189 protein-coding genes, 3 tRNA genes, 3 rRNA genes and 4 pseudogenes are annotated in these 212,697 nt (G+C 60.0%); 87 read left to right on the plus strand and 112 right to left on the minus strand.

The annotated features are described in order from the left end of the window. The 3 genes and pseudogenes from BKX96_RS28865 to hutC form a co-directional block, all read right to left on the minus strand. Positions 1 to 303, minus strand: a pseudogene (locus tag BKX96_RS28865) (urocanate hydratase); the annotation flags it as partial. A gap of 437 nt (positions 304 to 740) precedes the next feature. Continuing rightward, positions 741 to 1,310, minus strand: a complete 570-nt coding sequence (locus tag BKX96_RS28870; protein ID WP_077186132.1) for a HutD/Ves family protein — start codon at positions 1,308 to 1,310, stop codon at positions 741 to 743. 10 nt (positions 1,311 to 1,320) lie between these two features. Continuing rightward, on the minus strand, positions 1,321 to 2,031 hold the full coding sequence (gene hutC, locus BKX96_RS28875; protein WP_162135916.1) for a histidine utilization transcriptional repressor HutC: 711 nt from the start codon (positions 2,029 to 2,031) through the stop codon (positions 1,321 to 1,323). 146 nt (positions 2,032 to 2,177) lie between these two features. On the opposite strand from hutC, the gene BKX96_RS28880 reads away from it, so the two are divergent. Then, the gene (locus BKX96_RS28880) at positions 2,178 to 3,542 is read left to right on the plus strand and encodes a formimidoylglutamate deiminase (RefSeq protein WP_077186133.1); all 1,365 of its coding nucleotides are present in this window, start codon (positions 2,178 to 2,180) and stop codon (positions 3,540 to 3,542) included. A 120-nt stretch (positions 3,543 to 3,662) separates the two neighbouring features. On the opposite strand, the gene BKX96_RS28885 is transcribed toward BKX96_RS28880, so the two are convergent. After that, positions 3,663 to 4,232 (minus strand): lipocalin family protein, encoded by a 570-nt coding sequence (locus BKX96_RS28885; RefSeq protein ID WP_046815261.1) that lies wholly within the window; start codon positions 4,230 to 4,232, stop codon positions 3,663 to 3,665. Positions 4,233 to 4,263: 31 nt separating this feature from the next. Continuing rightward, complete coding sequence (locus BKX96_RS28890) at positions 4,264 to 4,518, minus strand: lipoprotein (RefSeq protein ID WP_046815262.1); 255 nt, start codon at positions 4,516 to 4,518, stop codon at positions 4,264 to 4,266. A gap of 292 nt (positions 4,519 to 4,810) precedes the next feature. Between BKX96_RS28890 and BKX96_RS33655 the strand changes: the two are divergent. From BKX96_RS33655 to BKX96_RS28905, 4 genes and pseudogenes are all read left to right on the plus strand, one after another. Next, positions 4,811 to 5,833, plus strand: a pseudogene (locus tag BKX96_RS33655) (HAMP domain-containing protein); the annotation flags it as partial. Positions 5,834 to 5,926: 93 nt separating this feature from the next. Continuing rightward, complete coding sequence (locus BKX96_RS33660; protein WP_410454553.1) at positions 5,927 to 6,691, plus strand: methyl-accepting chemotaxis protein; 765 nt, start codon at positions 5,927 to 5,929, stop codon at positions 6,689 to 6,691. Between the two features lie 188 nt (positions 6,692 to 6,879). Beyond that, positions 6,880 to 7,152 carry a type II toxin-antitoxin system Phd/YefM family antitoxin gene (locus BKX96_RS28900; RefSeq protein ID WP_046815264.1) on the plus strand — a complete coding sequence of 91 codons (273 nt, stop codon included), beginning with the start codon at positions 6,880 to 6,882 and terminating at the stop codon, positions 7,150 to 7,152. Further along, entirely contained in the window at positions 7,149 to 7,481 is a 333-nt protein-coding gene (locus tag BKX96_RS28905) for a type II toxin-antitoxin system RelE/ParE family toxin (RefSeq protein ID WP_046815265.1), read from the plus strand. Before BKX96_RS28900 ends, BKX96_RS28905 begins: the two co-directional genes overlap by 4 nt. Positions 7,482 to 7,488: 7 nt before the next feature. Here BKX96_RS28905 and BKX96_RS28910 read toward each other — a convergent pair whose 3' ends face one another. The 5 genes from BKX96_RS28910 to BKX96_RS28930 form a co-directional block, all read right to left on the minus strand. Further along, positions 7,489 to 8,091 carry a DUF924 family protein gene (locus BKX96_RS28910; RefSeq protein WP_077186135.1) on the minus strand — a complete coding sequence of 201 codons (603 nt, stop codon included), beginning with the start codon at positions 8,089 to 8,091 and terminating at the stop codon, positions 7,489 to 7,491. Positions 8,092 to 8,094: 3 nt separating this feature from the next. Next, positions 8,095 to 9,105, minus strand: coding sequence for a class 1 fructose-bisphosphatase (locus BKX96_RS28915; protein WP_015093094.1), 1,011 nt, complete (start codon positions 9,103 to 9,105; stop codon positions 8,095 to 8,097). Between the two features lie 169 nt (positions 9,106 to 9,274). Continuing rightward, the gene (locus BKX96_RS28920; RefSeq protein WP_077186136.1) at positions 9,275 to 10,639 is read right to left on the minus strand and encodes a DUF3999 domain-containing protein; all 1,365 of its coding nucleotides are present in this window, start codon (positions 10,637 to 10,639) and stop codon (positions 9,275 to 9,277) included. Continuing rightward, complete coding sequence (locus tag BKX96_RS28925; RefSeq protein ID WP_077186137.1) at positions 10,636 to 13,797, minus strand: DUF2339 domain-containing protein; 3,162 nt, start codon at positions 13,795 to 13,797, stop codon at positions 10,636 to 10,638. Before BKX96_RS28925 ends, BKX96_RS28920 begins: the two co-directional genes overlap by 4 nt. Positions 13,798 to 13,937: 140 nt before the next feature. After that, complete coding sequence (locus tag BKX96_RS28930; RefSeq protein WP_077186138.1) at positions 13,938 to 16,388, minus strand: glycogen/starch/alpha-glucan phosphorylase; 2,451 nt, start codon at positions 16,386 to 16,388, stop codon at positions 13,938 to 13,940. A gap of 257 nt (positions 16,389 to 16,645) precedes the next feature. Here BKX96_RS28930 and BKX96_RS28935 point away from each other — a divergent pair, with 257 nt between their 5' ends. Beyond that, the gene (locus BKX96_RS28935; protein ID WP_008058557.1) at positions 16,646 to 17,083 is read left to right on the plus strand and encodes a YkgJ family cysteine cluster protein; all 438 of its coding nucleotides are present in this window, start codon (positions 16,646 to 16,648) and stop codon (positions 17,081 to 17,083) included. Between the two features lie 194 nt (positions 17,084 to 17,277). Here BKX96_RS28935 and typA read toward each other — a convergent pair whose 3' ends face one another. Further along, positions 17,278 to 19,098 (minus strand): translational GTPase TypA, encoded by a 1,821-nt coding sequence (typA, locus tag BKX96_RS28940; protein ID WP_046815270.1) that lies wholly within the window; start codon positions 19,096 to 19,098, stop codon positions 17,278 to 17,280. Between the two features lie 139 nt (positions 19,099 to 19,237). Beyond that, positions 19,238 to 20,692: a tRNA uracil 4-sulfurtransferase ThiI gene (gene thiI, locus BKX96_RS28945; RefSeq protein WP_020797429.1), complete on the minus strand. Its 1,455-nt coding sequence runs from the start codon at positions 20,690 to 20,692 to the stop codon at positions 19,238 to 19,240. A 328-nt stretch (positions 20,693 to 21,020) separates the two neighbouring features. Here thiI and glnA point away from each other — a divergent pair, with 328 nt between their 5' ends. The 4 genes from glnA (at position 21,021) to ntrC (ending at position 25,838) form a co-directional block, all read left to right on the plus strand. Continuing rightward, positions 21,021 to 22,427, plus strand: coding sequence for a glutamate--ammonia ligase (glnA, locus tag BKX96_RS28955; protein ID WP_046815271.1), 1,407 nt, complete (start codon positions 21,021 to 21,023; stop codon positions 22,425 to 22,427). Between the two features lie 140 nt (positions 22,428 to 22,567). Continuing rightward, a complete protein-coding gene (locus tag BKX96_RS28960; RefSeq protein ID WP_077186139.1) occupies positions 22,568 to 23,077 on the plus strand; it encodes a DUF4124 domain-containing protein in 510 nt (169 codons plus the stop codon). A 242-nt stretch (positions 23,078 to 23,319) separates the two neighbouring features. Continuing rightward, entirely contained in the window at positions 23,320 to 24,405 is a 1,086-nt protein-coding gene (glnL, locus tag BKX96_RS28965; RefSeq protein ID WP_046815273.1) for a nitrogen regulation protein NR(II), read from the plus strand. Then, positions 24,402 to 25,838 (plus strand): nitrogen regulation protein NR(I), encoded by a 1,437-nt coding sequence (ntrC, locus tag BKX96_RS28970; protein ID WP_077186140.1) that lies wholly within the window; start codon positions 24,402 to 24,404, stop codon positions 25,836 to 25,838. The genes glnL and ntrC overlap by 4 nt, the downstream gene beginning before the upstream one ends. A gap of 553 nt (positions 25,839 to 26,391) precedes the next feature. Here ntrC and BKX96_RS28975 read toward each other — a convergent pair. Further along, the gene (locus BKX96_RS28975; protein WP_077186141.1) at positions 26,392 to 26,832 is read right to left on the minus strand and encodes a hypothetical protein; all 441 of its coding nucleotides are present in this window, start codon (positions 26,830 to 26,832) and stop codon (positions 26,392 to 26,394) included. Between BKX96_RS28975 and BKX96_RS28980 the strand changes: the two genes are divergently transcribed. Continuing rightward, on the plus strand, positions 26,831 to 27,286 hold the full coding sequence (locus BKX96_RS28980; RefSeq protein WP_046815276.1) for a tRNA (cytidine(34)-2'-O)-methyltransferase: 456 nt from the start codon (positions 26,831 to 26,833) through the stop codon (positions 27,284 to 27,286). The genes BKX96_RS28975 and BKX96_RS28980 overlap by 2 nt on opposite strands. Positions 27,287 to 27,408: 122 nt before the next feature. On the opposite strand, the gene secB is transcribed toward BKX96_RS28980, so the two are convergent. Genes secB through BKX96_RS28995 form a run of 3 tightly spaced genes read right to left on the minus strand, consistent with a single transcriptional unit; the run spans position 27,409 to position 28,606 of the window. Continuing rightward, positions 27,409 to 27,894, minus strand: coding sequence for a protein-export chaperone SecB (secB, locus tag BKX96_RS28985; RefSeq protein ID WP_008058540.1), 486 nt, complete (start codon positions 27,892 to 27,894; stop codon positions 27,409 to 27,411). Between the two features lie 42 nt (positions 27,895 to 27,936). Beyond that, the gene (gene grxC / locus BKX96_RS28990) at positions 27,937 to 28,191 is read right to left on the minus strand and encodes a glutaredoxin 3 (RefSeq protein WP_008058538.1); all 255 of its coding nucleotides are present in this window, start codon (positions 28,189 to 28,191) and stop codon (positions 27,937 to 27,939) included. A gap of 1 nt (position 28,192) precedes the next feature. Further along, on the minus strand, positions 28,193 to 28,606 hold the full coding sequence (locus BKX96_RS28995) for a rhodanese-like domain-containing protein (RefSeq protein WP_046815277.1): 414 nt from the start codon (positions 28,604 to 28,606) through the stop codon (positions 28,193 to 28,195). Between the two features lie 153 nt (positions 28,607 to 28,759). On the opposite strand from BKX96_RS28995, the gene gpmI reads away from it, so the two are divergent. From gpmI to BKX96_RS29020, 5 genes are all read left to right on the plus strand, one after another. After that, a complete protein-coding gene (gene gpmI, locus BKX96_RS29000; RefSeq protein ID WP_077186142.1) occupies positions 28,760 to 30,289 on the plus strand; it encodes a 2,3-bisphosphoglycerate-independent phosphoglycerate mutase in 1,530 nt (509 codons plus the stop codon). A 242-nt stretch (positions 30,290 to 30,531) separates the two neighbouring features. Continuing rightward, a complete protein-coding gene (locus tag BKX96_RS29005) occupies positions 30,532 to 31,827 on the plus strand; it encodes a murein hydrolase activator EnvC family protein (protein WP_046815279.1) in 1,296 nt (431 codons plus the stop codon). A 34-nt stretch (positions 31,828 to 31,861) separates the two neighbouring features. After that, positions 31,862 to 33,181, plus strand: coding sequence for a S41 family peptidase (locus BKX96_RS29010; RefSeq protein WP_046815280.1), 1,320 nt, complete (start codon positions 31,862 to 31,864; stop codon positions 33,179 to 33,181). A 1-nt stretch (position 33,182) separates the two neighbouring features. Further along, positions 33,183 to 33,950, plus strand: coding sequence for a divergent polysaccharide deacetylase family protein (locus tag BKX96_RS29015; protein WP_046815281.1), 768 nt, complete (start codon positions 33,183 to 33,185; stop codon positions 33,948 to 33,950). Between the two features lie 116 nt (positions 33,951 to 34,066). Next, positions 34,067 to 35,350 (plus strand): Vps62-related protein, encoded by a 1,284-nt coding sequence (locus BKX96_RS29020; RefSeq protein WP_082240515.1) that lies wholly within the window; start codon positions 34,067 to 34,069, stop codon positions 35,348 to 35,350. Here BKX96_RS29020 and BKX96_RS29025 read toward each other — a convergent pair. The 7 genes from BKX96_RS29025 to BKX96_RS29055 all read right to left on the minus strand — a co-directional run bounded on the left by BKX96_RS29025 (position 35,331) and on the right by BKX96_RS29055 (position 41,137). Further along, the gene (locus BKX96_RS29025) at positions 35,331 to 36,086 is read right to left on the minus strand and encodes a substrate-binding periplasmic protein (protein ID WP_077186143.1); all 756 of its coding nucleotides are present in this window, start codon (positions 36,084 to 36,086) and stop codon (positions 35,331 to 35,333) included. The two genes, BKX96_RS29020 and BKX96_RS29025, sit on opposite strands and share 20 nt — an antisense overlap. Before the next feature lie 78 nt (positions 36,087 to 36,164). Then, positions 36,165 to 36,935 carry an imidazole glycerol phosphate synthase subunit HisF gene (gene hisF / locus BKX96_RS29030; RefSeq protein ID WP_007972752.1) on the minus strand — a complete coding sequence of 257 codons (771 nt, stop codon included), beginning with the start codon at positions 36,933 to 36,935 and terminating at the stop codon, positions 36,165 to 36,167. A 9-nt stretch (positions 36,936 to 36,944) separates the two neighbouring features. After that, positions 36,945 to 37,682, minus strand: a complete 738-nt coding sequence (gene hisA, locus BKX96_RS29035) for a 1-(5-phosphoribosyl)-5-[(5-phosphoribosylamino)methylideneamino]imidazole-4-carboxamide isomerase (protein WP_077186144.1) — start codon at positions 37,680 to 37,682, stop codon at positions 36,945 to 36,947. Between the two features lie 41 nt (positions 37,683 to 37,723). Beyond that, positions 37,724 to 37,981 (minus strand): DUF2164 domain-containing protein, encoded by a 258-nt coding sequence (locus BKX96_RS29040; RefSeq protein ID WP_046815284.1) that lies wholly within the window; start codon positions 37,979 to 37,981, stop codon positions 37,724 to 37,726. Next, positions 37,982 to 38,620, minus strand: coding sequence for an imidazole glycerol phosphate synthase subunit HisH (gene hisH / locus BKX96_RS29045; protein ID WP_077186145.1), 639 nt, complete (start codon positions 38,618 to 38,620; stop codon positions 37,982 to 37,984). Continuing rightward, positions 38,620 to 39,213 carry an imidazoleglycerol-phosphate dehydratase HisB gene (gene hisB, locus BKX96_RS29050; RefSeq protein WP_007939452.1) on the minus strand — a complete coding sequence of 198 codons (594 nt, stop codon included), beginning with the start codon at positions 39,211 to 39,213 and terminating at the stop codon, positions 38,620 to 38,622. Before hisB ends, hisH begins: the two co-directional genes overlap by 1 nt. 259 nt (positions 39,214 to 39,472) lie before the next feature. Next, entirely contained in the window at positions 39,473 to 41,137 is a 1,665-nt protein-coding gene (locus tag BKX96_RS29055) for an OFA family MFS transporter (protein WP_077186146.1), read from the minus strand. Between the two features lie 390 nt (positions 41,138 to 41,527). On the opposite strand from BKX96_RS29055, the gene BKX96_RS29060 reads away from it, so the two are divergent. From BKX96_RS29060 to BKX96_RS29075, 4 genes are all read left to right on the plus strand, one after another. Next, a complete protein-coding gene (locus BKX96_RS29060; protein ID WP_077186147.1) occupies positions 41,528 to 43,753 on the plus strand; it encodes an AsmA family protein in 2,226 nt (741 codons plus the stop codon). Beyond that, positions 43,750 to 44,817, plus strand: coding sequence for an A/G-specific adenine glycosylase (gene mutY / locus BKX96_RS29065; RefSeq protein ID WP_046815288.1), 1,068 nt, complete (start codon positions 43,750 to 43,752; stop codon positions 44,815 to 44,817). Before BKX96_RS29060 ends, mutY begins: the two co-directional genes overlap by 4 nt. Next, positions 44,814 to 45,086: an oxidative damage protection protein gene (locus tag BKX96_RS29070; RefSeq protein WP_008024947.1), complete on the plus strand. Its 273-nt coding sequence runs from the start codon at positions 44,814 to 44,816 to the stop codon at positions 45,084 to 45,086. Before mutY ends, BKX96_RS29070 begins: the two co-directional genes overlap by 4 nt. Positions 45,087 to 45,189: 103 nt before the next feature. Beyond that, positions 45,190 to 45,265, plus strand: a tRNA-Phe gene (locus BKX96_RS29075). A gap of 160 nt (positions 45,266 to 45,425) precedes the next feature. Here the strand turns inward: BKX96_RS29075 and BKX96_RS29080 are convergent. The 4 genes from BKX96_RS29080 to BKX96_RS29095 form a co-directional block, all read right to left on the minus strand. After that, the gene (locus BKX96_RS29080; RefSeq protein ID WP_077186148.1) at positions 45,426 to 46,805 is read right to left on the minus strand and encodes an APC family permease; all 1,380 of its coding nucleotides are present in this window, start codon (positions 46,803 to 46,805) and stop codon (positions 45,426 to 45,428) included. Positions 46,806 to 46,978: 173 nt separating this feature from the next. Next, the gene (locus BKX96_RS29085; RefSeq protein WP_077186149.1) at positions 46,979 to 48,361 is read right to left on the minus strand and encodes an aspartate aminotransferase family protein; all 1,383 of its coding nucleotides are present in this window, start codon (positions 48,359 to 48,361) and stop codon (positions 46,979 to 46,981) included. Positions 48,362 to 48,409: 48 nt separating this feature from the next. Beyond that, positions 48,410 to 49,207, minus strand: coding sequence for a helix-turn-helix transcriptional regulator (locus BKX96_RS29090; RefSeq protein WP_046815435.1), 798 nt, complete (start codon positions 49,205 to 49,207; stop codon positions 48,410 to 48,412). 277 nt (positions 49,208 to 49,484) lie between these two features. After that, on the minus strand, positions 49,485 to 50,975 hold the full coding sequence (locus tag BKX96_RS29095; protein ID WP_046815291.1) for an aldehyde dehydrogenase: 1,491 nt from the start codon (positions 50,973 to 50,975) through the stop codon (positions 49,485 to 49,487). A gap of 356 nt (positions 50,976 to 51,331) precedes the next feature. On the opposite strand from BKX96_RS29095, the gene BKX96_RS29100 reads away from it, so the two are divergent. Further along, on the plus strand, positions 51,332 to 51,769 hold the full coding sequence (locus tag BKX96_RS29100; RefSeq protein WP_143512487.1) for a hypothetical protein: 438 nt from the start codon (positions 51,332 to 51,334) through the stop codon (positions 51,767 to 51,769). Positions 51,770 to 51,915: 146 nt separating this feature from the next. On the opposite strand, the gene BKX96_RS29105 is transcribed toward BKX96_RS29100, so the two are convergent. Next, positions 51,916 to 52,365: a hypothetical protein gene (locus BKX96_RS29105; RefSeq protein ID WP_077186150.1), complete on the minus strand. Its 450-nt coding sequence runs from the start codon at positions 52,363 to 52,365 to the stop codon at positions 51,916 to 51,918. Between the two features lie 189 nt (positions 52,366 to 52,554). Between BKX96_RS29105 and BKX96_RS31950 the strand changes: the two are divergent. The 6 genes and pseudogenes from BKX96_RS31950 to vapC form a co-directional block, all read left to right on the plus strand. Next, positions 52,555 to 52,701 (plus strand): annotated as a pseudogene (locus BKX96_RS31950) (DUF1016 N-terminal domain-containing protein); the annotation flags it as partial. A gap of 20 nt (positions 52,702 to 52,721) precedes the next feature. After that, positions 52,722 to 53,684: an alpha/beta hydrolase family protein gene (locus tag BKX96_RS29115; protein WP_077186151.1), complete on the plus strand. Its 963-nt coding sequence runs from the start codon at positions 52,722 to 52,724 to the stop codon at positions 53,682 to 53,684. Positions 53,685 to 53,722: 38 nt separating this feature from the next. Beyond that, entirely contained in the window at positions 53,723 to 54,139 is a 417-nt protein-coding gene (locus BKX96_RS29120) for a hypothetical protein (RefSeq protein WP_046815295.1), read from the plus strand. 6 nt (positions 54,140 to 54,145) lie between these two features. Beyond that, on the plus strand, positions 54,146 to 54,598 hold the full coding sequence (locus tag BKX96_RS29125; RefSeq protein ID WP_046815296.1) for a hypothetical protein: 453 nt from the start codon (positions 54,146 to 54,148) through the stop codon (positions 54,596 to 54,598). Positions 54,599 to 54,769: 171 nt separating this feature from the next. Continuing rightward, on the plus strand, positions 54,770 to 55,000 hold the full coding sequence (gene vapB, locus BKX96_RS29130) for a type II toxin-antitoxin system VapB family antitoxin (protein WP_046815297.1): 231 nt from the start codon (positions 54,770 to 54,772) through the stop codon (positions 54,998 to 55,000). Then, on the plus strand, positions 55,000 to 55,407 hold the full coding sequence (vapC, locus tag BKX96_RS29135; RefSeq protein ID WP_077186152.1) for a type II toxin-antitoxin system tRNA(fMet)-specific endonuclease VapC: 408 nt from the start codon (positions 55,000 to 55,002) through the stop codon (positions 55,405 to 55,407). The genes vapB and vapC overlap by 1 nt, the downstream gene beginning before the upstream one ends. A 77-nt stretch (positions 55,408 to 55,484) precedes the next feature. On the opposite strand, the gene gabP is transcribed toward vapC, so the two are convergent. Then, positions 55,485 to 56,876, minus strand: a complete 1,392-nt coding sequence (gene gabP / locus BKX96_RS29140; protein WP_046815299.1) for a GABA permease — start codon at positions 56,874 to 56,876, stop codon at positions 55,485 to 55,487. A 563-nt stretch (positions 56,877 to 57,439) separates the two neighbouring features. On the opposite strand from gabP, the gene BKX96_RS29145 reads away from it, so the two are divergent. The 6 genes from BKX96_RS29145 to BKX96_RS29170 all read left to right on the plus strand — a co-directional run bounded on the left by BKX96_RS29145 (position 57,440) and on the right by BKX96_RS29170 (position 62,108). Further along, positions 57,440 to 58,213 carry an ABC transporter ATP-binding protein gene (locus BKX96_RS29145; RefSeq protein ID WP_007972784.1) on the plus strand — a complete coding sequence of 258 codons (774 nt, stop codon included), beginning with the start codon at positions 57,440 to 57,442 and terminating at the stop codon, positions 58,211 to 58,213. A 13-nt stretch (positions 58,214 to 58,226) separates the two neighbouring features. Then, complete coding sequence (locus BKX96_RS29150; protein WP_077186153.1) at positions 58,227 to 58,973, plus strand: ABC transporter substrate-binding protein; 747 nt, start codon at positions 58,227 to 58,229, stop codon at positions 58,971 to 58,973. Between the two features lie 72 nt (positions 58,974 to 59,045). Next, positions 59,046 to 59,741 (plus strand): ABC transporter permease, encoded by a 696-nt coding sequence (locus tag BKX96_RS29155; RefSeq protein ID WP_046815302.1) that lies wholly within the window; start codon positions 59,046 to 59,048, stop codon positions 59,739 to 59,741. After that, complete coding sequence (locus BKX96_RS29160; protein ID WP_046815303.1) at positions 59,738 to 60,427, plus strand: ABC transporter permease; 690 nt, start codon at positions 59,738 to 59,740, stop codon at positions 60,425 to 60,427. The genes BKX96_RS29155 and BKX96_RS29160 overlap by 4 nt, the downstream gene beginning before the upstream one ends. Then, positions 60,408 to 61,637 (plus strand): methyltransferase, encoded by a 1,230-nt coding sequence (locus BKX96_RS29165; protein WP_077186154.1) that lies wholly within the window; start codon positions 60,408 to 60,410, stop codon positions 61,635 to 61,637. Before BKX96_RS29160 ends, BKX96_RS29165 begins: the two co-directional genes overlap by 20 nt. Positions 61,638 to 62,032: 395 nt before the next feature. Further along, positions 62,033 to 62,108, plus strand: a tRNA-Thr gene (locus BKX96_RS29170). Positions 62,109 to 62,171: 63 nt separating this feature from the next. On the opposite strand, the gene BKX96_RS29175 is transcribed toward BKX96_RS29170, so the two are convergent. From BKX96_RS29175 to BKX96_RS29195, 5 genes are all read right to left on the minus strand, one after another. Beyond that, on the minus strand, positions 62,172 to 62,939 hold the full coding sequence (locus BKX96_RS29175) for an amino acid ABC transporter ATP-binding protein (RefSeq protein ID WP_046815305.1): 768 nt from the start codon (positions 62,937 to 62,939) through the stop codon (positions 62,172 to 62,174). Continuing rightward, a complete protein-coding gene (locus BKX96_RS29180) occupies positions 62,936 to 63,595 on the minus strand; it encodes an amino acid ABC transporter permease (protein WP_033040002.1) in 660 nt (219 codons plus the stop codon). Before BKX96_RS29180 ends, BKX96_RS29175 begins: the two co-directional genes overlap by 4 nt. 10 nt (positions 63,596 to 63,605) lie before the next feature. Continuing rightward, complete coding sequence (locus tag BKX96_RS29185) at positions 63,606 to 64,253, minus strand: amino acid ABC transporter permease (protein WP_033040004.1); 648 nt, start codon at positions 64,251 to 64,253, stop codon at positions 63,606 to 63,608. A gap of 63 nt (positions 64,254 to 64,316) precedes the next feature. Beyond that, a complete protein-coding gene (locus BKX96_RS29190; RefSeq protein ID WP_046815306.1) occupies positions 64,317 to 65,105 on the minus strand; it encodes an ABC transporter substrate-binding protein in 789 nt (262 codons plus the stop codon). 211 nt (positions 65,106 to 65,316) lie between these two features. Then, positions 65,317 to 68,364: an aminotransferase class III-fold pyridoxal phosphate-dependent enzyme gene (locus tag BKX96_RS29195; RefSeq protein WP_046815307.1), complete on the minus strand. Its 3,048-nt coding sequence runs from the start codon at positions 68,362 to 68,364 to the stop codon at positions 65,317 to 65,319. A 139-nt stretch (positions 68,365 to 68,503) separates the two neighbouring features. Between BKX96_RS29195 and BKX96_RS29200 the strand changes: the two genes are divergently transcribed. Then, positions 68,504 to 68,944 (plus strand): Lrp/AsnC family transcriptional regulator, encoded by a 441-nt coding sequence (locus BKX96_RS29200; protein WP_033040011.1) that lies wholly within the window; start codon positions 68,504 to 68,506, stop codon positions 68,942 to 68,944. Positions 68,945 to 69,057: 113 nt separating this feature from the next. Here the strand turns inward: BKX96_RS29200 and BKX96_RS29205 are convergent, their stop codons facing one another. From BKX96_RS29205 to BKX96_RS29240, 8 genes are all read right to left on the minus strand, one after another. Beyond that, the gene (locus tag BKX96_RS29205; protein WP_046815308.1) at positions 69,058 to 69,768 is read right to left on the minus strand and encodes an SDR family NAD(P)-dependent oxidoreductase; all 711 of its coding nucleotides are present in this window, start codon (positions 69,766 to 69,768) and stop codon (positions 69,058 to 69,060) included. Between the two features lie 42 nt (positions 69,769 to 69,810). After that, the gene (locus BKX96_RS29210; protein ID WP_046815309.1) at positions 69,811 to 70,467 is read right to left on the minus strand and encodes a DsbA family oxidoreductase; all 657 of its coding nucleotides are present in this window, start codon (positions 70,465 to 70,467) and stop codon (positions 69,811 to 69,813) included. Beyond that, positions 70,464 to 70,682, minus strand: coding sequence for a tautomerase family protein (locus BKX96_RS29215; protein ID WP_046815310.1), 219 nt, complete (start codon positions 70,680 to 70,682; stop codon positions 70,464 to 70,466). The genes BKX96_RS29210 and BKX96_RS29215 overlap by 4 nt, the downstream gene beginning before the upstream one ends. Positions 70,683 to 70,981: 299 nt before the next feature. Further along, the gene (locus tag BKX96_RS29220) at positions 70,982 to 72,268 is read right to left on the minus strand and encodes an OprD family porin (RefSeq protein ID WP_046815311.1); all 1,287 of its coding nucleotides are present in this window, start codon (positions 72,266 to 72,268) and stop codon (positions 70,982 to 70,984) included. A gap of 371 nt (positions 72,269 to 72,639) precedes the next feature. After that, a complete protein-coding gene (locus BKX96_RS29225) occupies positions 72,640 to 72,852 on the minus strand; it encodes a hypothetical protein (protein ID WP_046815312.1) in 213 nt (70 codons plus the stop codon). Between the two features lie 244 nt (positions 72,853 to 73,096). Then, positions 73,097 to 74,203 carry an agmatine deiminase gene (gene aguA / locus BKX96_RS29230; protein ID WP_077186155.1) on the minus strand — a complete coding sequence of 369 codons (1,107 nt, stop codon included), beginning with the start codon at positions 74,201 to 74,203 and terminating at the stop codon, positions 73,097 to 73,099. Between the two features lie 5 nt (positions 74,204 to 74,208). Beyond that, positions 74,209 to 75,087, minus strand: coding sequence for an N-carbamoylputrescine amidase (gene aguB / locus BKX96_RS29235; protein ID WP_046815314.1), 879 nt, complete (start codon positions 75,085 to 75,087; stop codon positions 74,209 to 74,211). A 267-nt stretch (positions 75,088 to 75,354) separates the two neighbouring features. Beyond that, positions 75,355 to 78,267, minus strand: a complete 2,913-nt coding sequence (locus BKX96_RS29240; RefSeq protein WP_077186156.1) for an aminotransferase — start codon at positions 78,265 to 78,267, stop codon at positions 75,355 to 75,357. Positions 78,268 to 78,455: 188 nt separating this feature from the next. On the opposite strand from BKX96_RS29240, the gene rfbC reads away from it, so the two are divergent. From rfbC to BKX96_RS29260, 4 genes are all read left to right on the plus strand, one after another. Next, the gene (rfbC, locus tag BKX96_RS29245) at positions 78,456 to 79,001 is read left to right on the plus strand and encodes a dTDP-4-dehydrorhamnose 3,5-epimerase (protein WP_046815316.1); all 546 of its coding nucleotides are present in this window, start codon (positions 78,456 to 78,458) and stop codon (positions 78,999 to 79,001) included. A 104-nt stretch (positions 79,002 to 79,105) separates the two neighbouring features. After that, on the plus strand, positions 79,106 to 80,914 hold the full coding sequence (locus tag BKX96_RS29250) for a sensor histidine kinase (RefSeq protein WP_046815317.1): 1,809 nt from the start codon (positions 79,106 to 79,108) through the stop codon (positions 80,912 to 80,914). Further along, positions 80,911 to 82,305, plus strand: coding sequence for a sigma-54-dependent transcriptional regulator (locus tag BKX96_RS29255; RefSeq protein ID WP_077186157.1), 1,395 nt, complete (start codon positions 80,911 to 80,913; stop codon positions 82,303 to 82,305). The genes BKX96_RS29250 and BKX96_RS29255 overlap by 4 nt, the downstream gene beginning before the upstream one ends. 40 nt (positions 82,306 to 82,345) lie before the next feature. Further along, complete coding sequence (locus BKX96_RS29260; RefSeq protein ID WP_077186158.1) at positions 82,346 to 82,801, plus strand: YiiD C-terminal domain-containing protein; 456 nt, start codon at positions 82,346 to 82,348, stop codon at positions 82,799 to 82,801. Positions 82,802 to 82,868: 67 nt separating this feature from the next. Here BKX96_RS29260 and cysQ read toward each other — a convergent pair whose 3' ends face one another. Both cysQ and nudE read right to left on the minus strand, forming a co-directional pair. Further along, a complete protein-coding gene (cysQ, locus tag BKX96_RS29265; protein ID WP_046815320.1) occupies positions 82,869 to 83,696 on the minus strand; it encodes a 3'(2'),5'-bisphosphate nucleotidase CysQ in 828 nt (275 codons plus the stop codon). Next, on the minus strand, positions 83,693 to 84,259 hold the full coding sequence (nudE, locus tag BKX96_RS29270; protein ID WP_046815321.1) for an ADP compounds hydrolase NudE: 567 nt from the start codon (positions 84,257 to 84,259) through the stop codon (positions 83,693 to 83,695). The genes cysQ and nudE overlap by 4 nt, the downstream gene beginning before the upstream one ends. A gap of 89 nt (positions 84,260 to 84,348) precedes the next feature. Between nudE and yrfG the strand changes: the two genes are divergently transcribed. Beyond that, a complete protein-coding gene (yrfG, locus tag BKX96_RS29275; protein ID WP_077186159.1) occupies positions 84,349 to 85,011 on the plus strand; it encodes a GMP/IMP nucleotidase in 663 nt (220 codons plus the stop codon). Between the two features lie 121 nt (positions 85,012 to 85,132). Here yrfG and lysM read toward each other — a convergent pair whose 3' ends face one another. Beyond that, positions 85,133 to 85,582, minus strand: a complete 450-nt coding sequence (gene lysM / locus BKX96_RS29280) for a peptidoglycan-binding protein LysM (protein WP_077186160.1) — start codon at positions 85,580 to 85,582, stop codon at positions 85,133 to 85,135. Between the two features lie 129 nt (positions 85,583 to 85,711). Between lysM and BKX96_RS29285 the strand changes: the two genes are divergently transcribed. The 4 genes from BKX96_RS29285 to BKX96_RS29300 all read left to right on the plus strand — a co-directional run bounded on the left by BKX96_RS29285 (position 85,712) and on the right by BKX96_RS29300 (position 90,619). Next, on the plus strand, positions 85,712 to 86,599 hold the full coding sequence (locus BKX96_RS29285) for a LysR family transcriptional regulator (RefSeq protein WP_046815324.1): 888 nt from the start codon (positions 85,712 to 85,714) through the stop codon (positions 86,597 to 86,599). Positions 86,600 to 86,691: 92 nt separating this feature from the next. Beyond that, a complete protein-coding gene (gene fdhD, locus BKX96_RS29290; RefSeq protein ID WP_046815325.1) occupies positions 86,692 to 87,531 on the plus strand; it encodes a formate dehydrogenase accessory sulfurtransferase FdhD in 840 nt (279 codons plus the stop codon). Next, entirely contained in the window at positions 87,528 to 89,876 is a 2,349-nt protein-coding gene (locus tag BKX96_RS29295) for an FdhF/YdeP family oxidoreductase (RefSeq protein WP_046815326.1), read from the plus strand. The genes fdhD and BKX96_RS29295 overlap by 4 nt, the downstream gene beginning before the upstream one ends. A 248-nt stretch (positions 89,877 to 90,124) precedes the next feature. Then, positions 90,125 to 90,619, plus strand: coding sequence for a glycine zipper domain-containing protein (locus BKX96_RS29300; RefSeq protein WP_046815327.1), 495 nt, complete (start codon positions 90,125 to 90,127; stop codon positions 90,617 to 90,619). A 65-nt stretch (positions 90,620 to 90,684) separates the two neighbouring features. Here the strand turns inward: BKX96_RS29300 and BKX96_RS29305 are convergent, their stop codons facing one another. The 3 genes from BKX96_RS29305 to BKX96_RS29315 all read right to left on the minus strand — a co-directional run bounded on the left by BKX96_RS29305 (position 90,685) and on the right by BKX96_RS29315 (position 94,456). Then, positions 90,685 to 91,104 carry an acyl-CoA thioesterase gene (locus tag BKX96_RS29305; protein WP_046815328.1) on the minus strand — a complete coding sequence of 140 codons (420 nt, stop codon included), beginning with the start codon at positions 91,102 to 91,104 and terminating at the stop codon, positions 90,685 to 90,687. 80 nt (positions 91,105 to 91,184) lie between these two features. Beyond that, complete coding sequence (locus BKX96_RS29310) at positions 91,185 to 92,411, minus strand: 3-hydroxyacyl-CoA dehydrogenase (protein WP_077186161.1); 1,227 nt, start codon at positions 92,409 to 92,411, stop codon at positions 91,185 to 91,187. Positions 92,412 to 92,527: 116 nt separating this feature from the next. Next, positions 92,528 to 94,456 (minus strand): RecQ family ATP-dependent DNA helicase, encoded by a 1,929-nt coding sequence (locus BKX96_RS29315; RefSeq protein ID WP_077186162.1) that lies wholly within the window; start codon positions 94,454 to 94,456, stop codon positions 92,528 to 92,530. A gap of 344 nt (positions 94,457 to 94,800) precedes the next feature. Here BKX96_RS29315 and BKX96_RS29320 point away from each other — a divergent pair, with 344 nt between their 5' ends. The 4 genes and pseudogenes from BKX96_RS29320 to BKX96_RS29330 all read left to right on the plus strand — a co-directional run bounded on the left by BKX96_RS29320 (position 94,801) and on the right by BKX96_RS29330 (position 96,505). Then, positions 94,801 to 95,091: a hypothetical protein gene (locus tag BKX96_RS29320; protein WP_046815331.1), complete on the plus strand. Its 291-nt coding sequence runs from the start codon at positions 94,801 to 94,803 to the stop codon at positions 95,089 to 95,091. 59 nt (positions 95,092 to 95,150) lie between these two features. Then, a pseudogene (locus BKX96_RS33360) lies at positions 95,151 to 95,358 on the plus strand (type II toxin-antitoxin system RelE/ParE family toxin); the annotation flags it as partial. Between the two features lie 12 nt (positions 95,359 to 95,370). Further along, positions 95,371 to 95,607 (plus strand): DUF1493 family protein, encoded by a 237-nt coding sequence (locus BKX96_RS33015; RefSeq protein WP_248687236.1) that lies wholly within the window; start codon positions 95,371 to 95,373, stop codon positions 95,605 to 95,607. Positions 95,608 to 95,650: 43 nt separating this feature from the next. Then, the gene (locus tag BKX96_RS29330; RefSeq protein ID WP_077186218.1) at positions 95,651 to 96,505 is read left to right on the plus strand and encodes a DMT family transporter; all 855 of its coding nucleotides are present in this window, start codon (positions 95,651 to 95,653) and stop codon (positions 96,503 to 96,505) included. Positions 96,506 to 96,565: 60 nt separating this feature from the next. On the opposite strand, the gene BKX96_RS29335 is transcribed toward BKX96_RS29330, so the two are convergent. The 3 genes from BKX96_RS29335 to BKX96_RS29345 all read right to left on the minus strand — a co-directional run bounded on the left by BKX96_RS29335 (position 96,566) and on the right by BKX96_RS29345 (position 99,809). Beyond that, positions 96,566 to 98,107: a phosphoenolpyruvate carboxykinase gene (locus BKX96_RS29335; RefSeq protein ID WP_046815333.1), complete on the minus strand. Its 1,542-nt coding sequence runs from the start codon at positions 98,105 to 98,107 to the stop codon at positions 96,566 to 96,568. A gap of 179 nt (positions 98,108 to 98,286) precedes the next feature. Beyond that, positions 98,287 to 99,189 (minus strand): Hsp33 family molecular chaperone HslO, encoded by a 903-nt coding sequence (hslO, locus tag BKX96_RS29340; RefSeq protein ID WP_046815334.1) that lies wholly within the window; start codon positions 99,187 to 99,189, stop codon positions 98,287 to 98,289. Between the two features lie 212 nt (positions 99,190 to 99,401). Beyond that, positions 99,402 to 99,809: an RNA-binding S4 domain-containing protein gene (locus BKX96_RS29345; RefSeq protein ID WP_077186164.1), complete on the minus strand. Its 408-nt coding sequence runs from the start codon at positions 99,807 to 99,809 to the stop codon at positions 99,402 to 99,404. 215 nt (positions 99,810 to 100,024) lie between these two features. Here BKX96_RS29345 and rimB point away from each other — a divergent pair, with 215 nt between their 5' ends. Together rimB and rimK are read left to right on the plus strand one after the other, a co-directional pair. Continuing rightward, positions 100,025 to 100,504, plus strand: coding sequence for a retropepsin-like aspartic endopeptidase RimB (gene rimB / locus BKX96_RS29350; protein ID WP_046815336.1), 480 nt, complete (start codon positions 100,025 to 100,027; stop codon positions 100,502 to 100,504). Further along, positions 100,501 to 101,406 carry a 30S ribosomal protein S6--L-glutamate ligase gene (gene rimK, locus BKX96_RS29355; RefSeq protein WP_007972871.1) on the plus strand — a complete coding sequence of 302 codons (906 nt, stop codon included), beginning with the start codon at positions 100,501 to 100,503 and terminating at the stop codon, positions 101,404 to 101,406. The genes rimB and rimK overlap by 4 nt, the downstream gene beginning before the upstream one ends. A 120-nt stretch (positions 101,407 to 101,526) precedes the next feature. On the opposite strand, the gene BKX96_RS29360 is transcribed toward rimK, so the two are convergent. Continuing rightward, positions 101,527 to 102,840, minus strand: coding sequence for an ATP-binding protein (locus BKX96_RS29360; RefSeq protein WP_046815337.1), 1,314 nt, complete (start codon positions 102,838 to 102,840; stop codon positions 101,527 to 101,529). 116 nt (positions 102,841 to 102,956) lie between these two features. Beyond that, complete coding sequence (gene ompR, locus BKX96_RS29365; RefSeq protein WP_020795794.1) at positions 102,957 to 103,697, minus strand: osmolarity response regulator transcription factor OmpR; 741 nt, start codon at positions 103,695 to 103,697, stop codon at positions 102,957 to 102,959. Between the two features lie 360 nt (positions 103,698 to 104,057). Here ompR and BKX96_RS29370 point away from each other — a divergent pair, with 360 nt between their 5' ends. The 7 genes from BKX96_RS29370 to tauD all read left to right on the plus strand — a co-directional run bounded on the left by BKX96_RS29370 (position 104,058) and on the right by tauD (position 112,437). Then, positions 104,058 to 106,382, plus strand: a complete 2,325-nt coding sequence (locus tag BKX96_RS29370; protein WP_046815338.1) for a Tex family protein — start codon at positions 104,058 to 104,060, stop codon at positions 106,380 to 106,382. After that, positions 106,382 to 106,765: a PaaI family thioesterase gene (locus tag BKX96_RS29375; protein ID WP_020795796.1), complete on the plus strand. Its 384-nt coding sequence runs from the start codon at positions 106,382 to 106,384 to the stop codon at positions 106,763 to 106,765. Before BKX96_RS29370 ends, BKX96_RS29375 begins: the two co-directional genes overlap by 1 nt. Before the next feature lie 267 nt (positions 106,766 to 107,032). Next, positions 107,033 to 108,616: a glutamate--cysteine ligase gene (gshA, locus tag BKX96_RS29380; protein WP_046815339.1), complete on the plus strand. Its 1,584-nt coding sequence runs from the start codon at positions 107,033 to 107,035 to the stop codon at positions 108,614 to 108,616. 229 nt (positions 108,617 to 108,845) lie between these two features. Next, positions 108,846 to 109,823: a taurine ABC transporter substrate-binding protein gene (tauA, locus tag BKX96_RS29385; RefSeq protein WP_077186165.1), complete on the plus strand. Its 978-nt coding sequence runs from the start codon at positions 108,846 to 108,848 to the stop codon at positions 109,821 to 109,823. A 16-nt stretch (positions 109,824 to 109,839) separates the two neighbouring features. Further along, positions 109,840 to 110,634, plus strand: coding sequence for a taurine ABC transporter ATP-binding subunit (tauB, locus tag BKX96_RS29390; protein WP_077186219.1), 795 nt, complete (start codon positions 109,840 to 109,842; stop codon positions 110,632 to 110,634). Beyond that, complete coding sequence (gene tauC, locus BKX96_RS29395; RefSeq protein WP_046815342.1) at positions 110,631 to 111,464, plus strand: taurine ABC transporter permease TauC; 834 nt, start codon at positions 110,631 to 110,633, stop codon at positions 111,462 to 111,464. The genes tauB and tauC overlap by 4 nt, the downstream gene beginning before the upstream one ends. A gap of 130 nt (positions 111,465 to 111,594) precedes the next feature. After that, positions 111,595 to 112,437: a taurine dioxygenase gene (tauD, locus tag BKX96_RS29400; RefSeq protein ID WP_077186166.1), complete on the plus strand. Its 843-nt coding sequence runs from the start codon at positions 111,595 to 111,597 to the stop codon at positions 112,435 to 112,437. Between the two features lie 46 nt (positions 112,438 to 112,483). Here the strand turns inward: tauD and mgrA are convergent, their stop codons facing one another. Together mgrA and BKX96_RS29410 are read right to left on the minus strand one after the other, a co-directional pair. Continuing rightward, positions 112,484 to 113,521 (minus strand): L-glyceraldehyde 3-phosphate reductase, encoded by a 1,038-nt coding sequence (mgrA, locus tag BKX96_RS29405; protein ID WP_046815344.1) that lies wholly within the window; start codon positions 113,519 to 113,521, stop codon positions 112,484 to 112,486. A 128-nt stretch (positions 113,522 to 113,649) separates the two neighbouring features. Continuing rightward, on the minus strand, positions 113,650 to 114,540 hold the full coding sequence (locus tag BKX96_RS29410; RefSeq protein WP_077186167.1) for a LysR family transcriptional regulator: 891 nt from the start codon (positions 114,538 to 114,540) through the stop codon (positions 113,650 to 113,652). Between the two features lie 119 nt (positions 114,541 to 114,659). Between BKX96_RS29410 and BKX96_RS29415 the strand changes: the two genes are divergently transcribed. Together BKX96_RS29415 and BKX96_RS29420 are read left to right on the plus strand one after the other, a co-directional pair. Further along, entirely contained in the window at positions 114,660 to 115,400 is a 741-nt protein-coding gene (locus BKX96_RS29415; protein ID WP_077186168.1) for an SDR family oxidoreductase, read from the plus strand. 165 nt (positions 115,401 to 115,565) lie between these two features. Continuing rightward, entirely contained in the window at positions 115,566 to 115,826 is a 261-nt protein-coding gene (locus BKX96_RS29420; protein WP_046815437.1) for a hypothetical protein, read from the plus strand. 6 nt (positions 115,827 to 115,832) lie between these two features. Here BKX96_RS29420 and betT read toward each other — a convergent pair whose 3' ends face one another. Both betT and epsC read right to left on the minus strand, forming a co-directional pair. Further along, the gene (betT, locus tag BKX96_RS29425; RefSeq protein WP_162837824.1) at positions 115,833 to 117,788 is read right to left on the minus strand and encodes a choline transporter BetT; all 1,956 of its coding nucleotides are present in this window, start codon (positions 117,786 to 117,788) and stop codon (positions 115,833 to 115,835) included. A gap of 384 nt (positions 117,789 to 118,172) precedes the next feature. Then, on the minus strand, positions 118,173 to 119,099 hold the full coding sequence (epsC, locus tag BKX96_RS29430; RefSeq protein WP_046815348.1) for a serine O-acetyltransferase EpsC: 927 nt from the start codon (positions 119,097 to 119,099) through the stop codon (positions 118,173 to 118,175). A gap of 190 nt (positions 119,100 to 119,289) precedes the next feature. Between epsC and BKX96_RS29435 the strand changes: the two genes are divergently transcribed. From BKX96_RS29435 to BKX96_RS29495, 13 genes are all read left to right on the plus strand, one after another. Next, the gene (locus BKX96_RS29435) at positions 119,290 to 120,282 is read left to right on the plus strand and encodes a D-cysteine desulfhydrase (RefSeq protein ID WP_077186169.1); all 993 of its coding nucleotides are present in this window, start codon (positions 119,290 to 119,292) and stop codon (positions 120,280 to 120,282) included. A gap of 270 nt (positions 120,283 to 120,552) precedes the next feature. Next, positions 120,553 to 121,353: a cystine ABC transporter substrate-binding protein gene (gene tcyJ / locus BKX96_RS29440; protein ID WP_077186170.1), complete on the plus strand. Its 801-nt coding sequence runs from the start codon at positions 120,553 to 120,555 to the stop codon at positions 121,351 to 121,353. Then, positions 121,353 to 122,018, plus strand: coding sequence for a cystine ABC transporter permease (gene tcyL, locus BKX96_RS29445; protein ID WP_008057612.1), 666 nt, complete (start codon positions 121,353 to 121,355; stop codon positions 122,016 to 122,018). Before tcyJ ends, tcyL begins: the two co-directional genes overlap by 1 nt. 4 nt (positions 122,019 to 122,022) lie before the next feature. After that, the gene (gene tcyN / locus BKX96_RS29450; protein ID WP_046815351.1) at positions 122,023 to 122,778 is read left to right on the plus strand and encodes an L-cystine ABC transporter ATP-binding protein TcyN; all 756 of its coding nucleotides are present in this window, start codon (positions 122,023 to 122,025) and stop codon (positions 122,776 to 122,778) included. A 455-nt stretch (positions 122,779 to 123,233) separates the two neighbouring features. After that, positions 123,234 to 123,998 carry a hypothetical protein gene (locus tag BKX96_RS29455; RefSeq protein WP_077186171.1) on the plus strand — a complete coding sequence of 255 codons (765 nt, stop codon included), beginning with the start codon at positions 123,234 to 123,236 and terminating at the stop codon, positions 123,996 to 123,998. Between the two features lie 239 nt (positions 123,999 to 124,237). Continuing rightward, positions 124,238 to 125,479: an SfnB family sulfur acquisition oxidoreductase gene (locus BKX96_RS29460; protein WP_077186172.1), complete on the plus strand. Its 1,242-nt coding sequence runs from the start codon at positions 124,238 to 124,240 to the stop codon at positions 125,477 to 125,479. Between the two features lie 37 nt (positions 125,480 to 125,516). Further along, on the plus strand, positions 125,517 to 126,710 hold the full coding sequence (locus BKX96_RS29465; protein ID WP_077186173.1) for an SfnB family sulfur acquisition oxidoreductase: 1,194 nt from the start codon (positions 125,517 to 125,519) through the stop codon (positions 126,708 to 126,710). Next, entirely contained in the window at positions 126,710 to 128,068 is a 1,359-nt protein-coding gene (locus tag BKX96_RS29470; protein WP_077186174.1) for an LLM class flavin-dependent oxidoreductase, read from the plus strand. Before BKX96_RS29465 ends, BKX96_RS29470 begins: the two co-directional genes overlap by 1 nt. Positions 128,069 to 128,174: 106 nt before the next feature. Next, positions 128,175 to 128,984, plus strand: coding sequence for a MetQ/NlpA family ABC transporter substrate-binding protein (locus BKX96_RS29475; protein WP_046815356.1), 810 nt, complete (start codon positions 128,175 to 128,177; stop codon positions 128,982 to 128,984). A gap of 2 nt (positions 128,985 to 128,986) precedes the next feature. Beyond that, entirely contained in the window at positions 128,987 to 130,108 is a 1,122-nt protein-coding gene (locus BKX96_RS29480) for a methionine ABC transporter ATP-binding protein (protein WP_077186175.1), read from the plus strand. Further along, a complete protein-coding gene (locus tag BKX96_RS29485) occupies positions 130,098 to 130,742 on the plus strand; it encodes a methionine ABC transporter permease (RefSeq protein ID WP_077186176.1) in 645 nt (214 codons plus the stop codon). Before BKX96_RS29480 ends, BKX96_RS29485 begins: the two co-directional genes overlap by 11 nt. 352 nt (positions 130,743 to 131,094) lie before the next feature. Next, on the plus strand, positions 131,095 to 131,325 hold the full coding sequence (locus BKX96_RS29490) for a hypothetical protein (RefSeq protein WP_077186177.1): 231 nt from the start codon (positions 131,095 to 131,097) through the stop codon (positions 131,323 to 131,325). A 150-nt stretch (positions 131,326 to 131,475) separates the two neighbouring features. Then, the gene (locus tag BKX96_RS29495; protein ID WP_077186178.1) at positions 131,476 to 132,105 is read left to right on the plus strand and encodes a class I SAM-dependent methyltransferase; all 630 of its coding nucleotides are present in this window, start codon (positions 131,476 to 131,478) and stop codon (positions 132,103 to 132,105) included. 30 nt (positions 132,106 to 132,135) lie between these two features. Here BKX96_RS29495 and BKX96_RS29500 read toward each other — a convergent pair whose 3' ends face one another. The 3 genes from BKX96_RS29500 to BKX96_RS29510 are packed head-to-tail and all read right to left on the minus strand — an operon-like array spanning position 132,136 to position 137,353. Beyond that, a complete protein-coding gene (locus BKX96_RS29500; protein ID WP_077186179.1) occupies positions 132,136 to 135,189 on the minus strand; it encodes an efflux RND transporter permease subunit in 3,054 nt (1,017 codons plus the stop codon). After that, entirely contained in the window at positions 135,186 to 136,253 is a 1,068-nt protein-coding gene (locus tag BKX96_RS29505; protein ID WP_077186180.1) for an efflux RND transporter periplasmic adaptor subunit, read from the minus strand. The genes BKX96_RS29500 and BKX96_RS29505 overlap by 4 nt, the downstream gene beginning before the upstream one ends. After that, positions 136,250 to 137,353, minus strand: a complete 1,104-nt coding sequence (locus BKX96_RS29510; protein ID WP_046815362.1) for an efflux RND transporter periplasmic adaptor subunit — start codon at positions 137,351 to 137,353, stop codon at positions 136,250 to 136,252. Before BKX96_RS29510 ends, BKX96_RS29505 begins: the two co-directional genes overlap by 4 nt. A gap of 193 nt (positions 137,354 to 137,546) precedes the next feature. Here BKX96_RS29510 and BKX96_RS29515 point away from each other — a divergent pair, with 193 nt between their 5' ends. Then, positions 137,547 to 138,746, plus strand: coding sequence for an AAA family ATPase (locus BKX96_RS29515; protein ID WP_046815363.1), 1,200 nt, complete (start codon positions 137,547 to 137,549; stop codon positions 138,744 to 138,746). Between the two features lie 76 nt (positions 138,747 to 138,822). Here BKX96_RS29515 and BKX96_RS29520 read toward each other — a convergent pair whose 3' ends face one another. The 4 genes from BKX96_RS29520 to BKX96_RS29535 form a co-directional block, all read right to left on the minus strand. After that, on the minus strand, positions 138,823 to 139,605 hold the full coding sequence (locus BKX96_RS29520; protein WP_046815364.1) for a MetQ/NlpA family ABC transporter substrate-binding protein: 783 nt from the start codon (positions 139,603 to 139,605) through the stop codon (positions 138,823 to 138,825). A 251-nt stretch (positions 139,606 to 139,856) separates the two neighbouring features. Next, the gene (locus tag BKX96_RS29525) at positions 139,857 to 140,780 is read right to left on the minus strand and encodes a sigma 54-interacting transcriptional regulator (protein WP_077186181.1); all 924 of its coding nucleotides are present in this window, start codon (positions 140,778 to 140,780) and stop codon (positions 139,857 to 139,859) included. A gap of 56 nt (positions 140,781 to 140,836) precedes the next feature. After that, positions 140,837 to 141,418, minus strand: coding sequence for an alpha/beta hydrolase (locus BKX96_RS29530; RefSeq protein WP_046815366.1), 582 nt, complete (start codon positions 141,416 to 141,418; stop codon positions 140,837 to 140,839). 594 nt (positions 141,419 to 142,012) lie between these two features. After that, the gene (locus tag BKX96_RS29535) at positions 142,013 to 143,086 is read right to left on the minus strand and encodes a fatty acid desaturase (protein ID WP_077186182.1); all 1,074 of its coding nucleotides are present in this window, start codon (positions 143,084 to 143,086) and stop codon (positions 142,013 to 142,015) included. A gap of 100 nt (positions 143,087 to 143,186) precedes the next feature. On the opposite strand from BKX96_RS29535, the gene BKX96_RS29540 reads away from it, so the two are divergent. Next, positions 143,187 to 144,191 (plus strand): AraC family transcriptional regulator, encoded by a 1,005-nt coding sequence (locus BKX96_RS29540; protein WP_046815368.1) that lies wholly within the window; start codon positions 143,187 to 143,189, stop codon positions 144,189 to 144,191. Between the two features lie 15 nt (positions 144,192 to 144,206). Here BKX96_RS29540 and BKX96_RS29545 read toward each other — a convergent pair whose 3' ends face one another. Further along, positions 144,207 to 144,572 carry a response regulator gene (locus BKX96_RS29545; RefSeq protein ID WP_077186183.1) on the minus strand — a complete coding sequence of 122 codons (366 nt, stop codon included), beginning with the start codon at positions 144,570 to 144,572 and terminating at the stop codon, positions 144,207 to 144,209. Between the two features lie 57 nt (positions 144,573 to 144,629). Next, positions 144,630 to 145,316, minus strand: coding sequence for a Crp/Fnr family transcriptional regulator (locus BKX96_RS29550; RefSeq protein WP_046815370.1), 687 nt, complete (start codon positions 145,314 to 145,316; stop codon positions 144,630 to 144,632). Positions 145,317 to 145,400: 84 nt separating this feature from the next. Here BKX96_RS29550 and BKX96_RS29555 point away from each other — a divergent pair, with 84 nt between their 5' ends. Further along, a complete protein-coding gene (locus BKX96_RS29555) occupies positions 145,401 to 145,922 on the plus strand; it encodes an Mpo1 family 2-hydroxy fatty acid dioxygenase (protein ID WP_046815371.1) in 522 nt (173 codons plus the stop codon). Between the two features lie 89 nt (positions 145,923 to 146,011). On the opposite strand, the gene BKX96_RS29560 is transcribed toward BKX96_RS29555, so the two are convergent. From BKX96_RS29560 to dibA, 6 genes are all read right to left on the minus strand, one after another. Beyond that, complete coding sequence (locus BKX96_RS29560) at positions 146,012 to 147,001, minus strand: sulfate/molybdate ABC transporter ATP-binding protein (protein ID WP_046815372.1); 990 nt, start codon at positions 146,999 to 147,001, stop codon at positions 146,012 to 146,014. A 3-nt stretch (positions 147,002 to 147,004) separates the two neighbouring features. Then, complete coding sequence (cysW, locus tag BKX96_RS29565) at positions 147,005 to 147,874, minus strand: sulfate ABC transporter permease subunit CysW (RefSeq protein ID WP_046815373.1); 870 nt, start codon at positions 147,872 to 147,874, stop codon at positions 147,005 to 147,007. A gap of 13 nt (positions 147,875 to 147,887) precedes the next feature. Beyond that, positions 147,888 to 148,706, minus strand: coding sequence for a sulfate ABC transporter permease subunit CysT (cysT, locus tag BKX96_RS29570; RefSeq protein ID WP_034148416.1), 819 nt, complete (start codon positions 148,704 to 148,706; stop codon positions 147,888 to 147,890). 69 nt (positions 148,707 to 148,775) lie between these two features. Beyond that, entirely contained in the window at positions 148,776 to 149,789 is a 1,014-nt protein-coding gene (locus tag BKX96_RS29575; protein WP_077186184.1) for a sulfate ABC transporter substrate-binding protein, read from the minus strand. Positions 149,790 to 149,869: 80 nt separating this feature from the next. Further along, the gene (oscA, locus tag BKX96_RS29580) at positions 149,870 to 150,052 is read right to left on the minus strand and encodes a sulfur starvation response protein OscA (RefSeq protein ID WP_007975618.1); all 183 of its coding nucleotides are present in this window, start codon (positions 150,050 to 150,052) and stop codon (positions 149,870 to 149,872) included. Positions 150,053 to 150,230: 178 nt separating this feature from the next. Then, positions 150,231 to 152,147, minus strand: coding sequence for a phosphodiesterase DibA (gene dibA, locus BKX96_RS29585; protein WP_077186185.1), 1,917 nt, complete (start codon positions 152,145 to 152,147; stop codon positions 150,231 to 150,233). A gap of 147 nt (positions 152,148 to 152,294) precedes the next feature. Here dibA and desA point away from each other — a divergent pair, with 147 nt between their 5' ends. Continuing rightward, positions 152,295 to 153,479, plus strand: coding sequence for a delta-9 fatty acid desaturase DesA (gene desA / locus BKX96_RS29590; protein WP_077186186.1), 1,185 nt, complete (start codon positions 152,295 to 152,297; stop codon positions 153,477 to 153,479). A 147-nt stretch (positions 153,480 to 153,626) separates the two neighbouring features. Beyond that, positions 153,627 to 154,613 carry a GGDEF domain-containing protein gene (locus tag BKX96_RS29595; protein ID WP_077186187.1) on the plus strand — a complete coding sequence of 329 codons (987 nt, stop codon included), beginning with the start codon at positions 153,627 to 153,629 and terminating at the stop codon, positions 154,611 to 154,613. Between the two features lie 110 nt (positions 154,614 to 154,723). On the opposite strand, the gene BKX96_RS29600 is transcribed toward BKX96_RS29595, so the two are convergent. From BKX96_RS29600 to gabD, 3 genes are all read right to left on the minus strand, one after another. Beyond that, positions 154,724 to 155,938: a response regulator gene (locus BKX96_RS29600; RefSeq protein WP_077186188.1), complete on the minus strand. Its 1,215-nt coding sequence runs from the start codon at positions 155,936 to 155,938 to the stop codon at positions 154,724 to 154,726. Positions 155,939 to 156,075: 137 nt separating this feature from the next. After that, positions 156,076 to 157,353, minus strand: a complete 1,278-nt coding sequence (gabT, locus tag BKX96_RS29605; RefSeq protein WP_077186189.1) for a 4-aminobutyrate--2-oxoglutarate transaminase — start codon at positions 157,351 to 157,353, stop codon at positions 156,076 to 156,078. Between the two features lie 189 nt (positions 157,354 to 157,542). Next, on the minus strand, positions 157,543 to 158,985 hold the full coding sequence (gabD, locus tag BKX96_RS29610; protein ID WP_046815380.1) for an NADP-dependent succinate-semialdehyde dehydrogenase: 1,443 nt from the start codon (positions 158,983 to 158,985) through the stop codon (positions 157,543 to 157,545). 348 nt (positions 158,986 to 159,333) lie between these two features. On the opposite strand from gabD, the gene BKX96_RS29620 reads away from it, so the two are divergent. Further along, positions 159,334 to 159,410: transfer RNA gene (locus BKX96_RS29620), tRNA-Arg, on the plus strand. 78 nt (positions 159,411 to 159,488) lie between these two features. Here the strand turns inward: BKX96_RS29620 and BKX96_RS29625 are convergent. The 5 genes from BKX96_RS29625 to BKX96_RS29645 form a co-directional block, all read right to left on the minus strand. Next, the gene (locus BKX96_RS29625; protein ID WP_077186190.1) at positions 159,489 to 159,752 is read right to left on the minus strand and encodes a hypothetical protein; all 264 of its coding nucleotides are present in this window, start codon (positions 159,750 to 159,752) and stop codon (positions 159,489 to 159,491) included. A 20-nt stretch (positions 159,753 to 159,772) separates the two neighbouring features. Beyond that, positions 159,773 to 160,387, minus strand: coding sequence for a hypothetical protein (locus tag BKX96_RS29630; RefSeq protein WP_077186191.1), 615 nt, complete (start codon positions 160,385 to 160,387; stop codon positions 159,773 to 159,775). Then, positions 160,384 to 160,965, minus strand: coding sequence for an RNA polymerase sigma factor (locus BKX96_RS29635; protein ID WP_179092190.1), 582 nt, complete (start codon positions 160,963 to 160,965; stop codon positions 160,384 to 160,386). The genes BKX96_RS29630 and BKX96_RS29635 overlap by 4 nt, the downstream gene beginning before the upstream one ends. A gap of 29 nt (positions 160,966 to 160,994) precedes the next feature. Beyond that, positions 160,995 to 162,707, minus strand: coding sequence for a vWA domain-containing protein (locus tag BKX96_RS29640; protein WP_077186193.1), 1,713 nt, complete (start codon positions 162,705 to 162,707; stop codon positions 160,995 to 160,997). Positions 162,708 to 162,793: 86 nt separating this feature from the next. Next, a complete protein-coding gene (locus BKX96_RS29645; protein ID WP_046815386.1) occupies positions 162,794 to 163,357 on the minus strand; it encodes a YbhB/YbcL family Raf kinase inhibitor-like protein in 564 nt (187 codons plus the stop codon). Between the two features lie 141 nt (positions 163,358 to 163,498). Here BKX96_RS29645 and BKX96_RS29650 point away from each other — a divergent pair, with 141 nt between their 5' ends. After that, positions 163,499 to 165,019 (plus strand): FAD-dependent oxidoreductase, encoded by a 1,521-nt coding sequence (locus BKX96_RS29650; RefSeq protein WP_077186194.1) that lies wholly within the window; start codon positions 163,499 to 163,501, stop codon positions 165,017 to 165,019. A gap of 84 nt (positions 165,020 to 165,103) precedes the next feature. Here the strand turns inward: BKX96_RS29650 and BKX96_RS29655 are convergent, their stop codons facing one another. The 9 genes from BKX96_RS29655 to BKX96_RS29695 form a co-directional block, all read right to left on the minus strand. After that, positions 165,104 to 166,615, minus strand: a complete 1,512-nt coding sequence (locus BKX96_RS29655; protein ID WP_077186195.1) for a YdgA family protein — start codon at positions 166,613 to 166,615, stop codon at positions 165,104 to 165,106. A gap of 254 nt (positions 166,616 to 166,869) precedes the next feature. Continuing rightward, positions 166,870 to 167,505 carry a hypothetical protein gene (locus BKX96_RS29660; protein ID WP_046815389.1) on the minus strand — a complete coding sequence of 212 codons (636 nt, stop codon included), beginning with the start codon at positions 167,503 to 167,505 and terminating at the stop codon, positions 166,870 to 166,872. Positions 167,506 to 167,598: 93 nt separating this feature from the next. Next, positions 167,599 to 169,047, minus strand: coding sequence for an efflux transporter outer membrane subunit (locus BKX96_RS29665; protein WP_077186196.1), 1,449 nt, complete (start codon positions 169,045 to 169,047; stop codon positions 167,599 to 167,601). Beyond that, positions 169,044 to 169,931 (minus strand): efflux RND transporter periplasmic adaptor subunit, encoded by an 888-nt coding sequence (locus BKX96_RS29670; RefSeq protein ID WP_077186197.1) that lies wholly within the window; start codon positions 169,929 to 169,931, stop codon positions 169,044 to 169,046. Before BKX96_RS29670 ends, BKX96_RS29665 begins: the two co-directional genes overlap by 4 nt. Further along, positions 169,928 to 170,137: a DUF1656 domain-containing protein gene (locus tag BKX96_RS29675; protein WP_008059581.1), complete on the minus strand. Its 210-nt coding sequence runs from the start codon at positions 170,135 to 170,137 to the stop codon at positions 169,928 to 169,930. Before BKX96_RS29675 ends, BKX96_RS29670 begins: the two co-directional genes overlap by 4 nt. Further along, positions 170,134 to 172,206, minus strand: a complete 2,073-nt coding sequence (locus BKX96_RS29680) for an FUSC family protein (RefSeq protein ID WP_077186198.1) — start codon at positions 172,204 to 172,206, stop codon at positions 170,134 to 170,136. Before BKX96_RS29680 ends, BKX96_RS29675 begins: the two co-directional genes overlap by 4 nt. Further along, the gene (locus BKX96_RS29685; RefSeq protein ID WP_046815393.1) at positions 172,203 to 172,631 is read right to left on the minus strand and encodes a MarR family winged helix-turn-helix transcriptional regulator; all 429 of its coding nucleotides are present in this window, start codon (positions 172,629 to 172,631) and stop codon (positions 172,203 to 172,205) included. Before BKX96_RS29685 ends, BKX96_RS29680 begins: the two co-directional genes overlap by 4 nt. 110 nt (positions 172,632 to 172,741) lie before the next feature. Next, a complete protein-coding gene (locus BKX96_RS29690; protein ID WP_046815394.1) occupies positions 172,742 to 172,987 on the minus strand; it encodes a DUF2789 domain-containing protein in 246 nt (81 codons plus the stop codon). A 123-nt stretch (positions 172,988 to 173,110) separates the two neighbouring features. Further along, positions 173,111 to 173,572, minus strand: a complete 462-nt coding sequence (locus tag BKX96_RS29695) for an aminoacyl-tRNA deacylase (protein WP_046815395.1) — start codon at positions 173,570 to 173,572, stop codon at positions 173,111 to 173,113. Positions 173,573 to 173,767: 195 nt separating this feature from the next. On the opposite strand from BKX96_RS29695, the gene BKX96_RS29700 reads away from it, so the two are divergent. Beyond that, positions 173,768 to 174,301 carry an NfeD family protein gene (locus BKX96_RS29700; protein WP_046815396.1) on the plus strand — a complete coding sequence of 178 codons (534 nt, stop codon included), beginning with the start codon at positions 173,768 to 173,770 and terminating at the stop codon, positions 174,299 to 174,301. A 2-nt stretch (positions 174,302 to 174,303) separates the two neighbouring features. Beyond that, positions 174,304 to 175,062, plus strand: coding sequence for a slipin family protein (locus BKX96_RS29705; RefSeq protein ID WP_046815397.1), 759 nt, complete (start codon positions 174,304 to 174,306; stop codon positions 175,060 to 175,062). Positions 175,063 to 175,075: 13 nt separating this feature from the next. Here BKX96_RS29705 and BKX96_RS29710 read toward each other — a convergent pair whose 3' ends face one another. The 5 genes from BKX96_RS29710 to BKX96_RS29730 form a co-directional block, all read right to left on the minus strand. Then, a complete protein-coding gene (locus BKX96_RS29710) occupies positions 175,076 to 175,636 on the minus strand; it encodes a hypothetical protein (RefSeq protein WP_082240518.1) in 561 nt (186 codons plus the stop codon). A gap of 114 nt (positions 175,637 to 175,750) precedes the next feature. Then, the gene (locus BKX96_RS29715; RefSeq protein WP_046815398.1) at positions 175,751 to 177,250 is read right to left on the minus strand and encodes an efflux transporter outer membrane subunit; all 1,500 of its coding nucleotides are present in this window, start codon (positions 177,248 to 177,250) and stop codon (positions 175,751 to 175,753) included. Beyond that, entirely contained in the window at positions 177,247 to 178,311 is a 1,065-nt protein-coding gene (locus tag BKX96_RS29720; protein ID WP_046815399.1) for an HlyD family secretion protein, read from the minus strand. Before BKX96_RS29720 ends, BKX96_RS29715 begins: the two co-directional genes overlap by 4 nt. A gap of 27 nt (positions 178,312 to 178,338) precedes the next feature. After that, a complete protein-coding gene (locus BKX96_RS29725) occupies positions 178,339 to 179,874 on the minus strand; it encodes an MFS transporter (protein WP_046815400.1) in 1,536 nt (511 codons plus the stop codon). A 210-nt stretch (positions 179,875 to 180,084) separates the two neighbouring features. Beyond that, positions 180,085 to 181,011, minus strand: a complete 927-nt coding sequence (locus BKX96_RS29730) for a LysR family transcriptional regulator (RefSeq protein WP_046815401.1) — start codon at positions 181,009 to 181,011, stop codon at positions 180,085 to 180,087. Positions 181,012 to 181,196: 185 nt separating this feature from the next. Between BKX96_RS29730 and BKX96_RS29735 the strand changes: the two genes are divergently transcribed. Then, the gene (locus tag BKX96_RS29735; RefSeq protein ID WP_077186200.1) at positions 181,197 to 182,132 is read left to right on the plus strand and encodes an RHS repeat-associated core domain-containing protein; all 936 of its coding nucleotides are present in this window, start codon (positions 181,197 to 181,199) and stop codon (positions 182,130 to 182,132) included. Positions 182,133 to 182,194: 62 nt separating this feature from the next. On the opposite strand, the gene BKX96_RS29740 is transcribed toward BKX96_RS29735, so the two are convergent. The 13 genes from BKX96_RS29740 to bcsQ form a co-directional block, all read right to left on the minus strand. Continuing rightward, positions 182,195 to 183,061, minus strand: coding sequence for an ABC transporter permease (locus BKX96_RS29740; protein ID WP_046815402.1), 867 nt, complete (start codon positions 183,059 to 183,061; stop codon positions 182,195 to 182,197). A gap of 21 nt (positions 183,062 to 183,082) precedes the next feature. Then, complete coding sequence (locus tag BKX96_RS29745; RefSeq protein WP_077186201.1) at positions 183,083 to 183,943, minus strand: ABC transporter ATP-binding protein; 861 nt, start codon at positions 183,941 to 183,943, stop codon at positions 183,083 to 183,085. A 5-nt stretch (positions 183,944 to 183,948) separates the two neighbouring features. Continuing rightward, positions 183,949 to 184,974, minus strand: a complete 1,026-nt coding sequence (locus tag BKX96_RS29750; RefSeq protein WP_077186202.1) for an ABC transporter substrate-binding protein — start codon at positions 184,972 to 184,974, stop codon at positions 183,949 to 183,951. A gap of 18 nt (positions 184,975 to 184,992) precedes the next feature. Continuing rightward, positions 184,993 to 185,880 carry a TauD/TfdA dioxygenase family protein gene (locus tag BKX96_RS29755; RefSeq protein ID WP_046815405.1) on the minus strand — a complete coding sequence of 296 codons (888 nt, stop codon included), beginning with the start codon at positions 185,878 to 185,880 and terminating at the stop codon, positions 184,993 to 184,995. Positions 185,881 to 186,152: 272 nt separating this feature from the next. After that, positions 186,153 to 187,295 (minus strand): alginate O-acetyltransferase AlgX-related protein, encoded by a 1,143-nt coding sequence (locus BKX96_RS29760; protein ID WP_077186220.1) that lies wholly within the window; start codon positions 187,293 to 187,295, stop codon positions 186,153 to 186,155. Between the two features lie 11 nt (positions 187,296 to 187,306). Next, a complete protein-coding gene (locus tag BKX96_RS29765) occupies positions 187,307 to 188,704 on the minus strand; it encodes an MBOAT family O-acyltransferase (protein ID WP_077186203.1) in 1,398 nt (465 codons plus the stop codon). Positions 188,705 to 188,722: 18 nt separating this feature from the next. After that, the gene (locus tag BKX96_RS29770; RefSeq protein ID WP_077186204.1) at positions 188,723 to 189,391 is read right to left on the minus strand and encodes an alginate O-acetyltransferase AlgF; all 669 of its coding nucleotides are present in this window, start codon (positions 189,389 to 189,391) and stop codon (positions 188,723 to 188,725) included. Then, positions 189,391 to 190,059, minus strand: a complete 669-nt coding sequence (locus BKX96_RS29775) for an SGNH/GDSL hydrolase family protein (RefSeq protein ID WP_077186205.1) — start codon at positions 190,057 to 190,059, stop codon at positions 189,391 to 189,393. Before BKX96_RS29775 ends, BKX96_RS29770 begins: the two co-directional genes overlap by 1 nt. 15 nt (positions 190,060 to 190,074) lie before the next feature. Continuing rightward, complete coding sequence (locus BKX96_RS29780) at positions 190,075 to 194,004, minus strand: cellulose synthase subunit BcsC-related outer membrane protein (protein ID WP_077186206.1); 3,930 nt, start codon at positions 194,002 to 194,004, stop codon at positions 190,075 to 190,077. After that, entirely contained in the window at positions 193,980 to 195,221 is a 1,242-nt protein-coding gene (gene bcsZ, locus BKX96_RS29785) for a cellulose synthase complex periplasmic endoglucanase BcsZ (protein WP_077186207.1), read from the minus strand. The genes BKX96_RS29780 and bcsZ overlap by 25 nt, the downstream gene beginning before the upstream one ends. 7 nt (positions 195,222 to 195,228) lie before the next feature. Further along, positions 195,229 to 197,502 carry a cellulose biosynthesis cyclic di-GMP-binding regulatory protein BcsB gene (gene bcsB / locus BKX96_RS29790; protein ID WP_077186208.1) on the minus strand — a complete coding sequence of 758 codons (2,274 nt, stop codon included), beginning with the start codon at positions 197,500 to 197,502 and terminating at the stop codon, positions 195,229 to 195,231. Continuing rightward, positions 197,502 to 199,724: a UDP-forming cellulose synthase catalytic subunit gene (gene bcsA / locus BKX96_RS29795; protein ID WP_077186209.1), complete on the minus strand. Its 2,223-nt coding sequence runs from the start codon at positions 199,722 to 199,724 to the stop codon at positions 197,502 to 197,504. Before bcsA ends, bcsB begins: the two co-directional genes overlap by 1 nt. Continuing rightward, positions 199,721 to 200,878, minus strand: a complete 1,158-nt coding sequence (bcsQ, locus tag BKX96_RS29800) for a cellulose biosynthesis protein BcsQ (protein ID WP_077186210.1) — start codon at positions 200,876 to 200,878, stop codon at positions 199,721 to 199,723. The genes bcsA and bcsQ overlap by 4 nt, the downstream gene beginning before the upstream one ends. 581 nt (positions 200,879 to 201,459) lie before the next feature. On the opposite strand from bcsQ, the gene BKX96_RS29805 reads away from it, so the two are divergent. After that, positions 201,460 to 201,825, plus strand: coding sequence for a tryptophan synthase subunit beta (locus tag BKX96_RS29805; protein ID WP_077186211.1), 366 nt, complete (start codon positions 201,460 to 201,462; stop codon positions 201,823 to 201,825). 75 nt (positions 201,826 to 201,900) lie between these two features. Here BKX96_RS29805 and lapD read toward each other — a convergent pair whose 3' ends face one another. Both lapD and lapG read right to left on the minus strand, forming a co-directional pair. Further along, positions 201,901 to 203,847, minus strand: coding sequence for a cyclic di-GMP receptor LapD (gene lapD / locus BKX96_RS29810; protein WP_077186212.1), 1,947 nt, complete (start codon positions 203,845 to 203,847; stop codon positions 201,901 to 201,903). A gap of 14 nt (positions 203,848 to 203,861) precedes the next feature. Continuing rightward, entirely contained in the window at positions 203,862 to 204,557 is a 696-nt protein-coding gene (gene lapG, locus BKX96_RS29815) for a cysteine protease LapG (RefSeq protein WP_046815413.1), read from the minus strand. Positions 204,558 to 204,756: 199 nt separating this feature from the next. Here lapG and BKX96_RS29820 point away from each other — a divergent pair, with 199 nt between their 5' ends. The 5 genes from BKX96_RS29820 (at position 204,757) to BKX96_RS29840 (ending at position 211,787) form a co-directional block, all read left to right on the plus strand. Continuing rightward, positions 204,757 to 205,467, plus strand: a complete 711-nt coding sequence (locus BKX96_RS29820) for a GntR family transcriptional regulator (protein WP_077186213.1) — start codon at positions 204,757 to 204,759, stop codon at positions 205,465 to 205,467. 692 nt (positions 205,468 to 206,159) lie between these two features. Beyond that, positions 206,160 to 206,936: a DUF3050 domain-containing protein gene (locus BKX96_RS29825; RefSeq protein WP_077186214.1), complete on the plus strand. Its 777-nt coding sequence runs from the start codon at positions 206,160 to 206,162 to the stop codon at positions 206,934 to 206,936. Further along, positions 206,933 to 207,862 carry a diiron oxygenase gene (locus BKX96_RS29830; protein WP_077186215.1) on the plus strand — a complete coding sequence of 310 codons (930 nt, stop codon included), beginning with the start codon at positions 206,933 to 206,935 and terminating at the stop codon, positions 207,860 to 207,862. Before BKX96_RS29825 ends, BKX96_RS29830 begins: the two co-directional genes overlap by 4 nt. Positions 207,863 to 207,875: 13 nt before the next feature. Then, a complete protein-coding gene (locus BKX96_RS29835; RefSeq protein ID WP_077186216.1) occupies positions 207,876 to 211,292 on the plus strand; it encodes a non-ribosomal peptide synthetase in 3,417 nt (1,138 codons plus the stop codon). Positions 211,293 to 211,319: 27 nt separating this feature from the next. After that, a complete protein-coding gene (locus BKX96_RS29840; RefSeq protein ID WP_077186217.1) occupies positions 211,320 to 211,787 on the plus strand; it encodes an SRPBCC family protein in 468 nt (155 codons plus the stop codon). 92 nt (positions 211,788 to 211,879) lie between these two features. Here the strand turns inward: BKX96_RS29840 and rrf (BKX96_RS29845) are convergent. The 3 genes from rrf (BKX96_RS29845) to BKX96_RS29855 all read right to left on the minus strand — a co-directional run. Beyond that, positions 211,880 to 211,995, minus strand: a 5S ribosomal RNA gene (gene rrf / locus BKX96_RS29845). A 108-nt stretch (positions 211,996 to 212,103) separates the two neighbouring features. After that, positions 212,104 to 212,219, minus strand: a 5S ribosomal RNA gene (gene rrf / locus BKX96_RS29850). 156 nt (positions 212,220 to 212,375) lie between these two features. Then, positions 212,376 to 212,697: ribosomal RNA gene (locus BKX96_RS29855) — 23S ribosomal RNA — on the minus strand; the annotation flags it as partial.

A 212,697-nucleotide genomic window follows, 5' to 3' on the forward strand; every position in this document is an offset into this window, starting at 1 on the left:
CAGTACGCGCGGGGCGTTGGCGTGGGTCTTGAACACGCCGACCGGCTTGCCGGATTGCACCAGCAGGGTCTCGTCGTCGTTCAGGTTGGTCAGGCTCTCGACGATCTTGTCGTAGCACTCCCAGTTACGCGCCGCCCGACCGATACCGCCATAAACCACCAGTTCCTTAGGGTTCTCGGCGACTTCAGGGTCGAGGTTGTTCATCAGCATGCGCAGCGGCGCTTCGGTCAGCCAGCTCTTGGCGGTCAGCGTGTTACCGCGGGCAGCGCGGATTTCAACGTCACGAAATTTAGTCACGAACAGAACTCCTCAGCAATCAATCCAAAACCAACCCAGGCAGTGGGCGAGCAAGCCAATGGGCATCAGTGCACACCGGCGAATCAGTGGACGATGGTCGAGTCCTCGTGACTCATACGCATACGTCTTTACTTGTACATACAAGCATATGCAATCAAGCGGCCAACTTCTTGGATAGGCATTCAAGAAAAATCCTGAAAGGGCTGGAGGGCGCCTGGAACAAGGGTTCTGGCGCAGATGAAAATTTACCGGAGGATTTTTGTGGCGAGGGAGTTTTGTTACTTGAGCGTGGTTTTGCGCCACGCTGGGGCGTTCGGTAACAAAGTGGTGCGCAATGGGGAACGTTTAAAAGCGAAAGATCGCAGCCTTCGGAAACTCCTACATTAGGATGTGGTACATCCTGCAGGAGCTGCCTAAGGCTGCGATCTTTTAAGGGTTTTGGATCAGCGTGCGATCAGTTCGATCACGCAGCAGGCACTATTGCTGGAGACTTCCAGCAACCCGATGTTACCGACCAGTTGCAGGCAATCATGACGACCGAGTTGCGAAGCACTGGTACCGACCTTCAGTTCCAGCGCATCGCTGATGCTGAACACCAGCACCGTGCCCGCCGAACTGAAAAACCGCTGCTCGCCCGACAACCACTGCAACCGCGCGCTGTAACGCTGCGGCGAATAGATCAGGTTGAAATCGCGAATCGGCCCACCCAGCAATGTGCAGGAAACCTGGCTTTCACCACTGAAGGCAAACGGGTCCAGCGGTAACAGTGGTCGAGCGTCCTGGCCATCCACTGTCAGGGTCATGCCGTCGCCCTGTAAAACGGTGATCACTCGCTCGTAACCGGCAAACGTGGAAAACCCACCCGACTCGCCGATGTCGGCAATCGACAGGCGCCAGCCAAAGCCATCCAGACCGGTGCCAGCATCGCGGGTGATTTCTTCGGTGCTGCCGCCGCCATTTTTCCACGGCATGCGCGGGTAATCCTTGGCGCGTAAAACTTTCAGCTCACTCATTTATGGCTCTCTATTTATGGAACCGACCTTCCAGACGATGACGGGAACCGGGGTGGATCAAGCGAGCGGCGGTCACCGGCTGGCGGCCAGACCAGGTTCGGCGACGGATCAGCAGGCACGGCTCGCCTTTTTCAATCTGCAGCAACTTGCATTCGGACGGCTCGGCCAGGATCGCCTCCACCACGTGCTCGCCTTCGGTTAGCGGCGCGACCTGGTTCAGGTAGGCGTACGGCGTTTGCAGGGTGAAGTCCTGCTTGAGGTAGTCGGGCGCCACCAGCGCGTTGACGAAACGGTCTTCGATTTGCACCGGAATGTCGTTTTCGAAATGCACGATCAGCGAGTGGAACACTTTCTGGCCTTCGCGCATGTCCAGCGCCAGGGCACGCTCGGAGCCAGCGGCCTCTTCTTCAAGGGTGATCACCTTGCAGGTGTGGCGATGGCCACGGGAGGCGATTTCGTCGGCAATGTTGTGCACTTCGAACAGGGCGGACTGGCTTTTTGGCTCGGCGACGAACGTGCCGACACCTTGCATGCGCACCAACAGACCGTCGGCGGTCATCTCGCGCAGGGCGCGGTTGATGGTCATGCGGCTGAAACCCAGCTGGCTGACCAGCTCGCTTTCCGACGGAACGCGGTAATGCGGCGGCCAGTTTCCACTGTCGATTTGCTGGGTGATCATCTGTTTGACGCGGGCGTACAAGGGCGCCGGACTGTCGCCCATGTTCGCGGCCAACGGAGAGACTGGAGGCGGAGTCGGCACGGTTATTCCTTGGTCGTTAAGTGAATATCGCTAGCTTGCCGGAGTTTACCGGGCAGGCAAACGTCTGTATATGTATATACAAATAACACACGATGGGGTGCTGAACCATGTCCGCCTTCTTTGCCGAACGCGCGCTGCTGCCTAACGGATGGGCCAACAATGTACGTCTTGAGGTCAACGCCGACGGCGTCTTGACTCATATCCAGGCCGATTCCCATGCAGATGGCGCCGAACGGTTGAGCGGTCCACTGCTGCCGGGCATGCCGAACCTGCACTCCCACGCGTTCCAGCGGGCCATGGCCGGGCTGGCCGAAGTGGCGGGCAACCCGAACGACAGTTTCTGGACCTGGCGCGATTTGATGTATCGCCTCGTCGGAAAAATCAGTCCGGAGCAACTGGGCGTCATCGCCCGTCAGCTGTACATCGAAATGCTCAAGGCCGGCTACACCTCGGTTGCGGAATTTCATTATGTGCATCACGACACCACTGGCCAGCCTTACGCAGATCCAGCCGAACTGGCCCTGCGTATCAGCCAGGCAGCGAGTTCCGCGGGTATCGGCTTGACCCTGTTGCCGGTGCTCTACAGCCACGCCGGTTTCGGCGGTCAAACGCCGAACGACGGTCAACGCCGTTTTATCAACAGCACTGAAAACTACCTCAAGCTGCAATCGCGCCTGCAGCCGATACTGGCGCAGCAACCGGCGCAGTCCCTGGGTTTGTGTTTCCACTCTTTGCGCGCGGTCACGCCGCAACAGATCAGTGAGGTGCTGGCGGCCAGCGACAAGCAATGCCCCGTGCACATCCACATTGCCGAACAGCAGAAGGAAGTGGACGACTGCCTGAGCTGGAGCGGTCGTCGCCCGCTGCAATGGCTGTACGAAAATGTCGACGTCGACCAACGCTGGTGCCTGGTCCACGCCACCCACGCCAACCCGGAAGAAGTCACGTCGATGGCCAAGAGCCGCGCCATCGCCGGTTTGTGCCTGACCACCGAGGCCAACCTGGGCGACGGGATTTTCCCGGCCGTGGACTTCCTCGCCCAGGGCGGGCGCATGGGCATCGGCTCCGACAGCCATGTATCACTGAGCGTGGTGGAAGAGTTGCGCTGGCTGGAATACGGCCAGCGTCTGCGTGATCAACGGCGCAATCGCCTGTATGGCGCGGACCAGCCGATGGTCGGCCGCACGCTGTTTGACGCGGCGCTGGACGGCGGCGCCCAGGCCCTGGGGCAACCGATCGGCGCACTGGAAGTTGGCAAGCGTGCCGATTGGCTGGTGCTGGACGGCAACGATCCGTACCTGGCGACCGCCAGTGGTGACGGGATTCTCAATCGTTGGTTGTTCGCCGGTGGCGATCGTCAGGTGCGCGATGTGCTGGTCAATGGCCAGTGGGTCGTGCGTGACGGGCGGCATGCCGGGGAAGAGGAAAGCAATCGCGCCTTCACGCAGGTCCTGCGCGAACTCCTGGGCTGACCCAAAACACAATGTGGGAGCGGGCTTGCTCGCGAAGAGGGCGTGTCAGTCAATAGATTTGTTGACTGATACACCGCTTTCGCGAGCAAGCCCGCTCCCACATTGGTTATGCGCTAGTCGTTAGTTCGAGGTCTTGGCCATCTGCGTATCCGACGCCCGCCAGATCAGCCGCGTGGTGTCATACCCCTGCTGACGCGCCTTGCTCAGCAATTCTTCACGCACTACGCCATTGACGGTAGGGGTGCGCGACAACAGCCACAGGTAACGACGGCTCGGATCGCCAACGATGGCTGTCTTGTAATCATCGCTGACGTACAACACCCAGTATTCGCCCTTCGCCACACCTGGAATCAGCCTGGAAAACCAGGTATCGAATTCGACCCACAATTTGTCGCTCTTGCCTGGCACTTGCGGATACGCCGTGCCCTTGACCTCTTCCCATTGCCACTGCGCCGTCAGGCAGCGATTCAACACCGCGACGTTACCGTCCGGCTTGAGCGTGTAATGGGCTTCGGATTGCGCGCAGTCGCGCTGGAAATACATCGGCAAGCGCGCCAACTCGTACCAGGTACCTTGATAGCGCTTGAGATTGACACTGTTGACGGTCTTGGGCGCCAACGGATCCTGGCCAGAACTGGCACAGCCGGCCAATACCAGGCCGGCAAAAAGCATGATCAATAACCGCTTCATTGTTTTTCTCCCGTGGGCGCGTGGCCCCGGTTTACTTCAGGCCTTGGCCGGAAAACATCAACACTTTGTCACCGGCGAACTGCACGCTGATAAAGCTATTCTTGTCGCCCCATGTGCAACTGGACATGCCGAGCGCGCCTGAGCAATCGGCGGGTTTGCCCAACAGAGACTCAACCTCGGCCTTGGCCATTCCTGACGACAGCTTCGAGTAGTTTTCCTGGTTGACCTTGCTGCACGCAGCCAACAACACGCAAAACGACAGCAGGGCGATGGATCGCAGCGACATGTAAAACTCCACGGACGAAGGGATTGGCATGACTGCCAAGCTGAACCTTAGAAGAGAAAACCCCTGTCTGGTTCCCTGCCCGACAGGCTATTTGTCAGGCCGCTCGTCTACCTGTGCGCAAATTATCAAGCACCTTGTTCGGCTATCGGGTATTTCGTCGTTTTTTGCACAAAGCGCCTAATCTTTGGCGCCGTCCAGTCGACATACATGCAACGCAATGCCACGTCCGTGGCACTTGCCTCCCCTTTTGTTGACCCGATCTCCTGCGGTAGCTCATCCAATGACCAGAAACATGAAATTCAGCCACAAGATCCTGTTGGCTGCCGCACTCGTGGTGGCCGTCGCATTCGCTTGTTTCATCCTGTTCAACGACTATCGCCAGCGTCAGACCTTGCGTAGCAGCACCGAAGCCTCGATGCAGGAGCTTGGCAGCCTGACCACCAGCAACATCCAGACCTGGCTGGAAAGCCGCATGCAGTTGCTGCAGTCAATGGCCCAGCAAGTCAGCGCCGACGGCAATGCCCCTGCCAGCCTGAAGCGGATCATCGACCTGCCCGCCTACACCGGGAATTTCCAGCTGAGTTACTTCGGTGGCGCCGATGGCGTGATGTTCTCGGTCCCGGCGGGCAATCGTGCTTCAGATTACGACCCCCGTGCCCGCGGTTGGTACAAGGCTGCCAACAGCGCGCAACAGACCGTCGTCACCGAACCGTACATCGCCGCCTCCTCCGGCAAACTGGTGATCACCGTTGCCACACCGGTTCAACGCCAGGGCCAGATGATTGGTGTTGCCGGCGCTGACATCGACCTGTCCAGCGTCAGTGCGATCATCAACTCGCTGAACTTCGGCGGCCACGGCCACGCCTTTATCGTGGGCGCCGACGGCAAGATCCTGATTCACCCGGACAGCAAATGGGTGCTGAAAAACCTGACCGACGCTTACCCCAATGGCGCGCCGAAAGTCAGCCCGGGCATGAAAGAAGTCGAGATCGACGGCAAAAACCAGTTCATCTCCTTCACCCACGTCAACGGCGTGCCGTCCGCAGACTGGTACGTTGCACTGGTGCTGGATCAAGACACCGCGTTCTCGATGCTGAGCGAATTCCGCACCTCGGCGATCATTGCCATGGTGATTGCAGTGGTGATCATCATCACGTTGCTGGGCATGTTGATCAGCTTCCTGATGCAGCCGCTGCTGACCATGGGCCGAGCCATGCACGACATCGCCGAAGGCGAAGGTGACCTGACCAAACGCCTGACCATCCACGGCCATGACGAGTTCGGCGCACTGGGGCTGTCGTTCAACCGTTTCGTCGAACGCATTCACACGTCGATCAGCGAAGTGTCCTCGGCCACGGGCCAGGTCAACGAAGTAGCCCTGCGCGTTGTCGCCGCGTCCAACTCGTCGATGTTCAATTCCGACCAGCAAGCCTCGCGCACCAGCAGTGTGGCCGCGGCGATCAACCAACTCGGTGCCGCCGCCCAGGAAATCGCCCAGAACGCCGCCCTCGCGTCGCAGCATTCGAGCGATGCGCGCACGCTGGCCGAAGAAGGTCAGCAGGTTGTGGATAAAACCATTTCGGCAATGCACCAGCTGTCGGCAAAGATCAGCGACTCGTGCGGCAACATCGAGACACTCAACAGCAACACCGTCAACATCGGGCAGATCCTGGAGGTAATCACCAGTATCTCCCAGCAGACCAACCTGCTGGCGCTCAATGCGGCGATCGAGGCCGCACGGGCCGGTGAAGCCGGTCGTGGTTTTGCGGTGGTTGCCGACGAAGTGCGCAACCTCGCCCACCGCACCCAGGACTCGGCGCAGCAAGTGCAGAAGATGATCGAGGAGCTGCAAGTCGGCGCCCGGGAGGCGGTCACCATCATGACCGACAGCCAGCGCCAGAGCGAAAGCAGCGTCGGTATCGCCAACCAGGCCGGCGAGCGCCTGGGCAGCGTGACCCAGCGCATCGGCGAAATCGACGGCATGAACCAGTCCGTGGCGACGGCGACGGAAGAACAAACGGCCGTGGTGGAATCGATCAACGTCGACATCACCGAGATCAACACGTTGAACCAGGAAGGCGTGGAAAACCTGCAGTCGACCTTGCGCGCGTGTGCCGATCTTGAGCAGCAGGCGGCGCGGTTGAAGCAGTTGGTGGGTAGTTTCAGGATCTAAGGCGCTCTCACCGGCCCCTTCGCTGGCAAGCCAGCTCCTACAGTGATCTGCGGCGCGCATAGATCCTTGTAGGAGCCTGCTGGCGATGACCGCATCCGTAACGCTGATGAATCATCGGTCAGCCCACACTGACATAAGACTGAATAAAGACTAAACTCGGTCTTACTCATTCGGACGGGAGCCCCGCCATGAAGCTTTCATCCCAAATCAAGCCAATCAGCTATTTGAAAAGTCATACCGCGGAAATCGTCAAAACACTCACAGAAAGCCGCGAGCCATTGGTAATTACTCAAAACGGTGAAGCGAAGCTTGTGGTCATGGACGTAAAAAGCTTTGAAGAGCTGGAAGATACAATGGCTCTGTTAAAGCTTCTTGCCATGGGCAATCGTGAAATTGAGGAAGGCAAGTTTCGCGATGCCGAGGATGTTTTCGCTGACATGGACAGGGCTGACCACCCATGAGTTCAAAGGTCGTCATTCTTCAGTCCGCAGAAACAGACTTGAAAGAACTTCGCTCCTGTCTCATTAAAAATTTCTCAAACCAAACCTGGCAAAGCACTTACTCCAGCCTGAAGGCGGCCATCCGCCATTTGGGGGAGCAGCCCTATACAGGGTCCATACCGGAAGAAATCGAAAAGCTGAACCTCAGCCAGTATCGACAGATCCTTTCAGGAATGAACAGAGTCATTTATGAGGTTCGTGAACAGACAGTCTTCGTCCATATCATTGCCGATACGCGAAAAAGCCTGCCAGCATTACTGATGAAGCGGTTGCTTCAAGGCAATCCTTAGGCAGCGCTTAAAAGCGCGACCCGGGTTTGCATAGAAACACCAATTCCTCAGCCGTACTCTCGCGCCCCAACACCGCATTGCGATGCGGAAACCGTCCAAACTGCGCGATCACTTTCTGATGCCGCTCGGCAAAATCCAGGTAATCGGCAAACAACGGCCGATCAGTCTCCGGTTGTTGCGCCACCAGCTCGATGTAACGCGAGACGCCTTCGTTCTGCACCGCGAGGTTCTCGCTGTGCTCGAACACCAGGTAGATGAACACTTGCTGGATCGGGGATAGTTGCCTATCGAAATCCGCGGCAATGCCCTGGGCGACCAGCTTCTGGGCACGCAAGTCACCGGAAAAGGCTTTGGGGGTGTCGCGAAAGATCATGCGCGGGAGTTGATCGAGTAACAGCACCAGTGCCAGCCAACCTTCGGGACGTTGCATCCACTCGGTCAATCCGCCGGTCAGTGCCTGCTCGACCTGGTCCCCGAAACGCTCTCGCGCCTCGAGGTCCTGGCTGTCACGCTTGCCGAACCACAACTTGCCCCGGTCAGCCGCGATTGCCCTGGCTGTTTCGGCTGTACCGAACCACCAATCGAGCAACGGCTGCCAAGGCGCGTCCATGGTTTATTCCTTGTGGTAAGCCGTCACGCGTGCGACTTCTTCTTTCGAGCCGAGGAACACCGCTACGCGCTGGTGCAGGCCTTCAGGCTGGATGTCGAGAATGCGCTGGTGGCCGTCGGTGGAGGCGCCGCCCGCCTGTTCCACCAGGAACGACATCGGGTTGGCTTCATACATCAGGCGCAGTTTGCCCGGCTTCGACGGCTCGCGGCTGTCGCGTGGGTACATGAACAAGCCACCACGGGTCAGGATGCGGTGCACATCGGCGACCATCGCGGCAACCCAACGCATGTTGTAGTTCTTTTTCAGCGGGCCTTCATCGCCTGCCAGCAATTCGCCGACGTAGCGCTGTACCGGGGCTTCCCAGTGACGCTGGTTGGACGCGTTGATGGCAAATTCCTGGGTGGCTTCAGGAATGGTGATGTTTTCGTGGGTCAGTACGAAACTGCCCATTTCACGGTCCAGGGTGAAACCTTTAACGCCGTCGCCCAGGGTCAGGATCAACATGGTCTGTGGACCGTAGATCGCATAACCGGCGGCCACTTGCTGGGTACCTGGCTGCAGGAAGGCCTTTTCGTTCAAAGGCTCGTTCTGGCTCAGGTATTCGTTCGGGCAACGCAGTACCGAGAAAATGGTGCCGACCGGGGCGTTGATGTCGATGTTCGAGGAACCGTCCAGCGGATCGAATACCAACAGGTACGCACCTTTCGGGTATTTGCCCGGGATCTGGTAGGCATTGTCCATTTCTTCGGACGCCATGCCGGCCAGGTGGCCGCCCCATTCGTTGGCTTCGAGCAGGATCTCGTTGGAGATCACGTCGAGTTTCTTCTGCACTTCGCCCTGGACGTTTTCAGTGCCCATGCTGCCCAGAACGCCACCCAGGGCGCCTTTGGATACGGCGTGGTTGATCTCCTTGCAGGCACGCGCCACCACTTCGATCAGGAAGCGCAGATCGGCAGGAGTGTTGTTGCTGCGGGTCTGCTCAATCAAATAGCGACTCAAGGTAACGCGGGACATGGAAGGCTCCGGTGGAATGGGGGACTAAAAACCCGCGCAGTTTAACGCGAGTCGGGGCGCATTTCCTCCTATCAGACGTGATCGGCCGAAGAGAGTTCATGCGCGGGGTTCAGCGTAGTTCGAAAAGCAGTGGTCATATCGGCATTTAATCGACTGATCGACCGCATTCTCAGGTATCGGCTGGCGGCTGGCGCAGCAGACTGAACGCCATCGCCGCCAGAAACAAAACACTGAGCAGCAGTACCGCCCACAAGCCGAATTTCTTCCAGTTGGTGCCTCCCGATACCGACACGGTGGACTCCATCGGGGCAACCTGTTCCCCACCATCAACCGACGCCTGGCCCAATGTCGCCAGCTTCGCCGGGACGTAATCGGGAATCAATGTCGACAACGGCAGACTCGCCGCCTTGACCGTCGCATTACCCAGTGCCAGCGTATAGGGCCCGGCTCCGCGCGCCAGAAACACCAATTGCGTCGCACGCACGGCGAACTTCACCGTTGGCGCCTCTGCGCCCAGGCCACCGCCGCGCTCATCCACCGTCAGTTTCAACTGCTGCACGGCCTGCCCCGGCAACTGCAATTCGTTCTGCACCACGTCCTCGCCATTCTGGTTCAAGCGATAGAGCAAGCCACTGCTCAACGGTTGCCAAGGCAAGCTGCTGTCGCGACGACCGGACAGGATGACCGGCGCCAGGCTGTTGGCCTGACTCAACTCGATCTGCAAACGCTCGACGTTCAGCAACCTCGGCAGCTGCCAGGTGTACTCACCCGCCTTCGGGCTGCTGCCGGCCAATGCGTGGGACCAGACCAACGGCAGCGGCAGGCTGCGCACGCTTTGCAATTGCGCCGAGGTCAGGATCGGCGCCGATTGCGGCGTGTCCCACAGCAAACGCAGATAGCGTGCCGACTGCCCCGGCAGGCTGACCTCATGCTGCTCGACCCGCTCATCGGCAAACGTCAGTCGCGCCAGTTGCCCCTCGCCCCAGGATTGCCAATGCTGCAAATCGTCGCTGGCCTCGATGCTGAACCGCTGGAAGCCATCACGCTCACTGGTCCAGTCAAGAATCAGCTGTTGCAACGGCGCCTTGATGGCGCTGGCATCCAACAGCCAGCCACGTAACGCTTCTTCGCCCACCTCCAGCTCAGTGGAAGGCTGCACCTGGACCAGGGTGCCATTGGCGCTCGATTGCACCCGCACGCTCGGCGCATGCCCGGTGGCGTCCGCCGAGTCGTAGAGCGGGAACCATTTGACGTCAGTCAGCGTGCGGTTGTCGTCCGCTTGCGTGGATCCCTGTGACAGGGCATAGGCTTGCGGTTCGCCCGCGGCGTTGAATACGCGCACATCGCTGAGGTCGGCCTGGCGTGCGCTCAGTTGCACGGCCAGGGGCAGCTCCAGGCGATACCATGGACCTTCGCCACTCACGGACAATGGCACATGCGTGGCGAAGTCCGCCGGTGCTTCCTGGGCAGAGACAGTAATTGCCATGCCCATTGCAACGAGCCCCAACCAGACCAGGTTCAGCTTCTGACTCAAGACGACACTCCTTCGGTAGGCGGCGCCGGTTTCTCGGCCTGTGCCATAGTTTCGACGCGCCTGGGTGGCAACGGGGCGAAATAGCCCACCACCAGCAGCAACACGCCAACGCCGATAAACGACACGATCCGCGCCAGCCCGCCACGGTTGCTCAGTTCCACGAAGAACAGTTTCGCCACCACCACGCCGATCAGTGCCGCACCGATCAACCAGACTTCGCGGCGATGGCGCAAATGGCCACCGATCATCAAACCCAGGGCCATCAAGGTCCAGACGATGGACAGGCCGGCCTGGACCAGCATCGATTCGAGCAACGCATCGAGCTCGAACGGCACATCGCCCCAATGGTGAGCCGCGCGCATCACCAGTGCGGTGAAAAAGGCGAACAGCGAGACACCAGTAACCACTTGCGAAGCGTTTGCGGCGTAGTCCTTGCGGATCGCAAGTTGCGTCACGGCGCTACGCGACCACACATAAACGCCGAACAACGCAAACAACAAACCCAATTCCAGCGGGTTGATCAGCGGCACGTAAGGCAGAGGCTCGGCGTTGCCGTCACTGATGCCATTAGCCAGCCAGAACCAGCCGAGCATCAGCACCGCCAATGGCGCGGCGGCATACAAGCGGTATTCACGCGGATAGGCCAATACCGGCCAAGGCCAGGCGCGCGGGGACGCCATCAGCACCAGATATAGGCCCGGCAGAATCGCCCAACCCAACCAGCGCCAGGCGTTGTACTGCTCGGACAACAGCAACAGGCCGTAACGCAACTCCAGGGCCAGCACACCGATCAGCAGCCAGCAACCGAAAACATGCGCGGCACCCAGCGCGAGCGCTGGCAGCAGCGGCGCCAGACGGCGCAGAGAAATGAAATGCACCACGAACACCGCCGTCCACACCAGCCAACCGAAATGGGCCGCCGGGTGATACCGCGAGTGCCAGGCCGCCAGCAGCACTAGCGCAGCAGCGGGTGTCAGCGAGGTGCAGAGAAGCCCGAGCGACGGCCATTTCAGACGCAGTGCCAACACCGTCCACAACGCAACGCTCGCGGTCGCGACAGCCAGCAGCCATGTCGCTTGCAGCGGCAATGGCGCAAAGCGCAGCACTTCACCGAGCCAGGCCAGTGTCCACCAAGCCGCGCCCCACGCCAGCCATGCCTGAGACAAACGCGGCAAATTCAATCCATCGAGCGCCACAGTGGCGTTGCCGAGATGCAATCGCCAGGAGCCGACCAAAGCAGACAGTCCCAACACCAGCGGCGCCCAGAATCCACCATGGGCCAATGGCCGCAGCGCTTCAGCCGAGGGTGACCCGGCCACCAGGAACATCGCACCCGCCAGCAACTGCACGGCACAGGCGGTGACCAGGAACGTGCGCGATGGCAGGCGCAGTCCCACCAACAAGGTCGCTAATCCGGCCAATGCCCAACTCATCGTCGTGCCAGGGATCAAGAAGAACAGCGGTGCCAGCAGATACAGGAACCCAAGGCCGAGACAGGCGAGCACCGGCAATCCCTGGCGCTCCCAAGGCTTTATTTGCCCGGGCGGCGCATTACGCAACTGATAGAAACTGAACAGCAGTGCGCCGCCCAGTAGCAACGCACCCAGCGGAACGCCGCTGATCAGGCTGTTTTGCGCGCCACGCAACTCGCTGAGAAATGCCAGCGCCGCACCCAGTTGCAGCAGCAAGGCAAAGGCCCGGGCCACTGGCCGTTGCTGACGTAGGCCGAGCCAGCAGATCCCTGCACCTTCCACGGCCCACGCGGCGCTCGTCCAGCGCGCATCGAGCCCCAACGGAATCGCCAGGCTGGTGAAGATTACGCCCAAGGCCAGACAGGTTTCCCCCAGCAACAACGCACGGCCATGCATCAGCAGTCGTGCCAGGCCCAGATAAATCACGCCCAAGGCCAACGCACTGAATGCGGCAGCGAATTCCAGGTGCTGAACCAGGGCGAACTGCAGCCCGAAGCCAACCAGCGGCGGTCCGAACAGCAGCGTGCCGTCGACGTAGTCACCCTTTCGCGCGGACCAGCGCAACAACGCCTCACGGCTGTCGTCCTGGGGTGCTTCGCTCGTTTGCAGCAATTTACGCCGGGCGAACAACAAGCCGATGGCCAGGTACATCACGAAAAACAGAACCAGGAACGGCTCGGTGCTCCACAGCAAATCCGGCGTGTAAGAGCGCAAGCCCCAGGCGACCCCGATACCGAAGGTGCCGGTAAAGCCGATGACATTCAGCAAGCGCCAGGCCTTGAACCAGGCGATGACGAAGATGCCAGCATTGAGCAAGGCGAAGTAGCTGAACAGCGCGACGTGGCTGCCGGCCCCCGTGGACGCCAGCAGGGGCGCGGCGAATCCGCCCAGCGCTGCGGCGGCAGCCAGGCCCAGTGCATCCTGGGAAATGGCGAGAATCGCCGAAAATACCGTCACCGCCACCAACAGGCCAAACGCCGCCGAGGGATCGAGCAACGGATGCAGGCGCATGGCGGCAAATACCGTCAGGTACAACACGGCGATACCGGCGCCTTGCAGTATCAAGGCGTAATCGCTGTTACGTGTTCGCAGCCACCAGCCGAGGCCGAGCAGACCCAACGCCGCCGCCGCGACGCTGGCGTAGCGCAACTCGATCGGAACCACCATGCCCTCGGTGGCGTAACGCAGCAGGAAGGCCAGGCCAAGGAACAACAGCAGCACACCAACCCGCAGTACGGCATTACCGCCCAACAGCCACGCGCGTGCCGCGTTGACGGCGCGCTCGACGAGGTTCGATTCAGAGGGTTTGGCGGGCGTTGATTTCCAGGCGTCGAAGGGCTGTGCTGCCGCGACCGGTTCAAGTTCGGGCGGCAGCTCCCAGATCAGTTCCGGGATTTCGGCAGGGGTTTGCGCGACAACGATGTCAGGAACTGGACCGACTTCGCGGGCTTCAGGCGGCTTCACTCCAGCCTGTTCCAGCATGGCCAAGCGTTGCTCGACTGTTTGCAGCGCAAGCTGCGCCTGTTCAAGCAGACGGCGCTGCTCATCGGCCTGTGATCCCAGCCTGCCGATGCGAACAGCCTGCCCGACTCCCAGCCCGAGCAGCGCGCCCAGCAACGCATCGCTGAACGACTCGTCGAGTGTCCAGCCCAGCACCAGGCCCACAAGCATGAACATCCATTGCATGGTCGATATCCCTAAGCGCAATCCAGAAAGATTAGCGCAGCCAGCTCCAAAAAAGATCGCAGCCCCGGCAGCGCCTACCTGTAGGCGCTGCCGGAAGCTGCGATCTTTGCGGCCGCCAGTATATCGAACCGCTGGAAGCGTTACTCCAACGCCTTCCAGATTTCCGTGGCGTACTCGCGAATCGTCCGGTCAGACGAAAACCAGCCCATCCGCGAGGTATTCAACACCGCCGAGCGCCACCATTCCTCGGAATCGTGCCAATGGGCTTCGACGCGCATTTGCGCATTCCAGTACGAATCGAAATCGGCGCAAACCAGGAAGCGGTCGTAGTCCACCAACGAATCGATCAGCCCTGTGTAACGAGACGGATCATCCGGCGAGAACACCCCGCCGCGAATGGCTTGCAGTACGTCATTGAGTCGATGGGACGCGGCAATGTCCGGTACTGCGCTGAACTCGTGATTCAGCTTGCGCGCTTCAACCTGCTGGGCGCTGAGACCAAAGATGAACATGTTCTCCACGCCGATGCGCTCGGACATCTCCACGTTGGCACCGTCCAGCGTGCCGATGGTCAATGCACCGTTGAGGCCGAATTTCATGTTGCTGGTGCCCGAGGCTTCAAAGCCGGCGGTGGAGATCTGCTCGGACAGATCCGCTGCCGGAATGATGCTCTCCGCCAGGCTGACGTTGTAGTTGGGCAGGAACACGACTTTCAGCAACCCGCGTACGGTCGGGTCGTTGTTCACCACCCGGGCGATGTCGTTGGTCAGCTTGATGATCAGCTTGGCCTGGTGATAACTGGCCGCCGCCTTGCCGGCGAAGATCTTCACCCGTGGCACCCAGTCGATTTCAGGTTCCGCACGAATCGCCTGGTACAACGCCACGGTGTGCATCAGGTTGAGCAGTTGGCGCTTGTATTCGTGGATCCTCTTGACCTGCACGTCGAACATCGCCGCCGGGTTGACCGCCACCCCCAATCGCTCATGAATCAGGTAGGCCAGGGCTTTTTTGCTGTGCAGGCGCTGTTCAGCGAAGGCCTTGCGGAACGCCGGCTTGTCGGCGAACGGCTGCAGGTCGAGCAAGCGCTCCTCGGGCTTGTCCAGCAGGTCCGGGCCAAGAGCATCGACCAGCATCGAGGTCAGTTCCGGGTTGGCCTGGTACAGCCAGCGGCGGAACGTGATGCCGTTGGTCTTGTTGTTGATCCGTTGCGGATAGAGCTTGTGCAACTCGGAGAACACGGTCTTGCGCATCAATTGCGTGTGCAATCCGGATACGCCGTTGACACTGTGGGAGCCGAGGAACGCCAGGTTGCCCATACGCACGCGGCGGCCGTTGTCTTCTTCGATCAACGACACCGCGCGCAGCACATCGAAATCGTGGATGCCTTTGGCCCGCAGCGAGTCGATGTGCTGCGCGTTGATCAGGTAAATGATCTGCATGTGCCTTGGCAGCATGCGCTCCATCAAGCCCACCGGCCAGGTTTCCAGCGCCTCGGGCAGCAAGGTGTGGTTGGTGTAGGAAAGCGTGTCGACCGTGACCTGCCAAGCCGCATCCCATGCCACGTCGTAGACATCGACCAGTTGGCGCATCAACTCGGCCACGGCAATCGAGGGGTGGGTGTCGTTGAGCTGAATCGCCGCATGATCGCCCAGGGTCAGCACCGAGGTGTGCATGTTGCGATGGCGACGCAGCAAATCCTGCAGCGACGCGGCGACGAAGAAATATTCCTGGCGCAGCCGCAGTTCCTGGCCGGCCTCGGTGCTGTCTGCCGGGTAGAGTACCCGCGAGATAGATTCAGCCCGGGCCACCTCTGCTACCGCCCCCAAGTGATCACCGGCATTGAAGCGTTCCAGGTGCAAATCTTCCATGGCCCGTGCGCGCCACAATCGCAAGGTGTTCACACTCGCCCCGCGCCAACCGACCACCGGCGTGTCGTAGGCAATGGCCCGTACGGTTTCCGCCGGGTGCCAGACCTGCTTGGACTTGCCGGCTTCATCGGTCACGGTCTCGACACTGCCACCAAAGCCGATCGGGTAAACCACTTCCGGCCGCTCGAACTCCCAGGGGTTACCGAAATCCAGCCAGTGCTCGGTCTGCTCCTGTTGCCAGCCGTCGACGACGGCCTGACGGAACAAGCCGTGCTCGTAACGAATGCCGTAGCCGTGACCGGCGATACCCAGGGTCGACATGCTTTCCATGAAGCACGCCGCCAGTCGCCCGAGACCGCCATTACCCAATGCGGCATCGGGCTCCAGCAAGCGGATGCGTTCAAGGTCGACGCCGAGTTCGGTCAGGGCTTCGCGCGCCACGTCGAGCAGGCCCAGATTGCTCAGGCTGTCGTAGAGCAGGCGGCCGATTAGAAATTCCAGGGAGAGGTAATAAACCCGCTTCTGTCCCTTGCGGTAGATCTGCCGAGTGTGGTCCATCCAGTGCTCGACCATGTGATCACGCGCGGCCAGGGCGATGGCTTCGAACCAGTCATGGTCGAAGGCGTGATCCGGGTCTTTGCCCACCGCGTAGGTGAGTTTGGTCAAGACGGCGTCGCGGAATGCGGCCACCTCTGCTTCGCGAACAAGTGGTTCTTGAGTCATCGATAGGACCTCGAGCGAGCTTGGAGTTGTCTGAGACTAGACGGTCTGACAGACGGTATAGACTCTGGTTCGGCGGTTTTTCCTGTTAATGCGCGTCAAGCCGGCAATACATTGTCGTGTACCCGAATCAATGCAGGGGCCGTGCCGGATTAGTGGTGTTGCCGGGTGCCTGCGAAAAAAAACTGGCGAAAGGTTGTTCAAAAATCCACCAGTCCCGGTATGATCGCGCGCCCTGATGCACACGCTGGTAACAACCGATGATGAAGCCCAACCTGATCGCCGCCGCGGAGATCGACCGACTCGATACCTGGGCCAAGTACTCTGCCCCAATGTGCGGCTCCTGCCTATCGAGCTGTTGCACCCTGCCGGTCGAGGTCAAGATCAAGGACCTGATCCGCATCGGCATCGTCGATGAATTCGAACGCGGCGACCCGCCAAAGAACATCGCCAAGCGCCTGCAAAAGGAAGGGATCGTCGAGCGCTATAACCAGAAGTCCGAGATCTTCACCCTCCAGCGCATGAGCAACAACGATTGCCTGTACCTGGATCGTAAGAGCCGTCTGTGCACTATTTATGAAAAGCGCCCGGATACCTGCCGCAATCACCCGAAAATCGGCCCGCGGCCGGGGTATTGCGCTTATAAGCCGAAAGAAGTGGTGCGCGAAACCAATTCGCGGTCGATTGAGCGGTTCTGATATTTCCTGATTCTGCGGCGGCTGTCCGGCCGCCTTCGCTGGCAAGCCAGCGCCTACAGTGGCGACAACTCAAAACCCTGTAGGAGCTGGCTTGCCAGCGAAGAGGCCGGCACAAACAGCAAATAAATCGCAGACAAATAAAAACGCCCCCGGTCTCTCGACCGGGGGCGTTTTTGTTCAGCTTCGGCTAAATCTTATGCCTTGGCTTTCTTGGCAGCGCGGGTACGCTCGCTTTCGTCCAGGATCTTCTTGCGAAGACGGATGGACTTAGGCGTCACTTCACACAGCTCGTCGTCCTGGATGAATTCCAGAGCCTGTTCCAGGGTGAAACGAACAGGTGGAACCAGAGCGATGGTTTCGTCTTTACCCGAAGCACGCATGTTGTCGAGCTTCTTGCCCTTGGTAGGGTTAACGCCCAGGTCGTTGTCACGGCTGTTCAGACCAACGATCTGACCGTTGTAGATTTCCTGACCGTGTTCAACGAACAGCTTGCCACGCGCCTGCAGGGTTTCCAGGGAGTAGGTCAGAGCCTTGCCGGTTTCAACCGAAACCAGAACGCCGTTCTGACGACCGGACATGTCGCCGGACTTCATCACGTCGTAACGGTCGAAGATCGAGGTCAGGATGCCAGCACCGTTGGTCAGGGTCAGGAACTGGTTACGGAAACCGATCAGACCGCGAGCAGGGATGTTGTATTCCAGACGTACACGGCCCTTGCCATCCGGCACCATGTTGGTCAGGTCGCCCTTACGCAGGCCCATCTCTTCCATCACCTTGCCCTGGGATTCTTCCGGCAGGTCGATGGTGACGTTTTCGAACGGTTCGTGCTTCACGCCGTCAACCAGACGGATGATCACTTCCGGACGGCCTACAGCCATTTCGAAGCCTTCGCGACGCATGGTTTCGATCAGTACCGAAAGGTGCAGTTCACCACGGCCGGAAACCTTGAACTTGTCAGCCGAGTCGCCTTCTTCAACGCGCAGTGCAACGTTGTACAGCAGCTCTTTGTCCAGACGTTCCTTGATGTTACGGGAAGTCACGAACTTGCCTTCTTTACCGCAGAATGGCGAGTCGTTTACCTGGAAGGTCATGGAAACGGTTGGCTCGTCAACGGTCAACGGCTTCATCGCTTCAACGGTGTCCGGGTGGCACAGGGTGTCGGAGATGAACAGCGAGTCCATACCGCTGATGCACACGATATCGCCTGCAGCAGCTTCTTCAACGTCTACACGGTGCAGACCGTGGTGACCCATCAGCTTCAGGATACGACCGTTACGCTTCTTGCCGTCGGCGCCGATAGCGACAACCGGGGAGTTCGGCTTGATGCGACCACGAGCGATACGGCCAACACCGATAACACCCAGGAAGCTGTTGTAGTCCAGTGCGGAGATCTGCATCTGGAACGGACCGTCACGGTCAACAGCCGGCGCCGGTACGTTGTCGACGATCGACTGGTACAGCGGGGTCATGTCTTCAGCCATTTCGTTGTGGTCCAGACCGGCAATACCGTTCAGGGCCGAGGCGTAGACGACTTTGAAGTCCAGCTGTTCTTCGGTGGCACCCAGGTTGTCGAACAGATCGAAGATCTGGTCCAGAACCCAGTCCGGACGCGCGCCTGGACGGTCAACCTTGTTGATGCACACGATCGGACGCAGGCCGGCTTCGAAAGCCTTCTTGGTCACGAAACGGGTTTGCGGCATAGGGCCGTCCTGGGCGTCAACCAGCAGCAGAACGGAGTCGACCATCGACATTACGCGTTCAACTTCGCCGCCGAAGTCGGCGTGGCCCGGGGTATCCACGATGTTGATGTGGTAGCCGTTCCAGTTGATGGCGGTGTTTTTCGCCAGGATGGTAATACCGCGCTCTTTTTCCTGGTCGTTGGAGTCCATCACGCGCTCGTCGTTGAGCTCGTTGCGCTCCAGGGTGCCGGATTGACGCAGGAGTTTGTCTACCAGGGTGGTTTTACCATGGTCAACGTGAGCAATGATGGCGATGTTGCGTAGATTTTCGATCACTTGTGTATCTCGATCAGAGGATTCGGTGCGCTGACAAGTCTTGGCAGCGATTTACAGTAGAGTCAGGCCTTGCCGTTACAGCTTGACGGCGGCGTCGGGGGGCCGGTGACGCAAGCCACAGGCAAACAGCCCCGGGCACTTAGCTCGGTCGATAAACGCGCACATTGGCATGCCCCTCACTGAGCAAATGGTGGGCATGCAGGCGACTCATCACGCCTTTGTCGCAATAAAGCAGGTACTGGCGAGTAGGGTCCAGTTCCTTGAAACGAGCGTTCAGTGCATAAAACGGCATCGTTTGTACCTCGATGCCAGCGAGGTCCAGCGGGTCGTCTTCAGCGGCATCCGGGTGACGGATATCGATGACGATCTGACCGGCCAGCGCTTCGCTGACTTCTTCAATTTGCAGATCCTGGCCCAATTCGTCGATTACACGATCGATCGGTACCAGTTTGGCGTTCTCGAGCGCACGCTCTAGGACTGCCATGTCGAATTCTTTCTCTTCGTGCTCCACGCGATGGCGCTTGGCAGCTGTCTTTGGGTTCACCGAGATGACCCCGCAGTACTCCGGCATGTGCCTGGCGAAGTCGGCGGTGCCGATTTCGTTGGCCAGGTCGATGATGTCCTGCTTGTGACTGGCGATCAGCGGACGCAAGACCAGCTTGTCGGTCACGCAGTCGATCACGGACAGGTTCGGCAGCGTCTGGCTCGACACCTGGGAGATCGCCTCACCGGTGACCAGCGCGTCGATGTGCAGTCGATCGGCAATTTGCGACGAAGCGCGCAACATCATACGCTTCAATACTACGCCCATATGACTGTTATCGACTTTGCCGAGAATTTCTCCCAGCACTTCCTCGAACGGCACACTGACAAATAACACGCGTTGCGAGCTGCCGTACTTCTTCCAGATGAAATGCGCGACTTCCATGACGCCCAATTCGTGGGCACGTCCGCCCAGGTTGAAGAAGCAAAAATGCGCCATCAGGCCGCGGCGCATGATCTGATAGGCCGCGACGGTGGAATCGAAGCCACCGGACATCAGAACCAGCGTCTGCTCCAGCGCACCCAGCGGATAACCGCCGATACCATTGTGCTGGCTGTGGATTACGAACAACCGTTGGTCGCGAACTTCGATGCGGACTTCGATTTCGGGCTTTTTCAGGTCAATTCCGGCGGCACCGCACTGACGGCGCAACTGGCTGCCGACATATTTCTCGATATCGATCGAGCTGAACGGGTGCTTGCCGGCACGCTTGCAACGTACCGAAAAAATCTTCCCGGCCAGTGCATCGCCGTAGTGCTGCTTGCACTTCTCGACGATGTCATCGAAGTCGCCCAACGGGTACTCGTCGATCTGCAGGAAATGCGCGATGCCCGGCATGCAGCTCAGGCGCTCGCCCATCTCCTTCAGGGCCTTGGGCTCGCTGACGCGGGTTTCCAGCTCGAGGTTGTCCCACACACCGTTCACCACCACAGCCGGGTCCAGGTCACGGAGCACGGCACGGATGTTCTTGGCCAATTGGCGGATGAAACGCATCCGGACCGGGCGGCTCTTGATGGTGATCTCGGGAAAGACTTTTACGATTAATTTCATGGAAACAGCGCGCGCAGGGCCTGCCGAAAAAGGGGGGCGCGGATTATAGCGGAAATTGCTCAAGGTTTAACCAGTTTATGTGCAGAAGGTTTTGCGTGCACTAAAACAGGTCATTTTCCGTTTTGGACGCTACATTAAGGGGCGCTATTTTCCGCTTTTATACGCTTTGCACCTCTATAAGCGTGAAATTGGGGCAAAAAACCCATGGTGGGGCACTGGCATGCAATTTGCTCCCTTGTGAGGCAGGTTGCCTTGGCAGAGTATTCGCGCCGGCATCACCAACTATTAAGGGCATCCACTACCAGCCCTAAGCCACCCGGAGGACACTATGTCGAAGTCGGTTCAACTCATTAAAGATCATGACGTCAAGTGGATTGATCTGCGCTTCACGGACACCAAAGGCACTCAGCACCACGTGACCATGCCGGCTCGCGATGCGCTGGATGACGACTTCTTCGAAGTCGGCAAGATGTTCGACGGTTCGTCCATCGCTGGCTGGAAAGGTATCGAAGCCTCCGACATGATCCTGATGCCGGACGACTCCACCGCTGTTCTGGACCCGTTCACCGAAGAGCCGACCCTGATCCTGGTCTGCGACATCATCGAGCCTTCGAGCATGCAAGGCTACGACCGCGACCCACGTGCGATCGCCAAGCGCGCTGAAGAGCACCTCAAAGCCACCGGTATCGGTGACACCGTATTCGCCGGTCCAGAGCCAGAATTCTTCATCTTCGACCAGGTGAAGTTCAAGTCCGACATTTCCGGCTCCATGTTCAAGATCTACTCCGAACAAGGTTCCTGGATGTCCGACCAGGACATCGAAGGCGGCAACAAGGGCCACCGTCCAGGCGTCAAAGGCGGCTACTTCCCTGTTCCACCGTTCGACCACGACCACGAAATCCGTACCTCCATGTGCAACGCACTGGAAGAAATGGGCCTGACCGTCGAAGTTCACCACCACGAAGTGGCAACTGCCGGCCAGAACGAAATCGGCGTCAAGTTCAACACCCTGGTGAAGAAAGCCGACGAAACCCAAACCCTGAAATACGTTGTACACAACGTTGCCGACGCCTACGGCCGCACCGCTACCTTCATGCCTAAGCCGCTGTACGGCGACAACGGTTCGGGTATGCACGTGCACATGTCCATCTGGAAAGAAGGCAAGAACACCTTCGCTGGCGAAGGTTATGCCGGCCTGTCCGATACCGCCCTGTACTTCATCGGCGGCATCATCAAGCACGGTAAGGCCCTGAACGGCTTCACCAACCCGGCTACCAACTCCTACAAGCGTCTGGTTCCAGGCTTTGAAGCACCGGTAATGCTGGCCTACTCGGCTCGCAACCGTTCGGCTTCGATCCGTATTCCTTACGTGTCGAGCCCGAAAGCTCGCCGTATCGAAGCACGTTTCCCGGATCCGGCTGCCAACCCGTACCTGTGCTTCGCCGCACTGCTGATGGCTGGCCTGGACGGCATCCAGAACAAGATCCACCCTGGCGACGCAGCTGACAAAAACCTGTACGACCTGCCGCCTGAAGAGGCGAAAGAGATCCCACAAGTTTGCGGCAGCCTGAAAGAAGCCCTGGAAGAGCTGGACAAAGGTCGTGCGTTCCTGACCAAAGGCGGCGTTTTCAGCGACGACTTCATCGACGCTTACATCGCCCTGAAAAGCGAAGAAGAAATCAAGGTACGTACCTTCGTACACCCACTGGAATACGAGCTGTACTACAGCTGCTGATCCGGTAGCGCCTGCGCAAGCGGCGTGACAAGAGAGGCCTCCTTCGGGAGGCCTTTTTCATGCCCGAATGTTAACGGACTGGGCCAGCCACCTTTCCTGCCCTATGCTGCACCCCATCGCTTTCGTTTCCGGTCGATTTCATGGGTCGTGGTCTTCTCTTCATCCTGCTGCTGATCGCCCTGCCCGCCACAGCGCAGATCTACAAGTACACCGATGCCCAAGGCAACACGGCGTATAGCAATCAACCCCCTGATGGCGTCACCGCGCAGCCCGTCGAACTGCCACCGCTCAACCGCACCCAACCCCCGCCCACGCAAGCACCTCCCACACCCACCCCTGAACAAGGCCAGCCCCCTGTCGCCTACAACGTACTGGAACTCACCGGCCTGCCCACCAGCGAAGCCCTGCGCGCCAACAACGGCACCTTCACCGTCAGCGTGCTGATCGAACCGCGCCTGCAAGGCCCGCATCTGCTGCGACTGCTGCTGGACGGCCAGCCTTATGGCCAACCCGGCAACGTGCCGATCCTGCAATTGGTGAATATCGACCGCGGCATGCACCACCTCGCCGTGCAGGTCGTCAACGGCGACACCGTCGTGCAACAAAGTCCTACCGTCACCTTCACGTTGCAGCGGGTGCACAAGCGCTGAGGGACTACTTACCCCGTTCAGCTTTGCGCACTATATTGGTGCGATTGGTTGCACCATGCGCACATTGCAGCCCATTTTGGTTCGAAACTACCCGCAAAAGCTGGCAGAACGCCACGCAATCGAGCGTCAAACGCCTGTTTCAGGGGTTAAGCGCTTCTTTTCGGAGCCTTGGTTTGTTTTTTGCATTTTCCTCGCATCAGCGCTTTATCCATGCGCGCGCCCTGCTCCAAAAGAGGTCCTGAATGACCATCAGTGACGCACTGCATCGTTTGCTTCTCGACAACCTGACCACCGCCACCATCCTGCTCAATGCCGACTTGCGCCTTGAGTACATGAACCCCGCGGCGGAAATGCTCCTGGCCATCAGCGGCCAGCGCAGCCATGGGCAATTCATCAGCGAGTTGTTCACCGAATCCACCGAGGCGCTCAACTCATTGCGCCAGGCGGTGCAGCAGGCACATCCGTTCACCAAGCGCGAAGCCATGCTCACCGCCCTCACCGGCCAGACCCTGACGGTTGATTACGCGGTAACGCCGATCCTGAGCAATGGCGACACCCTGCTCCTGCTCGAAGTGCACCCCCGGGACCGACTGCTGCGCATCACCAAGGAAGAGGCCCAGTTGTCGAAGCAGGAAACCAGCAAGATGCTGGTGCGCGGCCTGGCCCATGAAATCAAGAATCCCTTGGGCGGTATCCGCGGCGCAGCGCAGTTGCTGGCCCGTGAGCTGCCGGAAGAAAGCCTGCGCGACTACACCAACGTCATCATTGAAGAGGCCGACCGCCTGCGTAACCTGGTCGACCGCATGCTCGGCTCGAACAAGCTGCCCTCGCTGGCCATGTGCAACATCCACGAAGTGCTGGAGCGTGTCTGCCACTTGGTCGAGGCCGAAAGCCAGGGCTGCATCACATTGGTGCGTGACTACGACCCGAGCATTCCGGACGTCCTGATCGATCGCGAACAAATGATCCAGGCCGTGTTGAATATCGTGCGCAACGCGATGCAGGCCATCAGCAGCCAGAACGAGCTGCGCCTGGGCCGCATCAGTCTGCGCACCCGCGCCATGCGCCAGTTCACCATTGGCCACGTGCGCCATCGCCTGGTGACCAAGATCGAAATCATCGACAACGGCCCGGGCATTCCTGCGGATCTTCAGGAAACCATCTTCTTCCCCATGGTCAGCGGACGTCCGGATGGTACCGGGCTGGGCCTGGCCATTACCCAGAACATCATCAGCCAGCACCAGGGCTTGATCGAATGTGACAGCCACCCCGGCCACACCACGTTCTCGATCTTTCTGCCACTGGAACAAGGAGCCACATCGACATGAGCCGTAGTGAAACCGTGTGGATCGTCGATGACGACCGTTCTATCCGTTGGGTCCTGGAAAAAGCCTTGCAGCAGGAAGGCATGACCACGCAAAGCTTCGACAGCGCCGATGGCGTGATGAGCCGCCTGGCGCGCCAGCAGCCGGACGTGATCATCTCCGACATCCGCATGCCCGGTGCCAGCGGCCTGGACCTCCTGGCGCGGATTCGCGAGCAACATCCACGGCTGCCAGTGATCATCATGACCGCGCACTCCGATCTGGACAGCGCTGTCGCGTCCTATCAGGGCGGCGCCTTCGAATACCTGCCCAAGCCGTTCGATGTCGACGAGGCGGTGTCCCTGGTCAAGCGCGCCAACCAGCACGCACAGGAACAGCAAGGCCTGGAAGTCCCGGTCGCACTGACCCGCACCCCGGAAATCATCGGCGAAGCGCCGGCGATGCAGGAAGTGTTTCGCGCCATCGGGCGCTTGAGCCACTCCAACATCACCGTGCTGATCAACGGCGAATCCGGCACCGGTAAAGAACTGGTGGCCCACGCCCTGCACCGCCACAGCCCGCGGGCCGCTTCGCCGTTCATCGCACTGAACATGGCAGCGATTCCCAAGGACCTGATGGAATCCGAACTGTTCGGCCACGAAAAAGGCGCCTTCACCGGTGCCGCCAACCTGCGTCGCGGGCGTTTCGAGCAGGCAGACCGCGGCACGCTGTTCCTTGATGAAATCGGCGACATGCCGGCCGACACCCAGACCCGTTTGCTGCGAGTCCTGGCCGACGGCGAGTTCTACCGGGTCGGTGGTCACGTCCCGGTCAAAGTCGATGTGCGGATCATCGCCGCCACGCACCAGAACCTGGAAACCCTGGTGCATGCCGGGAAATTCCGTGAAGACTTGTTCCATCGCCTCAACGTCATTCGCATCCACATACCGCGCCTGTCGGACCGTCGCGAAGATATCCCGACCCTGGCCAAGCACTTCCTCAGCCGTGCCGCGCAGGAGCTGGCCGTCGAGCCCAAGCTGCTGAAAACCGAAACCGAGGAATACCTGAAAAACCTGCCATGGCCGGGCAACGTGCGCCAGCTGGAGAACACCTGCCGCTGGATCACCGTGATGGCTTCGGGTCGCGAAGTGCATATCAGTGACCTGCCACCGGAGCTGCTGAGCCTGCCGCAGGATTCGGCGCCGGTGACCAACTGGGAACAGGCGCTGCGCCAATGGGCCGACCAGGCGCTGGCTCGCGGTCAATCCAGCCTGCTGGACAGTGCGGTGCCGACCTTCGAGCGGATCATGATCGAAACCGCTCTCAAGCACACCGCCGGCCGCCGCCGCGATGCCGCCGTCTTGCTCGGCTGGGGGCGTAATACCCTGACTCGCAAGATCAAGGAATTGGGAATGAAGGTTGATGGTGGGGATGATGATGAGGGGGATGAGGGTTAAGCGGGACATCACTCTTCTGATTTAGATGATTCACACCGAAAAATGTGGGAGCGGGCTTGCTCGCGAAGAGGCCATCACATTCAACCTCCATGTTGAATGGGACACCGCTTTCGCGAGCAAGCCCGCTCCCATATTCAGGGCCGAGTGCACCGCACCAATGCACCGTGACCCGCAATCGCGCACCGCGACTGATCGCAAATTCCGCGTACGTTCGCAATCGAACCCCTATCGAAAAAACACGAAAGCCCCGGATTCCGGGGCTTTCAACGTCTGCAGACGACTTTCTGTTTCAACTTGTTAAAACCTGGCACGCCCCCTGCAATAGTCTCATCAGTGATTCAGATCACTACCCAGTTTCGGGGACCTTGGTACAGGCAGGCCGGGGATTCCCCTCTTTACACCGGGCTCACACCGCATAGCGACGAGCCCCCCAGTTTTGGGGTCCTTGGTACAGGCAGGCCGGGGATTCCCTCTTTACACCGGGTTCAGGCGCGATGCGTGAACCCTCCCGTTTTGGGGACCTTGGTACAGGCAGGCCGGGGATTCCCCTCTTTTATTGCTCCCGGAGATGGATCTCCAGCCGCCAGCGGTCATCGACCTCGCTGCCGGTCCACTCCCCCTGCAGGGGCCGGGCTGCCACCAGCGTCAGCAACAACCCCCCATCACTCAAACGCACGCGCCAGTTCACGTCCTTGTCGTGGAGCTTTAGCTGGCCCTTCCGTGCCGCGCCTTGAGCCTCGAACAGCAACGCTACGCTACCCTCGACGATCTCGCCGTGGGTCTTGGGTTCGTTGTTGAACCACACCACCAGTCCGTCGCCGGTCACCTCGACCTGCTGCAATTGACTGGGCTCGGGGGTGGTCAGGCGACCGATCATCAGCCCCACCATGACTCCGACAATCGCCAGTGAAGCCATCACACGTGGGAATAGTTTCGAACGAGGGTCGGCTTGCGGCGTAGAATGCCGCTCATCTTTACCTTCGGAGCCGTGCATGTTTCACGTCATCCTTTTCCAACCAGAAATTCCACCGAACACCGGCAACGTTATCAGGCTGTGCGCCAACAGTGGCTGCCACCTGCATTTGATCGAACCGCTGGGCTTCGAGATGGACGACAAGCGCCTGCGCCGGGCTGGCCTCGATTACCACGAGTATGCCACCCTGCAACGCCACGCGGACCTGGCCAGCTGCCTGGAAAGCCTCGGTCATCCACGGGTGTTCGCCTTCACCACCAAGGGTTCGCGACCATTTCACGACGCCAGTTTTGTCCCGGGCGATGCCTTCCTGTTCGGCCCGGAAAGCCGTGGCCTGCCCGCCGAGGTGCTCGACGCCCTGCCCGCCGAACAGCGCCTGCGCCTGCCGATGCGGGAAGGCTGCCGCAGCCTGAACCTGTCGAACACCGTCGCGGTGGCCGTTTACGAAGCCTGGCGCCAAAACGACTTCAAATAACACCCCGAAACAAATGTGGGAGCGAGCCTGCTCGCGAAAGCGGTGTGTCAGACAACATTGAAGTTACCTGACACTCCCTCTTCGCGAGCAGGCTCGCTCCCACAGGGGTGTTTCAAAACCGTTTATTGAACGGTTGGCGTCTCGCCCGCCGCCTGCATGCGTTGCAGCTCTTGCGCGTACAGGGCGTCGAAGTTCACCGGAGCCAGCATCAGGGCCGGGAACGAACCGCGGGTCACCAGGCTGTCCAGCGCTTCGCGAGCGTACGGGAACAGGATGTTCGGGCAGAATGCACCCAGGGTGTGGCTCATCGATGCATCGTCCAGGTTCTTGATCAGGAAGATACCGGCCTGTTGCACTTCAGCAATGAATGCCACTTCTTCACCGTTCTTCACGGTGACCGACAGGGTCAGCACGACTTCGTGGAAGTCGCCTTCCAGAGCCTTTTGACGGGTATTGAGATCCAGACCGACACTCGGCTCCCACTGCTGGCGGAAAATCGCCGGGCTTTTCGGGGCTTCAAAGGACAAGTCACGTACGTAGATGCGCTGCAAGGAGAATTGCGGTGCGGTTTCTTCTTCGCTGGCTGCAGTGTTCTGTTGGTCAGTCATCTCAGATCCTTTCTGATCTTGGGCTTTTATAGGGTATGGAATTCAGGCCTTGAGCAGCGCGTCGAGCTTGCCGGCGCGCTCCAGGGCAAACAAATCATCACAACCGCCAACGTGGGTGCTGCCGATCCAGATCTGTGGCACGGACGTACGTCCGGCTTTCTGAGCCATTGCGGCGCGCACCTGCGGCTTGCCATCGACCTTGATCTCTTCGAAGGCCACGCCTTTGTTCTCGAGCAGGTACTTGGCTCGCGAGCAATAAGGGCAGTAATCGCTGGAATAGACGACGACGTTGCTCATATCACTTCACCAGCGGCAGATTGTCGGCTTTCCAGCTGGAAACACCGCCGGACAGCTTGGCGGCGGTGAAGCCTGCCTTCACCAGCTCGCGGGCGTGGGTACCGGCCGTCTGGCCCATGGCGTCGACCAGGATGATGGTCTTGGCCTTGTGTTTTTCCAGCTCGCCAACGCGCGCGGTCAACTTGTCGTGAGGAATGTTCAACGCGCCTACAATGTGACCGGCGGCGAAGTCCTTGGTGGGACGAATGTCGATCACCACGCCAGCGTCCTTGTTGACCAGGCCGGTCAGTTCGCCAGTGCTCAGGCTGCGGCCGCCGCCCTGCATCTGATAGGCAATCAGCAACGCCAGCAGTACGACGAAGATACCGACGAGGATGTAGTGGTTAGTGGCAAATTCAATCAGGTGAGCAACCATCGAAGGAGGTTCCAGGGCGTTAAAATGTCGGCCAGTATACACAGCCCCTATGGTGGGCCAAACCCCGTCCGGCGGTGACGTGGCCGGAACTTCGCTTTAAACTGCCACTCCCTTTTCCATCGCCCTCTTTTAACTCAGCCACGAGCGGACTCCATGACTACCACGCCTAAACCTTTGGTCCTGATTATTCTCGACGGCTTCGGTCACAGTGAGAGCCCCGAATCCAACGCCATCTTTGCGGCGAAGAAGCCCGTACTGGACCGTTTGTGGGCCACCGTGCCCAACGGCCTGATTTCGGGCAGCGGCATGGACGTCGGCCTGCCGGATGGCCAGATGGGTAACTCCGAAGTCGGCCACATGAACCTGGGCGCCGGTCGCGTGGTTTATCAGGACTTCACCCGCGTGACCAAATCGATCCGCGACGGCGAGTTCTTCGAGAACCCGACCATTTGCGCCGCCGTGGACAAAGCCGTCGCCGCCGGCAAAGCCGTGCACTTCATGGGCCTGCTGTCCGATGGCGGCGTGCACAGCCACCAGGATCACCTGGTCGCCATGGCCGAGCTGGCTGCCAAGCGCGGCGCTGAAAAAATCTACCTGCACGCCTTCCTCGATGGCCGCGATACCCCGCCGAAAAGCGCGCAATCATCGATCGAGCTGTTGGATGCCACCTTCCAGGCCTTGGGCAAAGGCCGGATCGCCAGCCTCATCGGGCGTTATTTCGCCATGGACCGCGACAACCGCTGGGACCGCGTGTCCCAGGCTTACAACCTGATTGTCGATGGCCAGGGCGAATTCAACGCCGCCACCGCCCAGGAAGGCCTGCAAGCCGCGTACGAGCGTGGTGAGAGCGATGAGTTCGTCAAGGCCACCTCCATCGGCGAGCCGGTGAAAGTCGAAGACGGCGATGCCGTGGTGTTCATGAACTTCCGCGCCGACCGCGCCCGCGAATTGACCCGCGTGTTCGTCGAAGACGACTTCAGTGAATTCCAACGTGCCCGCCAGCCAAAACTGGCCGGTTTCGTCATGCTGACCCAATACGCCGCCAGCATTCCTGCACCTTCGGCCTTCGCCGCCGGCAGCCTGGAAAACGTCCTGGGTGACTACCTGGCGAAAAACGGCAAGACCCAGCTGCGCATCGCCGAAACCGAAAAATACGCCCACGTGACCTTCTTCTTCTCCGGCGGTCGCGAAGAACCGTTCCCGGGTGAAGAGCGCATCCTGATCCCGTCGCCAAAAGTCGCCACCTATGACTTGCAGCCGGAAATGAGCGCACCGGAAGTCACCGATCGCATCGTCGACGCCATCGAAAACCAGCGCTACGACGTGATCGTGGTCAACTACGCCAACGGCGACATGGTCGGCCACAGCGGCGTGTTTGCAGCGGCAGTCAAGGCCGTCGAATGCCTGGACCAGTGCGTCGGCCGCATCGTCGACGCCCTGGAAAAGGTCGGTGGCGAAGCCCTGATCACCGCCGACCATGGCAACGTCGAGCAAATGTCCGACGAGACCACCGGCCAGGCGCACACCGCGCACACCACCGAGCCGGTGCCGTTCATCTATGTCGGCAAGCGCGACCTCAAGGTCCGCGAAGGCGGCGTGCTGGCGGATGTGGCACCGACCATGCTGAAACTGCTGGACCTGGAGCAACCGGCGGAAATGACCGGCACTTCGATTCTGGTCTGACGCGAGCCCTGAAACGCCAGATAACCCCTGTGGGAGCGAGCCCGCTCGCGATAGCAATCTGACAACCAACATCTATGTTGAATGATCGGACGCCATCGCGAGCAGGCTCGCTCCCACATTGGTTTTGGGGTCTTTTTGGATACAACTCTGCTCCAGTCATCACACAGTCAGAAATGGGCATTTTTTTTGCCGGCCATGGCGGGCATACTAGGACGTCCCTTTCCCTGGTGTCGCCCGCCTCTATGCTTCGCACCCTGATAGCCCTTGCCCTGACTTGCCTGCTCCAACCGGCCTTCGCCGATGAGCGCGCGCAAACCCAGCAACAGTTGGACGCTACGCGTCAGGACATTGCCGAGCTGAAAAAACTGCTGGGCAAGTTGCAGGAAGAAAAGTCCGGCGTGCAGAAAGACCTCAAGGGCACCGAGACCGAGATGGGCAAGCTCGAGAAGCAGGTCGATGCCCTGCAGAAAGAGCTGAAGAAAAGCGAAACCGAGTTGCAGCGACTCGATGCGGAGAAAAAAAAACTCCAGAGCGCGCGCACTGAACAGCAGCGACTGATCGCCATCCAGGCTCGCGCGGCTTATCAGAACGGCCGCCAGGAGTACTTGAAACTGCTGCTTAACCAGCAGAACCCCGAGAAATTCGCCCGCACGCTCACCTATTACGACTACCTGAGCCAGGCCCGCCTGGAACAGCTGAAGAATTTCAATGAGACCCTGCGCCAGCTGGCCAATGTCGAAAAAGACATCGGCCTGCAGCAAGCGCAATTGCTGGTCCAGCAAAGCAGCCTCGAAAGCCAGCGTGGCGAACTCGAGAAGGTTCGCCAGGAGCGCCAGCAAGTCCTGGCCAAGCTCAATGACGACGTGAAGGCTCGCGACCAGAAACTGGCAGCCCGTGAGCAGGATCAGGCAGACCTGTCTAAAGTCCTTAAAACCATTGAAGAAACCCTGGCACGCCAGGCTCGTGAGGCAGAAGAGGCGCGACAAAAAGCGCTGATTGCCCAGCAGGAAGCCGAAAAAAAGCGTTTACGTGAGGCCCAGGCGCAGGCAGATGCCAGCGATGATGCCCCACGCAAACCCGTTAAATCGTCCCCCGGCGCACTGGTTTCAAGCTCAGGCGAAACTTTTGGCGGTCCATTTGCGTCTACCCGCGGCAAACTTCCGTGGCCGGTCGATGGTCGACTGTTGGCACGCTTCGGTGAAAGCCGTGGCGACGATGCCCGGACCAAATGGGACGGCGTGATGATCAGCGCCTCTGCAGGCAGTACGGTACATGCTGTGCACGGCGGTCGCGTGGTGTTCGCCGACTGGCTGCGCGGCGCCGGGTTGCTGGTGATTCTCGATCACGGCAACGGTTTTTTGAGTCTGTATGGTCACAACCAGACGCTGCTCAAGTCTGCGGGTGACGTGGTAAAGGCCGGTGAGTCCATCTCCACTGTCGGTAACAGTGGCGGGCAGGACTCGCCAGCGCTGTATTTTGCGATTCGTCAGCAGGGTCACCCGAGTGATCCGGCGCAATGGTGCCGCGCGCAAGGATAGGCGCTGAGTCACCTACATTAGGAGTTCGTTCGACATGCTGCATTTGTCCCGCCTTACCTCGCTGGCCCTGGCGATCGCCCTGGTGATCGGCGCGCCTCTGGCGTTTGCCGCTCAACCGGCCCCGGCAATCGCGCCTGCGGGCACTGCCGCGACCACCAAGGCGCCATTGCCGCTGGAGGAGTTGCGCACCTTTGCCGAGGTCATGGATCGGATCAAGGCCGCGTATGTCGAACCGGTAGACGACAAGACCCTGCTGGAAAACGCGATCAAGGGCATGCTCAGCAACCTTGACCCGCACTCTGCCTACCTGGGACCTGAAGACTTCGCTGAACTGCAGGAAAGCACCAGCGGCGAATTCGGCGGCCTGGGCATCGAAGTCGGTGCCGAAGATGGCTTCATCAAAGTGGTGTCGCCGATCGATGACACGCCTGCCTCCAAGGCTGGCATCCAGGCGGGTGACTTCATCGTCAAGATCAACGGCCAGCCCACCCGCGGCCAGAGCATGACCGAAGCCGTGGACAAGATGCGCGGCAAGATCGGCCAGAAAATCACCCTGACCCTGGTACGCGACGGCGGTACGCCGTTCGATGTGACCCTGGCCCGCGCCATCATTCAGGTGAAGAGCGTGAAGAGCCAGTTGCTTGAGTCGGGCTATGGCTACATACGCATCACCCAATTCCAGGTCAAGACCGGCGAAGAGGTGTCCAAGGCCCTGGCCAAGCTGCGCAAAGACAACGGCAAGAAGCTCAACGGCATCATCCTCGACCTGCGCAACAACCCAGGTGGCGTGCTGCAAGCGGCGGTGGAAGTGGTCGACCACTTCATCACCAAGGGCCTGATCGTCTACACCAAGGGCCGCATCGCCAACTCCGAACTGCGCTTCTCCGCCACCGGCAAGGACGAAAGCGAAGCCGTACCATTGGTCGCGCTGATCAACGGCGGCAGCGCCTCGGCCTCGGAAATCGTAGCGGGCGCCCTGCAGGATCAGAAACGCGCGGTGATCATGGGGACGCCGAGTTTCGGCAAAGGCTCGGTGCAAACCGTGCTGCCACTGAACAACGATCGCGCCCTGAAGATCACCACAGCGCTGTACTACACGCCCAACGGCCGCTCGATCCAGGCCCAGGGCATCATCCCGGACATCGAAGTGCGCAAAGCCAAGATCACCAACGAGCAAGACGGCGACTACTTCAAGGAAGCCGATCTGCAGGGTCATCTGGGCAACGGCAACGGCGGCGCCGACAAGCCGAGCAGTTCCGGTGGCAAGTCCAAGCCAATGCCGCAGGACGATGATTACCAACTGGCCCAGGCCCTGAGCCTGCTCAAAGGCCTGAGCATCACGTCCGGCCGCTGAGATGCTTTTGCGGTTAGCCTTGGGGCTGTTGTGTTGTCTGGCGGGTATTGCTCATGCAGCGCCCACCCCTCAAAAGGCCTACATCAGTCTGATCATCGATGACCTGGGGCAGAACCTGCCCCGGGATCGCCAAGTGCTGGCCCTGCCGGGGCCAGTGACGGCGGCGATCATGCCCGACACGCCCCACGCCACCGAATTCGCCCGCGAAGCCCATCGCGCCGGCAAGATCGTCATCCTGCACATGCCCATGGACCCGGCTACCGGACCGTTCGCCTGGCGCCCCGACCTGCCCATCGATGAGCTGGAAAGGCGCCTCGACGCAGCGTTCAAAAAGGTGCCGTATACCAGCGGAATCAATAACCATATGGGCAGTCGCATGACCGCCCAGCCGGCGGCCATGACGTGGTTGATGGCGCACTTGCAGTACCGACACAAATTCTTCCTGGACAGCCGCACCAGCGCTCAAACCGTTGCCGCCGCCGAGGCGCAGAAGATTGGCTTGGCGAGCGTTTCGCGGGATGTGTTTCTGGATGATGAGCGCACTGAAGCGGCGATCTTCGCCCAGCTGCAGACGGCCATCAGCCTTGCGCGCAAGCAGGGCTCGGCGGTGATGATCGGACATCCTTATCCGCAAACACTGGCGGTGCTGGAGAGAGAATTGCCCAAGCTCAAGACGCTGGGTATCGAGTGGATTGATCTCAAGCAAATGATCAGCGTGCGCAGCAATCGCGCCATGGTCGCTCATGGCAAAGACGGCGTTTATCGGTAATACCCTGTCTCGACCTATACATAATTACCGCCAGAAGCGTCGCCACATTTCGGATAGTGAAACCTGCAACAGGTCGTGACTCCACAGAGTCGCCTTTTCAACTATCAGGAATGACTATGAACCCCGAAGACAACGCTCCATTGGCCGTGAGGCGAACGGAATCGATAAAATGCGACAACCTGCTGATCAACTATACAACGGAGTTCCGCCGTATCTGGGACAGCAGCGGCTCCAGGTCCAACCCCGCAGCCTTTTGGCGCCCTACACCCAACCCTGAGTTGTTGCCGGGCTATTTTCCCCTCGGCGATGTGGCCGCCACCGGACACCAGGACATCAACGAGAAAAGAGTGGTGATGGTGGTCTGCGAGGGTGATCAGCAGAGTGGCGATAGCAGCAAGGGACTGGCACTCAAGCCTCCCATCGACTTTGAACAAGTCTGGAGAGATACAGGTTCAGGCGCCAAGGCGGACTGTTCGATATGGCGACCGATTCCTCCCGATGGATATGTTGCATTGGGTCAGGTTAGCTCGAATGGACGAGACAGACCTTCGCTTAACAGCGTTCGTTGCGTCCGGGCAGATCTTGTCGTCCCATCATTCATCAGTGACTTGATCTGGAACGATAAGGGCAGCGGCGCCAAACAGAGCTTCAGTGCCTGGGGCATCTACCCTCCAAACGCACAGGCCGGCGAGATCTACTTCGCGCCAGGTACTTTCGTCGGTGTCGGCACTTATAACAAACCCGCCACACACATCACTGCTTATTCATTGCGAATGCAGATCCCTCTGCAAGAAAGTCCCCCACCGGTGGCTCCGGTACTCTTGGGGAACGAACAACCCTTAACTGCCGAACCGGCCAAAATCACCTACATTGCCAAACTGCCCTGGTTTACCGTCAGAGATCCCCAACTAAGACCTCTGGAGCAATTACACACATCACCGTTTTACCGCCTGGAAAGAACGGACCAATATGTACTCATCGGATACGCCAACAACCAATACGCGGTGAGCCAGACCTTCAAGTGGTCAACAAACCGGCCACAGAGCACTGAGAGTCTGGAAGGGTTCTCCCGCGCCACCTCGATCGTGGTCGACGGCCAGTGGCCAGCGCGACAACCATCCTTATTCTCGGCGCGGCTGAACACGCGTTTTGCTCACACCGAACCCTCCGACAGTTGGAATGGGCCAGCAGCAGCAGAGGTGGTCACCATTGTTGCGAAAAACAAAACTGTTGCCGCTTACGAGTTGCAGAGTACCTACAGACTACTTCGCGCAAACAACACTCAAGTGCCCGCCGAAGTCAGTTACATCGATGGCAACAGCCTGTACCTGGCGGAATATCCGCCCGCACCAGACATTGCAGCAGATAACTTGCCCGCCGCTATAGATACCGACTCATGATCTCGTCGACCACACCGTCCTTGCGCATCTGATCCAGCGCAGCCTGTAATTTGGCGACGGTTGTCTCTGGCACGTTCTTGTTCAGCGCCAGGTACAGTTCGGCGCTGTTGAAACGCAACACGGTCTTTAACCCGTTGACCCCGTCCTGGCGCGCCAGATAGCGCCCGGCCGGGTCACCGGTAGCCCACAGGTCAATCTGGCCATTGATCAGCTTCTTCGCATTATCCTGGTCGCGCAGCACCACGATGGGCTTGAGGCCCTGCTTGGCGAGTGTTTGCGCAATCGCATCGCCCTTGTACGCGCCGATCCTGTACTTTCGCGCGTCTTCCAGGGTTTCGAGGGTGATTTTGCTGTCGGCCTTGGCCAGCATGATCCAGTCGTCCGGACCAATTGGCCCGACCCATTTGAAAAGCTGCTCACGGTCTGGCAGACGCGCCATCACGAATGCACCGTAACCGGGATTTTCCAGTGCCAGCTTGTAGACCCGTTCCCACGGAAAACGCAGGGTCAGGCTATAGGAGACGTCGGCACGCTTGAACATTTCGCGGACGATGTCCACAGCAATGCCATTGATGTTCTCATCTTGAGCGAAGTTCTTGCCATTCTTGGCCATGTTGTAGGGCGGGAAGTTTTCCGTCAGCAGCACCAGGTCCGTGGTGGAGCTGCCTGCAGCGCGTGCACTACTGATGAGCAACAAGGAAGCGCTGGCGAGGACAAGAAGAATGCTTTTAAACATGTCTGGCTACCGAAATCCATGGCGTACTCAAGAGTGCCCTGAGCCCGCCATGATGTCCACTGGCCTGTACCGGTTTGTTTAACGCATCACGATTCCGCGGTGGGCCATGTACGCCTTGGCTTCCTGCACGGTGTATTCGCCGAAGTGGAAAATACTCGCCGCCAAGACCGCACTGGCGTGACCTTCGATGATGCCATCGGCCAGGTGCTGCAGGTTGCCGACACCACCGGAGGCAATCACCGGAATACCCAGCGCGTCGCTGATGGCGCGGGTAACGCCCAGATCGAAACCATTTTTCATGCCGTCCTGGTCCATGCTGGTCAGCAGGATCTCACCGGCACCCAGGCCTTCCATCTTCTTCGCCCATTCAACGGCGTCGAGACCGGTTGGCTTGCGGCCACCGTGGGTGAAAATCTCCCAGCGCGGGGTTTCGCCCGGCCCCGAGACCTTCTTCGCATCGATAGCGACCACGATGCATTGCGAACCGAAATGCTGCGCCGCTTCGCCGACGAATTCCGGGTTGAACACGGCCGCGGTATTGATCGAGACCTTGTCCGCACCGGCATTGAGCAGGTTGCGGATGTCCTGCACGGTACGCACGCCACCGCCCACGGTCAGCGGGATAAACACCTGGCTGGCCATGCGCTCGACGGTATGCAGGGTGGTATCGCGACCGTCGACGCTGGCGGTGATGTCGAGAAAGGTAATCTCGTCGGCACCTTGCTCGTCGTAGCGACGGGCGATTTCAACAGGGTCGCCCGCATCGCGGATGTTCTCGAACTTCACACCTTTGACGACCCGGCCGTTGTCCACGTCCAGGCAAGGGATGATGCGTTTGGCCAGCGCCATGGTCAGTCCTCAGCCTTTGTACGAATCGCAGAAAGCTTGCGCTTCAGCGACGTCGAGGGTGCCTTCGTAGATCGCACGGCCGGTAATGGCGCCGATGATGCCTGGCGCCTTGGCGTCGAGCAGCGTCTTGATATCACCCAGGTTGTGGATGCCGCCGGAAGCGATCACCGGGATCTTCGTGGCAGCAGCCAGCGCAGCGGTGAAAGGTACGTTGCAACCTTGCATCATGCCGTCTTTGGCGATGTCGGTATAAACGATCGCGGACACGCCATCGGCTTCGAACTGCTTGGCCAGGTCGATCACTTGAATGGTGCTGATTTCAGCCCAGCCGTCGGTGGCGACAAAGCCGTCCTTGGCGTCGAGACCCACGATCACCTTGCCTGGAAACGCGCGGCAGGCTTCAGCAACGAAGGCCGGATCTTTCACAGCCTTGGTGCCGATGATGACGTAGCTCACACCCGCCTTGACGTAGTGCTCGATGGTTTCCAGGGAGCGGATACCGCCGCCGATCTGGATCGGCAGGTTCGGGTAGCGCTTGGCAATCGCGGTGACCACTTCGCCGTTGACCGGCTGGCCTTCGAACGCGCCGTTCAGGTCGACCAGATGCAGACGACGGCAACCGCCCTCCACCCACTTGGCAGCCATGCTCACCGGATCATCGGAAAACACCGTGGAATCTTCCATGCGGCCCTGGCGCAGACGAACACAGGCACCGTTTTTAAGATCGATAGCGGGAATAATCAGCATCTGGCAAACCTTCAAATTCGAATGTTAGCTTGGCTCGGAAATCAGTTTTTCTCGAGCGCCCACAGGTCGCTTTCGATGCTTTCGAACCTCTCCTTGAGGTGCGCCTGCACATCGAAAATCGCCCTGTTGTAATAGTGCGGAGCAATTTCACGGGTAAACAGCTCAAGAATTTCAGCCGCCTCGAACGAACCCAGGTCCAGTTCGAAGCGATCTTCCATGAAACGCTTGATCTTGCTGTTGGCCTCGTTCTCCTGCTCGGGAGTGAGGGTCAGGATCGGCGGCTTCTTCTTGACGGCCATTTACCAGCGACCGTCCCACGCGGCGAAGTTCTGCAGCAACTGCAGGCCATGGGTATGGCTTTTCTCCGGGTGGAACTGCACGGCGAAACGCGAGCCTTCGGCCAGCGCTGCGGCAAAATCGACACCGTAGTGACCGCCACCGACCACCTGCCGGGCATTGCCGGCGGCGATGTAGTAGCTGTGCACGAAGTAGAAACGCGCCAGGTCCGGAATGTCATGCCACAGCGGATGACTGACCTTCTGCTTCACTTCGTTCCAGCCCATGTGCGGGACTTTCAGATGCTCGCCATCCTCGACGAGATCCTTGCCGAAGAACTTCACCTGGCCCGGGAACAGGCCGATGCAGTCGACGCCGTCGTTCTCTTCACTGCGCTCGAGCAGGGCTTGCATGCCGACGCAGATGCCGAGGAACGGACGGTCCTGGCTGACTTCACGCACCAGCGAATCGAACCCCAGGCGACGGATCTCCGCCATGCAATCGCGGATCGCGCCAACACCGGGGAAAACCACCCGGTCGGCTTCGCGAATCACGTTGGCATCGCTGGTGATCAGGACCTTGCCGGCACCGACGTGCTCGAGGGCCTTGGCCACCGAGTGCAGGTTGCCCATGCCGTAATCGATAACCGCGACTGTCTGCATTACAGGACGCCCTTGGTCGAAGGCATTTGTCCGGCCATGCGGTCATCGAGCTCCACAGCCATGCGCAGCGCGCGGCCGAAAGCCTTGAACACGGTTTCGATCTGGTGGTGGGTGTTGTGGCCACGCAGGTTGTCGATGTGCAGGGTGACGTTGGCGTGGTTGACGAAGCCCTGGAAAAATTCCTGGAACAGGTCAACGTCAAAGCCGCCGACGGTGGCACGGGTGTACGGAACATGCATCTGCAAGCCCGGGCGGCCAGAGAAGTCGATCACCACGCGCGACAGCGCTTCATCGAGCGGCACGTAGGCGTGGCCGTAGCGACGGATGCCTTTCTTGTCGCCGATGGCTTTGGTGAATGCCTGGCCCAGGGTGATACCGACGTCTTCCACGGTGTGGTGGTCATCGATATGCAGGTCGCCTTTGCTGACGATATCCAGGTCGATCAGCCCGTGACGGGCGATCTGGTCCAGCATGTGCTCAAGAAAAGGGACACCGATATCAAATCGGGCCTTTCCGGTGCCATCCAGGTTGATCGAGGCTTTGATCTGGGTTTCCAGAGTGTCGCGCTCGACTGACGCCATACGTTCGGCCATCACCAGCTCCGCAAAATCATTGGGCGAAAAAGGCAACCATTATAGGGGCGCGGGCGCGAAACAGAAACACGAGAGGTGATATCGCTGACGGATAGAATCCCCAGTCGTCGGGGATAGACATGTCCATACAAGCCGGCATTCATTGCCAATGCACGGCGTTCGACCCTTTGTAGGAGCTGGCTTGCCAGCGAAGGCGGCCTATCTAACAGACCGCGTCACATTGATCGCCAGCAAGCCGGCTCCTACAGAGAGCTGGATATCAGTGGAAGAGCACCGCCGTTTTCTGCAACGTCACCCAGACACCCCATGCCAATGGAATACCCACCACCAGCCAGGCAGCAATCGCCAGAGGCCTGGTACCCGGCGCCGCTTTCCACTCCAGCGACGTGCTGGCGTCAGCCCCTTTGTCGTGACCCAGCGCCTGTTCGGCGGCCAGTTCCGCGTCGGTCATGAAGTACTTGTCAGCCACCGGACGAACCAGCAGGTTGCACAGGAAACCCAGCACCAGCAGGCCCGCGAGGATGTACAGGGTGATGTCATAAGCCGCAGCACGCTCAACACCGATGCTCAGCTGATACTCACGCAGATAGTTCACCAGCACCGGCCCCAACACGCCCGCCGCCGCCCACGCCGTCAGCAAACGCCCATGGATCGCGCCGACCATTTGCGTACCGAACAGGTCCGCGAGATACGCCGGAACAGTCGCAAAACCACCACCGTACATCGACAGGATGATGCAGAACGCCGCCACGAACAGCGCAATGTTGCCCAGATGGCCAAGGTTCGGGATCAACGCATACAGCGCGAAGCCCAAGGCAAAGAACACAAAATAGGTGTTTTTCCGGCCCAGGTAATCGGAGAACGATGCCCAGAAGAACCGGCCACCGATGTTGAACAGGCTCAGCAGACCGGTGAATCCGGCGGCGATTGCTGCAATCGAAGCCAGTTGCGAAGCATCCAGTTGGCCGAATGTCAGATCGTTGCCCAGCAACTTGCCGGCAAACACCTCCTGCAACAGCGGCGAAGCCATGCCGAGGATGCCGATGCCCGCCGATACGTTGAGGCACAGCACCAGCCATACCAGGCGGAACTGTGGCGTTTTCCACGCCACATTCACATGCACATGACGATGGGTGATCATCGCGTTCGCGGCTTTTTTCGCCGGTGCCGTCCAGCCTTCAGGCTTCCAGCCGGTAGGCGGTACACGATAGGACAGCGCGCCGCCGATCATGAACACGAAATAGATCGCCGCCATGACCAGGAAGCTCTGCCACACGCCGACACTGGTCGGTGAAGCGAAGTGACTCATCAACGCTGCCGCCAATGGTGCACCGACCATCGCGCCCCCGCCGAACCCCATGATCGCCATGCCGGTCGCCATGCCGCGCTTGTCCGGGAACCACTTGATCAGGGTCGACACCGGCGAGATGTAACCCAGGCCCAGGCCGATACCGCCAATGACCCCGGAGCCGATCCACATCAGCCAGATCTGGTGGGTATAGACCCCCAGCGCGGAAATCAGCAGGCCGCCGCACCAGCACAACGCCGAGACGACACCCGCCTTGCGTGGTCCGGCGTGTTCCAGCCAGCCACCCCAGATGGCTGCCGAGCAACCCAGGAAGATGAAAAACAGCGTGTAGATCCAGCCGAGCATCGAAATCGGCCAGTCGCATTGCGAAGAAAAGACCTGGGCGATGAAGCTCATGTCCGGCGCACAAGCCACTGGGGCGGTGATACCCAGCGCTTTGGACAGCGGCAACCAGAACACCGAAAAGCCGTAGGCCATGCCGATGCACAGATGGATGGCCAGCGCGGCCGGTGGCACCAGCCACCGGTTGAAACCGGGCTTGGCGATGATGCGTTCCTTGGAAAGGAACGCGGTCTGGTCGGCTTGAAGGCCGTCCGCCGTGATACTCGTGGTCATTGTGTATCCCCCAATTATTATAAGGTTCGCCAGCCACTCTCCGCCCTCAGCCTTTATGCACGCAGACATGACTGTTTTATTCAGGGAAAGCTCGTTTTATGCGACATCATGCCGCGCAGGGACGGACGAACAGAGGAAGGGTAGCATTTGCCAATGAGCAAAAAACCAAAGTGACATCACGTTTTCGATTTCCTACCCCTGAAGGAACCTCCCGTCCGGTCATGGTCGAACGGCTGAACAAGTTCTTCGGTACCGCGCCGAAATTGTAGGAAAAATTACTTTTTGCCTGGATGCTCGACACTCTGCCCTCGTGATCTGCCCGGTCGCTCGCGGTGGAGCGCTATACTCCCCGGCTAAATTTCGAATTCGACTAACTACAAGGACTCGCCCATGAAAGCGTTCGGCAAAATCCTGGGTCTGGTACTTCTCGGGCTGTTGCTGATCGTAGTGGCGCTGGGCTTCGCCCTGACCCACCTCTTCGATCCCAACGACTACAAAGACGAGATACGCCAGATAGCCCGCGACAAGGCCCACATCGAGCTGACGCTCAATGGCGATATCGGCTGGAGCCTGTTCCCGTGGCTGGGCCTGGAACTGCACGATGCGGCGGTCGCCACCCTGGCCAAGCCTGCCGATCCGTTCGCCGACCTGCAGATGCTCGGCCTGTCGGTCCGCGTGCTGCCGTTGCTGCGCCGTGAGGTGCAGATGAGCGATGTGCGCGTCGAAGGCTTGAACCTGCGCCTGAACCGTGACAAGGATGGCCACGGCAACTGGGAAGACATCGGCAAGGCGCCCAAGCCTGCAACCACGGCCACGCCTGCCGAGAGCAGCGGCGAACCCGAGTCGCCAACCACCGCCCAGGCCGAGAAACCGGCCCAGCCCATTCGCCTGGACATCGACAGCCTGACCGTCAACAACGCCCGCGTTGAATACAGCGACGAAAAAACCGGCAAGCAATTCAGCGCCGAAAGCATCCAGCTCAGTACCGGCCCGGTGCACGACTCGACCAATATCCCGCTCAAGCTCACCGCATTCCTGGGCACCAACCAGCCGGTTCTGCGGGTGCGTACAGAGCTCAGCGGCGAGTTGCGCTTCGAGCGCGCGCTGCAGCGCTACAAGCTCGAAGACATGAAGTTGTCCGGTGAAGTCGCCGGCGATCCGTTGCAGGGCAAGACCATGACCTTCGCCGCCCAGGGGCAGTTGCTGCTGGACAAGGCCGCCAACGTCGCCGAATGGACCGGGATCAAGGTCTCCGCCAACCAGTTGCGAGCGCTGGGCGAGCTGAAAGTCAATGACCTGGACAAGACCCCGCAGGTCAGCGGCGGACTGTCGATTGCCCAGTTCGACCTGGCGAAATTCGTCGACAGCATCGGCCAGAAACTCCCGGCCATGGCCGAAGGCAGCCTGAGCAAAGTCGAAGTGGCCACGCGCCTGGCCGGCACGCCTTCCAGCCTTACGCTGGATGACCTCAATCTGAAAGTCGACGACAGCACCTTTACTGGGCGCATCGCCGTCGAGGACTTTGCCAAACAATCCCTGCGCGCAACCCTCAAGGCCGACACCTTCAACGTCGACCGTTACCTGCCGCCCAAGTCGGCCGAAGCCAACAGCGCCAAGCAAGTGCGCCAGGCCGAAGTCGCCAGCACCGAAGCCGATGCCATGGCCGGGGCCGGCAGCACACCGCTGCCACCATCGCCGACCAAAGAGGCGTGGAGCAACGAACGCCTGTTGCCAGTGGAGCGCCTGGCCAAGCTGGATGTAGACGCCGACCTGACCTTCGGCCAACTGACCCTGGAAAAACTGCCGATCAAGAACGCCGTACTCAAGGCCAGCGGCCAGGACGGACTGTTGACGCTGACGAGCCTGCGCGGCGACCTGTACGAGGGCAACTTCGACGCCAAAGGCACCCTCGATGTGCGCCAGCAGACACCTGTGGTTAGCATGCAGACACAGATCAGCCGGGTGCCCGCGGAAAAAATCCTTGAAAGCCAGGGCAAGGAACCACCGGTCAAGGGCCTTGTAACCCTCAACAGCACCCTCACCGGTAGCGGCAACAGCCAGAAAGCGCTGATCGAAACCCTCAACGGCAACGCCAGTTTCGTCATCAACAATGGCGTGCTGCTCAATGCCAACCTGGAACAGCAGTTGTGCAAAGGCATCGCCACGCTCAACCGCAAAACCCTCAGCGGCGAGCCGCGGGGCAAGGACACACCCTTCCAGGAGCTCAAGGGCAACCTGACCTTGCGCAACGGCGTCGCGAGCAACCCGGACCTGAAAGTGCGCATCCCGGGCATGACCGTCAACGGCGACGGCGATGTCGACCTGCGCGTCCTGGGCATGGATTACCGCGTGGGCATCATTGTCGAAGGCGACAAGAGCGACATGCCGGACCCGGCTTGCCAGGTGGGCGAAAAATTTGTCGGCATCCAGTGGCCGTTGCGTTGCCGCGGCCCGCTGGAGCTCGGCGCCAAGGCCTGCCGCCTGGATAACGAACGCATGGGCCAGGTCGCGAGCAAACTGGCGGGCGAGCGCATCGGCGACAAAATCGACGAGAAACTGGGCGACAAGGTCAGCCCGGAACTCAAGGACGCACTCAAGGGGCTGTTCAAGCGATGAGAGCCGAGCAGTTTTCATCGGCGGTACTGGAATGGTTCGACCGCCACGGCCGCCACGATTTGCCTTGGCAACAGGGCATCACCCCGTATCGGGTGTGGGTCTCGGAAATCATGTTGCAGCAAACCCAGGTCAGCACTGTGCTCAATTACTTCGACCGGTTCATGGCGTCGCTGCCGACGGTAGAAGCCCTTGCAGCGGCGCCCGAAGACGAAGTGCTGCACCTGTGGACGGGCCTGGGGTACTACACCCGTGCGCGCAATCTGCAGAAGACCGCGAAGATCGTCGTCGAGCAGTACGGCGGTGAGTTTCCCCGGGACGTGGAAAAGCTCACCGACCTGCCGGGCATCGGCCTGTCCACGGCCGGCGCGATCGCCAGCATCAGCATGGGCCTGCGCGCGCCCATCCTCGACGGCAACGTCAAGCGCGTGCTGGCGCGTTTTACCGCACAAGAGGGTTACCCAGGCGAGCCGAAGGTCGCCAAACAGCTCTGGGCCAACGCTGAGCGCTTTACGCCGCACGATCGGGTCAACGCCTACACCCAGGCGATGATGGACCTGGGCGCCACGCTCTGCACCCGCAGCAAGCCGAGCTGCCTGCTCTGCCCGCTGCAGAAGGGTTGTGAAGCGCACATGCTCGGCCTGGAAACCCGCTACCCGATTCCCAAGCCACGCAAAGCCATCCCGCAGAAACGCACGCTGATGCCGATGCTCGCCAATGCCGAAGGGGCGATCCTGCTTTACCGCCGCCCCTCCACGGGCCTGTGGGGCGGTTTATGGAGCCTGCCGGAACTCGATGACCTCGACGACCTGCAACACCTCGCCGCGCAACACTCGCTGGCCCTGGGCAACCCGCAGGCACTGCCGAGCCTGGTGCACACCTTCAGCCATTTCCAGTTATCCATCGAACCCTGGCTGGTCCAGGTCCAGGAAGCCGGCCATCACGTGGCCGAGGCCGACTGGCTCTGGTATAACCTCGCCACCCCGCCGCGCCTGGGCCTTGCCGCCCCGGTCAAGACCTTGCTCGAACGCGCGGCCGTCGTATTGAACGCAGGAGAGTCGTCATGACCCGCACCATCATGTGCCGCAAGTACAAAGAAGAATTGCCCGCCCTGGAGCGCGCTCCATTCCCGGGCGCCAAAGGCCAGGACATTTTTGACCACGTCTCGGCCAAGGCCTGGGCCGACTGGCAAAAACACCAGACCCTGCTGATCAACGAAAAGCGCCTGAACATGATGAACGCCGAAGATCGCAAATATCTGCAGGGCGAGATGGACAAGTACTTCTCCGGCGAGGAATACGCCAAGGCCGAAGGCTACGTTCCGCCTGCGGAGTAAGCCTGTGGAGTCGGGGGGTGGATCGTAAGCAACGGTAATAATTAAATATTTTTTGATAACTTGCTTGACGACCCCCTGAAAAACCAGTTTAATGCGCCCCGTTGCCCAGATAGCTCAGTCGGTAGAGCAGGGGATTGAAAATCCCCGTGTCGGCGGTTCGATTCCGTCTCTGGGCACCACCTTTCGTTTTCAGGTGATGCCAAGCACACCTGAAAACACACAAAAAACCCGCCTAGTGCGGGTTTTTTGCTTTCCAGGGTTTGTACCCTTGCGTACCCCCCGTGAAAGCCTGGTGCAGGCGATCACAAGGGGCGACGGGAGCAGCCCGGCCTCAGCGGATCACTCCGCCATCTGCAGCTCCGGCAGTTGCACCCGGAACCCGCGCGTGACGCCCAGCAGACAAACGAGCCCCAACCCCATCCAGCACAGCCCGATCATGAACGACATGCTGGACAGGCTGGTCCACAGCCAGAGGGTGCTGAGGAACCCCAAGGCCGGTACCGCGCCGTACAACAGGCAGTTGCGGGTGCCGCGCAGCTTCTGGTCGACCAGGTAATGCTTGATGACCGCCAGGTTCACCGCCGAGAACGCGAAGAGCGCACCGAAGCTGATCATGTTGGCCACGGTATCCAGGGTGATGAACAGGGCAATCAGCGAGAACAGGCTGACCAGCATGATCGCGGTGGCCGGCACCCGTTTCTTCGAGACCAGCCTGCCGAACACCCGGGGCAGCGCACCGTCGCGACCCATGGCGAACAGCACCCGGGAGACGCTGGCCTGGGAGACCATCGCCGAGGCAAAACAGCCGGCCACATAGGTGGCGGTAAACGCGGTCACCAGCAGTTCTCCCCCCACGCGACGCATGACGTCCAGCGACGCCGAGTCCGGGTCGGCAAAGGTGTTCCATTGCGGGTAGACCATTTGCGCGAAATACGAGACGAGGACAAACAGCAGGCCACCGAGCAGGCTCACCACCATGATCGCGAGGGGGATCAGACGCCGCGGGTTGGGCGTTTCCTCGGCCATGGTCGACACCGCGTCGAAACCGAGAAAGGACAGGCAGAGAACCGCCGCGCCAGACATGATCAGCGGCACGCTGAAGCCCTCATGGTGGAAGGGCGCGAGCAGCGAGACGGGCTCTGCCTGATCCCCCAGGTTGTGGATCGACAACGCAACGAACACCACGATGAAGACCAACTGGACAACCACCAGCAGCAAGTTGACCCGGGTGATTGATTCGATACCGATCAGGTTGAGGAAGGTCACCAGGGCGATGGAGCCGAGCACCCACACCGCAGCGGGGACCGCGGGGAAGTATTCGGACATGTAGATGCCGATCAGCAAATAACTGAGCAGCGGCAGGAAGATGTAGTCCAGCAACAAGGTCCACCCAGCCATGAAGCCAAAGTAGCTACCGAAGGCCTTGCGCGTATAGGAATACACAGATCCCGAATACGGATGCGCCTGCACCATGCGCCCGTAGCTGTAAGCGGTCAGCAGCATGGCGGCGAGGGTCAGCAAATACGCAGTTGGTAAGTGCCCCTTGGTCATCTGGGTCACCAGGCCATAGGTGGTGAACACCGCCAGCGGGACCATATAAGCCAGGCCGAAGAGCACCAGCGCGCCAAGCCCCAGGGATTGTCGAAACTTGCCGGGCGAATCTGCTTGCGACGGGCAATGATGGGAAGGAGTATCGGCCACGCTTGTTATTGTATTCATTGCTGACTCCTGAAAATTTGAATGCAGGACGCTGCGGTATCCGAAGCACGGATACCGTGAGTGAATTGATCTGCTGAAGGGCGGGCTGCCCAATGTCGGGCAGCCTCTTGTTCAATCGATAGGCACGCAGGGCGATGTAACGCTGTCGATCACCACCCCGCTCACAGATGACCTCAAAGCTTTCCCGCGATCCGTGCCGTGCGGTCTACCGCGATGCGGGTCTTTTCCACCAGCTCGTCCAGTTCTGTGCGCGTTGCCACGAGTGCCGGCGCCATGATCATGCGGCCCAGGGTAGAACGAATGATCACGCCCTCTTCAAAACCGAAGGTGCGGCACTGCCAGGCCAGGTCGTTTTCGTTGGCAAAGCGTTTGCGCGTGGCCTTGTCCTCGGCGAACTGCAAGGCCGCCACGAGGCCCGCGCCCTGGATCTCGCCGACCATTGGATGGTTGCCGAACACTTCGCGCAGAATCTGCTGCAAGTACGGCCCGGTATCCTCCTTCACCTGGCGAACGATACCTTCATCACGCAGCGCCTTGAGGTTGGCGAGCGCCACTGCGGCCGCGACCGGGTGTCCGGAATAGGTCAGGCCGTGGGCGAAGACACCGCCCTGCTCCACCAGCGCATCGGCAATGCGCTTGCCCAGCACCAAACCACCCATCGGCACATAACCGGAAGTCAGGCCCTTGGCGATCGACAGGGTGTCCGGCTCGAAACCGAAATGCTCGTGGGCGAACCACTCGCCGGTGCGGCCAAAGCCACCGATCACTTCATCGGCACACAGCAGCACATCATATTGACGGCAGATGCGCTGGATTTCCGACCAGTAGCTCTCGGGCGGGAAGATCATGCCGCCAGCGCCCTGGAAAGGCTCGGCGATAAAGCCCGCGATATTCTCGGCGCCCAGCTCAAGAATTTTCTCTTCCAGCTGCAAAGCGCAGCGACGACCGAACTCGGCCGGGGTCAGCTCGCCACCCTGGGCGTACCAGTAAGGCTCATCGATGTGCGCGATGTCCGGAATCAGGCCGCCCATCTCGTGCATGAACTTCATCCCGCCCAGCGCAGTGGCCGCCAGGGTCGAGCCGTGATAACCGTTCCAGCGGCCGATCATGATCTTCTTCTGCGGCTTGCCGACCACCTGCCAGTAACGGCGAACGGTACGGATCAGCACCTCGTTCGCTTCGGAGCCGGAGTTCGTGTAGATGACGTGGCTGTAGTGGCCCGGCAGGAGGCTGAACAGCAGCTCGGACAACTCGATCACCGCTGGGTGGGTGGTGTGGAAGAACATGTTGTAGTACGACAACTGGTTCATCTGCGCAGCCGCCGCGGCGCTCAGGTCCTTGCGACCATAACCGAGCTGGGTGCACCACAGGCCCGACATGCCGTCCAGGTAACGTTTGTCATCGTTGTCCCAGAGATACAGGCCCTCGCCGCGGACCATCACTCGAGGACCTTCGGCATTGAGCGCCTTTTGATCCACAAACGCATGGATGTGGTGGGCGGCATCGGACTTCTGGTAATCCTCAGTCTGCCGTTTCGGTTCGAAGGGTGCATTCATGGCTTTTTTCTCTTTTGTTGATAGTCACGCGAGGGGTAGCAAGTGCGCTCAGCGGCTCTTGCTCATGTAGCTTTCAAGAGGGTCTTTGCTGAGCACGCCCTGGGCTTCGGCCAACGAATCGATAAACAGTGAAAACAACTCCGATTGCGTGCCGATATCGAGCTTGCAGTAGACGTTCTTGCGATGGGACTTGATGGTGTCCTCCGATACCCCGAGGCGTTCGGCCAGGGAGCGGGTCGAATGGCCACGCAGGATCAGTTGGGCGATGCGGCATTCGCGCTCGGTCAGGATCGACGAACCGAAGTTATTCAGGGCCGAGTGGATGCGCTGCTCCAGCTGGTTTTCGAAGCGCGCGCCGCGCGTATCCAGGCCGACAAAGTGCTTGCCCAGCAAGGTCAGGACCCAGGGTGCAATGCGCTTGAACTGCTGCGTCGTCGCTGCATCCAGTTTTTCCGTGAACGCCAGTGAAACAGCCAGGCTCAGCCCGGGAGCAGACTGCAGGATGTAGTTCAGCTCGTCCTGCAGGTGCGAGTGCCGATAGAACGACTGGTAGTACTCGCTGAGTTCGAAGTGGTCGGGCGCGACCTCGGCGAGGTCATAGCAACCGGAGCTGACGCCTTCCACACAGGCACCGTAGAACGGGTCGAGCAGGTAGAACCCAGACAGGTACTGGCGCACATTGCCTTGCGGCAGCCAGGGGCCATCCAGTTCGAACAGCGCGCTGGGCATGCCACCATGCGGATACTGGTACAGCGTCGTCGCCTGAATAGGCCAGATACAGCCCAGGGTTTCGAACAGCGTCGCGGTGAATCCCGGTTGACCGATACTCTCGGTCACCTTGGCCATCTGTTCGAACCATTGCGCAGAAAAAAACCGATCGTTTTCCACTTCAAAGACTCGCCGAAAGAACGGTTGGGAGCGACACAAGTTGACTGGTGCCGGGGTTGAAATGATGTTCCCACGCTCGCAAAACTGCCGATATCACCCGTTGGGGTGAGTCGACCAAAGGGCGCAGAATGAGCGCCCCTGCTGCCCCGCCAGCAGGAAAAGCACGCCACCCCGAGAGGTGCGTGCAGATGGTTTTTTCCTGCCACGCCGTGCGACGTGGCCGAGGGCCGCGGACTTAACGAAGCTGGAACCAGGTGGTTTTGAGTTGCGTGTACTTGTCGAACGAATGAAGGGAAAGATCGCGCCCGAAACCGGACTGTTTGCCGCCACCAAAAGGAATGGCGACATCCAGTGCATCCATGGTGTTGACCGAGACGGTCCCGGCCTTCAAGGCCCGGGCCACACGATGCGCACGGTTCAGGTCATCACTCCAGACTGACGCGGCGAGCCCGTAGATGCTGTCGTTGGCCAACTCAATCGCCTCTTCTTCGGTGTCGAAGGCACTGACGGCCAGCACCGGACCGAAAACCTCATCACGGGCCAGGCTCATGTTTCGACCCACGCCAGCGAAAATCGTCGGCTGGATAAAGTTCGAAGAGCCATTGATCGTCAGGCGTTCACCGCCTGCCAGGATCTTCGCGCCTTCGCCTTGAGCCTGCTCGATCGCCCTCATGATGCGGTCGGCCTGCTCGCTATCGACGATGGCACCGGCCCTGCTCTGAGGGTCGAGGGGATCACCGGGCATCCAGGTCCGAGCCTTGGCAATCAGGCGCTCGACGAATTCATCATGGATAGATCGTTGCACGTAGAGCCGGGAGTTGGCCGAGCAGACCTCGCCCTGGTTGAAGAAGATGCCGAACGCGGCCTTTTCCGCGGCCAGATCCAGGTCCTGGCAGTCTTCGAAGACCAGGTTCGGGCTCTTGCCGCCGCACTCCAGCCAGACCTGCTTGAGGTTGGACTGGGCCGAGTACTGCATGAAGTACTTGCCGACCTGGGTCGAACCGGTGAACACCAGGCAGTCCACATCAGGATGCAGTCCCAGGGCCTTGCCGGCACTTTCACCCAGGCCCGGGACAACATTCAATACCCCTTCCGGCATGCCGGCCTCGAGCGCCAACTGACCCAGGCGCAAGGCAGAAAATGGCGACTGCTCGGCAGGCTTGAGGACCACGCTGTTTCCGGCAGCCAATGCCGGGGCGAGTTTCCAGGCCGCCATGTCCAGGGGGAAATTCCATGGCACCACGGCGGCAACCACCCCAAGGGCCTCGCGGGTGATGGTGGCGAGGGCATTGCGCGCGGTAGGCGCCACCTGGTCATAGAGCTTGTCCAGGGCCTCACCGTACCAGGCGAACACATGGGCCGCGCCAGGTACATCAATGTTGTAGGCATCCATGACCGGCTTGCCCATGCTCAGCGAGTCGAGCAGTGCCAACTCCTCGCGGTTGGCCAGGAGCAGTTCGCAGAGCCGGATCAGGATCTTCTTGCGTTCCACCGGCGCCATCCGCGCCCACGGCCCCTCCTCGAACGCCCGGCGCGCCGAACGCACGGCGAGGTTCACTTCGTCCTCGCCGCATGCAGTAACAGATGCCAGCAGCTGGTTGGTCGCCGGATTGATCACCTCGAAAGTCGCACCCGAGGCGCACGCAACCTGCTGCCCTCCGATCAACGCATTTTCAATGAATGTTTGGCGGGCAGCCCGCTGCTGCCAGTAGTTGAGATCGAGCACACGCTACTCCCATGCCGACCGCTGATACGGTCAGTTTTTATTGGTTTCGCAGGATCATGCTCGACTCTGGCGGCGAGGAAAAATAGTAAAAATATGCTCGGTCCCCAAGAAAAAGCTCGGTAGTGCCGGGGGTGAGGAGCAGTAGGTATGACTCAGTTTTGTATGTCCGGGATTTAACAAATCCACTGCAAACGAAAATTCCTACACCTATCAAGCACTCCTTCCTTCCAGTTGTGCCCGCTCTTCATACAGTGTTTTAGGATCCCTCTCATAGAGCGCAAAAGTTTAGGCGGCGAAAATACGGCAGCAGCAAATCTGCCTGCATGCATTCACGTTCAAACGTAAGGAAGCAGCTCTTGAATAAGCTTTTGAAATTCCTCGCCCTATCGACAATCATTGTCGCCGCCAGCGGCTGCGTCAGTTACAACAATAGCCAGCCGTCCTCGCCAATCGATAGCACCGTCAAAGCAGACTTGAAAGCGGACATCGCCGTCGGTGACGCGATCTCCGGCCAGTCTTCGGTCAACGTTCTGTTCGGCTTTCTTAAATTTGGTGGCGACTCGCAATTTGCCGACGGCGTCAGCTATGGCGGCCAGAGCGGTGGCTTGAGCAGCCTGGGCCTTGATCCGGTCAGCGCAGTCAAATCTGCTGCGGCCTACAAAGCGGTCAAGTCTTCCGGTGCCGACCTGATCGTCGCCCCTCGCTATGAAGTGAACGAAGAAAACTATTTCATCTTCAAGAAAGTATCCGTCACGGTAAAAGGCAACAAAGGCAACATCCGCAGCATCCGCTAACTCCATCCCCCAGGTGTTTGTTCAGCAACCCATCCATCGCGCATTGGCAAACCGAAACTCTAGCGCGCGGTGTTCCGCAAACGGCCGTGAAAGCGGCTGTTTGCGGATTTGAGTGCTGACGAAAAAGCCTCGCGTCTGCGACTAGGCTATACACCGCCATTCCAGTGAAATACCAGATTGCGCGCGGTTCCTGTCCCAACATCCGCGGTATCACGCCTTGTCTCACCCGCACGCGTCGCAACCACCGTGTACTTGCCAGGAGGCAGTTGGACGTACACCAGCGGACCCGCCCCCGTCAGGTTCAACACGCTTTGACCCTGCGCGTTATGAATGGCTACATCGACATCCGGAATATATTCATTCTCGACGCCGACGGAGAACGTCATATGCAAGTTGTAACCCGAAGTTTGCTGGATTGCCTTCGCCTCATCCTCGCCAATACCTCCGGACAAATAGGTAATTCCGTTTTGTTCTTGCCGTTGAACCTGCACACCCGAATTGTCGATCGGCTCGAGGCTGGCGGCCTGCGGTGCAACCGGCAACATCAACACGCCGATAGCGACAAGGGGCAGGAACAGTGACTTCACAGATTTCATGATGACGACTCCCGGGTCCCATGGAACCCAATCGTTACTCAACTTGGATTTCCGGCACGGTCGTCGTGTTTTAGAACGATTTGAACTTGCAGCCACTACGAAACGTACTACGGGGATCGCTCCCTCAACCTTCACATCTATCTGCTTGCTCCCCAACACTTGCGAAGGTGCGGACCGTGGAGTTCGGCTCGAGACGCACTGCGCCTCGAATTGAGCTGGACGCTCTACCGCAGGCTTCTACGCGTAGACAACGAAAAGGCACGCAAGTGGTATATGGACGATGCAGCTGAGCAAAACTGGTCAAGCCGTCGACCTGAGGACTATCTTAGGCAGCTACCCGCAAAGGTCCGACGCCGATGAATTTGCAGGACACTCCATCCCTCACCCCCCGTCAAATCGAGCTGCCGCTCAAGCCTGGCACTTCGGGCGAACCGTTCAAGCAACCCGCCTCCGACGGTTTCGTCCTTGGCGGCTTCACCTGGCGACAGGCGGATCAGGACTCTTCTCGAGCAGTCGTCATCATCAACGCCGCCACCTCGGTGCGCTGCCGACACTACTCGCGCTTCGCCGATTACCTGTTTGCCAACGGCTTCGATGTCATCACCTATGACTACCGTGGCATCGGCGAATCTCGGCCCGCATCGATGAAAACACTTGAGGCGTCCTGGTCCGATTGGGGGACCCTGGACTTCGAGGCGATGCTCAAGCGCGCACAGCGTGAATTTCCCGGTCAACCGATCGATGTGGTCGGTCACAGTTTTGGAGGTTGCGCAGCGGGCCTGGGATCGTCCGGAGCGCTAATCCGTCGCCTGGTGACAGTCGGTGCGCAATTCGCTTACTGGCGCGACTATGAGCCCGCTCAGCGCTGGCGGATGTTTGCCAAGTGGCATGTAGTGATGCCACTGGTGACGATGCTGTGCGGCTACTTTCCCGGCAAACGCCTCGGCTGGCTAGAAGACACGCCAGCCGGTGTGGTCCGAGACTGGAGCACGCCCACCCCGCGATACGAGAAGCGCCCCAGCGGCCAGGACATCCATGTCAAAAACTTCGCAGCCGTCACCGCGAGAACCCTGGCTATCAGTATCAGCGACGATCCCTACGGCACTGTCCCGGCCATCGAACGCCTGCTCGGCTACTTCACCGCGGGCATAAACACCCACCTGCGCATTACCCCCGGAGACATCGGCGAACAAGAAGTTGGACATTTCGCCTTTTTTCGCAGCGCATACCAAGCCACACTATGGCCCATCGCATTGTCCTGGCTGCAAAACGGCGAGCTGCCCCCCGACGCACCCGGGCGGACAGTACCTCGCAGCTAAGTCACCTGCCCTTTTCACCGAATTACGGAACGACGCCCATGGCCTCTGCCAACAAACAGCAAAAACGCGCCTCCCGCGCCAAGGCCAAGGCCAAGCAGAACCGCACCCAAAGGGCGGCTGCGCCGGTCGAGCTGGACCCGAACGACGATCGCATCGACTTCGAGTCGGTGGACCTGACCGAACTGTTCAAGAAAATGATCGACGCCGAGAAGCTCAGCCAGCAGGCCATGTGCACGGCCTTCCTCGAAGACCCGCTGCTGGAGCTGGTGTACGAGCAGGAAGGCGAAGAAGGCGCGATGGACTTTATCCTCGCCGCCCTGATCGAATATCGCCAATGGTCCACCGAAACCGACGAAGCCGGTGCCCTGGCGTGGATCGAATCCCCAGCCTTCCAGGCTGACTACGTGGCGGCGTCCGACGCTATTGCCGCGCAAACCCAACAGAAACCGAACTGAGTTCCCATGGCCTCCCTGAACAAGCAACAGAAACGCGCCAAACGCGCAAAAGCCAAAGCCAAGCAGATCAATATCCACGGCCGCAAGCCCGCCGCGCTGGACGATGACCTAGGCCACCTCGCCGAGCCGATCCCGGAATACACCCTGGCGATGTTCAGCAAAATGCGCGACGCGGAAGCCGTCAGCCGCAGCGAAATGCTCTCGGTGTTGCTGACGAACCTGGCCTTCATCATCATCGACCATCCAGAACTGCTGGACATGGAAAACGCCGACGACGAAGGCATGGCCGCTACCCACCTGGCCGCCGACATGCTGATCGACTACCGCATGTGGGCCGACGGCATGGACCGCGAAACCGCCCAGGCATGGCTCAGCGAGCCACAGTTCATCGCCGATTTCAGCGCTGCACTGGATGTCTACCGCGAGTCGCTGGAAGCGCCGGAAGAAAAAGCCGAGTAAGGGTTACGACTCAAACAAAAAACGGCCGCTCGTCATCACTGACAGCGGCCGTTTTTTTGGCTCTGAATCGAGCGCACTCCTTCCGTCAGCCCCAACGTATATCCCATTGACATATCCAACACAAAACCTATCCTTTGGACTCATCACGCTAAAAAAGCGCAGGAGGCCCCTATGGAACAGACAACTCTTTTCATGAGCAATCGAAGCCAGGCCGTTCGCCTGCCGAAAGCTGTAGCGATGCCGAACGACGTGAAACGAGTCGACGTCGTCGCCGTCGGTCGAAGCCGCATCATCACGCCCGCCGGCGAGACCTGGGATAGTTGGTTCGATGGCGAAAGCATCACGCCAGATTTCATGGCCGATCGCGAGCAACCCGCCGATCAGGAGCGCGAGTCGTTCTGATGATCAAGTACATGCTCGATACCAACATCTGCACCTTCACCATCAAGAACAAACCACAAATGGTACGGGAGGCATTCAACCGTCATCACGGCCAACTGTGCATCAGTGCGGTCACGTTGATGGAGCTGATTTACGGAGCGGAAAAGTCGGCAGCCCCCGAAAGAAACCTGGCGGTCATAGAAGGCTTCGCCGCCCGACTTGAAGTCCTTCCCTTCGACAACGAAGCAGCAGCACACACTGGAATGATTCGATCCGAACTGGCAAAGGCAGGCAAACCCATAGGTCCATACGACCAGATGATTGCCGGTCACGCACGCTCACGCGGGTTTATCGTGGTCACCAATAACTTGCGGGAGTTTGAGCGTGTTCCAGGGTTACGCGTAGAAGACTGGGTTCATGCCGAATGAACATAAAGCAATCGACTCAAACAAAAACGGCCGCTCGTCATCACTGACAGCGGCCGTTTTTTATTACGCGCTACGAATCAGCTCAGCACGACCGTGCCACGCTGCTCCAGTTTGCGACGACGTGCTACCAGCAAGCCGGCAGCAACGACCAGAACGGCCAGCAAGCCAGTCGCGAGGATCTCCACGCGGTGAGCCTCCTGGAACAACATGATGGTCAGGGCCGCGACGATGAACACGATCACCGCGTAGGTCAGGCCCGGGAACAACCACATGCTGAACACGATTTTCTCACCGCGAGCCATGCGCTGCTTGCGCATGCGCAGTTGCGAGATTGCAATCACCAGGTACACCAGCAGCGCAATGGCGCCGGAGCTGGCCAGCAGGAATTCGAACACCGCAGCCGGGGCCACGTAGTTGGCGAAAGTGGCCAGGAACGCTGCGCCAGTCGACAGCATGACTGCCCAGTAAGGCGTGCCACTTTTGTTGGTGCGGGTAGACATGGCCGGTGCGTCACCGCGCTTGCCCAGGGAAAACAGCATGCGCGACGAGGTGTAGAGCGCCGAGTTCAGGCAGCTGGTCACGGCGACCAATACCACGATGTCGACGATCATCTTGGCGTTCGGGATACCCATGCGTTCAAGCACAGTCTGGTAGGAGCCGAGGCTGGCCAGGACCGGGTCGTTCCATGGCACCAGGGCCACGACGATGAAGATCGAGACGAGGTAGAACAAGCCGATCCGCCAGATCACCGAATTGGTGGCCTTGGAGATTTGCTTGCCTGGGTTCTTCGATTCCGCGGCCGCGATGGTCACGATCTCGGTACCCATGAAGGAGAACATGGTGGTCAGGATGGCACCCAGCACCGCGCCCATGCCGTTAGGCAGGAAACCCTGGGTGTCGAACAGGTGTGAAACGCCGCTGACCTGACTGTTTGGCAGGAAGCCGAAGATCGCCATCACGCCGAGCACAATAAAACCGATGATCGCCAGGACCTTGATCAGGGCGAACCAGAACTCGAACTCGCCGTAGTTCTTCACGCTGAAGAGGTTGGTCACGGTCAGCAGCATCGTGATCACCAGGGCGAAGGCCCAGATGTCTACGCCAGGGAACCAGGCATGCAGGATGGTAGCGGCGGCGTTGGCTTCCAACGGGATGACGAGCACCCAGAACCACCAGTACAGCCAGCCGATGGTGAAGCCGGCCCAGTGACCGATCGCGCGATCGGCGTATGTCGAGAAGGAGCCCGTGTCCGGCGAGGCAACAGCCATTTCACCAAGCATGCGCATCACCAACACCACCAGCATGCCGGCAGCGGCGTAAGCCAGGAGCACGGCCGGGCCTGCTGCAGCGATAGCGTGGCCCGAACCAACGAACAGGCCGGCGCCGATAACCCCGGCAATCGACAGCATGGTGACATGCCGCGGTTTGAGCCCCTGTTCGAGGCCGTTAGAGCTTTGGGTACTGCTCATTGAAACTACCTTTGTAAGGAAAAGCGAATGCGTTCATCCCGCTCGTGTTCCCTCTTGTAAAAAGAAACAAACGGGGCGTTCCGGAATCTGCACGCAATATTTGCGCCAAAATGTTTCAACACCGTCTACCACGGTGATCTCGCCTGGACCGGACAGTCATCGCAAGCCATTGATATTAATGGCACTTTGCCAGAACGTTACCCTGCGACTCACTTTAAGGACGAAACAGCGCACCGGAAACACACGCAGAAATCCTGCGATGCACGATAAAAGGGCAGATCCGCCACCTTTGGCCGGTTAGCGCTTCCAACCCCCCGCCAAAGCTGGCAACATCGCGCCCTTTTTTACGCGACAGCCACCGCGCTTTTGTCTGAAAGCAGGGTTCAAACGGCTGTTCGGTTGTTGATGGGGCGACAGTCTGCTGCGCCGATGCGACAACCTGCCACATGCCACCCGTTTACTGCCCGTAGCGCTGTTGGCTGCCTTTGAAACGCTATGCTAGCTTGGCCGCCTCGCCAGGAAGGCCACCAACAGCAGGAGCGAATACATAATGAGGAACGCACATGGCTGAGGCCACGCCCGCGCTTGAAATCCGCAACTTGCACAAACGCTACGGCTCGCTGGAGGTGCTCAAGGGCATCTCGCTGACCGCCCGCGACGGCGACGTGATCTCGATCCTCGGCTCATCCGGCTCCGGCAAGTCCACGTTCCTGCGTTGTATCAACCTGCTGGAAAACCCGCACCAGGGCCAGATCCTGGTGGCCGGCGAAGAACTCAAGCTCAAGGCCGCGAAGAACGGCGAACTGGTCGCTGCCGACGGCAAGCAGATCAATCGCCTGCGCAGCGAAATCGGTTTTGTGTTTCAAAACTTTAACCTGTGGCCGCACATGAGCGTGCTCGACAACATCATCGAGGCCCCGCGCCGTGTGCTCGGCCAGAGCAAGGCCGAAGCCATCGAAGTCGCCGAAGCCCTGCTGGCCAAGGTCGGCATCGCCGACAAGCGCCACGCCTACCCGGCGCAATTGTCCGGCGGCCAGCAACAACGCGCGGCCATCGCCCGCACCCTGGCCATGCAGCCCAAGGTCATCCTGTTCGACGAGCCCACCTCCGCGCTTGACCCGGAAATGGTCCAGGAAGTACTTAATGTCATCCGCGCACTGGCCGAAGAAGGCCGCACCATGCTGCTGGTTACCCATGAGATGGGCTTTGCCCGTCAGGTCTCCAGCGAAGTGGTGTTCCTCCACCAGGGCCTGGTAGAAGAGCAAGGATCGCCACAGCAGGTGTTCGAAAACCCGCTTTCGGCGCGCTGCAAACAATTCATGTCCAGCAACCGCTAACGGAGCTAACCGCATGCAGAATTTCAAGAAGGTCTTCCTGGCCGCCGCCGTTACCCTGGCGTTCAGCGCCGGTGCCATGGCTGAAACCCTGAAGATGGGCATCGAAGCGGCCTATCCGCCGTTCAACAACAAAGATGCCAGCGGCAATGTCGTCGGCTTCGACAAGGAAATCGGCGACGCCCTGTGCGCCAAGATGAAAGTCGAGTGCACCGTCGTGACCTCCGACTGGGACGGCATCATCCCGGCCCTGAACGCCAAGAAGTTCGACTTCCTGATCTCCTCGATGTCGATCACCGACGAGCGCAAGCAAGCGGTGGACTTCACCGACCCGTACTACTCCAACAAGCTGCAGTTCATCGCGCCTAAAAGCGTCGACTTCAAGACCGACAAGGACTCGCTGAAAGGCAAAGTGATCGGCGCACAGCGCGCGACGCTGGCGGGTACCTGGCTGGAAGACAACATGGAAGGCGTAGAGGTCAAACTCTACGACACCCAGGAAAACGCTTACCTGGACCTGACTTCCGGCCGTCTGGACGGCATCCTGGCCGATAAGTACGTCAACTACGAGTGGCTCAAGAGCGATGCAGGCAAATCCTACGAGTTCAAAGGCGACCCTGTGGAAGAAAGCGACAAGATCGGCATTGCTGTCCGTAAAAACGACCCGATCCGCGAAAAGCTGAACGTCGCGCTGAAAGAAATCGTTGCTGACGGCACTTACAAGAAGATCAACGACAAGTACTTCCCTTTCAGCATCTATTGATCCTGACCTGCCTGGCCGGCGCCTGAAGGCGCCGGTTCACGGTATTGCCTGCCGCAATTTGAAAAGAAACCCATGATTATCGACCTCTACGGATTCGGCCCGGCGCTCGCCGCTGGCGCGCTGATGACTGTGAAACTGGCACTCTCGGCCTTGTGCCTGGGGCTGGTGCTCGGTCTGCTGGGCGCCTTGGCCAAGACTTCCCCGTACAAGCCGCTGCAATGGCTTGGCGGTACATACTCGACACTGGTGCGCGGCATCCCGGAATTGCTCTGGGTGTTGTTGATCTACTTCGGCACGGTCAACTTGATGCGCGCCCTGGGCGAGTTTTTCGGTAACCCGGACCTTGAACTCAATGCCTTCGCCGCCGGCGTGATCGCACTGGGCCTGTGCTTTGGCGCCTACGCCACGGAAGTGTTTCGTGGCGCGATCCTCGCGATCCCCAAAGGCCATCGAGAAGCCGGCGTGGCGCTGGGCCTGTCGAAATTTCGCATCTTCACCAAGTTGATCATGCCGCAGATGTGGCGCATCGCCCTGCCGGGCCTGGGCAACCTGTTCATGATCCTGATGAAGGACACCGCACTGGTCTCGGTGATCGGCCTGGAAGAAATCATGCGTCACGCGCAAATCGGCGTGACCGTGTCCAAACAGCCGTTCACCTTCTATATGGTCGCTGCGTTCATGTACCTGAGCCTTACCATCCTGGCCATGACCGGCATGCACTTCCTGGAAAAACGCGCCGCTCGCGGCTTCGCGAGGAGCACCCAATGAACTGGGAAGTCATCATCAAGTGGCTGCCGAAACTGGCCCAGGGCGCAACCCTGACTCTGGAGCTAGTCGCCATTGCCGTCATCGCCGGCCTGCTGCTGGCGATTCCATTGGGTATCGCGCGCTCGTCACGGCTGTGGTGGGTGCGGGCGTTTCCCTACGGCTACATCTTCTTTTTCCGTGGTACGCCATTGCTGGTGCAGCTGTTCCTGGTCTATTACGGGCTGGCGCAGTTCGACGTGGTCCGTAACAGCTCCATGTGGCCTTACCTGCGCGATCCGTTCTGGTGCGCAACGGCGACCATGACCCTGCACACCGCCGCCTACATCGCAGAAATCCTGCGCGGCGCCATCCAGGCAATTCCACCGGGTGAAATCGAAGCGGCACGGGCGCTGGGCATGTCCAAAACCAAGGCGCTGATCTACATCATGCTGCCCCGTGCCGCGCGTATCGGCCTGCCGGCCTACAGCAACGAAGTGATCCTGATGCTCAAGGCCAGCGCCCTGGCCAGCACCGTGACCCTGCTGGAATTGACCGGCATGGCCCGCACCATCATCGCCCGGACCTACTTGCCGGTGGAGATCTTCTTCGCCGCCGGCATGTTCTATCTGCTGATGGCTTACGTGCTGGTACGCGGCTTCAAGCTGCTGGAGCGCTGGTTGCGCGTCGATGCCTGCCAAGGGCGTTGATCCCCAGGTGCTGACGGGCGAGGAACTGCTCGCCCGCTTCACCGCGCTGGACACTTTTCTGACAGTGCATCAAGCGCTGTGGAAACCACGGCCGTTCACCCATCTGCAGCTGCCCTGGGAAACCTCCTGCCCCGAACTGGCCGCCTGGTTACGCGGGCGGTCGCTGGAAGAGGCGGAAAGCGCTCACAACCACCCTGCCCTTGTGGATGCGCCGCAGCCATTTGCTTCGTTGGCGGCCATGTCCCTGGCGTTGAGTGCGCTGGACGAAGTGCCTGCCCATGCGCTGAAAGCGCCAGCCCATCGACTGAATGTGGATGTACCGGGGCGCAAGTGGCAGCAAATCGAAGCTTTTGCCAGCCGACTGCAATTTGCCGATGCCTCCAGGCACTGGCTGGACTGGTGCTCGGGCAAAGGACACCTGGGTCGACGCCTGCTGCAAACCGGTCAACAACTGACCTGCCTGGAATACGATCCCGCGCTGGTTGCCAGTGGCCAGGCCCTCAGCCAGCGCCATCGACTGAACGCACTACATGTCGAACAGGACGTCCTGGCGGCCGATGCCGCAGCGCTGCTGGAAGCTCAGCACACTCCCGTGGCCCTGCATGCCTGCGGCGATTTACATGTGCGACTGATCCAACTCGCCAGCGCAGTCGGCTGCAAGCAACTCGCCATTGCCCCTTGCTGTTACAACCGAATCAGCCTGACCCCGTACTCGCCGATGTCCGCCGCCGCCCAACGCTCTGACCTGCAGCTGTCCCTGGATGACCTGGGCCTGCCGATGAGTGAAACCGTCACCGCCGGCGCACGCGTGCGACGCCAACGCGACACATCGATGGCCCGCCGCCTGGGCTTCGACCTGCTGCAAAGACAATTGCGCGGCGTCGACGAATACCTGCCGACCCCATCCCTGCCCAGCGCCTGGCTGGAAAAACCCTTTGCCGATTACTGCCAGCACCTGGCCGATCTCAAGGAGTTATCCACAATCGGCACCGAGAATTGGCCCGCACTCGAAGCCGCCGGTTGGCAGCGCCTGGCGCAGGTGCGCAATCTAGAGCTTCTGCGCGGGCTTTTCCGACGCCCGCTGGAGTTATGGCTGGTGCTGGATCGAGCCTTATTCCTGCAAGAAAAGGGTTACACCGTTCGCCTGGGCACCTTCTGCGAAACCTCGCTCACACCGCGCAACATCCTGCTGCTGGCCGAACGCTCCTAACACAGCAAAGCCTGTGGATAACTCTGTTGATGAAATATTCATGGATCCAATCTTTACAGCTGCTTCAGCCCTGAAACAACGCTGATCAAAATTCGTACACTGAATAAAAAACCCGAAAAACAGGCATTTGCGAACTAATGAGAACGGATCCACAAAAACACTGTAAACCGGGTGAATCGAAAATCGCGTTGTGCATAAGCATTCGAGCAAAAGACATAACCGAGTGACGAAGGGACAACAACACACGCATGAAGCAGCGGTTCTGCCACCTCGTTTTGCACCACGCAATGACGCTCGGCAAGCATTGGAAACACTCGATCAAGCCCCAGTCAAAAATAGTCTGAATTCAGGGGTTTACAGAACCTTCCCACTCGCTATAATCGTCGCCCTGACACGCCGGTATAGCTCAGATGGTAGAGCAACTGACTTGTAATCAGTAGGTCCCGGGTTCGATTCCTGGTGCCGGCACCATACAAAACAAAGGCTCGCAGCGATGCGGGCCTTTTGTTTATCTGCGATAAAGCAAAGCGCACCTCATCTATCGTGCAGATGCTTCTTCAAGAACGACCGGGTTCGTTCGTGGACTGGGTTCTGCAAGATCTCTGCTGGCGCCCCTTCCTCTACAACAACTCCACCGTCCATAAAGACAATCCGGTCTGCCACTTCGCCTGCAAAACGCATTTCATGGGTGACGATCAGCATTGTCATATGCTCGGCCGCGAGCTGCTTCATGACCTGATTGACCTCTTCGACGAGTTCAGGGTCCAGTGCCGATGTGGCCTCATCGAACAGCATGACTTTTGGCTGCATCGCCAGCGCCCTGGCGATGGCAACGCGCTGCTTCTGCCCCCCTGACAGTCGAGAAGGATACTCATCGAATTTGTTGGCTAGCCCAACTTTTGACAAATATTCCATTGCCAACTCACGAGCTTCTTTCTTCGAAAGCCCTTTAAGCTTGATCGGGCCAAGGGCTATATTTTCATACACGGTCAAATGCGGGAATAAATTGAAGTGCTGGAATACCATGCCCATCTGCTGGCGCACAGCGTTTATATGCTGTTCAAACGCACGACCTTTCAACGCCCGATTGACTTGCTCACCCTCTAGCCAGATCTCGCCATCGTTCAAAACTTCCAGGTGGTTGATTGACCGCAGGAGCGTACTTTTGCCAGAGCCACTGGGGCCTATGATAGCGATGATTTGCCCGCGAGTTACGCAGAGATCGATTCCCTTGAGTACTTCAAGTGCTCCGTAGGCCTTACGAGCGCCCTTCACCTCAACCATGAATTCATTTCTGGTCATCGTGACATCTCTACCTTACTTTCGAGAAGATGCAAGCCAGCCTCGAGAACAAGATTGGCTGCATAATAAATAACCGCGACCGTCAGATAAAACTCAAACGGGCTATAGGTCTCGCTTACTGCAAGTTGCGCGCTATATACCAATTCGGCAATTCCGATGATAGAAACCAGTGAAGTATCCTTGAGCAGGACAATCATGTTATTTCCAAGCGGCGCAATAGTCCTGCGCAGCGCTTGCGGCACGATGATGTAGCGCTGAGTCTGTCCACGACTGAAGCCTATGGACCGGGCACCTTCAATTTGACCAGGGTCTACTGACATCACACCAGCACGAATGACGTCGGCATTATAGACGGCGAAGTGCAGGCTAAGGCCTATGATGCCAGCCACCAGTGCAGGAATATCGATCCCCACTTGCACAAGGCCGTAATAGATCAAATACAACTGAAGCAGGAGTGGGGTCCCCATGAGCAGCCAGGTCATAAAGCGCACGGGTAGCGCCAGGATTTTAGGCGCATAAAGAACGATCAGTGCAAAGGCTACCCCGGCGATCAAGCTCAATACGCTTGAGCTTAGAAACATCACGACCGTCCACCAAAGGCCCGTCGCCAGTAATTCGGAATAGGGAGTAACGATACTAAGATCCAGGTTTTGCATCTGAATGCTCTCACCTTGCCGCGAAGCGATTATCGAGGTAGTCAACAATAAATCTAACCGAATAGACCATCACGATATAAAGCAATGCAGACACCATGAAAATCTCAAAAGGCTTGTACGTTGAACTGATAAAACGTTGCGCTGTATAGGACAGTTCAACAACGGAGATCGTCGACACCAACGCAGACCCTTTTATAAGCGCGACAGCATTTACGCCCAACGGCCTTATCATCAGTTTTGCCGCTTGTGGCAGCTTGATAAGCCATAAAGTTTGCCCGCGCCCAAAACCAATTGAACGTGCGGCTTCTTCCTGACCAGGATCAACGTTGATGATTGCGCCACGGATCGATTCCGCCATGTAGGCCGCGATGTTCAGGCCCAAGCCGATCACGCCGGCGGCAAACGGCTCCAATTCAAGTCCGACCTGCGGACCACCAAAGTAAATGATGAATAGCTGAACCAGACAGGGAGTGCCGCGAAAAACACTGATGTAGATTCTTGCGAGGCTGCGAAATATAAGAAAAGTGGACAAGCGCGCAGCAACCAACACGATAGCGACCAGGAAACCCAGCAGGAGTGCAAGTACCGAGATTTGCACCGTAATCCAGGACGCTTCCAGGAAAAACGGGAATGTACGCTGTATGAGTGTCAGATCCATGGAAACGCTCGGAAGAGGCCGATTGACTGGCCCGACGAAAAGTCGGGCCACGCTAAAGATGAATTAGCGGATATCGTTGCCAATCCACTTCATGGAGATCTTTTCGTAGGTGCCGTCGGCGAGCATTTCTTCAAGCGCCTTCTGCATCGTCGCCTTGAGCTCGGGATTATTTTTGCGCAGGGCAATACCCATGCCTTCAATGCCACCATCGCTCTCGGGCGGCGTAATGATGCGGACCTTCTGCCCGGTCTCCTTGACTGCGACCAACACCGGAACACTGTCCATCACCAGCGCGTCAATACGACCGGCATCCAGGTCAACGAGCATTTCCTGAAGCCCCTTATACGACCTCACTTTCAAGTTGCCGCGAGCCCTGGCCCATTTATCGTGGGCATCTCCGAGCGTAACGCCAACAGTGACATCTTTAAGATCATCAAAGCTTTTGATCGAAGAGTTGTCCTTCACCACGATCGTACGACCAGCATGGTAATAGGGCCCAACGAAATCCACGGCCCTCTGGCGTTCCGGGGTAATTGTCATAGACGCGATAATGGCGTCGTATTTTTTCGCAAGAAGACCCGCAATGATTCCGTCGAACGGGGTCGTGATGATCGTCACTTTTACCCCCATCCGCTCTGCCAGTGCCTCGCTGATGGAGGCGTCGAATCCGACAACCTTGTTGTTCTCGTTAACAAAGCTGAAAGGAACGTATTGGCCGCTCATCGCGATACGAATCTCTTGGGCATCCTTAATCGACTTCAAATCATCAGCGTGAACAGCGGAGGTGAAAACCAGTGCCCCAGCCAACACGGTGGAAGTGACAATAAAGTCCTTGAGCTTTTTAATTAGCATTGGATTGCACCTCGGAAGAATTATTATTTATTTTTTTAGGGCTCTTCACCCAGCCTTCAGGAAAAGCTTTGCACAGGCAATTCTGGAAAGCACCCAGCAAGGTGCCAGCTTGCCTGACACATTGCCGGAGTTGACCGACACTATGCCGGGAAGACAGCGTGCGACGAGACTGAGCAAGTGACCGTGGTCGCACGCTATCGACCTAAACGACTTACTGGAGTGCGGTCTTGAAGCTTTCGTCCAGGACTTCAAGCAGAAAGTCTGCATTCTTCTGACTGAAAATCATCGACGGACGCATTTTCAGGACATTGTCATAGGGGCCTTCAGTACCGATCAAAACACCTCGTTCCCTGGCACCGTCGGCTACTTTTTTGGCCAGCGCAGTGGCTGGAGTTTTCGTATTGCGATCGGTGACAAGTTCTATCCCCAGAAAAAGACCCAGCCCGCGCACATCGCCAATTGCATCGTATCGCTGCTGCAATTTTCGGAAGCCGTCGAGCAGATAGTTACCCATGGTTAGTGCGTTAAGTTTCAAGTTATCGCGCTCAATTACATCGAGCACAGAAAGCCCTACCGCACAGGAAACCGGACTGCCGGCAAAAGTATTGAAATACTCCATGCCATTATTGAAGCTGTCGGCAATCTCACGCGTGGTCACGACTGCGGACATGGGATGTCCGTTACCAATGGGTTTGCCCATGGAAACTGCATCGGGAACGACGCCTTGGGTTTCAAATGCCCACCAGTGGCTACCGACTCGACCAAAGCCGACCTGGACTTCGTCAGCCAGGCAAAGACCGCCCTCTGCCCGAACCATTGCATAAACTTCTTTCAAGTAGTTTTGCGGGAAGAACAGTTGCCCGGCGACACTTGGAATGGACTCCGCCAAAAAGAAAGCTGGGGATCTGCCTTGCTTGCGCATGATCTCGATCTGATCCGCCACACTTTCAGCGAATCGCTTGCCAAGTTCCTCGAACGGCCAGTCTTGCGCAGCTCGGTAAGCATCCGGGACAGCCGCCTCGAACACATGGTCTGCACGCCCTTTACCGGCCTTGCGCTTATATTTGTAAGGGCTGAGGTCGATCAGCTCCTGTGTCGTGCCGTGGTACGCCCAATCCAGCACAATGGCGTCGTTACGCCCCGTGTGATTGCGCGCCATACGAAGCATCAGGCTGTTTGCTTCACTGCCTGAACAGCCGAAGGAAGCGACCGCCAAACCTTCAGGTAACGTAGCGGTGAGCCGCTCTGCGTACTCCACGATATTATCGTGCAGGTATCGCGTGTTGGTGTTCAGGCGCGCAGCCTGCCGTGAAAGCGCTTGCACCACATCTGGATGAGAGTGGCCGAGATGGCACACGTTATTGAAGCAATCCAGATACGCTCTTCCAAAGTTGTCGATCAACCAAACCCCGTCACCGCGAACGAACTTGATCGGATCTGAATAGGAAATCGACAAGTTTGGAAGCAACAGTTCCTTACGCTTGGCAACGATCTCTGCCTTGGTGCGGCCTTCCTGGCTGTAGGTTTCCGGAGGAATCCCCGCGAGAGTCGATGCATCGGGAAAAAGGTCGGCCCATACATCTAGATAAGCCCGCTCACCTACGCCAATGAACTCGCTGGCTTTCAATCCGGTGTCGGTGGACATCTGAAAATGCACATGGGGAATCCACCCACCGTTTTCCGCATCTGCGCCCATGTATCCGACAAGCGCGCCAGGCTCAAGGTGGTCGCCGGGTTTGAGACGCGCCAGCGCTTCATGAGCCATGTGCCCCCAAAGTGTCAGGAAGGGTGGGCAACCTTCTGGTGAGTGCTTGAGCATGATCAAGCCACCATAGCCAAGCGGCTCGCGCTCGACCTCGACGCTCTGCACCACACCCGCAACAGGTGTATAGAGAGGCGTGCCGGCGGGCATAATCAAATCGACACCGACGTGAATGATCCGACGCTGCCCTTCAATGAAACGCGATTCGAATGCCGCGTCGGTGTAGATGGTTCTTTCCTCGCCCCATGGTCCAATGCCAAGCGGCACCTTGTGCGCGGTGGAAAACTCATTCCACCACCGGGTTGCCTGGGCTGGACGCTGCTCGGCTGAGGCAATCGTCATCACGTGCGAAGCATCGCCGAATGGAGCAATCGCCTTGTTCATGGTGGCAGCCGATGGACGCACGATATCCGCGAAAGACTTGCTGTTTTCCGCCACCCAGCGGCGAACCGCGCCAGCGCCTTCGATCGCGTCAAAACCACAGGCTTTGCGCAAGATTGCCGTCGCCAGTCGAGGGTTCATGCGATCCATCCTCTCCAGGAGGCGCCAGGCCGGCGCTTCGCTGATGGCAAGGTAGGGATTGTCTTGCGCCTGGCCGTATCGCGATGCCGACAACGTGACGCTCGTGACCAGGCGCATCGCTATGAGATTGAAGAGGACGTCGACCTCCTCCGGATGCAGAGGGTATTTCTCATGGAAACCGGCCGTGAGGGCGGCGGCCGCGCCGATTGGATCTTCCATGTCGAGAATGGAATAAGCACAGGTGATGGCAACTTCGGCAATCAGGATCGTATGGACCGCATCCCCGAAATCGATGATGCCTGAGACTTTCTGATGGTTCCCGGAGTCGACGAGGATGTTCCAGTCATTGCCATCATTGTGAATAACTTGAGTGCGCAAACGCGCGAGCTTGGGCTGAACCGTTTTTTCGAACGTATCAATGAACCGTTGCAGAATTGCTCTTTTGCCAGCGTCTTTCACGAAATGCAGGCGTGAGCGCGAACGTGCGGCGTGACGCAAATCCCAGTCGAGATCACGTACCGCGCCCGCGTGCATGAAACCCTGAAGTGCACGATCCACATCACCGAAAGACTGACCGAGGCTACGCATCAATTCGAACGTACGCTCGACCTCGGCAAGCGGCGTTCCGTGCAACCAGCTGACCAGGCGAACCGCATGGGTTTCGCCAGAAGCTGCCACCGCCGAGGCGAGAAAATCACCCTCGCGGCTTTTCTTGAGAAAGGGCACGGCAAGCTCGGGGCTGTTACTGGCAAGGTGACTGAGAATGGCCGTCTGAAACTCGCTTTCAATTCGCGGTTCCGTCGAGTTGACAACTTTCAGGATCCACCCCGCATCGGTTCCTGTCTTCAACCGATAGTTGCGGTCTCGTTCGCCGTCCAGTGGCGTGGCCGTACCGATAACGTTGAAAAGCTGTTCACCGAGCTTTTCGGCATCCCCCGTCGAGAACTGGGGGGCGGGATGAGAAAGATTAGTCATGGTAATTGTTTTCCAAGCCATTTTTTTCAGATAGCTTGGCACGCGAAGCCTTGGACGGCAGTAGGTATGCGGTCGACTTTGGCCTGCATATTGTCGGAATCGACCGGCACAAATCCGGTAGCAAATATAGGGAGTTCTGATGCGCGACCTGGACACGAAAGATCGCGAAATACTCGAAATCCTGTCCAGAGAGGCTCGCATTGCCCTGAAGGCCCTGGCCGCGAGAATCGGACTTTCAAGAAGCGCCACCAGCGAGCGCGTCATCAACCTTGAGCGCAATGGTGTGATCCGAGGCTACCGGGCTGATATCGGCGAAATCGATGCCAATGTGATTCGCGCGATCCTTCTCGTTAGCCTCAAGCGCACGCCCGCAATCAGCCTGCTGGACCTGCTCGCCCAAAACTCGCAGGTACGGCGCGTCTCTTCGGTCAGTGGCCAGCTTGATCTGGTCATCGAGATCGAATCGCGAACCATCGATGATCTGAATCGGGTCAGAGATGCAGTAGCCAGCCACGAAACCGTTGAAGACATCACCACTGCTGTCGTGCTTCGACGCGATATTGATCGGCAGACTTCCTGATTCGTACTGGTTCGAAGTCGTGAAAGAAACTGCATCCTGATACTGTCCGAAAAACAAAGCCCTCGTAGCAGTACGAGGGCTTAGTTGTTTCTGTTGCCAAGAAAAGCCAGGTCTCAATGACCCGCGCTCTGCCCACCATCAACGTGGAGGATTTCGCCAGTGACGAACTTGGCGCCGTCCAGGTACACGACCGCGTTGGCGATGTCATCGATCTCGCCCATGTGCCCGACCGGGTGCAGTGCGCCCAGGGCGGCGTGGGTTTCTTCGCCGTGCATTGGGGTCTTGATGATGCCGGGCGATACTGCGTTCACCCGAATGCCGCGCTTGGCGTATTCGATGGCCAGGGAACGGGTTGCCGCGTTCAGGCCACCTTTGGTCAGTGAGGCCAGCACCGACGGCACGCCGTCGATGGCGTGGTCGACCAAGCTGGTGGTGATGTTGACAACGTGACCGCTGCCCTGTTTTTCCATCTCGGCGATGGCCAGTTGGGTGATGTAGAAGAAGCCGTTGACGTTCACCGACAACACATTGGCATAGTCTTCAGCGGTGTACGCAGTGAAGGGCTTGGCGATGAAGATCCCGGCGTTGTTGATCAGGGTATCGACTCGGCCGAAACGGGCGATGGCTTCACGAATCACGCGCTGTGCAGTCTCTGGCTCGCCGATGTCGCCGGCCACGGTGAGGATGTCCGGATCGGTGGATGGCTTGATCGAGCGGGAGGTTGCGACGATCTGGTAACCGAGCTCGCGGAAGGCCTTGACCATGCCGTCGCCGAGACCTTGGGATGCGCCAGTGATGACAACGACTTTTTTCGAATTGCTCATGATGAACCTCACAGATAAATGATGATTTGAAAAAATTTGCGATCAGGCTTCGGCCGAGGCTTGTGCCATCTGTCTCAACATCTGTTCGTAGTACTCGACCGACTGGGAGCCGGACACCAGGTGACGACCGTTGAGTACCAGGGCCGGGACCGAATTGATGCCGTGCTGTCGGTAAAACTCTTCCAGTTCACGCACCTCTTCGGCAAAGGCACCCGACGCCAGCACCTTGCGTGCACGGGCCTCGTCCAACCCGGCTTCACCCGCCAGCCGCACCAGCGTCTGCTGATCACTCGGGTTCTGGCCTTCGCTGAAGTAAGCGCGAAGCAGGATCTTCTTCAACGCCACCTGGCGTCCTTCTTCCAGCGCCCAGAGCAACAAACGGTGAGCGTCGAAGGTGTTGTAGAAGTGCGTGCGCTTTTCCAGATCGAACTTGAAGCCGATGGCCTCGCCGCGAGCGATCTGCATCGCCTTGCCAGAGGCGACGTCCTCGGCGGTGCGTCCGTATTTGCGCATCAAGTGCTCGACGGCTTTTTCGCCTTCGGCCGGCATGTCCGGGTTCAGCTCGAAAGGCTTGTAGGTCAGCTCGACCGCCACCTCACCCGCCACGTTCTCGATCGCCTGCTCCAGCGCCGTCGCCCCCAGTGCGCACCATGGGCACACCACATCGGAGACGAAATCGATGGTCACCGGCGCCGTCATGACTTCCCCTCTTCCGCCAGTTGCTTGCGGTACTGGGTGGTGGTGATGCCGGCGTAACCCCAGTTATCGGTGTCGACTTCCTCGATCACGATGTGGGTCAGCTCAGGGCTTTTATTGAGGACGCGTTCCAGTGTTTCAGTGATCTCGGCAATCACTTGAGCTTTCTGCTCAGTGGTAACGCCATCGCGGGTGATGCGTACGCTTACAAAAGGCATGAGGGAAACTCCAGTGACCTTCCCGTCGGAATGATGGGAGAGGCGTTGGAGCTCAATGTAGGGAGTTCGCGGGAGGGGATAAAGGTGGGGACGGGAACATCATTAGTTACGTGAGGTAATTAATCAAATGAATCCAGGGAGCTGCTGAACATGTCGCCGCGCACGACACGTTCCCGAGACGTGTTCTCGAAATCGCGTTATGACGACACGAGCCACCAAGCACGTACAAAAAAGCCCCGAACCAGTCGGGGCTTCTTCTTTCTCAGCCTTGAATCAGGCCTCGATACCGCAAGCCGTCATCAGAAAACGTTGATCGGGTAATCCACGAACACGCGCACTTCGTTACCGCTGACGTTGTACTCGCTCGACTTCTGCGACACGCGCAGGACCGAGCTGCGCAGCTTGATGCTCAGGTCTTTGGCCGGGCCGCTTTGTACGACGTATTTGAACTGGTTGAAGATCTCGCGCTCGGTGCCGCCTTCGCTGGTGGAGGTGGTGATGTTGTCACCGCGTACGTAGGCGAAGTTGTAGCTCAGGCCCGGGACGCCGAAGGTGCTGAAATCCAGGCCGTAGCCCAGTTGCCAGCTGCGTTCGTCTTCGGCGTTGAAGTCGGACCAGTAGGAGTTGGCCAGGTAGATGGTGTTGCCACCGTCACCGACGCGGTTTTGATCTTTCTGGTAGCCGCCGTAGGCGTAGCCCAGGTTGCTGTCGCCAGTGCTGCGTTGGTGCGCGAGGGTGAACGAGTGCGCGCCGGTGGCGAAGGTGGCTGCCAGGCTCCAGATCTTGTTGTCGTCGCCGGTAATGCCGTTATCACGGACGTAGGAGTCGTCCAGTTTGGTACGGTAGCCGTTGAAGTCCAGGGTCAGGGACTGATCCTTGTCGAACGGGAACACGTAGTTGGCGTTGACGTATTGCTTCTTCAACACGTCTTCAACGTCCGACGCGTATAGCGCGGCCTTGAACTGTTCGGTGAACTGGTAGCTACCGCCCAACACGTTGATCGACTTCAGGCCACCGCTGTCCCGGCCTTCGGCGCTTTTACGCGATTCGGCGGTGAAGCGACCGGCGTTCAATTCCAGACCCTTGATTTCCTTGGAGGTGATCAGGGTACCGGTGTAGCTTTCCGGCAGCAGACGACCGTTGTCGTAGCTCAATACCGGCAGGGCCGGCATTTGGTCGCCGTAGGTCAGCGTTGTGCTGGACAAGCGGAATTTTACGGCCGCGCCACCTTTGGCCAGGTCGTCAGCCGGTTCGCCGCTGGCTCCCTTTTTGAAAAAATCGATGCCTTGGGCGCCGCTGCGGTCTTCGTTGCGCTCCAGATTGAGCGCGTACAGCCCAAAGGCATCCACACCCACACCGATGGTGCCCTGGGTAAAGCCGGACGAGAATGTACCGATGGCCGCTTGGCCCCACTCGGATTTATCCGGGTTGCCGTCTTTGTAGTCACGGTTCATGTAGGCATTGCGCAGCAGCACTTTGAGGCTGCTGTCTTCAACGAAACCCTTGGATTCGGCCTGGTCGTTAGCCATGGCCTGTGTAGCGCTCAAAATCCCCAGAGCGATAAGGCTGATTCGCTTATTCAACATGTTGTTTTCCTTATTACGGGTTGAAACGCGCTGTGTCGAACGGCCGAAACGGCGCTATCGCGCTCTTTTTTCATCCCGCAAACAAAAAAGCCCGCCCACGATCACTCGCGGCGGGCCTTTTAATTATTTTTCGGTCATGGCGGTCTGCCACAGGCGTTGGGCCGGATCGTAGCCGCGGCCCTAACGATGTGTCAATTTCATGAATCGTCTATAACCAGGCGAAATTCGTCTAAGAAACGAATTTACCTGGCAGAAAATTCAATTGGCGTACAGCCAGGTCGTCATCGAATAACGCGAAAAATCCCTTATCCATAAAAAAAGCGCTGTCATCCCGGCAGCGCTTTTCTTTGATCAATCCGTTGTTTTTCTTCTTATCCTTCCATCACATCCCACAACGCATCCAGCTCCGCTTCGCTGAACAAGCCAGCGGGGTAGCGCTCGATCATCGTCCGGCGCGGATCGCTTTCGGCGATCTGACGCGTTCCATTGGACTTGAACCAGTGCGCCAGGATCTGCAGCGATTCGCTGTTTACCGCCAGGGGATGCAAAGCCCGCTCGCTTGCTACATTCACTTCGGCGTTCATTTCCACGCTCTCTCCTGGTTTTTGAGCGGCCTAACTTATCCAAGGTTTATGACAGAACAACTAAGTCCTCCCCTCCCGGCATTACCCCATCCCAGATACAAGAGCTATGCCAAGGTATGCGCGCTGTCGACCAGCGGATACAAAAAAGCCCGCAGTCCTGAAGGGCTGCGGGCCTTGCACAAAGTTGCAGACGAAAACGTTTGCCTGTCTGATTTCGCCACTACTCAAGCTGTTACAACTGCACTCACTCTTTGTGCGGCGCTGGCTGTTGTTGGGTAAGGCAGTGAATGTTGCCACCTCCCAGTAACAGTTCGCGGCCAGGCACCATGACCACTTCGTGCTGTGGGAACAGTGTCTGCAAAATCTCTTTTGCCGGACCATCCAGCGGGTCATCGAAACTTGGGGCAATGATGCCGCCGTTGACGATCAGGAAATTCACGTAAGAACCGGCCAGACGGACAGTCGGGTTACGCTCCTGGGTTCCGTCAACCGGATCAACCCCCGCGCATTCTTCCTCAGTCGCATACAGCGGCCCCGGAATCGGCATCTTGTGCACCGTGAACGGGCGCCCCTTGGCGTCGGTGCTGTTTTGCAGCACTTTCATGGCCGCCTGACAGCGCGAGTAGTTCGGATCCTGTGGATCGTCGGTCCAGGCCAGCAGGACTTCACCCGGACGCACGTAGCAGCAGAAGTTATCCACATGGCCGTCGGTTTCATCGTTGAACAAGCCGTCCGGCAACCAGATGATCTTATCCACAGCCAGATGCGCGCTGAGCACCGCTTCGATTTCCGCGCGGTTCATGTGCGGGTTGCGATTGCGGTTGAGCAGGCATTCTTCAGTGGTGATCAGCGTGCCTTCGCCATCGACATGGATCGAACCGCCTTCGAGCACGAAGCCTTGGGTACGATAGCGCGGGCTGCGCTCGATCTCGAGGATCTTGCCGCCCACCTGCGAGTCGCGGTTCCACGGCGAATACAAGCCACCGTCAAACCCGCCCCACGCGTTGAAGTCCCAGTTCACGCCCCGGACTTCACCATTGTTGTTGATGACGAATGTCGGACCGGTGTCCCGGACCCAGGCGTCGTCGCTGGACATCTCGACCACGCGGATATTCGGTACGTCCAGGCGGGCACGGGCGTTTTCGTATTGGCCGGCGGACACCGCCACGGTGACCGGCTCAAAACGGGCAATGGCCTTGGCCACCGCTACGTGCGCGGCTTGCGCAGGCTTGCCACCCAGGCGCCAGTTGTCGGGGCGTTCGGGCCAGATCATCCAGGTCTGGGTTTGGGGTGCCCACTCGGCTGGCATGTAGAAGCCGTCTGCGCGAGGGGTGCTGCTCAAAGTGGTCATGTCGATCAGGACTCCAGGGAACCGTCGAGGGTTTTCAGCGCGCTGTACAGGTTCGGACGACGGTCACGGAACGAGCCCCACGCGCTACGGATATGTTCCAGTTGGTCGAGGTCGAAGGTGTGAACCAGGATGCCTTCTTCGGTTTCGTTGAGCTCCTGCACCTTCTCGCCGAACTGGTTGGCGATGAACGACGAACCATAGAACGTAATGTCGTAGCCGTCTTGTTCCTCGTTGCCGATGCGGTTACTGGCGATCAGCGGCATCAGGTTAGCGCCGGCGTGGCCCTGTTGCACGCGTTGCCAGTGATCGCGGGACGAAATGGTCTTGTCGTGCGGCTCGCTGCCGATGGCGGTCGGGTAGAACAGGATCTCCGCGCCTTGCAGCGCCATGCTGCGCGCGGCCTCAGGAAACCATTGGTCCCAGCAGATGCCCACGCCGATTTTCGCGTAACGGGTGTTCCACACCTTGAAGCCGGTATCGCCCGGGTTGAAGTAGTACTTCTCGTGGTAGCCAGGGCCATCCGGAATGTGGCTTTTACGATAAATCCCGAGGTTGCTGCCGTCGGCATCGATGATCGCGATGCTGTTGAAACGCGCGCGGCCCGCCAGTTCGTAAAAGCTGATCGGCAGCACGACTTGCAGTTCCCTGGCGACTTTCTGGAAGTGCTTGATGGCAACGTTGTCTTCCACCGTCGTCGCCAATTGCAGGTAATCCGGATTCGGTTTCTGGCAGAAGTACGGCGCTTCGAACAGTTCCTGGATCAGGATGATCTGCGCACCCTTGGCGGCGGCTTCGCGGACCAGCCTTTCTGCAACCTCGATATTGCCTTCAAGGTCCCAGGAACAGGCCATCTGGGTGGCGGCGACGGTAACGTTACGGCTCATGAATCATCTCCGGGCAAGTGCGTGACGGTCGGGCATGGTTCATCCACGCCCTGGCATTGGCGACTTTATAGCCGATAAATATCGGCTTTAGAAGCGACAGATATGCCACACGTCTAAAATTAATCACTTAAACCCGATAACAATCGAATTAACATCGCAATTCACATGTGGGAGCGGGCTTGCTCGCGAAGGCGGCGTGTCAGCCGGGATGAATACTGAATGACACACTGCATTCGCGAGCAAGCCCGCTCCCACAGGGGTAGGCGTTTACAGTCCCTCCGCGAGCACCTTCGAAAGCATGTCCACGAAGAAATCCACGCTCTGGCGCGAAGTGACCATCGGCGGCTTGATCTTCAGCACGTTGAGGAAATCGCCAGTCGGCTGCATGAAAATCCCCAGCTCGCGCAAGCGATCGCACAGCGCGGTGGTTTCCTCGGTGGCCGGCTCCAGGGTTTCACGGTTGCGGATCAACTCCACCCCCAGATAAAACCCGGAACCATGCACAGCGCCAACCAATGGATGAATATCGATCAGCGCTTCAAGGCGTTCCTTGAAGTACCCGCCGACCACCTGGGCGTTTTCCCAGAGTTTTTCCTCTTCCATCACATCCAGCACTGCCATGCCGACCTGGCAACTGACCGGACTGCCGCCGGCGGACGAGAAGAAATACCCCTCGGCCTCCAGCGCTTCGGCGATTTCCCGGCGGGTGATCACCGCGCCCAATGGTTGGCCGTTGCCCATGCCTTTGGCCATGGTGATGATGTCCGGTACCACGCCCTGCTCTTCGAAACCCCAGAAGAAATGGCCCATGCGCCCGTAACCCACCTGCACTTCGTCGGCGATGCACACGCCGCCCTGGGCGCGGACCATGGCATAGACCTGTTTCAAATAGCCGGGTGGCAGCGAGATACCACCGGCATTGCCGTACACCGGCTCGCAGATAAACCCGGCTAACTGGCGTTTTTGCTCGGCGATTTTTGCCAGGTTGTGTTCGACGCTGCGCACGTAGTCCGGCGCGCTGTCCGGGCCACGGAATTCGCCGCGATAGGTATTCGGTGCGGTCACCGGGTGCACCCAGTCCGGGCGGCTGCTCAGGGCCTTGGGGTTATCGGCGATCGACGTCGATACCGCATCCGCGCCGACCGTCCAGCCGTGATAGGCCTCCAGCACGCTGAGCATGTCGCGCCCGCCGCTGTAGGCCCATGCCAGGCGAATGGCCAGGTCGTTGGCCTCGCTGCCGCTGTTGACCAGGAACACGCGATCCATGCCCTCTGGTGACAATTTCAGCAAGCGCTCTGAGAACTCGGCCACCGCCGCGTAGTTGAACCGCGAGTTGGTGTTGAGCAACGACCACTGACGGCTGGCCACCGCCGCCATGCGCGGATGGCCGTGGCCGAGTACCGCAACGTTGTTGAGCATGTCGAGGTAAGAGCGACCCTGCATGTCGATCAGGTGGTTGCGCCAGCCACGCTCGATGCGCGGCGGGTCGACGTAATAGTGTTTTTGCGTGCGGGCGAAGCTGGCGTCCCGCCGGGCCAGCAAAGTCTGTGAGTCAAGTTCCGCTTCTGCATCGCACGCCAGGCCCAGCAGCGCCGCAGGTGACGGGCATAACGCTTGCCAGGCGGCGGCGCGCGAAGGGGTGCAGAACAGCGGCGCGCTGAACGAAGCACCTCGGCACAGTTGCACGATCAACGGTCCGCTGACCGAACCCAGCACCTGGCCTTTTACCAACGCCGCGCCACTATGCAGCGAGGGCGTGACACCCCACAACCGCACGCTCATTTGCGGGCCGTCCAGTTGCAGCACCCCAGGCATCGGCTGGTGCACCACCCCGGCAAACGGCGCTTCCACTGCCGTGCCATGGGGCACGCGCAACTCGACGTGCAGGGGACAGGTTTGCGGCTCACCGGCAGTGTCCGGGCGCGTGCGCGACAGTCGATATTGCCCATAACGGCTGGCCGCCAGGCCGTGGACGGCGGCGGCTTCGTCCAACAGGCGCTGATCGATGCCTTCCTGCTCCCAGTTACCGGCTTCGAAATGCGGGCTGAGCACGCCCAGGTCGATCAACGCGAACTCACGCCCCACCAGGCTCGGCAGCAGCGGTGCGAAGCCTTCGCCGCCAATGTCCGGCAGGCTGTGCCCGACGGCCGACAGAATGGCCGCTTCCATCAGCGCCAAGGGCACCGATGTGGCCACACGGAAGATCTCCCACTCGTGCACCAGGTTGTCACGGCTATAGGCGTTGCCCGGATCGATGCTGACCTGCTGTTCGCCACTGAGCACCAATACCGCCGCGCGGGCGACGATCAGCGGCCACAGCGCCAGCAGTTCTTCGTGTTGCAACGGATTGACTGCGTGATACGCCTGCACCGCTGGCAGAATGCAGAAGGGATCGCCTTCGCCGTGATGCAGCAACGCGGCACAGGTCACCGACAGATCGGTAATGCGCCAGGTGCGGATCAAGTCGCCGAAATCGATCACACCCTGCAATTGCCAGCGGCGTTGTGCGTCCCGCTGCCACACCACGTTGTCGTCGGTGATGTCCATGTGAATGGCTTGTACGGGCAATTTGTCTTGCAATGGCAACAAATGGCGCTCGGCCTGTTCGGACGCTTCAACGATCAGGCGGCGCTGGGTTTCATCCTTGATGACCGGCAACAGATGCGCAATCAACGCATGGGCGTGGCGCGCGTCCCACTGCAGGGTTCGCACCAACCCGGGATGGTCAAAATCCGTCAATGCCAGGTCCATTTCACCGCACAGGCGCCCGAAACCGGCCACCACGGTGGGATTGAAATATTCCAGGTGCGTCAGGGACTGGCCCTCGATGTAATCCAGCAGACGCACATGCACCGATTGGCCTGCGACCTCCAGGGACAACAGGTCGGCACCGTTTTTTGCCGCGATCACCCGCGGAACGTGGACGTCAGGATGCCCGGCCAGGTGCTTGAGCCCTGCATGCTGGGCTTGCAGTTCGAGCGCCGAATAATCGCCCCGGCAAATTTTCAGGACAAACCGCCCCTGATCGCTGTCGACACGAAAATTCAGGTCCTGCTGGCTGCCGAGGGGCTGTAATCTTGCGCTAAGCCCGTAATGCGTCTGCAACAGTTCAAGCGCTTGCTCGCAAGATACTTGCGGACTGGGCAAACTGGCGCGATGAATCAACGTGGCGAGCGGCATACAACGACCCCTGTAATTTTATTAGGCGCCTATATCGCCACTGCTCGGGGCGATACGCAACCCCCTCCTCCCAGTTGCCAAGCGGCTTGACCGCTCTAGATGAAGAGAAATTAATGTCCTGTACGCTCGCCCTTACCGACACTGTAAGCAAGAATGACAATCACCAACGCCCTCCTCTGGAGAAAGCCATGAATGTTGTAACTACCGACCTGCCCGGTGTTTTGCTCATCGAGCCCAAGGTTTTCGGTGACGAACGCGGCTTTTTCTACGAAAGTTTCAACGCGAAGGCTTTCAAGGAAGCCACCGATCTGGACCCGCATTTCGTTCAGGACAACCATTCGCGCTCACAAAAGGGGGTGCTGCGCGGGTTGCACTACCAACTGGAAAATACCCAGGACAAACTGGTTCGGGTCTGCGCAGGGGAAATTCTTGATGTCGCTGTCGACGTGCGGCGCAGCTCGCCGCATTTCGGCCAATGGGTGGCTGTGCGCCTTTCTGCGCAGAATAATCGCCAGCTCTGGGTGCCCAAGGGTTTCGCCCACGGCTTCGTGGTGCTGAGTGATTTCGCCGAGGTTCTTTACAAAACCACCAACTACTACACCCCGTCGGCCGAACGCAGCATCCGTTGGGACGACCCGGACCTGGCCATCGACTGGCAGCTGGACATGGCGCCGCAACTGTCGGCCAAGGATCAGGCCGGGGTGTTTATCAAGGACGCTGACGTCTTCGCCTGAAACCGGGCCCGGGATTCACCCCGGGCAGCCCCCGGCCCAAGGTGCGCAGACTGCACCACAAAGCCTAGGCATAATGCACCTGTTCCCACAGGCGCTCGATGCTCATGACTCCAACCCTTCCCCGCAGACCCCGCTGGCGCAGCCTGGCCCTGCTCGCGCTGTGCCTGGCACCCTTGCTGTGGCCGCTGGAGCATCTGGCCGAGCGTTATTACCGCAGCGAACTGGCGGGGCAGAATCGTCAGACCCTCGATCTCTATGTCGCCAACCTGCTGGGCACCCTGCACCGCTACGAAGTATTGCCGCAGATCCTCGGCGACCTGCCAGCCTTGCGCGCCGTGCTTGGCGCGCCGGACGATGGCGTAACCCAAGGCAACGCCAACCGCTTGTTGAAAAACATCAGTACCCAGACTGGCGCTGAAGTCATGTACCTGATGGACACCACGGGCAAGACCCTGGCCGCCTCCAACTGGGACAAGCACGACAGCTTCGTTGGCCGTAACTTTGCCTTCCGGCCGTACTTCAGCGAAGCCATGGCGGGTCGACTCGGGCGGTTTTTCGGGCTGGGCACTACCTCTGCCAAACGTGGCTACTTCTTCGCCGCTGCCGTGCGCGAGGGCGAGAAAATCACCGGTGTGCTGGTGGTCAAGGTCGACCTCGACCACACCGAAAGCCTGTGGGGCAAAACCCCGGAGCAACTGCTGCTGACCGATCATAACGGCGTGGTCATCCTCACCTCTCGACCGGAATGGCGCTTTCGTTCGACCCGGGAATTGAGCGAAGAAGAACGCAAGGCCATCGCCGCGATCCAGCCCTACCCCACCCGTGAGCCCAAACCACTGAAGCTCAACCCCAACGCCTGGTTGACCCAGACCCAGGCGATTGCGGAAACCGGCTGGAACGTCAGCATCCTCGCCCCGCGCACCCTGATCGATCGCCCCGTGCGCACCGTCGTCGCCATCGGTGGCGCGACGCTCCTGGTGTTGATGCTGTTGCTCGGCCTGATGATGCAGCGCCGCCGTCATTACCTGGAACGGATCGCCTTCGAAGCCAAGGCCCGGCGCGAACTGGAAGGCCGGGTGGCCGAGCGTACCAGCGATCTCGAGGGCCTGAACCGACGACTCAAACAGGAAGTGCTGGAACGCGAACAGGCCCAGCAAGAGCTGGTTCGCGCCCAGGACGACCTGGTGCAGGCCGGCAAGCTGTCGGCCCTGGGCACGATGTCGGCGAGCATCAGCCACGAACTCAACCAACCCTTGGCGGCCATCCGCAGCTACGCCGAAAACGCCGAAGTGTTACTCGACCATCAGCGCACCGACGATGCCCGCGGCAACCTCAAGCTGATCAGCGAATTGACCGGCCGCATGGCGTCGATCATTGCCCACCTGCGCGCCTTTGCCCGGCGCGATCGCCACGCCCCGGAAAGCGTTGCCCTGCAGCCGGCGCTGGACGATGCCCTGGCCTTGTTGGCCAAGCGACGGCGCAGCATGGAAGTCGAGCTGATCCGCGACTTGCCCGCCGCCACGTTGTGGGTCGAAGCCGGAGAAACCCGCCTGCGCCAGGTGCTGGGCAACCTGCTGGCCAATGCCCTGGATGCCCTGACCGAAAAAGGCCCGCCACGTAAACTCTGGTTGAGTGCCCAATCCACCGCCGAAGGCGTCAACCTGTACATTCGCGACAACGGCCCCGGGTTCTGCCTGGAGGCCCTCGGCCGCGCCAGCGAGCCCTTCTACACCACCAAGACCCGCACCCAGGGCCTTGGCTTGGGGCTGGCGATCTGCGAGACCCTGATGCGCGCCTTCGGCGGTGAACTGTCGTTCGCCAACCACAAGGAAGGCGGCGCCCTGATTACCCTGAAACTGCGCGCAGGCGCACCGGGTGTGAGCCTGCAACCGTCCGAGGACCGAAGTGCATGACCATCGACAACCGCATCCAGGTCGTGTTGATCGACGACGATCCCCATCTGCGCCAGGCCTTGAGCCAGACCCTGGACCTGGCCGGCCTGAAGATTCTGCCGCTGGCCGAAGCCAAGGGCCTGGCGGCGCAACTGGAGCGCGACTGGCCGGGCGTGGTCGTCAGCGATATCCGCATGCCAGGCATGGATGGCATCGAACTGCTGACCGAACTCCACGCCCAGGACCCGGAACTGCCGGTGCTGCTGATCACCGGCCACGGCGACGTGCCGCTGGCGGTGCAAGCCATGCGCGCCGGGGCCTATGATTTCCTGGAAAAACCCTTCGCCAGCGACGCCCTGCTCGACAGCGTACGCCGCGCCCTGGCCTTGCGCCGACTGGTGCTGGACAACCGCAGCCTGCGCCTGGCCCTTAGCGATCGCAATGAACTGAGCACTCGCCTGGTCGGGCAATCGCCCTCGATGCTGCGCCTGCGCGAGCAAATCGGCGCCTTGGCGGCGACCCGGGCGGACGTGCTGATCCTCGGTGAGACCGGGGCCGGCAAAGAAGTGGTGGCACGCGCGCTGCACGACCTGTCGAGTCGGCGCAATGGACCGTTCGTGGCGATCAATGCCGGGGCGCTGGCGGAGTCGGTGGTCGAAAGCGAATTGTTCGGCCATGAGCCCGGCGCATTCACGGGCGCGCAGAAACGCCGCATCGGCAAGTTCGAATTTGCCAACGGCGGCACGCTGTTTCTCGATGAGATCGAAAGCATGAGCCTGGACGTCCAGGTGAAACTGCTGCGCTTGCTCCAGGAACGCGTGGTCGAACGCCTGGGCGGTAATCAGTTGATCCCGCTGGACATCCGCATCATCGCCGCCACCAAGGAAGACCTGCGTCAGGCCGCCGATCAGGGCCGGTTCCGCGCCGACTTGTACTATCGCCTGAACGTCGCGCCATTGCGCATTCCGCCACTGCGCGAGCGCGGTGAAGATGCGCTGATGCTGTTCCAGCATTTCGCCGATGAAGCCAGTGCCCGCCACGGCTTGCCACCCCACGAACTGCAGCCCGGACAACGCGCCCTGCTGTTGCGCCACAGCTGGCCCGGCAACGTGCGCGAGCTGCAAAATGCGGCCGAACGCTTCGCCCTGGGCCTGGAACTGGCGCTGGACAACAACGAGGTGCAAGGCTCGGGTGGCACGACGGTAGACATGGTCAGCGGCGGCTTGAGCGAGCAGGTGGAAAACTTCGAAAAAACCCTGATTGCCGCCGAACTGGCCCGCTCGCACAGCTCGGTGCGCAGTGTCGCCGAGGCGCTTGGTATCCCGCGCAAGACCTTGCACGACAAATTGCGCAAGCACGGCCTGAGCTTTGCCGACAGCGGCACCTCCGCCCATGGCGACGACCTCGATTGAGCCGCCGCCCACTCGTCCACTTCAAACAAGAGGCCCCTGAATGAGCCGCGACAGTCGTCAACTGGAATCCGTCCTCCACCACGACATTCCCCTCACCCGGGACATGGGGCTGAAGGTGCTCGACTGGCACGATCAGCAACTGCGCCTGTATTTGCCGCTGGATGCCAACGTCAACCACAAGAGCACCATGTTCGGCGGCAGCCTGTATTGCGGCGCGGTACTGGCCGGTTGGGGCTGGCTGCATCTACGCCTGAAAGAAGAAGGAATAACCGATGGGCACATCGTTATCCAGGAAGGGCAGATCAACTACCCGCTGCCGGTGACCGGCGACGCACACGCCATTTGCCAGGCACCGAGTGCAGTGGTGTGGAAGAAGTTTCTGGCGATGTATCAGCGGTACGGACGGGCGCGGTTGGTCCTGCATACGCGGGTGGTCAATGCGGGTAGCGATGAAGATGCGGTGAAGTTCGCCGGGCAGTATGTGCTGCACCGCTGAAGCGCCGATCCATACGACGCGGTGTGTCTGACATACCGCGTTGCATGGTCCGCCAGCAAGCCGGCTCCTACGGGTTAGCCAACGCCAACAACTGTTCTCGCCACGCCGCCTTGGCCGGCAATGCCAGGAAAAATTCGTTCAGCAGCGATTCTCGCGCCGGGTAACAAAATGGCGCGCCCTGCAAATCCAGCACCTCGCCACCCGCGCCTTCCAGCACGCCTTGGGCCGCCGCCGTGTCCCACTGCGAAGTCGGCGCCAGGCGCGGATAACAATCCGCCGCCCCCTCGGCCAACAGGCAGAACTTCAGAGAGCTGCCGATATTGGCCAGCTCCAGTTCACCCAGGCTGGCGCTCAACCCTGCCAATAAGCGTTCCTGCTCTGGACTGGAGTGGCGACGACTGGCAACCACGGTGAACGATTGGCCGGGGGCCAGGACATCACGCACCTGAATCGACACGGGCGTCCCCCCTTGATCCCCGCGCCACGCGCCGAACCCGGCACCGCCCACGTAGAAACGGCCGTTCGTCGGCATCGACACCACGCCAAATACCACGCGCCCCTGCTCGATCAGCGCGATGTTGACGGTGAACTCTTCGCTGCCGGAAATGAACTCCTTGGTGCCGTCCAGCGGGTCCACCAGCCACCAACGCTGCCATCCGGCGCGCACGCTCTGGGGGATGTTGGCGTCTTCCTCGGACAGCACCGGGATGCTCGGATCAAGCGCCGTCAGCCCGGCCAGGATCAGATGATGAGCGGCCAGGTCGGCGGCCGTCACAGGTGAATCATCGGCCTTGGCGGTGACCGCCGTGCCGGTGCGCCAGAACGGCAGGATCGCTTCGCCGGCCTGCAGTGCGAGCTCGATCACCGGCGCCATCAACGGATGGGGAAAATTCATGGCTGGAACACTCCGCGCTGGGTCAGCAGGTCACGGGCCAGGTACAAGGCGGCCAAGGCCCGGCCTTCGGTGAATTTCGGGTTCTGCGCCAGCGCCGACAACTCGCGCAGATTGACCTTGTCCATGCCCATCGGCTCTGGCTCGTCACCTTCCAGGCGTTCTTCGTACAGGTCAGTGGCCAGCACCACCTGGATTTTCTGGCTCATGTAACCGGGGGACAACGACAGCTCAGTCAGATGCTCTAGCTGTCGCGCGCCAAAACCGGCCTCTTCCTTGAGCTCGCGTTCTGCTGCCGCCAAAACATCCTCGCCCGGCTCGATCAGACCTTTGGGCAGCGACAATTCGTACGCATCGGTGCCGCCGCAATACTCTTCGACCAGGACGGCATGGTCCGCATCGAGCATCGCCACAATCATCACTGCGCCATAGCCCGCGCCCTTGCCGACCAACCGTTCATAGGTGCGCTCCACGCCATTGGAAAAACGCAACTTCAGCTCCTCGACACAGAACAAACGGCTGGTGGCGACAATTTCGCGGGCGAGGACGGTAGGTTTCTGGCGCATGAGCGGCTCCTGGACGATAGCGGGTTACTATACCCGGCCTATCCTGATTGTTGTTTCCGGATACCTTTTTTACCGCTGGAGAAGTTTTTATGTCCCTGCTGCCCTGGCGCGATATCGATACCGTTCTGCTGGACATGGACGGTACGCTGCTGGACCTGCACTTCGACAACCATTTCTGGCTGGAGCACCTGCCCGAGCGCTATGCCCAATGGCACGGAGTGAGCCGGGCCATGGCCGATATGGAGCTGCAGCCCCTGTTTGAACGCAATGCCGGTCAACTGCAGTGGTATTGCCTGGATTTCTGGAGTGCCGAACTGAAACTGCCCGTGCGTGAGCTGAAACTGGAAACCGCCCATCTGATCGCCCTGCGCCCGGATGCGGACACCTTTCTGGCAGCGATCAAGCGTGCAGGCAAGCGCGTAGTGCTGATCACCAATGCGCACCGCGATTCGCTGTCATTGAAGCTGGAAAGAATCGAACTGGCACCCTATTTCGAGCGTTTGATCAGCTCTCATGATTACGGTTTTCCCAAGGAAAACCCGCAGTTCTGGGATGCCTTGCAAGCCGACATCGACTTCGACCCGGCACGCAGCCTGTTCATTGACGACACCTTGCCGATCCTGCGCAGTGCGCGGGATTTTGGTGTCAGGCATTTGCTGGCGGTGAAAGAGCCGGACAGCCGCAAAGGACCCAAGGACACGGCGGAGTTTGCGGCGGTCGGGGATTATCGGGATTTGATCGCAGGGCTATAGACCGCGGCGCCTGCATCGCGAGCAGGCCCGCTCCCACATTGGATCTGCGTCGTGCACACATGCTGTGTTCACCACAAATCAAATGTGGGAGCGAGCCTGCTCGCGATGGCGGTCCTGAATATTACTCAGGAATCCGCAACGACTGCCCCGGATAGATTTTGTTCATATCCTTGAGCATCGGTTTGTTGGCCTCGAAGATTTTGTTGTACAGGTTGGCATCGCCATACACGCGCAGGGAAATGGCGCTCAAGGTGTCGCCCTTCTCGACCACGACAAACTTCGCGGCCACGACCACAGGTCCGGTAACGGTGATCTCGTCTTCAACACCGCTGACACCTGCCACATTACCCAGGGCCAGGAGGATTTTCTCCTTCTCTTCCTGCGTATTCGCTTCGCCGCTGGCGATCACCTTATCGCCCTCGACCTTGACCTGAATCTTGGAAGTGTCGATCCCCGTCAACGCACTCTGCACATGCTTGGTCAACGCCTCGCTGTTGGCTTCGGCCTTGTCCGGCGTCAATGCGTCGAGGATTTTTTCACCGGCTTCTTTTAGAAAACTGAACAGGCTCATCGTTTCGCTCTCCTTGGGTTTCGGGGTCCAGACGCAAAAGCCTAGACCACGGCCGACATTTGCCAATCCAGGCCGACCAATGACCCCGCTTGCGATAGAATCCACACCTTCCCGACCCCAGGAGCGAAGATGGACATCAAGCAGCTGAAATTCCTCATCGCTCTGGACGAAACCCGCCATTTCGGCCAGGCCGCCGCACGCTGCCACATTACCCAGCCGACCCTCTCCATGCGCCTGCGCAGCCTCGAAGAAGAACTCGATCTGCCGCTGGTCAATCGTGGCCAGCGTTTCGAAGGCTTCACCGCACCCGGCGAGAGAGTCCTGGCCTGGGCGCGCACCGTTCTGGCAGCCTACGATGGCCTGTACGCCGAGGCGGCCGCCTGTCGCGGCAATCTGGTTGGCACCTTGCGCCTGGGCGTGGTGCCGCTGTCGAGCTTCGATCCCTTGCCGCTGCTGCAACGCCTGCACGCGGAGCACCCGAACCTGCGCTTCGAACTCTCGGCGCTGAGTTCCGAGCAAATCCTCGAACAACTGGCGAACAATCGCCTGGATCTCGGTGTGTCATACCTAGAACGCCTGGATGCCGAGCGCTTCGACTCCCTGGCCTTCAGTGAAACCCGCATGGGCCTGCTCTACGATCAGCGATTCTTTACCTTCGGCGAAGCCCCCCTGAGCTGGGAGTCGTTGATCGAGTTGCCGCTGGGCATGCTCAGCAGCGGCATGCACTTTCGCCAGTCCATCGACCACAACTTCCACAGCCGCGGCCTCAACCCGCAGCCTTTGTTGCAAACCGATGCCGTCCATCAACTGTTACAAGCTGTGCACGGTGGCTTGTGTTGCGCGGTGATGCCGTTGGACGGAGGCCTGGAAGAACTGACCGATCATTTGCGTCTGCAACCGATCGAAAACGCCCAGACCCTCAGCCGGCTGGGACTGATCATGCGCCGAAGCGCGCCACGCTCAGCCTTGGCGGAAGCCTGTTTTGCGATTTATCAACAATCGCTGAACGGGCTTTGATCGACGGCATCTATCGGCAGATCAGAAATAGCGATTAGACGCGACCAGTTGCCACGCCTAGTCTTAAGACTGATCAAACCCTCGGTGATGCCATGAACGCCAAGCGCCCAGCCTGCGCGGCGCCTGCCCTCGAAACGCCCGCGCCCGCCGCCAGCCAGACATACAGCTACAGCAACCTTGAGCACTCGGAATCCGCCAGCACCGCGCTGGCCGAGGAAGTCGCGCTAGCCATTGCCTTCAATGGCATCAGCCAGGCGGTGATGCTGGTCACGCCCACGGACCTGGAAGACTTCATCGTCGGCTTCAGCCTGGGCAGCGGCATCATCCAGGACGCCTCGGACATCTATGACCTGCAACTCAGCGGCTCTGGCTCGGCTCAGTACGCGCAAGTGACCATCGCCAATCGTGCGTTCTGGAACCTCAAGCAACAGCGACGGCAACTGGCCGGTACCAGCGGATGCGGGCTCTGCGGCGTGGAAGCGGTCGAGCAGGCATTGCCCGAGCTCGAGGTGTTGCCCGGCGCGCCCCTGCCCCCGGCCGAATGGCTGGACGGCCTGCGCCAGCGCATCGGCGCGTTCCAGCCACTTGGCCAGCACTGCGGGGCGGTGCACGCGGCCGTGTTCATGAACGACCAGGGCGAACTGTTGCTGGGCCGAGAAGACATCGGCCGGCATAACGCCCTCGACAAATTGATCGGCGGCTTGATCCGGCAACACATTCCAACGGCGGGCGGGCTGGCGATTGTCACCAGTCGCTGCAGCCTCGAATTGATCCAGAAAGTCTTGCGCGCCGGCATCCAGACCCTGGTCAGCCTGTCGTCGCCAACGGGCCTCGCCGTGCAATGGGCCCGTCGCCACAACCTCAACCTCATCCATCTGCCACAAAAGAATGCGCCGCGGGTCTACAGCCCAGCGTTGGAGATCCAAGCGTGAGTCAACACCGTCAAGCCGACCAGAAACCTGTCCCTCGCTACAAACCCTACACAGGCCCGGCCGGAGGTTGGGGCGCACTGATCAGCGTCGCACAGGCCTGGTTGACCAGTGACAACGCGCTGAAAAATCTGCGCATGATGCTCAAGACCAACAAGAACGGTGGCTTCGACTGTCCCGGTTGCGCCTGGGGCGATTCCAACGAAGGCGGCATGGTGATGTTCTGCGAGAACGGCGCCAAAGCGGTGAACTGGGAAGCGACCAAACGCCGCGTCGACGCTAAGTTTTTTGCCAGGCACAGCGTCACTTCATTGCTGGAGCAAAGCGACTATTGGCTCGAATATCAAGGCCGTCTGACCGAGCCGATGAGCTATGACGCCGAGACCGATCGCTACAAGCCGATCAGTTGGGACGCGGCCTTTGCCCTGATCGCCAAGCATCTGAACGGCTTGTCGAGCCCGAACCAGGCCGAGTTCTACACTTCGGGCCGGGCCAGTAACGAAGCGGCTTTTTTATACCAGCTGTTCGTGCGCGCCTACGGCACCAACAATTTCCCCGACTGTTCGAACATGTGCCACGAGGCCAGCGGCGTGGCGTTGTCACAAAGTGTCGGCGTCGGCAAAGGCACCGTGACGTTCGACGACTTCGAACACGCCGATGCGATTTTCGTCTGGGGCCAGAACCCCGGCACCAACCATCCACGGATGCTCGAACCGTTGCGTGAGGCGGTGACACGCGGCGCGCAAGTGGTGTGCATCAACCCGCTGAAAGAGCGCGGCCTGGAGCGCTTCCAGCACCCGCAACACCCGATCGAAATGCTCACCAACGGCGACAAGCCGACCAACACCGCGTACTTCCGTCCGGCGCTGGGCGGCGACATGGCGATCATGCGTGGCATGGCCAAGTTCCTGCTGCAATGGGAACGCGACGCACAGAAAGCCGGTGCGCCTGCGGTGTTCGATCACGCCTTCCTCAATGAGCACAGCGTCAATGTGCTGGAGTACCTGGCCGCCATCGATGAAACCCCATGGGAGCAGATCGTCGAGCAGTCTGGCCTGCCCCTGGTGGAAATCGAGCGAGCGGCGCGCATGTACGCCAAGGGCAAGAACGTCATCATGTGCTGGGCCATGGGCATCACCCAGCATCGCCATTCGGTAGCGACCATCCAGGAAATCGCCAACCTGATGCTGCTGCGCGGCAACATCGGTCGACCAGGCGCCGGCCTGTGCCCGGTGCGTGGCCACAGCAACGTCCAGGGCGACCGGACCATGGGCATCAACGAACGGCCACCGGTGGCGTTCCTCGATGCCCTGGAACGACGCTTCCAGCTCAAGGTACCGCGTGACAATGGCCACAATGTGGTCGAAGCGATTCATGCCATGGCCGAAGGTCGGGCCAAAGTCTTCATTGGCCTGGGCGGCAACTTCGCTCAAGCCACCCCGGACAGCCCGCGTACCTTCCAGGCCCTGCGCAACTGCGACCTGACCGTGCAGATCAGCACCAAGCTTAACCGCAGCCATCTGACTCACGGCAAAGACGCCCTGATCCTGCCGTGCCTGGGCCGGACCGACATCGATATCCAGACTGAAGGCGCGCAAGCGGTGACTGTCGAAGATTCGTTCAGCATGGTCCACGCCTCCAACGGACAGTTGCAGCCCCTGTCGAACCAGATGCGCTCGGAACCGGCGATCCTGGCCGGCATAGCCGCCGCCACCTTGGGCAACCAGCCTGTGGACTGGAACTGGCTGGTGGCCGACTACGGGCGCATCCGCGACCTGATTGCCGATACCATTCCAGGCTTCAAGGACTTCAACGAAAGGGTCAAGAACCCAGGCGGCTTCTACCTGGGCAACAGCGCCGGCGCACGCAAGTGGAACACTGCATCCGGCCGGGCCAACTTCCGTCCGAACGCACTGCCCAAGGACCTGGTTCACGAACGCACCCGTGCCACCGGTGTGTTGCCGGACCTGATCATGCAATCGATGCGCTCCCACGATCAGTACAACACCACGATCTATGGTCTCAATGACCGCTATCGCGGAGTGAAAGGCCAACGTGATGTGCTGTTCGTCAACGAAGCCGACATCATTCGCCTGGGCTTCAAGCCGGGGCAGAAGGCTGACATCGTGTCGATCTGGGATGATGGCGTTGTACGCCGAGTGAAGGGCTTCACATTGCTGGCGTTTGATATTCCTGCAGGGCAAGCGGCGGCGTACTATCCGGAAGTGAACCCGCTGGTGCCGCTGGAAAGCACAGGGGATGGCAGCCATACGCCAACGTCGAAGTTTGTGGCGATCCGGTTGGAAGCGGCGAGTGAGACCGGGTTGATCATGGCGAAGTCTGCCTGACCAAAAACAAAAGATCGTCCGAACGCGGTCCGAGCCTGCGGCAGCTCCTAAAACGCCCACAAAAAAGGCCGTTTTTTCACAAAAACGGCCTATCCGAAGTAACTAAAGACCGGCGAAAAACCATTAAGTTCCGCCCAAAAAACAGTAACTTATAGAAATGTGCTGAAGTCGTGTTACTCGTCGGATTTCGATTGTCACACCACTGACACGGCCTCAGGATCGCGTCGTCATCCCCATGAGGTTCCTCCATGAAGTTCTCCTCGATTCTCTTGTTGTCCCTTGGCCTGGTCAGTGGCATTGCCTCTGCTGGCGGCACCACCGAAGCAGGTGTGGGCGGCGCATTGGGCGGGGTTTTGGGCTCGGTCGTCGGCCAATCGATTGGCGGTAATACAGGTTCCACCATCGGCGCGGCCCTGGGCGGCGCGGGTGGTAGCGCAGTCGGCGCAGACAAACGCAGCCGTGGCGAAGCCGCCATCGGTGGTGCGTTGGGCGCAGCAGGCGGTAACGTGGTCGGCCGCAGCGTGGGCGGCACCACCGGCAGCCTGATCGGCTCCGCAGCAGGCGGCGGTGCCGGTGGCGCACTGGGTAACTACATGGGCAACAAGAGCGATGACGACGACGATGACGATCGTCGTTATCGTGGCCATGATGATCGTCGTTACTACCGTGACGGCCATCCAGGTCGTGGTCATGCCTATGGCCATCGCAAGCATCACAAGAAGTACTACCGCCACCGTCATTGAAACCGGAATGGTTTCGCTGGCAGATAAAAATCGCAGCCCGAGGGCTGCGATTTTTTTTGGCTGTTTTAAACCACCAGACGCTCCATCGCACTGCGTAACCCGGCCGGAATCGCCACTGGCTGATTCGAGGCGCGATCGACAAACACGTGCACGAAACGCCCCGCTGCGCAGGCCTCATCTTCCCCTTGCTTGAATACCGCCAACTCGTACTGCACCGAGCTATTGCCCAACTTTCCGACCCGCAGGCCGACCTCGATCCGGTCCGGGAAGGCGGTGGAGGCAAAGTAATCGCAGGCTGAACTCACCACGAAACCCACCACCTCGCCCTCATGGATATCCAGGCCGCCGACTTCGATCAGGTAGGTGTTCACCGCCGTATCGAAGAAGCTGTAGTAGGTGACGTTGTTGACGTGACCATAGGCATCGTTGTCGTGCCAGCGTGTGGTGATGGGTTGGAAGTGTGGGTAGTCGGAGCGCTGGGGCATCGGTGTTGGTTCCTGGGGTTGGATGACCAGTTTAAGGAGAAAACCGCGTTATCGCTCTTCGCGAGCAGGCACCAAATCAATCACCTATCAACAAACCCTCTACCTTGCGCCGCCAATTCACCAATCAACCGTGCCGGGCTCCAGTGATCACCCTGGCGTGTCTCCAGCGCCAACAGCCGCTGATGAATATCCGCCAACCCCTGCTGATCCGCCCAGGCCATCGGCCCGCCTTTATCTGCCGGGAACCCGTATCCGTTGAGGTACACCAGATCGATGTCGTGGGCCGATCCCGCGACCCCTTCCTGAAGAATCTTCGCACCCTCGTTGACCAATGCCAGCAGGCAGCGCTCCAGAATTTCCTCCTGGCTTATCTCGCGGCGATGAAAGCCCAGCCCCTCGCTGACTTCCAGCACCAGCGCGTCGACCTGCGGATCGTGTTCAGCCTGGCGACTGCCCGGCTCATAATGGTAATAGCCATCGCCGCTCTTCTGCCCGAAACGGCCCCGCTCACACAGACGGTTATCCACTTGCACCTCTGGCGCATCCTGCCCAACTCCGGACAGTTGCCGGGCACGCCATTGCAGATCGACGCCAACCACGTCGAACATACGGAATGGCCCCATGGCAAAGCCGAAGCCTTGCAACGCGGCATCGATCTGGTAAGGGTAAGCGCCCTCCAGCAGCATTTTGCGGGCCTCCAGCACGTAGGTGTTGAGCATGCGATTGCCAATGAAGCCGTCGCAATTGCCCGAGACCACGCTGACCTTGCCCATGCGCTTGCCCAGCGCCAGTGCAGCATCGATGACTGCCGGTGCAGTCTGGGCACCACGGACGATTTCCAGCAGCTTCATGATGTGCGCCGGGCTGAAGAAGTGCAGGCCCAGGACTTGTTGCGGACGGCCAGTCACCGCGGCGATGGCGTCGATGTCCAGTGCCGACGTGTTACTTGCCAGAATGGCTTCAGGTTTGAGCAGGCCGTCCAGCTCGCGGAAGATGGCCTGCTTGAGTTCCAGGTTTTCGTAGACGGCCTCGATGACCAGATCGACATCGCGGATGGCCGCATAATCAGCGGCAGCCGTGACCCGTGCAATGCGGGTGTCGGCCTCGGCCTGATCGATGCGTTCTTGCCTAACACTATGGGCATAGGTGTCCGCCACGGTGACCAGGGCCTGCTCAAGCATCTGCGGATTGTTATCGACCCATTGCACCGCCACCCCGGCGTTGGCCAGGCACATGACAATGCCGCGGCCCATGGTGCCCGCGCCGATCACGGCTGCGCGCTGAATTTTGAACGGTGTCTGGCTCATGTTTTGATCTCTTGTTGGCGATCCAAAGACAGCCCCCACCATAGTCAGCCTCCGCGAGTTTTTGAAATTTATTCCTGTGATGAGCGACATTCAGCAGATGGATGCGCCCACACGGCTTAGAGGTGCGCCTCGGCCCACCCGCGAACCTCGGCATACGGATAATCCTCCAACACCGCATAGCCGGAAATCGTCCGCACCTTGAGTTTGGTGAACAACGGCACGCTGATCCCGCACAGAAACCGTGTGACCCGCTCGGCGGATGGCTTACTGCCGGTATGCTGTTCATGCCTGTGGATAAAATCACTGCACAAGGCTTCGAAATTTTTATCCACAAGTGCAGGCAATGCCGGGGGCTCAGGTAGTCGTGCCACCTGACCGTGACAAACCGAGCAATGCCCGCACTGGCGGGGCACATTTTCGTCGCCGAAATACTCGGCCAGGCGATATCCAAGGCAGCGATCGGTGGCGAAAAGATCGAGCATGGCGTGAATCCGCGCAACCTCGGTCTGTTCATGCCGAGTGAACCCCGCGTGAAGCTCCTCACTCAATGCGGCACTGTCGAACTCGGTTTGCAGCAGGCTGTAGACCTCGGTCATCAGCTTGCTCTCAAGCTCGACCCAGCCCTTTTCCTGGAAGTAATCCAGCGCCTTGACCACCCGGCTGCGCTCGGCCTGATGCTGTTCATACAACGCATCGAAATTCACCGTGGCCCAGGTACGCGCGCGCGGGGACGTCTGGATGATCGCCGCGACGAAATCCCTGCGTTCACCCTCGAAGCGCGCCAGCAATTGCTCGGGCTCCTGCAGATACTTGAACCGGTACTCGGCGTAGTAGGCATAGCGCGGAGCGATCAGGCCACGAAGCTCCAGTTGCACCAGCAAGGTCTTGAGCGGCAGCTGGCGGATGTTGCTCTGGTCCGCCAATGGCCCCAGCAGAAACTCCCATTGCCCCTCGGACGCCGCGGCCTGCATCTCGTCGAGCACGCAGCGGATACCGTCCAGTTCAGGCGTATCGCCATAGACGAAGTTTTCCAGCACGTTGAGGCTGTCGCGATTGGCCAGCACCAGGCAGTCCGATGGCTGCCCGTCACGCCCGGCGCGGCCGATTTCCTGGCTGTAGTTTTCGATGGATTTGGGCAGGTCGAAATGCACCACGTTACGGATGTCGCTCTTGTCGATGCCCATGCCGAAGGCGATGGTGGCGACGATGCAATTGGACTGCCCGCCCATGAAACGCTTCTGGATGCCTTCACGCTGCTCATGAGGCAAACCGGCGTGATAGGCCTCGGCCTGGATGCCATGGCGCTGCAGATGTTCGGCTATGTGCTCGGCGGTTTTCTGCAGGGTGACGTAGACAATGCTCGGCTGACCGGGTCGCTGACTCATCCATTCAACCAGGCGTCGACGCTTGTCCTGGCCACGAACCGGCTCAACCCACAGATTAAGGTTGGGCCGATAGAAGCCGGTGGTCACCACATCGTCAGGTTCGATGGCGAATTTCGCCTGCATGTCGGCGATCACTTTCGGGGTCGCGGTGGCGGTCAGCAACAACACCTGGGGGATATTGAACTGGCGTTGATAGTCCGGAAGCTTGAGGTAATCCGGGCGAAAGTTATGCCCCCATTCGGAGATGCAGTGCGCCTCGTCCACCACCAGCAGCGAGATCGGCACCTGCTGCAGGAAGTTACGAAAACGTTCGTTCTTCAGACGCTCCACGGAGATCATCAGGATTTTCAGTTCGCCGGACTTGGCGCGAGCCATGACATCACTGGCATCATCGCGGCTCTGCGCCGAATCGATACTGCCCGCCGCAATGCCGTGGCGTTGCAGGAACGCCAATTGATCCTGCATCAACGCCAGCAAGGGCGAGACCACCAGCGTCAGGTGCGGCAGCAATACGGCCGACAGCTGATAACAAAGGGACTTGCCGGAACCGGTGGGGAAAATTGCCGCCGCCGAGCGCCCCGCCAGTACCGCGCTGACCGCCGCCTCCTGGCCAGGCCGAAACTGTGGATAACCGAAAACCTGCTCCAGGGTGTTGTGCATAAGCTGTCACTCCGTTGACTGCTGCGATGAGCAAAGCCTAGCCGGCGATCGCAGCGAGTCGAGAAAAGGTCAGGGGTAAAAAAGATACGGGATGATACAGCGGATGGCTTTGGGAATGCGGCGCCTGGCAAATCGCCTTCGCGGGCAGCAAAATTCGAAATGACCTACACCCTCTGAGGCGCCTGTAGTCCCTTTCCTCAACAACTGCGCAAAACCTTACAAAACCTGTCGATCTCAGCCGTCTTGTCGCACGACACCACGCCCTTCTATAGTTTCCGGCAAGGCTGAAAACAGTGTCTGGGCCGACCGGGCGCATTTGCCGATTTCCCACAGGACCCACCTCGATGAACCGCCCCGAGCCACTGACCGACCGCTATCGCCCGCTCAAATCCAGCAACAGCGAAACCCCGGTACTGGTGATCGACACCGAGGCCGATCCCCTGGAAATTCTCGACGCCGCCCGCCAACGCATCCGCGCCGCCAGCGACCTGCTGGAAACCCTGTACTGCCTGTGCTTCAAACAGGCCGACGCCAGCGATATCCCCAACATCGTCAATGCCCTGTACCTGCTGACCCAGGATGGCAACGAGCTGCTCGACATCGCCCGGCAACGCCTGCCGAAACTCACCGGCTGAAGGACACCACGATCCCTTGTAGGAGCTGGCTTGCCAGCGATGAACGATAACGCGGTCCACTGTGGATAAGTCCGTCAGCAACGCCCTCGAACCCTTCAGCCGGCGACGTTATCGAAGGGACAGGCGGGATCCACAAAATGCGGGTTGCAGCGAAGGGGCAGGGTAAACGAGGCGGAGCTCGAGTGATTTACTATCATTATCTCGGCATCGCAAATCGCTTTATTGATGATCTACCCTAAAAATGAACAACAAGATCTGACCGCCGACATCTCGATCAATATCGACCTCGGCTGCAACGGCGCCGATGCACAACATCTGATCGAAACCCTGGAAGACCACTTCGCCATCGATTTTGTGGACTACGACAGTTATCGCTATTACCACCCTGACGGCTACGATGTATTCCTCAAGCGCAAAGCCAAGGGTCGCGGCGACAAGGTGCCACTGACCATTGGCATGCTCTACCGGGCAATCAAAGCCCAACGCTGGGACACGGATGAGCTTGAAGGCCTGTAGCGTCCCCGGCGCATAACGATAAGGACCTTACATGGACGTTCTGATGGGCTTGCTGGCCGCCTTGCTGTGGGGCGGTACGGATTTTCTGGTGGGTATGAATGCCCGCGCGGTGGGTGTCAAACGTGCCGTGTATTTTGGTCAGGCGCTGGGCTTTACCATCATGAGCCTGCTGCTGATCGTCTTCCCCGTGTTCTTACTTCGCTCGATGGCCGCGCCGCTCGAAACCTGGCTGATCGGCGTCGCCGCTGCCGTGTTGACGGTATCTGGCGCGCTGGCCCTGTCCAAGGCCTTCGCCCTCGGCAAGGCTTCCATCGTCGCGCCGCTGGTGACGTCCTACGGGGTGGTGACCACGCTGCTGTCCTGGGCCGGTGGTGAGCAGATCAGTCTGCTGCAATTGCTATGCATTGCGCTGTGCGTCCTTGGCGTCGTTCTCTCCAGTATTCATTCCGACCCGAAGGTGCCCCACACCACACAGGCGAGCAGCTCGATTACTTATGCGCTGTTGGCGGCGCTGTTCTACGGCACCAGTTTCTGGCTGCAAGGTCGCTTCGTCCTGCCGTCCCTCGGGCCGGTCACGATGCTCTGGCTCGCTTACCTGGTGGGCCTGTTGGTGCTGGTGGTGATCGTGCTCAGGATCGACGATGGCTTGAAAATCCCGCCGCTGAAAAACTGCCTGACGCTGACCGGCGCCAGCCTGATGAACCTCGGTGGTTTTTCATCATTCGCCTGGGGGGCGGTGGCCGGGTCGGTCTCGGTAGTAACGGTAATCAGTACATTGTCAGGCGGGATCGCAGCGATCCTGGGGTATGTTTTTTTCAAGGAACGGCTGGGGAAGGTACAGGTACTGGGAGTAGTGCTGGTGTTGGTCGGCGCATTCGTTCTACACCTGAAGACCTGAACCGTCGCTCACAAAAAAGCCGCCCCGAAGGGCGGCTTTTTCATGGCTTCAAACCAACACTTACAACTTTGGACCCGCAGCCTTGATCGCGTCGCTCACGTCGAACTTCTTGAAGTTCTCGATGAACAGGCCGGCCAGTGCTTTGGCGGCTTCGTCGTAGGCGGCTTTATCAGCCCAGGTGTTGCGTGGGTTCAGCAGGCCAGTCTCAACGCCCGGCACGGCCACTGGCACGTCGAGGTTGATGGTGTCCAGGTGCTCGGTTTCGGTACCGATCAGTGCGCCGCTCTGAATCGCTGCGATCACCGCACGGGTGGTCGGGATGTTGAAGCGCTTGCCGACGCCGTAGCCACCACCGGTCCAGCCGGTGTTGACCAGGTAGACCTTGGAGCCGAAGCCGCGGATGCGCTTGATCAGCAGCTCTGCGTATTCGCCAGCCGGACGCGGGAAGAACGGTGCGCCGAAGCAGGTGGAGAAGGTCGACTTGATGCCGGTGCCCGAACCCATTTCAGTCGAGCCCACCAGAGCGGTATAGCCGGACAGGAAGTGGTAGGCCGCTTGTTCTTCGTTGAGGATCGACACTGGCGGCAGTACGCCGGTCAGGTCGCAAGTCAGGAAGATGACAGCATTCGGCTCGCCACCCAGGTTCTTCTCGGAACGCTTGGCAACGTGCTCCAGCGGGTAGGCGGCACGGCTGTTCTGGGTCAGGCTGACATCGGCGTAGTCGGCGTGCTTGGCATCATCGATAACGACGTTTTCCAGGACCGCACCGTGCTTGATGGCTTTCCAGATGACCGGCTCGTTTTTCTCGGACAGGTCGATGCACTTGGCATAGCAACCGCCTTCGATGTTGAACACAACGCCTTCGCCCCAGCCGTGTTCGTCGTCACCGATCAGGTAACGGCTTTCGTCAGCGGACAGGGTGGTCTTGCCGGTACCGGACAGACCGAAGAACAGGGTCACGTCGCCTTCTTCGCCGATGTTGGCAGCGCAGTGCATTGGCAGCACGTCGGCGGCCGGCAGCAGGAAGTTCTGCACCGAGAACATGGCTTTCTTCATTTCACCGGCATAACGCATGCCTGCGATCAGCACTTTCTTCTGTGCGAAGTTGATGATCACGCAACCGTCGGAGTTGGTGCCGTCACGCTCTGGAACGCATTCGAAGTTGGCAACGTTGAGTACTTGCCACTCTTCACGACCCGCCGGGTTGTACTGGGCCGGGTTGATGAACAGGCAACGACCGAACAGGTTCTGCCAGGCAGTCTGGGTGGTCATCTTCACGGCCAGGTAGTGCTCGGAAGCCGCACCTACATGTACGTGGGAAACGAAGTGCTCTTGCGCGTTGTTGAACGCCTCGACGCGATTCCACAGGGCATCGAACTTGTCGGCCGGGAACTTGCGGTTGATCGGGCCCCAGGCGATGGCGGCCGAAGTGGACGGTTCTTCAACAATGAAACGATCGACTGGCGAACGGCCGGTACGGTGACCGGTACGAACAACCAGTGCGCCGGTATCGGCAAGCTCGCCTTCACCGCGGTTGAGGGCTTCTTTAACCAGATCATCAACACTCAGATCGGTGTACACGGCGTTATTGGCTTGCGTCATGAGGTTCCCCGTCGGCCAGTGGCCGAGTGCTCCAAACGTTTTGTAGTAGAAAGTCGTGCACTACTACCGCGAAAAAAGTGGGCCGGATTATGCCAGAAAAGCCCAAAAAAAGTAGGGCCCTCCCGTCGTAACGGCGCTATTACGCCACTTTCCAGTGAATTTACCTGCGCTGAACCGTTTTAGTGCCGGGTATCTGACGGCGTCTCGACACCCGCTCCGGCGAACAATTGGGTGACATCGGCGACGTCGAACAGGTACTGCTGGTTGCAGAACTGGCAATCGATCTCGATTTTGCCACCGTGTTCGACCACCAGATTTTGCGCGTCTTCCATACCCAGACTGACCAGCGCATTGGCCGAACGTTCGCGCGAGCAGCTGCAACGGAAGCGCAGTTTCTGCACGTCGAACAGACGAACCTGCTCTTCGTGGTAAAGACGATGGAGCACGGTTTCGTTGTCCAGGCCCAGCAGTTCATCGGCCGTCAGGGTGGTGGCCAGCGCGGTGAGGTGCTGCCAGCTGGCGGCGCGTTCTTCTTCATCTTTCAGGCGATCGGCAGGCAGTTGCTGCAGCAACAGGCCACGGGCGCGGCGGCCATCGGCGCAGAGCTTGATGCGAGTGCCGATCTGCTGCGACATGACGAAGTAATTGGTGAAGCAGTCGGACAAGGTTTCGCCGTCCAGATCGACGACGCCCTGATAGCGCTGGCCCTGTTTCGGGTCGATGGTCAACGTCAGCGAGCCATCCGGCATCAAGTCGGCCAGGGTGGCGTCGGGGGCGATCCGGTCGGCCTCGTAACGGGCCAGGCCACGGATATCGCGCTCGCTGGAGCACTCGATCATCAGCAGCGGAATCGGGCCTTCGGAACGGGCCTGAAGAATCAGCAGGCCATCGAACTTCAAGGTGCCGACCAGCAACGCCGCAGCCGCCATCAGTTCGCCGAGCAGTTGCGCAACCGGCTCCGGATAGGCGTGTTTGGCCAGGACTTCAGCGTAGCTGAGTTCCAGCGAAACCATCTCGCCACGGGTGTCGCTGTCATCGAAGATGAAGCGTTGGGTGAAGTCGTTATCCGGTAAGTCGGTCATAAGTCTGGTATCTGAATAGGTGACAAAAGTGTTTACAGAACGAGGTTACGCCTTGGCTATAGCGTATGGCTGCCTGGTTGTGGCTTAGAGGCCGGTGGCGGTGCGCGCTTTACGACGAATGGCACATGAGCGGCAAGCCAATTACCTCATATGGCTACGCACGGGCGCAATTACAAGTCCTGGCCTGATTAGTGCGATCGGTGGCCCCCGCTCTATTGCTCGTTGCTGCTGCCGCGAAACTTGAACAGATCGCGCCGCTGCTTCTTGCTCGGCTTGCCATCGGTACTCACACCCAAGGCACCTGCCTTGCGCTCGGCCGCGGCATTTTCGCGCTTGGCGATGCTGGCTTCGGTTTCGGCATACAGGGTCTGTGCTTCCGGAGCACCTCGGCGCACGATCGACAGCGCCTGGACCACCACCGTGCGCTCCTCGAAACCGGTGCGGATCACGAATTCATCGCCAATGCGCGGCTCCTTGCCCGGTTTGCAGCGCTCGCCCCGGCAGTGCACCTTGCCGCTTTCGATCGCCGCCTTGGCCAGGGCGCGGGTTTTATAGAACCGCGCTGCCCACAGCCATTTATCCAGCCGGACTTTGTCATCCTCATCGTTTTTTTGTGCCATGGAATTTCCTCATCCTGAAATATTGATGAACTGTACTACCGTTTCCTCGTACCAAGAATTACGCCGTCTCGGATTACAATGCAGACATTCCAGAACCTCCTCGCGGGGCTGGAAATCCGGGCCGTAGATATCTGTCGCCTTTTAACCATTATTCTGCGTGAATACCGCGAATTCGGCCGCTTGCGGCCTGAGCGGTTTCTACCGGTTGAGCAAATTTGAAGACATTTGACCATTTGACCGTTGTCGGTCTGCGCGAGTGGGTGGCGCTCCCGGATTTGGGAGTCGCGGGCCTTCGGGCAAAAATCGACACCGGCGCCAGCACCTCCAGCCTGCATGCCACCGACATCGAGACGTTCGAGCGCGACGGCGAGCAGTGGGTTCGTTTTACCGCGCACCTGGGCACGGTGGTGCAGTTGCGTCACCGCCGCTGCGAAGCACCGCTGGTAACAAGAAAAACCATTAAAAGCTCCAACGGTCATGCGCAGGTGCGATACGTAATCAGCACCACCCTGGCCCTCGGCGACCGGGTCTGGCGGGTCGAGTTCACGCTCGCCTGCCGCAAGTCCATGCGTTATCGCCTGTTGCTTGGCTCCAAAGCCCTGATTGATGGCCAGTTGGTCGTCAATCCGGGAATCAAATATGTACAAGACAAGCCGGTGTTCCCGGTATCTACCTCCTCCACAGGTGTTGCATGAAGATCGCTGTGCTGTCGCGGAACCCGCGTCTGTATTCCACCCGCCGCCTGGTCGAAGCCGGTACCGAACGCGGCCATGAAATGGTGGTGGTCGATACCCTGCGCGCCTACATGAACATTGCCAGTCACAAGCCGCAGATCCACTACCGCGGCAAGCCGCTGGAAGGCTTCGATGCGGTGATCCCGCGGATCGGTGCATCGGTTACCTTTTATGGCTGCGCGGTGTTGCGCCAGTTCGAAATGATGGGGGTTTTTCCGCTCAACGAATCGGTGGCCATTGCTCGCTCGCGGGACAAGCTGCGCTCGCTGCAGTTGCTGTCACGCCGGGGCATCGGTTTGCCAGTCACCGGTTTTGCCCACTCGCCGGACGATATTCCCGACCTGATCGAAATGGTCAACGGCGCCCCCCTGGTGATCAAGGTGCTGGAAGGCACCCAGGGCATCGGCGTGGTGCTGTGCGAAACCGCCACGGCGGCGGAGTCGGTGATCGAGGCATTCATGGGCCTCAAGCAGAACATCATGGTTCAGGAGTACATCAAGGAGGCTGGTGGCGCCGACATTCGCTGCTTCGTGGTGGGCGACAAGGTCATTGCTGCCATGAAGCGCCAGGCCAAACCCGGGGAGTTTCGCTCCAACCTGCATCGCGGTGGCAGCGCCAGCCTGATCAAGATCACCCCTGAAGAACGCATGACGGCCTTGCGCGCCGCGAAGGTCATGGGCCTGGCCGTGGCAGGGGTGGATATCCTGCGTTCCAATCACGGGCCACTGGTGATGGAGGTGAACTCGTCGCCAGGCCTGGAAGGGATCGAGACCACCACCGGCAAGAACGTGGCAGGGATCATCATCGAGCATCTTGAGAAGAATGGCGGGCCGAACATGACCCGGACCAAAGGCAAGGGTTAACGCACCGATCGCTCCCACGCTGCGCGTGGGAACGCCGCAACGGACGCTCCGCATTCGACTCTGAAAGGGACGCGGAGCGTCCCGGGCTGCATTCCCACGCAGAGCGCGGGAATGCTCGGGTTAAACAGCATCCCGCGGCAACATCAGCCCCAACGGCAAGCGCACCCGCGCTTCCAGCCCACCGCCAGACCGGTTGCGCAACTCAACGTTGCCGCCATGCATCGAGGCAATTCGCTTCACGATTGCCAAACCCAAACCGGTGCCCTTGCCGCCCCGGGCGCGGTCGCCCCGGGTGAACGGGTTGAAAATCGCTTCCAGCTCCGAAGGATCTATCCCCGCGCCACGGTCCATGACACTCAGGACGACATAAGGCGCACTGGTATCGCCGGACACATATGCCGCCACCTCGACCCCACTGCCCGCATGATGCAAGGCGTTGCCAATCAGGTTATTCAACAGCCGCTTCATCGACACCCGACGCAACGGGAATGGTTGAATCGGCTCAAGGCGCAAGCGCACTTTTTCTTCGGTCTGGTTGTAGGGCGCAGCGACTTCCCGGACGAGATCACTCAGGTCCACTTCCTCCACCGACTCGTCACGACCATCGCGAATGAACGCCAGGAACTGATCGAGAATCGCATCCATGTCTTCGATATCGCGAACCATGTCGTCTGTCAGGTCAGTGCGATCGCCCATCAGCTCAAGAGACAGGCGCAACCGGGTCAACGGTGTGCGCAGGTCATGGGACACCCCGGCCAACATCAATTCCCGCTCACGCCCGGCCTGCTCGACGTCTTCGGCCATCTGGTTGAAGGCGCGATAGACCTCGGTCATTTCACTCGGTGTATCACTGATTGGCAGACGCACGCTGCGGCCCTGGCCGAGTTGCCGAGCGGCATACACCAATCGCTTCAGAGGCTGGTTGAGCTGGCTGACGAAGATCCATGCTGCGGCAGTGGACAGCAAGCCGATGGCAAGAAACCAGCCGAGCACGTTCCATATTTTCTGGCCGCGAAGCGGATGCGGATAGAGCGGGACTTTCAGCCAGGCGTCCCCCAGGCTGGGAGCTCGAACCCACAAGGCCGGAGGCGCATGCATTCGTAAGCGCACCTCAGTGTCGGCACCCAGTTCGGCCTGCATCTGTCGCTGATAAATCTCGCTGTAGGGCCAGTGTTGTTCGCCTTCCGGCACACCGGCGCCTACCACGCGAATAAGGGGCACGGCATCGGCGATTTTTTCGCGATTTTCTTCATCGGCCGCCCAGTAGGCGCGCAGCGTCAGGGCGACGCCATGGCTGTACTGCCGGTCCACCAGCACGTCTTCGTTCATCAACAGATAAACCAGGGTCAGCGCCTTGGAAAACAGGACAACGATCAGCACCAGCCAAAGGGTGCGGGAGAAGAAACTCTGGGGGAACCAAACCGGGGTTTTCATGGGTAACCGTTAAACACGTGCAGGAGCGAGCGATGCTCGCACATTGCCGGTCGTGAGTCTGCGGGCAAGGACATCTTGCCCGTTGCCCGCACAAACCCGCGCCTACAAATCGTCGATCACTTGGTGGCGGCGCCATCCGGAACGAACACGTAGCCCACACCCCAGACGGTCTGGATGTAGCGCGGCTTGGATGGATCGGGTTCGATCATCCGGCGCAGGCGGGAAATCTGCACGTCGATGGAGCGCTCCAGGGCATCCCACTCACGACCACGGGCCAGGTTCATCAGCTTGTCGCGGGTCAACGGCTGGCGGGCATTCATCACCAACGCCTTGAGCACCGCGAACTCGCCGGTGGTGAGCATGTGCACTTCTTCGCCACGCTTGAGTTCGCGGGTGGCCAGGGACAGCTCGTAGTCACCGAAGGTCACGCTTTCGTCTTCGCTGCCCGGCGCGCCCGGCACCGGAGCCGACTGACGGCGCAGGACCGCCTTGACCCGTGCCATCAGCTCGTCCGGGTTGAACGGCTTGGCCAGGTAATCGTCGGCGCCCAGTTCCAGGCCCTTGATCCGGCTCAGCTCATCGCCCTTGGCGGTCAGCATGATGATCGGGATTTGATTGTTCGCGCCGCGCAGGCGGCGGCAGGCGGTCAGACCGTCTTCGCCGGGCAGCATCAGGTCGAGTACAACCAGGTTGAACACTTCACGCGCCAGCAGGCGATCCATTTGTTCGGTGTTCGGTACGGCGCGGGCACGGTAGCCCTTGCTGACGAAAAAACGTTCCAGCAGGCTGCTGAGGCCCGGATCGTCGTCAACAATCAGAATTTTCTCGCCTTCAGCAATGTTTGCAGTGCTGCTCATTGGATGCTCCTTTGATCTCGGCGCGCATTATGGCGTAGCTGCCGTTATACGCACCGTGTGCATTGTTAGCAGATTTTTCCTTTATCGCCAGGAAACCGGCCCTTGGGCCGTTGCCCCGCGATGCCCCCGAATGGCAGAACGCTGGTTATAATGCGCGGCCTTTTGTGTCAGGCAACGTCTGATCGTTACGCCGGGTAGCTGCTTTTTATTTTCATGGCGCCGGCAGTAATTGTTCGATTTCACGGGTCAACGGGATACCTTTGATCCAGGTAGCGGCGCAGGCCAGGCCGCTCAACCAGACTCGCCGGGCCTTTATCTGTGCGCCTGCGAGCCTGCTTTCACAATTTGTCAGGTGGTTATATGGACAGCATCAACAGCCGCATCGCCGAGGAACTCGGCGTACGCCCACAACAGGTCGAAGCGGCCGTCGCGCTACTCGATGAAGGCTCCACAGTGCCCTTCATCGCCCGTTACCGGAAAGAAGTGACCGGCAGCCTCGATGACACCCAGCTGCGTCATCTGGAAGAGCGTCTGCGCTACCTGCGAGAACTCGACGAACGGCGCATCAGCATCCTTGCCAGCATCCAGGAGCAAGGCAAGCTGACCCCGCAACTCGAGCGCGACATCAAGCTCGCCGACACCAAGACCCGCCTCGAAGACCTGTACCTCCCTTACAAGCAGAAGCGCCGCACCAAGGGCCAGATCGCCCTGGAAGCCGGGCTCGGCGAGTTGGCCGATGGCCTGTTCAACGACCCGACCCTGAGCCCGGAAACCGAAGCCGCGCGCTTCATCGACGCCGAAAAAGGCGTGGCCGATGTGAAGGCCGCCCTCGAAGGCGCCAAGTACATCCTCATGGAACGCTTCGCCGAAGACGCAGGCCTGCTGGACAAGCTGCGCAGCTACCTGAAGCAGGAAGCCACCCTCAGTGCCCGCGTGATCGCCGGCAAGGAAGAGGAAGGCGCCAAGTTCCGCGACTACTTCGAACACGACGAACCACTCAAGAGCATGCCGTCGCACCGCGCCCTGGCGATTTTCCGTGGCCGCAACGAAGGCATCCTCAGTTCCGCGCTGAAAGTCGGCGACGAACTGCCGGGCACCATGCACCCGTGCGAAGGCATGATCGGCCAGCAGTTCGGCATCCAGAACCAGAACCGCGCCGCCGATAAATGGCTGGGCGAAGTGGTGCGCTGGACCTGGAAGGTCAAGCTCTACACCCACCTGGAAACCGACCTGCTGGGCGAACTGCGCGATGGCGCGGAAACCGAGGCGATCAACGTATTCGCCCACAACCTGCACGACTTGCTGCTGTCGGCGCCAGCCGGCCCACGCGCGACCCTGGGCCTGGACCCGGGCCTGCGTACCGGCTGCAAGGTGGCGGTGGTCGACTCCACCGGCAAGCTGCTCGATCACGCCACGGTTTACCCGCACGTGCCGCACAACAAGTGGGATCAGACCATCGCGATTCTTGCCGCCCTGTGCGCCAAGCACTCCGTGGACCTGATCGCCATCGGCAACGGCACCGCCAGCCGGGAAACCGACAAGCTGGCCGCCGAACTGATCAAAAAATACCCAGCCATGAAGATGACCAAAGTCATGGTCTCCGAAGCCGGCGCTTCGGTGTACTCGGCGTCGGAACTGGCCTCCAAGGAATTCCCGGATCTGGATGTGTCGATCCGTGGCGCGGTGTCGATTGCCCGTCGCCTGCAAGACCCGCTGGCCGAGCTGGTGAAGATCGATCCGAAATCCATCGGTGTGGGCCAGTACCAGCACGACGTGTCGCAGCTGAAACTGGCGCGAGGCCTGGATGCCGTGGTCGAAGACTGCGTGAACGCCGTGGGCGTCGACGTCAACACCGCCTCCGTGGCGCTGCTGGCGAGGATCTCCGGCCTCAACGCGACCCTGGCACAGAACATCGTCAGCCACCGCGATGAGCACGGCGCATTCAAGACCCGCGCTGCGCTAAAGAAAGTCGCGCGTCTGGGCGAGAAAACCTTCGAACAGGCCGCTGGTTTCCTGCGCGTCATGAACGGCGAAAACCCGTTGGACTCGTCGGCGGTTCACCCGGAAGCCTATCCGCTGGTTCAGCGCATCGCTGCCGAAACCGACCGTGACATCCGCTCGCTGATCGGCGATGCCGCGTTCCTCAAGCGTCTGGACCCGAAAAAATACACCGACGAAACCTTCGGCCTGCCAACGGTCACCGACATCCTGCAAGAGCTTGAAAAGCCTGGCCGCGACCCGCGTCCCGAGTTCAAGACCGCCGAGTTCCAGGAAGGCGTCGAAGACCTCAAGGATCTGCAGCTGGGCATGATTCTCGAAGGCGTGGTAACCAACGTGACCAACTTCGGTGCTTTCGTCGATATCGGCGTGCATCAGGACGGTTTGGTGCACATCTCCGCACTTTCGGAGAAGTTCATCAAGGATCCACGGGAAGCGGTCAAGGCCGGCGACGTGGTCAAGGTGAAAGTCATGGAAGTCGACATCCCGCGTAAGCGCGTAGGCTTGTCGATGCGCATGAGCGACACCCCGGGCGAGAAAATCGACGGTGCTCGTGGTGCGCGTCCGGGATCGGCGCCCCGCCAGTCCCAGAACACCGCACCGCGTAAGGAAACCACGGCCGCAGCGCCGAGCAACAACGCCATGGCGTCGCTGTTCGCCAACGCCAAACAGCTGAAGAAACGCTGATGGACATCCCTGCCGGGTACACCGAAAGCGCATTTTTCAAGTTGCTGGGCTGCCGTTTGCACAGCCTGGAAACCGGGGTGGCGCAAGTCGCCCTGGCCCTTGAGCCACAACTGCGCAATCGTGCCAACAAGCTGCACGGCGGGGCCTTGTTCAGCCTGGTGGACATTGCCATGGGACTGGCCTGTTCCAGCACCCACGGCTTTGACCAGCAGAGCGCGACCATCGAGTGCAAGATCAACTACATTCGCGCCGTCGCTGACGGTGAAGTGATGTGCACGGCCCGGGTGATCCACCCGGGTCGGCGCACGCTGGTGGTCGAAGCCGATGTGATGCAAGGCGACAAACTCGTCGCTAAAGCACAAGGCACGTTCGCTGTCCTGTAGCTACCGGTCATCATTTTGAGTTAATTTCAGCAATAGCCCTCTGTGGGAGCGAGCCTGCTCGCGAAGGCGGTGTGTCAGTCGGCGACAATGCTGACTGATCCACCCTCTTCGCGAGCAGGCTCGCTCCCACAGGGGGTTACTGCAATCAGTGATTGACCGATTCAGTACGGCAGGAAAACCAGGCGAAAACGCCAGTTTTAACTTCACCCTTGTAGACCGTCTTGCCCACCCCCATATTGGGGCGACTGACGCGTGAAGGAATCCAACTTGAGCGAACTTCTCAACCGCCGCCTGGCTCTGCTCGGCGAGCGCGCTAACCTCTCTCTGCTCGAACAGTGCCTTCACGGCATCGAACGTGAATGCCTGCGCGTGACCGATGAAGGTCGCCTGGCGCAAACGCCGCACCCGGAAGAATTGGGTTCCGCGCTGACCAACGAACAGATCACCACCGACTATTCCGAGTCGCTGCTGGAGTTCATCACTCCTGCCCTGCCCGACCCGGCCGATACGCTGGCGAGCCTGGACAGCATTCACCGTTTTGCCTACAGCAAGCTCGGCAACGAATACCTGTGGAGCCCCTCGATGCCGTGTCCGTTGCCGGCCGAGGAAGATATCCCGATCGCCTACTACGGCACGTCCAATATCGGTCAGCTCAAGTACGTCTACCGCAAGGGTCTGGCCCTGCGCTACGGCAAGACCATGCAGTGCATCGCCGGTATTCACTACAATTTTTCCCTGCCGGAGAAACTCTGGCCGCTGCTCAAGCAGGCCGAAGGTTTTGTCGGCACCGATCGCGACTATCAGTCGTCGTCCTATATCGCGCTGATCCGTAACTTCCGCCGCTACAGCTGGCTGCTGATGTATCTGTTCGGTGCCTCGCCGGCACTGGACGCCGGGTTCCTGCGCGGTCGTTCCCACCAGTTGGAACAGCTGGATCCGGACACCCTGTACTTGCCGTACGCCACCAGCCTGCGCATGAGTGACCTGGGTTACCAGAGCAACGCCCAGGCCGGCCTGACGCCATGCTACAACGACCTGAACAGCTACACCGACAGCCTGCGTAAAGCGGTGGCGACACCCTACGCGCCCTATGTCGAAGTCGGCACCCACCAGGATGGCGAGTGGGTCCAGCTCAACACCAACATCCTGCAGATCGAAAACGAGTACTACTCCAACATTCGCCCGAAACGCGTGACCTACACCGGCGAGCGGCCGATCCAGGCGTTGATGGCCCGCGGCATCCAGTACGTCGAAGTGCGCTGCCTGGACATCAACCCGTTCCTGCCGATGGGCATCGACCTCACCGAATCGCGCTTCCTCGACGCATTCCTGCTGTACTGCGCGCTGAACGACAGCCCGCTCTTGACCAACACCAGCTGCGGCAATGCGACCTCCAACTTCCTCAGCGTGGTCAAGGAAGGTCGTCGCCCGGGCCTGCAATTGCAACGCGACGGGCAATCGGTCGACCTGAAAGAGTGGGCTGGCCAATTGCTGGAAAGCATTGCCCCGCTGGCCGCGCTGCTGGATCAGAGCCATGGCGGCGATGCCCACAGCAAAGCGCTGGACGCGCAGATGGCCAAGGTCCAGAACCCTGCCCTGACGCCATCGGCCCAGGTACTGGCGGCAATGGCCGAGCACAAGGAAAGCTTTGCCCAATTCTCCCTGCGCCAGAGCCGTGCCCACGCCGAGTTTTTCCGTAGCGAGCCGTTGCCGGCCGAGGAACAGGCCAGGTTTGAGGAACTGGCGCGCTCGTCGCTGGCTCAGCAAGCGGAGCTGGAGCAGAACGAGGTCGGTGATTTCGATGTGTTTGTTGGGTCCTACCAGGCGAGCATCCTGGCGATCAGTAATTAAACAAAGATCACGCAAAACCAGTAGGCGCTGGCTTGTCGGGTCGCGGCAGCGAAGGCGGTGCAACCGTCACACCGCGCCGCCTGGTTCGCCGGCAAGCCAGCTCCTACAAAGATGCTCTTAGAATTTTCCGCTCATAAGCTCATTCTAAAAAGTTATTTATTTTAGATTTCTTATATCATTTAGTCTCCTTTTCACGCCGACTCTCGGTCGCCTGACAAGGAGCTTCTCGATGAAACTGAATTTCCCTCTTCGCTTGCTGGCGGCCGCCTCCCTGGCTGCGGCGAGTCTGTTCGCCCAGGCGGCCGACGTGACAGTCGCTTACCAGACCACCGTAGACCCGGCAAAAGTCGCCCAGGCCGACGGCGCGTATGAAAAAGCCACCAAGGCCGACATCCACTGGCGCAAATTCGATAACGGTGCCGACATCATCGCTGCCATCGCCTCGGGTGACGTGCAGATCGGCTACCTCGGTTCCAGCCCGCTGACAGCCGCTATCACCCGCAAAGTACCGGTGGAAACCTTCCTGATCGCTACCCAGATCGGCGCCGCCGAAGCCCTGGTGGCGCGCGACGGTTCCGGGATCAAGACCCCGCAGGACCTGATCGGCAAGAAAATCGCCGTGCCGTTCGTGTCCACCGGTCACTACAGCCTGCTGGCCGCGCTGAAGCACTGGAACATCGACCCATCGAAAGTCACCGTGCTCAACCTCGCTCCGCCCGCGATCATTGCCGCGTGGAAACGCGGTGACATTGACGCCACCTACGTGTGGGACCCGGCCCTGGGTGTGGCCAAGGAAAACGGCAAGGTGTTGATCACCTCCGGCGAACTGGCCAAGTTCGGCGCGCCGACCTTCGATGCCTGGATCGTGCGCAAGGACTTCGCCGAGAAGCACCCGGAAATCGTCACCGCGTTCGCCAAGGTCACTCTGGATGCCTACGCCGATTACCGCAAAGACCCACAGGCCTGGCTGGCCAATCAAGGCAACGTCGACAAGCTGGTGAAACTGTCTGGCGCCAAGGCCAGTGACATTCCGCTGCTGCTGCAAGGCAACGTCTACCCGCTCGCGGCTGATCAAGTGATTACGCTGGGCGCGCCGACCACCAAGGCCATCACCGACACCGCCACGTTCCTCAAGGAACAAGGCAAGGTCGACGCTGTGCTGCCGGACTACGCGCCGTACGTCAGCGCCAAGTTCATCACGGATTGATCGGGGGTTAATGACGATGGCTTTGCTACAGCTGGAGCGCATCAGCGCACAGTACCCCGGCAGCCCTGCACCTGTGCTGGCGGATATTTCCCTGACCCTCGGCCCCCGGCAGTTGCTGGTGGCCCTCGGCCCGTCCGGCAGTGGCAAGACTTCATTGTTGAACCTGATTGCCGGTTTCGTCGAGCCCAGCGCCGGGCGCATCACCCTTGACGGTGTGCCGGTCAAAGGCCCAAGCGCCGAACGCGGCGTGGTGTTTCAGGATGACGCCCTGTTGCCATGGCAGGACGTGCTGGCCAACGTCGGCTTCGGCCTGGAACTGGCCGGCATCGCCCGGGAAAAACGCGAGGTGCGCGCCAGGGAAATGCTGGCGCTGGTGGATCTATCCGGCTTTGAAAGTCGCCGCATCTGGCAACTTTCGGGTGGCCAGAAGCAACGTGTCGGCCTGGCCCGCGCGCTTGCTGCCGACCCTCGCGTATTGCTGATGGACGAACCCTTCGGCGCCCTCGACGCCTTCACCCGCGAACAGATGCAGGAGCTGCTGCTGCAAGTCTGGCGGCGCACCGCCAAGCCGGTGTTCCTGATTACCCACGACATTGAAGAAGCGGTGTTCCTTGCCACGGACCTGATTCTACTGGCACCCGATCCCGGGCAGATCGTCGAACGTCTGCAGCTGGATTTCGGCCAGCGCTACGCCGCAGGTGAGTCGGCACGGTCGATCAAGTCCGATCCGCGTTTTATCGAAACCCGCGAACACGTGCTCGCCAAAGTGTTCTCCCAACGCAGCGCCGCCCAGCGGCAGGAGCGCGCATGAGCAGCTACGAAATTCCCGCCGCGGCAGTCAAGCCAGGCTCCGCGATCACTCCGCTGCGTCGCAGTTTGAGCACTCGCTGGATCAGCGTGCTGACGCTGGTCGCGCTCGTGGTCATTTGGTGGGCCGTCACCGCCACTGGAACGATCGAGCCGCTGTTTCTGCCGCCACCGTCCGACGTGCTGCAAAAGGGGTGGCTGCTGGTCACCAGCGGCTACATGGATTCAACTTTGTGGCAGCACTTGGGCGCGAGCCTGAGCCGCATCGGCCTGGGCCTCGGCTTCGCAGTACTGACCGCCGTGCCGGTGGGCATTGCCATCGGCGCCAACCGTATTGCCCGTGGCGTGCTCGATCCGCTGATCGAGTTCTACCGCCCTATTCCACCGCTGGCCTACCTGCCGCTGATCGTAATCTGGTGCGGCATCGGTGAGTTGTCGAAGGTGCTGTTGATCTACCTGGCCATTTTCGCGCCGATCGCCATCGCTACAGCGACCGGTGTGCGAACCGTCGACCCGGCCAAGTTGCGTGCCGCGCAGTCACTGGGTGCGACCCGCGCGCAGTTGATCCGCCATGTGATTCTGCCAAGCGCCTTGCCGGATATCTTGACGGGCGTGCGCATTGGCCTTGGTGTCGGTTGGTCGACACTGGTGGCCGCCGAACTGATCGCCGCCACCAGCGGCTTGGGCTTCATGGTGCAGTCGGCTGCGCAGTTCCTGGTCACCGATGTGGTGGTGCTGGGGATTCTGGTGATTGCGCTGATCGCTTTCGCCATGGAAATGGGCCTGCGCGCCCTGCAGCGCAAGCTGGTGCCATGGCACGGCCAGGCTCACTGATTTTCAAATGTGCGAGCGGGCTTGCTCGCGAAAGCGGTGTGACAGTCACTTTTCATTGCCTGACAGGCTGCATTCGCGAGCAAGCCCGCTCCCACAAACAGCTCGACCGCCCGAATTGAAGAGAACCACCATGAGCAACCTGACCATCGTCCCCCTCAGCTCGGCCCTCGGCGCGCAAATCAGCGGCGTCGACGTCAGCCAGCCACTGAACCTGGAACAACGCGACGCCATCGAGCAGGCGCTGCTCAAGCATCAGGTGCTGTTCTTCCGCGACCAGCCGATCACGCCGCAGCAGCAGGCGCGATTCGCCGCCAACTTCGGCGACCTGCACATTCACCCGATCTACCCGAACGTACCGGAACAACCGGAAGTGCTGATCCTCGACACCGCCGTCACTGACGTGCGCGACAACGCGATCTGGCACACCGACGTGACCTTCCTGCCGACCCCGGCCATGGGCGCGGTACTCAGTGCCAAGCTGCTGCCCGAGTTTGGCGGCGATACTCTGTGGGCCAGTGGAATTGCGGCGTACGAAGCCTTGTCTGCACCGCTGAAAAGCCTGCTCGAAGGGCTGACGGCCACCCACGACTTCACCCGCTCGTTTCCTCTGGAGCGCTATGGCAACTCGCCTGAAGCGCTGGCCCAATGGGAGCAAGCCCGGCGCAAGAATCCACCGCTTTCACACCCGGTGATTCGCACGCATCCGCTGAGCGGGCGTCGCTCGCTGTTCGTCAACGAGGGCTTCACCTCGAAGATCAACGAGCTGTCGGACACCGAGAGCGAGGCGATCCTGAAGTTCCTGTTCGCCCATGCGACCCGGCCGGAATTCACCATTCGCTGGCGCTGGCAGCAAGACGACATCGCGTTCTGGGACAACCGCGTAACCCAACATTACGCGGTGGATGACTACCGCCCGGCGCGGCGAGTGATGCAGCGGGCGACGGTGTTGGGGGATGTGCCGTTCTTCCGCTGATCCGATCGTTCCCATGCTCTGCGTGGGAACGATCACGCCTGAACGCTTACTCAGCCGTCGAAGGTTTCTCCCAAAGATTGATCCCACCCTCTTGGGCAAACCGGTCAATCTCCGCCAGCTCCTCAGCACTGAAGCTCAAGTTCTTCAACGCCCCGACGTTCTCGATGATCTGCTCCGGCCGGCTCGCACCAATCAGTGCCGAAGTCACCCGTGGGTCACGCAGGGTCCAGGCCAGTGCCAGTTGCGCCAGGCTCTGACCACGACGCCTGGCGATCTCGTTGAGGGCACGCACGTGGGCGATGTTGGCTTCGGACAAGTGCGAGGCCTGCAATGAACCGCCGCCCGGACGATTGACCCGCGCATCCGCCGGCACGCCGTTGAGGTACTTGTCCGTCAGCAGACCCTGGGCAAGCGGCGTGAACGCAATGACGCCGGTGCCGAGTTCGTCGGTGGTGTCCAACAGGTCTTTTTCCACCCAGCGGTTAAGCAGGTTGTAAGCCGGTTGATGAATCAGCAGCGGTACTTTCCACTCTTTGAGCAGCGCCGCCATTTCCCGGGTTTTCACCCCGGAGTAAGACGAGATGCCGATGTACAAGGCCTTGCCCTGTTGCACCGCCGTTGCCAATGCGCTGGCAGTTTCCTCGAGCGGGGTGTCCGGGTCGAAACGATGGGAATAGAAAATATCCACATAGTCCAGCCCCAAGCGCTGCAGGCTCTGGTCGAGGCTGGCAAGCACGTACTTGCGCGATCCGCCGCCCTGACCGTACGGGCCAGGCCACATGTCCCAACCGGCCTTGCTGGAAATGATCAACTCGTCGCGGTACTGCTTGAAGTCTTCACGCAGCAAACGACCGAAATTGATCTCGGCACTGCCGTACGGCGGGCCGTAGTTGTTGGCCAGGTCGAAATGGTTGATCCCCAAATCGAACGCCGTTCGCAACAATGCACGCTGTATGTCTATCGGTGTGCTGTCGCCGAAGTTGTGCCACAGGCCCAGGGACAATGCCGGCAGTACCAGACCGCTGCGACCCACGCGGCGGTAAGGGATGGAGTCATAGCGGTTTTCGGCAGCGGTGTAGGTCATCGAATCCTCTCTTGTCTGTCTTGAATCTGGTCTCGACTGCTTCGCCAGTCGCCCAGCATACGCCCAGACACTCGCCAAAAAACCACAGACTCGAGCAATTGCTGAAACGTTTCACAAACGATCCAATGTCACTGCGTCCCCGCAAACACCTCCCCCAACCAATCCACAAACACCCGAACCCGTGGCGACATGTGTCGGTTGTGCGGATACAGCACTGAAACCGGCATGGGTGGCGGCGGTGTGTCGGTGAGGATTTCCTTGACCAGGCCCTGGGCGATCTGCGCCTCCATGCGGTAGTGCGGGCACTGGATCAGGCCCAGTCCGGCAATCGCCGAGGCGGCATAGATTTGCGCGCCGAATACCGAAACGGCGCCCTCGATGGCGACCTCCCTGAGTTCACCCTCGACCATGAACTGGAACGGGAACAACTTGGCGGTGGTGCGCGAGACGTAGTTCACCGCACGGTGGTTTTTCAGGTCGTCGAGGTTTGTCGGTTCGCCGTGTTGACGCAGGTAGGCCGGGCTGGCGCAGGTGATTTGGCGCAGGTTGGCGACGCGTTTACCAATCAGCGTGGAATCGCCAAGGGTACCGGCGCGCAGCACGCAATCGACGCCTTCGCTGATCAGATCAACGTGGCGGTCGGCCTCGCTGATGGACAGTTCGATGTCCGGGTAGCGCACCATGAATTGCGGTAAGGCCGGGATCACGAAATGTTTGCCCAAGGTGCCGTGCAAATCGACGCGCAGCCGACCTTTGGGCGCCACGCTGCGAAACGCCAGTTCCGCTTCTTCCAACTCTGCGAGCAATTGCACACAGCGCTGGTAGTACGCCTCGCCATCCAGCGTAGGACGCACCTTGCGTGTGCTGCGCTCGAGCAATCGGGTACCGAGCCAGGCTTCGAACTGATTCAGCGTATGGGTCAGCGTTGCGCGCGGCAGGTTCAGGTCATCCGCCGCCTGGGTGAAGCTGCTGCGCTCGTAGATGCGCACGAACACCTTCATGGCTTTGACTTGATCCACCCTGGGCTCCTTCGCTCGATTGTTGGCGATTATTGAACAGTCAAGGCAACTCTCGTGCATTTATCGGCCAGAGTAAACATGTGAGATTGGCCCCACACCCCATCGACAGGAACATCGCCATGACTACTCAAACTTCCCGGGTTGCCCTCGTGACCGGCGCCTCCCGCGGCATCGGCGCGGTCATTGCCAGGCAACTGGCCAGCGAAGGTTTCGCCGTCGCCATCAACTACGCCAACAGTGCCAGCGAAGCCTCAAGACTGGTGGTGGAGTTACGTCAGGCTGGCCGTCAAGCCATAGCGATCAAGGCGGACGTGGCCAGTGCCGACGACGTGCGCCGGATGTTCGATGAGACCGAGACACAACTGGGCAAGGTCGACGTGCTGGTGAACAACGCCGGCATCCTCAAGGTCATGCCGCTGGCGCAACACAGCGATGAATTGTTCGAGCAGAATTTCAACATCCATGCCCGCGGTACCTTCAACACCCTGCGCGAAGCCGCCACGCGCCTGAACAACGGCGGGCGGATCATCAACTTCTCCAGCAGTACCGTCGGCCTGAACCTGCCGGGTTATGCGGTGTACATTGCCAGCAAGGCGGCGGTGGAATCCTTGACCCAGGTGTTTGCCAAGGAAATGCGCGGGCGCGATATCACGGTCAATGCCGTGGCGCCTGGGCCGGTGGCGACCGATTTGTTCCTGCACGGCAAGAGCGAAGAGCAGATCCAGAACTTCGCGAATATGGCGCCGCTGGAGCGTCTTGGGCAACCAGAAGATATTGCCCGGGTGGTGTCTTTTCTGGTCGGGCCGGAATCGGCATGGGTCAATGGGCAGATTTTGCGGGTGAATGGCGGATTGGTTTAACTATGCTCAAACCTGTACCGAGGTGACCCCTTCGCGAGCAAGCCCGCTCCCACATCGATCCCGGTTGCTCACAAGATGAGTGTTCAAAGGAGATAACCTGTGGGAGCGGGCTTGCTCGCGAAGGGGGCCGACCAGTCAATACACATCCGGCAGGCAAAACACACCATGCACACCACCATCATCATCGCTTTCGGCCTGATCCTGCTTACCCTGATGCTGTACATCGGCGAAAAGATCGGCTTCCCCCGCCAGGTCCTCGCCTACAGTTTCATCGTGCTCTGGCTGGCCCTGACGCTGATCAATGGTGCGGTGGGCATGGTGCATGCCGGCCAGCCGTTGGGCACGGAACTGGTGGTTGGCAGCGCCGTGTTCGGTATCCCGGTGGCGGCGCTGGTGTTGTTCATGGTGTTGAGCACCGAGGCCTAGGCCCGTTCAACGCACCAGGTGCAAGAACTGCATGTGCCGTTCGTACTGATCGAGGATGTCGTTGATAATCTGTTCCTTGGTATAGCCCACCAGATCGTAGTTCTGACTGCCCTCGCTCAAATGCACTTCGGCCCGGTAATAGCGACGGTTGTTAAGCTCCTTGGAGCCCATGCCGCCGCGGGCAAACGACGGCGTAAAGTAGCCGCGCATCTGTACCTGGTAGATGAACGGGTGTTCGTCCCCATGGCCGATTTCCAGGCTGACACTGTCATTGACCGGTTCCGGATGAGTCACGACGTTCAAGCCCTTTTCGATAAACACCGCAGACACCTCTTCGATGGCCGGGCGTACCGTCGAATCGAGGAAGCGATACACCTCATCCCGCGACGGGAAATGCACCGCCTGGCTCAAGCGCTGACGCCAGCCACCGCGCCGCGAGCCGGACACCGGTGCCAGGGAATGCATCTGCGCAATCTGCTTCTGCGACTCCAGATAAAACGCTTTATGCAGCCCCCACATCATCAACAGCAAAATCAGCGAGAACGGCAGCGAAGTCAGGACCACGGCTGACTTCAAGGCATCGATGCTGCCGGAAAACAGCAGCGCGCTGGTCACCAGTGCAGTCATCGCGCCCCAGAACACCCGCAGCCATTTCGGCCCGTCTTCGTCGGGGTTGCCACCCTTGGCGGACAGCGTCGACAAGACCACGGTGCCGGAGTCGGCGGAGGTGACGAAGAACACGAAGCTGATGAACACCGTGACCGCGATCACGGTCTTGCTCCAGGGGTAGGTTTCCAGCAGCAGGTAGAGGGTCATCGACGGGTTGTCGATGGCCGACATGCCCAGCGCCGTCATGCCGTGGTTGAGCACCTGGTCGATGGCGCTGTTGCCGAAGATCGACATCCACGCCAGGGTGAAGCCCAACGGAATCAGGAGCACGCCGAAGACGAACTCGCGGATGGTCCGGCCACGGGAAATCCGCGCAATGAACAGGCCCACGAATGGCGACCACGCGATCCACCAGGCCCAGTAGAACACCGTCCAGCCACCCAGCCAGTCACTGGGTTTGTCGTAGGCGTACAGGTCGAAACTCTTCATCGGCAAGGCGCCGAGGTAGTCGCCAACGTTCTGGATCAGGGTATTGAGCAGGTGCTGCGTGGGCCCGGCGAACAACACGAACAGCAACAGCGCGCAGGCCAGCAGCATGTTGATGTCGGACATCACCCGCACGCCCTTGTCGACGCCGGACACCGCGACGATGATCGCCGCCCCCATCATCAGCGTGATCAGGCCGACCTGAATCCACTGGGTGTGGGCAATGCCGAACAGGTAATCCAGGCCCGAGTTGAGGTGCAACACGCCAAAACCCATGTCGGCCCCCAGACCGAACACAGTGGCGATGATGCCGAAGCCGTCTACCGCGTAACCAATGGGGCCGTTGATGCGTTTACCGATCAGCGGGTACAACGCCGAGCGCAAGGCCAGCGGCAGGTTATGCCGGTAGGCGAAGTAGGCCAGCGCCATGCCGACAAAGGCGAACACGCCCCAGCCATGCAGGCCCCAGTGCAGGAACAGGATCTGCATCCCTTGGCGCGCCGCATCCGCCGTGCCGGCCTCGCCCTGGGGCGGTTGCAGCATATGGGTCAGGGGCTCGGACACGCAGAAGAAAAACAGCGTGATGCTGATCCCGGCGGCGAACAACATGCCGGCCCAGGACAGATAACTGAATTCGGGCTCGTCGTGGTCGGCACCGAGTTTGATCTTGCCGTAGCCCGATAACGCGGTGACCACCACGAAGACCAGATACAAGGTCATCGCCAGCATGTAGTACCAGCCAACCGTGTTGGCCGCCCAGTTTTGCGCCGCCAGCAACCAGGCGCCGGCCTGTTCGGGCATGGCAATGACCACGACGCCGAACAACAGAATGAAAGTCGCCGCGAAGTAGAACACCGGCGGATTCATGCGGACCAGGCCGCTTGGGGGAATGGACGATGCACTCATTGCAGGTGCACCTCGAAGGGGTCGATCGTGGCTGTAGAAATCGGACTCAGCAAAGGCAAGCCTCCTGTTGTGAGCGGGCAGCGAACCACCGGTTTAACTTGAATGAACGTTCAAGTTAAACATGAATAGGGTGCTAAGGACTAATTCCAGGGCTCGACGGTCGCTTTCCTACGCTAGCTCAAGGAAGGGTATTACGCGATCGCTCCCATGCTCTGCGTGGGAGTGCAGCCCGTGACGCTCTGCGTCACAGCGGTATCAAATTGGAGGTGGCGGTGCGGCGGGAACGCGGAGCGTCCCTTGAGGCATTCCCACGCGGAGCGTGGGAACGATCAGGTGTACTGGGGCTTACTTCTGCGCCCCATCGTCCAGCTGCAGGTTGGCCTGGGTCAGGTTACTGCCCGCTGGCACGCTGCGGGTCAGCCAGACATTTCCGCCAATGGTCGAGCCCTTGCCGATGGTGATCCGCCCCAGAATCGTCGCCCCGGCGTAAATCACCACGTCGTCCTCGACGATCGGATGCCGCGCCTGGCCCTTCTGCAACTGGCCGTCTTCATCCGCTGGAAAACGCTTGGCCCCCAGGGTCACCGCCTGATAAATCCGCACCCGCTCGCCGATGATCGCGGTCTCGCCGATTACCACACCGGTCCCGTGGTCGATGAAGAAGCTGCGGCCGATCTGCGCGCCCGGGTGAATGTCGATGCCGGTAGCCGAATGGGCGATTTCTGCGCTTATCCGCGCCAGCAACGGCAGCCCTGCGCGATATAAATGGTGGGCCAGGCGATGGTGAATCACCGCCAGGATGCCGGGATAGCACAGCAGCACTTCATCGACGCTGCGTGCCGCCGGATCACCGTGATAGGCCGCCAGGACATCGGTGTCCAACAGGCTGCGCAGCCCCGGCAACGCAAGGGCGAAGTCCTGGATGATCTGAATGGTTTTCGCCTCGACCTCAGTGTCGGCCTGGGCGCTGTGGCGAGCGGCGTAGCGCAATTCAAGGCGTGCCTGGGCCAGCAACGCATTCAACGCCACATCGAGGGTGTGGCCGACGTAGAAATCCTCACTCTCTTCGCGCAAGTCCACCGGCCCCAGGCGCATCGGAAACAGCGCACCGCAGAGTGCCTCGAGAATGTCCGCCATGGCCGCCCGTGACGGCAACTCGCGACCACCCTGCTCACCGCTGGCGCGGCCGTTCTGTGCACGCCACTGTTCACGTGCCGTGCGTAGCTGGCTGACGATGGTTTGCAATTGCCAATGGCTGGAACGCTCACTCACGGTAAAAACTCCTCACGGGCGGCCGGACTGTCTGGCCGCACTGACGGCGATTACTTTACGGCAAGGCTTGCAAGCGAAATTAAGAACCAATTGTGCTGTCGTAATTACAATCGGCTATAAGCGATTGGCGGTTGCCCCGACAAAGTGGCGTGCCTATAGTCCAGAGACCTTTCACCGCCAGTACGGACCCATGATCAAACAACAGCTTGCCCGCTTTAACCGTCTCGACCTGCTCAGTCAGCCCACCGCCCTGGAAAAACTCGATCGCCTGTCGGCCTGGCTCGGGCGCGACGTCTACGTCAAACGCGATGACCTGACCCCGTTGGCGATGGGCGGCAACAAGCTGCGCAAACTCGAATACCTGGCGGCCGATGCCCTGGCCCAGGGCGCCGACACATTGATCACGGCCGGGGCGCTGCAGTCCAACCATGTACGCCAGACTGCTGCCATCGCGGCCAAGCTGGGTCTTGGCTGCGTGGCCCTGCTGGAAAACCCGCTGGGCACCGACGACGCCAACTATGTCGGCAACGGCAATCGGCTGTTGCTGGACCTGTTCGATGCCAAGGTTGAACTGGTCGAGAACCTGGATAACGCCGACGAGCAATTGCACGCCCTGGCCGCCCGCCTGCGCAGCAACGGCAAGAAGCCGTACCTGGTGCCGATCGGTGGCTCGAATGCGCTGGGCGCCCTGGGTTATGTACGAGCCGGGCTGGAACTGGCCGAGCAGATCAAGGACACCGGGCTGAATTTCGCCGCCGTCGTCCTCGCCTCGGGCAGCGCCGGAACCCACAGCGGCCTGGCACTGGCGTTGAGCGAAGCATTGCCGGAACTGCCAGTCATTGGCGTCACGGTTTCGCGCAGTGATGAAGATCAGCGGCCAAAAGTCCAGGGCCTGGCCGAGCGTACCGCCGAGTTGCTGGGGGTGACATTACCGGAGAGCTTCAAGGTCGAGTTGTGGGACGAGTACTTCGCTCCGCGCTATGGCGAGCCCAACGCCGGCACGCTGGCAGCGGTGAAACTGTTGGCCGGCCAGGAAGGCCTGTTGCTGGACCCGGTCTACACTGGCAAGGCCATGGCGGGGTTGCTGGACGGGATCGGACGTTCGCGTTTCGATAAGGGGCCGATCATCTTCCTGCACACCGGTGGGGCGCCGGCGTTGTTTGCCTACACGAGCTTCTTGTAAGGGCCAGGATCAAAAGATCGCAACCTGCGCCAGCTCCTGTAGGAGCTGGCTTGCCAGCGAAAGCGGTCTATCAATCACATATGCAATTAAGAAATAATAAAAATAGAATTTATTATTTTCTAATCTAAAAGCACCATCATATAGTCACGCCGCAGGCGAATTTGCGACGAGACGCATAGGCTGCTTTAGGGCAGGATATCGCAGTCGTCCGAATCCCGAATTTGCCAACTTTCCTTAAGCGTCTTCCATAAGAAAACACAGGGGCTTGTCATGAATTTTTCCGCACTACGTCGAAATCTGCTGGTGGGTTCGCTGGGCCTTGCACTCAGCGCCGGCTTGATTGGCCAGGCAGTGGCCGGTGAGCAACTGCAACAAATCAAGGACAAAGGCGTGATCAACGTCGGCCTGGAAGGCACCTACCCGCCGTTCAGTTTCGTCGACGCCGACGGCAAACTGACCGGCTTCGAAGTCGAATTCTCCGAAGCCCTGGCCAAAGAGCTGGGTGTGAAGGTCAAGCTGCAACCGACCAAATGGGACGGCATCCTCGCAGCCCTGGAATCCAAGCGTCTGGACGCCGTGATCAACCAGGTGACCATCTCCGAAGAGCGCAAGAAGAAGTATGACTTCTCCGAGCCCTACACCGTTTCCGGGATTCAGGCACTGGTACTGACCAAGAAAGCCGCCGAGCTGAACATCAAGTCCGCTGCCGACCTGGGTGGCAAGAAAGTCGGCGTCGGCCTGGGTACCAACTACGAGCAGTGGGTCAAAGCCAACGTGCCGACCGCTGACGTGCGCACCTACGAAGATGATCCGACCAAGTTCCAGGACCTGCGTGTCGGCCGTATCGACGCCATCCTGATCGACCGTCTGGCCGCATTGGAATATGCCAAGAAAGCCAAAGACACCACCGCCGCCGGTGAAGCGTTCTCCCGCCAGGAAGCCGGCATCGCCCTGCGCAAAGGCGAGCCTGAACTGCTGGCAGCCGTGAACAAGGCCATCGACAAGCTGCGCGCCGACGGCACGCTGAAAAAGCTTTCGGAAAAATACTTCAGCGCTGACGTCACTCAATAATGGAAGAAGCTTTTCAACTCGCACTGGACTCCCTGCCCTTCCTGCTCAAGGGAGCCTACTACACGGTCATCTTGAGCCTGGGCGGGATGTTCTTCGGCCTGGTGATGGGCTTCGGCCTGGCACTGATGCGCCTGTCGCGCTTCAAGCTGGTGAGCTGGATCGCCCGCATCTACGTGTCGTTCTTTCGCGGCACGCCGTTGCTGGTGCAACTGTTCGTGATCTATTACGGCCTGCCGCAATTGGGCATGGAACTCGACCCGCTGCCGGCGGCCCTGATTGGCTTCTCGCTGAACATGGCCGCCTACGCCTGTGAAATCCTGCGTTCGGCGATCAGTTCCATCGAGCGCGGCCAATGGGAGGCGGCTGCCAGTATCGGCATGACCCGTGCGCAAACCCTGCGCCGGGCCATCCTGCCGCAAGCCATGCGCACGGCATTGCCACCGCTGGGCAACAGCTTCATTTCGCTGGTCAAGGACACTGCTCTGGCTGCCACCATCCAGGTGCCGGAACTCTTCCGCCAGGCGCAACTGATTACCGCCCGTACCTTCGAAGTGTTCACCATGTACCTTGCCGCCGCGCTGATCTACTGGGTCCTGGCCACGGTGCTGTCGCACCTGCAGAACCAGTTGGAAGCACGGGTCAACCGGCACGACCAGGAGTCCTGACCCCATGATTGTCGTGGAAAAACTGACAAAGCAGTTCAAGGGTCAAGTCGTGCTCAACGGCATCGATCTGCAAGTGAAGGAAGGCGAGGTGGTGGCGATCATCGGCCCAAGCGGCTCGGGCAAGACCACCTTCCTGCGTTGCCTGAACTTCCTCGAGGAACCCACCAGCGGCCGGATCAAGGTCGGCGACATCGAGATCGATACCAGCCGCCCGCTGAACCAGCAACAGAGCCTGGTGCGTCGCTTGCGCCAGCACGTGGGTTTCGTGTTTCAGAACTTCAACCTGTTCCCCCACCGCACCGCCCTGGAAAACGTCATCGAAGGCCCGATCATCGTCAAGAAGATCGCGCACGCCGACGCCGTTGCCCTGGGTAAAAAGCTGCTGGCCAGGGTCGGCCTGGCGGGCAAGGAAGACGCTTACCCGCGCCGCCTTTCTGGTGGCCAGCAACAGCGTGTGGCCATTGCCCGCGCGCTGGCGATGGAGCCGGAAGTGATCCTGTTCGACGAACCGACCTCGGCACTCGACCCGGAACTGGTGGGCGAAGTGCTGGCGACCATTCGCAGCCTTGCCGAAGAGAATCGCACCATGGTCATCGTCACCCACGAAATGGGCTTCGCCCGCGACGTGGCCAATCGCGTGGTGTTTTTCGACAAGGGCGTGATCGTCGAACAAGGCGAAGCGAAGGCGTTGTTTGCCAACCCCAAGGAAGAGCGCACGAAACAGTTTCTCAGCAAGTTCCTGAATAACGCCCATCCTTAAAAACTCTCGCAACATCGGTTAACTTCCATGGATGGAAGTGCCACCCCTCCTTGTATAGCCCCTTACCTTTACATAATTAAATGCATGCGCACGACAAGCACATATTGTCAGCGCACTCGATACATATATGTATCGCGCAACAGTTTTACCGACAGGACCCGCATGCGCATCGCGAACCGACAAATGGCTATAACCCCTTATAAAATGGCGCTCCGAGCAGGTAAATTCGACGTGCCGGAACGGTTTATTAACTTCAATGCGTAGGAGTTTTCTGAATAACATCCAATCTTCAACTTAACTAATCCATTCTATTGACACCGACTCCAGCGCACTCTTATCTAGTCTCCTGCCAGCGGCACTGATCACGCCAAATCATTATTTAACATCAAAGTAATGAACGGTTTTGCTGTTGTTTCCCGAAACGGACTTCATTGCAAAACATCAAGGAGACTTCCATGACAAGCACCTCAAGCAAAATAGAACTTGCCGCCCCGACACTGGCGCAATCTCACAAGGCCGGGATCAACCTCGCCTCGGCGGCGCACCTGCTGATCGAGGTGCCGCCCTACCCCGGGATGGATGAAGGCGACCTGATCGAACTGTTCTGGGACAACTGCTACGTCGCCTCCAGGGCCCTCAAGACCAACGAGATTGGCCAGCCCGTTCAACTACGGGTACCCGAGAGTTTTATCGCCAGTGGAGCTTCTCGCATTCACTATCGGATCATGCAGATAGGACAAGCCCCGATTGTCTCGCCCGCCCGGCGCGTTCAATCCAAACTCGAGTGCCCTGGTGGCCAGCCAACTGCGCTGAGTGGCGACGAGAACCAGAGCCTGGCTCCGGTAAAACTTCCCGAAACGATTCGTCGGCAAGGAGTGAACCCCAACCAGATCAAGCGCGGCGTGCCCGTGACCATCGAGCCATACCTGAACATGGCTGCCGATGACGAAATCACCTTGCGCTGGGGCGATGCCCGCATGGATTTGCCGCCACTGAAGGCGAGTGATGTGGGCCAGCCGATTCAGGTCTGGGTGCCACCGGCGATCATTCTGGAAGCCGGCGAAGACCTGCGCCTGGAGGTGACTTACTGCATCCTCGACCGTGTCGGTAACAACTCGCGCTGGGCGCCAGCACGCCATCTGAAAATCGGCTGCGCCAATCCTTACCTGAGAATCCCAAAGAAAGAACTGCTTAAGGCCGCTGAAAGCCGCAGCCGATAAAAGCTCCTGCGGGAGCTGCCGCAGGGTGCGAGCTTTTGACCTTCTATACATATTCCTAAAAGTTAGTTCAAAAATAATATATACACGTTTAGGGTATATAAACCGGACCACCGGACATTCTTGTTTTCGTTCGCCGCACCCCGCGGCGTTTCCATGAGATGTGAGGTAGGTATGGTCCGGAACACAATCACCCCAGTGCAGATCGCCAGGGCATTGCGTGTAGCCAAGGAGCGGCACTGATGTCCAGTCTGGCTGATGCAATCGTCCAGAGTGACCTGGACATCGCCCCCTTGTTGTTGCCCGCACAGGTGCTGCGCAACGACGCCCAAGCCATCAAGGCCGCCCATGAGCTGGCGCAAGTCGCTCGCCTGCAGGCAGCCCGGCGCGACCAGCAGCGCAAGCTGCCGTGGTCGGAAATCGAACAATTCACCCGAAGCGGCCTGGGCAGCATTGCCGTTCCCCGCGAGTATGGCGGCCCACAGGTTTCATTCGTGGCCCTGGCCGAAGTGTTCGCGATCATTTCCGCAGCGGACCCCGCCCTGGGGCAGATTCCGCAGAACCAGTTCGGCATTCTCAACCTGATACTCGGCAGCGCCACCGAGGCGCAGAAAAAACAGCTGTTCAAGAGCGTCCTGGAAGGCTGGCGAATCGGCAATGCCGGGCCGGAGCGCGGCGTTAAAAACACCCTGGAACTCAAGGCGCGTATCACCGCCGATAGCGATGGTTATGTGCTCAATGGGCAGAAGTTCTATTCCACCGGCGCGCTGTTCGCGCACTGGGTCGCGGTCAAGGCACTCAATGACGACGGCAAGCAAGTACTGGCCTTTGTCCGTCGCGGTACGCCGGGACTGCACATCGTCGATGACTGGTCCGGTTTCGGCCAGCGCACCACCGCCAGCGGCACCATTTTGCTCAACAACGTGCGAGTCGACGCCGAGTTGGTGGTGGACAACTGGAAGATCAATGAAAAGCCCAATACCCAAGGCGCCGTCTCGCAGCTGATTCAAGCCGCCATCGACGCTGGCATCGCCCGTGGCGCTATCGACGACGCCATTGAATTCGTGAAAACCCGTTCCCGGCCATGGATCGACGCCAACGTCGAACGGGCCAGCGATGACCTGTACGTGATCGCCGACATCGGCAAGCTGAAAATCGAACTGCACGCCGCCGAAGCCCTGCTGCGCAAGGCCGGGCAGGTGCTCGACCAGGTCAGCGCCGCGCCGCTTACCGCCGAATCCGCCGCCCGCGCTTCGATTGCCGTGGCTGAAGCCAAAGTGCTGACCACCGAGATCTCGTTGCTGGCCAGCGAAAAGCTCTTCGAACTGGCCGGCAGCCGCGCCACCCTTGCCGAATTCAACCTCGACCGCCACTGGCGCAACGCCCGGGTGCACACCCTGCACGACCCGGTGCGCTGGAAATATCACGCGGTGGGCGCTTATCACCTGAACGGCACTTTGCCGGCTCGTCACTCCTGGATTTAACGCCCAGACACTTTTTACCAGAGCTCTGGAGAAACACATGACCCTTTCTCAACACGTCGCCGTCATCACCAGCGATGAGCAAGCCCTGATCGTCGCCAGCGACCTGGCCGAAGATTTCAAACGCGACAGCGCCCTGCGCGACCGCGAGCGCCGTTTGCCGCACCCGGAACTGGAAGTGTTTTCCCGTTCGGGCCTGTGGGGCATCAGCGTGCCCAAGGAATACGGTGGCGCCGGCGTGTCTAACGTCACCCTGGCCAAGGTCATCGCCCTGATCGCCCAGGCAGATGGTTCCCTCGGGCAAATCCCGCAGAACCATTTCTACGCACTGGAAGTGCTGCGCGTGAACGGCAGCGAGGAGCAAAAAAAACGCCTGTACGCCGAAGTATTGGCCGGTCAGCGCTTCGGCAATGCGCTGGCGGAACTGGGCACCAAAACCGCCCACGACCGCGTCACCCGCCTGAAACACGATGGGGACGGCTATCGCATCAACGGTCGCAAGTTCTACGCCACCGGTGCGATCTACGCGCAGCGCATCCCGACCTCGGTGATCGATGAAAACGGCGTGCAGCAACTGGCGTTCGTCCCGCGTGAAAGCAAAGGCCTGACCGTGATCGACGACTGGAGCGGCTTCGGCCAGCGCACCACCGGCAGCGGTTCGGTGGTGTTCGAAGATGTCTACGTTGCCGCCGAAGACGTGATCCCGTTCCAGAGCGCTTTTGAGCGTCCGACCCCGGTCGGCCCGCTGGCGCAGATTCTCCATGCCGCCATCGACACCGGCATCGCCCGCGCGGCCTACGAAGATGCACTGCAATTCGTGCGCACCAAGACTCGGCCGTGGATCGACGCCACCCATGAAAAAGCCACCGACGACCCGCTGACCATCAAGAGCTTCGGCCATTTGAGCATTCGCCTGCATGCCACCGAGGCCTTGCTGGAGCGCGCTGGGGAATTCCTCGACCAGGCCCAGGCTGACACCAACGCCGCGAGCGTCGCCGCCGCATCGATCGCCGTCGCCGAAGCCCGGGCCATCAGCACCGAAATCTCCCTCGCTGCCGGCACTACCTTGTTCGAACTGGCCGGCAGCCAGGCCACCCTGGTTGAGCACGGCCTGGATCGCCATTGGCGCAACGCCCGGGTGCATACCCTGCACGACCCGGTGCGCTGGAAGTACCACGCGGTCGGCAACTACTACCTCAACGATGAAAACCCGCCGCTGCGGGGGACCATCTGATGGCCGACGCGAAAAAGAAGATCCTGCTCAACGCGTTCAACATGAATTGCATCGGGCACATCAACCATGGCCTGTGGACGCATCCGCGCGATACCTCGACCCAGTACAAGACCCTCGAATACTGGACCGAACTGGCGCAATTGCTGGAGCGCGGGTTGTTCGACGGTTTGTTCATCGCCGACATCGTCGGCGTCTACGACGTCTACCAGAACTCGGTGGACGTGCCGCTCAAAGAGTCGATCCAGTTGCCGGTCAACGACCCTCTGCTGCTGGTCTCGGCCATGGCCGCCGTCACCAGGAACCTCGGTTTCGGCCTCACCGCCAACCTCACCTACGAACCGCCGTACCTGTTCGCCCGGCGCATGTCGACGCTGGATCATTTGAGTCGCGGCCGAGTGGGCTGGAACATCGTCACCGGTTACCTCGACAGCGCCGCCAAGGCCATGGGGCTGAGCGAACAGGTCGAGCATGACCGCCGCTACGACCAGGCCGATGAATACCTGCAAGTGCTGTACAAACTCTGGGAAGGCAGCTGGGAAGACGACGCGGTGATCAACGATCCGCAGCAACGGATCTACGCGCAACCGGGAAAAGTGCACAAGGTCGAGCACAAGGGCGAGTTTTATCAGGTAGAGGGTTATCACCTGTGCGAACCCTCGCCGCAGCGCACCCCGGTGCTGTTCCAGGCCGGCAGTTCCGATCGTGGCCTGCTGTTCGCCGGGCGGCACGCCGAGTGCGTGTTCATCAGCGGGCAGACCAAGGCGTCGACCAAGGTTCAGGTGGACAAGGTCCGTGCGAGCGCCGTCGAGGCCGGGCGTAATCCCGACGACATCAAGGTGTTCATGGGCTTGAACGTGATCGTCGGCGCGACGGAAGAACTCGCTTGGGCCAAACACGCCGAATACCTGAGCTACGCCAGCGCCGAGGCCGGGGTGGCGCATTTTTCGGCCTCCACCGGCATCGATTTTTCCGAGTACGCCATCGACGAACCGATCCAGTACGTCAAGAGCAACGCGATCCAGTCCGCCACCAAAAACCTGCAGAACAACGACTGGACCCGCCGAAAGTTGCTCGAGCAACACGCCCTCGGCGGACGCTACATCACCGTGGTCGGCTCGCCTGGGCAAGTCGCCGACGAACTGGAATCGTGGATCGCCGAAACCGGCCTGGATGGTTTCAACCTGACGCGGATCGTCACACCGGAAAGCTATGTGGACTTCATTGAGCTGGTGATTCCGCACCTGCAACGGCGTGGGTCGTACAAGACCGCCTACGACAGTGGGACTTTGCGCGAAAAGCTGTTTCACGCAGAGGCGCATTTGCCTGAGCAACATACCGGATCGGCGTTTCGCCGTTAAAAGCTTCGCGAGCAAGCCCGCTCCCACATTTGGAATGCAATCCCCTGTGGGAGCGAAGAGGCCCGACCAAACACCCCAAATTCATGCACTGACTGGAAATACCACTATGACCAAGCACCACCTCTCCAACCCAGTCAAAGCACTGGCCCTGGCCTTCGGCCTGTTCAGCTCCGCGCTGTTCGCCGCCGACGCGCCACTGAAAATCGGCACCACCGCCGCCTTCGCCATTCCATTGGAAGCAGCAGTAGAAGAAGCCGGCAAACAAGGCCTGAAAGTCGAACTCGTGGAGTTCACTGACTGGATTGCGCCCAACGTCAGCCTCGCCGCCGGCGATATCGACGTGAATTACTTCCAGCACATCCCGTTCCTGGAAAACGCCAAGAACGCCTCCGGTTTCGACCTGGAGCCCTTCGCTCCGGGGATCATCAACAACGTTGGCCTGTATTCGAAGAAATACAAAAGCTTCGACGAACTGCCGCAAGGCGCCAGCGTGGCCATCGCCAACGACCCGATCAACAGCGGCCGTGGCTTGCAGTTGTTGGCCAAGGCCGGGTTGATCACGCTCAAACCGGGGGTGGGCTACAAGGCCACCGAAGAAGACATCATCGCCAACCCGAAGAACATCAAGATCCTGCAAGTCGAAGCCGTGCAACTGGTGCGCGCCTATGACGACGCCGACCTGGTCCAGGGCTACCCAGCCTATATCCGCCTGGCGAAGACTTTCGACGCCGGTTCTGCCCTGCTGTTCGACGGCCTCGACCACAAGGAATACGTGATCCAGTTCGTGATCCAGCCAAAAAGCAAAACCGACCCGCGCCTGATCAAGTTCGTCGACATCTACCAGCATTCGCCAGCCGTTCGCGCAGCCCTGGATAAAGCCCACGGCAAGCTGTACCAAGCCGGTTGGGAGAGTTGAGCATGACCGCTGCCACGCAACGGCTACTGGACATTCCGGAGCTCAAGAATGCTCAACAGACCGAACTGCACCCGGCGCTCAATCGGGCCCACGTGCGTTTCGTCGGCCTGGGCAAAACCTATGACGGCAAGCAAGGCCCGGTGGCGGCGCTGCAAGGCATCGACCTGGCGATCCAGCGCGGTGAAGTGTTCGGCATCATCGGCCGCAGCGGCGCCGGCAAGTCGTCGCTGATCCGCACCATCAACCGCCTCGAGCAACCGACCTCGGGCCGCGTGTTGATCGATCAAGTGGACATTGGCGAGTTCGACGAAGACCGTCTGGTGGCGCTGCGTCGGCGCATCGGCATGATCTTCCAGCACTTCAACCTGATGTCGGCCAAGACCGTCTGGCAGAACGTCGAGTTGCCGCTGAAAGTCGCCGGTGTGCCGAAGGAAAAACGCGAGCAGAAGGTTCGCGAACTGCTGGAGCTGGTCGGCCTGCAAGGCAAACACACGGCTTACCCGGCGCAACTGTCCGGCGGGCAGAAACAGCGCGTCGGCATCGCCCGCGCGCTGGTCCACGATCCGGCGATTTTGCTGTGCGACGAAGCCACGTCGGCACTGGATCCGGAGACGACGCAATCGATCCTCGGCCTGCTCCGCGAGATCAATCAACGCCTGGGCCTGACCATCATCCTGATCACCCACGAGATGGCGGTGATCCGCGAGATCTGTGATCGCGTGGTGGTCCTGGAACATGGCCGAATCGTCGAGCAAGGCCCGGTCTGGGAAGTCTTCGGCAACCCGCAGCATGAAGTCAGCAAGACATTGCTCGCGCCGTTGCAACACGCTCTGCCGCCGGAACTGCAAAGCCGCCTGCATCAACAACCGCAGTCTTCGGCAGACGCGGTGGTGCTGCGCCTGCAATTTACCGGAACGGCCCACGCCGAACCGGACCTTGCCGCGCTGTTCGGTGCCCTCGGTGGCAACGTGCGCCTGTTGCAGGGCGGCGTGGAACGAATTCAGGGGCACGCGCTGGGGCAACTGCTGCTGGCCGTGACAGCTTCGCCGCTCGGCGCCGAAGAATTGCGTCAACGCGCCGGCAATTGGGCGCAACAGGTGGAGGTGTTGGGTTATGTGGTTTGATCGTTTGCTGCAAGGCTTCATCGACACCTTCCTGATGGTTGGCGTGTCGTCGTTGATCGCACTGCTGGCGGGCATTCCGCTGGCGGTGATCCTGGTCACCAGCTCCAAGGGCGGCACCTATGAAGCCCCGGCGCTGAACCGCGCATTGGGTGCCTTCGTGAACCTGTTCCGCTCGATTCCGTTCCTGATCCTGATGGTGGCGCTGATTCCGTTCACCCGGTTGATCGTCGGCACCACCTATGGCGTGTGGGCGGCCGTGGTGCCGTTGACCATCGCGGCCACGCCGTTCTTTGCGCGCATCGCCGAAGTCAGCCTGCGCGAGGTCGATCACGGCTTGATCGAGGCGGCGCAAGCCATGGGCTGCCGACGTGGGCATATCGTCTGGCATGTGCTGTTGCCTGAGGCGCTGCCGGGGATTGTCGGCGGCTTTACCATCACGCTGGTGACGATGATCAACTCATCGGCCATGGCCGGGGCGATTGGTGCGGGTGGCTTGGGGGACATTGCGTACCGGTATGGGTATCAGCGTTTTGACAGCCAGATCATGCTGACGGTGATCGTGTTGCTGGTGGCGTTGGTGGCGGTGATTCAATTGGGTGGGGATCGGTTGGCTCGGGGACTGAACAAACGCTAGATCCTGGCGATATTTCGTACAGGAAAATCGGCAATTCCGAGGGGTAAATCCCTTTCCTTTGCAGGACGTTTCCTAGATTATTCCGCTCGCTTGCGCCTGCCAGATTCGGTGGTTAGTCTCGGTCCGTCACTGCTTATCAGTGATCGGGTTTAGTAGCCCGGAACAATAGGCGCATAGCGTTTCCATGCTCATGTCCGGCGTTTTTGCCGCACGCAGAATATGGTGGCTGTGCGTGGGGCACCTTCGGGTGCACCGGTTTTCCTATTGACCGGCCTACTAACCTGCGTACAGCCGCCACCCAATCGTTTAGTAGGCGATAAGTGACGGCTCCATGCAGCAATAGGAGAAACACATGGAAAGATCCGTCCCCGATCCACCTTCCGAAACCCCCACCAACGAAGCCGTCACTGAAGACCTGCTCAGAGACCGTTCCGCCCTCTACCGCGCCATTGATTTCTACCTCACCGGCGATCAACTCAAGGGCGCCGACCGGGCGATGGTGTTTTCGGTTTGGCATTTGTTGGCGATTGCCAAGGCGATGATTGATCGGTCCATTGAATGTTTGGGGATGAAAAAGGGTTGAGTCAGTGAGATCGCCTTCGCTGGCAAGCCAGCTCCTACAGGTGACCGACGCGATCCATTGTAGGAGCTGGCTTGCCAGCGAATGGCTGCGCAGCAGCCCCAGGCTTGATGGCGTATATTCGACAAATCCAAATTGCCTGCGCAGCCCACCATGAAACAGACCCCCGCCGACCTTGAGCAGATCACCTCCACCACCCTGGGCCATTACAACTCGGTGGCCGAAGGTTTCCGCGAAGGCACCCGCGATCACGATGTCAGCCAGAACATCGATGCGCTGTTGCGACACATTCAGGGCAAGGCGCCGTTCGACATTCTCGATTTTGGCTGCGGCCCCGGTCGCGACTTGCGGGCCTTCACGCGTATGGGCCACACGGCGGTCGGCCTTGATGGCTCGGAGAAGTTTGCGCAGATGGCCCGCGAGGACAGCGGTTGCGAGGTTTGGCAGCAGGACTTCCTGAAGCTGGATTTGCCGGATGAGCGCTTCGACGGGATTTTTGCCAACGCGGTGCTGTTTCACATCCCGCGCCAGGAGTTGCCCCGGGTGTTGAAGGAGCTGCGCGCGGCATTGAAGCCGGGGGGTGTGTTATTCAGTTCCAATCCCCGTGGCGAGAACCAGGAAGGCTGGAACGGGGCGCGGTATGGGGCGTATCACGATCTTCAGGCGTGGCAGCAGTTGCTGACCGAGGCGGGGTTTGTGGAGCTGGAGCATTACTACCGGCCGGCAGGGCTGCCGCGGGAGCAGCAGCCTTGGTTGGCGAGTGTGTGGCGTCGCGCCGACTGATCGTTCCCGCGCTCCGCGTGGGAACGATCATTAAGCGGCGTCTTTCTTAGGTTCGTGGATCCTGTACCAGGCCACATACAACGCCGGCAAAAACAGCAGTGTCAGCAGCGTGGCGACGATAATCCCGCCGATCATGGCATAGGCCATCGGGCCCCAGAACACTTCCCGGGCAATCGGGATCATGCCCAGGCTCGCCGCTGCGGCGGTCAACAGAATCGGTCGCCGACGATGTTCAGTGGCTTCCACCACGGCATCCCAGGGTGACGAACCTTGCGCCACGAACGCGTCGATCTGGGTCACCAGGATCACCGAGTTGCGGATGATGATGCCGATCAGCGCCAGGATGCCGAGGATCGCCACGAAGCCCATCGGCGTCCCGGTCGGCACCAGCGCCAGCACCACGCCGATCAGACCCAGCGGCGCCACGCTGGCCACCAGGAACATCTTCTGCACGCTGTGCAACTGGATCATCAGGAAGGTGGCCATCAGGAACACCATCAACGGCACGACCTGGTTGATCGGCCCCTGGGCCTTGGCGCTCTCTTCCACCGTACCGCCCGTGGCAACCTTGTACCCTGCAGGCAACGAGGCGGCGAAGGTGTCGATGTCCGGCTTGAGCAGTTTCACCAGATCGGTTGGCTGGATATCACCGATCACCGCAGTCTTGATGGTGATCGTCGGTTTGCGGTCGCGACGCCACACCAGCGGTTGCTCCAGCTCGTAACGCACAGTGGCAAACGCCAGCAGCGGAATCGAGGTGCCGCCCGGGGTGAGGATCTGCAGGTTCTGCAGGGTTTCCGGCGAACCCCGTTCGGCGTCCACCGCACGACCGACCACGTTGATCAGGTAGATGTCATCGTCGACCTGAGTCACGGTCGAGCCGCTGACGATGCTGTTCATCAGGTTCGCCACGTCTTCGGACGACAAGCCCAGCTGGCGTGCCTTGTCCTGGGCGATGTCGATGCGCAGCACCTTGCCGGGCTCGTTCCAGTCGTAAATGATCTCGCCGATGTGCGGGTTCTTGTCCAGCACGGTCGCAAGATCGATGGCGTGCTTGCGCACCTGGTCAATGTCCGGGCCGCTGACGCGGTACTGGATCGGCCGCCCCACGGGCGGGCCCATCTCCAGTGCCTGGACGAAACTGCCGATGCCGACGAAGTCTTTGCGCAGGCGCTCACGCAGGCGATCACTGAGGGCCGCACGCGTCTCGAAGTCTTTGGCAACGATCACCAGCTGCGCGTAGTAAGGGTTCTGCAGTTGCTGGTCGAGTGGCAGGTAGAAACGAATCGCACCCTGGCCGATGTAAGTACTCCAGCGCACGATGTCGGGGTCGCCCTTGAGGGTTGCTTCCAGCTTGTCCACGGCCTTACGGGTTTCAGCGATCGAGGCGTTTTGCGGCAGGTTCAGGTCCACCAGGATTTCCGGACGATCCGAGGCCGGGAAGAACTGGTTCTGCACAAAGCGCATGCCGACAACCGACAAGCCGAATATCAGCACGGTGATGCCAATCGCCCACCAGCGATTGCGCATGCACCACAGCAGACCGCCATTGAAGGCCCGCCCCAGGCGCCCTGGCTCGGCCGAGTGCGGCTTCACATTGACGCTGAGGATATGCACGCCGATCACCGGGGCGAACAGCACCGCCACTACCCACGAAACCATCATGGCCACGGCAATCACCGCAAACAGGGTGAAGGTGTATTCACCGGCCGAGCTGCCATTGAGGCCAATGGGCACGAAACCCGCCACCGTCACCAAGGTACCGGTGAGCATCGGGAAGGCGGTCGAGGTGTAGGCAAAGGTCGCGGCCTGCTCCTTGGTATCGCCCAACTCCAGGCGCGAGACCATCATCTCCACCGTGATCATCGCGTCATCCACCAGCAGGCCCAGCGCGATGATCAGCGCACCGAGGGAAATCCGCTGCATGGTGATGCCGCTGTATTCCATGAACACAAACACCATCGCCAGCACCAGCGGGATCGAGCACGCCACCACCAGGCCCGCGCGCACGCCGAGGCTGATGAAGCTGACCACCAGCACGATCACCACGGCTTCGAACAAGGCGCTGGTGAACCCGCCCACGGCGGCTTCCACCACCACAGACTGATCGGACACGTTGTGCACGCCGACGCCCACCGGCAGATTGGCCGTCAGTTCGCTCATGCGCTTGTGCAAGGCCTTGCCGAAGTCCTGGATGTTGCCGCCCGTTTGCATGGCAATGGCCAGGCCGATGGCGGGCTGGCCGTTGAAGCGAAACTCCGGCGTCGACGGGTCGACGTAACCCCGCTGGATGTCGGCTATATCGGCCAGGCGATAGAAGCGATCATTGAGGCGCAAATTGACGTTGGCCAGATCCTTCTCGGAAATGAACTGCCCGGAGGTGCGCACGGAAATCCGCTCGGGACCGGCTTCGATCACCCCGGCCGGGGTCACCGCGTTCTGGGTCTGCAGGCTTTGTACGACTTGCTGTTCGTCGATACCCAGCGCCGCCAGTTTGCGCGTCGAGAAGTTCAGGTAGAGGACTTCGTCCTGCTGGCCGACCATCTCGATCTTGCCCAGGCCCGGCACACCCCGGATATCGGCCCGCGCCTGCTCGACGTAGTCGCGCAACTGGCGCAGCGTCAGGCCGTCGGCGGTAAAGGCGTAGATCGAGCCGAACACGTCACCGAACTCGTCGTTGAACGATGGGCCCTGAATGCCCTGGGGAAACGAGTAGCGAATGTCGCCGATCTTCTTGCGCACCTGGTACCAGATTTCCGGAATGTCCTTGGCCTTGGTGGTGTCGCGCAAGTACACATAGACCGTGGATTCGCCGGGGCGCGTGTAGCTTTTCACGTAGTCGAGGGAATCGAGCTCTTCGAGTTTTTTCTCAATACGGTCGGTGACCTGCTTGAGGGTTTCTTCCTGGTTCGCACCGGGCCAGCGGGTCTGGATCACCATGGTCTTGATGGTGAACGACGGGTCTTCCTCCCGACCCAGGTTCAGGTACGAAAACACCCCCATCAGCAGCGAGACAAACATCAAATACCAGACGAACGACTGATGCTTGAGGGCCCATTCGGATAAGTTGAAACTCCCTTTCATTGTGGGTTGCCCTCGTCGACTCTCACTTTTTGCCCCGGCTTGAGGCTGTTCACACCGGCACTGACGACTCGCTCGCCGGGCTTGATATCGTTGGCCAGCACCACCGTGCTGTCCGTTCGGCTGACGACGCTGACATCCCGCGGGGATACGGTTTGCGTCTGCGTATCGATGACCCAGACGCGGGCTTTGCCGTCGACGTCCTGCAATGCGCTCAGGGGCAGTTCGATGCGCGGCTTGATCGCGCTTTTCAAGGTCACGCTGATCGCCGTGCCGAGACGAAACGCGGGCGGTGTCTCGGTCAGCGTCAGGCGCGCACGGCGGGTTCGGGTCGCGCTTTCCGCTTGGGGTTCGATTTCACGCACGATAGCCGTGGTGGCGATGCTCGGGTTCAGTTGTGAAGCGACTTGAAATACCACGTCGGTGGGTAGCTGATCGATCAAGGTGTCGGGCAGGTCGATCACCGCTTCCTTGATATCCGGCTGCGCCAGGGTCACCACCTGCTGACCCGCGGTGACGACTTGCCCGGCTTCGGCAGCCCACGCCGTGACCACGGCCTTGTGATCGGCGCGCAACTCAACATAGTTGAGCTGGTCCCTGGCCTGGCTGACCGCAGCCTTGGCCTGATCGAGCGAGGCCTGGGTGGTTTTCAGGTCGGTCAATGCGCTGTCGAGTTGCGCCTGTGAGCCCACCCCGCGATCGAACAATTGCTGCTGGCGTCGGGCGCTGGCCTGGGCATTGATGAGCTGCGCCTGGATACTCGCCAGGTCACCCTCGGCCGAGCGCAACTGGTTCTGCTGGTCGGTGGGATCGAGCGTGGCGAGCAAGGCCCCTTTGTCGACTTCGGCACCGACATCGACGCTGCGGCTGGCAATGCGCCCCGGCACACGGAAACCGATGTTGCTCTCATAACGGGCCTGGATGCTGCCGGCGAAACGCCCGAGGTTCTCTTCATTCAGGGCCTTCACCTTGATGGACAGGACCGGACGCACCGGCTCCGGAGCGGGTTCTTCTTTCGAGCAGGCCACCAGCATCACACCGGCCAATACCAGTAACAGACGCTTCATGGCTGAGACTCCGCTGCCAGTTCCTTGTAGGTGTCCTGGGCGATTTCCACCTTCACACCAGGGTGCAGCAACTGGCCGCCGGCGATGACGACTTTTTCACCGCCGGTGAGCCCGGCGCTGATGATGACTTTACCGGTCAGGTAACGGCCAACCGTAACGTTGTGCAACTGCGCCTTGCCCTCGCCATCCACCAGCCACACCGCCGGCTGGGTGACGTTCTTGGTCAGCGCCGACCACGGCAGCTCCACGGCGGACTTGCCCCGGGTGTTGGCGGTGGCACTCACCACCGAGCCCAACTGCATGCCTGGCGGCAAGGCGTCGAGGGTGACTTTGACCTGCACTGTGCCTGTTTGCTCGGAGACGGCCGGGGTGACTTCGCGCACGGTCCCGGTGGTCTTGATCGCTGGATTATCCAGCAGGCTGACCACCACCGCTCTATCGGACGGCGGCTCGGCCAGCAGTGATTCGTAGACGTTGAATACCGCATCCCGGTCTCCATCCCGGGCCAGGCTGAAAATCGGTACCGTAGCCTGCACCACCTGGCCGACCTCGGCTTGCCGCGCCGTGATCACGCCCGGCGCGTCGGCGATCAACGCGGTGTAGCTCAGTTGTTCACGGGCGTTGGCCAATTGGGCCTGGGCCGCCGCCAGCGAGCTTTGGGTGCTGCGCAAGGCCGCCTGGGCGGAATCGTATTCACTTTGGCTGGTATAGCCCTTGGGCAGGAGTTTTTGCTGGCGCACGAAGGCGGCGGCGTTCTGTTTGACCTTGGCCTGTTCGGCGACGACTTGTGCCTGGGCCGAATCCACGTTGGTCTGCAGGTCCTTGGGATCGAGCCTGGCGAGCACCTGCCTGGCCGAAACCCGGTCACCGACATCAACGGTACGCTGGATGATCTTCCCCCCGACACGGAACGACAGCTCGGTTTGAACCCGGGCCTGGACATCACCGGTCAACGTGATGTTGACGGCGTAGTCGGCCAGCTTGACCTCCTGCACGAAAACCCGTGGCCGGTCCTTCTCGACCGGTTTCTCTTTGTCGCAAGCACTTAGCAAAGCCAGGAGGCTAAGGCCAAGCACTATTTTCAATCCGGGACCAGCCATGCAGACTCCTTTGCGTTGAACGGGCGCGATTCGTCTGTCAGCTTAGAACAGCGTTTAACCTTCGCCCACGCAATAATCGTCATTTCCACTGCAGGCGCTGCCGAAGGCTGAGATCTTTTGATCCTGATCTATAAAAAAGCGTTAAATCGCAGGCTTGCAACGCTTACCTACGCGGGTCACAGGGAAGGTCCTCATGCTCAAAACCCTGGCGGTGGCCAATTACCGCTCGATCAATAAACTAGTGATCCCGCTGGGCCGGCTGAACCTGATTACCGGGCCCAACGGCAGCGGCAAATCCAATCTCTATCGCGCGCTGCGCCTGCTGGCGGAAACTGCCCAGGGCGGCGTGGTCAATGCTTTGGCCCGCGAGGGAGGCCTGCATTCGACCTTCTGGGCCGGCCCGGAAACCATCAGCAGGCGCATGCGCAATGGCGAAGTGCCGATCGAGGCGACGCTGCCAAAGGGCGTGAAGCGCCTGCGACTGGGATTCTCCGGGGAAGACTTCGGTTACTCGATCAGCCTGGGGCTGCCCGATTCCAATGGTCATTTCATGCTGCCCGGGCACAGTACTCCTATTCCATCCCGCTTCAGCCTCGACCCGCAAATCAAGCGCGAGTGCTTGTGGGCCGGGCCGTTCTACCGACCAGCGAGCCTGCTGGTGGATCGCAACGGCCCGCTGATTCGTGCCCGGGCCAACCGCAGTTGGGACGTGCTGGCTCAACACACGCCGAATTTCGACAGCCTGTTCGATCAGGTCGGTAGCCTGCGCACCTCGCCGGAAGTACTGGAGATGCGCGAGTTCATCCGCCGCTGGCGCTTCTACGATCACTTTCGCAGTGATGCCGACGCCCCGGTGCGCCAGCCACAACTGGGTACCCGCACGCCGGTGCTGCACCACGACGGCAGGGACCTGGCGGCGGCGTTGCAGACCATCATCGAAATCGGCGACCCCGAGGCATTACGCAACGCGATCAGCGATGCATTCCCCGGTGCGCGGCTGCACATCGAGCCGCTGGCCGGCGGGCGCTTTGCTATCGAGTTTTATCAGGAGGGACTGTTGAGGCCGTTATCGGCAGCCGAGCTGTCGGACGGGACATTGCGTTATCTACTGCTGGTGGCGGCACTACTGACGCCCAGGCCGCCGACGTTGATGGTGCTGAACGAACCGGAAACCAGCCTGCATCCGGATCTGCTGCCGGCGCTGGCGCGCTTGATCATCCGCGCGTCCGCGCAGTGTCAGGTGTGGGTGGTATCCCATGCGCGGCGGCTGATTTCGGCGTTGCAGGAAGATGCGCAATGCAATTGCATCGTGCTGGAGAAGAATCTCGGGCAAACCGGGATTGTCGGGCAGCGGCTGCTGGATGAGCCGGCGTGGTATTGGCCTGACCTTTGATTGTTCTGGTGCAATAAAAAACGCCGACGCTCTATCAGCCGTCGGCGTTGGAAACCTTACGGGTTTACCTCGCGAATCAGAACGCCGGCAGTACCGCGCCGCTGTACTTCTTCTCGATGAAGGCTTTCACTTCCGGGCTGGTCAATGCCTTGGCCAGTTTCTGGATGGCGGCGCTGTCCTTGTTGTCAGGGCGAGCTACCAGGAAGTTCACGTATGGGGAATCCGAACCTTCAATGATCAGCGCGTCTTTCGCCGGGTTCAGGCCTGCTTCCAACGCGTAGTTGGTGTTGATCATGTCCAGGTCGACCTGATCCAGCACACGCGGCAACATGGCCGACTCAAGCTCCTTGAACTTGAAGTTGTGTGGGTTCTTGGCGATGTCCTTTGGCGTGGACACGGCGTTTTTCGGATCTTTCAACTCGATCAGGCCAGCCTTCTGCAGCAGGATCAGGGCACGGCCGCTGTTGCTGCCTTCGTTGGGGATGGCAATGGTCGCGCCGTCCTTGAGCTCGGCCAGGGTTTTGACTTTCTTCGAGTAGCCGCCGAACGGTTCAACGTGCACGCCGATCACGGTCACCAGATTGGTGCCTTTGCCTTCGTTGAAGCTTTTCAGGTACGGCAGGGTCTGGAAGAAGTTGGCGTCCAGACGCTTCTGGTCGACCTGTACGTTTGGCTGAACGTAGTCGGTGAAGACCTTGATATCCAGGTCCACGCCTTCTTTGGCGAGGGTTGGCTTGATCAGTTCAAGAATCTCGGCGTGTGGAACCGGGGTCGCCGCCACCACCAGTTTCTCGCCAGCCTGGGCCAGGCCCGCAGTCAGGGCAGCCGCCAGTGCGGTGAACAACAGAACCTTTTTCATGCAGTGTCCTTATCGAAAATCACGGTCGCTTGTGGCGACGGCTAGATATTTAAGTGCCAGTGAAGTGCTATCGCTGGCGTGACGCGGACAATACCGGGATTTTTTATTCCCGAACAATATCTTTTATTCACTTTCATATTCCATTTTGTTCATACAACTCTAGCCCACGCATTCAACTGTAGGAACTGGCTTGCCGGCGATGGCGTCCCTCCAGAAAAGCCGCGTTGGCCCAATCGCGAGCAAGCGCGCTCCTACTGGAGGGCGGTGTTTTTCAGGAGTTGTTTCAGAGCTTCTTTTTCGGCGGCGGAGCCGTTGTCGAGAATCTGTTGAAGTTGCCGTTCGATTTGCGCCAAACCTTCATTGGGCAAATTCAAATGCTCAGCCAGGATCTCGTCGCCAGTACTCACCAACAGCGCAAAATGAATGACGTTTTCCAACTCCCGGGTATTGCCCGGCCAGCTGTGTCGCTCCAACACCGCTTGCGCGGCCTCGCTGATCAGTGGCACGGGCAGGTTCAGGCGCTGGCTGTAGATGCCGAGGAAATATTCGGCCAGGGACAGGATGTCGCCCACCCGCTCGCGCAGGGCCGGCAGTTCGAGCTGGCCTTCGCTGAGGTAGTGGTAGAGCCGCTCATGGAATTTACCGGCGGCCACCGCCTGGGCCAGGTCGATGCTGGTGGCGGCGACCAGGCGCACGTCCACCGGGCTGGGTTGGTGCGAGCCGACGCGGGTCACTTCGTGGTTTTCCAGGGCAGCGAGCAATTTGATCTGGATCGGCAGCGGCAGGTCGCCGATTTCATCGAGGTACAAAGTACCGCCGTTGGCTGAACCGAACCAACCCGCGCGGCTGCTGGCCGACCCGCTATAACTGCCGGCGGCATAGCCGAACAATTCGGCATCGGCGTAGGTCGGGCTTATCGCGCCGCAATTGACCGACACGAACAAGCCACCCCGATCACTGGCGCGATGGATGTGCCGCGCCAACAGCTCCTTGCCGCTGCCGGTTTCACCACGTATCAGCACCGAGATTGAGCGCGGCGCCAGTTGCTCCAGCTCCTGGCGCAACTGCCGCGAGCGTGGATCGACAAATACCAGCGCCTTGGCACGGATACTCAGGGGACTTTTTTCTGCGTCGGGAAAGGTCAGCAGCGGCTGGCCAAAGGTTTCAAAGCTCATGGCAGGCTCCCGCCCAAGACCGCCAAAGGACGGGGGCGTTGAAAAAAACAAAATGTTCAGGCGCGGCGCAGGGCGTGGTGTTCCATGCGGTTTTGCAGACGATAGAGGTAGGCAAAACCCTGCTCCCAACGCTGATGACCCGACTTCACATTGATGTGCCCGGCACCCGCCAGGATCCCCGCTTCCGCGCCCCAGTTACGCGCCAGCTCCAGGGCCCGCGGCGCGCTGACGGCGCTGTCGTTGTCGGAGCCGACGACCTGGCTGGGAAACGGCAACAGATCGGTTGGAATCGGTGCGAAATTGCGCAGGGCTGGCGCGCAGGCCGGGCGCTCGACGTCCGCTGGCGCGACCAGCAAGGCGCCACGCACCTGACGGAGGAATTGCACGGGCGCTGTCGCCGCCCAATGCGCGACGGTAATGCAGCCAAGGCTGTGGGCGATCAGGATGACCGGGGTACTGTCGGCGGCAATCGCCTCGGCCAGTGCCGCGACCCAGTCTTCTCGACGCGGCGTCAGCCAGTCGGCCTGCTCCACCCGTGCGCTGTTCGGCAGGCTGTTCTGCCAATGACTTTGCCAATGATCTTCCGGCGATCCTTGCCAGCCCGGCACAATCAGGTAGCGAATGGATTCGTTGCGCATGGGGGAAGCTCTCCTGCTGCGTGTCTGTTCCTGGTCGAGTATAGGGACGGGATTTATATTCGTTAAGGAATAAGAAGCTATTTATTAAGACCTATATCGAATATGCAACAAGCTAACCTGTAGGAGCTGGCTTGCCAGCGAAGGCGTCGTGCCTGACACACCGCTTTCGCTGGCAAGCCAGCTCCTACAGGGGTGATGTGTTTGACAGAAATAAAAAAAGGGCCGCACCCTGCCAAGGAGACGGCCCCGGAAAAACTCAAACCTGTTAGCGTGCGATGATCACCGACAACATGGTGAACTCCTCGTGTAAACGTTTCGCGCTAAACTGGTGTCGGTTTAATGAATCTTGAAATCGACGGGCACGCTGACCCAACCGTCCCTGGACATCGCCCTGGCGGGCACGAAACTCCGCCGTTCACAGCGCCAGGTCAGACCGGGATGATTTTTAGTGAGTCGCCGTTTCAGCCGGATTAGTAGTGACTGAACTACCGCTTTCGCGAGCAGGCTCGCTCCCACAGTGGTTCTTGGTTGTTCACAGATTTTGTGTTCACTGAAAATCAAACTGTGGGAGCGAGCCTGCTCGCGAAGAGGCCATCAGGCGCGCGCACCCTCTACGGTTTCACCTTGAACTTCCTCCCCGCGCACAAACCGATTGGCCCGCGCAAACGTCCCGAAATCATTGAACCGCACGCCCATTTCACGCATCACCTTATGCGCCACCGGCACGGTCATCTGGCGGATGTAGAACGGTTCCTTCACCACAAAGTGGTGGATGCCGTGGCTGCTTCCGAAGTTGAAGCAGAACGCCTGCAACGGCCACAGCCACCAGGCGTTCAGTACCTGGCACTGCTGCATCACATTGCCCGGCTCGATGTCGCCGTAGTAGTGCATGTTGGAGCTGATGAAATGCAGGCAGAACGTCCGCAGCACGTTCGGCCCGATGATCACCACTGCGGCGATATCGATCACGTTCATCACCGACAGCGTGGTCGCCGACCACTCGATCGGCGTGCCCGTCAGGTAGGCGATGCCGTTCGCGGCGTGGAAGCCGAGAAACACGTACCACGCGCCCCAGTGCAGCAGCGCCAGCGGTGCGTAGACCTTCAGCGTGCGCTGGATGATGCTGAACTTGTGCGCCCAGGTTTTGGCCCGGAGCATGCGGATGAACGCCGACATGATGTTGTCGCCAATCATCAACAACCGCGCGAATCCCCAAGGCTCGCCGTTGGTGATGGCGCGTTCTTCCATGTCGGTCTCGGTGCCGGACACCTTGTGGTGATTGAGGTGCAGGTGACGACGAATCCATGGATTGATTGTGCTCGGACGCGCCAGCCAGACCAGGCCCATCATCAGGTTGTGCGGCACCCGCTGCTTGCGAAAGTACATGCTGTGAATCAGGTCGTGCTCGAGTTCGTGGGTCAAGGAAGCGAAAAATGCGTTGAGCAGCAAACACACCCACCACGCCATGTAACCCTCGATGTAGAGCGCCGCCGAACCGATCATGCCGACCAGTGCGAAGGCCAGAATGCCTGCGCCCAACGCGTCCTGATGATTGAGAACCGGGTAGCGCTGGCGCAGTTCGACGCCCTTGGCCAGCACCACTTGGCGAATATGTGCAGATCGCTGAGCAGCATTCAGTCGCTGGGGACTTGCAGAAGTACCTTGCATGCTTCCATCCTCTGGTTATTGATGTTCGCATCCTGCCCGCTTCACATGCCTGGAGCGGTAGCCGAGAACGCCAACCTGTTGACCGGAAGCGCCAACCAGCATGACTGAACCGACCTCCCTCGCCAGCTGGACTCGCGCCCTGCGCAAGCAACTCGACGCACTGGGCCTCGACAGCACTGCCCTGTGCCAGCAAGCCGGGCTCGACCCGCAACTGATGGACGACCCGAACGCCCGTTATCCGTTGTCCGGTACCACGCGCCTGTGGGAAATCGCGGTACAGGTCAGCGGCGACCCGGCGATCGGCTTGCGGGTGTCGCGCTTCGTCAGCCCCACCACCTTTCATGCGCTCGGTTATGCGCTGGTGGCCAGCGGCAGCTTGCGGGAAGTGTTCGAGCGCATCGTGCGGTATCACCAGGTGGTCAGTGACGCCCTGGAACTGGAGCTGACCCGCACCGATGACCGCTACTGTTTCCACCTGAGAATTCCGCCAGGCAACCCGGCCCCAGCCTTCGAAGCCATCGACGCCTTCGTGGCGATTTATGTGCGCACCTGCCGCAACCGCCTGGGCCGCGACTATGCCCCGCTGGCGGTGTACTTGCGGCGCCCGGAGCCGGCGGACCCGCATCAATGGCACAAGGTCTTTCGCTCTCCGGTGTATTTCGCCACCGGGGAGGACCGGTTGGAATTCGCGCTGTCGGACTTTGACAGTCACCTGGACGACGCCAACCCGGAACTGGCCGAACACAACGAAGCCGTGCTCAACCGCACACTGGCGCAACTCAAGCCGCTGACCTGGGAGCGCAAGGTCCGCGACGCCATAGAAGAACAATTGCCGGAAGGCGAACCCAGTGCCGAACACATCGCCAAGGCCCTGCACCTGAGCCTGCGCAGCCTGCAACGGCATTTGGCGGATGAGGGTTGTCGGTTCGATACGCTGCTCAACGAAAGCCGCGAAAACCTGGCGTTGCTGCACCTGCGCGATCCGCAATGCTCGTTGAGCGAGATCAGCTACTTGCTGGGGTTTGCCGACACCAGCAGTTTCAGCCGCGCGTTCAAGCGCTGGACGGGGATGACACCGGGGCAGTTCCGGGATGGGTTGCGCTGACAGATCCGAAGGATCTCAGCGCCCCTGCCCCCGCCGCAACAACTTGCGCACCCGCGCCACCAGCTCACTCACGGCAAACGGCTTGAGCAGGTAATCATCCTCGTGCAACTCCAGCCCGCGCAGGCGATCCTCGATACCATCTCGGGTGGTGAGCAGGAGCACTGGCGTCTCACCGAGCTTGCGGATCTGTTGCAGCAGCTGCCAACCATTAAGCCCCGGCAGCATGACGTCGAGGATGATCAGTTCATATTTGCCCGCCTCGATAAAGCGCCGACCGTCCATACCGTTGAACGCCACATCGACCGCATAGCTCGCTTCGCTCAGGCCATCGGCCAAATGCCGGGCAAGTCCGGGTTCGTCTTCCACTAGCAATACACGCATGGCACACCTCGATTGTCGTTCCGACAGGCTAGGCGCGTTTGCGGCTAAAGCCCACCCTTAAACGGCAATCAACGCCCGCAACCGTTGCACATCGAGGATTTCGATCTCGCCATATCCCAGCTTCAACATCCCTTGCCCCTGCAAATCCTTGAGGATCTGGTTGGTGGTCTGCCGGGATAGCGACAACATCGAAGCAAGCTGCTCTTGCGGCAGTTGCAGGACGCGGCGGGGTTCGTCGATTTCGCCGTAACCTTCGGCGATCATCAGCAAGCGATGGGCCAGGCGCATCGGCGCCGGCATCAGGCTCAGCTGTTCGAGATTGATGAAGGTCAGGCGCAGTTTCTGACTCATCAGCAGCGCCAGTTGCCGCCAATGCACCGGCTGCTCATCGAGCAACGCGAGCAGGGCGATTTGCGGGATGTGCAGCAACGTGCACGGGCCCAGGCCAAAGGCGTCGTGGGTACGCGCCTGGCCATCGAACAGGCAGATTTCGCCAAACCAGTGCGGCGCCTCCACCAGGCTCAACAACGCCTCTTTGCCCTGTTCGTTCACCGCTCCGATACGCACCGCGCCTTCGAGCACCGCGTACAGGCCACAGGGCGGATCGCCACGCTGGAACAAGCGCTGGCCGGCTGATAAGCGCCGCACCCTGGCAACGGCCAGCAGACTATCCTGTAGAGAAACAGGTAAATGGCTGAACCACTGACCGCGTAACAGGCGTGGTCGCCAGACCTGCATATCCATGAAAACTCCTAGAGATTGTCGCCTGGCTGACAGAGCCATGAATGGCCCCGGGGCATGATCGCTCACCCTACAGGAGGAATAACAATGAAAAAAAGCCTCGTTGACCATCTCAGTCAATACGCCGCCTACCACCGTGATCCGCGCAACATCGCTACCCACTTCATCGGCATTCCGCTGATCGTGGTGGCGGTGGCGGTGTTGCTGTCTCGTCCGCAATGGGCGGGGGGCTGGCTTTCACCCGCGGTACTGGTCGCGCTGGCATCGGCGTGGTTCTACCTGCGCCTGGAGTTGCGCCTTGGGCTGTTGATGACGGTGTTGCTGGGGCTGTGCATTTGGGCAGGCCAGGTTTTGGCACAGCAAAGCACGCTGGTCTGGTTGAGCAGCGGCGTGGCGATGTTCGTGATTGGCTGGGCGATCCAGTTTGTTGGTCACCACTACGAAGGACGCAAACCGGCGTTCGTCGATGATGTGACGGGGTTGATTGTCGGGCCGTTGTTTGTGGTGGTAGAGCTGGCGTTTTTGCTGGGGTTGCGACGGGTGCTGAAAGAGCAGATCGAGGCGCGGGCGGGCGGGGTGCGGGTCAATCCAAACAAAGCGGCGGCCTGAACGGATATGTAGGCGCTGGCTTGCCGGCGAAAGCGGTGTGTATGACACACCGCGTCATCGTTGATCGCTGGCAAGCCAGCTCCTACAGGTTAGATGTTGGCGACCTTCTGCCAGACCTTCGGCTTGAAGAACAGTGTCTCGCCCTTGGCCAGTCCGATCAGGCTGTCGTGATCCTTGACCACTTCGGCTTCGATCAGATCATTCTGGCCTTCGACCTTCAGCGTCACCCGCGTCGTGGCGCCCAACGGACGGATATCGCGCACTTGCGCCGCATGGTGATCTTCCAGCTCATGCCGCGACAGCGACACCTCGTGCGGGCGGAACAGCACGTGATTGTCCTCGCCCAGGTGCAGGCGGTTCGAATCGCCGAGGAAGTGATAAACGAAATCGCTGGCCGGGTTTTCGTAGACGTCACCCGGTGCGCCGATCTGCTCGATCACGCCCTTGTTCATCACCACGATGCGGTCGGCAACTTCCATCGCCTCTTCCTGGTCGTGGGTCACGAATACCGACGTCAGGTTGATGTCTTCATGCAGGCGCGCCAGCCAGCGACGCAGCTCCTTGCGGACCTTGGCGTCGAGGGCGCCAAAGGGCTCATCGAGCAGCAGCACTTTAGGCTCCACCGCCAAGGCACGGGCCAGGGCGATGCGCTGGCGCTGACCACCGGAAAGCTGTTCCGGATAGCGATCCGCTAACCAATCCAGCTGCACCATGTTCAGCAACTCGTGCACCTTGGTGGCGATCTGGCTTTCGCTCGGGCGCTGTTTTTTCGGCTTCATGCGCAGGCCGAACGCAACGTTGTCGAACACCGTCATGTGGCGGAACAAGGCGTAGTGCTGGAACACGAAACCGACGTTGCGATCACGCACGTCGTGGCCGGAAACGTCTTCACCGTGGAACACGATATTGCCCTGGTCCGGGGTTTCCAGGCCAGCGATGATCCGCAGCAACGTGGTCTTGCCGCAGCCCGACGGGCCGAGCAACGCGACCAGTTCGCCGCTCTGGATGTCCAGGCTGATGTTGTCCAGCGCCTTGAACGCATTGAAATTCTTGCTGACGTTACGCACTTCGATCGACATGAATTATTCCTCCGCGGCGCTGGCGCGCAGGCGGTTGATACGGTTTTCGCTCCACTGCTTGAGCAGCAGGATGAAGAGCGCCAGGATCAGCAACAGGCTCGCCACGGCGAACGCGGCCACGTGGTTGTATTCGTTGTAGAGGATCTCGACGTGCAGCGGCAAGGTGTTGGTCACCCCGCGAATGTGCCCGGAAACCACCGACACCGCACCGAATTCACCCATGGCCCGCGCGGTGCAGAGCACCACGCCGTAGATCAGGCCCCATTTGATGTTGGGTACGGTGACGTGCCAGAACATCTGCCAGCCATTGGCCCCGAGCAGGCGCGCGGCCTCCTCTTCCTGGGTGCCCTGCTCCTGCATCAGCGGGATCAGTTCACGGGCCACGAACGGTACGGTGACGAAAATCGTCGCCAGCACGATGCCTGGCAAGGCGAAGACGATCTGGATGTCGTGGTCCGAAAGCCACGGGCCGAACAGCCCCTGGGCGCCGAACATCAACACATAGACCAGGCCGGCGATGACCGGCGATACCGAGAACGGCAGGTCGATCAGGGTCACCAGCATACTTTTGCCGCGGAACGTGTACTTGCTCACGCACCAGGCGGCACTGACGCCGAACACCAGGTTCAACGGCACGGAGATCAGTACGGCGATGACCGTGAGCTTCAGTGCCGACAGCGCGTCCGGCTCGAAGATCGCGCTGAAAAACGCCCCGAGGCCGAGCTTCAGCCCTTGAGACACCACGATGAACAGCGGCAACAACAGGAACAGCGCAAAAATCAGCCAGCCAAGGCCGATCAGGATTCGCCGCGAAGTCGCACTGCCACGACGGGCAGCGTTCGAGGAAGCGGCAGCAATAGACGATTGGGACATTGTTCGCGCCTCCTTATGGGGTTTCGATGCGCCGCTGCAGCAAGTTGATCAGCAGCAACAGAATGAAGGAAACCACCAGCATCAGCACACCAATGGAGGTAGCGCCCGTGTAATCGTACTGGTCGAGCTTGACCATGATCAGCAGCGGCAGGATCTCGGTTTTCATCGGCATGTTGCCGGCGATGAAAATCACCGAACCGTACTCGCCGACTCCACGGGCAAAGGCCAGGGCGAAACCGGTCAACCAGGCAGGCAACAGGGCCGGCACCAGGATGTGACGGAACACCTGCAAAGGTTTTGCGCCCAGGCACGCCGCTGCTTCTTCCACTTCACGGGGAATATCGGCCAGCACCGGTTGTACAGTACGTACCACGAATGGAAGTGTCACAAAAGTAAGGGCAAGGGTGATGCCCAGGGGGGTGTAGGCGATCTTGAATCCCAGATCCGCTGCAAACTGACCCACCAGGCCGGTGGGGGTGTATAACGCGGTCAGCGCAATGCCGGCCACGGCGGTGGGCAATGCGAAGGGCAAGTCGATCATGGCATCGATGATCTTGCGTCCAGGGAAGGTATAGCGCACCAGCACCCAGGCGAGCAGCGTGCCGATTATGCCGTTGATGATGGCGGCATACAGGGCGGTGCCGAAGCTCAGCTTCAAGGCCGCCAGCACCCGTGGCGCCGAGATGATTGCCCAGAACTGATCCCAGGTGAGTTGAGCGGCATGCACGAACATCGCCGCCAGTGGTATGAGCACAATCAGGCTGAGGTACACCAAGGTGTAGCCCAGCGTCAGCCCGAAGCCGGGTATGACGGGGGAGATACGACGCGACATAAAAGTCCTTGGTTGAGAATGCACTAAGCCTCGAATCGCGATTCGAGGCTCCTTGATGGCGATTTAAGATTACTGCGCCTGGTAGATCTGGTCGAATACGCCGCCGTCGTTGAAGAATTTCGGCTGCGCGGTTTTCCAGCCGCCGAAGTCTTTGTCGATGGTGACCAGGTCCAGTTTCGGGAACTGTTGGGCGTATCTGGAAGCAACTTCCTTGTCACGTGGACGATAGAAGTTTTTCGCCGCGATTTCCTGGCCAGCTGGGCTATACAGGTGCTGGAGGTAGGCTTCGGCGATCTGCTCATTGCCCTTTTTCGCGGCGTTCTTGTCGACCACGGCCACTGGCGGCTCGGCCAGGATAGACAGCGAAGGCACGACGATCTCGAACTTGTCGGCACCGCCATCTTCTTTCAGCGCCAGGAACGCTTCATTTTCCCAGGCCAGCAACACATCACCCTGACCGTTGTTGACGAAGGTAATGGTCGAACCGCGTGCCCCGGTGTCCAGCACAGGCACGTGCTTGAACAGGGTTTGCACGTATTCCTTGGCCTTGGCTTCGTCACCGCCGTTGGCTTTGAGACCATAGGCCCAGGCAGCGAGGAAATTCCAACGTGCACCGCCGGAGGTTTTCGGGTTCGGCGTAATCACCGAAACGTCGTTCTTGACCAGATCGCCCCAGTCCTTGATGCCTTTAGGGTTGCCCTTGCGCACCAGGAACACGATGGTCGAGGTGTACGGCGTACTGGCTTCCGGCAGACGCTTCTGCCAGTCGGCCGGCAGGGTCTTGCCGAGCTTGGCGATTTCGTCGATGTCACCGGCCAGGGCCAGGGTCACTACGTCAGCGCGCAGGCCGTCGATCACCGCTCGGCCCTGCTTGCCGGAGCCACCATGGGACTGCTGGATTTTCACGCTGTCGCCGGCGTGGTCCTTCTGCCAGAACTTGATGAACTCGGCGTTGTAGTCCTGGTACAACTCGCGGGTCGGGTCGTACGACACGTTGAGCAGTTCGTAATCCTTGGCAACCGCGGAACCGGCAAACAGGGCACTGGCCAAGGCGGCCAAAGCGAAATGACGAATCGACGACATGGTGAAAGCTCCTGGAATTCTAATTGTGTTGGCTGGTTCTTATGGATTTCTGGGATCGCGGTGTCGGTTCAAAGCTCGCTTCAGCCCGGTTTGTTGCCCGGCTGCTGCAAGCGGAATTTTTCCTTGCGTTCGATCTGGACCACCTGGGCGTTGTGCACGGTGATTTCCACTGCGCCAAAGCGCAGGTCGCGCAGGGCGCTCTGGATTTCGCGCAGGATGGTTGCTTCGTCCTGGCCGTCAACGCTACGTAGAGATGCGCTCATGGTGCTGTTCCTTCGACTGAGAGGTTGCCTGGCAGTGGCGGCACTGCTTGCGGCGTGAGACCAATAGTAGAGAGGCGCAGATATTCTTAAAAAGACTATTTAAGAATGTTTATATAACCAGAAGACTCAGATGACGCAGAGCGTCACTTGGTGCGTTCCCACGCGGAGTGTGGGAACGTCAGATGACGGGGGTTCGGGTCCAATCCAGCTCCGCTACCGGCACCGGCCGCCCGAACCAGTAGCCCTGCCCCAGATGAGTGCCGTGATCGAGCAGGAACGCCGCCTGTTCGACCTGCTCGATGCCCTCGGCTTGCACCTGCATGCCCATGCTCTGCGCCAGGGCGATGATGACCCGCACAATGGCCGCGTCATCCTCGTCTCTCGGCAATCCGGCGACAAAGCCCTGGTCGATCTTGAGTTTCTGTACCGGTAAACGCTTGAGCCGCAACAGCGACGAATAACCGGTGCCGAAATCATCGATGGCCAGTTGCACACCCAATTCACGAAGCCGGTGCATTTGCTCAAGCGCGACCTCGGGATCCTCCATCACCGCGCTCTCGGTGACTTCCAGCTCCAGGCAGGCCGGGTCCAGGCCGGTTTCGCGCAGTATCTGCGCAACTTGTTGGTACAGCTCGCGGCCGGCGAACAGGCGCGACGATACATTCACCGCGACAAACGACAACACCACGCCCGCCTGTTGCCACTGGCACATCTGCTGACAGGCCTGGCGCATCACCCAGGCGTCGATCCGGGCGATCAGCCCCGTCCGCTCGGCCACCGGGATGAATTGCGCGGGCGGTACCAGGCCACGCTGCGGATGCTCCCAGCGCACCAGCGCCTCGACGCCGATCAGGCGACAAGTCTTGAGATCGTGGACAGGCTGGTAAAACACGCGCAGCTCGTCTTGCTCCAGGGCCCTGCGCAGATCAGAGGCGGTCTCGACCCGCTGCCGGGCATGGGCCGTCAACTCTTCGGTGTAAAGGGCATAGCCATCACGTCCGCCGCTCTTGGCCTTGAACAGCGCCGAATCGGCGTTGCGCAACAACTGCTCGGCACTCATGGCGTCGCTGGGGAAAAGACTGATACCGATGCTGGCGTTGATGAACAGCCGATGCCCGTGAATATCGAAGGGCTCCTTGAGGCCCTCAATGATCCGCTGGGCCAGCGCCGCCGCCTGCATCAGTTGTGGACAACTTTCGGCCAGCACGGCGAACTCGTCGCCCCCGAGGCGCGCCAAGGTAATTCCGGGATCGAAAATGGCTCCCAAACGTTCGGCCACCGCCTTGAGCACTTGGTCACCCAGCGCGTGCCCGAAACTGTCGTTGATCATCACGAAGTGATCCAGATCGATGATCAGCAACGCGCAACCCCGCTTGTGCAGCTGCGCCGATGCCAGGGCCTGGGTGGCGCGGTCGGTGAACAGCAGGCGATTGGGCAGGCCGGTGAGCGGATCGTGATGCGCCAGGTGCCTCAACTCGTGTTCCGAGTCCTTGATAGCGCTGATATCAGAGAACACCGCCACAAAATGACTGCGATGCCCATGGTCGTCGTGAATGATGCGAATGGTCTGCCATTGCGGGTAGATTTCCCCGCTTTTGCGGCGGTTCCAGATTTCCCCGCTCCACTCGCCGACGCTGTTGAGGGTGGCGAACATCGCCTGATAGAAAGCCGGCGGATGATGACCTGACTTGAACAGACTGGGCTGACGCCCCAGCACTTCTTCACGCTGATAGCCGGTGATCGACATGAAGGCGCGGTTCACATGGACGATCAGCCCTTGGGCATCTGTGACCAGCACGCCTTCACGGGTGCAATCAAACACGGCCGCCGCCTGGCGCAGACGCTCACGATCTTCTCTTCGTTCAGGCAATTTCTCGCCTACAGCCTGGCCACGTGACAAGCGGGCCCGGGCCATGAAGATCAAGCCGGCGCTCAACACCACCCAGGCATAACCGTTGATCAGTTGCCAGTGTAAGCGCTCGGCCGAATCATCGAATAAACTGCTCAATAAAAAGCCACTCAGCTGCATCCAGACCACGGAAATCAACAGGTAGAGCAGCGCTGCGCGTACGGCATCGCGATAGCTGGCAGACATAAGGCTGTCCATGTCCCTACGGAAAAGTCGGGATTATAGTTTAAAGACACATCCTGCCACTCTTATCTGAAAGGGCGACTGGTTTTATCTGTCCGCTTAGTGATAATGCATCGGCTGTTTTTTTCTTTTTCGAGGGCCCTATAGCCTATGTGGTACCAAGGTTTTCTCGGCTTGTCGCCCTGGTCTCTGGTGGCAGTCACCCTGCTGATGACCCACGTCACGATCATCGGCGTCACGGTCTATCTGCACCGTTACTCAGCCCATCGCTCACTTGAGCTGAATGCTGGCCTGAAACATTTCTTCCGCTTCTGGCTGTGGCTGACCACGGCGCAGAACACCCGCGAGTGGACTGCCATCCACCGCAAGCACCACGCCAAGTGCGAAACGGTCGACGACCCGCACAGCCCGGTGATCAAGGGTTTGTCCACCGTACTGCGCAAAGGCGCCGAGCTGTACCGCGCCGAAGCGGAAAACCCCGAGACCCTGCGCATCTACGGCAAGAACTGCCCGGATGACTGGATCGAACGCAACGTCTACACCCGTTTTCCACTGCTGGGCGTGGCGATCATGGGCGTTATCGACCTGCTGCTGTTCGGCACCATCGGCATCACCATCTGGGCCATCCAGATGATGTGGATCCCGGTGTGGGCTGCTGGCGTCGTCAATGGCCTGGGCCATGCCGTCGGCTACCGCAACTTCGAGTGCCGCGATGCGGCGACCAACCTGGTGCCGTGGGGCATCCTGATCGGTGGCGAAGAGCTGCATAACAACCATCACACCTACCCTAACTCGGCAAAGCTGTCGGTGAAGAAGTGGGAGTTCGACCTGGGCTGGGCCTGGATCCAGGTGTTCAGCTTCCTGCGCCTGGCCAAGGTCCAGCGGGTCGCGCCCATTGCCCACCGTGTCGAAGGCAAGGGCCACCTGGACATGGACACCGCCATGGCGATCCTCAACAACCGCTTCCAGATCATGGCCCAGTACCGCAAGCTGGTGATCGGGCCGCTGGTCAAGCAAGAACTGGAAAAGGTCGATCACTCGGTCCGCCACCAGTTCCACCGTGCCAAGGGTTTGCTCTCGCGGGAAACCAGCCTGCTGGACGACAAGCACCACGTTCGCATCCAGAACATGCTCGAACACAGCCAGGCGCTGAAGGTCATCTACGAGAAACGCCTGGCCTTGCAGCAGATCTGGGTCAAGACCAGCTCAAATGGCCACGACATGCTCGCCGCCATCAAGGACTGGGTACACGAAGCGGAAGCCAGCGGGATTCAATCCCTGCGTGACTTCGCCGATCAGTTGAAAACCTATTCCCTGCGCCCAAGCGCCGCCTGACACCGTTGATCGGTGCGCCCTTTCTTCAGGGCGCACCCTTCGGAACTTCGCTGCAAATCCCTTATCTCAAAGTCACTTCGCCATCCAGGCGGGCTTCGCCGTGGCCGCTTCGACCTTGAGCGGCGCACCCCTTTGAGATCTGTGCCGATGGTCAATAATCAACAAGACTCATCACCCATGCAGTGGCCCGAGGCCGCGCAAACCCTGATGGCGCTGATGCACGCCCAAGGCGAGGTGGCGCGCCTGAGCGAACGTGAACAGCTGTTCAGCACCTTGCTGGTGAGCGTCAACGCAGTGCTGTGGGCATTCAATTGGGAAACCCGCCAGGTGCTGTATGTCAGCCCCGCCTATGAACGGATTTTCGGCCGCAGTGCCGACCTGTTGTTGGCCGACTACAACCAATGGCGCGACAGCATTTACCCCGACGACCTTGAATACGCCGAGCACAGCCTGGCGGACGTGCTGGTCAAGGGTGCCGTCGAAGACCGCGAGTACCGGATCATTACCGCCGACGGTCAGTTGCGCTGGCTCAGCGACAAGTGTTTCATCAACCGCCAGGCCGAGCCTGGGCAGCCGGTGATCATTGTCGGCATCGCCGAAGACATCACCGACAAGAAGCAGTTGGAGACCGAACTGCAACGGCTGGCGACAACCGACGCCCTGACCCGCAGCAGCAACCGCCGGCATTTTTTCGAGGGTGCCGAGCAAGAATTCGAACAGGCGCGACAACAGGGCACGCCGCTCTCGTTTCTCATGCTGGACATCGATGACTTCAAGGTCATCAACGACACCTACGGCCATCAGGAAGGCGATAACGTGCTCCAGCGCATTGCCGACAGTGGCCGTGCGGCATTGCGGCGCGGCGATCTGTTCGGGCGCATTGGCGGCGAGGAATTCGCCGCTGTGTTCCCCGGCTGCACGCCAGAGATGGCCCTGCAAGTGGCTGAGCGCGTGCAACGGGAGATTCAGGGCTTGAGCTTCAACCATGACGGCCATACGTTCGGCATCACCGTCAGCCAGGGCCTGACCAGCCTTACGGCCGAGGATGCAAGTTTGGAAAGCCTGTTTGCCCGGGCGGATGCCGCGATGTACGAGGCCAAGCGCCAGGGCAAGAACCGGATCATCAGCGCTTGAACGGCACGCCCCTCTGTAGGAGCTGGCTTGCCAGCGAAAGCGGTGTACCTGACTCACCGAGTCGCCTGGATTCGCTGGCAGGCCAGCTCCTACAGAGGGCGTCGCAAGGCTTATTTCTTGCGCATCCGTACCAACTCCGGCAAGCCGATCTTCAGCAGCCGCGCCGTGCGGCTCTTGGCCAGGTCCTCAACACCCTCATGCTCGGTCAGGCGCGCCAGTTGTGCCGCCATGTTCATCACCAGGGCTTCTCGGGAGTAAACCCCGCCGCCGAGCTGGTAAGCGGCCGCAATCAGCTGCCGCAGCTCCAGCGGCAGACGCCAGCGGGTGCGCAACGCCGAACCGTAGGCGGCACTGAACTCCGCCAGCGCCTCGCCCACTTGCTCCTGATCGTCCAGTTCGCCACCAGCCTGTTTCCATTCCTGCAAGCAACGCAACAACGCCAGGTCGCCCAGACGATGCAGCATGCCGGCGCAGTAGCAGCGCGCCTGATCCAGGTCCAGCAAGCGCGCCAGCGTTCGCGCGTACTCAGCGGTGTGTAGCGACAGATCCCAGTAACGCTCGGCATAGTCCGCCAGCTGCGGGTCGCTTAGCCGCGCACTGCGCTTGAGCGTCAGGCCCAGAATCAGGTTCATGCTTTGCCCGGTGCCCAATCGGTGCAGGGCCTGGGACAGGGTTTGCACGGCGGTACCATGGTGCTGGGCGGCGCTGTTGGCGGCGGCGATCAGCACGGCGGTTACTTGTGGATCGGTGCGGATTTCGTCCTCAAGCACCGTCAAATCCAGGCCGTTGGGGTTGAGGCTGCGCTTGACCGCCACTTGCACGTCCGTCATCAGCGGCGCGCCTTCCGCCAGTTCACGACGACGCTCAAGGAATACCGGCAAGGTCATGCCCGGCGCCAGCGCCGGTACCTCGCACAATACCTCTTCCCCGGCGTTCAGCAGCAAAACCTGCAAGCGCTGGGTCAGGCTCTCCATGTTCAGGGGTTTGGTCAGATACGCAGCGGGGGCCAGCGGCAAGGCCTCACGCACGCTCGCACTGTCGTTGCGGCTGCTCATCAGGATGAACGGCAACGGTGGATTGCGCTTGCGCTGACGCACACTGCGCAACACATTCAGGCCATTGACGCCAGGCAACTCCCAGTCGGCGATGACCAGGTCGTAGGGGTTGGACGCCAGCAACTCCATCGCCTGCTGGCCATCGGCGCACAAGTCCAGCCGCGCATCGCAGCGAACGTTCAACAACACTTCCTTGAGCAGATCGCGGGACCAGGGGTCGGCCTCGGCGATCAATACTCTCGGAATCGCGGGTAAAATGACGACTGTCATACAGCTCTCCCTGGCAATGCGTAAACCTTAAGCCAAAGCCGGCTATCGGATACAGCGCTAATACGCGGGTTGTGTTTTTGAAGGCGAGAAAAAACCCGCCGAAGCGGGTTTTTTGTGAAGCAGGTCACACTTGGTGATCAGAGCTCGGAGAAGCACTCTTCGATGATCGCCAGGCCTTTGTCCAGTTGCTCGTCCGGCGAAGTCAGCGGTACCAGGACGCGCAGAACGTTGCCGTAGGTGCCGCAGGACAGCAGGATCAAACCCTTATCGCGAGCCTTGGCCACAACGGACGCCACAGCTGCAGCGTTCGGCTTGTGGCTGTCACCGTTTTCGAACAGCTCGACTGCGATCATCGCGCCCAGGGCACGCACTTCACCGATCACCGGGTACTTGGCCTGAATGGCCTTCAGACCGGTTACCAGACGCTCGCCAACAGCCTTGCAGCGGTCCAGCAGGTGCTCTTCTTCGAATACTTCCATCACGGCCAGGGCCGCGGCGCAAGCGATCGGGCTACCGGCGTAAGTGCCGCCCAGGCCGCCTGGAGCGATGGCGTCCATGTACTCGGCCTTGCCGCACACACCAGCCAGCGGGAAGCCGCCAGCGATGGATTTGGCGAAGGTGGTCAGGTCGGCAGCAACGCCCATCTGTTCCATGGCGAAGAAGGTGCCGGTACGGCCAGCGCCGGTCTGTACTTCGTCAGCGATCAGCAGGATGCCGTGCTGGTCGCACAGGGCACGCAGACGCTTCATGAATTCTTTAGGCGCGACGTAGAAACCACCTTCGCCCTGAACCGGCTCGATGATGATTGCAGCGATATCACGCGGCTCGGCGTCGTTCTTGAAGATGCGCTCGATGGAAGCGATCGAGTCGTCGATGCTCACACCGTGCAGTTCGTTCGGGTACAGCGCGCGGAAGATGCCGCCTGGCATCAGGCCCATGCCGGCCGAGTAAGGCACGACTTTACCGGTCAGGCCCAGGGTCATCATGGTGCGACCGTGGTAAGCGCCGGTGAACGCGATCACACCAGCGCGGCCAGTGGCGGCACGGGCGATCTTGATCGAGTTTTCCACGGCTTCGGAGCCAGTGGTGACCAGCAAGGTTTTCTTGGCGAAATCACCAGGAACCTTGGCGTTGATTTTTTCGCACACTTCTACGTACGGCTCGTAAGCCAGCACCTGGAAGCAAGTGTGGGTCAGCTTGTTCAGCTGCTCGGTCACCGCCGCGATGACTTTCGGGTGTACGTGGCCGGTGTTCAGTACGGCGATACCGCCAGCGAAGTCGATGAACTCACGACCTTCAACGTCGGTCACGGTCGCGTTCTTCGCGGACTCGGCGAAAATCGGGTGAATCTGGCCAACACCACGTGGAACTGCGTTGTTACGGCGGGCCATCAAATCAGCGTTAGTCTTGCTCATTACATTCCTCATTCGCCGCTCATCGGTCGGCGTGGTTCAAGGATTAAGCGGTGGGGAGGTAACTGAAGCAGCATGCGATGATCGACTGCCACAGCTTTCCCGACCACAGAGAAAATTCCGGTTTGAAGCCGCGCAAAGGGACAGCGCTCTCGTGCCCTTTGCGCTTGAAGCAATGCCTTGCCGGGCTTGTTAGATGCCCAGGCAGAGGTATTTGATTTCCAGATAATCTTCGATGCCGTACTTGGAGCCTTCACGGCCCAGGCCCGAGGCCTTGATGCCGCCGAATGGCGCGACTTCGTTGGAGATCAGCCCGGTGTTAACGCCGACCATGCCGTATTCCAGGGCTTCCGCCACACGGAACACACGACCCAGGTCGCGAGCATAGAAGTAAGAAGCCAAACCGAACTCGGTATCGTTGGACATCGCGATCACGTCGGCTTCATCTTTGAAGCGGAACAGTGGCGCCAATGGGCCGAAGGTTTCTTCCTTGGCCACGGCCGCGTTGTTCGGCACGTTGGTCAGGATGGTCGGCTCGAAGAAGTTGCCCTCCATCGATTTGCCGCCGGACAGCACGGTGGCGCCTTTGGCAACGGCGTCAGCGATGTGCTCTTGCACCTTGGCCACGGCTTTTTCGTCGATCAGCGGACCAGTGGTGGTGCCGTCTTCCAGACCGTTACCGATCTTCAGTTTGGCCACGGCCACTTTCAGCTTCTCGGCGAACGCGTCGTAGACCGAATCCTGGATGTACAGGCGGTTGGCGCAGACGCAGGTCTGGCCATTGTTGCGGTATTTGGAAATGATCGCGCCTTCGACGGCCTTATCCAGGTCCGCGTCGTCGAACACGATGAACGGCGCGTTGCCGCCCAGTTCCAGGGACACTTTCTTGATGTCCTTGGCGCATTCCGACATCAGTTGACGACCGATTTCGGTCGAACCGGTGAAGGACAGCTTGCGCACGATCGGGTTGCTGGTCAGCTCGCTGCCGATGTCGCCGGCGCTGCCGGAAACAACGCTGAACACACCAGCCGGGATGCCGGCACGCTGGGCCAGTTCAGCCAGGGCGAACGCCGAGAATGGGGTTTGCGAAGCAGGCTTGAGCACCATGGTGCAACCGGCGGCCAGGGCCGGGCCGGCTTTACGGGTGATCATGGCCGCAGGGAAGTTCCACGGGGTAATGGCAGCGGTCACGCCGATTGGCTGCTTGATCACGATCAGGCGCTTGTCTGGCTGGTGGCCCGGAATCACGTCACCGTAGATGCGCTTGGCTTCTTCGGCGAACCACTCGATGAACGATGCGGCGTAAACGATCTCGCCCTTGGCTTCGGCCAATGGCTTGCCCTGCTCCAGGGTCATCAGGCGAGCGAGGTCGTCCTGGTTCTCGATGATCAGCTCGTACCAGCGACGCAGCTTGTTCGCACGTTCTTTGGCGGTCAGTGCACGCCAGGCCGGCAGCGCTTTGTCAGCGGCTTCGATCGCACGGCGGGTTTCGGCAGCGCCCATTTTCGGCACGGTGCCCAGAATTTCGCCCGTTGCCGGGTTATTGACCTTGATCGTCTGACCATTGTCCGCATCAACCCAAGCGCCATCGATGAAGGCTTGCTGGCGGAACAACTGGGTGTCTTTAAGCTGCATGTCGGCTTTCCTTAACAGCACCGCGGCAGGCGCGGAGCAAATTATGATTGTAGAAAGGCGCCTCAGTAGGCTGCCGTCAGGGAAATCATTCACCGGGCTGAAGCACATAAATAGCGCACTGATTCAAATCGTGCGGTTCAGCACCCAGACAAGAGCGTTTGAAATCTCAAACGAATCCTAGGATCAAAGGGGGTAAAGGACAATAGGGCGTTCGAAAAAAAGAACGAAAACCTCTTTTTTGCTTCATTTTTCTGATCAACGTAGCAAACGCAGGTTACGCTTTAAAAAAACACAGGCGATTCAGCAGCATGGACGCCTGCAATGCATATGAGTATCATGGCGCCCGCTGCACCAGTAGCTCAGCTGGATAGAGTACTGCCCTCCGAAGGCAGGGGTCGTGGGTTCGAATCCCGCCTGGTGCACCATACGTAGAAACGAGAAAGCCTCAGGCCGTTGGGTCTGGGGCTTTTTTGTGGGTCAAAAAAACCGCCTAAGCGGTTTTTTCATTCTGTGGTCCAGTCAAACTCGTCGTATTCATCATCGTCCTCGAACTCTTCCTCTTCAAGAACGTCTTCTTCCTCAGCATTACCCTCTTCCTGCTGACTCAGCAGAAAATCCTTACGGCTCTCGGTAATTGCCCGCCGTAATTCCTCGCCCTTTTCCGGGCAGTTGAGCATTTGGGCGATGCGGTCGATTTTTTTTGTCACGGCATCCTCCAACGCATCGACTATGGCCCGATAGTGCGCGCTTTCGGGCCTTGATGCCAAATCGTCGAGCGTCGGGTCGATCAGTTTTTCTGCAGCTCCTTGAGTCGTGCGCTGAGGTTTTCGTTGGGAAAGCGTTTGTGCAAGTCGGCCAGCAGCTTATCGGCGGCTTGCGGGTGCCCGGTTTTTTCCAGGCGCAGCACTTCGCGCAATTGCTCGTCCAGGGATTTCACTGGGGCCGCGGCACGCTTGCTGGCTTTAGCTTCGTCCGCCCTGTCGGCGCTGAAGGATTCTGCCTGGGCTGGGACCACCGATTCCGCCATTGGCGCGGCGGGGGCCGGGGCGGAGAGCGCGCCGGCCGGGGCGTTGAGGGAACGGGCCAGCGCTGGCGGCGCTGCTTCGGCTTCCTGTTTGGCGACCGGTGCCGCAGGCGCGAAGTCGTAGCTGGGCACTTGCTCTGGCGTGCGCTGGACCAGCGAGAGCATCAGCGCGATGCCGACCAGGCTGGCGAATGCCACTTGCCAGCGGGGTTGCTGGCAGGCTCGAAGCCAGCGTTGCCACAAGCCTGGCTTTGGCGCGGGCACCGCGCTACGCGCGGCGGCCAGGATCAAGGCGTCGAGATGCGCAGGGGGTTCGCCGGTGGCCTGCTCGCGGTAATGTTCGAGCGTTCGGTTCGGTGTGTGCTTGGCGTCAGTCATGTCAGTACCTCCTCGGCCAGCAGCCGACGCAGTTTTTGCTGGGCGTAACGCAAGCGGCTCTTGACGGTTTCCAGCGGTGTTTCGGTGAGGGTGGCGATCTGCGGCAGATCGAGATCGCTGTAGGCGCGCAGCAGGAACACTTCGCGCTGGTCGGCGGGCAAGGCTTGCAGGGCGGCCTCAAGACGCTGGCTGTCACGGCTCAGGCTCAGCAGTTGCTCAGGATCGGTGGTGTCATCGGGCAGCGCATGGGCCTGTTCGTCGTAGCTGTCGTGCAGCGGTTGATGGACGCCGTGTTTGCGCCAGTGATCGATCAAGCGGTTGCGGGCAATCTGGTAGAGCCAGGTACGAAAAGTCGCCCGACCGTGTGGCTGACTGCCGCTGCGGATCAGGCTCAGCCAGGTTTCCTGATAGACCTCCTCGGCAAGTTCCGCCCTGCCGCTCAACCCCAGCAGAAACCGGTACAAGCCCTGACGGTGGCGCGCGTACAGAATCTCGAACGCCGCGCCGTCGCCCTCGCGATAACGGGCCAGTAGCGCTTCGTCGCTGCTGGCCTCGGTGCTGCTTGCGGGCGCAAACAGCTGGCTGATGAACCCCTTCAATCGGCTCACTATTCAATCCGTCGTTCAGTGGCGGTTGGATTCAACGTTGTGGTGGTGCGCAAACTGTGCGCCAGCTCTACCAGTTGCACAAACTCGCTGCGCAGGCCGAAGCGGTCATCACCCCGGGCGCCGCGGGCCAGCGCTTCGGTGTCCTTGAGGTTGAACTCGCCGGTGTAGCGTCCGTCCTTTAGCTGTTGGGAAAACGCCGCTACTGCCGCTGCAAAGCGCAGGTCATCGCTGGCCTTGGTGGCTGGGTCGTTAACGATCGGCCGTTCGATCAAGCGACTGTTCCCACCTTCGGGCAACTGATATCGCACACGCAGCATCGCCAACTCGCCATGCTTTTCGGACCCCACTGCGCCCGATTGAGCGTAGCGCAGGGGCTCCAGCCAGCCCTTCTCGCCCTTGGGGACAATTTCGTACAGCGCAGTCACGGTATGTCCTGCACCAATTTCACCGGCATCGACCTTGTCATTGCTGAAATCCTCACGTTTCAACGCCCGGTTTTCATACCCCAGCAGTCGATATTCGCTGACGTGCGCGGGGTTGAATTCCACTTGCAGCTTGACGTTTTTCGCCACGACGGCAAGGGTCGAGCCGAGTTGATCCACCAGCACCTTGCGCGCCTCACGCAGGTTGTCGATGTAGGCGTAATTGCCATCGCCGGCATCGGCCAGTTGTTCCATCAGGTGTTCATTGTAGTTATCCACACCGAAACCCAGGGTGGTCAGGGATACGCCCGTTTTACGTTTATCCACAGCCATTTGCTTGAGGCTGTCGAAGTCGCTGACGCCGACGTTGAAGTCACCGTCAGTGGCCAGTAGAACGCGGTTGATGCCCTTGGGGATAAACGCCTGTTGCGCCTGTTGATAAGCCAGTTCGATGCCCGAGGCTCCGGCAGTGGAACCGCCCGCGGTCAGTTGATCGATGGCTGTACGAATTTTCGCCTTTTCCCGTCCGGAAGTGGGCTCCAGTACCACCCGCGATTCCCCGGCGTAGACCACCAAGGACACCCGATCCTGATCGCGCAGTTGATCGACCAGCAACTTCAGGGTGCTCTTGACCAGCGGCAGGCCCTCGCGGCGGTCCATCGAGCCGGACACGTCCACCAGAAACACCAGGTTCGCCGGGGCCAGTTCCGCGAACGCGCGGTCCGAGGCCTTGATGCCGATGCGCAACAGGCGTGTATGCGGATTCCAGGGTGACGCTGCCAGCTCCGTGGTCACGCCGAAGGGCGAGCCATCGGCGGGCAAGGCGTAGTCATAAGGGAAGTAATTGACCATCTCCTCCAGCCGCACCGCCCCTTCCGGTGGCAGTCGCCCCTGGTTGAGCAGACGGCGGACGTTGGCGTAGGCGCCGGTATCGACGTCGGCGCTGAAGGTCGAGACCGGCGTTTGGGCGACGCTGTGGATCGGGTTGTCGGCCAGGGCCTGGTACTGCTCGCGCTGTTCGTCGCGATAGCCCTGTGGATAAGCCTCGCCCGCGGGCACTGGCGCGAAGCCCGCCATCGGTGCTGGCCTGACGCTGCGCTTGCTCATCGACGCATCGGCGTCGAGCCTTTCTTGCTGCACTAGCGGCTCGGCTTTCAACTCGGCCTGGGCCGGCGATGACACGGCGCCGGCATCGGGCTTGGACGACACACCGCAACCGGCAACGGCCAGTAACAGCCCGGCGGCGAAACCCTGGGCTACCGGACGAAGAACATGCAGAGGGAGGGACATGGGGCTGACCTCAGGAGGAAATTGATCCATTCATCCTGTGAGACGGACAGCCCGGAGAGTTCGGGTTAACCCGCGCTAAAAATTCTTCAGCGGTGGTAGCGCCGTACCACGCTGCTGTTTCTCAGCACGTGACCTTTGATTTTTTCCAGCAACTGGGCGCGAGTCAGGCCGGCTGGCAGCGCATCCGGCGCGAGGTCCAGGGCGTAGAGCTGGATGATGTAATGATGCGCGCTGTCGCCAACCGGTGGGCAAGGACCGACGTACCCCGTCGTGCCTTTGCTGTTGGTGCCACCCACGCCCTCGAGCGCGGATTTGGCGCCGACACCCGCCGCAATCTGGTGAGTGCCGGCCTTGATGCCGTAGTGCACCCAATGGTCGACGCCCTGGCCTTTTTGGCCGTCCGGGTCGTGCATGACGATGGCGTAGCTGAGCGTGCCTGCCGGACCAGCGTTCCAGTTCAGCGCTGGCGAGACGTTGTGCCCACCGCAACCCTGGGCATCGCTGGCGGCGGCCGACGTGAACAGTCGGTCATCCGAGACGCCCGGGATGTTCAGGGTGAAACGCTCCTGGGCCGCCTGCGCCGGAAATTGCACGCAAAGGGCGACTGTCACGGCCGCTAGCCAAGGGGTCAGAGAGGTCAATCGGGTCATACCGGGAGCACCTAGTGCGGGGTGGGGCCGTGGTCGGCGAGCAGACTATAGCCGGACCGTTCACGCGGTGGCAGTGGGAATTGGATGAACCTCGCGTTAAGCGCCAGACTCATAACTGAAACGCCTGTCTGGAGAGCGATCATGACCCTGCATCGCGTTGCTCGTGTCGCCGATATACCCGAAGACCGTGGCCTGGAAGTCAGTGTCCAGGACAGCAAGATCCTCCTGCTGAAAGTCGGCGATCAAGTGCGCGCCTATCAAGGCGAATGCCCCCACGCCGGAGCGCCCCTGGCCGAAGGCGCGCTGTGCCATGGGCGGCTGACCTGTCCGTGGCACAAGGCGCAGTTTCGGATCGAGGACGGTGGGTTGTGTGAACCTCCCGCCCTGGACAGCCTCAAGCGCTATCCGCTTGAAGTGCGGGACGGAGAAGTCTGGGTGGGCGATCAGCCGCTGCGGGATGCCCATACGCCACCGGCCGATGACGAGCGCACCTTTGTGATCGTCGGTGCCGGCGCTGCTGGCACGGCGGCGGCAGCGGCGCTGCGCGAGAAAGGTTTTGGAGGCCGAGTGCTGCTGATCGATCGCGAAACAGCGGGCTATGACCGCACGGTGCTGAGCAAATTCGTGATCGCCGGGCAAACCCCACCGGACGAAGTCCCGGCCCTGCGCGATGAAGCGTTCTATCGCGAGCAACGTATCGAACGGATCAACGCGCAAGTGACGAGCCTGGACGCTGAAAACCGGGTATTGCAGTTGGCCAACGGCCAGTCACTCGAATATGACGCCGCGTTGCTGGCAACGGGAGGCAGCCCCAAGCCCCTGGAGCTACCCGGCGCCGAACTTGCGCAGGTATTCGTATTACGCTCCAGGGATCATGCCCGGCAGATTCTGGACAGCGCCAAACCCGGTCAGCGCGCGGTGATCATTGGCGACAGCTTCATCGCCATGGAGTCCGCTTCATCCCTGCGCCAATACGGTCTGGACGTCACGGTCCTGGCCCGGCAACCGGTGCCTTTCGCCAAACAGTTCGGCGAGACGGTGGGCAAGGCGATTCTCGCCCTGCACGAGGCCAACGGCGTGGTGTACCGCACGGCGGGCGAGGCAGTGCAGATAGAAGGAACGACGCGAGTCGAAGCGGTACGCCTGGATAATGATCAGCGTCTAGCGGCAGACCTGGTACTGGTCGGAATTGGTGTCACCCCGGCGACCTCGGCGTTTGCCGATCTGCCGAAGGAAAAGGACCAGTCGCTGCTGGTCGATGGCGGGATGCGCGTAGCTGATGGCCTTTGGGCTGCTGGTGATATCGCCACGTTCCCGCTCAACGGTCATCCGCAACGCATCGAACACTGGCGTCTAGCCCAACAGCAGGCACGGATTGCCGCGGCGAATATGCTCGGTGGCGATGAGCATTACCTCGACGTACCGTATTTCTGGACCTGGCACTTTGGCAAGAACTACGACTACCTCGGCCACGTCGAAGCGTGGGATGAAGTGGAGTTCAAAGGTGATCCATTCAATCCGCCCTTCATCGGCCTGTTCGGTAAAAACGGCGTGGTGATGGCGGCCGTGGCCTGTGACGAAGAGCGCACGATGGCAATGCTTGCCGAACGAATGAAACAGCCGTTACCTGTGGACGAAGCATGGCGGTTGATTCGCGGTTGAAACGGACCTGTAGGAGCCCGGCTCGCCGGCGAAGGCGATTTCAAAGACGCCTTCGCCGGCAAGCCGGGCTCCTACAGGGGACGGTTATGGCTCTTGGACTAAGCCAGGATTACCGAACTTGCTCATCAAGAAACTGACGAACTCCTCGACGGTCATTTTCTGGCCGTTGAACTCCACCTGGTTATTGGCGTAGTGCAGTTGGCTGACAACGTTGTTGTTGTCCAGTTTTGCCAGTTGCGAGCCGACCGCCATGCTGCTGAACATGTCGGCGGTGGCGGTGGCCTGATCGGCAATGAGCTTGGCGTCGGTCTGACCATCGATTTGCGACTGTACGGTGAGCAGGTCGACCAGCATCGGTTTCGACACTTTCAAATTGACGTCCAGCAACGCGATCATCTGGCGGACCAACTGGTCGGCCGGCAGGTCGATCGATTGCGGCTTGGTCAGGTCCAGCACCAGGTTGGCGCGGCTTTCGCCATTGGCGGTGTTGAACGACAGGTTCTCCAGGGCCACCTGCGGGCCAGCCGCCAGCAATTGCTCCAGGCTGTTTTTAAGCTGCGCTTCTTCTGCTTCGGTCAAGTTCAGCTCGGGGACCGGTTGACCGGCCTCGACAGCTTCGGCGGCGACCTGCTCATAGGGCTGCAATTTAGTCTGGTAGATCTGCATCAACGACATCGTCGCCGGGATGTCGAGGTTCTTCAGGCTCATGGCCAGTTGGGCAGAACCCACGGCCTTGCCGTTCAGGGACACTTCGGCAATCTTGTAATCGGCGCGCCCGGAAGCACTGCTACCTGATTCCTCGGTATGGTTCTTCATTTCGAAATTCTTGAAGCCCAGTACCGACTGCTTGGGACCAAAGGTGGTTTTGCTGTTGCTCAGCTCGACGGTGTTATCGCCGGTGTAATAACCGTAGGTGCTTTTTGCCAGGTTGCTGGCCAGGGTAAGACCACTCAACTCGACCTGCACAGGTGTCTGGTCTTCGGCAACGGTGGTCAGCTTCAGGCTGTCCATGTAGCCGTCGGCCTTGACCTTCTGCGCCTGGGCGCTGGCCGCTACGTCAACTTTCAAACCGGAAAACTTCAGGCTGGACTTGTCATCCAGTGCCGTTTCCAGCGGCAGCAATTCAAGCGTGCCATTGGTGGAGTTGTCGTAGCCAATGTTGACCACACCCTTGAGCGGCGAAGCGTCCTTGGTGGCGGCGAACCATTTTTCCGTGATCGGGGTCTTTTCCAGTTCGTAGTGACTGGTAGCCATGACCGGCAACCACTTCAGCGACACCAGGCGCGAGAACGGCAGCGGGCCGTGTTCAATGTGATCGACAAACAGTAATTCGACCGGGGCCTCGCCGAACATCTCGCCCTCACCCTTGAGGCGGTAATGCGCCGTGCTGCTGAATACATGGCGTTCCAGGGATACCAGCTCCAGCGAGGCGGTGCCTTTGTAACCGACCATGGCGGCCTGCAATTGCTTGTTGGCATCCGCCAGGGAGGTGTTGAGCACACCTTCGATCTTGGTGCCGGTGAACCAGGCGCCGCCGGCGCTGATTGCACCCATGGCGACAACAATTCCCAGGAGCACGCCTGCTGATTTATTCATGAATGACCCGTTCAATGTCCGTTGTTGAAGGTGTGGTCGTCTTCCCTGGACCCATGACGGGTTGCGGTCACGACAGCGCTGAAAGTGGGGTGCAGGTTAGCATCAGGCGCGATGGGTGGCCCAATGGTTAAGGGTGAAAAAGTGTCTTGGCGAATACAAGACCGCCTTCGCTGGCAAGCCCCCTCCTACAAGGATCACCTCATACCTGTAGGAGCTGGCTTGCCAGCGAAGGCGTCAGTCCTGCCAACACGGAATCAGGAATACTGAACCTCGATCTCATCAAGCTGATGATCAAAGGTTTTGAGCCGCGCCGTCCACGTATAGATCAGCACTTCGAAATCCCGGTTGATCACCGCCCCACCCGTCACTTCCCCGCGCGGGTCGCAGAAGTCCAGCTGATAGCGCTCGCGAGCCATGGCGGTGGCGACGTCAGCCAATTCGCGGGCATTGTTGAGCCAGTGGCGACCGTCGTCAGCCACTTGTTTGTCCAGCTCGAGGCATTGCTTTTTCAGGGTCTCGAGGCTTTTTTCCAGCGGCGTGCCCGTGAGCTCCCCCATGACTTCCTGGAAGGTCCTGCCCGGTTGCCAATAGCTGCCCCAAAAATAACGATCGAAGACCGATTCGACACGCCGTAGCGCCACCTTGGTGTCCCAGATCATCACCAGGGTCTTGCCTTGTTCAAGCTGTCTTTTTTTGGTTCGCTGCCCTTGGACCGTGGCCCAGGCCACCACCGAAATGGACATCGCGGCTATCAACAGGGCGGCACTGTCGAGGAACGTCAGCGCCGTGTCGATCTGGTTAGCCAGCATGATGCCGTAGAAATAGGTGCCCGTGAGCAGCACTAACGCCACCACGGCGCACCAGAAGCCGAGAGCATAAGGGTTTTTCATTATTGGTTTCCCCATGACCTGCGCGAGCCTTGTGCGAATCCAGGGCGCTTTTGCAGGAACGCCCTTTCAACACTTCAAAGCATAGCAACGGCCTCAGGGTTTGCTGGAGTTCGACGCTTGCGTTCGTCCGCTTTCCCAACCGCCGCCCAAGGCGAGGAACAAATCGATCTGGCTGATGGCAACCTGAGTGTTGGCGGTGGCCAGTTGCGCGGTGACGTCGGTGTAAGTGCGTGTCGCCTGCAGGTCCGCCAGGAAAGACGCACGACCGGCCTGGAAGAAGCGATGGGTCTGGTCTGCGGCCAGTTTCGCCGACTGCTCGGCGTCCGCCAGGGCCTCGCGGCGTTGCAGCAAGGCGGAGTACTGGGCCAGGCCGGTCTGGGTTTCACGAATTGCGTTGAGCACCACGCCATCGAAGTGCGCCAGCGTGGCCTGGGTGACTGCCTCGGCCTCACGAATACGTGCTCGGGCGCCGTTGGTCGGCACGTTCCAGGTCAGCGACGGGCCGAACCCCCAACGGTTGGTGGAGGGTTCGCCAAGGTTTTCCAGGATACCAACCGTACCGATGGTCGCGCCGATGCGGATGTCCGGGTACAGCTCACCGGTGGCAACACCGATACCAGCGGTCGCGGCCGCCAGTCGCCGTTCGGCCTGGCGGATGTCGGGACGGCGCTTGAGCAGCGATGCACCATCACCCACCGGCAACAATTGCGCAATTTTTGGCAGTTCGGCGCAGCTATCGGTGCCGGCCGGTAATTGATCCAGCGGCTTGGCCAGCAGCATCGACAGGCGGAACAGCCCAGCCTGGCGCGCAGCTTCATAGCGCGGCATGTCGGCGCGCAAGGATTTGAACTGGGTTTGCGAACGGGTGACCTGGGTTTCGTCACCACGCCCGGCATCGCGCAAACGCTGGATGAGTGTGGTGCTCTGGGCTTGCAGGTCGAGGGAGTGCTGGGCGATTTCCCGCTCTTCGTTGGCCGCGCACACTTGGGTATAAGCCCGGACCACATCGGCCACCAAGGTGATGCGCGCCGTATCGGCGGCCGCCTGGGTTGCGTCGGCATTGGCCTTGGCCGCTTCGATGCCGCGCTGCAAGGTGCCGAACAGGTCGAACTGATACGACGCACTGATGCCGATATCGCCAATGTTGGCCACCGGCACCTTTTCCGGAAGCAAGAACGCCTCACCGGATTCCTGCAAGCGCTGGGCGCCCATCTTCACCCCACCGCTCCAGCCGCCCGCTGCCTCGGCCGCGTCGACCTGAGCACGCGCTCGCAACAGGCTGGCGGCCGCTACGCGCAAATCAGTGTTGGAGGCCAAGGCCTGCTGTACCAATTGGTCGAGCCGCGGATCATGATACAGGCGCCACCAGTCGGCGGGCACCGGCGCCGAAACCACCGGTTTGCCGTTCACCGCCAGTTCGCCCTGCAGGTCTTCACGGTGGATCGCGGCTTCGGCCGGCAAGTGATAATCCGGACCGACCATCTGACACGCCGACAGCAGCAAGCCTAATCCGGCGATCGCCAAACCAGAGGCCTTGCTCATTGCGCGAGCTCCCGGTGCTGGTCGTCGATGATCGAGACCGTGGCGGTGCGCCCGGCAATCATGCGGAAATCCTCAGGGACATCATCAAAGGCGATACGCACCGGAATCCGCTGGGCCAAGCGCACCCAACTGAAGGCCGGGTTGACGTTGGGCAGCAGGTTGTTGCCACTGGTGCGGTCGCGGTCTTCGATGCCGGCGACGATGCTTTCCACATGGCCGCGCAGCCGCGCGTTGTCGCCGATCACCCGGATGTCGACGCTTTGGCCGATATGGATGCCGTTGAGCTTGGTTTCTTCGAAATAGCCGTCGATATGGAAAGAATTGCTGTCCACGACCGACAACACCGGCCGCCCGGCACTGACGAACTCCTGTGCGCGCGGCGCCCGGTCGTTGACGTAACCGTCCACGGGACTGCGGATCACCGAGCGGTCGAGGTTCAGCTGCGCGCTGTCTACAGCGACCTGCGCTTCCATCAACGCCACCTGGGCGCGGGCCACCCGCGACTGGCTTTCTTCCAGTTGCTCGCCCGGCACCAGATTGCCCAGACCCTTGTTGCGCTTGGCTTCGCGCTGGGCCTGGGCCAGCGTTTCCTCGCGGTCGGCGACCGCCGCTTTCGCCTGGCGCAGGGCCAGCTTGAAGCGGTCCTGGTCGATGTTGAACAGCACATGGCCGCGCTTGACCCACTGGTTGTCGCGCACTTGCACTTGCTGGATCAGCCCGGACACGTCCGGCGCGATCTGCACGATGTCGGCACGGATGTGCCCGTCGCGGGTCCAGGGCGCGAACATGTAGTACATCACCATGCGCCAGACCACGACCACGGCGAAGGTGACGATCAGCAGGGTCAGGACTACGCGACCGAGGGTTAAAAACGGTTTTTTCATGTCATCAGGTATCGACTGAGTGAGTCCACGGCGCCAAGCAGCAGGGCGTAGAGGGCCACGTTGAACAATGCCCGGTGCCAGACCAGACGGTAAAAGTGCAGGCGCGTCAGCACCCCGTGCACCAACAGGTACAACACATAGGTAATGCCCATCAGCACCAGCAGCGTGGGCAGGAACACCCCGCTGATATCCAGGTCACCGATCATAAAGGCGCTCCATCGATGCCATGGGGAAGCGGTTCTTCGGGCTCGGCAGAACCGACGAATTCGACGCCGGGCAACAACGCCAGGCGCAAGCCGCTCAAGGCGTGCAGCAGGTGCAGTCGGGTTTGCTCGTCCGGCGCGCCGGCCAATGCCCGACGGGTACGGTCGAGGGTCATCAGCAACGGGCTCGGCGCCGGCAGGCGTTCGCCAGCCTTGAGGCAGGCCCTGAAGTATTCGCCAACCTCGGCAACCACCTGATGCAGCAACGCTTGCGGTGCACCCTGAACCCGCGGCGTGTAGGCCAATAGGTCCAGCAGGTTCAGCGCCACACGCACCTCGCGCAAGGCGATGCCGGTGTCCTGGCCGATTACGGCCAGGCGCGGCAAATGCTGCATCAGGCGATCCAGTACCTGCACGCCCAGGCGTCGGTGATCGGCCAGACTCGCCGGCTCGGTGAGGCTGACAATGTCGCGCCAGGCGAAACGGGTCAGGCGCTTGGCCGCCAGCTCAGCACCGAACGGCCGGGCGATCAGGGTCCAGACAAAGGCGAACAGCAAGCCGACGGGGCCTGCCAGGTTGGAGTTGGCGAAGCTGAGGAAGTCCGCGTCGTAGGCGCCCTGGATACTGATGAACGATGAAGTGTTGACCAGGGTCAGCAACATGCCCAGATAGAACTGCGGCTTGACCGTCAGGGTCCCGATGCAAATGAACGGCACGGCGAAAGCCAGCACCAGCATCGGGAAGTCATGCAGGTTGGGCAGGACCAGAAACAGGTAGAGGCTGGCGAACACCACCGACATCGCCGTCCAGAAAAAGAACCGGTAGATCTGCGGTGCCGGGTCGTCCATCGAGGCGAAGAAGCTGCACGCCACGGCCGCCAGGATCACTGCACTGCCGCCATCGGTCCAGCCCAGCAGAATCCACAGCACCGAGGCGACAATGATCGCAGCGACAGTGGAGGCGGCGGAGTAGAACATCAGGCCACGATCCAGAAAGGGGGTCAGGCGCCCCAGACGCCAATGCCGATAAACCGCGCGCCAACTGTCCTGGCTTTCGCACTGGATCGCGTGTTGCAGGCTGCGGCAGTCCTGCCACAAATCGACCCATTCGCCGAGGCGATAAATGGCGTTGGAGAACAGCAGTTGCTTGCGATCACCCAGCTCTTCGGCGCTGGGTTGCAGCGCTTCAAGCTGGTCTTTTAGCGCTTGCCAGCGCCCGATCTCGGCGTCTTTGTGCTCAAGCCATTCACTGGCGGCGGCGAGCAAGGGAGCGAACTTGTCCACCAGCTCGGGGGTGCGCCTTTCCAAGGCGTAGAGTGCATCGTCGAGGGCATCGATCACCGGCAACAGGTGAATCATCCGCCCGCGCAACTCCTTGGTGTTGCGCACCGTTTGTGGGCGCGCGCCTTCGTGGGGCAACTGGCCGATCATCAGCTCCAGGGTATTGAACGTGGCAACCATCGAGGTGCGCAACGCGCTGACTTCGTCGGGCTGCACGTTGCGCCCGAGAAAGCGCGCGCTGTAGGTCGACGCGTCGGCAAACCATTTGCTCACTGAGTCGTTGAATACCGGCGCCAGCCGTCGCGGCCAGAACATTGCGCCAACTACCGCAGCGACGGCGATGCCGAGGAAGATTTCTTCTGTGCGCGCTTCGGCCACGTCCCACACCGCCAACGGGTTATTCACCACCGGCAGGGCGATCAACGGCAAGGTGTAGCCGGCCAGCATCAAGGCGTAATTGTTGGCGGTGCGCAAATGCATGGACAGGAACAGCAACGTCCCGGTCCATAGCGCGATGACTACTACCAGCACATAAGGGCTCTGCACGAACATCGGCACGAACAGGACAGCCGCGGCGGCCCCCAGGAAAGTGCCGACCGCACGGTATAGCGCCTTGGAACTGGTCGGACCGACAAACGGGCTGGAAACGATGTACACCGTGGCCATCGCCCAATATGGCCGCGGCATTTGCATGAGCAGGGCGATGTACAGCGCGATCATCGAAGCCGCGAAGGTGCGCACGCCGTAGAACCAATCCCGCGCCGAGGGCATGCCGGAAAAAAAGCCGCTCAAGGGTTGGCCACCGGCAAATGACTGGCCGACTCGAAGGCCTGCAACACGCGCAGCGTCGCTTCAAGGTCTTCCTCAGCAATCCCTTCGAGCACTTCATGACGCAGCCGCACCAACTCGACCTCAACGGCTTGCACCAGGGTGCGACCGGTATCGGTCAGGCTCAGGCATTTGGCGCGACGGTCCTGGGCGTCTTCGGTGCGGCAGACGTAGCCGCCCTGGCATAACTGATCGAGCAATCGCACCAGGGACGGGCTTTCCATCCCCGCCGCCTGCGCCACCGTCACCTGCCGCACACCCTCGCCCAGGCGCCCGATCATCAGCAGCGGGACGGCACAGGCTTCGGAAATTCCATAGTTGGCCAACGTGCTCTGGCAGATTTTTCGCCAATGCCGAGCGGCCACCACCATGGTGCTGCTGATGTTCATCTGGAGAACGTCGAGGGAATTCGGCACGAGGGAAAACACACACTGTTAGTTTGCTAACTATCAATATGCCATTGGATGAGATTTTCAGTCAAGTTTTGAAACAAATTGCTTTACGCCCCTCGCCCCTTCCTCAACAGCACATTCAACTGATCCACCACCTCCGCCCAATCGGCATCATCCAGAATTTCATTGCGCAACAGATCCGCCTGACTCGAATTCCAGAAAAAAGCATCCGCCAGATGCAACTCGGGTTTGAGCGGCGAGTGAGTGGCGATGAATTTGTCGATGCTCTCGGCGTCGTCGGGAAGGCCGAGTTGTTTGAACAGGGAGGGAAGGCTGTGGGTTGGGTTTTCCATGTCTGGCTCCTGTAAACCTGATAAAGGGACCGCTGCGCGGTCCATCGCGAGCAAGCTCGCTCCTACAGGGGAATGCGGTGACCCTGTGGGAGCGAGCCTGCTCGCGAAGACGGTAGCATTGACTCAATGACTCAACTCTCGCACCTCCGCATGCGGCACCATTTTCAGAAATTGCGGCATGTCCATGTGCAATAGGTTGATGTGATTGCCAGCCTCCAGATAGATGTCTTTCTGCCGGGTCAGCAGCGGGTCGATGACCACGTCCAGGCCATAGGCTTCGCCCAGGGCAGGCACGGCGCCGCGCTCGCAGTCGTCGAACAGGTGCGGCAGGTTGCTTTCCCGGGAGACCTGCCATTCACCGCTGCTGCGTACTTTGCTCAAGTCCAGGTGACGGCTGGCGGGCAGCACGGCCATCAGGTAATGGCCGTGGTGGTCGTCGAGAATGACCGACTTGGCCACACGTTCCGCGGGAATACCCGCGACCCGCGCGGTTTCGAGGCTGCTGGCCGAGTGTGGATGGGTAACGATGTCATATTCGCATTTAGCCTGCTCCAGGCTTCGCTGCACGGTTCTTGCCATACGCATGATGCACCTCGGTGTCCGCGAGAACGCCTGCGGACGATGGTTAACACTTTTGTACGTAGTAAAAGTCTAGGCCCGCTGGGGCAAGCCCGCGGGAAATCCGCCCATCGGCCGCGTCGACAACTGGTTAAAATTCATACAGTCGGCGCCTCAACTAGACTGTATACAGAAGCACCTGCGACTCTCCCGGAGGGTCACGTGAACACTCGCTATTGTGCCGTTGCGTTGCTGCTGGCATTGAGCGGCTCCGTCCTCGCTGCGGACACCGCCGGCCTGCCGGTTTCCAACCCCGCGGGGATGTGGCTGATCACCTTCGGTATCGCCTTCCTGATCGCCGAAGCGGCACTGCCCAACTACGGCGTGATCGGTCTGGGCGGGATCGTGATGTTCGTGATCGGCGCGCTGATCCTGACCAATGCCGAATTGCCCGTGCCGTTGATGATCGGCCTGGGACTGATCAGCGCGCTGCTGCTGATATTCCTGCTGATCCGCGCCCTGAAGACCCGGCCGCGCCACACCGTTAGCGGCGATGCCGGCCTGCTGGGCAGCGTGACCTCGGTGCTGGCCTTGCAGGCCGGCGATGCATGCCTGGGCTGGGTGCACTTGCAGGGCGAAAACTGGCAGGTAGCGAGCACCCAGCCATTGCATGTCGGGCAACAGGTCCGGGTGGTGGCACGCAAGGGATTGTTGCTGGAAGTGGCCGCGGCTGATGCGGTAACGGTTGGAGATTAGTCATGGGCTTGCAAATCGGGTTTGTCGCGCTGCTGCTGTTGCTGATCGCACTGGCGGGGGCGACGTTCCGTATCCTGCGCGAGTACGAGCGCGGGGTGGTGTTCCAGCTCGGGCGCTTCTGGCAGGTCAAGGGCCCCGGCCTGATCCTGCTGATTCCAGTGATCCAGCAAATGGTTCGCGTCGACTTGCGCACTATCGTCCTCGACGTCCCGCCGCAAGATGTGATCACCCGCGACAACGTCTCGGTCAAGGTCAACGCTGTGTTGTATTTCCGCGTGCTCGATCCACAGAAGGCAATCATCCAGGTCGAGGATTTTCTCATGGCCACCAGCCAACTGGCGCAAACCACCTTGCGCGCAGTGCTCGGTAAACACGAACTTGATGAATTGCTGTCCGAGCGCGAACGGCTGAACATTGATATCCAGCAAGTACTCGATGCCCAGACTGACACCTGGGGCATCAAGGTGGCCAACGTCGAAATCAAGCACGTGGACCTCAACGAATCGATGATTCGCGCCATCGCCAGGCAGGCAGAAGCGGAACGCGAGCGCCGGGCCAAAGTCATCCACGCGGAAGGTGAATTGCAGGCTTCGGAAAAACTCATGCAAGCCGCCGAAATGCTCGGCCGCCAACCCGGCGCCATGCAGCTGCGCTACATGCAGACGCTGAGTTCGATCGCCGGGGACAAGAGCTCGACCATCGTCTTTCCGTTGCCGATCGAATTGCTCAAGGGCATGGCGGATCTGTCGGCCAAACCTTGAGTCGAGAGCGGCACTACAACAGGGTATAAAAACCCAGAATCGCCACGCCCCAAAAGCACAAGCCAAATGCGAACCCGACACCATTGGCAAAAGTCAGTGTCGAGTTCGCCGTCCCGCGCACGTCGTTTTCCAGATAGTTGATTGCTTCTTGTACACGCAACAAGGAGCAGACTTGCAAGAGTAGGACCAGAAGACTCAGCGCAAAGCTGATGTGCAGATCCGGCAACCATATCAGGCCCATGCCCGCTAGCGCATTCATGATCACAATCAACGCCAGCAAGCGCGGGTACCAACGATAGTCCTTACCTGAAGCGCGTATTCGCCGATCAATGCTGGTGAACAACGAGTACACAAAAAACACGAAAAAAATTGCACGAACTATGGGTAACACTTTGTTGCCCGTGGCGGTGCGGTAAAACTTCCAGTTTTTATACATCCAATAGGTAAGGTACAAACCAAAGGTGAAAACGATCATCAGCGCGAATTTGCTTGTCCCCACAACGAAAAAGGTCGCGCGGGGTGTTTCAGTGCAATGAAGTTCGGCCACTGGAGGCGCATAAGGATTGGCATTCATAGGGATGCATAACCAGGGTCATGAAGTGGACCAAAATGCTAACCCCTGATGGGCATCTCGGATGCCCACATAAAAAAATCAGGACGCTTCCTACGTCCGGCTACACGATTTCATTCACCGTTGCGCAGTCAGCGGATAAACCGACTCCCATCCGCCACCCAGCGCCTTATACAAGCCGACCGCTGCCAGTGACACACCGGTGGAACTCTCCACCCATTGCTCTTGGGTCGCCAGCAATGCGCTTTGCACGGTGAGTACGTTGACGAAGTCCACCACGCCTTCGACGTATTGCTGTTGCGCGGTTTGCAGGGCGATCCGGTTCTGGCGCACGGCTTCGGCGAGGCTGTCTCGGCGCAGTTGGCTGGCGTTGTAGGCGCTCAATTGGTCGTCGATTTCATGCCATGCGCGCAGCACGGTTTGCTGGTAGGCGATGGCTGCTTCCTGTTGCTGGGCCTCGCGCAAATCCAGCACACCGCGCAGCCGGCCGCCGTCGAACAGTGGCAGGCTGAATTGCGGGCCGATGCCGAACGCGCGTGATCCCCAAGAGCCGAAATCGCTCAATTGCATGGCTTGCGAACCGACACTGCCCGACAGGGTAATGCGCGGATAAAAATCACCCTTGGCCACGCCGATACTGGCGGTCGCGGCATGCAGGCGGGCTTCGGCCTGGCGGATGTCCGGGCGGCGCTCGGCCAGTTGCGACGGCAAGCCGATGGCGACCTGGCGCGGGGTCTGCGGCACCGGTGCGTCGGTGGACAGCTCGGCCGTCAGCGCCTGTGGTGGCTCGCCCATCAACAAGCTCAGGGCGTTGATCAATTGCGCCTGGCGTTGCTCCAGGGCTGGCAGGCGCGACTCGATGGCCGCGACCTGGGCGGCCGCTTCGGCGACATCGAGGTCGGTTGCGACGCCGTCGGCCAGGCGCAGTTGCGACAGCTTGAGGCTGTGCCGGGCGACGTCGAGGTTCTGTTCGGTGACGGCCCGGGTGTTCTGCACGCCGCGCAGTTGAATGTAGTCCTGGGCGGTTTCGGCAAGCACCGACAACAGCACGCCGCGACGGTCGTTTTCCGCGACTTCCAGGGTGGCATCGGCGGCTTCGGTTTCGCGGCGCACCCTGCCCCAGAAATCCAGCTCCCACGAGGCGGAGAACCCGGCATCCCAAAGGTTGAACGCGGAGTTACCGTCATGCCCCGACGGGTCGCTCAGGCCTTCACCGCTGTTGCGTTTACGGGCGTAACTGCCGCCAACGGCGCTGCTGGGATAACGATCGGCCGTCACCACCTGGCGCACCGCACGGCTTTGTTGCAAGCGGCTGCTGGCGAGCTTGAGGTCGAGGTTGTCGGTCAAGGCACGTTGAGTGAGGGCCGAGAGTTGCGGATCGTTGAACACCTGCCACCAACGTTCGTTCATGGTCTCGGCTATGGCTTGGCTGGTGGCGGCTTTTGATGGTTTCGCCCACTCGGTGACTTGCTGTGCCTGAGGTTTCTGGAAGTCCGGACCTACGGTGCAGGCGCAGAGGCTCATTACGAGCAAGGCGCAAAAGGTGAGTCGAGGCTGATGGCCTCTTCGCGAGCAGGCTCGCTCCCCCAGGGGATCGTATTCAACGAAAATCTTCATCGCTGAACAACCTCATTAGCCTTGACGCTTGCCGTATCGATACTCGCCTCCACCGACATTCCCACCCGCAACCGCTGGGCCAGTGCCTGCCCCGGTTCCAGCACTATCTTCACCGGAATCCGTTGCACCACCTTCGTGAAGTTGCCCGTTGCGTTATCCGGTTTGACTGATGCAAAGGTCACCCCCGTGGCCGGTGCGATGCTCTCGACCCGCCCGTTCAACGTTGCGCCGCCAAAGGTGTCGACATGCACCTGCACGTCCTGCCCCGGCTGCACATTCGTCAGTTGGGTTTCCTGGAAATTGGCCACCACGTAGGCCTGCGCCAGCGGCACCACCGCGAGCAGTTTGCTGCCCGGCGTGACATAAGCCCCAACACGTACCGCGCGCTCACCGACCATGCCGTCCTGCGGCGCGGTGATCCGTGTGTAAGACAGCTCGTAGCTGGCGATTTCCAGCTTGGCCTGCGCCCGTTTCAAACCACCTTCGGCCCCGTCGCGCTGGGCGGCGAGTATGTCCACCTGCTTGCGTTCCGCCGCCAGTACCGCCGTCACATTGGTCAACCGGGCACTGGCCTGGTCGATGCGCGTGCGCGCTTGCTGTGCGTTCTGCACCGTGCCGGCCCCCACCCCGGCCAAATGGTCGTAGCGGTCCAGTTCATGTTGAGCGAAAGCCAGTTCAGCCTTGGCGGACACCACCTGCGCCTGTGCCTGAGCAATCACCGAAGCCTGACGCTCAAGTGTCGCTCGCGCATTTTGCAGTTGCGCCTGGGCCACCACTGCTTCGGCGGCAGCGGCTTCGGCGGCTGCGCGCAGGTCGCGGTCATCGATCAGGGCCAGCAACTGCCCCGCCTTGACCTGTTGGTTGTCTTCCACCAGTACTTGCTTGATGAACCCGGCAACACGGGGCACCACCAGCGTGTAGTCTGCCGAGACATAGGCATCATTGGTGCTCTGCTGCGTGCGCTGGCCGAACAGGCCGGGCGCCAGCAGATAAATCAGTACGCCCGTCGCGATCACGACACAGACGCCCACGGCTACTTTTTGCTTGGATTGAGTCGTCATGAAAAACCTTCTGTTTCAGTGATGCATTCAGGTCGGCGCACGGGGCGGATAGATCCGCGTCGGCAGCCAGAAAATCAGCAGGATCAGCGCCAAAGCGACGCCGGCCATGCACAGGTAAAGGTCCGCCGCAGCCAGCACCACGGCCTGCTCATGCAAGCGGTGGGCGAGGCCCGGGGTGTCGCTGTCGACCAGGGGCGAATTGCCGAGGCGGTCCACCAGCATGCTCGAGTGAAAGTGCAGGCGATGCGTGGTCAGGGTTTCCAGCACGCCGGTAGCGATCACCGCCGCCAGGCCTTTCACGGTGTTGAACCAGGACGACGCGAAGGGGCCGTCCATGGGGCTGATGCTGCCGGTCGAGAGCATCAGCAACGGCAAGACCGACATGGGTTGACCGAAGATCTGCAGCAGTTGCAGGGCATAGAATTCGTCGCGAATCCACACCGAGGTCAGCTGCGAACCGCCGATGCAGGACAACACCAGCATGCTCAGGCCGATCCCCAACACCCAGCGGCAATCAACCCATCGCAGGTTGCACAGCGCCGCCACCAAGGGCAGCGCTATCAACTGCGGGAGCGCCGCCAACAGGGTGATGGGCGCGGTCTGCACCGGGCGATAACCCTGGACCTGCGCCAGATAGCTGGACGGAATGATCACTACCGCCAGCAACACCACCAGCACGCCGGCCAGGGTGATCAGGGCGAACGCCAGGTTGCGGATGCCGAGCATCTGTATCTTGAAAAACGGAATCGGCTGCGACCACTCGTTGATCAGGAACAGCACCAGCAACAGCGTACCGCCCACCAGCAAGACACTGATCAGGCTCGACTCGAACCAGTCCAGGCGATTGCCCTGCAGGATACCGATCACCAGCATGCAGATCGCCGGAAAACCCAACAGCAGACCACGCCAGTTGAACTGTTTGAAGCGTTCCAGGCGTAGCGGGTCCTGGGGGATGCCGTAGGCCACGGCGAGCATGGCAATCAGGCACGGTACGACGATCTGCCAGAAGGTCCACTGCCAGCCGACATACTCGCTCCAGAGCCCGGCCAGCGGCGTGCCCAGCCCCGGTCCGAAGGTGGCGGTGAGGGCATAACCGGCCAGGCCGTAGAGCTTGACGTTGGCTGGCAGAAAACGCAGGGCGACGGTCATCAGCATCGGCGGCAGCGCGCCACCGGCCAGGCCTTGCAACGTGCGCAGGACCAGAAGGCTTTCGTAGTTCGGCGCCAACGGGCACAACACCCCCAACAGGGTGAAGGCACTGATGGCGCAAAGGGTGAAGCGCCGCAGCGAGAACGTGACGCCACACCAGGGCGCAAATGCCATGGCCGCCACCGAGGTCGCGGCGTAGCTGGCGACCAGCCAGGTGCCTTCGTCGTAGCCGATGGCCAAGGCGCCTCGAATATCGGCCAGGGCTACCTTGGTCACCATCTCGTTCAGGCCCGATACCAACACCGCGAGCAATACGCCCACCAGGCCGATGATGATCCGCGGGCCGAAGACCGGTGGTGCGGCGGCTGTCGGGCTGGCCGCGGCGAGAGGGGCCGTGACCGTGAGGGAAGACATTACTGCGAGCTCCGGGATTTAAACATCGGAGCATTCTATGAAGCGCGGTACCTGACGAAAACTGACTTATCGACAGGTTATAAGTGTGCCAGACGCAACGATATGGAATGTGTGGGAGCGGGCTTGCTCGCGAAGAGGGCGGGTCAGACAACAATGAAGTCGCCTGACACCGCTTTCGCGAGCAAGCCCGCTCCCACAGGGGATAGTCGCTCAACCCAAGACTGGTTGGGCCGCCAGCCATGTCTCGTCACAGCAGGTTTTCAGGGTTTCACGAAGCCAGCGGTGAGCGGGGTCATTGTCGAAGCGAGGGTGCCAGGCCTGGCTGAGCACGATGGTCGGTAACGGAATCGGCAGAGTAAACGAGCGCAACTTCAGCCCCAGCCGGCGAACGCTCAACAGCGTCTCCCTGGGTACCGGCAGAATCAGGTCGGAATCGGGCAAGGCGAACATCGCCGCATGGAAACTCGGCGCGATCACCGCTACTCGCCGCTCCAGGCCCAAGGCGTTGAGTGCGGCATCGATCGGCCCGCGCGCGATGCCGCGACGGGACATGCTGATATGGGAGTAGCCTGCAAAGCGTTCAGCGGTGATCTCTTGATCGAGCAAGGGATGATCCTCGCGCACCAGGCCGACAAACTGCGTTGAAAACAGGTTTTGTACCTTTACTTCCGGCATCAGCGGCCGGTTGTTGCTGACGCTCAGGTCGATGCGACCCTCGCGCAAGGCCTCATCATCGCCATCGCCCTCTGGCGCAAAACGCAATTCGCAATGCGGGGCCTGACGCTCCATGGTGTCGAACAGCTTGCCGCCGTAGATGCCGATGAAAAAGTCATTGGCGCGGATACTGAAGCGCCGCCGCAAGCTGCCCAGATCCACCACCCTGGCCGAGTGGAACAGCTGCGCGGCCTGCTCCACCAGGTCACGTACCTGCTCGCGCAACTCCAGTGCCTTTGGCGTCGGTACCAGACCACGGCCAGCACGCACCAGGATCGGATCGCCAATAGCCTCGCGGATGCGCGTCAACGTGCGACTCATGGCCGCCGGGCTGAGGTTCATCCGCCGCGCCGCGCCCACTACGCTGCCCTCGTCGAGGAGGGCGTCGAGGGCGACCAAGAGGTTCATGTCTGGTAGTTGCATGGCGAGCACTCGTGGCTGGTCAGGGTTGATTTAGGCGCAATGCTAGCAGATCAAAAGATCGAAGCCTCCAGCAGCTCCACAGGCTGGCGTACACGCCTGTACTCCTAGCAGTTCTGATAGTTCTCGACTGAGGTCGTGAGGTGTACAACTAAAGCCCTCGACCATACTTCGGCGAAGCCAGCGGCATGACCCAGTCAAAACCCGTTGATCAGAAGACTTCCACTTCGCAACGCACGACGTTGTTGTTATTGGCAACGGATAACAGCCGTTCAATCATCGGCGAAATCGTCGATGGCAAAACCAACGCCATCGCCTATTCCGCTTACGGCCAACAGTCCGGGCAACAGGAGGTCACAACACGTTTGGGCTTCAATGGCCAATTGCGTGAGATGCAAACCAGTTGGTATGTGTTGGGTAATGGCTACCGTGTCTACAACCCGCGATTGATGCGGTTTCATAGTCCGGACAGTTGGAGTCCATTTGGGCGGGGTTGGTTGAATCCTTATATGTATTGCGCAGGGGATCCGGTAAATCGGGGGGATCCATCCGGGCATGGCCCTTGGGAGGTGATTAAACTCTTCATTCGGGAAAATCTGTCATTTGGGAGCTCTCAAGCGACGCTGAATGCAAGAGTCGCCGCGCGTAATGCACGATCAATCGCGAGACAAACGATAGCGAATAGCTTTATTGGTAGTAGCGCGCCGCAGTTTGTCGATACGACTGCGTCATCTTTTTTGCCTCGAGTGGGCGAACATTTGGATTCGCTTCCAAAATGGCGTCCTCGCCCAAACACGGCAAGCCTCCCTGAACAATCGGGGCATGGTGTCGGAGGCGTGTGGCCAACCGCAATGAGTGCCCCCCAATCCAGTGCGCGACGTGGCAACAGCTCACTCAACACTTCAAGTCGGGGGCGTAGCAGTGGTCACCAACCTGACACGTCAGAAAGCTCAAAACTTTCGCCCCCCAAACAAACACCGACAGCTTCCGATCAACCCTCCAACATACGAACTTCACTACCCAATTATGCCGACGCCATGCCGCCTGGTTACAAGGAAGCACAAAATGCTGTAGTAAAAGCACAGGAGCTTGTCTTGTATACAAGTCAATTTCGCAGTCGTTAAATTCAGTTGATTTGGTTAGTGCATGCCAGTCTTTTATGCCTTCACGCTAATACCGACCCACTCTACCGCTGCATCCCCCACCGCTTCACCGTCACCCTTTCCAACGAATCAAACACCAAATTCTCCACCAGCAACCCAATCAGAATCACCACCGCCAACCCGGCAAACACCTTGTCGGTATAAAGCTCATTGCGGTTCTGGAAGATGTACCAGCCCAACCCGCCCTTGCCACTGGTTGCACCGAACACCAACTCGGCGGCGATCAACGTGCGCCAGGCGAAGGCCCAGCCGATTTTCAGTCCGGCGAGGATCGACGGCAGTGCCGCGGGGATCAGGATGAACAGCACGAAGCGCATGCCCTTGAGGCCGTAATTGCGGCCGGCCATGCGCAGGGTTTCCGAGACGCCGAGAAAACCTGCGTACGTATTGAGCGCCAAGGCCCAGAGCACCGAATGCACCAACACGAAGATCAGGCTGTTCTGCCCCAGGCCGAACCACAGCAGCGCCAGCGGCAGTAGTGCGATGGCCGGTAATGGGTTGAACATCGAGGTCAGGGTACTGAGCAGGTCGCGACCCAATTGCGTCGACACCGCCAAGGTGGTCAGGGCAAACGCCAGGACGATGCCGATCAGGTAGCCCTTGAGCAGCACCACCAGGGAAATCCACACCTTGCCCAGCAACTCGCCGCTGAGCAGGCCGTCGTACAGCGCGCTGGCGGTTTGCACAAAGCTCGGCAACAGCAAGTCGTTGTTCGTATAACGCGCAGTGGCTTCCCAGAGTAGCGCCAGCAAGAACAGGATAAGGCTCTTGCGCAGCCAGCCCTGTTGCCACAGGCGTTGGCCAAGCGGTAGTTCACGTTCCAGCGCAACGCTGGTCAGTGGCTGCAAAACGGTTTCGAATTCTTCACGCGGGGATGATAAATGGCTCATCGGGCCCTCCTCTCAAACGGCTCAATAAGCGATGCGGATGTCGGCGAAATCCAGTTCGCGCTCGGTCTCCGGCGACTGGCCTTCATCGAACAACAAGCGATGGATGCGCCGCGCCGATTCCTGGAATGCCACGCCGCCAAGGCTGTGCAAGTCATACTGATGGCTGTGGACTTCCGCCCGCACCCGACCCGGGTGTGGCGACAGCAACAGGATACGATTGCCCACCACCAACGCCTCTTCGATGGAGTGCGTGACGAACAGCAGCGTGAAACGCACCTCCTCCCAGAGCAGCAGCAATTCTTCCTGCATCTTGCGTCGGGTCAGGGCGTCGAGCGCGGCGAAGGGTTCATCCATCAGAAGGATTTTCGGCTGCATCGCCAACGCCCGGGCGATGGCGACGCGCGCCTTCATGCCGCCCGACAACGTATGTGGATAGGCGTCGGCAAACCCCGCCAGGCCGACCTTTTCCAGGTAGTGCAGCGCCCGCTCCTCGGCCTCTTTACGCTTTAGGGTGTTCGAGGCCAGCAGCGGAAACATCACGTTCTGCTTGACGGTTTTCCACGGCGGCAGTTGATCGAATTCCTGGAACACGACAATGCGGTCCGGCCCTGGCGCATCGACGCGCTGACCTTGCAGGCGGATCTCACCCTCGACTGGCTGGATAAATCCCGCAGCGGCCTTGAGCAAGGTCGACTTGCCGCACCCGGACGGCCCGAGCAGGACGAAGCGATCCGCCGGATCCACCTCGAAACTGACCTGGTGGGTGGCACGCACCACCCGCTGGGGTGTGCGGTATTCCAGGCTGACGCTGTCGACCGAGAGCAGCGACTGGGCGGCGGCGATCAGTTTGCTGACCGTGTGGCCTTGCAACGGGGCGTTCATGTCGGTCAGCTCCCTTGCAGCGGTTTGGCGTCCTGGAAGAAGTAGTCCTTCCATGAGTCCGGTTTGTGCTTGATCGCGCCCACACGGTAGAGGAACTCGGCCAACGGGTAGGTGTTTTTGGGCGTGACGCTGAATTCGAACTGCGGGTTGTCGATGATTTTCAACAGCTCGGCGCGGTCGATCTTGGCCTTGGTGACGCGGATGTAAGTGTCCGCCGCCGCGCCTTTATCGTTTTGCGCGAATTGCGCCGCTTCTGTCAGCGCATCGACGAAGGCCTTGTAGGTCTTCGGGTTTTCATCGCGGAATTTCCCGGTGGCAAACAGCACCGTCGGCGAGTTCGGCCCGAGCAGGTCGTAGGTGTTGAGCACCACGTGCACGTTTGGATTGGCCAGCGCCTGATCCTGGAATGGCGGGTTGGAAAAGTGCCCGCTCAACTCGGTGCCACCGGCGATCAACGCGGCCGTGGCATCAGGATGCGGCACGGCGATGGTGTACTTGTCGAGGCGATTGAATTCCTTGTCGCCCCACTGCTTGGCGGCCGCATATTGCAGGAAGCGCGACTGCACCGACACACCTACGGCCGGCACCGCGATGCGGTCCTTCTCGGTGAAGTCGGCGATGGTCTTGACCTTGGGATTGTTGCTCACCAGGTAGTACGGAAAGTTGCCCAAGGACGCCACGGCCTTGACGTTCTGCTTGCCGTGGGTGCGATCCCAGATGGTCAGCAGCGGACCAACGCCGGCACCGGCAATGTCGATCGAGCCGGAGAGCAGCGCATCGTTGACCGCCGCGCCACCGGAGAGCTGGGACCAGTCGACCTTGATGTCGATGCCTTCCTGCTTGCCGTACTTCTCGATCAGGTTCTGGTCGCGGACCACATTAAGCAGCAGGTAAACAATGCCGAACTGTTCGGCGATGCGGATTTCACCTTCGGCCCGGGCCACGGTCGGGGCCACCAGGCTGCCGGTGATCAGGCTGAAACCCAGGCCGATGGCCGCGGCCAGCGGTGCAAAGGGTAGACGTTTGGACATGGTCGAATCTCCGGCAAATCAGAAAGGCGCGTCGCCCTGGATGGTGGTGCGATACAGCTTGCGGCGCAGATGGCTGGGGCATCCGGCGGCGAGATGGATCAGCGAACGGTTGTCCCAGAACACCAGGTCATGGGGCTGCCACTGATGGCGGTAGATGTTTTGCGGCAACACGCTGTGGGCGTAGAGCTCGTCGAGCAATTGCTTGCTCTCGTCTTGCGGCAAGCCAACGATGCGGGTGGTGAAACCCTCGCTGACGAACAACGCCTTGCGGCCGTTTTCCGGGTGGGTGCGCACGACCGGGTGGATGACTTCGGCGACTTGCGCCAGTTGTTCCGGGGTCAGGGTCGGGCGCCAGTTGCCTTCGAACTTGGTTTCGCTGTAGCGCGCCGTGTAGGAGTGCGCGGCCGAGCGACCTTCGACGGCTTTGCGCAGCGCCTCGGGCAGGTTGTCCCAGGCTTTGTGCATGTCGGCGAACAGGGTGTCGCCGCCTTCGGACGGCAGGTCCTGGGCATGCAGCATCGAGCCCAGGCTTGGCAGTTCTTTGTAGGAAAGGTCGGAGTGCCAGAACTTGCCGGCGTCACCCAGGCCGATGGATTGGCCATTCTCGATGATGTTGGAAACGATGAGGATTTCCGGGTGCCCGGCCAGCAGGAATTGCTTGAGCACATGGATCTGCAACACGCCAAAACGACGGCTGAAATCGATTTGCTGCTCGGGGGTGATGCGTTGGTCGCGGAACACCACCACATGATGATCCAGGTGCGCACGGTGAATGCGCGCGAAGTCCTGGTCATTGACCGGGCGGGACAAATCGAGACCGACGATCTCGGCACCCACCGCCCCGCTGAACGGGCGGACTTCGAAAAATTGTGGCGCGATGCTTGGCGATGCTGAAGCTGCAGACATAAATCACTCCCACGCACGGCACGCTCAAGGGCGCGCGCGTCGATCAGAAACTCACGGAGGTTCCGTGTTGGTTCGTGTCGTGCGGCGCGCCGATTGGTCGGCAGGTACGCAGGGGTGTAACTTTATAGATATAAGAAATTAAATTTAAATACCGTTAATGAATAACGATATGGCTTTTGCTGTGCTCCATTTTGAGGCCAAAGGCGATTTCGCTGAGCCACAATCCCTGTAGGAGCTGGCTTGCCAGCGATGAGGCCATCAGCCTCATCCGTTTATTTGGCCCACTCGATGACTTCACTGTATGACGTTTGCAAATCCCGCTCAGGAATCTCCCAGATCACCAACTTCGGCGGTGTCTGCTTGAACGCCGGATTATCGAAATAACCATTGGCGCCAGCGGAAAACTCACCACCGTCCTTGGCAAAGTTGCCGATCGGCGCGCCCAGCGCCTGTTGCAGGAAACCGGCAAAATTGGAATTGCGTGAAAACGAAGTACCGATCAGCGCCACGTTCGGCAAATTGTCATCGCCGAACAGGTCGTCGAGACTATCGTCTGCGCTTTGCACTTCGGCAGCCTTCTCGGTGATGTGGGTGGCAGCGACAGTTTCCGGCTGCGGTTGCCAGGTCACCGGCAGCCACTCAAGCCCTGCCAATCGCACCAGGTCACCAGGACGGCGAGCCGGGTCCTGAATTTTCACCTCGAAGTCTTTGTGTGGCGTCGCAGTGATGCCAAGGGCTTGTACGTGCCTGGCCACCGCCTTGGCCGCCGCCGCGGAACCGGTTTCGCTCCAGTGGGTGTCGGTGCGCAGGTAGGCGTCGGCACCCAGGGGTTGCAAGGTCGGGGCGAGATCTATCGCGACGACACCGGCCTTGTTCAAACCATCGACCCACGCCACTGCACGCTGCTGCAACTGCACCGGACGGCGCAGGTCGCACAGTTGCGCACTGGCGATACGGCTCTTGTCCGGCACCACCGCCACCAGCAACTTGATGCCGTGCCCGGCCAGGCGCTGCTGGATCTTTCGCACCACACCCGCTTTGATCTCAGCATTATCTTGAGCGTGACGATTGATACGCATCTCATCGGTCAGGAACAGCCAGCCTGGGCAGCCGGAACGCACACGCGGACCTGTATCACCCAGCAACAGCCAACTGGCACCACGTTCCAGGTCCGCGGCCTGTTCCGGCAAGGCAGCCTTCGACAGCTGCTTGGCGACCTTGTGGGTGACCTCGCCGTGCAGCGCATCATCGAGCGTCAGCTTGAGTGGCAGCATCTCGACTTTGCCGCTTAACAGCAGCCAGGCGCAGGAGACGAAACCCATCGCCAGAAAGCCCACGAAAAAGACGCCCGATGCCTTGCTGACAGGGGCGGTCACTTCGCTGGATTGGGCCGTTATTTTGGACAAGGAAGTCATGGGCGCGGTCATCAGAACTGGAAGTACAGGAAGGGGACTGACTCACGGCTCGCGACCAAAGCGAACGCGAGCAGGAAACCCAGCATCGGTGCAAACAACGCATGACCGACGTAGCGATGCTCAAAGCGGCCTTGCAGTACCGGTGCAACGATGTACAGCACACCGAGCAGCGCCGCGATGCCGTGGACGGGACGCAAGGTCACCGCCAACGCATCGCCCAATGCGAACCCCTGCAGGCCGAACTGTCCGGCATACATCGTCACTGCCGAATGGAAATCCGGAGCACGGAACAAGGTCCAGGCCAGGAACACGAATAGCAGTGTCAATGTGTGCGACAGCAGGGGCGGAACACTCGGCAGGCTGGAGCGTGACCACAGGCGATCGACGCACAGGGCGATGCCGTGCGCTGAACCCCACAACAGGTAGTTCCAACTGTCACCGCCATGCCACAGACCGGCAATGGCCATGGTCAGGAACAGATTGCGGTAGGTCTTCCACGCACCGTTGCGGTTACCGCCCAGGGCAATGTACAGGTAGTCGCGCAGCCAGCTTGACAGCGACAAATGCCAGCGCCGCCAGAAGTCCTGGATGCTGCTGGCCAGGTACGGCCGATTGAAGTTTTCCGGGAAGTGAAAGCCCAGCATCAGGCCCAGGCCGATGGCCATGGCGCTGTAGCCGGCGAAGTCGAAAAACAGTTGCAGCGAGTAGGCCAGGCAACCGATCCAGGCGTCGACGAAGGACGGGTTCTCCAGATGGAAGGCCACGTCCACCAGCGGCGACAGGGTGTCCGCCACCAGCACCTTCATGCACATGCCGATCATGAAACGGCGTGCGCCCAGGGAGAAATTCTGCCAGTTGAAATAACGCTGGGTCAGCTCGCGGCGCACCCAGTCATAACGAATGATCGGCCCGGCAATGGAGTGGCCGAACATCGAAATGTAGGTCGCGTAATTGATGAAGCTGCGCTCCACGGGCACCGTGTGACGGTGCACGTCCACCAAGTAGGAGATCGCCTGCAACACGATGAAGGAGAGGCCCGCCGGTAACGCCACTCGTTGCCATTCCAGCGGCATGGCGCCGTAGTAGGTGATCAGGTCACTCCAGGTTACGGCCAGAATGTTGGCGTACTTGTACCAGCACAGCACCGCGGTGTTGAACACGATCAACGCAATCAACAACCTCACTCGCCCCTTCGAACCCTCGCGGGCACGGTCCACCAACAGGCCGCCGTACCAGGCGACGATGGTCAACACCACGTGCAGGCTCAGGAACAGCGGGCTCAGCCAGCCATAGAACAGCCAGCTGCCGATCAGCAGGATGACGTTGCGCCAGGCCGGTCTTGCCAGGGCATACACCAGCAGAAAGGCGGGCAGGAACAGCGTCAGGAACTCGAGTGAGGCGAAGACCATGGCAGCGGCAAAATCCGATCAGTGGGACAAGGTGTCCGTGGCGTTCAAAAGACGCGGACCGTTGGCCGACGGCACCAGCAGCACGCTGTAACGCTCACCCGCTTTCAGTTCGCCCAGGTCCAGTGGCGCACCGACATTGGCATTCGCACAGACCAGTTGCACCGACAGGCTAACCGGGTTGATCGAACGACGCTGCAGGCTGTCGACCGGCACTGCCTTGAACAGGTCGGCGGTACGCCCCGCAGGACGCAGGCTGGCATCGGCACACGCGGCATCGACGTTGAAGAACGCCAGCGAAGCTTTGAGGCCGTTGAAGTCGTCAGGCTGCTCGCGCACGGCGACCTGCTTGATGCCGGCGCCATCGGGCAGCGCGACCACGGTGACGAATTCGCCCGGTTCGATCTTCAGGTCCATGGCCAGCTTCTGAGTGCCGCTGACCAGGGTGCCCTTGACCGGGCTGCTCGCCTGTACCGGAAAAAACAGCGACACCGCTTGTGCGGCTTCCAGGCGCATCGGCGGCTGGCCGGCTTGGGCGATGACATCCAGTGGCCCGCTGCCTGCGTTGACGAAACGGATGAACGCCGCGTCCTCGCTGGGGCCGGTGGGGTACAGGGCGAACTCTGCCGCCAGGGCATTCGCGCCGCAAACCAGCGCCGCTAGGGCGCACACCGCAGACAGGGCACGCATCACTGCTTGGCTCCCTTGTTGCTGACCGCGTCGGCCGGCAGTTTCGCCAGTGCGCCACCGATGGCATTGGCCCAGGACTTGTACCCGGCCACGGTGAAATGCTGACCGTCGGTAGTCACCCACTCACCGGGTTTGGAGAACGTCAGCGAGTCGATATAGGTACAAGGCGCCACGTTGCTCGCCAGGAACGCCGACATCAGTTTGGTACGCGTATCGTTCTTCTTGTACATCCCGCCCTCCTTGCCCCACGCGGGGCCGACCCAAGCGCACTTGGCGCCATTGGCGGTGATCTCCTTGGCCAGGGCGGTCACGTTCTGCCAGGCCCAGGCTTTCGGGAATACCGGTTTGTCGTAGGAAGCCATGGTGTCGCCGATGACCAGCACGACGAGGTCAGGCTTGTCGGCTGCGATCAGGTCCTTGATCGGTGTGGTGGTGGCTTCGCGACCCTTGATGACGATCTTGCCGTCACCTTTCTGCTCGGCGCCGCAATCGACTTTCTTGGTGATCAGCCAGTCGCCAGCGCTGGCGCCACACGCGCCAATCGAATGCACGATTGCGCCCTGCTGGGTCAGGTTGGCTTGCAGCGGTTCCATCAGGTGGTCCGCCAGGCTCATGTGGCTTTCCCCTAGTACGAGAAGGGTCATACCGGCAAGAACGGAAGAAGGCATTTAAGTCTCCAGGAATCAGTTGGAATAAGGGGAGCGGTAGGGGCTGACCGGCAGTTCCATCGTGCTGTTCATGTCTTCGAACATGTAACGCAGGTACATGGCCCCGGTGAATTGCTTGTAATCCTGAGCGTTGTCCAGGCCGAGATTGCCACCGAGAAAAAAGTTTGGACTGAATTTGTATTCGCCAGCACCGCTCAGGCTATAGCCCACGCCGGTCTTGTTTTGGCCTTTGTAGCGCTGATTGTTGGCAGCCTGCAGATCTTTGTCGTTCGGGAAGAAATCCGCCGCGTCCTGATCGAAGTACTGCACGCCAACCGAGCCCTTGACCTGATAGGAGAATCGGTCGGTGCGCTGCGCCCAGGTCACCGGCACGCCCAAGGCGAAGTAGCTCTGCGGGCTGAAATAACCGCCATGGCCAAAGGTGAAGAAGTCCTGGTTGTTTTCGAAGCTCAGGCCAGTGGCACTCAGGCCCAGGGTCAGCTTGCTGTCTTCGGCGTTTTGCAGATACCAATACACGCCGCCGCCCAGTTCGGTGCGGCTATTGGATTCGACGTTGTGGCCGAGCAACTTGTGCCACGAACCGTAGCCGTAGGTGCCAACTTGCTGGTCGTCATAACTGAGCTGAGCTCGCCCGCCGTTGGCCGTCACGCCACCCCACGACTGGCCGGTACGGTCATCGGTTGTGCCGGCGAACGAGGTCACGCTGTCCGTCACCGGACGCCTGGAAACACTGACGCCATAGCGCACGTTCGAGTTGTCCGCGAACGGCCGGTCCACACTCACGCCGCCAGCGGCGGTGCTGTACTTGAAGCCGATTGGCGTGGTACCGACGTCGGCCTTGATGCCTTCATCCGGGCGGGCGTAGGCCACGCTCAGGCCAACGCCTTTGTCACGCTGGGATCCGGCGCCGTCGGCGGACGATCCACCGCCGAAACGGGCGGCCGAATCGCTGTCGACACTGCCGGCGTTCAGCGATACCGGAGTCACGCGTACGGCGTATCGGTTCTCGCCCGACGGCACGTTGATCTCCAGCGGCGTTTCAACATCGGTCATTTTGCTCATGCCCGACTCGCTGTCGTTGCTGCGGATGGTCACGCCCTGGGTCACGTAGCCACTACGCTCCTGCAGGATGTTATCCAGCGCGCGCTGGGCGGAACTGGCTTGATCCACCGCAACATTGACCGTGCCTTGGGGCGCGAACGGGTTACCGCCTGCGCCGGCAAATCGCCCCGCTGGCAAAGCCTGGGTTCCCGTGCCTGCGGTTGCCATGCGTGGCTGGGCCTGGCCCGGGTAGGCATCGGGCGGCAGTGCTGCATTGCCAGCAACCATGACCGGCGCGGCTGCTTCAAGCTGCGCCTGCGCGGGGGCGGGAATCGCGTCCACCGCTACGCGGCTCACCTGGTTGCGCTGGCCCGGTATGCCTACGAACGGGTTCGGTGCGACGTTCAGGCTATTGGCCTGGGCCGTCAGGCTGCGTTTCTGTTCGTTCTGCTCAATGGCAACCGCCTTGCGCAGCAGCTCGGTGGCCTGGCTGGACTTGCCCATGCTGCGGTAGATCCGAGCCGCTTCGGTCAGCGATTGCGGATCATAGGTTTCCAGTTTCAGAAACTGTTCCAGCGCGCGCTCCGCATAGCCATTGTCGTGGGCCTGAACCGCTGCGTCAGCAGCATTCAGCAAGATCTGCGGGTCGTTGGGCTGACGCTGCAACAACGGCTTGTACAGCTCGAACGCCTTGGTATTGTCGCCGTTGCTGGCGTACATGCGCGCCAGTGCCGAGACGGCGCCCGCGTCCCCCGGGCGCGAAGCCAGCGCCGGTGCCAAGGTGTCGTAGGCTGCCGCCAAATCGCCATTTTCACGCAGAATATCTGCCTGGCGAATGCGGTACTGATACAACACGTCATCGAAGCGTTTGCGCGTGGCCACGCTCATTGGCTGGTTTTGCAGGCCGCGCAGGATCGAGTTGACCTGCGCATCGTCGCCAGTCTTGAGCAGCAGGTTGGCGTATTGCAGCATCAGGTCCGCGGACGGCGTCGGCGTCTGGGCAATGACGTCTCTCATCATCTGTTGCGCATGTGCCGAATCACCAGCGTCCACATAGGCTGCGGCCAGGGTCGCCATACCGTCAGGGCTGCGGCTGGCCACTGGTTGCAAACGGTCGAGCAAGGCCAGGGCTTCCTGGCGCTGGCCACGCTTGGCGATGCTCGCCGCCAGTTTGATCTGCACCGTGAGGGTAATCTGGTCGGCCAACTGATTCATGTCCGCCGTCCGACGTTCCGCCGGAATGCGGCTGATGCTCGCTTGCGCGGCGTTCCACTGCTCCATTTCCACCGAGAGCAAGGCGCTGGTGTAGAGCGCGTCGATGTTGGTCGGATGGCTTTTCAGATAGCTGTCGATCAGGTCGCGAGCCTTTTTCGGCTCGCCGGCCTTGAGGTACAGGCGCGCCAGGTCGAAACGGGTCCAGACGTTCTCGGGGTCGTCCTGGATGGCTTGTGCCAGGGCTTGCTGCGCCGCACGGTTATCTCCGCGCTGTTCGGCCAGCTTGGCTGCTTGTGTGGACCGCAAGGCACGCAGGCGAGCGCCGCCGCCCATTTCGGCCTGCTGGGCCGGGGTCAGGGTATCGAGCAGGCGCAGGGCTTCATCGGCCTGACCGGTTTGCGACAGCACGTTGACCAGACCTTGGACGGCCTGCGGGTTACCGCGCTGCACGCTCAGCACCTGGCGATAGTTGGCTTGCGCGGCGTCCAGTTGCCCGGCCTGGGCCTGAATGTCGGCCAGGGCCAGACGCGCATCGACCCCATTCGGGTTCAGGCGCATGGCCTGGGCGATGCTGGCTTGCGCCTTGGCCGGTTGCGTCCTCGCCTGGTCGCGGGCCTGTTGCAGCAACGCCCAATAACGCACGCTGTCCAACGCCGACTTCCAGCGTGTGCCGCCATTGGCGATGGCCCGGTTGAGCAACTGCTCGGCTTCGCCGAAACGGCTTTGTTGCTGACGCACCACGCCGAGGCCACCCAAGGCATCAGCGTCGTCGGGTTTGCTTTTCAGGCGAGCGGCGAAGGCTTGTTCGGCAGCGGATTGATCGCCTTTCTCCAGCGCTTGTAGACCACGCGCCACCAACGGATCTTGCTGCCATGCCGGTGCACCGGCGGTGGTCGACTGCGACTTGCCTTTGTTGAGCAGGTCGCGGATTTCCTGGTCGTCGGGATGCGCTTTCAGGAATTCATCGAATAATGGCACTTGCGAGGCATTCGGCGGCCCCATCCACACCAGCGCCAGGCGCCAGCTCTCATCGGCGTCACCAGCGATATCGGTACGGGTCGACAGTTTGGCCAGGGCCCGGATGCCTTCCGGACGGCTATCTTCATGACGCACCAGATGCTTGGCCAGGAACAGCGCGACAATCGAGTCATTTGGCGTTTCACGCAGCAAGCGCTCAAGACCTTTACGCGCCTCGGGCCAGCCGGCATCGTTGAAAGCCAGGTTGGTGTAGAACTCGCGACCGATCTTGCCTTCCGGCGTACGGCCGGCAAACAGTTGGCGGAACACTTCGGTGGCCTTGTCTCGCTGGTCGCCGTCGGCCAGGCGCCGTGCCTCATCCAGCAGGGCAATGTTCTGCGGGTCGGTCAGGGCGATGTCCTGCTCCAGTTGCGCCGCCTGCCAGGGCCGTGGCGACAATCCCTGCAAGCGCACCAGATACAGTCGCGCCTGTTCCGGTTTGTTCTGTTTGACTTCTATCAGGCCCATGCCGTACAGCGCATCGATCTGGTCAGGGTCCAGACGCAGTACCTTTTCCCAGGCTTCTGACGCTCGCGCAGCGTTATCCCGGCTCTGCCAGTATTGGCCCTGCTCCACCAGCCGCGATTGCGCATCGCTGGTTTCGGCGTGCGCAGCGTTGCCGATGAAGGCGGCGAGAATACCGATGGCTAGCGTGTGACGGCGCGATTGCATGACGTCTCCCAAGTCAATTTGAGCGTTCCGTCATCACGAAACTGATAGCGTTTTTCAGCCCAGCCGAGTGCGAACAGACTCAGCATGGCGTTGTAATACAGCGGTTCGACACGTTCGCCATCGGTTTTGGCCAGCGCCGCATTCAAAGCCGTTTCGGCCCGACGTTTCTGCTGCTCGGCCAGCCAGGGTTGACCCTTGGCCTGGAAGTACGGAATCAGTGCGGCAGAGTACCCGAACGGGCCTTGGCCTTCGAGCGCACCGCTGATGACCTGGACCTTTTCCGGAGGAATGCCGGTGGAAGCCGTGCTGGTCGACATACCGTCCAGGCGCGCCAGCAGCGGTGCCGCCAAAGGATCGGTCCCCGGCGTCATACCGGCCCACAAGTAGACGCGAATCGCGTCATAACTGCCCAGCTCGCCTTTGACCGGATCAACCACAAACAGACCGGCTTTCGGCGCGGTCGCGCGATAGCCAATCCAGTCCGCCACGTAGCCTTTCGGGCTGGAGGCACTGACCATTTTCACGGTGTTTTCGGCGATTTCCCTCCAAGGCCCGCTCGGTGCTTCCTTGGCCAGTCGGCGCAGCAGCGGCAGCGGCAAATAGCTCGGATTCAGGCGCCACAGATGATCGGGCTGAGTGAAACCCTCGGGGCCGGGCAGGACCATTTTGCCCAGGCCCGGCAGGCTCACCACCAAGTTGGCTTCGATGTTCTTGAGCAGGCGCAGGGCGTCTTCGCGGTAATCCGGACGCTGCCACAGCCGCGCCGCTTCGAGCAGCGAGTAAGCGATCCACAGGTCAGAATCGGATGCGGAGTTCGTGTCCTGCAACTGCCATTTGCCGTCCTTGCCCTGGCCCCACAACCAGCCTGGCAGACGGTTGCCGACATCGGCGCCGGCCATGTTGGCGGCGGTCCATTTCCACAAGGCATCGAAACGCTCGCGGTCATTGCCAATCAGAGCAAACAGCATGCCGTAGGACTGGCCTTCGGAGGTGCTGTGATTAGCTTCGACGCTGGACTCCAGCAGGCGCCCGTCCTTCTGCACGAAACGCGTGGCGTAGGTTTGCCAAAGCGGCCAATCGGCGTTTTTGCACGCGGCCTCGTCAGCCATGGCCGGTGCCAGACTCAAGGTCACCAGCGTGCCAGCCAGCCAAAGCACGGCCCGGCGCCAGCGGTGCTCGGGGGCAGAATTGCATTCAGGGTTCCTGTAGATTCTCATGGTGTTCTCAGTCGCCCAACCGCTGCTTGGCACGCGAACGCAGTGCCAAATAGGCCACACAGCTGAGCAGCACCACACCAAGACCGGTCAGCAGCAGCGTCAAACCGACGTGACGCGAAAGCATCCATTCCAGGCGTTTGAACGGGCCCAGTTCGCCGACGTAATACTGCTCATCAGCCACCAGAGGCTCGATGGTCTTGCCGCGCACCACCACCAGGCTGCCTTGGATCGACTGGGTGTAATCCTCGCCGCCGATCAGGGCATTGGTCGCCTCGGCCAGGCCTTGCGGTTGGCCGCTGGCAATTACAACGACGCTGCGACCGCTTTTGAGCGGCGATTCGAAACCGGTCAGGTAAGTGCTGCGCGCACCGCCGGAAAAAGCCATGGCCAATCGTACCTTGCGTTGGTTCGCCTCCGGGTCGGGACTGAACCAGTCGCGAACGCGCATCGGCAAGTCAGACAGGTGAAAAATCTGTTGGTCGCCGCTATCGGTCGCCGGCAGGTGATCGGCCCACTGGGTCAGCAAAGGCTGGTTGTTGCCGGAAGCAAACACCAGCAAGTCTTTATCCGCCACCGCCTGAACCTGCGCCGCTTGCACCACCCGCACGCCAGTCGCCGGATAACCGGTGGACTGGCCGAAGCGGCCTAGCACGGTCAGGTAGGCATCCAGCTCGGCAGCGCCGGCGTTGTCCGGCAGGATCACGGCGGTCTGCGACAGGTCAGCCATACGAGTGAACGGGAAGCCTGCGTCCTTGAACACGCCTAGGTTCGGCATGGCCATGAAGTGATCGTAGCCGCTCAGGTCCAGGGTCGATTCCGGATCGACGCTGCCGCGCATGTTGTCGATGATGATGTCGCCACATTCGCCCTGCTTGATGTAGTCGAACATAAAGCGCAGTTGCAGACGCGATTGCAGGGCCACCGAGTTCAACGGCAGGCGCACACGGGTTTCGCGGTTGAGGCTGTCGTCATTGAGCTTCAGGGCTTTTAATACGCTGTTTTCAAGCTTGTCCTGGGGCAGTAGGTTCTGCGACTGGATCAAGCCATCGTTAAAGCTGACGATGAACGACGAATTGCTCGATTTCTCTTGCGGGGTGTAGCGGTATTTGACGTTCAGCGGCGCACCCTCATCACGCCAGGTGAACAGGTCCGGCGGGAAATTCAGCGGTACGGTGATGTCGCCCGGGTTGTAGCCCGATACGTTGAATTGCTTGGCTGGCAGCAGCTCGCCGAGCTTGACCGGGCGATCGCTCGGCAGCCAGTTCGGGGCATCGTAAGGTTTGCGCGGCTGCACGGTATCGAGTCGATCGATCACCACGCTGCTGCCAGACAGCGCCTGACTGCCGAGTACGAGTGCGGTGGTCGCCGTCTTGAGTTCGGCAGCATCGCGGCCGGTGATCACCAGCAACTTGCCATTCTCGTCATTGGGATTGGTCATCATGCTCAGGGTTGGCCCCTTGGCCGCCGGCAGGCTAAGCCCGCCGATCTGCAGCGCATCGGTCCCGCTGAGCAGCACCACGGCATTGCCGTGGGTCGGGATCTGGTTAATGCGCGTAGAGAATTTCGCTCCGCGGTAACTGGCCTGGGCTCCGAACCACGACGATAGGGCGCCGGCCGCTTCCAGGGTGGTGTCGTCGGGCGCTGCTGCGAACACGAACGGCAAGCCCAGGGTGCGCGCATCGCGGCGATCGAAGAACGGCAACGGCAAGATCGACAGATCGTTGGGCAGCGCCAGTGGCGACACTTCGATACTCAGCTCGGTGGCATTGCTGATCTTCGCCCACAGGCTGGAATGCGTCGGATCTTCGCAACTCATGGTGTAGTGACCGACGAATTGCAGACTCAAGCGGTTAAACTCGGTGATCAGCTGCGGCGGGATGGTGACTTCCTGGGTTTGCAGTTGCCCGGCGTTTTCCTTGGGCAACTGCAGGCTAGCTGCCACTTCATCATTGACGATGACGTTGATCTGCGACAGCTCGGCCAGCAACGCTGGCGAATAAGTGTATTGCAGCTTCAGCCTGGCACCAGTCACGATGGAATCAGCGCGCACATCGAAATTGACGCTGTCGGTGGACTCAACGCCGCGCAAGCTCATTGGATAATTGCGGCCCAGTTGCTTGAGCGTCACGCTGTAGCTGTTGGCGCCCGGCGCCGCATCCACTGGCACGGTCTCGGCGAATGCTGTCGCGCCGCCACCCATTGCCAGCAAGGCGCACGTCATGCGTACCAGGGCGCGGCGCGGCGCGCGCAGGCTACCGAAAGCGAAAGACTTCGAGTTCATCACTTGTCCAAAACATTTTCCAGGGTGGACGGGGAGACGTGGCGACGGCGGAAAAGGTTCCGCACTTCCATGACCGTTGCTTTGAAGAGTTCGTAGATGCCGCGAAGACCAATGCCGCTGACATCGCGCAAGGCGGCCAGGGGCGTATCGACTTGACCATTGCCCCAAGTCGAAGCCCAGGTGTCGGCGCGGGAGAAGGTCAGGCGTATCAGCTCGCTTTGCTGGCGCAGGGACAATTGGTCGAATTGTGCCCCTAGCAGCTCCCCGCGACTGAATACGATGACGGCAGGGAAAACACTCAGCTGTTGCTTGCGGAACAGCGAAATCTGAACCCGTTCGCCCTTGGGAATCTCGATGCCATCAGGCAAACGGAAGCCCAGGCCCTTTTGCGAGAAGTCCTGGGTCACGCCCTCGATCACGGTGCCATCGGCACGGGTCAGACGCATCGGCAGGACCGCCGCCACTCGAGGTTCGGAACGCACCTGACGGGTTTCGCTCGCCACCGCCACCGAGGCGCTGGTGATGATGAGGTTGTAGACGGTCCACGCCAGGTTGATCATGATTGTGGTCGTGGCGCCTTCGGCCCCCTCCATCAGGCGTATCCCGCCATAGATCAGGCCAGCGGCGTTCAAGATCAACAGCACGATGTACGGCCGGGCAAGTTTCCATTCGAAGTATTTCTTGTCGATCACTCCGCCCTTGTCGGTCACGTTGAAGCCACCGAACTTAGGATTGACCAGCGCCATCAGAACCGGGCCCATGATGTACCACGCCAGCACCGTCTCGTAGACCTCGTTCCAGAATGAGTGGCGGAACCGGCCCTGGATACTGGAGTTTGTCAGGCTGGCGTGAAGAATGTGCGGCAGTACGTACGCAGTGATCATCAACGCCGAGGCGTGGAAAATCTGCGCATCGAAAAACAGGAACGCCAGCGGCGCAGTGAGGAATGCCAGGCGTGGCAGCCCGTAGAAAAAGTGCAGCATCGCGTTCAGGTAACACAGGCGCTGGCCCATGCTCAGGCCTTTGCCGAGCAGCGGGTTGTCGGTACGGAATATCTGCGCCATGCCACGTGCCCAGCGAATCCGCTGGCTGATGTGACGCGACAGGCTCTCTGTCGCCAGGCCTGCCGCCTGGGGAATGGCCAGGTAGGCGGTGTTATAGCCGGCGCGGTTCAACTTGAGCGCGGTGTGGGCATCTTCGGTGACGGTCTCGACGGCCACGCCGCCAATTTCCAGCAACGGTGCACGACGGATCACTGCACAGGAGCCGCAGAAGAAAGTCGCATTCCACAGGTCGTTGCCGTCCTGTACCAGACCATAGAACAACTCGCCTTCGTTCGGCACGGAACGGAAGGTGTTGAGGTTTTTCTCGAAGGGATCCGGCGAGAAAAAGAAGTGCGGCGTTTGCAGCATTGCCAGCTTCGGGTCCTTGATGAACCAGCCGACACACACCTGGAGGAAAGAACGGGTCGGTACGTGGTCGGCGTCGAAAATGGTCACGAACTCGCCGCTTGTGACCTTGAGCGCTTCGTTCAGGTTGCCGGCCTTGGCGTGGCGATTGTTGTCACGAACGATGTAATTCACGCCGATCTGTTCGCAGAACTCGCGGAAGTCTTCGCGGCGTCCGTCGTCCAGCACATGCACGCGCAGTTTGTCCTGGGGCCAGTCGATGGCCTGCGCCGCGAAAATGGTGACCTTCACGATGTCGAGGGTTTCGTTGTACGACGGGATGAACACATCGACCGACGGCCACTCGCTCGGCGGTCCGCTCATCAATACTGGTTTGCGTCGCAGCGGCCATGCGGTTTGCACATAGCCGAACACCAGCACGATCATCGCGTACAGCTCGGCCAGGACCAGGCCATAGCCAAACAGCATGTCGACCCAGCCCTCGAACCCGAGAGTGGAGGTCAGGCGCCAATACAGGTAGCGCAGCGAAGCGGTCAGGGACAGCGCGATGAGCATCAGCACGTTCAGGCGCCCGGGAATCTTGCGCAGAACCATCGCGGCGATGAAGCAGCCGAGGGCAAAGAAGCACTGGGAATACAGGTCGAACGGCACCGTAATGATGAACAGCGCCAACAGACCGCAGAACAGCATCACGCTGACGGCCAGCGCCCGACGCAACGCTGCTGGCAGGCTGTCCAGGCGCTCGGATAGCGATTGTGCCCAACGTTGCGAACGGGATGGGGCGGTCGTATTCGGGGCGGAGGTGTTGATCACGAGGCGTATGACTCTGCGACGACCATGGCTTTCAATTGCGTCTTGAGCCCGTCAATCAGCATCAGCATGTCGCGGCTAGCCTGGGACGACTCGGCCTGCAACAGCGGGTTTTGACCATAGGCCAGGGCTTCGCCAATGGCATGATCGAGCGTCACGACACCCAGCAGCCGCGCGCCGAGGCGGCGCTTGAGTACTTCGTGCATGTCACGGCAGAACAGGCGATCACCGTCGAACTGATTGATCACGTAATTGCAGAGCGGCGCCTGGCCGCGTGCCCCGCGTTCTGCCAGCACACGCTCCATCTGATCCAGCGTGACGAAACACGCCGCATCGGCAGTCGCAACAACCAGCACCTGATCAGCCACCATCAAGGCCTGTGTCAGGTAGGACGTGCGACCCGGAGGCGTGTCGAGAATCACCACATCGTTGTCGCACAGGTCCATGCTCGCCAACTGGCCGGCCAGCCAGTAACGATCGTTTTCCAGATAGCGCTCCAGCGTACGGCGCTCGTCTTCGGTCACCGAGCCGTAGGGCAGCAGTAACGAACCTGCAGAACCGGCTAACAGCAGCGACCTCCAGTTCTCACCTTTGAGGCTGGCGTAGGCCATTCCCGCCACATCCGGTTCGGCACTCAAGTGGTGTTGCAGGGCGTTTTGGGGATCGAGATCGATGGCCAGTGTCTGCCCGTCCTCCAGACGCAACGCGGTGGCCAGCGCAGAGGCGAGTGTGCTTTTGCCAACGCCCCCCTTGGCCGATACCACCGCAATGACATGCGCCCTGGTCTTGGGCGGCCGACCATGGGGCAGCGCTTGGCGCAGCGCCTCTTCATTACGTGCTTGCGCTTCGGCCTGACGAGCCAGGGCGACTTCGGCCAGCAAATGGCGAAGCGGCGCAGCAGGTTGAGGAGTATCAGTGTGAACCGACGGCTCCTTGACGCCTTGGGTAGCAGAAGCCGAAGCGCTATCGTTTTGCTCAATCAATTGATCGACTTTAGCTACAGGCGCAGGCGCAGGCGCAGGCGCAGGCTCTGGCGCAGTTGGCACCAGCGTCAATGGCTTTTCCTTGTAGTCGAAATGGCTGCCGAACTCGAGATAACTGTCCGCACTTGCCCCGAACCTGTTGAATAGGTTCGATATATCGTCTGTACGATTCATAAAAAACTATCCGAGGCGTTGACGCATAAGGGAGCACGTAGCTCGAGGGTTCATTGAAGCAACCATCAAAATGCTATCGTCAAAATTTTGAACGGCGCAATTGTAATAGTTGAACGCGATTAAAAAAACCTTTTTTATCGCCAGAAAATTGACGATAAAAATCATTCTTTATTTGGCGCATCCTGCGCGGTCTCGACAGCCGAACTGCAACGCAAGCAACTAATACAGGGCCCCCTGAACGGCGGCGCGGGATTATCCAGCAAGCACTACCAGCGCGCACATGATTTGCGCCAGATGGCAGCCCGCTTGATGGACGGCGATCTCTGCCTGTTGCCAACAAAGCAAAGCAATTCACGGACCATATGAACTATCGTTACTGGCATGTTTGATTCGCACTCAAACATATATGTTCTAAATCAATGCCTTAGTTCTTACTTGGCGATGATCTGACGGCCATTCACCTACCTGCGACGACCGCAATTGCAATTGTGGGCGCCAGAGATGTGAGTAACGTCCTCTTCCACCGCGATGTTGACTATGCTGCTCACAGCATGACGCTGTTCACTCTTGAGGGATGCTTGATGTTCTTCGTGCAACGCAATACAGACGGTCAACTGATGCGCGTGGAAGCCGAAGCCTACGCCGAATCCACAGAAATGCTGCCGGCCGATCACCCTGACCTCCAGGCCTGGTTCGCCAATGAAGTCATGGCCACCAGCCACAAACAACTGATGCAAATCAAACAGCTCAAGCAGCTGCGCCAGAGCGACCTGGAAATGATTCGGGTACTCGATGACTTGATCGCCGTGCTGATCAGCAAAGGGGTGATCCTCGTTACGGACCTGCCAGGGCCCGCGCAGACCAAACTCATGGACCGCTTCCAGGCACGTGAGGCGCTGGGTGGGTTGAGTAGCCTGGTTGAGGATGACGAGGAAGGCTTTATCTGAAGGCCGGGAAATAATTACAAGATCACAGCCTTCGACAGCTACAGGCCTGCGAAGGCTGCGACCTTTGCTATTAGCTTACGCCCAAGGTCTGGGCTCACCCACCAACCGCCCCTGCACGCCGTAAACGCCCATCTCGCGAATCACCGCCAACTCCCCTTCCGTCTCGACCCGTTCGGCGATCAAAGGCAGATCAATACTATGGGCCGCACGTTGGACGGCTTCGATAAACAGGCGTTTGTCGCTTTCCTGATCGATCGCACGGATGTAGCTGCCGTCGATCTTCAAGTACGCCAAACCCAGCCGCGCCAGGTTACCGATCATGCTGAAGCGCCCGCCGAAATGCTGCAGGCTCAACGAGAAGCCGAGCGCTCGTAAACGCCGCGTCAGCTCTTCGAGACTGGCTTGCTCCGGCAACTGCTCTTCGCCAATTTCCAGGGTCAGTCGCGGCCCCAGATTGGAGTGCGAACGCAGCGTGTCGAAGAGCGCAGTCAATGCTTGCGGATGCTCCAGGGTGGCCGACGACAGGTTTAGCGCCAGCGACTCTTCGTGCGTGCCCATCTGCTCCAGTACCAGCTCCAGCATCAGCCGATCCAGTCGGGCCGCCCAGCCAAACCGCTCCAGCCACGGCAAGAAACGTCCGGCGGGAATGCTCTGGCCCTGGTCGTCGGTCAGGCGGGAAAGCACTTTGTAGTGCAGCACCAACTGCGTGTCCTGACTGGCCACCACGGGTTGGAAAAACAACTTGAAACGTCGCTGCACCAAGGCCTGGTCCAACAGGGTGTGCCAGGCATGATGGTCGTCGCCGACACCGGCCAGGGCACTGCGATCCAGGCAGACCCAGTTCGAATCGGTCTGGCCTTCGGCCTGCGCCAATGCCTGATCCGCCAGCCCGAGCACGGTTTGCGGGGCATCGCCATGAATAAACGGCGCCAGCCCGATTGCCGCCACAGAGGGGACGTCAGTAGCGCCGGTCGCGTAAAGACTGGCCAGGGCCATGTCGAGGTGCTGCGCCAGCTGCACCGCTTCCTCACGCACCAGGCCCGGGGCCAGAACGGCGAATTCGCCGCCTCGACTCCGTGTGACCAGGTTGTTTGTTTCCGGGTATCTGGCGCACTCGCGGGACAGCTGCTGGCCGACCGCCTGGAGCAATGCATCCGTGCGCTGGCCGCCAAGCCGCTGGTTCAACCCGGCCAGATCCTTAACCCGCAACAGCAGCAAATAACCGGAACTGGCTTGCTCGGGATTGCTCACCCTGGCGTTCAACTGCATCTCGAAATAACGACGGTTCGCCAGCCCTGTCAGGTTGTCCTGATAAGACTCGACCCGCAGTTTTTCACTGCGCTCGGCCTGCTCCTTAAAGAGCGCCTTGAGCTTCTCGACCATCTGGTTCATGGCTTGCACCACACGACGCAATTCCGGAGTGCGCGGCAATTGCGCCAGGCTGAGAAACTCGCGGCGGGCAATGGCGTGGGACTGCTGGACCATATAGTCGAGGGGCTTCAATTGCCGACGAAGCAACAGCGCGCCCAGTATCGCGCTGACCACGCCACAGATCAGCAACCACCCCAGGCTGCCCAACGCGCTCTGCCACAGCTTGGCCAGTGCAAACATCGGGTGACTGACCACCTCGACCCGCGCGGCCTGCTCCCAACCGCGACTGACAATCGCATCGCCTCCGGCGGGCTCCAGGCCGATCAGTGTGACGAACCAGTTTGGCACCTGGGTATCGGCCGCAATGCCGCTGCGTTCGACCAGGGTCTTGTTACTGGATAAATCGACGACGCGGATGCTGGCGTAATATCCGCTGTCAAAGATTGAGCTGACCAGCAATTCCGTCATCGCCGGGTCGTCGATATTCGGCGTCAGTGCCAACGCCAGCGCCGTCGCTGCATCTTGGGCATGGGAACGCAGTTGGTTGACGTACTGGGAGCGCGAGCTTTCCAGGCTGACCATGAAGCTGCCGGTGAAGGCGACGACCAGGAACAGACAGATAGCGATCAAAAGCTGTTTGAACAAAGACATCTGTGGTCGTGCTCCTAGTTAGTCGTCTCGACCGGAAATCCTTCGGCCTGCATTTTTTTCAGTACATCCTGCCAACGGGATAACCGTTTGGTGTCACCCACCTTCTGATTGCCCTTGGCCCCCGGCAACCACAACCCTTCTGCATTGAAAGAGTAGACCGGCAGCAAATCCTTTCTCTGGCTGGCCGGCCTGATCGCATCGATAAGACTGTCGAGCACCAGCGGCTCGGCTTCCGGGTATGAGTAGTAGGTGAGCACCATGTGCGCGCGATTCAGGCTCAGCGCCTTTACATAGGTGATACGCAGCTTGTCACTGGAAACGCCGAGGTGGCGCAGACTGAAATATTTGGCGATCGCATAGTCTTCGCAATCACCGGCGCCTTTCCACAGGCCTTCGACGGGGGTTTGCCAATAATCGACCTGTTGCCACAAGTCGATGTCTTCGACATAGCGCAACTGTTTATTGAAGAACTGGTTGACCACATTCAACTGGTCCAACTCGCCAAGCTGCTTCTGGCTGGCCAGCAAGTGCTGCCAATCATCGATGCGTTGCTGGCCTGCGCCCAAAGGTCCGTACAATGCCTGCGCCCGTCGACTGATCAGGGAAAAATCCCAATCGGCATGCAGCCCGCCCGGCATCACGCCGGCCAGCAGCAATGCGCAGGCCAGCCAGCGCAGCATCCGTGGAATCGGGAAAAAACGTGCCGCCAATGCGAGGCATCCAGGATAGGCAGTTTAGAGTCGGTTGATGGTGTAGGTTAGTACAGCAAAAAACAATGGCACAGTGAGATCATCGATAGCGCGCTAAACTTGAAATAAGGCGCCTTGCTGATAGTTTGACAAGCTTTAAGGCAGTCACTAGTGTCAGTTGGATCCAAAAAAATAACTCATTCAAACAGGGTGCGTTGTAGTGACACAAAAACCCAACCCGCTCAGCAGCATCAAGGTCAACGGTCCCATTGCACCGCACCTGGCGCGCTCGGTTATCGAAGAAACCTTGCGTTCGGCCATTCTCGACGGCCGCCTGCCGTGTGGCATCTCTTTGCGCCAGCAAGACTTGGCGGATCTCTTCGGTGTCAGCCGCATGCCAGTGCGCGAAGCATTGCGCCAACTGGAAGCCCAGGCTTTGCTCAACGTGGTTGCCCATAAGGGCGCTGTGGTTGCCCCGCTGGTCCAGGGTGATGCAGTGGAAACCTATGCCCTGCGGATTCTGCTGGAGTCCGAAGCACTGCGCCTGTCGGTCCCGTTGCTCGAGGCGGCAGATCTCGAACAGGCCGCGCGTTATATCGAAGAACTGGAGATGGAACAGGACTACACCGAAATTGGCCGGCTCAATCGCCTCTTCCATATGTCGCTCTACAGCAAGGCACCCAATCGCCGGCTGCTGAAACTGGTCGAGGACGGGCTGAACGAAGAAGAACGCTTCCTGCGCTTCAACCTTGAAGCCATGGGCCTGGGCAAATTATCCCAGGAAGATCACCGTGCCATGTGGCGGGCCGCCAATGCGCGGGATGTCGAAGGATCGGTGCAGTTGCTGGTAAACCATCTCAATCGCGGGGTTGAGGTCATTACCCGTTATCTCGCGAGCCCGGAAGCCAAGAACAGAACAACGTCGTCATAAAGACTGCGGCAAGCCCGGGTGAACCGCCTTCGCTTGCCGCCACGTTTTGCCGCTGATAGCCCGCGCATAATCTGCTTACAAAATCCCCCCCGCTCCGCTCCAGCCTGTTGTAGCCACGTCCAACCCCTTCACCTGTGGCCCAATATCCCCCCGACTTCGCTATGCCTGAGTGATGGTTGACGCCTTGAATTACGCTCACTCTTGGGTTGCCAGCAAAAACGGACGGGCGACGCATCACGTAGAGCAGTCGCCGCACCAAGGACATACGCAAGGAGTATTGCCCGGGAATGGAAGAATCGGCGCCAACCCTCGTCAAACTTCCCCCTCAGATCATTTCAATAAATCCCAGTTAGAAAGTTGCTTCGAGTGAGGCATTCACTCTTTATTAAATTCTGAAATATATAAGACAGAAGAAGCAACTACGCCCATGTAAAACTTTACCCAAGAGTTTTATCGACACTTCTCGCACACCACAAAGTTGAAACTCAAATTATCAACAAAACAACTTGCCTGAATCTTTATTTATGTATTAGTTTTTCCACGCCCCAACCAATAACGGCTGTGACGGCACAAGACACGACCTGGATATACGAACCCATACATTGTCTTGAGGTATTCGCTCGCCGACAGAAAGTTTAAACAGCCGTTACTCATTGATCAAAGCTCATGCCCGACAATTGAGAGGCCCACAAATGAAACCCGTTAAAGACCGGCTTGACCTAAAGAAAGCTGAACTTTCTGCCCATCCAATTTTCTCCGAAATCAATTCGTTGTCAGTGTTGCAACGGTTCATGGAAACCCATGTATTTGCCGTTTGGGATTTCATGTCGCTGACCAAGCGCCTGCAGCAGGAATTGACCTGCATACAATTGCCTTGGCTGCCACCGGGAAATCCGCAAGCCGCCCGGTTGATCAATGAAATCGTCCTGGGCGAAGAGTCCGATAACCGACCTGACCAAGGTCACTACAGCCATTTCGAGTTGTACCTGGATGCGATGCGTGAAGTCGGAGCGAGCACCGTCGCCGTCGAACGCTTCGTGGCGCTGCAACAGGAAGGCGTGAGCTACGACGTGGCGCTGCAAAGTGTGGACGCCCATCCAGCGGTGGCCCGCTTCGTTCGGCAAACGCTGCACACGGCGCTGCATGCGCCAGGCCACAGTGTCGCGGCGGCGTTTGTGCATGGTCGCGAGAGCGTCATCCCGCAGATGTTCCAGCGCATTCTCGATGACTGGGGTATCGACATCGGACAGGCGCCAACCTTTCGCTATTACCTCGAACGGCACGTTGAGGTCGACTCCGAAGACCACGGCCCGGCCGCTGAAAAACTGCTCGTTCACCTGGTCGATGGCGACCCGCAACGGGCAGAAGACGCCTACGCGTGCGCCATCGCGGCCGTGGAAAGTCGCATCGCCCTATGGGACGGACTGCGCCAGAGCATGAGCGAGCCCCTGGTGGAGGTGGACGCATGAACGCCACCGACTACCAGTCCTTCGCCGACGCCTGGGAGAGCCGCGCAACCATCCGCACCCGTCCGCGTCGTGTGCTCGAGAACGACGACAAGCTGATCTACCCGTTAAGCCGCCAACCCCTGGTGCTCAGCGAGACGTTCCTGCGCGAGTGCCCTGGGCAACGGGATTTCGCCTTGGTACAGACGCTCTACAAATTCATCAACGACGTGGTTATTTTCGAAACCGAGATCGTCGACAAGATCGCCCGCAGCATCGCCAAGAATCGCTTCGCCGTTGAATTTCCGTTCGCCTGCCGCTACGACGCCATGACGGTGGTGGTGGACGAGGACTATCACGCCCTGGTGGCCATGGATTTCATGCAGCAGACCGTTGCCATGACAGGCATCGCCCCCATCGACCTGCCGCTCGAAATCGAGCTGAGCCAAGCCATTCCAGCGGCCGTCGCGCTTGCGCCGCCACACTTGCGCAACGCTGTCGAACTGATCTGTGTGGCCATCGCCGAAAACACCGTGACCGGCGATGTCTCCGCGTTCGCCAAGGACGACACGATCAAACAGTCGATCAAGGGATTGATGGCCGACCATCTGCTGGACGAAGGCCGGCATTCCGGATTCTGGTCGCGGATGGTGCGCATCTACTGGCATACCGCGTGCGATGACGACCGCCAGTGCATCGCGCGGATCCTCCCGGTGTTCATCGAGCATTACCTGACCAACGAGATCCAGCGGTCCTTCGACTTGCGCTTGATCGACGCCTTGCAGATCGGCGATGCCGCACGCGATGCACTCAAGAGCGAGGTAGCCGGTTTGGAATTCCCGATCAACCGCCACCATCCGCTGGTGGCCAACATCATGCGATTTTTTCGCAGCAGTTCGCTGCTCGACTCGCCGTGCGTGCAAAGCGCATTGAGCGACTACCTGATCTGACGAGGAGCCCAACATGAGACGTCTCGACATTCTGCTCGTTGGACCTAGCCGGGCCCTCGATGACCTGGCGCTGGAGCTCGAACAACAGGGTCATGAACCGACACGGGTAACGGCGCTTGACGAACAGCCCCCCAAGTATCCGGATCTTGTAATCGATGACGCCAGCCTGGACGTACCGGCTTTCAAAGATGCGCCGCGCCTGACGCTGCAACTGGGTATCGACCCTCCAAGGGCTTCGAGCCTGCCGTTGCTGGACCTGTTGTGCATCGTCGGTTCGACATTGCTCACACGCGTGCCAATCGCCGATGAACCTTCGGGCAACGGCCAGGCGCTACGTCAGCGCGCGGTGGCGGAACTGGTGGATCACGTGGCGTTGTTGGTCAGCCGCTTCGCCAGGGACGCCAAGTATTTTCGGCCGGACGAAGCAACAGCCTCCGCTCACATGGGGGCCGTTGAAAGCCTGCTGTTTCTCGACAGCCTGGCCTTCGTCCATCGGCGCAATGCGACCGCCGATCCCCAACTGCTGAAACTGGCGCAGGTACCGATGATCGAGCGGCTGGAGCAGCGCTTCATTCAGTGCGCTGAACGACCCGCGCTGAATGTGGCAGGTACCGACATCGACTACGGCCATTTACATGCTCTGAGTCGTGCGATCCAGCAGCGATTGCTGCCTTTGCTCGATCAGCATGACGGCCCGGTGGTGGTAGGCGTCTGCCTGCCCAAATGCAGTGCGCTGTATGCGGGAATCCTGGCCATCCTGGGCTGTGGTGCGGTGTACCTGCCGCTGGAGCCAGACCACCCGCCGCAACGTCAGCAATACATCCTGACGAATGCCGGCGCGGTGTTGCTATTGCATGACGGGCGGCACCCGCTCGCGCCCGACATGCCGCACCTGGATATCACCGCCATCGACGCCGAAGAAGTGGACATCGCTCAACCCTTGGTGCGCCATTCTTTCGGCCCGGACGCGCCGTGCATGGCGCTCTATACGTCGGGCACCACTGGCCATCCCAAAGGCGTGCTGCTCAGCCAGGCTAACCTCGCACACTTTACTGCCTGGTACGCCGACTACGTGCAACTGACCGAGCAGGCTCGAGTGCTGCAATTTTCGTCACTGGGCTTCGACTCGTCGCTGATCGATATCTTCCCTACCCTGTTGCAGGGAGCCGAACTGGTCGTCCCCAGCGATGATCAACGCCGCGATCCGCAGCAACTGGTGGAATTCATCCGCGGCCAGCAATTGAGCCATGCCTTCTTGCCACCAGCATTGCTAAGCATCCTGCCGCTGGAGCCGTTGCAAACCCTCGATCACATAATGACCGGGGGCGATGTCTGCGAACCTTGGGTCATCGAGCAGCTGTCGCGCCAGGGCAACCTCTACAACCTCTATGGCCCCACAGAGACCACGGTGCTGATCACCGCCAGGCAAATGCAGGCCGGCGACAATAATCGGACTTTGGGTAGTCCGATCGCCAATACTCAGGTGCTGATTCTCGATGACGATCTGCAACCGGTGATCGAGCAGACCATCGGCGAGCTGTACGTGGCAGGTCCTGGCGTATGTATGGGCTACCTGAACGACCCGCAGCAGACTGCCGAACGCTATCTGAACCTGACCCTCCCGGATGGCCAGACCCTGCGTGTCTATCGCACCGGTGACATGGCGAAGTGGACAAAGGGTGGCATCGAGTTGTGTGGCCGCCGGGACAACCAGGTGAAAATTCGCGGCTTTCGCGTCGAACCGGAAGAGATCGAGCGCTGCCTGCGCGACAGCCAGTTGTACCGCCAGGTAGCAGTGGTCATCGACAGTCATCGAAGAATTCTGGCGTATCTCGCCCAACCATGGGAAGACCGGTTTGGCGAGGCGCAACAGGCCCTCAAGGCCCACGCCCTGCGGTCCTTGCCGGATTATATGCAGCCTGCTGCGTGGACGGAACTGACGAGCTTGCCGTTTGCCAGCAACGGCAAGGTCGACCGCAAGGCGTTGCTTGAGCTGCCGGTCAGCGTCAGTGAAAACACCCGCAGACGCCTGCCCGCAAACGCCGATGAGGCCCTGTTGCTCAAGATCTGGGCCGAGCTGCTGGCGTTGCCCAGCCACGATATCTCCACGGACGAGAGCTTCTTCAACCTGGGCGGCCACTCAATCCTGCTGTCGCGCATGCTCCTGCGTTTGCGTGAAGAGTTCGGCCGCAGTATTTCGATCAACCGCTTCATCGAACTGCCCACCATAACCAAACTGGCGACGCTGGTGCGCGGCTCTGGCAGTGAAGCAGTGCTGAGCGAACAAGCCATGGCCGATGCCCTGCGTGAACTGCAAGTGCAGCCATTGCCTGTCAGTCGCATGGGCGATGTGCGCAAAGTGATCGTCACCGGCGCCAACAGTTTTGTCGGTGTGCACATCGTCGAAGCGCTACTGGCTTGCGGTGCCAGCGAAGTCGCTTGCCTGGTTCGCGATGGCAATGACCAATCGGCTGACGAACGCTTCACCCAGGCGTTGCGCGAGAACCGTCTTGAGCATCTGGACAGGAGCCGGGTTCGGGTTTACCCGGCCGACATCACGCGTCCGGCGCTGGGACTGACTGACGACGACTATGCGCGCCTCGATCTGGAGTTCGGCGCCTTGGTGCACAACGCCGCCAACGTCAATCACGTACTCGATTACGGGTCGCTGGCTGGGGACAACGTCGAACCGATTTTCGAATGCCTGCGGCTGTGCGAAGGGCGCAGCAAAAAGATCTTCAACTTCGTCTCGACACTCTCGGCCTCCAGCACAATGACCGCCGATGGGCGGGTCCTTGAACAGCCCGCCGCGCAGACTCCGCCAATCTACATCAAGAACGGTTACAACCTGTCCAAATGGGTTGGCGAACGCATCCTCGAACGTGCCAGGGAACGCGGCGTGCTGGTCAATCTCTACCGCCCGGGCAACATCAGCTTCAACAGCCTGACGGGGGTGTGCCAGCCCCACAAGAACCGTTTGATGCTGATGCTCAAAGGCTCGATCCAGCTCGGCCAGGTGCCGGAGTTTGCACTGAACTTCGACCTGATGCCGGTGGATTTCCTCGCCCGCTTCATTGCCTTCCACGCCAGCCGTTATGAGCGTGACAAGGCCGTGTTCAACCTGCACAACCCCGAACCGCTGGACTGGGGAACCTACGTGACGTCGTTCCGCGAAGCCGGTCGGGAGTTTTCATTGGTCAGTGTCGCCGACTGGCAAAGGCAACTGGGCCGTGTCGACAGCGACAATGCTCTGTTTGGCGTGCTGGGTTTCTATCTCAACGGCTTCGAAGAAGACATCGGTGACATCTCGATGATTAGCCACGCGAACGCCCGGGCCGGTGTCAGGCAGATGGGCGCGCACTACCCGGAAAAATCCCCGGCGCTGCTGCGCCGCGGCTGCGATTACCTCAAGGAAATCAATTTCATCTGACTCATCCCAAACAAACGGAGCAAGACCATGAACACAGTGCAACCCGATACCCTGATCAAGAACCCGCAAGGCTGCCACGTCGTGTCCTCGGTGGAAGTACCCACCGATGCCGCGCAAGTCTGGGCGGTGGTGGGCAATTTCTCCGGATTCGATCGGTTCATCCCGGCGTTGTCGCACATCGAGATGACCGGCGAAGGCGTGTCATCCCTGCGCAAGAAGTTCTTCAAGGATGGCAACCTGGTGGTGGAGCAACTCAACTCCAGGGACGATGAAGCGCTGAGCATGACCTGGACCACGATCTACAACACCTTGGGTGTGGGCAATCTGTGGGCAGCGATGCAGGTGGAAGCTGTGGGTGCGGGCAAGTCCGTGGCGACCTGGACCATCATCGCCGAACCGGCGCAGGGCGCTTCTGCCGCATTACCAGGGTTCAAGGACTTCGTGCAGGGCTTTGCCGATGATTCGATGAGAAACGTACTGCAGTTGTTTTCGTGATTTGGCTTTGGGCATTCGCGAGAAGGCTCACTCCTACGCCCAAAACGACAAAACCCCTGTCTGCGCTAGCAGACAGGGGTTTCGGAATTGAATCTTGACGATGACCTACTCTCACATGGGGAAACCCCACACTACCATCGGCGATGCATCGTTTCACTTCTGAGTTCGGGATGGGATCAGGTGGTTCCAACGCTCTATGGTCGTCAAGAAATTCTGTGTGCCAGTACGTCGTAACGACGTGCCAGCGAATTCTTGATGTTTCTACTAAAAGACAAAACCCCTACCTGCATACGCAGATAGGGGTTTTGGAATTTAATCTTGACGATGACCTACTCTCACATGGGGAAACCCCACACTACCATCGGCGATGCATCGTTTCACTTCTGAGTTCGGGATGGGATCAGGTGGTTCCAACGCTCTATGGTCGTCAAGAAATTCGGGTACTGAGTCGTGACCGGTTGGCCTCGCTTCAGCAAATTGGGTATGTGACAGCTTGGTGTTTTGTGAGTATCTCGAACTTTCGGTTCGTTTCGTCTTCACACACCGCAATCTGGTCTCTCTCGAGTTCGCAAATTGCTTGGGTGTTATATGGTCAAGCCTCACGGGCAATTAGTATTGGTTAGCTCAACGCCTCACAGCGCTTACACACCCAACCTATCAACGTCGTAGTCTTCGACGGCCCTTCAGGGGACTCAAGGTCCCAGTGAGATCTCATCTTGAGGCTAGTTTCCCGCTTAGATGCTTTCAGCGGTTATCTATTCCGAACATAGCTACCCGGCAATGCCACTGGCGTGACAACCGGAACACCAGAGGTTCGTCCACTCCGGTCCTCTCGTACTAGGAGCAGCCCCTCTCAAATCTCAAACGTCCACGGCAGATAGGGACCGAACTGTCTCACGACGTTCTAAAC

The sequence above is a fragment of the Pseudomonas putida genome (genome assembly GCF_001976065.1).
GTDB classification, from domain to species: Bacteria; Pseudomonadota; Gammaproteobacteria; order Pseudomonadales; family Pseudomonadaceae; genus Aquipseudomonas; species Aquipseudomonas serbica.

Coding starts and splice junctions, on each gene's coding strand:
- BKX96_RS28870 (WP_077186132.1), bottom strand. CDS start 1,310: ATGAGTGAGCTGAAAGTTTTACGCGCCAAGGATTACCCGCGCATGCCG.
- hutC (WP_162135916.1), bottom strand. CDS start 2,031: ATGGGCGACAGTCCGGCGCCCTTGTACGCCCGCGTCAAACAGATGATC.
- BKX96_RS28880 (WP_077186133.1), top strand. CDS start 2,178: ATGTCCGCCTTCTTTGCCGAACGCGCGCTGCTGCCTAACGGATGGGCC.
- BKX96_RS28885 (WP_046815261.1), bottom strand. CDS start 4,232: ATGAAGCGGTTATTGATCATGCTTTTTGCCGGCCTGGTATTGGCCGGC.
- BKX96_RS28890 (WP_046815262.1), bottom strand. CDS start 4,518: ATGTCGCTGCGATCCATCGCCCTGCTGTCGTTTTGCGTGTTGTTGGCT.
- BKX96_RS33660 (WP_410454553.1), top strand. CDS start 5,927: ATGTTCAATTCCGACCAGCAAGCCTCGCGCACCAGCAGTGTGGCCGCG.
- BKX96_RS28900 (WP_046815264.1), top strand. CDS start 6,880: ATGAAGCTTTCATCCCAAATCAAGCCAATCAGCTATTTGAAAAGTCAT.
- BKX96_RS28905 (WP_046815265.1), top strand. CDS start 7,149: ATGAGTTCAAAGGTCGTCATTCTTCAGTCCGCAGAAACAGACTTGAAA.
- BKX96_RS28910 (WP_077186135.1), bottom strand. CDS start 8,091: ATGGACGCGCCTTGGCAGCCGTTGCTCGATTGGTGGTTCGGTACAGCC.
- BKX96_RS28915 (WP_015093094.1), bottom strand. CDS start 9,105: ATGTCCCGCGTTACCTTGAGTCGCTATTTGATTGAGCAGACCCGCAGC.
- BKX96_RS28925 (WP_077186137.1), bottom strand. CDS start 13,797: ATGCAATGGATGTTCATGCTTGTGGGCCTGGTGCTGGGCTGGACACTC.
- BKX96_RS28930 (WP_077186138.1), bottom strand. CDS start 16,388: ATGACTCAAGAACCACTTGTTCGCGAAGCAGAGGTGGCCGCATTCCGC.
- BKX96_RS28935 (WP_008058557.1), top strand. CDS start 16,646: ATGATGAAGCCCAACCTGATCGCCGCCGCGGAGATCGACCGACTCGAT.
- thiI (WP_020797429.1), bottom strand. CDS start 20,692: ATGAAATTAATCGTAAAAGTCTTTCCCGAGATCACCATCAAGAGCCGC.
- glnA (WP_046815271.1), top strand. CDS start 21,021: ATGTCGAAGTCGGTTCAACTCATTAAAGATCATGACGTCAAGTGGATT.
- BKX96_RS28960 (WP_077186139.1), top strand. CDS start 22,568: ATGGGTCGTGGTCTTCTCTTCATCCTGCTGCTGATCGCCCTGCCCGCC.
- glnL (WP_046815273.1), top strand. CDS start 23,320: ATGACCATCAGTGACGCACTGCATCGTTTGCTTCTCGACAACCTGACC.
- ntrC (WP_077186140.1), top strand. CDS start 24,402: ATGAGCCGTAGTGAAACCGTGTGGATCGTCGATGACGACCGTTCTATC.
- BKX96_RS28980 (WP_046815276.1), top strand. CDS start 26,831: ATGTTTCACGTCATCCTTTTCCAACCAGAAATTCCACCGAACACCGGC.
- BKX96_RS28975 (WP_077186141.1), bottom strand. CDS start 26,832: ATGCACGGCTCCGAAGGTAAAGATGAGCGGCATTCTACGCCGCAAGCC.
- secB (WP_008058540.1), bottom strand. CDS start 27,894: ATGACTGACCAACAGAACACTGCAGCCAGCGAAGAAGAAACCGCACCG.
- grxC (WP_008058538.1), bottom strand. CDS start 28,191: ATGAGCAACGTCGTCGTCTATTCCAGCGATTACTGCCCTTATTGCTCG.
- BKX96_RS28995 (WP_046815277.1), bottom strand. CDS start 28,606: ATGGTTGCTCACCTGATTGAATTTGCCACTAACCACTACATCCTCGTC.
- gpmI (WP_077186142.1), top strand. CDS start 28,760: ATGACTACCACGCCTAAACCTTTGGTCCTGATTATTCTCGACGGCTTC.
- BKX96_RS29005 (WP_046815279.1), top strand. CDS start 30,532: ATGCTTCGCACCCTGATAGCCCTTGCCCTGACTTGCCTGCTCCAACCG.
- BKX96_RS29010 (WP_046815280.1), top strand. CDS start 31,862: ATGCTGCATTTGTCCCGCCTTACCTCGCTGGCCCTGGCGATCGCCCTG.
- BKX96_RS29015 (WP_046815281.1), top strand. CDS start 33,183: ATGCTTTTGCGGTTAGCCTTGGGGCTGTTGTGTTGTCTGGCGGGTATT.
- BKX96_RS29020 (WP_082240515.1), top strand. CDS start 34,067: ATGAACCCCGAAGACAACGCTCCATTGGCCGTGAGGCGAACGGAATCG.
- BKX96_RS29025 (WP_077186143.1), bottom strand. CDS start 36,086: ATGTTTAAAAGCATTCTTCTTGTCCTCGCCAGCGCTTCCTTGTTGCTC.
- hisF (WP_007972752.1), bottom strand. CDS start 36,935: ATGGCGCTGGCCAAACGCATCATCCCTTGCCTGGACGTGGACAACGGC.
- hisA (WP_077186144.1), bottom strand. CDS start 37,682: ATGCTGATTATTCCCGCTATCGATCTTAAAAACGGTGCCTGTGTTCGT.
- BKX96_RS29040 (WP_046815284.1), bottom strand. CDS start 37,981: ATGGCCGTCAAGAAGAAGCCGCCGATCCTGACCCTCACTCCCGAGCAG.
- hisH (WP_077186145.1), bottom strand. CDS start 38,620: ATGCAGACAGTCGCGGTTATCGATTACGGCATGGGCAACCTGCACTCG.
- hisB (WP_007939452.1), bottom strand. CDS start 39,213: ATGGCCGAACGTATGGCGTCAGTCGAGCGCGACACTCTGGAAACCCAG.
- BKX96_RS29055 (WP_077186146.1), bottom strand. CDS start 41,137: ATGACCACGAGTATCACGGCGGACGGCCTTCAAGCCGACCAGACCGCG.
- BKX96_RS29060 (WP_077186147.1), top strand. CDS start 41,528: ATGAAAGCGTTCGGCAAAATCCTGGGTCTGGTACTTCTCGGGCTGTTG.
- mutY (WP_046815288.1), top strand. CDS start 43,750: ATGAGAGCCGAGCAGTTTTCATCGGCGGTACTGGAATGGTTCGACCGC.
- BKX96_RS29070 (WP_008024947.1), top strand. CDS start 44,814: ATGACCCGCACCATCATGTGCCGCAAGTACAAAGAAGAATTGCCCGCC.
- BKX96_RS29080 (WP_077186148.1), bottom strand. CDS start 46,805: ATGAATACAATAACAAGCGTGGCCGATACTCCTTCCCATCATTGCCCG.
- BKX96_RS29085 (WP_077186149.1), bottom strand. CDS start 48,361: ATGAATGCACCCTTCGAACCGAAACGGCAGACTGAGGATTACCAGAAG.
- BKX96_RS29090 (WP_046815435.1), bottom strand. CDS start 49,207: ATGGCCAAGGTGACCGAGAGTATCGGTCAACCGGGATTCACCGCGACG.
- BKX96_RS29105 (WP_077186150.1), bottom strand. CDS start 52,365: ATGAAATCTGTGAAGTCACTGTTCCTGCCCCTTGTCGCTATCGGCGTG.
- BKX96_RS29115 (WP_077186151.1), top strand. CDS start 52,722: ATGAATTTGCAGGACACTCCATCCCTCACCCCCCGTCAAATCGAGCTG.
- BKX96_RS29120 (WP_046815295.1), top strand. CDS start 53,723: ATGGCCTCTGCCAACAAACAGCAAAAACGCGCCTCCCGCGCCAAGGCC.
- BKX96_RS29125 (WP_046815296.1), top strand. CDS start 54,146: ATGGCCTCCCTGAACAAGCAACAGAAACGCGCCAAACGCGCAAAAGCC.
- vapB (WP_046815297.1), top strand. CDS start 54,770: ATGGAACAGACAACTCTTTTCATGAGCAATCGAAGCCAGGCCGTTCGC.
- vapC (WP_077186152.1), top strand. CDS start 55,000: ATGATCAAGTACATGCTCGATACCAACATCTGCACCTTCACCATCAAG.
- gabP (WP_046815299.1), bottom strand. CDS start 56,876: ATGAGCAGTACCCAAAGCTCTAACGGCCTCGAACAGGGGCTCAAACCG.
- BKX96_RS29145 (WP_007972784.1), top strand. CDS start 57,440: ATGGCTGAGGCCACGCCCGCGCTTGAAATCCGCAACTTGCACAAACGC.
- BKX96_RS29150 (WP_077186153.1), top strand. CDS start 58,227: ATGCAGAATTTCAAGAAGGTCTTCCTGGCCGCCGCCGTTACCCTGGCG.
- BKX96_RS29155 (WP_046815302.1), top strand. CDS start 59,046: ATGATTATCGACCTCTACGGATTCGGCCCGGCGCTCGCCGCTGGCGCG.
- BKX96_RS29160 (WP_046815303.1), top strand. CDS start 59,738: ATGAACTGGGAAGTCATCATCAAGTGGCTGCCGAAACTGGCCCAGGGC.
- BKX96_RS29165 (WP_077186154.1), top strand. CDS start 60,408: ATGCCTGCCAAGGGCGTTGATCCCCAGGTGCTGACGGGCGAGGAACTG.
- BKX96_RS29175 (WP_046815305.1), bottom strand. CDS start 62,939: ATGACCAGAAATGAATTCATGGTTGAGGTGAAGGGCGCTCGTAAGGCC.
- BKX96_RS29180 (WP_033040002.1), bottom strand. CDS start 63,595: ATGCAAAACCTGGATCTTAGTATCGTTACTCCCTATTCCGAATTACTG.
- BKX96_RS29185 (WP_033040004.1), bottom strand. CDS start 64,253: ATGGATCTGACACTCATACAGCGTACATTCCCGTTTTTCCTGGAAGCG.
- BKX96_RS29190 (WP_046815306.1), bottom strand. CDS start 65,105: ATGCTAATTAAAAAGCTCAAGGACTTTATTGTCACTTCCACCGTGTTG.
- BKX96_RS29195 (WP_046815307.1), bottom strand. CDS start 68,364: ATGACTAATCTTTCTCATCCCGCCCCCCAGTTCTCGACGGGGGATGCC.
- BKX96_RS29200 (WP_033040011.1), top strand. CDS start 68,504: ATGCGCGACCTGGACACGAAAGATCGCGAAATACTCGAAATCCTGTCC.
- BKX96_RS29205 (WP_046815308.1), bottom strand. CDS start 69,768: ATGAGCAATTCGAAAAAAGTCGTTGTCATCACTGGCGCATCCCAAGGT.
- BKX96_RS29210 (WP_046815309.1), bottom strand. CDS start 70,467: ATGACGGCGCCGGTGACCATCGATTTCGTCTCCGATGTGGTGTGCCCA.
- BKX96_RS29215 (WP_046815310.1), bottom strand. CDS start 70,682: ATGCCTTTTGTAAGCGTACGCATCACCCGCGATGGCGTTACCACTGAG.
- BKX96_RS29220 (WP_046815311.1), bottom strand. CDS start 72,268: ATGTTGAATAAGCGAATCAGCCTTATCGCTCTGGGGATTTTGAGCGCT.
- BKX96_RS29225 (WP_046815312.1), bottom strand. CDS start 72,852: ATGAACGCCGAAGTGAATGTAGCAAGCGAGCGGGCTTTGCATCCCCTG.
- aguA (WP_077186155.1), bottom strand. CDS start 74,203: ATGACCACTTTGAGCAGCACCCCTCGCGCAGACGGCTTCTACATGCCA.
- aguB (WP_046815314.1), bottom strand. CDS start 75,087: ATGAGCCGTAACGTTACCGTCGCCGCCACCCAGATGGCCTGTTCCTGG.
- BKX96_RS29240 (WP_077186156.1), bottom strand. CDS start 78,267: ATGCCGCTCGCCACGTTGATTCATCGCGCCAGTTTGCCCAGTCCGCAA.
- rfbC (WP_046815316.1), top strand. CDS start 78,456: ATGAATGTTGTAACTACCGACCTGCCCGGTGTTTTGCTCATCGAGCCC.
- BKX96_RS29250 (WP_046815317.1), top strand. CDS start 79,106: ATGACTCCAACCCTTCCCCGCAGACCCCGCTGGCGCAGCCTGGCCCTG.
- BKX96_RS29255 (WP_077186157.1), top strand. CDS start 80,911: ATGACCATCGACAACCGCATCCAGGTCGTGTTGATCGACGACGATCCC.
- BKX96_RS29260 (WP_077186158.1), top strand. CDS start 82,346: ATGAGCCGCGACAGTCGTCAACTGGAATCCGTCCTCCACCACGACATT.
- cysQ (WP_046815320.1), bottom strand. CDS start 83,696: ATGAATTTTCCCCATCCGTTGATGGCGCCGGTGATCGAGCTCGCACTG.
- nudE (WP_046815321.1), bottom strand. CDS start 84,259: ATGCGCCAGAAACCTACCGTCCTCGCCCGCGAAATTGTCGCCACCAGC.
- yrfG (WP_077186159.1), top strand. CDS start 84,349: ATGTCCCTGCTGCCCTGGCGCGATATCGATACCGTTCTGCTGGACATG.
- lysM (WP_077186160.1), bottom strand. CDS start 85,582: ATGAGCCTGTTCAGTTTTCTAAAAGAAGCCGGTGAAAAAATCCTCGAC.
- BKX96_RS29285 (WP_046815324.1), top strand. CDS start 85,712: ATGGACATCAAGCAGCTGAAATTCCTCATCGCTCTGGACGAAACCCGC.
- fdhD (WP_046815325.1), top strand. CDS start 86,692: ATGAACGCCAAGCGCCCAGCCTGCGCGGCGCCTGCCCTCGAAACGCCC.
- BKX96_RS29300 (WP_046815327.1), top strand. CDS start 90,125: ATGAAGTTCTCCTCGATTCTCTTGTTGTCCCTTGGCCTGGTCAGTGGC.
- BKX96_RS29305 (WP_046815328.1), bottom strand. CDS start 91,104: ATGCCCCAGCGCTCCGACTACCCACACTTCCAACCCATCACCACACGC.
- BKX96_RS29310 (WP_077186161.1), bottom strand. CDS start 92,411: ATGAGCCAGACACCGTTCAAAATTCAGCGCGCAGCCGTGATCGGCGCG.
- BKX96_RS29315 (WP_077186162.1), bottom strand. CDS start 94,456: ATGCACAACACCCTGGAGCAGGTTTTCGGTTATCCACAGTTTCGGCCT.
- BKX96_RS29320 (WP_046815331.1), top strand. CDS start 94,801: ATGAACCGCCCCGAGCCACTGACCGACCGCTATCGCCCGCTCAAATCC.
- BKX96_RS29330 (WP_077186218.1), top strand. CDS start 95,651: ATGGGCTTGCTGGCCGCCTTGCTGTGGGGCGGTACGGATTTTCTGGTG.
- BKX96_RS29335 (WP_046815333.1), bottom strand. CDS start 98,107: ATGACGCAAGCCAATAACGCCGTGTACACCGATCTGAGTGTTGATGAT.
- hslO (WP_046815334.1), bottom strand. CDS start 99,189: ATGACCGACTTACCGGATAACGACTTCACCCAACGCTTCATCTTCGAT.
- BKX96_RS29345 (WP_077186164.1), bottom strand. CDS start 99,809: ATGGCACAAAAAAACGATGAGGATGACAAAGTCCGGCTGGATAAATGG.
- rimK (WP_007972871.1), top strand. CDS start 100,501: ATGAAGATCGCTGTGCTGTCGCGGAACCCGCGTCTGTATTCCACCCGC.
- BKX96_RS29360 (WP_046815337.1), bottom strand. CDS start 102,840: ATGAAAACCCCGGTTTGGTTCCCCCAGAGTTTCTTCTCCCGCACCCTT.
- ompR (WP_020795794.1), bottom strand. CDS start 103,697: ATGAGCAGCACTGCAAACATTGCTGAAGGCGAGAAAATTCTGATTGTT.
- BKX96_RS29370 (WP_046815338.1), top strand. CDS start 104,058: ATGGACAGCATCAACAGCCGCATCGCCGAGGAACTCGGCGTACGCCCA.
- BKX96_RS29375 (WP_020795796.1), top strand. CDS start 106,382: ATGGACATCCCTGCCGGGTACACCGAAAGCGCATTTTTCAAGTTGCTG.
- tauA (WP_077186165.1), top strand. CDS start 108,846: ATGAAACTGAATTTCCCTCTTCGCTTGCTGGCGGCCGCCTCCCTGGCT.
- tauB (WP_077186219.1), top strand. CDS start 109,840: ATGGCTTTGCTACAGCTGGAGCGCATCAGCGCACAGTACCCCGGCAGC.
- tauC (WP_046815342.1), top strand. CDS start 110,631: ATGAGCAGCTACGAAATTCCCGCCGCGGCAGTCAAGCCAGGCTCCGCG.
- tauD (WP_077186166.1), top strand. CDS start 111,595: ATGAGCAACCTGACCATCGTCCCCCTCAGCTCGGCCCTCGGCGCGCAA.
- mgrA (WP_046815344.1), bottom strand. CDS start 113,521: ATGACCTACACCGCTGCCGAAAACCGCTATGACTCCATCCCTTACCGC.
- BKX96_RS29415 (WP_077186168.1), top strand. CDS start 114,660: ATGACTACTCAAACTTCCCGGGTTGCCCTCGTGACCGGCGCCTCCCGC.
- BKX96_RS29420 (WP_046815437.1), top strand. CDS start 115,566: ATGCACACCACCATCATCATCGCTTTCGGCCTGATCCTGCTTACCCTG.
- betT (WP_162837824.1), bottom strand. CDS start 117,788: ATGAATCCGCCGGTGTTCTACTTCGCGGCGACTTTCATTCTGTTGTTC.
- BKX96_RS29435 (WP_077186169.1), top strand. CDS start 119,290: ATGATCAAACAACAGCTTGCCCGCTTTAACCGTCTCGACCTGCTCAGT.
- tcyJ (WP_077186170.1), top strand. CDS start 120,553: ATGAATTTTTCCGCACTACGTCGAAATCTGCTGGTGGGTTCGCTGGGC.
- tcyL (WP_008057612.1), top strand. CDS start 121,353: ATGGAAGAAGCTTTTCAACTCGCACTGGACTCCCTGCCCTTCCTGCTC.
- tcyN (WP_046815351.1), top strand. CDS start 122,023: ATGATTGTCGTGGAAAAACTGACAAAGCAGTTCAAGGGTCAAGTCGTG.
- BKX96_RS29455 (WP_077186171.1), top strand. CDS start 123,234: ATGACAAGCACCTCAAGCAAAATAGAACTTGCCGCCCCGACACTGGCG.
- BKX96_RS29460 (WP_077186172.1), top strand. CDS start 124,238: ATGTCCAGTCTGGCTGATGCAATCGTCCAGAGTGACCTGGACATCGCC.
- BKX96_RS29465 (WP_077186173.1), top strand. CDS start 125,517: ATGACCCTTTCTCAACACGTCGCCGTCATCACCAGCGATGAGCAAGCC.
- BKX96_RS29470 (WP_077186174.1), top strand. CDS start 126,710: ATGGCCGACGCGAAAAAGAAGATCCTGCTCAACGCGTTCAACATGAAT.
- BKX96_RS29475 (WP_046815356.1), top strand. CDS start 128,175: ATGACCAAGCACCACCTCTCCAACCCAGTCAAAGCACTGGCCCTGGCC.
- BKX96_RS29480 (WP_077186175.1), top strand. CDS start 128,987: ATGACCGCTGCCACGCAACGGCTACTGGACATTCCGGAGCTCAAGAAT.
- BKX96_RS29485 (WP_077186176.1), top strand. CDS start 130,098: ATGTGGTTTGATCGTTTGCTGCAAGGCTTCATCGACACCTTCCTGATG.
- BKX96_RS29490 (WP_077186177.1), top strand. CDS start 131,095: ATGGAAAGATCCGTCCCCGATCCACCTTCCGAAACCCCCACCAACGAA.
- BKX96_RS29495 (WP_077186178.1), top strand. CDS start 131,476: ATGAAACAGACCCCCGCCGACCTTGAGCAGATCACCTCCACCACCCTG.
- BKX96_RS29500 (WP_077186179.1), bottom strand. CDS start 135,189: ATGAAAGGGAGTTTCAACTTATCCGAATGGGCCCTCAAGCATCAGTCG.
- BKX96_RS29505 (WP_077186180.1), bottom strand. CDS start 136,253: ATGAAGCGTCTGTTACTGGTATTGGCCGGTGTGATGCTGGTGGCCTGC.
- BKX96_RS29510 (WP_046815362.1), bottom strand. CDS start 137,353: ATGGCTGGTCCCGGATTGAAAATAGTGCTTGGCCTTAGCCTCCTGGCT.
- BKX96_RS29515 (WP_046815363.1), top strand. CDS start 137,547: ATGCTCAAAACCCTGGCGGTGGCCAATTACCGCTCGATCAATAAACTA.
- BKX96_RS29520 (WP_046815364.1), bottom strand. CDS start 139,605: ATGAAAAAGGTTCTGTTGTTCACCGCACTGGCGGCTGCCCTGACTGCG.
- BKX96_RS29525 (WP_077186181.1), bottom strand. CDS start 140,780: ATGAGCTTTGAAACCTTTGGCCAGCCGCTGCTGACCTTTCCCGACGCA.
- BKX96_RS29530 (WP_046815366.1), bottom strand. CDS start 141,418: ATGCGCAACGAATCCATTCGCTACCTGATTGTGCCGGGCTGGCAAGGA.
- BKX96_RS29535 (WP_077186182.1), bottom strand. CDS start 143,086: ATGCAAGGTACTTCTGCAAGTCCCCAGCGACTGAATGCTGCTCAGCGA.
- BKX96_RS29540 (WP_046815368.1), top strand. CDS start 143,187: ATGACTGAACCGACCTCCCTCGCCAGCTGGACTCGCGCCCTGCGCAAG.
- BKX96_RS29545 (WP_077186183.1), bottom strand. CDS start 144,572: ATGCGTGTATTGCTAGTGGAAGACGAACCCGGACTTGCCCGGCATTTG.
- BKX96_RS29550 (WP_046815370.1), bottom strand. CDS start 145,316: ATGGATATGCAGGTCTGGCGACCACGCCTGTTACGCGGTCAGTGGTTC.
- BKX96_RS29555 (WP_046815371.1), top strand. CDS start 145,401: ATGAAAAAAAGCCTCGTTGACCATCTCAGTCAATACGCCGCCTACCAC.
- BKX96_RS29560 (WP_046815372.1), bottom strand. CDS start 147,001: ATGTCGATCGAAGTGCGTAACGTCAGCAAGAATTTCAATGCGTTCAAG.
- cysW (WP_046815373.1), bottom strand. CDS start 147,874: ATGTCCCAATCGTCTATTGCTGCCGCTTCCTCGAACGCTGCCCGTCGT.
- cysT (WP_034148416.1), bottom strand. CDS start 148,706: ATGTCGCGTCGTATCTCCCCCGTCATACCCGGCTTCGGGCTGACGCTG.
- BKX96_RS29575 (WP_077186184.1), bottom strand. CDS start 149,789: ATGTCGTCGATTCGTCATTTCGCTTTGGCCGCCTTGGCCAGTGCCCTG.
- oscA (WP_007975618.1), bottom strand. CDS start 150,052: ATGAGCGCATCTCTACGTAGCGTTGACGGCCAGGACGAAGCAACCATC.
- dibA (WP_077186185.1), bottom strand. CDS start 152,147: ATGTCTGCCAGCTATCGCGATGCCGTACGCGCAGCGCTGCTCTACCTG.
- desA (WP_077186186.1), top strand. CDS start 152,295: ATGTGGTACCAAGGTTTTCTCGGCTTGTCGCCCTGGTCTCTGGTGGCA.
- BKX96_RS29595 (WP_077186187.1), top strand. CDS start 153,627: ATGGTCAATAATCAACAAGACTCATCACCCATGCAGTGGCCCGAGGCC.
- BKX96_RS29600 (WP_077186188.1), bottom strand. CDS start 155,938: ATGACAGTCGTCATTTTACCCGCGATTCCGAGAGTATTGATCGCCGAG.
- gabT (WP_077186189.1), bottom strand. CDS start 157,353: ATGAGCAAGACTAACGCTGATTTGATGGCCCGCCGTAACAACGCAGTT.
- gabD (WP_046815380.1), bottom strand. CDS start 158,985: ATGCAGCTTAAAGACACCCAGTTGTTCCGCCAGCAAGCCTTCATCGAT.
- BKX96_RS29630 (WP_077186191.1), bottom strand. CDS start 160,387: ATGACTGACGCCAAGCACACACCGAACCGAACGCTCGAACATTACCGC.
- BKX96_RS29640 (WP_077186193.1), bottom strand. CDS start 162,707: ATGTCCCTCCCTCTGCATGTTCTTCGTCCGGTAGCCCAGGGTTTCGCC.
- BKX96_RS29645 (WP_046815386.1), bottom strand. CDS start 163,357: ATGACCCGATTGACCTCTCTGACCCCTTGGCTAGCGGCCGTGACAGTC.
- BKX96_RS29650 (WP_077186194.1), top strand. CDS start 163,499: ATGACCCTGCATCGCGTTGCTCGTGTCGCCGATATACCCGAAGACCGT.
- BKX96_RS29655 (WP_077186195.1), bottom strand. CDS start 166,615: ATGAATAAATCAGCAGGCGTGCTCCTGGGAATTGTTGTCGCCATGGGT.
- BKX96_RS29660 (WP_046815389.1), bottom strand. CDS start 167,505: ATGAAAAACCCTTATGCTCTCGGCTTCTGGTGCGCCGTGGTGGCGTTA.
- BKX96_RS29665 (WP_077186196.1), bottom strand. CDS start 169,047: ATGAGCAAGGCCTCTGGTTTGGCGATCGCCGGATTAGGCTTGCTGCTG.
- BKX96_RS29670 (WP_077186197.1), bottom strand. CDS start 169,931: ATGAAAAAACCGTTTTTAACCCTCGGTCGCGTAGTCCTGACCCTGCTG.
- BKX96_RS29675 (WP_008059581.1), bottom strand. CDS start 170,137: ATGATCGGTGACCTGGATATCAGCGGGGTGTTCCTGCCCACGCTGCTG.
- BKX96_RS29685 (WP_046815393.1), bottom strand. CDS start 172,631: ATGAACATCAGCAGCACCATGGTGGTGGCCGCTCGGCATTGGCGAAAA.
- BKX96_RS29690 (WP_046815394.1), bottom strand. CDS start 172,987: ATGGAAAACCCAACCCACAGCCTTCCCTCCCTGTTCAAACAACTCGGC.
- BKX96_RS29695 (WP_046815395.1), bottom strand. CDS start 173,572: ATGCGTATGGCAAGAACCGTGCAGCGAAGCCTGGAGCAGGCTAAATGC.
- BKX96_RS29705 (WP_046815397.1), top strand. CDS start 174,304: ATGGGCTTGCAAATCGGGTTTGTCGCGCTGCTGCTGTTGCTGATCGCA.
- BKX96_RS29710 (WP_082240518.1), bottom strand. CDS start 175,636: ATGAATGCCAATCCTTATGCGCCTCCAGTGGCCGAACTTCATTGCACT.
- BKX96_RS29715 (WP_046815398.1), bottom strand. CDS start 177,250: ATGAAGATTTTCGTTGAATACGATCCCCTGGGGGAGCGAGCCTGCTCG.
- BKX96_RS29720 (WP_046815399.1), bottom strand. CDS start 178,311: ATGACGACTCAATCCAAGCAAAAAGTAGCCGTGGGCGTCTGTGTCGTG.
- BKX96_RS29725 (WP_046815400.1), bottom strand. CDS start 179,874: ATGTCTTCCCTCACGGTCACGGCCCCTCTCGCCGCGGCCAGCCCGACA.
- BKX96_RS29730 (WP_046815401.1), bottom strand. CDS start 181,011: ATGCAACTACCAGACATGAACCTCTTGGTCGCCCTCGACGCCCTCCTC.
- BKX96_RS29735 (WP_077186200.1), top strand. CDS start 181,197: ATGACCCAGTCAAAACCCGTTGATCAGAAGACTTCCACTTCGCAACGC.
- BKX96_RS29740 (WP_046815402.1), bottom strand. CDS start 183,061: ATGAGCCATTTATCATCCCCGCGTGAAGAATTCGAAACCGTTTTGCAG.
- BKX96_RS29745 (WP_077186201.1), bottom strand. CDS start 183,943: ATGAACGCCCCGTTGCAAGGCCACACGGTCAGCAAACTGATCGCCGCC.
- BKX96_RS29750 (WP_077186202.1), bottom strand. CDS start 184,974: ATGTCCAAACGTCTACCCTTTGCACCGCTGGCCGCGGCCATCGGCCTG.
- BKX96_RS29755 (WP_046815405.1), bottom strand. CDS start 185,880: ATGTCTGCAGCTTCAGCATCGCCAAGCATCGCGCCACAATTTTTCGAA.
- BKX96_RS29760 (WP_077186220.1), bottom strand. CDS start 187,295: ATGACTTCCTTGTCCAAAATAACGGCCCAATCCAGCGAAGTGACCGCC.
- BKX96_RS29765 (WP_077186203.1), bottom strand. CDS start 188,704: ATGGTCTTCGCCTCACTCGAGTTCCTGACGCTGTTCCTGCCCGCCTTT.
- BKX96_RS29770 (WP_077186204.1), bottom strand. CDS start 189,391: ATGCGTGCCCTGTCTGCGGTGTGCGCCCTAGCGGCGCTGGTTTGCGGC.
- BKX96_RS29775 (WP_077186205.1), bottom strand. CDS start 190,059: ATGCCTTCTTCCGTTCTTGCCGGTATGACCCTTCTCGTACTAGGGGAA.
- BKX96_RS29780 (WP_077186206.1), bottom strand. CDS start 194,004: ATGCAATCGCGCCGTCACACGCTAGCCATCGGTATTCTCGCCGCCTTC.
- bcsZ (WP_077186207.1), bottom strand. CDS start 195,221: ATGAGAATCTACAGGAACCCTGAATGCAATTCTGCCCCCGAGCACCGC.
- bcsB (WP_077186208.1), bottom strand. CDS start 197,502: ATGAACTCGAAGTCTTTCGCTTTCGGTAGCCTGCGCGCGCCGCGCCGC.
- bcsQ (WP_077186210.1), bottom strand. CDS start 200,878: ATGAATCGTACAGACGATATATCGAACCTATTCAACAGGTTCGGGGCA.
- BKX96_RS29805 (WP_077186211.1), top strand. CDS start 201,460: ATGTTCTTCGTGCAACGCAATACAGACGGTCAACTGATGCGCGTGGAA.
- lapD (WP_077186212.1), bottom strand. CDS start 203,847: ATGTCTTTGTTCAAACAGCTTTTGATCGCTATCTGTCTGTTCCTGGTC.
- BKX96_RS29825 (WP_077186214.1), top strand. CDS start 206,160: ATGAAACCCGTTAAAGACCGGCTTGACCTAAAGAAAGCTGAACTTTCT.
- BKX96_RS29830 (WP_077186215.1), top strand. CDS start 206,933: ATGAACGCCACCGACTACCAGTCCTTCGCCGACGCCTGGGAGAGCCGC.
- BKX96_RS29835 (WP_077186216.1), top strand. CDS start 207,876: ATGAGACGTCTCGACATTCTGCTCGTTGGACCTAGCCGGGCCCTCGAT.
- BKX96_RS29840 (WP_077186217.1), top strand. CDS start 211,320: ATGAACACAGTGCAACCCGATACCCTGATCAAGAACCCGCAAGGCTGC.